Raw genomic sequence first — 230,686 nt, 5'->3', positions numbered from 1 at the left:
TTCAGAAGCTTGATCTGATTGATGGATTTCTGGTGCGGATTATGATAGGTCAATGTCTGCTCAACTGAGATTGATTTTTTATCTTCATTAAGTTTTACATTAAGCAAAATACTGTCTTGCTGAGACTTTGCCCAGAAATGCCCTAACAATAAAACCAAACACAAAAAAAATCGCTTCATCAAAATTAATCAGTATTTAAAACTACTAATTTTTTCTGATGAAGCGATATTTTAGATTGTTAAATTTATAAAGAAGCTTCATAAGCTTTCCAGCCTTCATTCTTATAACGCACAGCTTCTTGTTCCGGCTCATCAGCCTTATAAATTCCGCGTCCGACGATAATGAAATCGGTATTATAATTTTTAATCACATGTTCCGGAGAATTGTATTGTTGTCCTTTGTCATCGCCAGTGGTTCCAAGATTCACACCAGGTGTGAAAAGAAGAAGATTATCAGAAATTTGATTCTGAGCTACGCAACCGATGATATTTGGATGATTTTCAATCACTTTCATTGCTTCTTCACGATAATGAGAATCCGTCAAAGTCCCCTGAGAAGACATTCCTAAGATCGCAACCACACCAACATTCACAAAACAATCCAAGCTTTTGCTTCCGCCAATTACGTGAGAAGTTACCAGATCTGCCCAGTTTGAAATTTTATAAGTACCATAAGAAAACTGCAAATCTTGAGTATTTCCAATGTCAGCAAATTTTCTATCTTCCATTAATAGGAAGTTATGTTTCGTTGCCAAATTTTTAAGTGGAAGAATAGTTTCATCAGCATCGAAATCGTTGAGAATATCAATGTGCGTTTTAAGGGCCACAATGTGCGGACCAACAATATCAGCAAAATCTAACAATTCTTTAGTCGTGATAAAATCTGCCGAAGCAATCAGGTTTGACCTTTTTTCAATGGCAATTTTAAGGATTTTCTTAGCAAAAGAGTGTTCAGCAACTTCCAGTTTCTGTTCATAAGACAAACGTTTTTTCTCTTCGAAAACAACTTGATTTCCGTTCACAAAATCTCGGATCCTCGCTATTTCCTCATCATCGATATAATTAACCTCTCTCAGGATTTCCACAACTTCAGAAATATTGAAAAGCGAATGGACTTTGTAACCTTTTTCCTCCAGTTTTTCTTTCCCGCCTTGTTGTCTGTCGAGAACTACAACGATGTCAGAAACTTTGATGCCTTCATTTTCCACTTCATCAATTGTTTCAACCAGAGATTTTCCAGATGTGATCACATCTTCTACCAAAAGACAATTTTGTCCTTTCTCGTAAATCCCTTCGATCAGTTTTTTGGTTCCATAAGATTTTGCTTCTTTTCTTTTGATAATCAATGGGATGTAACTTTGAAGAGACATTGCAGTTGCCATTGGAAGTGCCGCATAAGGAACTCCGCAGATGATATCAAAATTATCCAAAGGAAGCATTTCCAGAAGATAGTTGGCGAGTTTTTTTAGGATTTTTGGATCAGAAGCGAGTGGACGCAAATCCACATAAAATGGACTTTCAATCCCGCTTTTCAGTGTGAAACGCCCAAACTTGATTATCCCGAGTTTGTAGCACTCGAGGAAGAATTCTTTTTTACTTTCCATTTACTTTCTTTAGATTTCTACAAATTTAAGGCTATTTTTTAAACCACAAAAGACACAAAATTTTAAACATTTAAGTCACTTAAGAATTAGTAAATATTGAAGACTAAGTTCACGTTAGAGGAAAATCTTTGATTTTCAAAACTTAATTGAACTAAAATGAACTTTGTCAGGAGTACCTAATATCAACTTAAGTGTTTATTGTTTAAATTTCCTTCCACTTCGGATTTGTGGCAAAAATCTTTTCATTGATTTTGCAACTCTCAGAATGTGCACCTTTTAGAAAACCAATGCTCATCAAAAATTCGCCGACAATTTCTCCGCCTGTAAATCTGAACGTTTTTTTGAAAAGTTTTACCCATTCTTCTTTTGTTTTCGGATGATGATGCTCCAGCCATTTTTCGAAAGAACCAAATTCTTTTCTCAGTTCCAAAATGGTGTTCGCATTTTCAATCGCAGCGTTCACTTTTAATTTATTTCGGATAATTCCTGCATCCGCCAAGAGACGTTCTCTATCTTTTTCGGTGTAACTAGCAATTTTTTCGATACTGAAATTGCTGTAAGCTTTTCGGAAAGAATCTTCTTTTTTCAGAATTGTTTCCCAGCTTAATCCGGCTTGGTTGATTTCCATGATCAATCTCCCGAAAAGTTCATCGTCATTATGGATTGGAAAACCGTAATGGTTATCGTGGTAGTTTTTGTGCAATGCTTTTCTTTCTTCGGGCTGCATTGTTTCTATGGCTGCGCAATATGACATTTCTAATAGATGTTAGTGGTTACGTTTAGATATTAGAATAAAATTTATATAAACACCACATAGACACATAGATGAAATAGTAATTATGAATTCTATTTCGCCTTAATTTTTTTATAAAAACTATTGTGTCTATGTGGTTCAATTAATTTAAAATTAAAATAAGTTTTCGGTTTTCGTCAGGAATTTTTCCATTGCTTCTTTGATATCAATATCCATTCTGTCAGAAAGATTGATTATCCACCAGATCGATTCTGCTAATTTATGTTCTAATTCTGTGTCAGAATTTGCTTTTGGCCAGGTTTTTTCGTGAGACATCGTATTTCTGCCCACCAATCCGGCATCGGATAAAAATCCCAATGCATCTTGTTCTATTGTCCAGACTTTACCGTTTTGCTTAAGTTCCAGTTCGTGGTATAACTTTCGGATTTTGATTGATCTTTCTATAATTTCGTCAAAATTTTCAACTGCCATGTTATATTTATTTCAAACAAAAATACAAAGTAAATTGGTGTAAATAAGTTCCTTTTTATCAAAATCCTTATCTTCGTATAAAAGCTTTTTCAAAATGAACAAAACATTATCTTTTTCCTTTTTCCTTTTCTCTTTGGTCTTTTTCAATGCCCAGATCGAAGAAAAAAAACTGGACGAACTCATTCAGAATTCCTTAAAAACCTTTGATGTTCCTGGGATGTCCGTTGGTGTTGTGAAAGACGGAAAACTGATTTATGCAAAAGGTTTCGGTGTTCGTTCACTTAAAAATAATCAGCCGATGGACGATAATACATTGGTTGGAATTGCTTCTAATAGTAAAGGTTTTACTTGTACAGCTTTGGCAATTTTAGCCGATGAAGGTAAAATTAACTGGGACGATAAAGTGACAAAATACATCCCGGAATTTCAAATGGCTGACCCCTATGTTTCTCAAAATGTGACGATAAAAGATTTGGTAACGCACAGAGCCGGATTAGGATTAGGGCAGGGCGATCTGATGTTTTTTCCGGAAGGTGGAAATCTGACCGTGAATGATATTGTTCATAATGTTCGTTACTTGAAACCAGAAAATCCGTTCCGTACGACTTTGGATTATAATAATGTAATGTTCATCGTTGCCGGCGAAGTGATTCACAGAGTTTCCGGTTTGCAATGGGCAGATTTTATCGAGCAGAGAATTATGAAACCTGTTGGGATGACATCGAGTTTCGGTTCTTACAATCGTGCAAAAAATTCACAAAATATCATCGATGCGCATGCTCCGGTTGATGGGAAAGCCATTGCAGTCCTCCACGACTGGAACGAAACAGCGAATGCCGCTGGCGGAATTATGAGCAACATACAGGATATGACAACTTGGGCCAATTTTCTTCTGAGCGGATTTGTGACCAAAGATGGAAAACGTCTGGTTTCTGAAAAAAATGCCCATGAACTTTGGAGCCTTCAAATTCCTGATAAAGTGGGAATTACTTCGCCTTATGATACTCATTTTTATGGTTACGGATTAGGCTGGTTTTTGAGCGATGTCAAAGGTCATTTGCAAGTGCAACACAGCGGTGGTTTGATTGGAACAGTGACCCATTTTACATTGATTCCTGATTTGAAATTAGGAATTGTGGTTTTGACGAATCAACAGTCCGGCGCTGCTTTTTCAACAATCACAAATTCTGTGAAAGATGTTTATCTGGGAGTTGAAAATCGGGATTGGTTAAAACTTTACGGCGATAGAAATAAGAAGAATGAAGAAACTTTCGCAAAACAAAAGAAAGAAGTTTACGATAAAGCTTCGAAATTCAAATCTGATTTGAAAGATGATCAATTTATTGGCTGGTACAAAGATGACTGGTTTGGGATTGTTGAGGTTTCCAAACAAGGTAAAGGTTACAGAATTATCTCTAAATCGTCTCCAAGGCTGAAAGGCGATTTGATTCCATATTCAGCGAATTCTTTTGTGGCGAAATGGGACGACAGAAGCTATGATGCCGATGCGTTTTTCACTTTGAATTTTGATGAAAATGGAAAAGCTGTTTCTGCGAAAATGAAACCCATCTCTGATGTCACCGATTTTAGCTTTGATTTTGAGGATCTGGATTTGAAGAAGCTTAATTAAGAAAAATCAATTTGATAATAGAAAAACGCCTAAATATTGTTTAGGCGTTTTATATTTTTAAGAATCAAATCCGATTAAATTGGTTTGAATTCTAAGTTTTGTTCTTTTAACAATTTAGCTTCTTGTTCCTTATAGTAACCATTGGCTAATTTTTGATAGATCGATTCAAATGCAGAAAGTGTTTCATTGATCTCAGAATCTGTATGAGAGGCGGTTGGGATCAATCTTAATAAGATCATTCCTTTAGGGATCACAGGATAAGCAACTACTGAAGTGAAGATTCCGTACTCCTCTCTCAGGTCTCTTGCCAAAAGAGTAGCTTCCACAGGATTTCTCTGAATAAAAATCGGTGTTACACAAGTATTGGTGTCACCCAGATTATAACCTATTTTTTTCAGACCACTTTGTAATTTTTCAACATTTTCCCAAAGTTTGGCTTTGATCTCTGGCCTGGATCTCAGTAATTCTAATCTTTTCAATCCTCCGATCACCATTGGCATTGTCAAAGACTTTGCAAAGATCTGGGATCTAAGATTAAATTTCAAGTAACGGATGATATCTTTGTTTCCGGCAAGGAAAGCTCCGAAACCAGCCATAGACTTTGCAAATGTTGAAAAGTAAACATCGATCTGGTCCTGGCATCCTTGCTCTTCTCCAGCTCCAGCGCCTGTCTTTCCAAGTGTTCCGAATCCGTGGGCATCATCAACCAAGATCCTGAAACCATATTTTTCTTTAAGAGTACAGATCTCTTTCAGTTTACCTTGTTGTCCTCTCATCCCGAAAACCCCTTCCGTGATCACCAAAATTCCACCCCCGGTTTCTTCCGTTACCTTTTGAGCTCTTTGTAGGTTCTTTTCAAGGCTGGCGATATCATTGTGTCTGTATGTAAAACGTTTTCCGGAGTGTAATCTAACGCCATCCACTATACAAGCATGAGAATCTACATCGTAAACGATCACGTCATTTCTGGAAACCAAAGCATCAATTGTAGAGACCATTCCTTGGTATCCGAAATTCAAAAGATATGCGGATTCTTTTTGGACGAAATCTGCCAATTCTCTTTCTAATTGAAGGTGTTGGTCGGTCTCTCCTGACATGGCTCTTGCACCCATTGGATAAAACATCCCGTATTCTGCAGCGGCTTTCGCATCGGCTTCTAAAACTTCAGGATGATTACACATTCCCAAATAATCATTAGCGCTCCAAAAAATCACTTCTTTCCCTTGGAACTTCATTCGCGGACCAATTGGTCCTTCTAATCTTGGGAAAATATAGTATCCTTCTCCATAATCTGCAAATTGTCCCAGCGGACCAGGGTTTTGTTTTATTCTTTCAAAAATGTCCATTTTTCTAACTGATATTTTTTGATTTTATTAAAAAAACCTTTTGTATTTACAAAAGGCTTATAAATATTGTGATACGATTTTATTTGATGATCTCTGTTTTAAAAACCTCATCGTAATTGTGGAAACAATTATTGATGAAACCTTGCTCTTCCATCCATTTGTCGCTGTAAACTTTGGTGATGTAACGTGAACCATGGTCTGGAAAAATCAATACGACCAGATCATCCGCTTTGAACTCATGAGAATTAGCATACTGAATCAAAGCCTGAGTGACAGCTCCAGTTGTGTAACCGCCCATGATAGCTTCTTTCAAAGCGATCTCGCGGGTTCTATAGGCTGACATCTCATCATTAACTCTTACAAACTCATCAATTTTATCAAATAAAAGTGCTCCCGGGATTAGGTTCTTCCCCAGGCCCTCAATCTGATAAGGATGGATTTCTGTTTTATTGATCTTTCCTGTTTCGTGGTAAGTTTTCAGAATAGAGCCGTCTGCGTCTACGCCGATCACTTTGATACCAGGATTTTGTTCTTTCAGATATTTTGCAGAACCAGAAAGCGTTCCTCCTGTTCCTGTGCAGGCAAAAAGGTGTGTGATTTTTCCTTCTGTCTGTTTCCAGATTTCCGGCCCGGTTGTCTGATAATGCGCGTCAATATTCAACTCGTTGAAATACTGATTGATGTAAACAGAATTGGGTGTTTCTTGTGCAATTCTTTTGGCAACTTCATAGTAAGACCTTGGATCGTCTGCGGGAACAGAAGCCGGGCATACATAAACAGTTGCTCCAAGAGCTTTAAGATAAGCTATTTTTTCAGCCTTTGTTTTATCGCTGACAGCAAGGATGCATTTGTAACCTTTTACGATACAAACCATCGCAATGGAAAATCCAGTGTTTCCTGATGTTGTTTCTACAATTACAGAATCAGGTTTTATCAATCCTTTTTTTTCAGCATTTTCCACAATGTGTAATGCGATTCTGTCTTTTGTAGAATGTCCCGGATTGTAAGACTCCAACTTAGCATAAACTGTCGCAGGAATGTCCTTTGTAACCTGATTTAATTTGACTAACGGCGTGTTACCAATCAAACCAAGAATATTATCGTGTACATTCGTCATTTTATATCATTTTTCTCTCAAAAACTGTCTGCAAAAATAAAAAAAAAATTGCAATGTTTTTCTTTTTACACCCCGAATCTGATTTTAATCAAGATATTTATTAAAAAACCAATTGTTTTTCTGAGGTTTTCAAAAAACAATTCAAAATTTAATTTTTGTTAAAAACTTAAAATAACTGAATCAAAAACATTAAATTCGCCGATATTTCATTTTCTAATATGAAGAATTGGACTTTTAAACAGTGGAACACCATTCTTGGATGGGTCGTTTTTGTGATCGCATTTTTTACTTATTTATCAACAATAGAACCGAATTTCAGTTTTTGGGATTGTGGAGAGTATATTTCTTCCGCTGTCAAACTAGAGGTGACCCATGCACCAGGAGCTGCATTGTTCCAATTGGTGGGAGCGGTTGTCGCTTTATTTGCATTTGGTGATGGACAACATTATTCGTTGGTGATCAATGCGATGTCTGCATTGTTTAGCGCTTTTACAATTCTGTTTTTATTCTGGACGATCACACATCTTGTAAGACGATTGCTGAATAAAGAATTTGAGAATATATCAGTAACCGAAGAAATTGGCGTTCTGTTCGCTGGAGCAGTTGGTGCATTGTGTTTCACATTTTCGGATACATTCTGGTTTTCTGCGGTTGAAGGTGAAGTTTACTCGATGGCGAGTCTTTTCATTGCATTAATTGTTTGGCTAATTACAAAATGGGAAAACGAGTATGCCGAAAAAGACAATGAAAGATGGATCATCCTTTTGTTTTTCGTGATTGGACTTTCCGTAGGGGTGCATATGATGTGTATGTTAGCTTTGCCTGCCGTTTGTTTGATTTATTACACAAGAAATTATACGTTCACTTGGAAATCTTTCCTTTGGGCGAATGCGATTACGTTGGTTATTTTAGGAATTGTCTTCAAAGGGATTTTCCCAATGATCATGACATTGTTCGGCAAGTCGGAAGTTTTCTTTGTGAATGGACTCGGGCTTCCTTTCCACTCAGGGACGGTTTTTGCCTTCGTTATATTGTCTGTTCTTTGCTATCTTTTGGTTTCTTATACCAGAAAGACTGGAAAATCGCTTTATCAGACCATTGCATTATCCATTGTTTTTATGATGATCGGGTTCTCTTGCTGGCTGGTGATCCCAATTAGGGCCAATGCAAATCCTCCGATGAACCTTAATGACCCGGATAACGCTTTGGGAATGTTGGATTATTACAACCGTGAACAATATGGAGATTGGCCGACTTTTTATGGTCAAAATTATACTGCTTATCTGGACCCTAATGGGATCGAGAAAAATGAGGACGGAAGTTACAAAACTGTAAAAACAGGCGATACCTACGAAAGAGACCCACAAACAGGTCGATACAGACTGGTAGGAGAGAAGTTCAATTATGTTTATAGCAAAGAGCACGTTGGTTTTTTTCCAAGAATGTTCAGTGAGGATAAGTCCGTGATGCCGAATTACATTTCGATGTATGGAGCGCCGGATTTTACCTTCAATTATGGCAATGACCAAATCTCCGAAAGTCCGGAAGCAAAACAATTCTTTGATGAGCTTCGCCAGAAGTATGAGAACGGTACCATCAAAATGGATGATTATCTGAAAGCGAAACAGTTCGGATTGATCAATGTGCAGAAACCGACGTTAGCTCAGAATCTCGATTATTTCATCACGTTTCAGAATTATTACTATTTTGGAAGATATTTACTTTGGAATTTCTCGGGTCGTCAGAATGATGTGGAAGGCCATATGGAAAATACGAATGGAAACTTCATTACGGGTATTCCTTTCATTGATAATAATATGTGGGGAGATCAAAATGAGATGCCTGCAAAATTCCAGAATACAAGCACGGTGAAGTTCTTTATGCTTCCTTTGATCTTGGGATTACTGGGATTCTTTTTCCAGCTTAACAAAGATTTTGGACGTTTCTATGCGATTCTGTCATTGTTTATATTGACAAGTGTCGGAATTGTATTTTATACAGGTGTAAAGCCGTTTGAACCAAGAGAAAGAGATTATGCGATGGTTGGTTCGTTCTATGCATTTGCAATTTGGATAGGATTGGGCGTTGCAGCGATCTATTGGTTCCTGCAGAAAAAAGTGAAGCAAAAATCTGCTCAGATCGCTATTGGAGTCATATTGTTGGGGATTCCTTTGATGATGGGCTTCCAGAATTATAACGTTCACGACAGAAGTGGTCGTTATACGGCTTACGATTATGCATATTCTAGTCTAAAATCCCTTCCGAAAAACGATATTATGTTTGTTTACGGAGATAATGATACTTATCCGGTTTGGGCCATTCAGGAGACAGAGGAATTCCGTCCGGATGTAAAAGTGGTGAACTTTACATTATTATCTACACCTTGGAATATCGACCAGGTGAAGAGAAGGACGTACAATTCTTTGCCGGTTCCGTCAACTTTGACTCACGAAGATTACAGAGAAGGTTCTAATGACCAGGTTTACCTGATGTCAAAAGATGATTGGAGTAATATCTTCGCAAATTTAAAAGACCAAGGTGCGCCGGATACAGAATTTGCTCAATTTAGAAAATATCTGACCCAGGATTCGATGACTTTGAAAGATGCTGTTAATTTCTTGAAAATGAAATCGCCTGAAAAAGATGAGGTGGTTAAAATGATCTTCGGTGAGGAACGTTATCAGAAATTCAACTTCCTTCCGGTTTCCAAATTTGTTCTTCCGGTCAATGTCAATAATGCCGTAAAAACAGGAATTATCACACCTGCTGAAGCTCAAAAGGCTGAAAAACAGATCGTCATCAATTACAAAGGAACAAGTATGTTCAAAAATAATATGTTGATGATGGATATTTTGGCGAACTTCGATTGGAAACGTCCGATAAGCTTCTCAAGTGGTGGAATCTATGACGGAAGCAACCTGTTTTTCCTTTCAGATTATCTTAAGTTTGATGGATTCAGCTATAGATTGGTTCCTATCAAAACAGAAGAATCTCCGGATGGCGAACTGGGAATGGTGAATGCGGATGAACTTTATAACGTCGTGAAAAACTACAGATGGGGTAATTTCAAAGACCTGAATGTTCATTTTGATGAAACCTGTACTCAGAATATCGTAAGCTACAGGTCGTCTGCGAGTAGAGCGGCAGAAGCTTTGGTAATGAAAGGCGAAAAGCAGAAAGCGATTGAAGTTCTGGATCTGGCCAGCAGAGAGATCCCGGTTTCGAAATATAACGACCCAAGGTCTTTGAGTTCCATTGTCTACGCATATATTGTTGCAGGACAAGAGCAAAAAGGATTGAAACTGGCAGAAGACCTTAAGAAAGGAATCTTCGAAGAGTATGATTACTACACAAGATTGTCGCCTAAGTTCCAAGTTTATGCTGCAAGACAGATGAAAACCAAACCAATGGAATATTCCCTTGTCGTTGGCGCAGTTTCAGATGCTTATAACAAAATTGGGCAGAAAGATAAAGGCTACCAATATCTTGTCAACTCTCTGAATGTGATTGATAAGAGATTCAACACATTCATCAAGGATCTGCAGGAGATGGGCAAGGAAAAAGCATTCAAAAAAGCAGATGACGTCCAGAAAGTGACATCCTTCTATTCTTATCTTTTCGATATTATGAAGGATTATGATACGACTTACGAATCCGAAAAGATGGATGAGATCACGAAGAAGTTGATGAAAGTGACTCAATAATAAAAAAAGCGTTTCAAAATCTTGAAACGCTTTTTTTATCTTCTAATTTAATTAATTTTACCATCAACCATCAACCATCAACTATGAACAACTTCTGTGCTTTTCTCCGTGGTGTGAATGTAAAAGGAACCAATATGAAAATGGCAGACGTCTGCAAAGTCTTTTCAGATGCAGGTGTCCAAAATGTTTCTTCAGTTTTGGCAAGTGGGAATATCTTATTTCAGTCAGATAAAAATTCGGAAGAATTGAAAAAGATTCTTGAAAAAGCAATGTCAGAACATTTCAGTTACGAAGCCTTTCTCTTCATCAAAAATGAAAAAGAGATCAAAGAAATCTTGAAAAATGACCCATTTCCACCAATTAAAAATTTTCATAATTACATTTTCCTCGGTTCGGAAAAGGTAGAAGAAACTTTGTTAGAAGAATTTGAAAAATCAAATAAAGCAGAAAGTGAGAAGGGTAAAATCGTCAATAATATATTTTATTGGCAAGTTTCAAAAGGACAAACGTTAGATTCCAGCTTCGGGAAAGTGCTTGGCAAGAAAGGTCTGAAAGATAAAATGACGAGTAGGAATGCTAATACGTTTGAAAAGATTATTAAAAAGTTTTCATAAAATCCATAGGAATCTCTAAATAAGGAATAAAGAAATTAAATATTATTTGATAACGTTTAAAAGATACAACTTGAGGCTATGATGTAAAAAAACATCAATAACCAACATTCCCATAAACATTATGGCAAAACCCAGCGATAATCCTCGAAAATAATCTTTATTAAAAATGAAGAAACAAATAACCGAAAGAATGAGTAATCCAGCCCAAGCGTACTTTGTCATTGTATAACTTTTATCATCTGCCTTGATTTTGGCTACCTCATTTTCAGTTGTTTCTTTTGGTTTTAATTGAAAACTCTTGGACGTTTGTTCAGCGTGTTTTGATTTAGAAATCAATAAATAACTGCCGTAACTTATATTCATCAGTAATAATAAACAGAGCGGAATTAACATTCCTTTTTGAAGCGAATTACTGGTTTGAATAAACAAAATACAAATAGGCAAAATAATAAGAATGGCTATTCCAATCATCCATTTTCCTTGGTTGATATCAGCTTTTGTCCAGTTTTGCAAATATTGTATGAAATCCATTTTTTTAAATCTGTGAAGTCGTTAAACCAAATTTTTCTTTAAACGAAGCATAAAAATGTGCTAGGTTCTCAAACCCTAGATCCAGATAAAAGTCAGCTGGCTTTTGTTTTTTGTGCTTGATTAAATAATACGCCTCGTCTAAGCGTTTTGCCAACAACCATTTTTTTGGTGTCTTATCAAATGTTTTAGTGAAATCTCGCTTAAAGCCGGAAAGACTTCTTCCTGTCAGTTTTGCGAAAGAGGATACCGAAACATTAAACATATAATTCTGGTTCATAAATTCTTCCAGATTCATTTTGAAAGGCTCGGAAAAATCGAATAGAATTTGTTTAAAATCAGGGTTGCTTTGTAGTAATAATTCTATCGCTTCCCTGATTTTTAAATCTGCCAATCGTGGCGTTGCTTCTTTTGTCTTATTAATGTATGGAGCTAATGAACTGAAATAATTTTGCAGAAAATCATCGGGTTCAAAAAATAATTTCTGTTTGCCGGCATATTTTTTATCAATCGCGATTTTGTTTTCCAAGGCGTATTGTTGCAAGGTTTCCTTGTCCAACGTAATCGATAAAAACTGGTATTTTCCTGATTTTGCAGGATATTTAATTGTTCTTATTAATTGGTTTTTGCGAACCAACACGATGGTGTTTTCCGGAATAATCGTACTTCCATCTGCGTGAAAAGCGTGTGTTTCACCCGATAGTTGAAATCCTAAAAAATGCTCAGGAATAAATTCTTCATTTCCTCTGTGCTTTTCAAAAACACAGGAATAGACCAACTTGTCGAAAATGATTTCACGCTTTGCTTCCATACTACAAATATCTTAAATTTTAATTGAGCAAAACCGCTCCTGCACTCGCAATTTCTTTATCCTGTTCTGGTGAACCGCCCGATGATGCAATGGCTCCGATGATTTTGCCTTCTTTGTTTTTGATGACAACACCGCCTGCAATGGTCAATAATCCGTCGTTTGAATTCAACATTCCGTAGCCGTGAATGTCTGCTCCAGAAACTATTGTCCCCATTATTTCGCTATCTACGCCAAACATTACGGCAGTTCTGGCTTTTTTTACAGCAAATTCTATCACGCCAAAAACGCTGTCCAACCTTGCAAATGCAACCAAATGTCCGCCTGTATCTACCACGGCAATACTTACGGGAATGTTCAACGCTTTTGCTTTTTCTATGGAAGCGTTTAATGCTTTTGTTGCTTCGTTATAGTTTATGTTCATTTTTTTAATTTTAATTAATGATAAAAAGAAAGCACAGTTTTTTGAACTGCACTTTCTGAATTTTTTTAGCTTTTTGCCGTCCAAGCATCTGCTTGTAATTGTTTTACAAAATCTTCGGTTTCTTTTGGATGTACATTTCTGAAATTTGAATTTTCATCCAAAGCCACATCAACTATACACTCTGCCATAGATTGTGGGTCTAGCTGATTTGCCAAAGCCTCGGCAGTGCCGTCGAATGCAGATGGATGTGTAAAATTAGTTTCAGGATTGTACCAACGGAAAATAGTATCGGCGCCACGGTCATTAAATCCTGTCCCGAAAATGCCCGGATTGCAAGTTGCAATTTTGATATTGAAAGGTGCTAGTTCCGTTCTCAGGCCTTCGGCAATTGAACCCATTGCGTGTTTAGATGCGCAATAAGCGGCAACGTAAGGAACCGTCCATAATTCGCCCATAGAAGTTGTAAAAACAATTTTTCCTGGTCTTTTTTCATCAATAAATTTCTTGATAAAACCTTGAGCTAACTGCAATCCGCCAAAAACATTGACATCAAACATCGAACGGATTAAATCTAAAGGTTGCTCCGCAATTGGGCCACCTTCCATTATTCCTGCGTTGCTGATTAAAATATCGATGTCGTATTTTTGGGTGATGTAAGCAATGTCTGTTGTATTCGTTACATCCAATTTATCAACGGTCAATTCTATTCCTTGTTCTTTGGCTTCTCTTATCAAGTCACTCATTTGCGGATAAACTTGTGCCGTAGCAATTACTTTGTGCCCTTTTTTTGCTAAATCAAAAGCAGCCATTTTTCCAAATCCACTTGCAGCTCCTGTAATTAAAATTCTTTTGCTCATATTTTCTATATTTAAAAGTTATATAGCAAAATTGAACTAATTAGATATGGAATAAATTCGTGGGAGGTTCAAAATTATATTGGTGGGAGGTTCAGTGGTTGTTCGGAAAGAAATTGAAAGTGTAGTTTCTTTATAATCCTACCTAACAAAATAAAATTAGTAATCGATAATCCAATAACTCTCATCAATCAACGAATAGAAAGTTTTCTGTTTATTCCGTATATTTGTATTCGGTTTTCAGACATATAATAATCTGAAATTTATAATTTAAAATCAAATAAATGATACAATATCTAGATAACATTCATCACAAGGATTCCAAGAACTTTTTCCTGATTGCAGGACCTTGCGCCATCGAAGATGAAACAATGGCTTTGCAGATTGCAGAGCATATCGTGAAGCTTTCGGATAAATATAATATTCCATACATTTTCAAAGGAAGTTTCAGAAAAGCGAACAGAAGCCGGGTAGATTCTTTCACGGGAATAGGCGACGAAAAAGCTTTGAAGATCCTTAGAAAAGTAGGAGAGACCTTCAATGTTCCTACTACTACAGATATTCATGAAAATGGTCATGCCGCTTTGGCTGCAGAGTATGTAGATGTTTTGCAGATTCCGGCGTTTTTGGTAAGACAGACCGATCTGCTGATTGCGGCGGCCGAAACAGGAAAAGCAGTAACGCTTAAAAAAGGACAGTTCCTTTCACCTGAAGCAATGAAATTTGCAGTTCAGAAAGTGAAAGATTCTGGAAACGATAAAACTGCGATCATCGAAAGAGGAAATACTTTCGGTTATACGGATTTGGTGGTTGACTTCCGTGGAATCCCGACGATGAGAGAGTATTCTCCAGTAATTCTGGATGTTACACATTCTCTTCAACAACCAAATCAAAATTCTGGTGTTACAGGCGGAAGACCAGAATTGATAGAGACCATTGCAAAAGCAGGAATAGCTGTTGGTGCGGACGGGATCTTTATAGAAACACATCCTGACCCTTCGGTTGCAAAATCTGATGGAGCCAATATGTTGAAGCTTGATTTGTTGGATGATTTGCTCGGGAAGCTGACGAGAATCAGAGAAGCGATATTATAAAAAATGAAAGTCCGGTCTGCCGGACTTTTTTATTGGTGAAATGGTTTTTATCAAAATTGATTTCCCTGATAGAAACATGAAAATATTCATCAAAGAAATTCATTTTTTGTATATCAATTACAAATATTCTTTCGTTCTTTGTATTAATTGCTATTTTTGTTAATTCAAGAAGCATTTAAAATAAAAATCGATAGTAAAAAACTACAGCTTTGAAAAATTATATTCTTTTAATTCTTTTCTTTTTGCCTGTTTTGGCATTTTCTCAAATCAATCTAAAAGTTCTTGATGAAGATGGAAAGTCAGTTTCCGAAGCGCGGGTAACTTATAATGGTAAAACTTACCAAACGGACAAAAATGGTTTCATACGAGTTCCTATTGCAGATTCTGAACAGGAACTGAAGGTTGAAAAAGAAAACTTCAAAGGTTTCTCAAAGATCATCAAAACGACTCCGAGATCTCAAGCGGTCAATGTCCTTTTTTTACCAGCAACCAGAGACACGGAGATCCAGGAAGTTGTTTTCCAGAAAAAAGCAACCTATAAGACCAATGATCTTACTTCTGTTGAATTATCTGTAAAGGAGGCTAGAGAAGTAGTGTCTTTAGGTGGAGGTGTAGAGGGACTTTTGAAAAGCTTACCCTCTGTGAACTCCAATTCCGAATTGTCTTCGCAAATTATGGTAAGAGGAGGGAATTACGATGAGAACCTTATCTATATCAATGATGTTGAGCTGTATCGTCCATTTCTGATCAGGAACTCTTTACAGGAAGGGATGAGTATCATCAATCCGGATATGGTCGGCATGATCAATTTCTCTGCAGGTGGATTTGAGCCGAGATATGGTGATAAAATGTCGTCTGCACTTAACATCTATTACAGGCAGCCTGAGAAATTTGAGCTTTCCGGCGAAGCAAGTTTGATCGGAGGAAGACTAACAACAGGATTTGCCTCTAAAGATAAAAAATTCACAGGATTGCTCTCCGGTCGTTACAGAAATACAAATCTTGTCCTTAATACACTTAATGAAGATACGGATTTCAATCCCAGATATTTTGATCTACAGTCTTATCTTAATTATCAGTTCAATGACAAATGGTCTTTGTCTTTCTTAGGCTATTTTGCAAAGAATGATTATCAAATGGTCCCGAAACAAAAAGAGGTTGATTTTGGAAGTGTTTTACAACCTTTGAAACTAACCGTTTTCTATAATGGTCAGGAAGATGACCAGTATAAAAATATGATGGGAACGGTAAGCGTCAACTTTAAACCAAGCAAAAAATGGCATTTTACTATGGATAATTTTGCTTATCAGAACAGAGAGAGAGAATACTATTCATTGGCTTCCGGCTATATTTTGGAAGCTTTTGACGAGGAAGGAAATCCAGTTGCTGGTTATGATGCGGGAGGTCAAATAGATCACGCCAGAAATGACTTATTAGTACGGGTTTATGGCTCTCAGTTCAGAACTAGGTTTTCTCCGGATGTCAATACCGATTTTGAAGTAGGTGTGAAATTCGAAAGAGAAAGTATCAAAGATTTTACTAATGAATGGCAGTTTGTTGATTCTATTGGCTACAGCAATCCACGTGATTTTGTTTTACCTGGGCAATTAGATGCTTCCGGCCTTAATCTTATGTATCATATTGCTGGACAAAACAACATTAATGTAAACCGAATTTCAGCTTATACACAATTCTCGAAAAAATTCTACTGGGGAACTAATAAAATATTTGTAAACGGAGGTGCAAGAGTTCAAAACTGGAGTTTCAACAAAGAAACATTGTTCAGCCCAAGGGTTCAGTTTGCAATTAAACCGAATTGGGATATGGATATGTTATTCAGAGTTTCCGGAGGTGTTTATTACCAAGCGCCTTTCTATAAAGAGATCAAAGATCTGACAGGAGCATTCAACCCAGATATCAAAGCTCAAAAATCTTATCAGATCATTGTTGCCAACGATTACGAATTTAAAATTGGAGGAAGTGAAAGGAAACCTTTCAAACTGACCACAGAGGCTTACTATAAGAAAATGGAGAATCTTATTCCATATTATCTTGATAATGTAAGGGTAAGATATTCCGGTAAGAACAATGCGGAAGGTTATGCTTATGGATTGGATACGAGATTATTTGGACAATTTGTACCGGGTGTGGATTCTTGGGTTTCTGCAAGTTATGCCAGGGTCTATGAAAATATTGATGGAATGGGCTACATCCCGAGACCTACCGATCAGCGTTTTAAATTCTCTATGTTCTATCAAGACTATATGCCGAAGTTCCCAAGTATGAGAGTTAATCTGACCCTGACCTATGCAAGCGGATTACCATCAGGAACACCTGTTTTATTTGATTCTGCAGGTTTACCGGATTATTTGGCTGCTTACCGTTATCAGAGAACTTTACCTGCTTACAAGAGAGTGGACATCGGTTTGACCAAAGTTTTCATCGATCAAAAAGATAACAAGGCGACCGGCGATTTCTGGAGAAACTTCAAAGAGTTGACTTTAGGGGTTCAGATCTTCAATGCATTCAATATCAATAATACGATTGCCAACCAATGGATCAGTGATGTGAATTCTTCACCACAGGCTTATTATCCGGTACCTGTAAGATTGACAGGGAGATTTTTCAATGTAACACTTAATTTTAAACTCTAATAGAACAATGAAATCAAAAGGAATCAAACCTGCAGCTGAATTGACAGATAAAGAATTATTGAAAAACGTGAAACTTACAAAATCGGTTTTGATCTCTTTCTCTGTTATTTTTGTTCTGCTTCTTGCGACTTGTTTGTATATTACGGTTACAAAAGGTTTTGGGGTGTTTTCGGTTTTGCCTTTGACTTTTTTTCCAATTTTGGCAACCAATATCATTGCACATAGAAAGATGGGTGATGAGGTTAAAAAGAGAAATTTGGTTTAAAATATTTAGACCTGATATAGAAAAAGCTTCCAGATCGGAAGCTTTTTTATTTAAAAATAAGATCTAATGAATCTTAGTCTATGTGTGTGTTTGTTTTGATCTTCATTGAAGATCCCACTAGTGTCGAGACTGTCAATTCTAACTTTTCCGTGCGCATGGATTATTTTTTGATCTGCTAAAATGATCCCGACATGAATGATTCTTCCCTCCGAATTTTCAAAAAATGCAAGGTCGCCGGGTTTTGCTTCTTCTATAAAAGTTAAAACTTCTCCAAGTTCAGCTTGTTGATAAGTGTCTCTTGGGATTTTGATGCCGTGAATTTTGTAAATGATCTGCGTAAAACCACTGCAATCAATTCCGAAAAAGCTTTTTCCGCCCCACAGGTATGGAACATTCAAAAACTCTTTTGCGCAGTTCACAATACTTTCACTAAGGTCTGCGCCACGAGTTGGAGAACTCGTTTCAAATTTCACTTCTGATCCTATTGACAGAAGTGTTCTTCCACTTTCCGTCATTGTAGATTGGAAAGGCTCTTTTACAAGATTGATTTTTCTTGTCGTTAGAAATTCATCTGAAACAGGTGAAATTTGTTTCGTGTCCATCCACGCTTCGTAATCGTCGTAATGCGTTTTGATTTTAGTCCAGTTATCCTTCACTTCAATAATATCGGCAGACTCGCCGTAAAGAAGCTGTGAGACCATTTCGCTTTTGTCAGAACTTTCAGCTCTCATCGGAGCAATGGAAACATTACAAATTCCTTTTGTCATTTCAATCAATTATGAATTTAAAAATACAAATTATTTCTTTCTTATCAAGTGTAATCCGTCTCGCAAAGGTAAGATTAGATTTTCAAAATCTTGATCTTCTGCGATTATTTTATTCACGAGTTTGATCTGTTCAGTCTGTTTATCCTTTGGATTGTTTTCGAGAACTTTCCCATACCAGAGAACGTTATCGATAAGAATGATGCTTCCTGAGCGTAGATTTGGCTTAATGAGTTTTAAATATTCCAGATAGCTTTCTTTATCAGCGTCAATGAAGATCAGGTCCCAAACTTTATCCAGTTTTTTGATTTCTTCTTTTGCATCGCCCAAAATGAATTCGATCTGATCTTTATAATTGCTTTCAGCAAAATATTTTTTTGGGATGTAAGCCAGATCTTCATTTTTGTCGATTGTGAAAATTTTCCCATCTTTTGGCAGTCCTTCCGCCATACTCAAAGCGGCATAACCTGTAAAAGTTCCGATCTCCAAAACATTTTTTGGTTGGACGATATGCGATAGAATACTTAACAAACGACCTTGCAAATAACCAGAGATCATATGCGGTTGTGTGGTCTTTTGATAAGTTTCCTTTCTTAGTTTTTTTAAAATGGCAGGTTCTTCGGAAGCTGTTTCCTCCAGATAGCGGTCCATCTCTTTGTCTAGTTCTTCGAAGTAACTCATTGTAAGTTCAAAGTTTTTTGTTTAAAGTTCAAAGGTAAACTAAATGTATAAATTATTACGAATGGTATATATACTGGATTTGCAGCCCGGCTTGAACGGAACTCTTTTTCTGTTATTGCGATAGAGAAAATTTCTACTGATGGTTTTACACTGTTCGCAATGACAGAAAAAAGCGGGAGTGGAAGAAGGATAAAGCTGCCCAAATAAAAAACCTCATCATTTCTGACAAGGTTTAGTTTTATAATTTGCGGATGAACAATGAACAATCATTCATCATTTATTTCTTAACTGGGGCAATGTCCATCAGTTTCATGAACTCATCCAGTTTCGGCATAATGATGATCTCCGTTCTACGGTTTTCACTTCTTCCTGAAACTGAAGCATTTGTAGTCTTAGGATTGTACTCCGATCTACCACCAGCCGTGATTCTGTTAGGATTCACACCAAATTGGGTTTGTAGAACTTTAGCAACAGCAGTCGCTCTAAGCGCGGAAAGGTCCCAGTTGTCTCTTGGAGCATTGGCGCTGTTCAATGGTGTGTTATCTGTATTACCTTCGATCAATACGCTGTAAGTGTCATAGTCGTTGATTACTTTCGCTACTTTTGCTAAGACGTCTGCAGCAGCTGGCTGAATGTCATATTTTCCAACTTGATAAAGCATCTTGTCAGACAATGAGATCAATACAACACCTTTCAATACCTTCACATCTACATCCTGATCTGCAACGTTGTCAAGAGAACGTTTTAGTTTGTTTGATAAAGCAAGGTTCAAACTGTCGTTTTTGCTTTTTCCGGAGATCAATTGCTTGATATAAGCATTGGAAGCGTTGATCTCCCCAACCAATTTATCAATATTTGCAGAACCTTTTCCTGCATTGGATAGACAAGCATCCAGGCTGGATTTAAGAGCGTTGTTCTGTCCTACAAGTAAGTCATTTTGACCTTTTAGAGAAGAATTTTCACCTTTCAGATCTTGGATTTGGCGCATTCTTTCACCTGCATCTTCGATACATTGTTTGTAGTTCAGATTAAGCGCATCGAATTGTTTTTTGCTGACACAAGAAGCCAAGGAAAGTCCCACAGCTGTGATTGTCAAAATTTTAAATAATCTCATAGTAAATATTTATTTGTTTTATTGTTTTTATTGAGTGGTCATTAGTTTTAAATCGTTTCAAAAATAAGGATTAATAACTGTATATTTGTGTTTATAACTTAATATTTCGTTATAAAATTGTGTTAAGTCTCTTAAAATTTCAAAACGCTCTGGAGCAATTGCTCAACCAATCACAACAAAAAACATACCTTTTGGCTGTAAGTGGAGGAGTGGACTCGATGGTTTTGGCTGATTTATTTCAGGTTTCGGGTTTTGATTTTCATATTGCACATGTGAACTATCATCTTCGTAATGAGGATTCTAACATGGATCAAAAGCTCGTTTCCGATTTTTGTCAAAAACATAAAATTCCTTTTCATTTATATGAAATTTCTCAAAAAGATGATCAGTCGGAAAACTCGATTCAGAATTGGGCAAGAGAGTTGAGATATAGATTTTTCAGAGAAATTCAGGAAAAAGAAGATCTTGATTTTTTAGTCACGGCACATCACCTGAATGACCAGTTAGAAACGTTTATAATCAATCTTTCCAAAGCTTCCGGAATCCGAGGTTTGAGTGGGATTCCCAAAAATGAAAACGGAATCATTCGTCCGCTTCTTGATTTTTCTAAAGATGAGATCTATGATTTTGCAAAACAGAATCAAATTGAATTTAGAGAAGATAAATCCAATCAAAAGACGGATTACCTAAGAAATAAAATCCGACACAATATTGTCCCGGAATTAAAAAAAATCAATGCAGATTTTCTGACCAATTTTTCAAGAAGCATCAATTATATTAATCAAACTAAAGATTTTATTGATCAATCGGTTGATGAGAAAATTGAAATTCTCAAGATTGACTCGCGGGCAAATCAATTCATTATTAATAAGCAAAAATTTTCAGAAGAACCAGAACTGATTCGATATGAGATTTTGAAAAGATTTGGTTTTACAGATGATAACGAAATGCAGAAAGTTCTGACAGCTCAAACTGGAAGCTCGTTTTTCAATCCTGGATTTCAGTTAATCATTAATCGGAACGAATTGATTTTTATTAAGAAGTTAGAAGTTGAAAATGAGAAGTTAGAATTATCAATTTCGCTTAAAATTGTTGAAAACGAAATAATTATCCCAGAATATATTAAAAACGAAATTAAAACATTTGGTAATTGTTTTTGGAAATTCGATAAACAAAAAGTTCAGTTACCTTTGAAATTGAGAAAGAAACAAGAAGGTGATGTGTTTTTTCCTATAGGAATGATTGGTAAAAAGAAAATTTCAAAATTTTTTAAGGATGAAAAATTGTCTATTTTAGCGAAGCAAAAAATCTGGCTTCTATCTGATGCTGATGAACGAATCTTAGGCGTGCTGCCTTTCCGCCAAGACGGGAGATATAGTTCTGATAATTCAGAAACGGAATTGATTTTAAAATTATAACTACATAGACACATAGTTTTTCTATTTGTTTATGTAGTTTAAAAAGTTTAAATAGATTTATGAATCAGAAACAAATAACGGAATTAACATATAAAATTTTAGGAGCTTGCATAGAAGTTCATAAAAATTTAGGTTCTGGTTTGCTAGAGAGTGTCTATCATAAAGCTTTGAAAGAAGAGTTTAGAATCCAGAATATAAATTTTAAATCTGAATTTGTAATTTCTGTTCAATACAAGGGAATTGATTTGGACTGTGGTTTTCAATGTGATTTTTTAATAGAAGATTTAATTATTGTAGAAATTAAATCAGTTTCAGAATTTCACGATTTACACAAAGCTCAGATTCTTAATTATATGAATCTGTTGAAAGTTCCAAAGGGAATTTTAGTGAATTTCAATGTGACGAATATTTTCAAAGAAGGACAAAAGACATTTGTAAATAAATATTACGAACAATTAAATTAAAATAAATAAACCACATAAACACATAGAATTTCAGATATCTATTTTAACTTTTTATTTCTAAATTTTAAAATAAAACTATTGTGCCTATGTGGTTAAAATTATTCAAAAAATGAAAGATTTCAAACTGGTGTTGTCAACACTTTTTCTATTTATAATAACCATTTTCAATGCACAGATAAAAAATCCAGTTAAGTTCAAATTCGATGTCAATCCTGTTGGCAAAGATGAATATGAGGCTGTTTTAACTGGTACGATTGAAGATAACTGGCACATTTATTCTCAGGATTTACCACCAGATTCCGGGATTCCGACTGAATTTAAAATTACTTCAAAACAGGGAATTCAATTGCTTGGAAAGGTTCAGGAAATCGGCAAAAAGCACGATGAATTTTCGGAAGCTTTCGGCGCTCAGATTGTTTATTATTCCAACAAAGTTGTTTTCAAGCAGAAATTCAAACCGAAAGATGCAACTAAACCGGCAACGATTACAGCTGAAATAATGTATCAGACTTGTAATGACCGTGTTTGTCTAGCTCCGAATACTTTGGAATTTGAAAAACAAATTGAAGGAAGTAAAACGGCTGTTGCCTCTGAAGAAACTATTGAAAAAACAAAAGATACGGTTTATGAAGTTGCTCCGGCCGGACAAGTTGGAACGATTCTAAAGCCAACAAATATTGAAACTCCAGCAGTTGCAAAACAAGATGGTCTGAAAGTCAATTCTCTGGATTTCAAAAATCCTTTGACGAATTGCGGAACCGCTCAGCAAAAACCAAACGATGACAATTGGCTGGTTCTTGGATTAGGATTTCTAGGTGGATTGATTGCTCTACTCACACCTTGCGTTTTTCCGATGATTCCATTGACAGTTTCGTTCTTTACAAAGGGAAACAAAGACAAAGCAAAAGGAAAAAGAGATGCTTTCATCTATGGATTTTTCATTCTGTTGATTTTCGTCTTGTTGAGTATTCCGTTTCATATTATTGACGGAATTTCGGGAAATATTTTCAATCAGATTTCGACAAATATCTGGCTCAACTTATTTTTCTTTGCCATATTCTTGTTCTTCGCTTTAAGCTTTTTCGGGTATTACGAAATCACTTTGCCAAGTTCAATCGCTAACAAATCTTCCAAAGCAGAAGAAGCGGGCGGATTGATTGGGATTTTCTTCATGGCTTTGACTTTGGTCATCGTTTCGTTCTCTTGTACAGGCCCGATTTTGGGAAGTTTATTAGGCGGAGTGGTTGCTGGAGCAACCAATGTCCCTACACTATTGACATTTGCTCTGGCTGGTTTTGGATTGGCCTGGGCATTAGTTTTTGGATTGTTGGCATTGTTTCCGCAAGCTTTACAAAGTTTACCGAAATCCGGAGGCTGGATGAATACCGTAAAAGTCGTTCTTGGATTTATCGAATTAGCTTTGGCTTTAAAATTCCTTTCAAAAGCCGATCTGGTCTCCAAAACATTCCTGCTGAAAAGAGAATTGTTCATCGTGCTTTGGATCATCATTGCGATTGGATTGGTGGTTTATCTTTTCGGGAAAATCAGATTTCCTCACGATGATAAGAAACCGAAAATTTCTTTAACAAGAAGGATTTTGGGTGTTTTCGGAATTGTATTTATTGGATATTTGATTCAAGGTTTGATTCCTTCGGAAAAACCGAAATTACAAATGCTGAGCGGAATCTTACCTCCATTGAATGTCAGCTATTTCCACAAAGAAGAAGACGGAATTCTTGGATTGAAACCTTATCATAATTATTTCGAAGCGATAGAAGTTGCGAAGAAAGAAAACAAACCGGTTTTGATAGATTTCACAGGATACGGTTGTGAAAATTGCCGAAAAATGGAGGAATTCGTTTGGAGTCAGGATGATGTTCTGCCAATTCTTCAGAATGATTTGATAATTGCTTCGGTCTATGTTGATGATAAAGAAGAGCTGCCGGAAAATGAACAGATCAAAATCGATATGGGTGAAGGTCAAATGAAGAAAGTGAAAACGATTGGCGACAAATGGAGTCTTTTCCAGCAGGTTAACTTTAATAATAATTCCCAGCCACACTATGTTTTGGTAACGCCTGACCAAAAAGTGATCAATCCGCCGGTTTCTGGATATATGCCGAAAGAGGATTTTAAAAAATTCCTGAAGTGTGGAATTGATTATTTTAAAAACAAGTAAAAATGATTTTCAGAGAAGCCAAAATTGATGATATCCGACAAATGCAGATCGTCCGCAATTCTGTAAAAGAAAATCAGTTATCTGATCCTGATGTCGTGAAAGACAAAGATTACGAAATTTATTTAACAGACAATGGAAAAGGTTGGGTTTGTGAAATTGATAATGAAATCGTCGGTTTTGCAATCGTAGATTTGGTGGGGAATAATATTTGGGCTTTGTTTTTGAACCCAGAATTTGAAAATCAAGGTATCGGAAAACAATTGCATAATATCATGTTAGACTGGTATTTTCAACAAACTGAAAATCCTGTCTGGCTTGGAACTTCACCAAATACAAGAGCAGAAAAGTTCTATAGATCCTCCGGTTGGGAAGAGATTGGGACCCACGGAAAAGAGATCAAATTTCAAATGACTTGGAAACAATGGGGAAATTTATAATTTGGTAAATAGTATTTTTATAACAAAATAATAAATTAGGTATATAATTTGTATTCGATAGTCCATAATGATTCATTATCATTATGAATTTTTATTTTCTATTACTAATTACTAAAATTTAAAACGATGGCAGAAGTACAAGTTAATGACCGCTCAAAAGGAAGCAAAAAAAACGGTAGAATTGGAATTAAAGTAGATATGACCCCGATGGTGGACTTAGGTTTTCTGCTGATTACATTTTTTTTATTCTCAACCAATTTTTCAAAACCAAATGTGATGGATCTTGGTTTACCGGCAAAAGGTCCACATGGTCCAACAGACATTGATTATAGAAACTCGATCACATTCATTCTTGGAAAGGACAGCAAGGTCTATTATTATCAGGATGAACGCAAAAATCTGAATGATAACAGTTTGAAAGAAGTCTCTTTCGACAGAGCTCAAGTTGCAAAAACCATAGAGTCGGCAAAAGCAAGCGCTCCGAAAAAAGAAAATTTCACAGTGATTATAAAGCCTGCTGATGATTCGCAATATAAAACTTTGGTCGATATGCTGGATGAATTGGCAATAACCAGGTCTGAACGTTACGGAATCTCGGAAATGAATGACAAAGAAAAAGATTTGTACCAGAAAAAAGTTCTGTAATTAATATAAATATTTTACAAAGAGTGTCTGCCAGACGCTCTTTTTTATTTATTTTCGTAAGGAAAATTAAAACTATGAAAAAGCTTTTCCCAATTTTTGGTTTGTTATTGATCTTTTCTTGTAAAAAATCTGAAGAAACAACAACTCCAAAAGTTGATAGTGCAAAGATCATCGATTCTATAAATGCTGTGAGAACAAAGATCAATGATAGCATTCTCAGTAGCCGGAGTTTCAAAGATCTTGAGGGAACGCATATTTTGACGCATGATATGATATCTGGAAATGGTAAAATCAGTTTCACGAAAATAGGACAAGACGAATATAAGATCTCTGGCGGGAATAAAGAAGGAAGCAATTTTGTAAAGATTGAAGGAACTGCAAAAATGACTTCTCCGAAAAACCTTAAATTTGATGGAACGATTACGCAAAGTATTTCTGATTATGACAACGGAAAATTGGATGTAAGAAAGGGTAAGAGAAATTTTTCAACAAAAGATGGAGGAAAAACTTTCAAACTTTACGAATCTGTCAATAATGCAGGATTTGGAGATAAAATAATTATCAAAATGTAAATTATGCTCAATTACGAAATACAGGGAAATGGTTCGGAAAACCTGATTCTACTTCATGGCTTTATGGAGAATCTGTCGATTTGGGATGATATGATCCCATTTTTATCAGAGAAATTCCGGTTGATAAAGATCGATTTACCAGGCTTTGGAAAATCGGAAGTTGTTGCAGATATCCAAACCTCTGAAATAATGGCGGATAAGGTCAAGAAAGTGATCGATCAACTAGGTTTGACCGAATTTCATTTGCTGGGACATTCTATGGGCGGTTATATTTCTTTGGCTTTTGCAGAAAAATATCCTCAGTTTTTGAAGTCATTCACTCTATTTTTCTCTACTTATTTTTCCGATGACGAAGCGAAAAAAGAAACCAGAAGAAAAGGTTTAAGGATCATCAAAGAAAACCTCCGGGCTTTCGTAAACGCAGGCGTTCCAAATCTCTTCAACCCCAATGAGCATGATATTCTAGAATTCAAAATAAAGCTTGCAAAAGAAATAGCTTACACATCTTCTGTTGAAGGTGTTCTGGCTTCACAAAAGGGAATGATCGAGCGTCCCGACAGAAAATCGGTTTTAGAAAACTTTGAAGGCAAAATTTTGGTTCTATTAGGCAATCACGATTCTGCCGTCAACTCAGAAAAAACAATCAAAGATCTTCCCGAAAGAACCAATATCAAATCCTACGTTTTAGATTGTGGACATAATGGACATTGGGAAAAACCAGAGATCTGTGCATCTATTATTAATACCGAATTATTACATCACTTACCAAAAAAACTCATTTTCTAATGGAAATAATCTCAAAGATCCTCATCGCAATCGTTGCATTAGAACACTTTTATATCCTTTATATGGAAATGTTTGCTTGGGAAACCCTCGGTAAAAAAACATTCAAAGGTTCATTGCCGGACGAGATGTTCAAACCAACAAAAAAACTTGCTGCCAATCAAGGTTTGTACAATGGATTTCTTTCTGCTGGACTCATCTGGAGTTTCTTTATTTGTGACCAGATTTGGGCAAAAAATGTCGCAATTTTCTTCCTTGCGTGTGTTATTGTAGCAGGAATTTACGGTGCATTGTCAGCCTCCAAGAAAATATTTTTCGTTCAGGCTTTACCGGCGATTATTGCTTTGGTTTTCGTGTTGTCGAGATAGATTTCTAGGAGCTGATTCCCGCTGGTAATTTATGCTGAGCGGAGTCGAAGTGCTTTATTTTTTTTGTCTTAGGCATTTTGTAACCAAAAACAAAGTTTGCAGTCAATACAAAAAAAGATGCCGTTCCCATCTGGGCTATGGGTTTTGTCAATAAATTAGAGATCTTCCACCACAGAATGACAATGTAATATTTAAAGGATATCACATTAAAACTCCTCGGCTTCAATCTTCTCTTTAAAGTCCTCAATCGTTTCCTCGATCGATTTGAAATATTTCCCACCGGAGGCATTGATGTGTCCGCCACCGTTGAAATATTTTCTCGCAAATTGATTCGTATCCACAGAATCCTTGGAACGGAAAGAAATTTTGATAAAATCTTCATAAAGGTCTTCCATAAAGAAAACCGCCATTTTGGTTCCGAGAACGCTTAAGCCGTAATTTACAAAACCTTCCGTATCACCTTTGTCAAAGCCATATTCTTTCAGTTCAGAACGTTTCAGCCAAAGAATGGCAACTTTTCCTTCTTTGGTCAACTCGATCCTGCTAAGAACTAATGAAAGTAGATGTAATCGGGAAATTGTATTGGTGTCCCAGGTATTGGACGTTATAATTGCCGGATCAGCACCTTTCTCGATGAGTTCAGCTACGATCCTATGTGTTGTTGCACTTGTAGAACGGAATCGGAATCCTCCGGTATCGGTCATTATTCCAGTATAAAGACACTCGGCTATATCCAGATTGACTGATTTTTCGTCATTGTTTTCCTGAATGAAATGATAGACCATTTGGCAAGTTGCGGGAACTGTTGTATCAGAATAGACATAATCGAATTGTTCGGGCATCTGATGATGATCGATCAGTATTTTTTTTGCTCTGGATTTTGTAACCCAATCTCCAAGGATCCCAATTCTGGAAGGTGAGTTGAAATCAAGGCAAAAAATAACGTCTGCGTTATAAATGGCTTCGCCAGCAACTTTTCTTTTATATTCTCCGATCACGATCTTCTTAGCGTCCGGCATCCATTTCAGGAACTTTGGAAAATCGTTTGGAGTGATCACTGTAGCATCTATTCCTTTAGTTTTCAGATAATGTTTCAGGCCAAGAGAAGAACCTATTGCGTCTCCGTCAGGATTATGATGCGTTACAATAACGATGTTCTTTTCCGGAACGAGAAGATGATTGATCTCTGAAATTTCTTTGGCTGTAAACATAAATGATTGTTTGAATAAATGATAAACTCCAAAGGTAGGATTTTAAATAAAAAAACCGGCTCAAATTTGAACCGATTTTTATTGTTTTTAATAATTATTTTTTAATGATCTTTTGAACGGATTGCCCGTTGATTTTTAGATAATAAATTCCTGAAGTCAGATTTTTAATATTAATTTCTGTTTTGGCTGAATTGATATTAGAAACTGATTTTACCAATTTTCCTGAGCTGTCAATTAGTTCTAATGATGAACTAGGTTTCAGGTTTTCAATTTTTATAATGTCTGTTACGGGATTTGGATAAGCAATAATTGTGGTCAACTCATTATCTTTTGTACTTAGCGTCGCCGATTTAAAATGAATTTCTTCGAATATAGCATTGCCAATTGTTAAGGTTTTTCCATTTCCATTACTTACAATATTATAATAATAGGATTGTGAATTTGTGAAGAAACTGCACAATCGTTCAAAGAACTGGTTAACTTCACCATTGTCTGCCATATAATCTGCCAAAGTGCAAAATTTATCATTTACGGTGAATATGTTTTCACCACTATAAGTTAAATTGGCTGAGATATTATTGAAATAAGATAAACTGAGTTGTGGGGAGTCGGCACCAAAACGTGTGACTTGCTGATATGGCATTGGCGGAGGTTGTTGACCAACCGGATTTGTTTCGCCTACAATTTGAGTGATTTGCCAGTCTGTATTTAATAATTCTGCGTTTTGTGCAGAACATAAATTAGCCGCAAAAATTAAAATGTAAAGTTTTTTCATAGATATATAAGTTTTTAATTAGAGATTAAAGTTAAAAAATATTTTTTGGAATTATAGTGTAAATTGTTGATAATTGGTATGTTAAATATTTTAGAATCTTTACTTTAAAATTTCAGTACCTTTGCGGCTCAATTCAATTTTATTCAAACAGATAATGCACAAAGCAGGATTCGTAAATATCGTCGGGAAACCGAATGCAGGAAAGTCTACACTTCTCAATCAATTGATGGGTGAAAAGCTGGCGATCGTGACCCAGAAAGCACAAACCACACGTCACCGTATTTTCGGGATTTATAATGAAGAGGACTTACAAATTGTCTTTTCTGATACGCCAGGTGTTCTGGATCCAAAATATGGTTTGCAGGAAAAAATGATGGATTTTGTAAAAGACTCTTTGCAAGATGCGGATGTTTTTCTTTTCATTGTGGATGTGACAGATAAGGCTGAACCATCGGAATTCCTTATTGATAAACTGAACAAGATCCCTGTTCCGGTTCTACTCTTACTCAATAAAATTGACCAGACGAACCAGCAAGACCTTGAAAAAATAGCAACTGATTGGCACGAGAGAATCCCGAAAGCAGAGATTTTGCCTATCTCGGCACTTAATTCTTTCAATCTGGATATTATTCTTCCGAAACTTAAGGATATGTTGCCAGAAAGTCCTGCATATTATGATAAAGATATGTATACAGACAAGCCGGAACGTTTCTTTGTGAATGAGGCGATCCGTGAAAAAATTCTTCTGAATTATGACAAAGAGATTCCTTACTCTGTAGAAGTAGTGACGGAAATGTTCAAAGAAAAAGAAGGTATTATCTTCATAGATTCAATTATCTATGTCGAGCGCGATACACAAAAAGGGATCATCATTGGCCATAAAGGCGAAGCCATCAAAAAAGTGGGGACGGAAGCCAGGATCGACCTCGAAAAATTCTTTAGCAAGAAAATTCATCTCAATCTTTTTGTCAAGGTTAAAAAAGACTGGCGAAAGAATGACAGAGATCTCAAAAACTTTGGTTATAGATGAAAATCCTTTTTAATAAAGGATTTTTTTGTAGTTTTGATTGAAATATTTTTTTTAAACACAGAATGAAAAATATAAATTCTACAAAACCTAATCCCAACCTTACAGATATAATGATATTGATCATCCGGGTTTTTGCAGGACTATCGATGCTGACACACGGGATTCCAAAATTAGAGACATTAGTGACGAGTAATCAGATCCAATTCATGAATTTCCTTGGGATGGGATCTATATTTTCTATGGTTTTGGTGGTTTTGGCAGAATTTCTATGCTCGTTGTTTATTATTTTTGGATTATTTACAAGGGTAGCTTGTATTCCGCTGATGATTGCAATGTTGGTAGCTTGCTTTGTAGCACATGGTTCAGACACTTATAAAGAACAAGAATTAAGCGTCCTGTATTTTTTTATATATTTTGTGATTTTGATATTGGGTTCAGGCAAGTTTTCACTAGATCAATTGATAACAAAGAAAGAAGAGGCCTATTGACCAAACCATTGTGTGACATGATCTTTGATAATAACCCAAAAGTTTTTTCCTAGAAAATAGATCAATGTGGAAGTAATAATTCCTTTCACGGTAAAAAAAATAATTCCTCCAATTCCGAATTTTTTTAACAGACTCTTCCACTTCGGCAGTTTCTTTTCTTCTGTTGTCTGCAGCTGATCTTCCATTTTTATTTTTTTCAAAAATAAGAAAAATTCTACAATTTAGACTTATTCAAAATAATCTGGATCTCAAAAATTATTTGGGCGTATCCCTTTGTTTTTTTGCCTTCATGCTAATTCTGTCAAAACAATTTCCTAGATGGCAAAAAACAAGCGGGTCGGTCTTCGGGCAGTCGCTCTCGCCTCTGGCGAGGAGCTCCAACAATGCCCTTCGCCCTTACGCATTTGCAAATCTCAATTATTCCACGACTCTCCAACTCACAAACTCTCCAACCCCATTTGCTAACGATTGTTAGTTTTTGATTTTGCTGGTCAAAATATATTTTTATCTTTAGAGCCTTTAAAAAAATAAAAAACTTTATGTCCTCAATTTCAATATCAGAAAGCCTAAAAAGATTAGGGATCTCAACAGAGAACAATGGTGCTTCCACAGGTTTGGATTTCTTTTCTTCTGGCGAAAAAATAGAAAGCTACTCTCCGGTTGACGGAGATTTGATTGCTTCCGTAACAACTTCGGATGTCACCGACTACGAAAAAGTGGTAGCAAAAGCCCAGGAAGCTTATAAAGAATTCAGACAGATCCCTTCACCAAAACGCGGAGATCTAGTTCGTCAATTTGGGAATAAACTCAGAGAGTACAAAGACGATTTGGGAAAATTGGTTTCTTACGAGATGGGAAAATCTCTGCAGGAAGGTCTTGGCGAAGTTCAGGAGATGATCGATATCTGCGATTTTGCAGTAGGGTTGTCTCGTCAGCTTCATGGTTACACGATGCATTCTGAAAGACCAGGACATAGGATGTATGAGCAATATCATCCATTAGGAATTGTTGGAATTATTTCAGCTTTCAATTTTCCCGTTGCTGTTTGGAGCTGGAATGCAGCTTTAGCTTGGATCTGTGGGAACGTGGTCATTTGGAAACCTTCAGAAAAAACACCGCTCTGCGCGATTGCCTGTCAAAATATATTTGCGGAAGTAGCAAAAGAAAATGGTTTGCCAGAGGGAATTTCAAATTTGGTAATTGCCGACCATGAGATAGGAGATAGGTTGGTCAATGATAAAAAGATAGCATTGGTTTCTTTCACAGGTTCTACCAGAGTAGGAAGGATCGTAGGCAAAAATGTAGCGGAACGTTTCGGAAAATCGATTTTGGAATTGGGCGGAAATAACGCGATTATCATCACAGAAAATGCGGACCTTAATATGTCAATTATCGGAGCAGTTTTCGGTGCGGTTGGAACGGCTGGGCAAAGATGTACTTCCACAAGACGTCTCATCATTCACGAATCTGTTTATGATGAAGTGAAAAACCGTTTGGTAAAAGCCTACGGACAACTGAAGATCGGAAATCCTTTGGATGAGTCCAACCATGTTGGGCCGCTTATCGACAAAGCTGCGGTGAAACAATATCAGGATTCCATCGAAAAATGTAAAGCAGAAGGAGGAAAGTTTGTGGTTGAAGGTGGCATTTTGAAAGGCGAAAATTTTAATTCTGGATGCTACGTGAAGCCTTGTATCGCTGAGGTTGAGAATAGTTATGAGATAGTTCAGCACGAGACCTTTGCACCAATTCTTTATTTGATCAAATATAAAACTCTGGATGATGCGATCGCAATTCAAAATGATGTTCCGCAAGGATTGAGTTCTGCGATTATGACCCAAAATTTGAGAGAAGCAGAATTGTTCCTTTCAAACGGAGGTTCAGATTGTGGAATTGCCAACGTGAATATCGGAACTTCCGGAGCCGAAATCGGAGGCGCTTTTGGGGGTGAAAAAGAAACCGGCGGCGGAAGAGAATCCGGTTCCGATGTCTGGAAATATTATATGAGAAGACAGACCAATACCATCAATTATACTACAAGCTTACCTTTGGCTCAAGGAATTAAATTTGATCTATAAAAACGCAATATGATAACAACTACAGAAAATAAAGTAAAAGAAACATTAGGGAAACACATCCTTGCAGACGGTTTCGATTTTGTGATGGATTATGAAAAATCCCACGGCTCCTACATTGTTGACAGATTGACCGGGAAGGAATATCTCGATATGTTCTCTATGTTCGCATCCGCTTCCGTTGGATATAATCATTCTTATATCTTGGAAAAGGCTAATTGGCTTGGGAAAATGGCAATTTACAAACCAACTTTGAGTGATGTTTATCTTCAGGAATATGCCGACTTTATGGAGGTTTTTTCAAGAGTTGCTATTCCGAAAGAATTGCCTTACTGCTTTTTTGTAGAAGGCGGCGCTTTGGCTGTGGAAAATGCTTTGAAGACAGCTTTTGATTGGAAAACAAGAAAAAACTGGCAAAAGAATATTGATAAGGAAGCTGGAATGGTGATCCATTTCAAACAATCTTTCCACGGGAGAAGTGGTTATACTTTGTCTTTGACCAATACTTCTGACCCAAGAAAACACCAGTATTTCCCAAAATTTGATTGGCCAAGAATTAGCAATCCAAAACTTAATTTCCCAATTACGGAAGATAATCTTGAAGAAACGATCAAGCACGAGCAATTGGCATTGTTGCATATTCAGGAAGCGATTTTGGCAAATCCGGATGAGGTGGCCTGTGTGATTATCGAACCAATTCAAGCAGAGGGTGGAGATAATCATTTCAGAAATGAATTCTTTGCTGAATTAAGAAAAATCTGTGACGAAAACGAAATTCTTTTAATCCTTGATGAAGTCCAGACCGGAATTGGGATGACAGGAAAAATGTGGGCTTTCCAACACCTTGATATTATTCCAGATGTTATCACTTTCGGAAAGAAAACTCAGGTTTGCGGAATCTTGGCTAACAAAGAAAAGCTTGATGAGGTAGAGCATCACGTTTTTAAAGAAAGCTCAAGGATCAATTCTACTTTTGGTGGCAATTTTATCGATATGCTTCGTTTTCAACTGGTTTTGGAAATTATAGAAAATGAAGACCTGGTTGAAAACTCCAGAGTTGTAGGCGAGTTTTTATTAGATGGACTGAAGCAGTTGGAACAGAAATTTCCAGACCATATTTCTGCGGCCAGAGGAAAAGGATTGATGTGCGCTTTTGACCTTAAAAATGGAGAAAGCAGAGAATGGCTGAGAAGCAAGCTTTATGATGAAGGGATCATTATCTTAACTTGTGGTGACCAGTCGCTTAGATTCCGGCCACACCTTAATATAACAAAAGGAGAAATCCAGATTGTTTTAGATAAAATTAATCAGATATTTGAGAATTTAATATAAGGAATTTTAGATTTTGATATTTTTTTCATAAATTGCTATGCTTTAACAAAATCAAAATCAAAAATTTATGGATGCAACGACTAGAGTAGCTGTCTACGAAAGTAGCAGTCCACAGGAGATCCAGCTGATGAAATCTAAGCTGGAAGATGCAGGAATCAAATGCGATGTTGAGAATTCTTACCTTAGTTTTCTATCAACTCCCACTGCAACCAATACTTTTATTAAAGTTGATATCAAGGACGAGAAAAGAGCATTTGATATCATTGATGAATATTTAAAATCAAACCAAAATTGATTTCATATTTTTAAATTTTACGTTTTACAGAAGTCGGGTTCAAATTTATTTGAGCCCGATTTTTATTCAAAAATAAATTTTGATGATATTCTGCAAAATGATTATCATTGCAGAACAAAAGGGGAATTAGCTCATCTGGCTAGAGCGTTAGACTGGCAGTCTAAAGGTGACGGGTTCGATCCCCGTATTCTCCACTTGATTATTAAACTTCTGAATCTCAGAAGTTTATTTTGTTTTATGGCAAGAGATTTGTATTCATTTATTCAGATATTCGAGTTCATAGAAACCAGATTATTGATTAAAGGGGGCACTAGTTGCCCTCTTAATTTTTTTAATTAAGAGTGTTAGTTGTTTAGATTTCATTTCAAACTCTTGTTTAATTTAAATAAGTATTCTATTTTTGTTAAGTAATCGAAAATGAGTGTTATTGGGAAAAACTATTTTTTTAAATTTAATTAAATGAAAAAATCTGTACTACTCATACTTTTCTCAATATTTATGATGTCTTGTGGAACTTCCAGGTCCGCAAAAAAATATACTTACAAAAAACCTTCAACAACAAATAAATCTGCCAATCTCAAAAAATTGAATTCATCCTATTCCGGAAATGTCTCCGGAACAAGAGCCTCGATTTTGGACAATGCCGAGAATTATTTGGGGACTCCTTACAAATATGCAGGTAACACACCTGCCGGTTTCGATTGTTCAGGTTTGGTGTGCAAGGTTTTTGACGAAGAAAAGATCCAAATGCCGAGACGCTCTTCTGACCAGGCAAAACAAGGGCGCAGTATCAACGTTTCTGAAGCGAGACCAGGAGACTTGCTGTTTTTTGCTACTGCTGGTGGTTCTGCTGTGACACACGTTGGGATTGTTCACGATATTCTGAATAGTGGGGAAGTCACTTTTATCCATGCATCCACTTCCAAAGGTGTTATTATTTCATCTCTTAACGAAGCTTATTGGAATAAAGCGTTTCTTTTTGCAAGAAGTGTTCTATAATTTATTATTTTTGCCAACAGATATAATGATGAGGTTCAATAATTTTTTATTGAGCTTTTTTATTTTATAAAATCAATTATTAATCAATTATAATTAAGAAATGTCTTTACAGGAAAAAATTGAAAAAGCTTGGGATAACCGCGAACTTTTAAAAGAGGAAGAGTATCAGAATGCCGTAAGAGAAGTAGTTGCGAAACTGGATGCAGGAGAACTGAGAACGGCTGAGCCAACGGGAAACGGATGGCAGATCAATGAGTGGGTAAAGAAAGGCGTGGTGATGTATTTTCCAATCCAGACAATGGAAACCATAGAAGTTGGTCCTTTCGAATTCCACGACAAGATTCCTTTGAAGAAAAATTATGCAGAGAAAGGTGTAAGAGTAGTTCCTCACGCAATCGCAAGACACGGAAGTTTTGTAGCAAGTGGTGTGATTATGATGCCTTCTTATGTTAATATCGGAGCTTATGTAGATTCCGGGACAATGGTTGACACTTGGGCAACTGTAGGAAGCTGTGCACAGATCGGTAAAAATGTTCACTTGAGCGGCGGAGTAGGAATTGGTGGGGTTCTTGAACCATTGCAAGCTGCACCGGTAATTATTGAAGACGATGCGTTTATTGGTTCTCGTTGTATCGTTGTGGAAGGCGTTCGTGTTGGTAAAGAAGCAGTTTTAGGAGCGAATGTCTGCCTTACAATGTCCACTAAAATTATTGATGTAACAGGAGATGAGCCTGTGGAAACGAAAGGTTACGTTCCAGAGCGTTCAGTTGTGATTCCTGGAAGTTATACCAAGAAATTTCCTGCCGGAGAATATCAGGTTCCTTGCGCTTTGATTATTGGAAAAAGAAAGGAATCCACAGACAAGAAAACATCCTTGAATGATGCGTTGAGAGAAAATAATGTTGCGGTTTAGGATTTAGAAAAAATAAAAACTGCCTGTCAAATCTGATAGGCAGTTATCTAATACTAACAACCATTTTGTGAAACAAAAATTCTTAAAATTTATCTCAGATTACAGAATCATTTTCGTAATCTATATTATTGTTGCAGGTCTTACTGCATATAGCAAATATAAAAGAGGAACAGGTGGTTACAACAACTACTTGATTTTCAAAGGTGTTTTTTACAATACTTTGCAAGAAAAGAATATTTTCCTGCAATATCCCGATTTGTTTTTTGACAGCAATCATTACGGTGTATTTTTCAGTCTTTTGATTGCACCTTTTGCAATGATGCCGGACGGTTTGGGAGCTATTCTATGGAACGTTGCAAGTACATTGGTTTTTCTACATGCCATTTACAAACTTCCATTTTCTGACAGGAAGAAATCATTTTTTGCTTGGCTTTGTCTTCAGGAATTCATTACTGCGGCGACCTATTTTCAGTTCAATATTATTTTGACAGGATTATTGATGTTGTCCGCGATTTATATTTATGAAAGAAAAGAAGCCCAGTCCGCATTTTCGATTCTGATTGGAGCATTTGTCAAAGTTTACGGAATTGTTGGCCTGTCTGCTTTCTTTTTTATCAAAAACAAACTTCGGTTTATAATAAGCTTAATTGTCATTGCAATTATATTTTTTGTTTTGCCAATGCTGATTTCCAGTCCGAAATTCGGAATTCAGTCGTATTTCGATTGGTACGCCTCTCTGTCAGGGAAAAATCTTGAAAATCAAGCTTTAGGAACACGTCAGGATTATTCATTGATGGGTGTTGTGAGAAGAATTTTGGGTGATGCTAATATTTCTAATCTTATTTTTTTAATTCCTGGATTTCTCTTGTTTATGTTGCCTTACATCAGAACAAAACAATTCAAATTTTTACCTTTTCAAATGATGATTCTGTCGTCTACGCTATTATTTGTCGTACTTTTCAGTTCAGGTTCGGAAAGTCCGACTTACATTATTGCTGTTGCCGGAGTTATGATATGGTTTTTGATGCAGAAAAATATCAGCAAAGTTGATGTCGGATTGTTGATTTTTGTAATGATTTTCACCTGCTTCGCTTTTTCGGATCTATTTCCGAAGTCAGTAAAAGAAGAAGTTTTTATTAAATACTCTACCAAAGCGATTCCTTGTATATTGGTTTGGTTCAGAGTGATGTACGAATTGCTGACAAAGGATTTCGAAAAGGATTATCGATTAGATTAAAAACGAAACAATGAAAAAAATCTCAATTGTAATTCCTGCACACAACGAAGAGGGCAATATTTCTCTGATTCATCAAAGAATAAAATCCGTTTTTTCCGGACTGGACAATTATAATTTTGAGATTATTTTTGTGAATGATGGAAGCCGGGATAAAACGCAGCTGATTTTAGAAGAGCTTGCCAGCAAGAACAGTGAGATTAAATTCATCGAATTTTCCCGTAATTTTGGGCATCAGCCTGCTGTAAAAGCAGGATTGGATTTTTCAGACGGAAATGCTGTTATTTCAATGGATGCCGATTTACAGCATCCACCGGAATTGATTCCTGAGATGATTCAGCAGTGGGAAGATGGTTTTGATGTTGTTCTGACAAATAGAAAATATCCCAAAGAAATTTCTTACTTCAAACGAAAAACTTCCGAAGGATTTTACAAACTTTTGTCAAAGATTTCAGATGTCGATTTGAAGAAGGGTGGCGGTTCTGATTTTCGTTTGCTGGATGCGAGTGTTGTTGAGGTTTTCAAGAATTTTACGGAGGACGATTTATTTCTCCGAGGTTTGACAAGCTGGATGGGGTTTCGGCAAACCTCAGTCAACTTTTTGGCAGGCGAGAGGAACGCTGGCGAAAGCAGTTATAATATCAAAAAAATGATGAAGTTCGCTTTCACAGGAATTACTGCATTCAGCGTGAAGCCGCTTTATCTTGCGGCATATCTGGGATTTATGTTTTCTGCTCTTTCCGTGGTTGGTTACGGCATTTATGTGGTTGAATCTTTTGTTTCCGGCACCGAGATTTCCGGCTGGGCGTCGCTGATTATGACGATTGTCTTTTTCGGCGGTTTACAGTTAATTATCTTAGGGATATTCGGGATTTATTTAGGCAAGATTTTCAAGCAAGTCAAAGAACGCCCGAATTATATTATTCGTTCAAAAAATTTATAAATGATTTTACTAAGTTTCGATATCGAAGAATTTGATATGCCTTTGGAATACAATGGCGAGATTCCTTTAGAGGAGCAATTGGCGATTTCCAGAAAAGGTTTGGAGAATATTCTTAGGATTTTGAAAGAGAATCAAATCAAAGCTACTTTTTTCTCAACGGTTGTTTTTGCTGAGAATAATCAAGACTTAGTTCAGCAATTACTTTCCGAAGGCCACGAGTTGGCTTCGCATACTTGGTTTCATTCGGAGTTTGAGGAGAAACATTTGGCGGAATCAAAACAGGAATTAGAAAAATTATTCGATACAAAAGTGGTTGGCCTCAGAATGCCGAGAATGAGTCCTGTTTCGGAAGATGCGGTTTCTGATGCAGGCTATTTTTACAATTCATCCATCAATCCAACTTATTTACCAGGAAGATATAATAACTTTAAAGTTAATAGGAATCCATTCTGGCAAAAGAAAGTGCTGCAATTTCCGGCTTCGGTTTCTACGATGTTTAGAGTTCCGTTGTTTTGGTTAAGTTTTCATAACTTTCCACTTTGGATTTATAAATTGTTATCCAAATTATCCTTAAACGCCACAGGATTTTTAAATATTTACTTTCATCCTTGGGAATTTTCAGACATCTCGAATCCAAAATATAAGTTGCCTGGATTCACGTTTAAAAATACAAATGAAGCTATGGTAAATCGTTTTGATGATTTCATCAAATGGGCGAAGAAAAATAATTATCAATTTTCCACAACCAAGGATTTTTTGGAAAACTGGACTCAAAAAAATAAGAATTAATGAAGATTGCTTACGACGCCAAACGTATTTTTTCCAGCTGGTCTGGCTTAGGAAATTATTCCCGTGATCTGGTTCGGGTTTTAGCGACGTATTTTCCTGATAATCAATATTTATTATTCAATAAAAAGAAGTCGGAACGTGGCGAAGCGATATTGAAATTGCCCAATGTGACTTTCGTCCAAACAACTAAAGGTACGCTTTCCCGACAGCTCAACACCGGAATCGATGCACAAAATAATGGTGCGGATATTTTCCACGGTTTGTCTGGAGAATTACCTTTGAAATGGAATTCAAAACCAATTAAAAAAATTGTTACCATTCACGACTTGATTTTCGAAAGATTCCCGGAATATTACACGTGGATTGATAGAAAAATCCATTTTTGGAAATTTAAAAAGGCGTCTTTTTCTGCAGATAAGATTATTGCAATTTCTGAGCAGACCAAGCAAGATATTATTCATTATCTGAAAGTTCCGGAAAGTAAAATCGAAGTGGTTTATCAAGGTTGTCACGCCAGTTTCAAAGAAAAACAATCTGAGGAAATCCTTAAGCAAATTAAAGAAAAATTCAATCTTCCGGAAAAATTTATTTTGAATGTCGGGACGATTGAGCCAAGAAAAAATCTTTTAAATGTGGTCAAAGCTTTAAAGGATTCTAAAATTCCATTAGTAGTTGTCGGAGCCAAAAAGCCGAAATATTTTAAATTGATTGAAAAAGAAATTGAGAAAAATAAAATCGAAGTTCAATTCCTCTCAGGCGTTTCTATGGAAGAACTGGCTGGGATTTACAAACTCGCCGAAATTTTCATTTATCCAAGTTTTTTTGAAGGTTTTGGAATTCCTGTCATCGAAGCTTTATTTTCCGAAACTGTTGTGATTACGAGCAATACAAGTTGTTTGCCTGAAGCCGGCGGACCAGATTCAGTCTATGTCAATCCTTATAATGTGAATGACATCAAGGCCAAAATCCTTTTCCTCTGGGAAAACGAATCCGAGAGAAAACGCCGTGCAGAAAAAAGTTTACAGTTTGTTCAGAAATTTAACGATGAGGTGATTGCAAATGAAATGATGAAGGTTTACGAAAGTTTGGTTTAAAGGAAGTTAACTTTTTAGAAAGGCTTCGAGAGCCTCAGCCCGACAAAACCTCAACTATCAACTGACAACCAACAGCTAATAATTCCTTTCCCCGAATATCGCAGAACCAACCCTTACAGAATTTGAGCCACATTCGATGGCCAAAGGAAAATCACCGCTCATTCCCATTGAAAGAGTTTCCAAAGGTTTCAGTTGAGATAAGTCATCAAATAGATTTTTCAAAACATAAAATTCTTCACGGATTTGAGTTTCATCATCCACAAAGCTCGCCATTCCCATCAATCCTTTGATTTCGATATTTGGGAAATTTCCTTCAAGATATTGATTGAAGATTTCTTTTGCTTCACCAACTGTCAAACCAAATTTTGTCTCTTCTTTTGCAATTTTGACTTGAAGCAAAACATTGATTTTTCTATTGTTTTTTGCAGCTTCTTTATCCACTTCTTTCAAGAGCTTTTCGCTGTCAATGCTTTCTATCATTGAAATGAAGTCGGCAATATATTTGACTTTATTAGTTTGAAGGTGTCCTATCAAGTGCCATTCAATATCATTGGGAAGAACAGGCTGTTTTTCCAATAATTCCTGAACTTTGTTTTCTCCAAAAGCTCTTTGTCCCAAATCATAAACTTTCTTGATTTTCTCTGCCGGATTGGTTTTGGAAACTGCAACCAGTTTTACATTTTGAGGAAGCTGGGAAAGGATGTCCTGATAATTTTGTTCGATTGACATTTTTAATGAGATTTAGAAAAACTTGTGCAAAAATAGGCATTAATTATCTTACGAAAATCAGTTCCGGAATTGGTCTAAAATTCGTAAATTTGAGGAAATTTTTTTCGAATAATAATCACAAAAATATGAGTCAATTTGATGTAACCGTTATCGGTTCTGGTCCTGGCGGATATGTAGCAGCCATCAGAGCTGCACAATTGGGTTTCAAAACAGCAATTATTGAGAAATATCCTACTTTGGGCGGAACTTGCCTTAACGTAGGTTGTATCCCTTCCAAAGCTTTGCTTGACAGTTCTGAACATTTTGAAAAGGCAAAACATGAGTTTGCTGATTACGGAATAATCATCAATGAGCCGAAAGTAGATCTGGCAAAAATGATTGAACGTAAAAATAGCGTTGTAGAGCAGACAACAAAAGGAATCAACTTCCTGATGGACAAAAACAAGATCACTGTTTTTGAAGGTCTTGGAAGTTTCGAATCTGCCACTCAAATCAAAGTGACGAAAAACGATGGTTCATCTGAAACTATCGATTCAAAATATACAATTATCGCAACTGGTTCTAAACCATCATCTTTACCTTTCATTACTTTAGATAAAGAAAGAATCATTACTTCTACAGAAGCCTTGAATTTGAAAGAAATTCCTAAACATTTGGTAGTTATTGGTGGTGGTGTTATCGGTCTTGAGCTAGGTTCGGTTTATTTGAGATTAGGTTCTCAGGTAACTGTTGTCGAGTTTATGGACAAAATTATCCCGGGAATGGATGGTGCTCTTTCCAAAGAATTACAAAAAGTTCTTAGAAAACAAGGAATGAAATTCGAACTTTCTACGGCGGTTTCTGCTGTTGAGAGAAACGGAGATTCTGTGAAAGTAACTGCTAAAAACAAAAAAGGAGAAGAAGTCAACTTCGAAGGTGATTATGTTCTGGTTTCTGTAGGAAGAAGACCTTACACAGACGGACTTGGATTGGAAAAAGCTGGTGTTGAACTGGACGAAAGAGGAAGAGTGAAAACCAACGACCATTTGCAAACAAATGTTTCTAACATTTACGCAATTGGTGACGTGATCAAAGGTGCAATGTTGGCGCACAAGGCTGAAGAGGAAGGGACTTTGGTTGCTGAGATTTTGGCAGGACAAAAACCTCACATCAATTATAACTTGATTCCTGGTGTTGTTTATACTTGGCCGGAAGTTGCTGGTGTTGGTAAAACGGAAGAGCAACTGAAAGCTGATGGTGTAGATTACAAAGTGGGGAATTTTCCAATGAGAGCTTTAGGAAGAAGCCGTGCAAGTGGAGATACAGACGGATTTGTGAAAATCATTGCTGATGCAAAAACAGATGAAGTTCTTGGTTTCCATATGATTGGAGCCAGAGCTGCTGATTTAGTTGCAGAAGGCGTTATTGCAATGGAATTCCGTGCAAGTGCGGAAGATATAGCTAGAAGTTCTCACGCGCACCCGACTTATGCAGAAGCGGTTAAAGAAGCCGCTTTGGATGCGACTGGAAAGCGTTCGATTCATATGTAAGATTTACTTAATATATTTAGGAAGAGAAGCAAATTGCTTCTCTTTTTATTTTTAATTGCTTTATATTCAGTGATTTGAATTTTTATTTGACAAAATAGATATTTTAATTGATAATTTGGCATATTTGTAGAATTAGACTTGATATTATAAAATAAACTATTAGATATGAAAAAAATATTTACTACTTGTGTTTTTCTTTTAAGTTTAGTGGCTTTTGCTCAAGAAGCAGGAAAAGCCGGTGAACTGTTGAAAAATGAAGCTTCTAAAAATGAAATGCAGACTCGTAGACCAGAAACATCTGGAAAAAGAGGAAGCGGAACATTAGATAATTCAAATTATAGAAGTAACCCGAATAACAACAATAATATTCCCAACAACAGACCGAATCCAAGCTACGACTGGAATCAAAATTATGGTTACGGCTATGCGGAGATATTCTTAAGAATCCCCGAACGAGGTTTTTATACTGTGGAAGTTGGCGACCAGATGTCGGCTAATTCTTCTGGAAAATATCGATTTTTTGATATCATTCCGGGTTTGGTTCCAATTTCTGTTTATGGAAACGGATATCTGCTGTATAGAACAAGGGTTAATGTTCGTAACAATTCCAGATTGGTCTTGGATTTCTTTAGTAATCGCGGATTGTATCTTCTGGGAACTTATCAGCTTCAAAACCAGGCTTATGGTAATTATGGTGATGTTTGGGATGATATGTGGAATTCTCCGTACAACAATGGAAATTCTGGACAATGGGATCCTTATTACGGAACAGGTAATCAAGGTGGTTACAATGGCAATCAAGGGAATCACTATGGCAACGTGATGAATAGTGCGAGTTTTAATGCCTTTTTGCAAGTCGTTAAAAACACCAAATTTGCAGATGATAAAGTTTCTGTCATCAAGCAGCAACTAAGAAATGCCATGGTGACGTCTGAACAGGTAAAATCCCTTCTCGAGGCCTTGACCTACGATAAAGATAGAGTAGAGATTGGAAAATATTCTTATTCAAGATGTGTGGACCCTGTCAATTATTTTGTGATCTATCCTGCTTTCCAATTTCAGAGTTCGGCTCAGGAATTACGGGATTACATTTCAAAACAATAGATCAGAGAGAGGCGATTGCTTCTCTTTTTTTATTCGACATAGTCAATCTTTCACTCCACTGCGTTGCGTTAAAAGGATTTCTGCTCAAGTCGGCTGCGGGCAATTTGTGTTTTTAAAATAATGATTTTTATTTATTATGAGAATTGTTGTCTAATATCTAACATCTGATATCTATATACTTATTTTTTGTTCTTACTTTTGTTAAAATTTGAGTTATGATAAAAGAACTTGATAAAGATTTCACAAGTCTTAATGAATATATAAGCCAAATTGATCCAAGCAAGATTTTTATTTTGGTGGACGAGAATACACATGACCATTGCCTTCCGATTCTGCTTCCTAATCTGGAAACAGATGCGCCATTCGAGGTCATCGAAATAGAAGCAGGCGAGGAAAATAAAAACATAGAAACAGCGACTCAACTTTGGGAGATCTTTTCAGAAATGGAAGCCGACAGAAAATCGCTTCTCATCAATCTTGGTGGCGGAGTCATTACTGATATGGGAGGTTTTGTTGCTTCGACCTATAAAAGAGGCTTCAAATTCATCAATGTTCCCACAACTTTGCTGTCGATGTGTGATGCATCAATAGGAGGAAAAACAGGAATCGACCATCAATATCTTAAAAATATCATTGGAACTTTTGCATTGCCGGAAGCGATTTTCTTTTATCCAAAATTTTTAGAAACCCTGAAGTTTGAAGAATTGAGAAGCGGTTTTGCAGAGATGCTGAAACACGGATTGATAGCAGATTCTAATCATTGGAATGACCTCAGTTCATTATTCAAAATTACGCCAGAAGCTATTGCGCCATTCATTAACAGAAGTATGGAGATCAAGAATGAAGTGGTGACAAAAGACTTTAAAGAAGAAAATGTTCGTAAGATCCTCAACTTCGGGCATACGATTGGTCATGCCGTGGAAAGTCTATTTCTGAAAAAAGGAAATCTAATTCCTCACGGGGAAGCAGTTGCATTGGGAATGATTTGTGAAACGCATTTAGCTTTACTGTGCGGATTGATTGACGTTGAAGTTTCATCTACAATTATATCTAAGATTCAGAGATTTTTCCCATACATCGATATATCAGAATTTAAGAATGGGGCCATTATAGATCTGATGTTCAACGACAAAAAAAATCAGGATGGGAATATCAATTTTTCATTGATAAATGGAATTGGGTCTTGTGTTTTTGATCAAAAATTAAATGTTGAACAGATTATTTTGACCCTGGACTTCTATAAAAACATCAATGTTAATTAATGTTATTATTCAATGAATATAATTTATAACTTGTTTATTTTCAGTGTTTTGTTTTGATTGTTGTGAAGTAGCGGTCATTTGTGGATATCGGATTTTTAATTTTTGGCAAAGATTTTGGAAGTATCCATCTCGTAAAACAAAAATTTAAAAATTTGAAATTATGAAAAAGTTATTTTTAGGATTAGGTCTTGTAGCAGGAACATTTGCATTTGCTCAGATTACTCCAAAGTTCGGTTTAAAAGGTGGGATTAACGTAGCATCAATTTCAGATGACGGATATGATGATGCAAAATCCAAAGTAGGATTCGCAGGAGGTGTTTTTGCAAATATTCCGGTTTCAGAGATGTTCAGTATCCAGCCAGAGGTTATGTATAGTCAGATGGGATCAAAAGTTAGTAATACATATTCTGCAACTGTATTGGGTAATACTTACGAAGCCAGATCAACAGCAAAACTAAATCTAGATTATATTACAGTACCGATCATGTTTCAATTCAGAGCAACGCCGGCATTCTATATAGAAGCAGGTCCGGAATTCGGTTTCTTAACTAGTGCAAAAGCAAAAGATATTAATACAACCTATGTTAATGGTTCTCCAGAGGATTCCTCAACGAATACATCTGAGGATTTGAAAGATTCTTTTTCAGGATTTAATATGGGAGCTGCTTTAGGACTTGGATATGATATCACACCAAATTTTGGTATTAATGCAAGATATGTTGCAGGTTTCACGGATATTAATAAGAAAGATAGTAATACTGATGGTAATACTTCTCTTCAGAATGATGGAAACAAAAACAGAAATAATACTTTCCAAGCTGGAGTTTATTTCAAATTCTAATATTACATAATATTAAATATTACTAAAAGACCGATCAATTCGGTCTTTTTTTATTTCATAATTTATATTTTTGTTATTCATAAACAATTATATATGAAGAAAATTTTTGGATTGTTGGGGCTGAGTGTTATGTCTTTTGCCTATTCGCAATCATTTGGGGTAAAAGGAGGAGCCAATATTTCTACAATTAGTAAAGAAAATAGTTGGGGAGATAAAAATTCTAAAATTGGTTTTTATGTAGGAGCTTATATGAATGCCCCGGTTAATGCATTGCTTAGTATCCAACCGGAACTGATCTATAACAATATGGGAGTGAAATATGAAAATGGAAAGACTTCTCATACTTTGAATCTTAATTACGTGGCGATGCCGATTATGTTTCAGTTCGAATTGATCCCTAAATTTTACGTGGAAGGAGGCCCTCAGTTTGGAGTTTTGGTAGGTAATAAGAATAAGTACGAAAGTGATAGCAAAACTATTATTGAAAAAGATAAGGATGCTTACAATCAGCTAGATTTGAGTGGAGGAATTGGATTAGGATTCAAATTTAATAATATGGCAATTGGTGCTAGATATATCGTTGGTTTTACTGATATCAAGAAGAATGGATCCACAAGCTGGAACAATAGTGATAAGCAACTAAGAAATAGTGGTTTCCAGATAGGATTGCAATACGGATTCTAATTTTATTTAGACCGATGATTTTTAAACATAAAAAAACCAACTTCAAAAAGAAGTTGGTTTTTTAATTTCATAGTTTCATTACTTATTTAACAATAAGGTTTTTGCTAGTAGTTTCTCCGTTATTGGAAATTACAATTCTGTAAGTTCCTGTTTTCAAGTTAGAGATATTCACCTGGGTTTTTTCATTTTCCAAAGAGCCGTTTGAAACTAATTTTCCAGAAAGGTCAACAATCTGGTAAGTTGCACCTTTTGTAGCTTTGTTTAGAGAGATGTTTACTTCTCCTTTGGCTGGGTTTGGATAGATTGCGAATCCTTTTTCAAATGCGGACTCATTAACCGCAAGAACTTTGTTGATGTTGAATCTCGTAGCATTAACAGCGAAATAAATATTGTCAATGGCCTTTACCATGATTCTCGCATTGGAATTATCTTCATTTGGAAGAATTACGTTGGCGGTTCCTGTATTTGGAACGCTCTCTGCAAGAACTGTAGGATAGGTCAATCCATTGTCAGATGATAATAAGATCTGGACATTTTGTGTATTGATAGGTGCTGCTGTAGTACCTGCCACATCCCAAGTTACAGCAAGAGAAGAACCTCCATTATAATTAGCTGCAGCAGATTGTGAAGTCACTTTAAAAGGTCCTGTACCAGCAACGGTAACAACCATGTTGGCTCTAGCTGCCTGATTTCCTGTTGCTTTGTTGTCATTTACAAAAAGAGAGAAGTTAAGATTTCTTTCGATAGTTGGAATCACTTCCCAGGTTGGTGCTAGATTTCCCGCTGCAACCGCAGACATCATAGGGAAATAGCGAGAAGTAGATACTGTAGGCGTATAAGATCTGAATACAGCTCCTGAAGCTTGTGTCGCAGTCGGCACAGTAGATGTGGTCGTATTTCTTGTGTTGGTCTGCTCCCAAAGGTAAGTCAAGGCATCTCCATCCGGGTCAGTGGCAGTTCCTGTTAACACAAATGCAGTTCCGTAAGGGATAGAATAATTGTTCAAAGCTTGGATTACAGGAACTTGATTATTATTGGCTGTTTTCACTCCACATCCTGAACCAGTACCTGTTGTAATATTACTATACATTTGGTTGACGCTTACTACGTGGAAGTAAGCATCACTATTACTTTGAATATTTGGTGCGCATATACCGGCATAGGCCATGATCGTACTACCACTACCAGGCTCTACAGAAGTAGCTGCGCTTCTGTTATTATCACAAGAGTTATCAAAAGTGTGTTGAGCTCCCCACTGGTGTCCCATTTCGTGTGCGACATAGTCAATGTCAAAAGCATCTGTTCTAGGAGCGGAACGACCTGTGACACCACGAGCTTTGCTTGCCGTACATGGTGATCTTAACTGGGCAACGCCTCCACCTCCGGTACTGAAGATATGTCCGATATCATATGCGGAACTTCCAATTGTTGCATCTATGAACGCCTGATTTTCATCAAGAAGAGCATAGCCGTCATTATTGGTAAAACCGGGACCATAAGCATCAACATCTATTGAAAGCAAAACATCATTGTTAGCGATCATGGTCATGGTAAGGGAAATAGTTTTTTCGTAAACCCCATTTACCCTTGTCATTGTCGTGTTCATGGCGGCAAGTACAGCTTCCTTTTTTTGGGCTATTGTCCCACCACTTAAACCGGCTCTATTGATATGGTATCTAGAATATTCCATCGTCGTAGCTAATGCAAGACGGTAATTTCTGAACTGCCCATCCTGTACCAAAGATTGTGGTGTTGGATCTGCTACAGCTTCATCAGAATTTTTATATCCACAAATAAATCCTTCCAAATTAGGACCAAGGTCTTCACGATTATAGACCATATAAGTAGATTTATCCTGTGTATAAGCATCTAGATAAGCTGTTTTTCCGGAATTGAAATACATTACATTGACCCCATCATATGGAGATACGCTGAAACGGATAGAACTCCCTGAGTTGCCTTTTTCGTATCCTAGATATGATTTTAGATTAGGATATTTTGCCTGTAGGACAGGATCCATAACAGATGCTTCCTGGATTACATAATCTACTAGTTTCCCTTCTGCTGTCGGGAATTTTAGTACCAATGATTCATCGTTGGAAAAACGTTTAGGCGCTTTTGCAAGATCAACATTTATTTCATCTACGTTTAGCTTATATAGCTTATACTTTGATGGTGTCGCAGTTTTATCATAAACAGCCGATCTGTTGTCAACAGCTGAAACCTGCTTCCAGTAATTCTTCTGTGAGAATAGCATTCCCGAGAACATTACCCCTACTGAAAATAGTAATTTTTTTTTCATTGTTAAAATATTTAAATTTTCTATTTTTTTAATTGTATACTATAATTTTTAGTTTGATTGCTTATACTTTGATAAATTAAGGTTGGTAAGATTCATATCAATATCATTTCTTTTATCAGACATTCAAACTATATTTAATTACAGTCTTACATTTTGAAAATGAAATAGTGAATAAATAAAGAAAAGCATAAGTAGACATTAATTTTATACTTTTTTTGCTAAAATAAGAAAAAATATATAATTCATTATATAATTGTGAGAATCATTTTGTCGATTACTTTCACACTAATATAAAAGAGGTTGCATAATTTTGCAACCTCTTTTTTAATTATATTCAGAATTTAATATTATTCAGAAATTAGAACCTTAGTTCCCTGCGTATGCGCATTCATCTGCGGAGCATAATAGTTCTGCAAAGTTGTGATTCCGTTAGAGAATTTTCCACTTGCATTCGCTACATAGTCATACTCGAAAACATATTTTCCTTTCGGCATATATTCTATATAGAAGTTTGTGGAAGCATCTTTTGTGGATTGATAATAGCCCAGATTATTTTTCCATTCGTAACCAGAAATCACATCCAAAGGTTCAAAACCTGCAGCACGCATATCTTTCAGGTGAATAAATTCCATATTTCTGTCCGTATTCAGAATCATTCTCACGGTAACTTTATCACCAACTTTCAAAGGCGAATTTTCATTGATTTTAACTAATTGTTCGCCATTCTCCGTTTTTACTTTTTTGTACAGTTCTTTAGAGATAGAAATATAACTTTCCGAAGATTTTATTTTATCAAGCTCTTCATAATATTGCCAGAACAAGCCACCTTGAACAATTCCCGGACTATCTTTTTTAATGGAAACTGTTGCCAGATTTTTATCTAAATTGTCAGAAGTAATCGTCTGTTTCACATAACCTGTTGCCTGTGTTTGAGGATTCAGTGGTTTTCCGCCCCAAGTGATTTCCGCTTTATCAGATTCTGCAGAAGTCCAAGATTTCCCTGAATTCAAAATGGTAAAAATAACTTCCGCAGTTCCTCTGGAATTTCCCCAGGAATTGACTTCTTTTTGCGTTACGAGCCAGATTTTCATTTCTTCGATGAAGTTTTCATCAGTTGGAGTTAATTTTTGGAACGCTTCAATGGCTCCGGCGTGATTCACGGTTTTGGAAGAATACCAACCCCAATCGTTCAAATTTTGTTTCCAATAGACACCTTGGGTTTCTGATTGTGTCGAAGTTTCTTTTAGATAATTCATCAATTTTTTCGAAACATCTTTCAATCCATAATTACTGAATAACAAAGCTGCTCTGTGTAATCCAAAGAAAGTTAAATCGGTAATTTTTACCGTTTTAGCTTTAGAAATAATAGCCGTTTTCAAAGTTGCGCCTTTTGCTTTCAGAGCATATTCTTTTTCCCAATAATGTCTTGTGTCAAGATAATCGAGAACAAAATTGTTCCAAACATTGTCCTTATCTGTTTTCCAATATTTATTGACTTCGTTATCCACGTAAGAAACCAGTTTTTTAACCATTTCTTTTTGTTCAGAACTTTGATAATCTGTTACATTTCCTTTCAACCATTCATTGATTCTGCCCAGGTTTTTCAAAATATAAAGTGAAGTATAATATGAACTTGGATAACCTTGATACCAGCTGAATCCGCCGTCAGGGTTTTGAAGTTTTATCAACTCAGACCAATCATTTTGAATTGAATTTCGCATTGTATTCGTATCAAACAATCTCGCTAGTTTTTGCATTTGTTCCGTCTCATTTTTACTTTCGAGAACCCAAGGCGTTTCATCCAATAACAATTGTTTCAGTTCCTGATTTTTTTCAAGATTAGAGGCCAGTAAACCTTTAGATTGATATTCATCAAAAACCGTTTTCATTTTTGGATTTGCTTTGAAGATCTCCGAAGCTAAAACATCAGCAAACCATTTATTGAAAATCACGTCTGCTGAATTATTAGTATCATCTTTCAAACTTGGAAGCGCAAACATAATTTCCCAAATCGGGTTCGTTGTCAGTTCCAAAGTATTGGAAACATTGGTTAATGTTTTAGAATCAGAATTTTTCAGATTTTCCAAAGTGAAAGTTTTCGTCTGTCCTTCTTTTACAAAAATCGGAAGCGCATCTGTCACCAACATTCTGTTTGGAAGAACTGCGATTGCTTTTTGTTCGCCGTCAGAGAAGTTTCCTGCTTTTGCAACGATTTTAATAATAATTGAAGAAACATTGTTTGGGACCTTCAGTTTCCACGTTGCAGATGTATTTCCATTCTCAACTAATGAAAAAGATTGTTCTTTGTTATATCCTGAAACTGCAGTCAATTGATTAATTCCGAATTTATCTGAAATATCTTCATTAGTAAAAGCATCTAAAATCTGCAATTGTGCAAAACCATTTAATTTTTGATTAACCAGACTTGAGATTTTAGTCTGAAGATTCAATTCGTCACCTTCTCGCAAGAATCTTGGATAATTTGGTGTGATAGAAAATTCTTTTTGCGTTACGACAGATTTTTCCAAAATTGCACTTCTCGCATCTTTTGTATGAGCTAAAAACATTACTTTCCATTGTGTCAAAGCTTCCGGAGAAGTAAACTCGAATGAGACATTGCCGTCTTTGTCTGTTAGAAGATTTGGATAGAAATAGGCTGTTTCGTTGAGGTTTTGGCGGACTGGGATTTTTTCTAAGTTTTCTTGTTTTGTAACAACTGTGTATGAAGCAACTTTCATCGAAACAGTTCTCTTTTCCATTCCTTCTTCCTCTTCTTCAATATCTTTTGTTTTTATGCTATCTTTTACAGAAGCAACACCTCTTATTACTACCTTATCTGCTTGTCCAGGTGCTCCCATTGCTTGAACTTGAACTCCTGCAACTCTGCCATTCAAAACATTATCAATATTATAAAGCCTTCCATCAAACCAATTAAACTGTGGAGAATTAATATTATAATTCTTTAAGAACTCAAATCTTTTATTATAATATTGTTGTTCCAATCCATTTCTCAATTCATAAGAACTTTGATAGAAAGGCGAATAGAATTTTTGCCAACTCCAAGAATTCGCTGCAAATTGGTCAAGCGATTTATCATACATATTTGCCAAAACTTCAGCATTGATTTTTTCTTTATCAGCGCCAGAAATTTTGATGGTCCATTTTTCTTTTTGTCCAGGCTGTAATTTGTCTCGGAAAGTAACGGTTTCAATTTTCAAATCATCTTTGCTGTCAGCAATTTTCAAATCAACCGATTCTGTTTTCACATCATTAAATGCAACCAATTGGAATTGCAAATTCACTCTCGATATACTTTCATCTTTCGGAATCGCAGTTTCATATTCTAAGATTCCATTTTTGAAAGATTTGGTTTCTGTAACGGTTTCGCCTTTTCCATTTTGGATGAAAATGTTGACCAAAGCATCCGGAATCGCAGAGTAAACAAACACTTTTGCTTTCTCGCCTCGTTTGAAATCCTGCGTTGGTCTAATCACTTCCAAGAATGGATTTTGATTTTGTCCAAGCGATTTTTTATCCCAAACTTTGAAGAATTGCTCTGTTTTTATCGTGTCTTTTCCTTCAATATTATAAAGCAAGACTTTGTATGTTCCTGCTTCTATTTTTCCCAAATCTAGTTTGGTTGTCGGTTGTTGGTTGTCAGTTGATGGATTTTCAACTCGATTAATTAATTGTTTTTCAACTTTCCAATTCTTCACATCGTCATTTTTATCAAATCTGTCGTGAGGGAATTTTTGTACAAATTCATCCTTAGAAAGTTTTGGTAGATTCTGAACAACAGACGCAAAATTCTCTCTGAAAATCTGTTTTGGCTCTTCCAGTTTTTCCAGTTTTACGTTGTAAGATTTTTTCAGAACTTGGTCGTTGTAATTTTTGGTATCAACATTCAGTTTTACAGTTTCATCGGAAAAAGTATTTCCAATTTCGTTCGCCGTAATATAATGAGAAACCGAAGCCACTTTTACATTAGTATTGGCAGATTGCGTTTCTCCATTGATATCCGTCACTGATGCATTGATTGCATAATTATCAATCTGAATGCCTACCAAAGTTTCATCTTTTTTCAACTCAATTTTGATTGTAAATTCTCCTTTTTCGTTGGTTTTTACATTGCCAAGAATCGAATTTTCGTTATCATTTCCACGTGGATACCACCAAAAGTATCTCCAACGGATATTCTGTTTTTTGATTTCATAATTCACTGTTGAATTACTCAAAGGAACACCAGAAAACATCATTGCTTTTCCTTTCAGTTCAATAGTTTGACCATATTTGTATTCGTCTTTTATCGGTTCGAAAGTCACTTCAAACTTTGGACGTTTGTATTCCTCAACGTTAAAATCCGTATAACCTGAAATATGATAACCAGAATTATCATCGTCATTATCAACTTCAATATTGAAATTTCCGTTCAGTTTATTTTTGGGAAGCGTAAAGTTTCCATTAACAGAACCAAATTCATTGGTTGTCAGTTTCAAGGTTTGTAATTCCTCGCCGTTTGCGTCGTGCAAAGTGATATTTAATGGAATTTTTTCTAATGTTTTTACTTTCTGAGTTTCGCCGTTGATTCCAGTTACAATCGTTTTGAAATAAACGATTTGTCCAGGTCTGTAGATTTTTCTGTCAAGGAAAATCTGTGCCGATTCCTGATTTTCGGATTTATTTCGATTGCCATAATCACTATCATAGCCGTAAACATTTATCATCGAATAATTGTTCCCGTTTTTCACAAGGAAATTTCTGTAATATTCTTTGTTCTCAGAATTTATAATTTGAAAATTTCCAGAAGCATCGGTTTTTACAGAATGTTTTACGATTTGTTTTCCTCTTACATATTCGATAATTTCAAGGTTTTCGTTGGTAAAAACTTTTCCGTTTTCGTTGTTTACGAGTTTCAGAATATTAGCTTTTGGATTAGAATCGTCTTTTTTGGAATAAATAATTTTCGAATCAGAAACGATGAAATAAAAACTTTTCTGAACAGAATTTTCCACAACATATTCAGCCAAATAAATCCCTGCAGGAAGAGCCTTCAGCTCCAAAGACGTTTTATGCGTTTTGAAATCGAAAGATTCTGGAAGCGTGAATTGGTTTTTTCTTACCAAAGATTTTTTGACTTTCGCAAATGGTGTTTTGTAAGAATCAAAGACGTGATTCAGAAAACCTTGCGTATCATCTTTGACTTCATAAATATTCAAAGAAAATTGCTGAATATTTTTTCCTTCCGCAACGATGTGAATTGGTTTGTTACTCTGGGTTTCGTTCTCATAAAACAAGTTCAGTTGCGGATTTTTGATCTGATTTTCTTTGTTTTTAATATTATTGATAAATTTCGATTTTGGATAAAGTTCTTTCGCTTTATTTGCCCAAACCAAAGCTTTTTTGTTATCCTCTTTTTGCTGAAGAATCTCAATCATATCATCGATAATCAAGACTTTGTAATCGCCTTTCGCAGATTCATCCTCAACCAGTTTTTCAAGTTGTGCAAATTTGTCTTTGCAATTATTCAGTTCACAATTATAATTGATTTTCTGATGTTTGAAGTACAATTGGGAATTCCCGGAAAGTGAACCGATTTCCGAATCATAAATATCATTGATCTTTTTTGAGTTAGCTTTCAATTCGTTCGGAGTGAAAAGATTTTGATTTTTTAAGAACTCAATATAACTGTAATTGTACCAATCGGATAATGTCGGGAAATATTCAAAATTATCAGAATCATCGAAGATTTCCTTGTATTTCTGCATTGCAATTTTCTTCAAAGCAGAATTTTCTTTTTCTAATTCTGAATAATTCTTCGACAAATAATTTTTGAAATCAAGTTTGCTCCAAGTTTCGATTTGTGATAAATCGGCGTTGTCAATATTAGTTTTCTGATTGATTTTCCAAGAATTATTCTGATAATAATCTTTGATAAATTCCAGAGTAAGAAGATGAAACAACTGTTTTTCATCACCTTTCAATTTGGTTTCTGTGTTTTGAAGTTTCGAAAAGAATTTGGAATTTTCATCATTCTTCGTATCATCATGAGTCTGCTTTGTAATACTGAATTCCGCTTTCAAAGATTTGATGATTTGAATGGCGTTGTTGTCTTTCAAAGCTTGGTTTTGTATTTCCAGAATGATCGGAAGATTGGATTTGTAGGTTCCTTTTTTATAATTGTCTTCGATTTTTTTCCATTGCTGGTCATAGTAGTTTTGTGCGGAAAAATTCATAGTAGCAAATATCAATAAGAATACTAGTAAAGATTTTAGGATTTTCATATATGTCTTTTATTTTTTTTGAATGAGTGACTGAATCACTTTATAAAGATGCATTATTTTATCGTAAGGTTGGAAAGAGAAACAATTTTTTTGAAATTTAACGTTTTGAAGATTTTATTTATTTAGAACAATTTTTCCGACATTTGTTAAAGTAAAATGTCGATTTTAAATTTAGCAAAAAAATATCTCATTGAGAGTCAGGTTTATGTTTCATTAATGGGAACTTTTCTGGCTGGATTTTTTATGCTGGAGCAAAAGATATTCCGTTGGCCGACCTTGTTGTTGATTTTCATTACTTATTTCAGCGGTTATCTTTATACCAAATATCAATACGACAAAAAGAGATTTTTCAAGATTCTGATTTTCAATTGTATTTGTGGGATTATTAGTGTGATTCTCATCCTCAAAAATCATAACGAATACAGACTTTTGAAATGGGCGGTTATTGTTGTGTTGGGCTTGCTTTACAATTCGTTTTTCTTGGAGAAATTCATTAGGAAAATTCCTTTATTAAAGGTTTTTTATGTTGGATTGACTTGGGCATTGATCAATTCCTGGCTGATTCTTCCGGAATTTAATTCGCAAATTTTTTTGATTTCTTGGTTATTCATCTCAGCTTTGGTTCTGCCTTTTGATATCAGAGATATGAATAGTGATGATGTTGTTACTTTTCCGATTTTGATTGGTGTTCAGAAAACCAAATTTCTGGCTTATTTGCTGGTTTTTATTTCCGGATTATTGAGCATTTTCTATCTGGATTTGGAATTCGGAATATATTTTTTCTTGACCATAATTGTCACATTTATATTGATTTATTTTTCTGAAAATAGCAATCAAGAATCATACTTTTCTTTTTGGGTAGAGAGTTGTAGCGGATTACCATTGTTATGCCTTTTCTTGCATTGGCTTGTAAATTGCTAATACAGATTTTGTTGAATTTTCCGATTATTGATGAACAAATCGATTCTGATCTTTATTTTCGTTTTAAGTTGCTTTTCTTTTGCCAATGCTCAGGAAGGAAAAGACTCGCTTTATTATAAAATCGAAGAATTTTCGGATAAAAGAAAATTTACGAAGTTCATTCATCGTTTTATATTCCGTAGAGAAGCGGACTCAGCATCTGTGAAAACCAGAACTGATAAACAATCTCAGGAAACTTACGACGGAAGATATATCCGAAATATCAAAATTGAAACGATCGACCCTTTTGGATACGGTTCCAAAGACAAAAAAGAAAAGTCCAAATGGTACGATTGGTTCACGAATCACCTTCATTCCAATACACGAGTTTCAACAGTTAATAATTATTTGCTTTTCAAAAAAGGCGAAGAATATAACGCTCAAAAACTCTACGAATCTGAGCGTTTGCTGAGAACAATGCCTTTTGTGAACAGAGTTAATATCAGCGTTTCAGACAGTACTTCTACCAAAGATTCTATTGATGTTGTAGTAAAAGTTCTCGATTCCTGGAGTTTGAAACCGAGAGTGAGTTATTCCGGAAGTAAAATTGGTCTGGGAGTAACAGAAGAGAATTTTCTTGGTCTTGGTCACGAAGCGGATTTCCTTTACAGAAACGATTCCAAAGAAAAGCAGGATTACCTCTATGGAAGTTATACGGCTTATAATCTTTTTGGAAGTTACATCAACGCTCAGGTTTTGGGTGAACGTGATTTTGCGAAAAATGAAAGAATTAATTTCAACGTCAAAAGAGATTTTTTCTCACCATTGACAAAATGGGCAGGTGGTTTTACTTTTGAATATTTTATGCGAAATGTTCTCCTTCCGATAGAAACAGACACTACTTTTCCGGAAGTTCAAATCAAGGTTTACAGTCAGGATTTGTGGGGTGGTTATCAAATTCCAGTTTCATCAAATCCAGATGAAAAAGTCTCCAGCAATATCGCTTTGATAGGGCGTTTTCAGAATTATCAATATAAAGATAGCCCGGCTTTGGACCAATATCAATATTTCAGTTCTTACAGCAGTTTTCTGATGTCTGCCGGATTTATCCAGAGAAAATTCTCTGTTCAGAAGAACATTTTTCAATATGATTTGCCGGAAGATATTGCTTATGGAAATACGTTCAGTTTAACTGCCGGATTTTTATCAAGAAGTAATGAAGTAATGCCTTATGCTGGCGTTTCGGGTTCATATGGCGACTTTACTAAGATTGGTTATTTTAATATTAAGGCCCAATTTGGAAGATTCTTTAATGAAGACAGTCAGAACCGGGAATCTTTCCGGTTGGACGGAACTTATTTCACGAATCTAATGGATTGGAAATTTGCGAAGGCAAGACATTTCTTTTCTCCAACCTTGGCTCTTGGGAATCCTCAACATAATTATTCTTACAGAGACAGAATCAACCTTTCCTCAGCAGAAGATTTTCCTGTTTATAATGCAGATTACATCGGGACAAAGAAGTTGGTTTTGAGATATCAGCTTCAACTTTTCGTTAATAAGACTTGGAAGAATTTTCACTTTAGCCCTTATTTGACAACTGCGGTTGGCTGGCTTGGAATGCCTGATGATAATCTTTTAAAGACTAAAGCGAACACTAAAATTGGAATCGGGGTTTTGATCAATAATCCTTATTTGGTTTTCAACAGGATTCAGATTTCCTTTACTTATTATCCTCGCGTTCCTTTTGATAATAATTCGGTTTTTGATTTTAACAGCAACCGAAATAATGTTTTGCCACTGAATAATTTTGGTACGGATATTCCGCATTTTGTGAATTTTGGAAATTGATTTTGTTGTTATTTAGTTCTATCTTTACTGAAATTTTTGAGTGATGGAAAATTTGAATGAATTAAAATTAAGAATAATACAAAGATTGATTAAGATTGATGATATAGAAATCTTAATGATAATTAACGAATTTATTTCTCAATATGATTCTCATAATGAAAACATCGTAAGTGAAACTAAATCCATTTATCATTCAAAAATCAAATTTTCTGAAAACCAAAAGCAGATGCTTAGAGAAGCTGAAAATGATATCAAAGAAGGTAGATTCCATACTGATGATGAAGTTAGAAAAATGACTGAAGAATGGTTAAAATAGTTTGGTCAACAAAAGCTACATCTGACCTGAAAGAAATTATTGAATTTTGGAATACTAATAATAAATCTACAACTTACGGTAAAAAATTAATTTTACTTATTCAGAATAAGTTGGAACAGATTTCTGAAAATCCGCTTTCTGGAATTAGTACAGATTTGGAAAATGTTAGGTCTATTCTTTTTGAAAATTATTATTTACATTACACTTTTACTTCGGAAAAAATTCTGGTTTTGAGGATTTGGGATGTTAGACAAAATCCCCTTAATTTTGAACTCTAAATGATTATCAACAAACTTTCACTAATAAATTTCAAAAATCACTCGGAACAATCTTTTGATTTTTCACCTCAAATCAATTGTTTTGTGGGTAACAATGGAGTAGGGAAGACCAACATTCTGGATGCACTTCACTATTTGTCTGTTGGCAAAAGTTTTCTTGGAAATTCTGACCTTAACAATATTAAGTCTGATGAAGATTTCTTTGTGATTGAGTCCGAAATTCAGAATGAGGAAAAAGAAGATATTATTAAAATTCTTCAGTCAAAAGAGTCCAAAAAAGTCATCAAGAAAAACGATAAATCTTACGATAGATTGGCTGACCATATTGGTTATTTGCCGAGCGTGATGATTTCGCCTTATGATTCCAATCTGATTTCTGATTCGGGAGAAAGCAGAAGAAAGTTTCTGGATGCGATGATTTCTCAGACCGATTCCTCTTATCTTTTTGATTTGATTCAGTATCAGAAAACAATACAGCAAAGAAATGCATTACTGAAATATTTTGCGAAAAACAGAACTTTTGACAAAGATTCTCTGGAAATCTATGATGACCCTATTTCAAACTTCGGAACCCGAATCTTCGAAAAAAGAAAAGAGTTTGTCGAAAAACTGAATCCTATTGTTCAGCATTTTTATGAAATCATTTCTGGTGGAAAAGAAATCGTGAATGTCATTTATGAATCTCATCTTTTTGATAATAATTTCAAAGAACTTCTATCAAATTCAATTGATAAAGACAGAGCTTTGACTTATACTTCCAAAGGAACTCATAAAGACGATTTGCTTTTTGAAATGAATGGAAATTCAATCAAGAAAATCGGTTCTCAGGGTCAGCAGAAATCTTTCTTGATTTCTTTAAAATTAGCCCAAATCAACCGAATCAAAGAATTAACAGGAAAATCTCCAATTCTCCTTTTGGATGATATTTTTGATAAGCTGGATGATACGAGAGTTTCTCAACTGATTGAACTGGTAAACAAACAAAGTTTCGGACAGATTTTCATTACAGATACGCATAAAGAACGAACAGAAAACGTTGTAAGGCGCATCAACGAGGAGAGCAGAATCTTTGAGATTTCATAGTTTGCATTCTCTGAACCCAAGTTAATTTTCTCTAAAACAAGATAAATATCATATTCCAAAATACTTTTTGGTAAGAAGAACTTAATACTTTTGCGAAGTAATTTTTAATTATTCTAAATAAATATTATGGAAAAGTTTTACGTTTCTCTCTTCTTCTTATCTGCTATGATTAGCAACGCACAAAGTTTTGAAGAAATCTCTCAGCCCAATCTTAAAAATTATTTCTATTCTGCAGCGGCAGTTGCAGATGTGGATAACGACGGATCTCAGGATATATTCTTCACTGGTGCGATAGATGCTGACGGAGATACCAATGTTGATACGACTTCCAATAGTCTTTACAAAAACAGCAATGGAACTTTCTCTTCCGTTCAGGAATTTGGAGAAAATTCGGTTCACTTGAGTGCTGTTAAATTCATTGATTTTGATAATGACGGACTTTTGGATGTTATCACGACTGGTTTAAGTTATAATGACATCGTAAATTATCAACAATATAGATTTAAAAATACAGGTTCTGGTTTCACGTTGATGGATAATGCGGCTGGAAAAATCTATGGAGGTTTAGATGTCTTTGATTTCAATCACGATGGAAAACAGGATTATGCGATCAACGGAACACAGTATGTTGAAGGATTAGGTTTTACACACGATTTGGATTTATATCTTAATAATTCAGCTGGTTTTCAGAAACATGCAGCCTGGATTCAAGGAACTCAAAACGGAAGTTTCAAAGTGATCGACATTAATAATGACAATGAATTGGACTTAATCGTCAATGGATTTAATTCTGACTATGAAGCAACTTTTTCTGTTTATATCAATGAAAATGGAACTTTGGTAAAGAAATCAGAACTTCCTGCAGTAAGTAACAGCCAACAGGCTTTTGCAGATTTCAATGGTGATGGTTTTCAGGATTTTGTAGTTTCGGCCCAGGATGAAAATTATGATGCTTACCTCTCTGTATTTATCAATGATGGTCAAGGAAAATTTACCGAAAATAAAATTGAAGGTGAAGGTTTATCCGATGGTGGAGTAGAAGTTGGGGACTTAAACAATGACGGATACTATGATTTTGTAGTGATTGGTGATGATGATAATTATAACGGTTATAGTAAAGTTTTTCTTTACAATCCTCAACTTCAGAAATTTGAAAAAGATGAGAATGCTAATCTTTACAATCTTGGTAGTAAAGGAACTGTTGCTATATTTGATTACGATAATGACGGGAATCTTGATATTCTGGCCAATGGTTTTGATTGGGATGATCCAGACTTGTTGCCTTACACCAAATTATTCAAAAATAAAACGACGGTTACCAATCAGAAACCAGATGCGCCAACAATTTTAACCGCAACAGATAATGAAGGTAAAATCAAATTCACTTGGTCTGGAGCAACAGATGACAAAACGCCGGAAAACTCTCTTAAATATGAATTGAGTGTTGGTTCCGAAGCTGGAAAAACTGACATCGCAAAATATATTGTGACTACAAAAAGCTGGTATCTGGATAAAATGGATTTACCCTCCAAAATATTCTGGAGCGTAAAATCAATTGATGCTGCAAAAAAATATTCGGATAAATCCCAAGAAAAAGAATTGGCGGTTCTAGGCGTTGCTGATGTTAAAAACACAACAGTTTCTATCTATCCAAATCCAGTAAAAGATGTCTTGAATGTAAAATCTAAAAGTAAAATCAAAACGCATAAAGTTTACGATCTTGCAGGACAAAGTTTGAATACAGAATTGACATCAGATTCTACAATTGATTTTTCTCGTTTGGAGAAAGGTGTTTATGTTGTAGAAATCCAATTTGAAAATGGTAAGAAAACTACTCGGAAAGTGATTAAAAACTAATAACCAAACTTTCATATCCATATCTACATTTTAAAAAGAAAAGCCCATTCAGATTTTGAATGGGTTTTTCGATTTTATTATGTTCTTGTTTAAATAAAAGATTATCAGAGAAAATTATTATTCTCGCAGATTAGGCTAATTTCGCAGATGTTTTTTTGATGTAAAATCTGCATAATTTGCTCAATCTGCGAGATTTTAATAATCAAAGTTTTAATTGTTGAAAAGAAATACAAAACGTCAACATAGCCCTGATGGGAACGGCATCCTTTTTTGTTTTTTGGAAAACAAAAAAGATATAGTGAACAGCAGGTTGGAAAATTTCTAAAGAAAGACCAATCGTCTTGCTCCTAAAAATTATAAAAAGCTTCCGTCAAAAGAGAAAGGTAATAGGTCTCTGATAGATTTTGTCTTGATGATCTCTCCGTTGGGAGCAGCAAAATATATTTCGATTTGTTCTTTCTGCTTAGCCTCATATTCCAGAATTGACTGTCTGCAGCTGCCACAAGGCGGAATTGGAACAGAACTCAAAACATCTTCCGGACCGCCAATTACAAATATCTTTTTGATTTTTACACCGGGATAATTGGCAGATGTCCAAAAAATGGTCGTTCTCTCTGCACACAATCCGGAAGGATAGGCGGCATTTTCCTGATTGCTTCCTGTGATTATCTCTCCGTTTTCCAGAAGCAGCGCACATCCAACAAAGAAATGAGAGTAAGGTGCGTAGGCTTGTTCTCGAATGGTTTTAGCTTTATCAAATAGTGTTTTTTCTATATCGTTGAGTTCTTCGTAACTCGGGATGACTTCAAAGTTGATCTTTATCTCTTTTTCCATTTTAAAAAATGCAGGGAGGTAAAAATACAAGTTTTGTGGAAATAAATTAACATTTATTGAAAAAAAACATCTAACAGATATGTTACGACCGTTTTTAGCACTTACTTTTCTGTTTATCATTGGATTGGCGGAAGCTCAGGACAAGATATTTTGGAACGAATATCGAAAGTTGGTGTGGACAGATTTTGAATCTCAAACAAAGCCAAATACTTCTCAGGCTGCGGCTACAACTTATTGTGGAATTTCTTATTTACTTAATAGTTCGACCAAAAAATTCACGAATAAACAAGTGAAAATTGAATCATTTTTTATTCCGTCCAAATCTTGGGCGCATCCGGAACATAAGACGGATAATATATTGATGCACGAGCAAAGTCATTTTGATATTGCTGAATTGTTTGCACGACGATTTAGGAAAGTAATTAGTGATAAAACTTTGGATGTCAAATCTTTGCAGAAGTATTATGAAAGAATCTATGATGATTACAAAGATTACCAAAAGGATTATGAAACTGTGACCAATCACGGCAGAATACGCGAAAAACAATATGAATACACTCAGAAAATCAATTCAGAAATAGAAAAACTCTCGGATTTTAAAATCTGAATTTTCGGTTTTCCTTTTTCTCAGACAATTTCTTTTTGTTGTCGATTCGTTTTTGGATTTGAACTTTTGACGGTTTTGTCGCAACACGTTTATTTGGAATAAAGAGTGATTTTTCAACCAATTCCAGCATTTTCTCGGTCACAATCTTTTTATTCTGTAGCTGAGTTCTGCTTTCCGATGAGGTCATTTGCAGAAGACCTTCAGAATTGATTCTGTTCTTCAATTTTTCCGAGATTCTCAATTTTTCATCGAAAGAAAAAAACTGACTTTCCATAACATTCCAAATCGCTGTTACAGCTGTTTCCACCTTGTTCACGTTTTGTCCGCCAGCTCCGGAAGAGCGGGAAGTTTTGTAGCTGATTTCGGTAGAAAAATCCTTCATTTTTAGTTTTTGATCAATTTCTTTAATTCAAGACGATTCACTTTTCCGTTGGGCGTTCTCGGGATTTGTTCTACAAAAATAATTTCTTTTGGCTTATGAAACGATTTTTCGAATTTAATGCTAAGAATTTCATCTTTCAGATTTTCCAGCTCGGAATCTAAAACATCTAACCTTGAATCTTCAATAACCAAAACCAATTTTTGTCCCAGTTTTTCATCTTCAATTCCAAGGAAAATGACTTCATTTGAGATTCCTTTTTTTACCAATTTTTCTAATTCCTCCGGAAAGATCTTAGCACCTCCCGAATTGATTACATTATCAATTCTTCCCAGAAATCTGAATTGTTTTTTATCATTGATTTCAACCAGATCATTCGTCTGCAAAATCTCTGAATTCAATTTTGGAGCAAATATTTTCAGACAACCTCTTTCATCCAAAGAAATATCAACACCATCAAAAACAGTAAACCAATCTTCCGGATTTGGGAAAGTTTGCTTCAAGGCGATGTGAGAAAGGGTTTCGCTCATTCCATAAGTTTCGAATATTTTGGTTTGAGGGTTTGAAGGTCTAAGAGACTGAGTGATTTTCTCTTTTAAAGTTTCAGAGACAGAAGCTCCTCCAATAATCAGATTTTTTATTAACTGAATTTTGTCTAATGAATTCTCAACCTGCAAAGGTGTCATTGCGCAGAAATCAATTTCTTCATTGACATTTTCCAATGGATTGAGAGAAGTAGTAGCAATTTTCAGTTTTAATTTTCTTAAAATACTTCTTACAACCATCATTTTTCCGGAGATATATTCGATCGGAAGACAAAGTAAGGCTAAATCGCCTTCTTTTAATCCTAAAAAATCACAAGTCATTTCCGCCGAATTCAACATTTTTGATTTTTGTATATCAAAAATTTTCGGAAGTCCGGTAGAACCAGAACTCTGGATTTTCACCGTTTTTGACTCCGAAAACCATTCTGTTATAAAGTATAAAACTTTGGTTTCAAATTCATTAGATGATGATTGGTTGGTGTTGTATGCTTTGGAAAGGTCGATTAACATTAGGTTGAGCGAAAAATTATTTTATAAAATTATGCAATTTTTTTTTACAAATAATTTGGAAGTTAAAAAAAAAGCCCTAAATTTGCACCACAATAAACGACAGACCCATGGTGTAACGGTAGCACTTCGGTTTTTGGTACCGCCTGTCGGGGTTCGAATCCCTGTGGGTCTACAATGTTTAGCTTTAAACGCTCTGAATTTTCAGAGCGTTTTTTGTTTTTTAATTCTCGTTCTACTACCAATTCTGCAAGTTCTTTGATGTGGAAATCTTCTTGTATAGCTTTGTCCAAAGGCTTACAATATAAATTACGAGATAATATCATCGGTTTTAATTATTATTCATTCGTAGTAATTAATATTGGATAGCTACAATGATATTCCTAACCAAGGCAGAAAAATAAATGCTTGAACAGATTGAATTTTATTTTTGCGTATCTCCAAATATAAAAATCCATTATTCCAAAAACAAAAAAACTCCGCCAGAAGCAGAGTTTTAAATTTATATTTCGAATGATTTACATTCTGTTCACTACATTAATTCCAAGAAGAGAAAGCCCTTTCTTGATCGTTTTTCCAGCCAGATCAGAGATTTGAAGACGGAATTGTTTCGCATTCTCATCATCTTGATTTAGGATTGGGTTGTTCTGATAGAATGAATTATAAGCTTTTACCAATTCATAAACATAGTTCGCAACAAGAGCAGGACTCAGAGATTCCGAAGCTTTTGCAACTACATCTTTGAATTCCGAAAGAAGCATTATCAAATCTTTTTCTCCAATATTTGGAAGGTAAGCATCAGAAAGTCCCTTCTTAGAATAATTCGCCTTATCCAAAAGCGATTGGATTCTCGCATAAGTATATTGAATAAACGGGCCTGTATTTCCATTAAAATCAATACTTTCCGCAGGATTGAAAAGCATTTTCTTTTTCGGGTCAACCTTCAAGATGAAATATTTCAAAGCGCCTAGTCCAACTATTTCGTAAGATTTCTCTTTCTCTTCATCAGAAAGATGTTCCAATTTTCCTAATTCCTGAGATTTTTCTTTTGCAGTCAGATACATTTCCTGAACAAGGTCATCGGCGTCAACCACAGTTCCTTCACGGGATTTCATTTTTCCTTCTGGTAATTCAACCATTCCGTAAGACAAATGATAAAGATGGTCTGCCCAATTATAACCCAGTTTTTTCAAGATTTTGAACAAAACTTGGAAGTGATAATCCTGCTCGTTTCCAACGGTATAAATCAATCTTTGGATGTCGTTATCCTTGAAACGTTCCACAGCAGTTCCCAAATCCTGAGTCATATAAACCGAAGTTCCGTCTGAACGTAACAATAGTTTTTGGTCAAGACCTTCGTCTGTCAGGTCGCACCAAACAGAACCGTCTTCTTTTTTGTAAAGAACGCCATTATCCAAACCTTGCTGAATCAAATCTTTACCCAAAAGATAAGTATTACTCTCATACTGAACTTGGTCAAAATTAACGCCCAATCTCGCATAAGTCTGATTGAATCCTGCATAAACCCAAGAATTCATCATTTCCCAAAGTTTGCGAACGTCAGCATCATTTTGTTCCCATTTCAAAAGCATTTCCTGTGCTTCGATGATAGAAGGCGCTTGCTTTTTCGCTGTTTCCTCATCTATTCCGTCAGCAACTTGTGCTTTGATTTCGGATTTATATAATTTATCGAATTCCACATAATAGTTTCCGACCAATTTATCGCCCTTCAAACCTGTAGATTCCGGCGTTTCTCCATTTCCGAATTTTTCCCAGGCCAACATCGATTTGCAGATGTGGATTCCACGGTCGTTGATGATTTGTGTTTTGATAACATTATAACCGTTTGCTTTCAGGATTTCAGCTACAGAAAAACCGAGAAGATTATTTCTGATGTGTCCCAAATGGAGCGGTTTGTTGGTATTTGGGGAAGAATACTCCACCATTACCGTTTCGTTTTTGGAAGGTGTGGAATCGAAGTTCTTTTCCGTCTCAGAAAACTCTTGTAAGAAAGCAGAATCTTTAACTTTCAAGTTCAGGAAACCTTTCACGATTCCGAAGTTTTCTATGAAATCGATTTGATTTTTGATTTCTTCTCCAAGTTCATTTCCAAGAACATCCGGACTTTTCTTCGCCAGCTTTACCAACGGAAAAATCACGATAGTGAAATCGCCTTCAAACTCGGTTTTGTTCTTCTGGACTTCCAGCGTCACATTCTCGATGCCGTATAATTTGGAAACGATTTCCGATATTTTAGATTGTATATGTTGTTTGATAGTCATTATAAAATATTGAGTTGCAAATTTAAAAATTTAAAATAGGTTTAAGTAATAAAATTATTACATAAAGTTTGTCATTCCGTAGGAATCTAGACTGCCGAGATTCCTACGGAATGACAAAAACTCTGAAATGCTAATCTAATTAATCATTAAGACTTTAATTATTAATTAGTCAAAGCCAAAGCTTTCCTCTTGCTCAACCTCAAGAACCTGATAACCAAAAGAACTGCAGAGATCGTCAATCCAATCCCCAGCGCAATCCACATCCCAAAAGCACCCATTTTCATCGTTACACAAAGGAAAAAACCAACCGGAATCGTGAAAACCCAATAAGCAATAAAAGTAATAATACTAGGGATTTTCACATCCTGGATTCCTCTTAGGCAACCTAAGGCTGTAACCTGAATTCCGTCTGATAATTGGAAAAGCGCCGCAATAATCATTAGTTTCGAAGCCAAATTGATAACCAAGACATCGCTTTCTTTGGTGAAAAAATGTGGCAGAACATTTCTAAAGAGAATGAACATTAATCCACAGAATCCCATATAGATCAAAGTTAATTTGAAATTATTGATCCCGATTTTTCTCAAACCTGCATAATCTCCAACACCCATTTTGTTTCCAATCATTACCGTAGAAGCTACACTGAAACCAATACAAAGATTGAATGTGAATGAAGCCATAGACAACGCGATCTGATGAGAAGCAATATCAGTCGAACTTATCAACCCACAGATGAAAGCCGCCGCGGCAAAAGCTGTAACCTCGAAGAACATTTGCAAAGCCGTAGGAAGTCCAAGTTTGAACATTTTGCTGAACATCTCTTTTGCAAACAAATTGATTTTCAGGGAAAATTCTTTGATGTAACGTCTCGTTTTCGGTTCTTTTACTAAAACGTAATAAAGGAAAACCACCATGAAAATTCTCGCTAATAAAGTGGCTAAAGCCGAGCCTTGAACACCCATTGCAGGCAATCCGAAAAGCCCTTTGATGAAAACGTAATTCAAAGCAATATTAATGATGTTTGCAATAATCGTAGCTTTCGTTACACCAATTGTAAATGATAATCCTTCCGAAACTTCTCTCAAAGTCTGGAACATCATAAACGGAATCATCGTGAATGCCATTATACTCAAGAAACTAATTGTGTTCGGGATAATTTCTTTTGGCTGGTCAAGATGATATATCAATGGAAGTGCGGATAACAAAATTATCATCAGCAAAATCCCGATTCCCAGATTAATCACAAACCCGTGTCTGAAAACCGAATTGATTGTGTCGTGTTTCCCTTGAGAATTAGCTTCGGAAACCAAAGGCGGGATTGCAAAAGAAAACCCCAAAGCCAATACGAAAATCGAGAAAAATAAAGCGTTTCCAAGAGAAACAGAAGCCAAAGCCTGCGCTCCCAAAAGTTTTCCAACGATGATGTTATCGAATAAATTTACAGAAACTTGTCCAACTTGTGTCAGCATTACAGGAAGTGCGAGTTTCAATCCCTGTTGTGTATATTGTTTATCTAAAAATTTCATTTTTTTTAGTTGTATTTTATTATTGTTAAATGAGAAATCATAATGGAGGATTTTTCATTTTTATTCAAAAAAAAAACCGCAGAAGAAACTGCGGTTAAATATAATATTTAATTAAGTTTACTTCTTTACAAAATTCGAGACGTCGTCAGCAGTCACAGGGTCAGCACCCAAAATGATTAATCTTTCCACAACGTTTCTAAGTTCTCTGATGTTACCAGTCCAGTCATATTGCTGTAAAGCTTTGATGGATTTTTCATCAAATTTCTTTGGAGCAGAACCATTTTCAGAAGCGATTAGCTGCGTGAAATATTCTACCAGCAAAGGAATGTCTTCAACCCTGTCATTCAAAGACGGAACATTGATCTCAATAACAGAAAGCCTGTGGAACAGATCTTCCCTGAATTTTCCAGCTTCGATTTCTTTGGTCAGATTCTTATTGGTTGCAGCAATGACGCGGACGTCCACTTTGATTTCCTTGTCACTTCCGACAGGGGAAACTTTGCTTTCCTGCAAAGCTCTCAACACTTTTGCCTGAGCAACAAGGCTCATATCGCCAATTTCATCCAAAAAAATAGTTCCGCCAGTTGCCTGCTCGAATTTTCCTGATTTATCTTTGATTGCTCCAGTGAAAGAACCTTTTACGTGACCGAATAATTCACTTTCAATCAATTCTGAAGGGATCGCGGCGCAATTCACTTCTACCATTGGTCCGCGGGAACGTTCGCTTTGAGAATGGATAGCGTGTGCTACCAATTCTTTACCAGCTCCGTTTGGTCCGGTAATCATTACTCTTGCATCAGAAGGTGCAACTTTGTCGATGATCTGCTGGATTCTTTTAAGCGCAGGCGATTGCCCAATCATCTGATATTTTTTATTCACTTTTTTCTTAAGCTGAGAGTTTTCCTGCTTAAGATGAGAATTGACTTTTTGAAGATTGCCTTTGTCAAGCGCATTTTTCACACTTGTTATCAATCGGTTGATGTCGATAGGCTTGGAAATGAAATCGTATGCACCTTCTTTCAAACAGCTGACGGCAGTATCAATATCTGCGTGACCGGAAATCATCACAAACGTGGTGTCAGGTTTCAGCTGAAGGCTTTGTTTCAGAAGCTCGGTTCCGGAAATTTTTGGCATTTTGATATCAGAAATCACCAGAGCAAAGTCTTCTTTCTCTATGAATTTGAATCCCTCAAAACCATCTTCGGCTATTTCGAATTGGTAATCAGGCAGTTCGTCTGATAAAATGCTGTGTAGAACTCCGGATATTGCTTTTTCGTCTTCTACTATTAAGATTTTTTGCATAGCGACAAATATAGTGATTTTTGATTTCGTAAAACGAATTAATTACGATTGATTATTTCAAAATTTGAAAATCTTCATATCAAATTGTCTGCCGAATTTTTTGAACAATGTTTCAATCCTGGGTGCAATAGCGATAGTAACGGTTATCCTTTTGTTTTTTATTGGATCTGGCAAAGGCAAAAAACAAAAGATAATAGTGGATAGCGCGACCCAAGTTGTGGCAAATGCGTAGGCAGGGGATTGCCAAAATAGTATTCAAATCTTAAAAAATTAAGAAATTGAAAATCAAATTTACCTTAATCAACTATAATTTTCTTTGTAATCTTCTGACCTTCTATTTTGAAAGTTCCAAGATAGACGCCTTTTGGAAGTTTGGAAATATCAATCCTTATTTGATTCTCGGTTTGACTGACGGTTTTTCCTTCCGGACTTGTAATCGTAAAGCTAAACTTCTGATTTTTGCTATTTGAGAATTCTAATTGAATGTAATCTTTTGCAGGATTTGGAGAAATTATGAAACCTGTCAAAGCTTCTTTTGCTGTGTCTAAGCTTAACATTTGACTTGCAATTGCAAAATGTTGGACAGCTCCAGTCGTAGCCTTCGCAATATTGTAAATATAAAGTGGGTCTAGGTTGGAATATTTGTCGTTAACTGTGTGTGCATAAGGTGTTTCATTGTACTCGAACAAGCCCGTGATGATTTCTCCATTCGCCTGAAAGGGCATGTAATCTGAGGCATAAGCGTAGCTGAGATTTGTTTTCAAAGGAGAATAGAGCGTAACACAATTTATCAATTGTTGTGTGAAAGTATTGGAAGCGGAGTTATTGGAACTTGGGCTGGTATTTTCGTCCCTTTCGCAAGTGATCGTATCGTTGGTTTGACCTTTGATTCCGCCGACTTCATCGATATTTAGAACCAGACGGATGCTCATTTTTGGAGAAGTTGCGTTGACAACATTATTCACATAATGCTGAGAACCAAGCAAACCTTGTTCTTCGCCAGAGAAATTGACAAATTTTATCGAATATTCTGTAGGAACGTTTTTGAGAAGTCTCGCTAATTCCAGAATTACGGAAACACCGCTTCCATTATCATTAGTTCCTGTTCCGGTAATTGTGTCGTAATGTCCACAGACAATGACGTATATGTTGGGATATTTGGTCCCTGTTTTCGTAACAATGATGTTGGACGTTGATTGTCCGCCGTAAGTAAAGGTATCTTTTGTGATTTCAGCTTCCGAATATCCGAAGGAAAGATATTTATTTCTCAGCCAGGTGTAAGCATTGTTGTTTGCCGTAGAACCTGTTGTTTTTACGCCCAAAGCTTCGAATTCCTGCAAATAGGCGCTGATATTGGTCTGGGAAACCATATTGCTGACATTCGCATAATCTTGATTGAATGTTTGGGAATTTGCAAAAAATCCTAAAAATAAGACCGAAAATAATAAGTTTCTCATCTTCATCGATAATAATTTTGCAAATATAATTAAAAAGGAGAAGACTTTTTGAATGCCTTCTCCTTTTCGTGAAAAACTATTACTAACTTAAAAACTAATTCGTTGCTTTTCTGACTTCTGCTTTTACATCTTCAGCTGCATCCTTGGTTTTTTCCCAAGCGTCAGACGCTGTGTCTTTTGTGCTTTCCCAAGCTTTGTCCGCAAAGTCCTTTGTGTCTTCCCAAGCTTCTGCGGCGTTGGCTTTTAGATTTTCGAAGAAACCGTCTCTCGTTGGCTCTTCATTTTTTCTTTTTTGCTCATCTATATATGAGCGGGCTCTGTCTGCATAATCGTTTACTTTGTTTTTAGCTGTTTCTGCTGCATTTTCCAAAGAATTTTCAGTTTTATTAACCGCTCTTTCTGCGTCATTGTATTTTTCGTTGTGCGTACTCATAATATTTTGTTTTTAGTGATTAATATTGAAAAATTTGATTTGATGTTATTCTATTATCCAATTAGAATGCCGAGAAATCTTAATGAACGTTAATGTTTTGTTTCGAATTTATAATGTTTGCTAAATTGACATCAAAATTAAAATCAATGGAAAAAATTAGATGTGCGTGGTGCGGAACAGATGAATTGTATCAGAAGTATCACGATGAGGAATGGGGAAGATTGGTAACTGATGATGCAACAATGTTTGAGTTTCTGATTCTCGAAAGTTTCCAGGCGGGATTAAGTTGGATTACAATTCTTAGAAAAAGAGAAACTTTCAGAAAAGCATTTGATAATTTCGATTATAAGAAGATTGCAAAATATAACGAAGACAAAATCGAAGAACTGATGCAAGACACAGGAATCGTAAGAAACCGATTAAAAGTAAATGCATCCATTTCCAATGCGCAGAAGTTTATGGAACTTCAGAAAGAGTTTGGAAGTTTTTATAATTACATCTCAACATTCACAGGTGGAAACCGAATTGTTAACACTTGGAAAGTTCATACGGAAGCACCAGCTACGACAGAATTGTCTGATGTCATTAGCAAAGATTTGAAGAAAAGAGGATTCAAATTTCTGGGTTCAACAGTTATCTATTCTCACCTGCAGGCAACGGGAATCGTAGATGACCATATTGAAAGTTGTTTTGTACGGAATACAATTTAACAATGAAAAAATGTAACAATTTACCAATGCGTACTAATTGTTGGATTGATAAATTGTTACATTTAAAAGATTGTGTCTACTTAATAATTCTATCAAGAACCCATTCTATCATCATTTTCTCTGATGCGTGGTGGTCGCTTGCAAATTCGCCACGTCTTCTGTTGGCGATAACGCAGTTCACCGTGATTGCTTTGTGTCCTAAAAGTTTTGACAATCCATAGATTGCAGAAGTTTCCATCTCAAAGTTCGAAACACCTAGGTTATTCAAGGTTTCAAGGAATTTATCATCCAAAGCTTTCAATCTCAACTGGCGGCCTTGAGGTGCATAGAATCCAGGGAAGGTCGCCGTGTTTCCTCTGTATTTTGCATCCGCATAATAATCAGCAATATCTTCCGCCCAATCTGAGAAATACAGCATTGGCTTGATTTTCTCGTAAGGAAATTTTTCCAAGAAATTTTTACTGAATTCATTCTCAAATTTATAATCCTGATAAAAATGAAGAAGTCCGTCAAGACCAACTACATTTTCTGTAACCAGCATATTGTTGACTTCGATGTCTGGATTCACACTTCCACAAGTTCCCATACGGAAAAGTTCCAGCGACTTATGCTCTTTTTTGAATTCCTTTTCCTTCAAATCGATGTTGACCAAAGCATCCAATTCGTTCATCACGATATCGATATTCTCTGTCCCGATTCCTGTTGACATTACGGTAATTCTCTCGCCACGCAAAGTTCCTGTGTGTGTATAGAATTCTCTTTTGTTCTTTTTGATATCGATCGTGTCAAAATATTTGGACACTTTCGGAACTCTGTCCGGGTCGCCTACAAGAAGTACTTTGTCTGCAAGGTCTTCCGGAAGAAGATTCAGGTGGTACACACTTCCGTCGTCATTAAGGACCAATTCGGAATCTGCTAATTTATTAATCATATTATATATAATTTTATATTTAAAGTTTAAGGTTCAAAGTTTAAAGCCTAAAACTTAGAACTATAAACATTGAACTGATTTTACCCTCCGACACGTTTGGTTTTGTAACCCATATCTTTTAAGATAGTCATTATTTTGTCGCGGTTGTCGCCTTGTATGATGATGACACCATCTTTTTCTGAGCCACCGATTCCCAATTTGGTTTTGATTTTTTTCGAGATCTCTTTCAAGCCTTCGTCATTGCCTTCCCAGCCTTCGATCAGGGTAACTGGTTTCCCGTTTCTGCCTTTCTTCTCGAATTTGCACACCAAAGGTTCTTTCTGTTTGAAGTTCTCCTTCGCTTCATCAGGCATTTCAAAATCCTGCTCTTCGTGTTCGGGGAAAAGGTTTTTTAGTTGGTCTCTCAAGTCCATTTTATCTGTTTAAAAAAGGGTCTTAAAGTTAAACATATTTGTCGATTGGCAAAAAATAAGTTGAGAAATTGTTTTGGAGGTTTTTGTTTTATGGAAAATCATAAAAATATTTTGAAAGATGTTTTTATATTTGAAAAGCTGTTGGAGTTAAAATAATTATTTAATTTTAACTAAGAGATATGCTAAAAAATAATATTAAAATTTTGCTTTAATCATACAATATTTAATAATTCATTAAAATAAATCTAATAATATGGAACTCGATAAATTTATATCAGAAACAATACAAGCAATTATAAAATCAATAAATGATACTTCAGAATATGCTGAAAAAAATGGGGCAATTATAAATCCTATTTTTTTAGAAAGTGATGATGATTATGATCATAAAACAACTATTTGGAGAAAAGATAAACAAGATGGACGTAGGGCATTGACAAAACTTGATTTTGATATTGCTGTTACTGTGTCAAATGAAAATAATAATAAAATTGGGGGAGGTATAAAGGTTCAAGTTTTAAACTTAGGAGCTTCTACTTCTGATAAAGATTCGAATCAGACTTCTAGCAGAATAAAATTTAGTTTGAATGTAGCTTTTCCACATCAGGGAACAAATTAATTTTATAACTAAAGAAATACTTTCCTCGAATTAAAAAAAACAATCCCTAAAAATTCCCCAATCCCCATTCCATTTCGTAAATTTGTAGTAACAAAACAAAATTAAAAATGTCAAAGAAAGCAATTCTTGCAATACTAGATGGCTGGGGAATCGGACCAAATCCTGCAGTTTCAGCCATTGCTCAGGCCAACACGCCTTTTATGGATTATGCCCTTAAAACTTTTCCCAATACAACGCTTGAAGCAAGCGGATTAGCAGTTGGTTTGCCAGCCGGACAAATGGGGAACTCGGAAGTGGGGCATATGAATCTTGGTGCCGGTAGAGTCGTTTACCAAAACCTTGTAAAACTGAATATGGCTGTGGAAAACGGAAGTCTTGGAAAAGAACAAGTTATCCAAGAAGCTTTCGAATATGCTAAAGCCAACAACAAAAAAGTACATTTCATCGGATTGGTTTCCAATGGTGGTGTGCATTCTCATATCAATCATTTGAAAGGATTATTGACAGCGGCACACGATTTTGGATTTACAGAAAATGTTTTTGTTCACGCTTTCACAGACGGACGTGACTGTGACCCGAAGTCTGGAAAAGGTTTCATCGAGGATTTGTTGGATCATATGAAATCCACAACAGGGAAATTGGCTTCAGTTATCGGTCGTTATTATGCGATGGACAGAGATAAGCGTTGGGAACGTGTAAAGCTGGCTTATGACCTTTTGGCAAATGGTGTTGGTGCAGAAACCAAAGACTTTGTTCAGTCTATTCAGGAGTCATACGATCAGGATGTTACCGATGAGTTCATCAAACCAATTGTCGGTGTTCAGAATCATTTCCCTATTGCAAAGATCGAAGACCACGATGTAGTGATTTGTTTCAATTTCCGTACAGACAGGGGGCGTGAGATTACAGAAGTGCTTTCTCAGCAGGATTTTCCAGAGTATGGAATGAAGAAGCTGGACTTGTATTATGTGACATTGACCAATTATGATAAAACGTTTCAGAATGTAAAAGTTGTTTTTGATGAGAATGTTCTTCAGAAAACAATGGGAGAAGTTTTGGAATCTGCCGGAAAATCCCAAATCAGAATTGCTGAAACTGAGAAATATCCGCACGTGACATTCTTCTTCTCAGGTGGTCGCGAAGCGGAATTTGTACAGGAAAGACGTTTGCTTTGTCCAAGCCCGAAAGATGTTCCGACTTACGATTTGAAACCGGAAATGTCAGCTTATGATATTACCAATGCCATCGTTCCGGAATTGGAAAAAGAATCTGCGGATTTCATTTGCCTAAACTTTGCGAACACAGATATGGTTGGACACACAGGTGTCTTCTCAGCAGCGGTAAAAGCGGCAGAAGTTGTGGATTCTTGCATCCAAAAAGTGGCGACTACGGCTTACGAGCACGGATATGCGGTTTTCATCTTGGCAGACCACGGAAATTCTGATGTAATGATAAATCCGGATGGCTCTCCAAACACACAACACTCTACGAATTTGGTTCCGTTCATTGTTATGGATAAAGACCATACTTGGAATTTGACACCAGGAAAATTGGGTGATGTAGCGCCAACAATTCTGAAAGTTATGGGCGTAGATATTCCTGAGGAAATGACTGGAAATATTCTTGCCAACTAAAAGTACAAACATAAAATTAAAATAGGAAAGTCGGTTTTTTACCGACTTTTTTAATATTTGGTGTAAATTAGATTCGTTAATTCATAAATGGATATGTTTCGCAGATTTTTTTTCTGTTGTTTTTTGGCTGCTAGTCTTGTTTTTGGACAGAATACTTTGTCCAATGATAATGATTATAACAAAAAGAAAAGTGAAGAACTGGCTTCTTTGGCGGTTTCTTATTTTAAAAATAATGACCTTAAAAAATCGACAGAATTACTTTTCAAGGCCAAAGAATATGCAGAGAAAACCGATGATTATGCGCTGATTGCAAGAATGAACGGTTCAATCGCTCATCAATATGTCCAGTTGAACCTTAATGATAAAGCTAAATTCTATCTTGATAACGCAATCAAACAAATCAACAGGCTACCGGAAGGTGACAAGAAAAAACTGCTGAAAACCTTGTCTTATCTGGAAATAGGAAACATTGATTTTGATGAAGAGAATTATCAAAAAGCCAGTGACTATTACAAGAGATCTCTCCGCGAGATTGAATTGGTCAAAAATCCTGATGAACAATCGATTTATCATCACAGACGCTCGCTTTACAATATCGGGAATTCCTATTATTATATCAAAAATGATTCGGCGGAGATCTATCTGAACAAAGCTTTGGCTATCAAGAGCAATTACAATAAGGAAATTAATTATTTCATTTACAATGCTTTGTCTCAGGTTTATGCCGGCAGAAAAGAATATCAAAGAGCGATTGATACTTTGAAAATCGTCCTGAAGCACAAAAATGATCTGGATACGCGCCTGCTTTCGGATGTCTATTACAATCTTTCGCAGGATTACAAAGCTTTGAATGACCAATATCAATATTCTCTTTACAATGAGGAATTTATAAAACTCAACAGAAGCATCAGAGAAAGCGAGATGAAGGCCATTTCGTCCGCTATCAATGCAGAACAAAAAGATTACAAAGATGCGATTTCTGATGCCGACAGTTCCAAGAAAAATATTGTGATTATTTCAACTGCTTTTGTTTTTGTTTTGGCTTGCGCCATCATCTTTTTGCTTTACCGAAGGAAAAAGGAAAGAAAGGTTTTCGAGAATATTATTACTAAACTCGAATCTGATAAAATCATTTCAGCTGAAAACAAATTGGAACCTGCAGTAGAAGTTCAAAAAGATTCACCTGTGCAGATTCCTAATTCTGTAGAACAAGACATATTGGAAAAGCTTCAAAAATTTGAAGAGTCAGAAAAATTTACCAATTCAAAGTTGACGATTGCAAGTCTTGCACTCCAACTCAAAACCAATACAAGCTATCTTTCAGAGGTTATTAATAAATACAAAGGCAAGAATTTCAATACTTATATTAATGAGATGAGAATCGCTTACATCTGTCAGAAAATTTATAACCATAAGGAATATCAGAATTATAAAATAAGTTATCTGGCAGAGGAATGCGGATTCGCTTCACACAGTTCTTTTGCGACCGTTTTCCGAAATATTACAGGAATTTCACCTTCTGTTTTCATTCGGGAAGCTTCTAAAAATCAATCTTCATAATATCTAGATTTTGTATTCAAAATGTTGATTTATAATGCTTTGAGTTGTTGTTTGTTGTTTCAAAATCAAGGATTTCAAAAGTATTATAGTTGGATTTACCGATATTGTAACATAGTTTAGCATCCCATAATTATAATATGTTTTTTATGAAGAAAAATTTGATTTTTTTGATGATGATGTCCGGAGTGATGTCTTTTTCTCAAAACTGCAATTATGGCGTTGCATCAGATGGCATTGCAAATGGAGAAAATATCTCGACAGGCGGAACCTACGAATATACATCGGCTTCGGATTTTGACGTGGAATTTGGAAAGATCCTGACTGTGAACAATGTGAAATTCAATGCGCTGAAAGGAACGGCTGACCTTAGTTATGTTAATATTTATTTCTACGCGGACAATGCTGGAAAACCCGGAAGTTTGATCAAGTCTTTTGAAAATATAGTTCCTGCCTCTCAGACCTTAAAATATACGCTTGAAAATATTTCAGCTTATGAGATCGATGTGAACTTACCTTCAACATTTGATTTGCCAAAAGGAAAATACTATTTATCCGTGCAAGGAAATCCGGGAGATGAAACCGCTGCAAGCTGGGAAATTACCAAAGAAGCAACAACCAAGTTAGGTAGATTCGATTTTTCAAAATTTGGTTCTGAAGATTGGTTTGGAGGCTTTTCTTACTATGACCACGTTTTTCAAGTTTCGGGAATTTGTTCTTCAACCGGAGAAACTCAGCCTGATTACGGAACACCGACCAGTCAAGGAAATATAGGGAACAATCACGAGACAGGTGGCAGTATGCCGGGAAGGTCGTTGGCAGATGATATCATTGTTCCGGATAATACTAAATTCACGCTCACAAACTTTAAAATCTCAACGCTGCAATTAGGTAATATCAGGAATGCAACAATCAATATCAGAAGTTCTGTAGATGATGTACCAGGAGAGATTCTTTATTCCTTTGAGAACATCGGTCCAAAAACAGAGAATTATTTTGGATATTGGGCGGTTCCGGGTTATCCGTTGGATGTTGTTGCGGTAGATTTGGATTTTGAACTTCCTCAGGCTGTTGAGCTGTCTGCCGGTAAATATTTTGTTGAGGTGAAAGCAACTCAGGTTCCGTTCACAGATTATCTGCGTTGGGAAGCAACATCTCATTCAGGGATTGGCAGTGATTCCTTTACATCTTATGACGATGGAGAAACCTGGGAGTCTAATGAAGGGTATAATTTCGTTTTTAATGCAATTGGGTTCTCAAGGTCTTCTTTAGCTGTGAATGATGTTGATAAAAATAACTTCGGTTTCTATCCAAATCCTGTAAAAGATGAATTGACGATCGTCTCTAAAAATGAAGCCAGCAGAATTTCAATCTATAATTCCGCAGGGCAATTGGTGAAAGATTCTGAAATAAAAAACAACAAGGTGAATGTTTCTGATTTGAGCATCGGAAATTATATTGGAAAGATCACTTTGAAAAATGGGCAGACACAAACAATAAAAGTTATTAAAAAGTAAAAATATCTTCATTTTTTAAGTTTAACTAAATCCTATTCAAATGATTAAAAATCTGCTGAATAGGATTTTTGTATTGAATTAATTTAACTTTGAATAATTTTAAAAATGGCTTATTAAATTGTTGGGCAGAAAATGAATTTCAATGGATGTTATCTCATTCTAATATTTCGTATATTTGCAACCAATTTTTAGTAACTATTTAGCCAAAACCAGATGATAAAAAGTAATAAAAAATTAGCAATTGATTTCGACGGAACTATCGTAGATGATGCATATCCAGGAATTGGAAAGGCAAAAGTTTTTGCTTTCGATACTTTGAAAAAACTACAAGGAGAGGGTTATCGTTTGATTCTTTGGACTTACCGTCACGGCAAATCTTTGGAAGATGCTGTAGAATTTTGCAGAAAAAATGGACTAGAATTTTACGCCGTTAACTCAAGCTTTGAAGGAGAGATCTTCGATTCTGAAACGCAGTCAAGAAAAATTGATGCAGACCTTTTTATCGATGACAGGAACCTTGGTGGGTTCCCAGGTTGGGGAGAGATCTATCAGATTATCAATGAAAGAATCGAGTTCCAAGTAGCTGGAGGTGAGGTTCATGCCTACTCCAAAATGAAAAAAGAAAAGAAAAGAGGATTATTCTGGTAACAGAATAGAAATTAGAAGTTGGATATTAGAAATTAGATTTTCTAGAGTGCTCGTGTGTTCGTCTAACTTCTGACATCTAACTTCTAACATCTAAATAAAATAATGATTCAACTCAAAACAATAGAGGAGCTTCGGTTGATGAAGCAAAGCGCAAGATTGGTTTCCCAGACTTTGGGGATGTTGGCAAAAGAAATCAAACCGGGTGTTACGACACTTTATCTTGACAAATTGGCTTACGATTTTATAAAAGACCATGGTGCAGAACCAGCATTTCTTGGTTATGGAGGTTTTCCTGCATCACTTTGTATCTCTCCGAATGACCAGGTCGTTCACGGAATCCCGAATGCTGAACCTATTAAAGAAGGGACTATTCTTTCTGTGGATTGTGGCGTTTTCTGGAACGGATTTGTTGGCGACCATGCTTATACTTTTGAAGTAGGGGAAGTTTCTGATGAGGTCAAAAAACTATTGAGAGTTACAAAAGAATCTTTGTATAAAGGCATTGAGCAGTGTGTGAGGGGAAAGCGTGTTGGGGATATTTCCAACGCAATCCAGAAACACTGTGAGAAAGAAGGTTATGGCGTTGTCCGTGAGTTAGTTGGACACGGTGTTGGAAGACAAATGCACGAAGACCCTCAAGTTCCGAACTACGGGAAACCTGGAAGCGGAAAAGTTCTGAAAGACGGAATTTGTTTGGCTATCGAACCAATGATAAACCTTGGGACCGAGAAAGTGAAATTCCATAATGATGGATGGACTGTTACGACACTTGATAATCAACCGTCTGCACACTTTGAGCACGATGTTTGTGTTTATAATGGTAAGCCGGTTTTACTTTCAACATACGATTATATTTATGAAGCTTTAGGAATTAAATCTGACGAAGAGAAAGCTTTCCAGGTTGATTTTTAGTCAATGAAAAAATTAACCAAATTTTTGCTCAATAAAATCCCGAGACCAATGCTTATCAACCTAAGCATTTTTCTGCGTCCGCTGATTGTTCTTTTTTTCAAAGGAAATAATTTCACCGATCCGATTGACGGAAAATCTTACCGTAAATTCCTGCCTTATGGTTACGGAAAGCAACGGGCAAATGCGTTGTCTCCTGGAACTTTATCATTAGAAAGACACCGTCAAATCTGGCTTTACCTTCAAAATGAAACCAATTTTTTTACTGATCAATCAAAAGTTCTTCATATCGCTCCGGAGCAGGAATTTCTAAGAAAATTCAAAAAGATGAAGAACCTGGATTACACTTCTGCCGATCTGTTTTCGCCGATTGTGGATGTGAAAGCCGATATTCTTGATTTGCCTTTTGAAGATAATAGTTTTGATGTTATTATCTGCAATCATGTTTTGGAGCATATTGTGGATGACAGAAAAGCAATGTCCGAACTTTACCGCGTGATGAAATCCGGAGGTTGGGGGATTCTACAAGTTCCTATGAAAAATTCTCTGGAAAAAACTTACGAAGATTTCACAATCACAGACCCGAAACAACGTCAAAAACATTTTGGACAGTACGACCACGTTCGCTGGTACGGAATGGATTATTTTGACCGTTTAAAAAGTGTTGGTTTTGATGCTGATATCAATTTTTATTCTCAAAAATTCTCTGAGGCTGATATCAAAAGATTTGGTCTTAATAAAAATGAGATTCTTCCTGTTGTGAGGAAAAACTAATATTCTCAACAGATTTATCCATCATTGTTTTTTGATGTAATATCTTGAAATCAGATTGTTTTATAAGCTGATTTACTGGACTGCATATTTGAGAAATATAAATTAATGTACAGAAATAATTCTAATTGATTCCATGAGTTTATTTTCATTAATGATAGTTTTATTTTAAAAAATATTACATTTTCACAATTCTACCTATTTGATAAAATTCTGAAGTCCGTTTTTAAATGTAAAATTGGTAAGTTATTCTGTAATTCTGGTAACTGTTTTTTAATAGAGAGAAATTACTTCTGCGTCATTAAATCTACTAATTAAAATTAATTTAAAAAAGCTGTCGAAAATTCGACTCATGATCAATTATTAATTTCTTATTCAAACATTTGTTTGATATAATTATGTTAAATATTCTTTAAAATTATTTTTTAACTTATTGGATATCAATAATAATAGTTTTTCTTGATTATATTTGATAGATTTTATTATTAATTACATAACGTGTAATTTGTATTTAATCAATAAATTTGAACGTTTGTTTGAAAATATATCTAAAAAATAAGTATTTATGAGGAATATTGCGCTTAGCTTTTTTGTTGTTTTAGGTCTTTTGACATCTTGTTCAAAGTCTGAAAATAAAGATGACAAAAAAGAGTTGCCGCCACAACCATATCAATATATCGTTGCGAAAAGTGGCCCGGCTGAGAATCTTACCCAATATCCGGCAAGATTGGAAGGGGTAGAAAATGTAGAAATCCGTCCAAAAATTGACGGTTTCGTGGAAAGAATTTATGTAGATGAAGGCAGCCAGGTTAAGAAAGGTCAGCTATTGTTCCTTATCAGAAATCCACAATATGAGCAGTCTGTATTAGCTGCTCAGGCAACGGTTAACAGTGCAAGAGCGCAGGTTGCAACAGCCCAGATGCAAGTGACAAAAACCAAACCTTTGGTTGATAAAAAAATCATTTCTGCTTACGAATTACAATCTGCAGAATTGGCACTTCTGTCTGCAAAAGCTGCTTTGGCAGAGACTCAAGCTCAATTGACCAACGCTCAGGTTAATCAGGGTTATACAAAATTGTTCAGCCCTGTCAGCGGCGTTGTTGGAACACTGCCTTACAAAGCCGGAAGCTATATTAGTGCAAGTACAGCACAACCTTTGACGACCGTTTCCAATGTTTCAAAGATATTCGCTTATTTTTCTATTAATGAGAAACAACAACTGGAGTTTTTCAAACACGCAACTGGTGCTACGATTCAGGAAAAAATTAAGAATTCTCCTTTGGTAGATTTGGTTCTTTCTGACGGAAGCAAATACGATGAAAAAGGAAAAATCGAATCTATCAGTGGATTGGTTGACCCAAACACTGGTTCGTTTTCTATGAGAGCAACTTTTCCAAACAGCAAAGGCCTTTTGAGAAGTGGTTACAGTGCAACAGTTCAGATGCCTAATAGTTTAGAAGATGTTATCATTATTCCTCAGGCCGCAACTTACGAAATGCAGGGTAAAGTTTTGGTTTATCTGATTGGAACAGATAACAAAGTGAAATCTACAGAAATCAAAGTAGAGAGTCTTCCGGACGGATTGACTTATGCCGTGACTTCCGGCCTTAAACAAGGCGACAAAGTTGTTGTAGAAGGCATCGGACTTTTAAAAGACGATGCGCAAGTGGTTCCAGAAGAAACGACTTTGCAAAACGTCATTGATAGAAAATAGTCTTCTAAATTATTTTATTAATGTCAAAAGTGAGAATCTGAAAGCTTTCGATTTTGAAAGTCTTTTATCATTCATCTTTTTTCCTTTATTCTAAAAAATATGTTTAAAAAATTTATAGAACGTCCGGTATTGTCCACTGTAATTTCCATTATCATCGTGATTCTCGGTGTCTTGGGAATCGTGACTTTACCGATTTCACAATATCCGGATATTGCCCCGCCAACGGTAGTTGTAAGCGCAAGTTATCAAGGTGCTAATGCCGATGTGATCCTAAAAAGTGTGATTGTTCCGCTAGAAGAGCAAATCAATGGGGTAGAAGGAATGACCTATATGACCTCTACTGCTACTAATGATGGTTCTGGTTCGGTAACGATTTACTTCAAACAAGGTGTTGACCCAGATATTGCTGCGGTTAACGTACAGAACAGGGTTTCCAGAGCGACGCCTTTGTTGCCTGCGGAGGTTACAAGAGCCGGAGTTACAACAACCAAAAGGCAAAGTTCCAATGTATTGATTTTCTCGCTTTATAGTGAGAATCCAAATTATGATATGACCTTCCTCCAAAATTATACCAACATCAATATTGTTCCTCAAATCAAAAGGGTAACCGGCGTTGGTGATGTTACGGTTTTTGGTACAAAAGATTATTCGATAAGAATTTGGTTAGACCCAAATAAAATGGCGTCTTACGGATTAGTTCCTTCTGATATCAATACAGTTTTAGCTGAACAGAATATCGAAGCGGCACCAGGAAGTTTAGGCGATGAAAGTAACGAAAGTTTCCGTTATACCTTAAAATATAAAGGGCGATTGACAGAAATCCCTGAATTTGATAATATCATTCTAAAAGCTACCGAGAACGGACAAACTTTAAAACTTAAAGATGTTGCCAGAGTAGAATTGGGTGCGCAGGATTATACTGGAACCAGTGTTACAGACGGCCATCCATCGATTGGTATGGCAGTCGCACAAACTGCAGGTTCCAATGCACAGGATGTAATTAACCAATCCATTGCGGTTTTGGACAAAGCACAGGAATCTTTTCCAAAAGGTGTAAAATATGTGGCGTTAGTTAATGCCAATGACTTTTTGGATGCATCAATCGAGAAAGTAATTCACACCTTGTTTGAGGCGTTTATTCTTGTATTCATCGTGGTTTTCTTATTCTTACAGGATTGGCGTTCGACGATGATTCCGGCAATATCGGTTCCGGTGGCGATTGTTGGGACATTTTTCTTTTTGAGTATTTTTGGATTTACCATTAATTTATTGACGCTTTTCGCATTGATTTTGGCGGTAGGAATTGTGGTCGATGATGCGATTGTAGTTGTAGAAGCCGTTCACAGTAAGCTGGAGCAAGGAGAAAAATCTCCGTTAAGAGCTTCTATAAATGCGATGGACGAAATCAGTGGTGCGATTATCAGTATCACATTGGTAATGGCAGCGGTTTTCATTCCGGTAAGTTTTATCTCTGGTTCTGCTGGGGTATTTTACAAGCAATTTGGTTTAACATTAGCGATTTCGATTATATTGTCCGCCGTCAATGCATTGACATTAAGTCCTGCTTTGTGTGCGATTTTCCTTAAACCGCATTCTCACGAAGAAAAGAATAAGAATTTCTTGCAGAGGTTTTTTACCAATTTCAACATCATTTTCGATGCGATGGTAAAACGTTATTCGAGAGGGATTTTATTTTTACTGAGAAAGAAGTGGATGGCTTTCGCTGGTCTGGCTTTATTTGCCGGAATCTTTGTTTGGTTAATGAATACCACACCGAAATCCTTCGTTCCAAGTGAAGATATGGGAGGAATTTTTATGGATATCTCGCTTCCGATCGGTTCCAATGAAAACAGAACGAGAGAAGTTCTTGCAAAAGTTGAAAAAATTGTTGAAAAACAACCTGAGGTTCTTCACATTTTCAAAGTTTCTGGTCGAGGTATGATAAGTGGAAGTGGTTCCAATAACGGAATGCTGATTGTAAAACTGAAAGACTGGAAAGACAGAACCAAAAAAGGCGAGGATCTGCAATCGTTTGTGGCAAAAATGTACAAATTGACTGCCGATATCAAAGATGCAAAAATGACATTCTTCGGAAGGCCAACTTTGCAAGGTTTTGGTAATGCTGCAGGTTTCGAGATGCAGATTCAGGACCAGAAAGGTGGAAGCATTGCCGATTTGACCAAAGTGACAAATGATTTCATAGATAAAATGAATCAGCAGCCGGATATCCAGAGAACTTTCACATCATTCAACCCGAATTATCCTCAATATATGATTGATATTGATATTCCTGCTGCAAAGGCTGCTGGATTCTCTGTCTCAGATATCTTGGGAACAATGCAGGGTTATTATGGTGGAGTTTATTCTTCGAATGTCAATTTGTTCGGAAAACAATACCGTGTGATTTACCAAGCGCCATTTGAAAATAGAGAAAATCTGGAAAGTTTCAATATGATTCAGATTCGAAATTCTAATGGAGAAATGGCACCGTTGAATAGATTTATCACAGCAAAAAGAGTGTACGGACCACAAGCAATTGGCCGTTTCAACTTATTTACAGCAATTTCTCTTAACGGAACACCAAATCCTGGCTTCTCTTCCGGAGATGCTATTAATACGGTTGAAAGAGTGGCAAAAGAAACCTTACCACAAGGTTACGGTTACGAATTTTCCGGTTTGACGAGAGAGGAAGTTACTGCAGGAGGACAAACTGTTTACATCTTTATTTTATGTTGCGTCTTCGTTTATTTCCTTTTGGCAGCACAGTATGAGAGTTACATTTTACCATTTGCAGTAATGTTATCGTTGCCGGTTGGTTTGGCTGGGGTAATGATGTTCAGTGCGTGGATTGGTGGTTCTAATAATATTTATACGCAGATCTCTCTCATTATGTTAATTGGACTCTTGGCGAAGAATGCGATTTTGATCGTAGAATTTGCCCTGGATGCGAGGAAGAAAGGTTACACAATTGCACACTCAGCGATCAGTGGAGCGAAACAAAGACTTCGTCCGATTTTGATGACATCGTTCGCGTTCATTTTTGGATTGATTCCATTAGCGATCTCAACCGGAGCTGGAGCTGTCGGGAACCAATCGATTGGTATTGGTGCAATTGGGGGAATGTTATTCGGAACGATTTTCGGCGTGTTCTTTATTCCGATTTTATTTGCGGTATTTATGTATCTGCAGGAAAAAGTGAGTGGTAAAAAAGACCTTGAAAAATATGAAGGAGAGCTTAGCGAATAACCTAAATTAAAAGTAACAATGAAAATTAAAATCATAAATTTAGTTCTATTGGCTGGTATTGCTGGTTTCTTTTACTCTTGTAAAGTAACAGATACTTATCAGGATCCGCAGGTAGAACAAAGCAGGCAGGATAATCTTTTCCGCCAGAAAACAAACAACGACAGTACGTCTGTGGCTAATCTAGCTTGGAATCAGATTTTTACTGACGAGAAATTACAGAATATAATTAATAAAACCATTCAGAATAACCTTGATTTAAAAGTTGCTATTGCAAGAATTCAAGAAGCCAGTGCGGTTTTCAAACAATCAGAATTACAGAATCTTCCAAGTCTGGATGTGACTGCTTCGGCGACTGAGACAAAAAATAGTGCTGCAGCACAAGGCGGTAATTTTGTAATGCCGGATCTGTTAGTTTACAGGTTGGGGCTTTCTACAGGTTGGGAAGTGGATATCTGGGGAAGAATCAAATCTCTGAAAAGGTCTGCTTATGCAGGATTTCTTCAGACCGATGCGGCTAAACGTGCTGTTCAGACACAAATGGTAGCACAAGTTGCGACTTTGTATTATCAGTTGATTTCTTTGGATAAACAATTAGAAATTACAAAACAAACCATTGAACTTCGCAAGAAAGATGTTGAGACGGTGCAGGCATTGATGGACGCGGCTTATCTTACCGGCGCAGATTTGGAACAAAGCAAGGCTAATCTTTATTCGGCACAGTTGTCGGTTCCGGATTTGGAGTTACAGATTCAACAAGCGGAAAATTCCTTAAGTATTTTAATGAATGACAATCCGCAATCTATTGAGCGAAACTCTATTGATTCTCAGGTAATTTATACTGACCTTAAAACAGGCGTACCTGTTTCGTTATTGAAAAACCGCCCCGATGTTCAGGCGGCTGAACTCACTTTCCGCCAGGCATTCGAAAACAAAAACATGGCAATGGCGCAGGTTTATCCTACGTTGAGTATCACGGGAACTTTGGGATTGTCATCCAGAACTTTGGAAAATTTCTTTACCAATTCTTTATTCTACACTGCAGCAGGAACTTTGACGCAGAATATTTTCCAAATGGGAAGCAGAAAAGCGCAAGTCAGAATAATGGAAGCTCGTAAAATGCAGGCTTATTATACATTCGAAAAGACTCTGTTGACAGCAGGTTCCGAGGTTTCTAATTCACTATTATCTTACCAGAAAGCGAAAGAAAAAGAATCAACAAGACAGCTTCAGATCCAGTCTTTGGAAAAAGCAGTGGAGTACAACAAAGAGTTGTTAACCTATTCATCTAATACAAATTACGTGAATGTTTTAACTTCCGAACAGTCATTGTTGGCAGCGAAATTAGCCGGCGTTAATGATAAACTTCAACAACTTCAAGCTGTTACCGAATTTTACCGAGCGCTTGGTGGCGGACAGTTTTAAACACTAAATTTTTACTTATTATATTTAAAACCTGACATTCTTGTTAGGTTTTTCTTTTATTTAATATAGATCTTATCAAAAAAATCAGTAGTTTGGTAAAACTAAAAAAATAAAGTATGAGCAAATTTTCAATCGAATCTTTTGTAAACGAAACAAAAGAAAATCCACAGGAAAAAGACTATTTCGAACTCGAAAAACCAGAACTTCTGGAAATTAATCTGAACAATCAGGCTGTTTGGACCAAGGCTGGCAGTATGGTCGGTTATGTTGGTAACATCAATTTTGAAAGACAAGGGATGCTTTCTGGCGGACTTGGAAATCTTCTGAAAAAAGCAATTTCCGGCGAAGGAACCAAGCTGATGAAAGCCGAAGGTTCAGGAAGGCTTTACGTGGCTGATAATGGCAAAAAAGTAAGAATCCTGCACCTTAACAACGAGTCTATCTCAGTCAACGGAAATGACGTTCTTGCCCACGATCAAAGCATCAAAAGCGACATCAAAATGCTGAAAAGCATCGCAGGCGTTATGGCGGGCGGACTTTTCCAAGTGAAACTCAGCGGAACCGGTCACATCGCAATCACAACCCACGGGCATCCATTGACACTTCTGGTAACACCAGACGCACCGGTTTTCACAGACCCAAATGCGACAGTTGCCTGGTCCGGAAACCTGACACCAGAACTGAAAACCAACGTTTCCCTGAAAAGCCTTATTGGAAGAGGAAGCGGAGAAGAATTCCAGATGAAATTCTCGGGCAACGGCTGGGTGCTCATCCAACCTTATGAGGAAGTTTATGTCGTAGCTGGCAAGTAATTCGAGGCAGTTAAAATATTTAGGAGCTTGATCCCGCTATCCACTATTACTCCTCGCACAGCCGCCATTTCCAAGGCTTGCTGTGGGGTAACCGTTACTATCGGGGCTAAAAATGAAAACCTCAGAGAAATTTTCTCTGAGGTTTTCATTTTGGAACTTGTCATCATTCGGGATAGATTGCTACATTTGTGAGGTAATCTTCACAAATTATGAAAAAAATCGTACTATTCTTATTTCTGTGTTTGTCTGTTCTGTCTTATTCGCAGGACAATTATGTCAATTCAATTACAAAAAAACAACAGTTTCTGAATCTTTCAGGAAAACCGCTCACAGATAAGTTTACCAATATGAAATCTGTGAAAGTGGTGTATGATTATGCTGCAAAAAAATTATATTTTTTCAATAGTACGAGGTATACTTATCATTACGATTTCTGTTCGCAGGTTTTAGGTTTTAATGAAGATATAGGTGAGTTCAACAAGCAATCATATAATGAGACCAGTAAGCGGACTTATCTTCTTGCGAATATCAATTATCTTGAAAATTCTGATGATTGGATAATGGAGCTTGCTGCATCTGATGAGATGAATGCCGGACTGATCAATTTCTTTTTTAATGAGGTCAACAAGAATGTCTACTTCAAAGATAAACTTAAGTTTTATTTAAATTCGCCACACGCCATTCTCCTTAATTCAAAAAAAGAACTGAAAGTCCCAACTGTTCTTTCTGATTTTATTTTCAAAAGAATTACGCAACAATCTATTGAAAATGCTTCCGGTATTGGGATCCTCAAAAAATATGATTTGCAGAAAAAAGAGGATTTTAATCCAAAGTCTAACGAAATTATTATCATCAATACGACTCCGGAATTCATCCCCTCTGTAAGAGGAATTATTATTACAGAGCTTCAGACACCTTTGAGCCATTTGGTCTTATTAGCGAAAAACAGAAATATTCCGGTGTATGTGGATACAAAAGTTTGGGATAAGCAATCTGTCAATAATCTTTTAGGGAAGAAAGTGGAATTGATTACGAAGGAAAGTTCTTATTCACTGAAAGCTTCACAGAAACCAATTCCGGCAAAAAAAGCTGTCAAAGAAATAGTTCTGAAAAGGGATTTTTCTGTGACAGATTTGGTTGATCTGGAAACAGGAACTCCAGTAAATATCGTTAATTCAATCGGTTCAAAGGCAACTAATCTGGGTCTTTTAAAACAGATCCAGAAAGAAATGAAATCTTTCAAAACACCCGAATATGCTTTTGCGATTCCGTTTTATTATTTTAATGAACATATCAAGGAAAACGACCTTCAAAACAAAATCAATGCGCTGTATGCCATCCCGAAAGATTCTGTAAAGCTTTTGGAAAAAGAATTGAAAGCGTTTAGAAAAACAGTCAAAAATTCAAAAGTGAATCCCGAACTTCTAAAGAAAGTCGAAGAAAAACTAAATGCTCAAAGTGATTTCAAAAATTTCAGATTCCGTTCTTCTACCAATGCGGAAGATATGGAAGGTTTCAATGGAGCAGGACTTTATGATTCTAAAACGGCAGTCATCGGCGATTCAGTTAAGACCGTGGAAAAGGCCATTCTGGATGTTTGGTCGAGTTTCTGGAATTTCCGTGCGTTTCAGGAAAGAGATTTGTTCGGAATCAATCATGAGAGTTGTGCTATGGGAGTTTTGGTCCATCGCTCATTTCCGGATGAGAAAGCCAACGGGGTCTTGATTACAAGAAATATGTACCGTGACAGATATGCAGGGATTACTGTGAATGTCCAATTAGGCGAAGAGTCAGTCGTGAAGCCTGAACCTAATGTAACCTGCGACGAATTTTATGGTCATAATTTCAACGGATTTGGTTCATTTGTGGTAGATTATCGTTCCACTTCAAGTCTTAATAATGGGAAACCGATTCTCAATGAAACGGAGATCAAGAAACTTTTTGATCTGTCTCCAACTTTGGAAAGGAAGCTTAATAACCTTTGGCAGAAACGGAAAATGGTAAAACGAACTTATCCTTTAGACATCGAATTCAAATATCTGGGCGATAAAAAACAGCTTTACATAAAACAGGCAAGAGCTTATATGGATTAATGAGATCTTAATGTGAGACTTTTAAAATAACAATATTATCATTCAGATTAATAGTTTTTATATTATAACTGAAGTTTTTCAATTTAGTTTTTTCAGCCAAAACTTTTTTACGTTCCGCTTCCTCAAGCTGAAGAAAATCTAGAGATGAGATAACCTCAATCGAGCTTTTCTCAGAAACAATGGGTGATTTTTTCTCGAAGTAGTTTAGGATGAGATAAATAATAACAATTGTAAGATTGATCCCCAAAAGAATTTTGATATTATTAATAGGCAAAAGCCCGTCTAATAGGGAAAGTGTGATTGAAACAAAAAGAAAAACAATCGTCTGAATAGTAAATGTTTCCGTCCTGAAACGCAGAATCGAAAATATGGCAAACAATCCAAAGCCAACTCCCAAACTGTATTCTGCCTTTGTGAAAACCAGACACATAAAAAACGTACAAATACTGATCAATCCCAAAAGTGGATGTAGTCTGATGTTTCGGTTTCTGTTTGAAAAATAATAGAGCGTGAAAATCGAAATGCAGAGTATCGATAAGCGTTCAAAAAGTTCCTGTAATTCCAAAATTGTGTTTTTTAGCCTTAACAAATATACAATTTAGAATGAAAGCTTAATGTAAAAAATGCTGAATATCCAATGAAAAAAGAAACACAAATTACTCAAATTATTGAGAATTTATGTTTCTTTGATATTATAAATCTTTAAGCGTCAACTCCTGAAAAACTGCCCAATCCCAGCTGATTCAAAATTGAAAGTAGAGGCATTTTCTGACTTGTCCAATTTTTTACTGATTGTCAAAGCCCAAAGAACTAATTCTTTGCAGAAGTTTTTATCATTATCATCCAATTCAGGAATGTTTTCTTCAATCAAAGTTGTCAGAGGTTTTATGCTGTCCAATTTGCTGTAGAAATCGTTATCGTTATCAGAATAATTCAGTTCCAGATGATTGTTGTTAAACCATTGGATGATATCTGTGTAAGGCGTTTTCAATCCTTCTTTTTCCAATTTGGAAATTCGTGGGAAAAGACTTTCGAACTGAACCATAATGGCATCATCAATCAAAATTTTTGCAACATAATCTGCACCTTCCTGTTCGCCTTCATAAACCAATTCTATTTTTCCGGTGATGGAAGGAACAATCGACATAAAATCAATCAGACGGATATTCGTCTTTTCTGAATCTGATTCTAATAATCTCAATTTTGCAGCGGCTATTAGATTTTCCATTGCGCTGATGGTCAGTCTCGCACTCACACCGCTTTTGGCATCCACATACTCACTTTCTCTCGCTGCAAAAGCGACCTCTTCCAAAAGATTTCTTGCCAAATCCGGAATCTGGATTTTTGCTTTATCATCTTCAGAAACCAAAGCTTCCTGCTCGGTGATCTGTCTTGCTAAGGCTATCGTTTTTGGATAATGCGTGAAAATCTGAGAACCAATTCTGTCTTTCAAAGGTGTTACAATACTTCCTCTGTTGGTATAATCTTCAGGATTGGCTGTAAACACAAACTGAATATCCAAAGGCATTCTCAACTGAAAACCTCGGATCTGCACATCACCTTCCTGCAAAATATTAAACAATGAAACCTGAATTCTCGCCTGTAGATCCGGCAATTCGTTCAGCACAAAAATCGAACGGTTAGCTCTCGGGATCATTCCGTAATGTAAAACGCGTTCGTCTGAATAAGGCAGTTTCAAGGTCGCTGCTTTGATCGGGTCGATATCGCCGATCAGATCCGCAACGCTCACATCAGGTGTTGCCAGTTTTTCGAAGAATCTTTCCGAACGATGAACCCAGGAAATTGGTGTTTCGTCTCCTAGTTCAGCAATCAGATCTCTTGCATATTTTGAAATCGGATTGAAAGGACTGTCATTGATTTCGGAACCTTTTACAATTGGCATATATTCATCCAGAAGATTGACCATACTTCTGGCAATTCTGGTTTTTGCTTGTCCACGTAATCCTAAAAGATTGATGTGATGTCCAGCCAGTATTGCTTTTTTTAATTGTGGAATCACCGTGTCTTCGTAGCCCCAAAGCCCTTCGAAAACTGGTTCTTTGGATTTTATTTTTGCAATCAGATTTGCCTGGATCTCCTGATTGATTGTTTTATCTGTGTATCCCGATTTTTTTAATTCTTTGAATGTTGTATCGTTCTTCATTTTTTACTAATTAATAATGTTTTTAATTCTCGCAGATTTGGTGGATTATGCAAATTATTTAGTTTAAAATCAACCTGCACAATTAGTAAAATCAGCGAGAAAAAATTTGTTTTTTCTTAAATTCTTTTAATCCTATTCTTTTCGTAATCTTCAAAAATCATTTGCCCCAAACCTGAAAGTCCTGTTAAGAAAGCTTTTCCTTTGTTTTGAGCCGTAAACGCTTTTACAAATTGTCTCAAATAAGGGTCTTGTGCAATCATAAAAGTGGTGATTGGGATTTTCAGCTTTCTGGCTTGTGCCGCTCTGTTGAGACACTCGGAGACGATTTTCTCATCCAGACCCACGCTATTCATATAATATTCGCCGGTCGGGAGTTTCAGACAGCTTGGTTTCCCATCGGTAATCATAAAGATTTGCTTGTTGGTATTTCTTTTTCTTCGGAGAATATCCATCGCCAATTCCAATCCGGCAACGGTATTCGTGTGATAAGGGCCTACTTGCAGATAAGGCAAGTCTTTGATCTGAATTGGCCATGCATCGTTTCCGAAAACAATAATATCGATGGAATCTTTCGGATATTTTCTTTTAATGAGTTCTACCAGAGCCATTGCTACTTTTTTTGCAGGTGTGATCCGGTCTTCGCCATACAAAATCATCGAGTGGCTAATGTCAATCATCAAAACCGTACTCATTTGAGCTTTATGTTTGGTCTCTTCTACAATGAGATCGTTTTCCGTCAGTCTCAGATCAGAAATGCCGTTGTTGATTTGTGCGTTTTTGATACTTTCGGTTAGGTTCACCATTGCAAGGTCATCGCCAAATTGAAAGTTTCGGTTTTCGCCGTCTTTCTCGTCACCGACACCGCTTTTGTTGATCCTGTGATTTCCGACACCGCTTTTTCTCAGCTTTCCAAAGATCTGGTCCAGTGCATAATCCCGCAAAGCTGCTTCCAGTTTTGCTGTCAGAATATTTTTACCATTTCCGGAATCGGAATTGCCATCTTCTGTTTTAACTTCTTCTTTGATGTAACCTCGTTTTTTGAGGTCTTCGATGAAATCGTCCAAACCGTATTCTTCATTGAAAATGTCGTATTCCTTATCGAGCATATCCAGCCAGTCAAAGGCCTCGTCCAAATCTCCCGAAGTGTGAATGAGCAAATCTTTGAAAACGCCAAATACCCTGTCGAAATGTGAAACCTCTTCCGGAATATGCTTACTGAACGTGAATCCCGTCTGGAAGTTTTTATTTTTATCTATCATAGATTGATTTCAAATTGGAGATACAATTTAGGCATTATTAGCAAAATCTGAACCGTAAGAGTATAGAAAAAAGTAATGGTAATGATTATTAAATTAAACAAAAAAAGATTTAATACTTTTTTAATAGAGCTTCGACTCCGCTCAGCTTGACAATGGTAAATAAAACATTTTAGTATTAGAAATGTCATCCTGAGCGGAGTCGAAGGATTTTGTTAATTCATATTCATCAATAAAAATTTTAAACTTTATCTTTGCATCCACAATTACCACTATGAAAGACCTAATGGGATGCGCAATTTGGGATTATTATCACAATGACAAGCCGGAAGATCTGCAAACCGAAACTTCGATCTCTGAATTGGATGAACTTCCCGTGGATTATCTTTTTCGAGATTTTGAGAATATGAATAAAATCGAGCAAAAAGCTTTGAAATTATCCAATGGAAAAGTTCTGGATATTGGCGCAGGAGCGGGATCGCATTCGTTATATCTTCAGAATGAAAGGAATCTTGAAGTTACAGCATTGGATATTTCCCCAAAGTCAGTTGAGGTTTGTAAACTGAGAGGAGTCCAGAATGTAGTTGCAGAAAATATGCTGCACTTTTCAGAAGAAACTTTCGATACAATTCTTTTATTGATGAACGGAACTGGGATTTTTCAAAGCCTGAATGTCATCGATATTTATCTTAAAAAACTTCATTCTTTATTGAGTTCAAAAGGTCAAATCTTAATTGATAGCACCGATATTCTTTATATGTTTGACGAAGATGAAGACGGCGGCGTTTACATTCCTGCGGATGGATATTATGGTGAACTGGATTATATCGTTCATTATAAAGGCGAGTCTGAAGAACCGATAAAATGGCTGTATCTTGATTTTGATACTTTGAAAAATGCAGCCGAAAACAATGGCTTTAAAATTGAAAAAGTTCTGCAGGATGAGGATTCTTATCTGGCGAAACTGACCAGGAAATAATTAAAAACCTCGGAGTTAATTTCTCCGAGGTTTTTATTTTAGTCTTTAGATTTTCTTTTTCGATTTCTCCATTTTCTGAGTAATATTATTAGAATCGGGATGATTAATAAGAATGGCCAATAAGATATCAATCCTAAAATGAAACCTACGAAATTATTCCAGCCTTGCGCCACTGAATCTATAAACTGACTACCAAAACCTATCTTAGAGGTAACAGAGTTTCTCGGTTTGTTTTTGATTAAAGTTAATTCAATTGTGCTGTATTTTACTTTGTCATCTATGAATTTCAGCCTTCCTTTTGAAGATTCTATTTCCTCTTCCAGATTACGGATATTCTCTTGGATTTCTAAAATATCCTTTGTATTAGTACTTTTTTTCAGAAGCTCTCTGTATTTTTCAAGATAGGCTAATTTGTTCTCGAGTCTTATAGAAACATCCGTGTATTCTTCTGTAACATCATCCGTACCTATATTTTTTGAAATGACATTTCCAAGTCCTTCATCCATTGACTGTAAAAGATTGTCAAAATTCTCATTAGGAACTCTGATGGTCATTTTCAGCATTTCTTGCTCTTCACTATTACTGAAAAATTCGCCTTGTTTGTAAGCATTTAATTTTTTGAGATTTTCAACAATGATTTTTTGAGCTTTGTTGATATCCCCAACTTCAATTTCTATTCTTCCGGTTTTAATTATTTTTTTTGGAATCTTTTGAGAATTGTCAGAAATTTCTTTTTCTTGGATGGATTCGGGAGAAGGAAGTAGTTTTGCATCCATTTCACTAGGTTCGCTAACTGCAGCCATAGCACTAACTGTTTCTAGTTTGTCATAATTGTCTTGTTTCCCACACGAAAGAATTGTTGCGAAAAGAAATAGGAAATATATTTTTCTCATAAATAGGTTAGATTTTTTTAAACGGTATCAAAAATTATGCACAAAAAAAATCTTTTAGATAATTTCTAAAAGATTTTTGTATTAATAATGTTATTTCAATTTTTACCCAATCTCGATTCCGTTTTCCACAGTTTCGTCAGGCGTTACGAAAGATAATTTTCCGTCCGGTTTTGTCGTCAATAAGAACATTCCTTGAGACTCTATTCCACGGATTTTTCTTGGCACAAGATTTAATAAAATCATGACTTGTTTTCCAATCAATTCTTCAGGAGAAAAGCTCTCTGCCACACCAGAAACAACCGTTCTGATATCAACACCTGTATCCACTTTGAACTTCAATAATTTGTCTGCTTTCTCCACTTTTTCAGCTTCAAGAATGGTTGCTGTTCTAAGGTCGATTTTAGCAAAATCATCAAATTGAATTTCGTCTTTCATAGGATTGGCGTTAGGATTTGTTTTCTTGTTATTTTGTTTGGTGTTTTCTAATTTTTGGATTTGGGCCTCGATCACATCATCTTCGATTTTTGAGAAAAGAAGAGACGCCTCATTGATTTGATGTCCGCTTTCAATCAGGATGTTTTTGGTTTCAATATCGTTCCAGTCCGTTTTCTGAACATTGAACATATTCAGTAATTTTTCTGAGCTGAAAGGCATAAACGGCTCCGATAGCTGAGCCAAAGCCACAGCAATCTGCGCTCCGATGAATAGAGAGTTTGCAGCTTTTTCCGGATTGTCTTTAATGGTTTTCCAAGGTTCCTCGGTCTGAAGATATTGGTTCCCGAATCTTGCCAAATTCATCAGCGCTGACAAAGCATTTCTAAATTCGAAATTATCAAGGAAAGTTCCGATTTCTTTTGCTGCTTTTTTGATTTCGTTCAGTTCTTCAACGTTATTATTTCCTTGCGGAACAATTCCATTATAATATTTATGAATCAAAACTGCAACTCTGTTGATGAAGTTGCCGAAAATCCCAACCAATTCAGAATTATTTTTGGTCTGAAAATCTTTCCAAGTGAAGTTGTTGTCTTTGGTTTCCGGAGCAGATGAAAGAAGTGCGTATCTCAACACATCCTGTTGCCCAGGGAAATCCTCAACATATTCGTGTGCCCAAACCGCCCAGTTTCTTGAAGTCGATATTTTTTCGTTTTCAAGATTAAGGAATTCGAAAGCGGGAACGTTTTTTGGCATAATGTAATCGCCGTGGGCTTTCATCATACTTGGGAAGATGATACAATGGAAAACGATATTATCCTTTCCGATGAAATGGATCAAATCAGAGTTTTCGTTTTGCCAGTAATCTTTCCAGTCTTTTCCGTTTTTCTCCGCCCATTCCTGAGTGAAGGATATGTAACCAATTGGTGCATCAAACCAAACATAAAGTACTTTTCCTTCTGCATTAGGAAGCGGGACAGGAACGCCCCAATTCAAATCTCTCGTCATTGCACGAGGTTTCAGACCGTCATTCAACCAGGATTTTACTTGTCCGTAAACATTGGTTTTCCAATCGTCTTTATGACCTTCGATGATCCATTCGTTAAGAAAATCTTCATATTCATTCAAAGGAAGATACCAGTTTTTGGTTTCTTTGAGAACCGGAACATTTCCGCTCAACATCGATTTTGGATTGATCAATTCCGATGGAGAAAGGGTGGAACCGCATCTTTCACACTGATCACCGTAGGCATTTTCGTTGCCGCAATTCGGACAAGTTCCTACGATGTATCGGTCAGCCAAGAACTCATTGGCCTGCTCATCAAAATATTGTTCGGAAACTTCTTCCGTGAATTTTCCTTTATTATATAATGTCCTGAAAAAATCCTGACTTACATCGTAATGCTTTTTGGATGTCGTTCTGGAGTATTCGTCAAAAGAGATTCCCAGATCCGAGAAAGATTGTTTGATGATCCCGTGGTATTTGTCCACGATATCCTGCGGCGTTACGCCTTCTTTTTTTGCTCTGATGGTAATCGGGATCCCGTGTTCATCCGAACCGCAAATAAAGGCGACATCCTTTCCCGTTCTTCTCTGGAATCTTGCATAGACATCGGCAGGAATGTAAACGCCTGCCAAATGCCCTATATGAACCGGTCCGTTTGCATAAGGTAAAGCGGCGGTGATCATTTTTTTGTTTGACATTTTTTAATTGAAAATTTGAGTTGCGAAATTACGATTTTCATTTTAAAAATAGGATAGATGTCAAATATATGTGTAGGTAAGAAAATGATACTTTTCCCTTAGAATGGTTGATTAGTATTATCAAGAACTCAAATCAACATTTTTGTAAATTTTTCAGTAGGTTAATAAGTCCTTTCTATATCCTATGTTCGTCCTATCTTCGTTCTTTCACTGTTTGATAAAAATAAATATATTGGTTTTGTTTTGATTAAAAAAATAAATTAAAAATTTATTATAGTTGAATTTTTTGAATATTGTTAATGTTATGGATTTTAGGGCATTTTTGAGGATAGGAAACATTCGATAAATTATGATTTGTTTCACTTTTGATTAATATAGGATTAATATTGGTTAATTTAGAAGAAGAAAAAGTTGATGAAAATCTTGAAAAAATGCTAAAAACTGATATTTGTTAAAAAAATTAACATTGCTTTAAATAACTGATTATCAATTTATTATTGTTTAATTATGATGTTTTTATGTTAAAATATTGTGTTGATGTAACTGATTTTAAAAATATTTTAACAGAATGTTGTTTTTTTTATAAATTAGAAAACTCGATAAAGAGTAATTCTGAATAATTTAGAAAATAATATAAACCTTAAAAATTTATTTTTTGTGAGAAACTATAATGTATTAAAAATTGCTCCAGCATTTCTATTGCTCGGATCAATGTTACATGCACAACAAAGTGATACGGCAAAAAAAGAAACCGAGATCGAACAGGTTGTGCTGATTGGTTATGGTAAGCAGAAGAAAGAAGACCTTACGGGGTCTATTGCTTCTATTACTTCAAAAGATTTTAATGGTGGTTCTACTTCACCCGATCAATTGATTCAAGGTAAGGCACCAGGTGTTACAGTTACAGGCAATGGTGGTAACCCCGGGGCGGGTTCTACAATTAGAATTAGAGGAGGGGCATCATTAAACGCAAGTAATGATCCTTTGATTGTAATTGATGGAATACCAATGGACTTTGGAGGTCTTTCTGGAGCTGCAAATCCATTAGCTCTTATTAATCCCAATGATATTGAGTCTTTTGACGTTTTAAAAGATGCTTCTGCGGCGGCAATCTATGGTAATAGAGCTTCTAATGGTGTAATTTTGATTACAACTAAAAAAGGGTCGGCCGGAAAAGTGAAAGTTAATTTTTCATCTGTTGCGTCGGTATCGACAAAAATGGACAATTTAGATGTTCTATCTGCTGATGAATTTAGAAGATTTGTTCAAGAAAATGCTACTTCTCAAAGTTTTATAGATAAATTAGGAGCAGCGAATACAAATTGGCAAGATTTAATTTACCAAAAAGCTTGGGGAACTGATAATAATGTTTCATTGTCTGGAGGTATAAAGGGATTACCTTATAGATTATCTTTGGGATACAATGAACAAAATGGTATTGTAAAAACTAACGAATTCAGAAGAACATCGATTGGATTAAATTTAACACCAAAATTTTTTGATAATCATTTGAGTGTTACTGCGAATTTCAAAGGTACAATGACAGAGAACCGCTTTAATGCGGGAGTTATTGGTGCTTCTCAATTTTTTGATCCGACGCAACCTGTGCATGATTACTCATCTCAAGGAAACCAAGTGCATAATTATTGGGAATGGTGGCAATCTGCCAATACAATAAATGCTAATGCTACAAGAAATCCACTCGCATCATTAGAAGGAAGAAGAGATGTTTCTACAGTTTTTAGAGGAATCGCGGGTTTACAATTGGATTATAAATTTCATTTTTTACCAGATTTGCATTGGAATGTGAATGTAGGTTATGATTATCAAAAAGGTACAGGAGCAGTAACAGAATATCCAAACTATGCAGGTACTTTTAACAATGGTGGAACCAGAAGAGATTATACTCAGGAGAAAAGTAACAAGTTGTTAGAAACATATCTTAATTATGTTAAAAATATTGATGTGATTGATACTAAAGTAGATGCAATGGTTGGGTATTCTTATCAACAATTCCATAATACAATTCCAGGAGCTACTACTTATTTTGGAACACTTCCTTCCGTTTCCACTAACGATCAGGAAGGTAAACTCACTTTGTTAGGGTATTACGGTAGAGCAATCTTTACAATTGCTAATAAGTATATTGTGACTGGTGCTATAAGAAGAGATGCCACTTCAAGATTTTATAATGGTACAGATGATTTAAGTAATATCTGGGGCACTTTCCCATCTATATCTGGAGCTTGGAAAATTAAAGAAGAAAACTTCTTAAAAAGTTCAAATATAATTTCTGATCTTAAGCTACGGGGTGGCTGGGGAGAAACAGGTCAACAGGAGATAGGTGATGCAAATAATCCAAAAAGTTGGTATAATTCTTTTGCTTCATATGGATTTAGTGAGCAGGGCGCATATTATGGTTTTGGTGATCAGTTTTATTTTATGTATCGCCCTACTCAATATAATCCAACTCTTACTTGGGAAACAACACAAACCATCAATGCTGGGCTAGATTTTGGATTATTAAATAATAGAATTACTGGGTCTGTTGATTGGTTCAAGAAGAAAACAAAAAATTTATTGGGTTATGTAGGAGTTCCAGCAGGAGAATTTAGTAACAAAAATTGGAAAAATGTTGGGGAAATGGAAACTGATGGTATAGAATTTTTGATTAATGTAAATCCTATCAAGACACAAGACTTTAATTGGGATTTCAGCTTCAATGTAGCTCATTATAATCCAAAAGTAACTTCTTTTAGAGAAGTGGAGGCTGGATATATTATGCCTGCAGGTAATGTCATTGCTGGAGGTGTAGGAAATCAGGTGCAAGCTAATCAAGTAGGCTTTACACCTCTTGGGTTCCTTGTATATCAACAGGTTTATGACAATAATGGAAAACCATTAGACGGAGTTTATGTAGATAGAAATGGAGATGGTACGATTTCTATTGCAGATAAATATTTCTATAAATCTACTACGCCCGATGCAACATTTGGTTTTTCTACTAGATTAAATTATAAAAAATGGGATTTGTCAACGTCACTTAGAGCTGTGGTAGGGAATTATGTATATAACAACTTTGCATCACAAGCTAATGCTCAAAGTATTTCTACGAATAATTATCTACAGAATATTTCTAGTGTTACAGCAAACTATGGATTCAATTCTCCTCAATATTGGAGTGATATTTTTGTAGAAGATGCTTCTTTTATCAGAATGGATAATCTTACTCTAGGTTACAATTTTGGTGATGCGTTTGGTAAGGGAAGTAATCTTAGAGTATATGGAATGGCTCAAAATGTTTTTGTAATTACAGATTACTCTGGTGTTGATCCTGAAGTGTTTGGGAATATTGATAATGGTTTTTACCAAAGACCAAAAATATATTCTCTTGGATTAAATATTCAATTTTAAAAATTAGACAATGAAATTATTCAGAATAAAAAATAGTGTAATTGCAACAGCAATTTTAGGTGCATCACTTATTATTACTTCTTGTGTCGATGATTTGAAACAAGAACCTATTACAGAAGTTACGGCAGCAAGTCTTTATAAAGATTTTGGAAATTATAAAAATCTATTAGCTAAATTATATGGTGGTTTGGCTTTAGGGGGACAATCAAGTGGTGATGGAAATGGAGATATTGCTGATATTGATGGAGGTTTCTCTATTTATACCCGTTTACTATATACCATGCAAGTTATTACAACTGATGAGGCAGTAATAGGATGGAATGATGGTACTTTACATGAATTTCATAAAATGATTTGGACACCAGCAAATGATTTTAGTAAAGCGATGTATTATAGATTATACACAGAAATTGCTTATTGTAATGAATTCATAAAGAACACTAGTGATGCGATGTTAGCACAAAATGGCATCTCAGGAGCAAATTTAGATGAAGCAAAAGTAATGAGGGCTGAAGCAAAACTCCTTAGAGCACAAGCTTACTATCATTTATTAGACATGTATGGAAATGTACCATTTGTAGACGAAACTACTTTTGGCACAATTCCAAAACAAATGACGAGGGCGGACCTCTTTAACTATGTGGAAACACAGTTAAAAGAAGCCGAAACAGAACTTAAATCTCCAAGGACTAATGAATATGGAAGATTAGATAAGGCGGCTGCTTGGTCTTTGCTTGCAAGATTATATCTTAATTCAAAAGTTTATAATAATACTGAAAGATATGCTGATGTTATTGCAAATTGTGAAAAAATAATTAATGCAGGTTATAGTTTAAATCCTAGTTATGCAAATCTATTTTTAGCTGATAATAATCTTAATAACCCTGAAAATATTTTTTCAGTTGTTTATGATGGAAATAATACACAAACCAACGGAGGAACAACATATTTGGTTCATGCCGCAATTGGAGGTACAATGGACCCGAAAGATTTTGGTGTAAATAGTGGTTGGGGGGGACTTAGAACAACCAAGCCATTTGTACAAAGGTTTGAGACATCTGATGTTAGAGGTAGATTCTATACAAGTGGACAAAATTTAGAAATTAATGATTTAGGTAACTTCAATGATGGTTATGCTTTTATAAAATATAAGAATATAAAGAGTAATGGAGCGGCAGGTGTTCATGACAACTGGGTAGAAACAGATTTGCCATTGTATAGATTAGCAGATGTTTACCTAATGTATGCGGAAGCTGTTCTACGTGGTGGTGGCGGAAGTATGTCCACAGCTGTTGGTTATGTGAATGCTTTGAGGCTAAGAGCGAAGGCTTCTTCAATCTCTGTGATTAATCTTGATTTTATTCTTGATGAAAGATCTAGGGAATTATCTTGGGAAATGACAAGAAGAACAGATCTTATTCGTTATGGTAAATTTACATCTTCAGCTTATTTATGGCCCTGGAAAGGTAATGTAAAAGATGGAGTTGCAGTTGGAGAATATAGAAATCTATTCCCGATTCCTAATGATGAATTAGTGGTAAATCCAAATCTTAAACAGAATCCAGGTTATTAATCCTTAATTTTAAATAACAATGAAAAATAATATATTTAAACACTTTTTTCTTGCGACTGGGTTATTTTTAGGAATAATATCGTGTGAAGATCGTGAGATTATTAATATAGATACTCAATCTGCTCCTATTTTAATGGATCTTTCCACAAAAAAACTAGAGTTAGATTCAAATTTTCCTTCAAATCCAGCACTTACTGTTACTTGGAATAAAGGAGAATACTCTGTTCCTGTGGAAATTACCTATCAATTAGAAATAAGTGCTAGTGAAAGTTTTGAAAATTCTAAAAATTTAGGTCCAGTAGTACGTTCACAGAATTATTCTGCATTCACAACTTTAGAGATGAATAATGCAGCCAAATTAATAGGTCTGGTTCCCGATGTTGCACAGAAAATGTACTTTAGGGTTTCTTCTTATTTGGGTGCAAACAAAGATTTGGCTCAAGTATCCAATGTGACTAATCTTACAATTACTCCATATTTAGCAAGGCCAATCTATAGCTATGTGGATTTATACCTTATTGGAAATGCAACAGCAGCAGGCTGGGATAATTTAGCCACAAATGTTAATTTATTACCGATGTTAAAAACTTCTAATTCATCTGTTTATGAGTTTACCGGTCTTTTCAAAGCAGGAGGCTTCAAAATGATTAAAGTGAAAGGTTCTTGGGATGCACAGTTTGGAAAAGGAGCTGCTGATGGACAATTAAGTACTGATGGTGGTTCTGGTGATATTAGCATTGCTACAGAAGGGTATTACAAATTATCCGTGAATACATCCGATCTTACTTATACTTTGGTGAAAATTGATAATCCAGTAACTACATATGATGCAATATCTTTATATGGTACAGCTACAGACAATGTTGATATTCAGCTTACGAAGTCTACTTTTGATCAACACCTATGGAAGTCTGCTCAGGCAGTAAGCCTGAAAACTGGAGTTGTAAAATTCAGAGCTAATAACTCTTGGGATGTAAACTGGGGAACAAATTCTGAATATTTCGGAGTTGGTACATCTGGTGGAGCGGATATTCCTGTATCGGCAGAATGGACTTATAATGTTTATTTTAATGATTCGACCGGACATTACACTTTAATTCCTACAGAATAATTTTAAAATATTCTTTAATTACTAATTAAAAAATTTATGAAAAATATATTCAAATTATTATTAGCGTCTTTTCTTTTGACAGTAATATTTGCTTGCGATAATGATGCAGACAGAGACTGGACAACACCAGAAGCCAGTTTCAAACTATACGACACTACGTTGGGTAGTAATATCCTATATGAAACAATGAAAGATAATCCTTTTATTCTGAATTGGGATAAGACAGGAAGTTCAAATTATGATGTCGTTTTTTCCGCGACCGAAGATTTTGCAAATAAGATTAAATTAGGTACATCAAATACCAATAATTATATCACTACAATAGGAGCTATAAATACAGCATTATTACAGGCTGGATTTTCCCCATATTCTCCCACAAAAGTTTATATTAGAATTGAGTCAGGAGCGGAAATATCTAATAGCATAAGTTTAGATCTTACTACATACCCAATAGCTGGTCCAATCGTTACTGCTCCTACAGCAGGATCTTCTCTGGTCTTAAACTCAGCAGACCAGTCTGCAATAGCTACAACTATTACTTGGAATGACTATTCTTCCTATGGTGTAAATGTCAAATATTTAGTAGAGGTTGCAAAAACAGGAACAACATCTTTTGTTTCAATAGGAGAAGTTACTATTCCTAACCCTAATCCTGATAATATTACAAGGTCATTGAAGGTGACAAATAAGGATTTGAATACAGCCGTTGTTAATACCGGAGCAACTATTAATCAAGCAAATGATATTGATATTAGGATTACAGCTACAACTACATCTACAGGAGGTTCTATAGTACTTCAATCTGCTGTTGTTACTTTTAAAGTGACTCCTTACCAAGTAGACTATCCCGACTTCTTCTTGGTCGGAGGGGCAACAGCAGCGGGATGGACTCCGGGAGCTGCGCCAAAATTGTATAAAAAAGATAACATTTCTGAGATTTATACTTATCTGCAACCAGATAATTTCAGATTCCTAGGACAAGCAGATTGGAACCCATTGAACTATAGTATTGATGATCCCAGAACTAATGCTTCAAACAGATATTTCAAGACAACATCTTCTAATGTAGAATTTGGTGATGCGGAAAATATGAAATTTACAGGAGTAGCGGGTATTTATAAAATTGTAATCGATGCAGATTTTTCTAAAAAATCAATTACTGTGACGCCTACAGAATCTGTTTGGGATATTCCGAAACTTTATTTAGTAGGTTCAATCCAAGGATGGCAAGCTAATGTAGCAGAAGAGTTTAATTCTATAGGGAATGGAAAATTTCAAATGATTAGAGAGCTTCCAGATGGTGCGCAATTTAAATTCTTAGGTCAGCAAGATTGGACCGGAAAAGAATGGGGAAATATTCATAAAAACAATGAAGGTAACTCTGGTTTCCTTGGAATCAATGATGATAATAGTAATATCACGTTTGACGGAGGAGGCAGTTTCTATACAATTACTGTAGATCTTAAAATGGGAACTTACACAATTGTTAAGATATAAATCATCAAATCAATCAGGAAAAGTGTTGCGAAACCGCAACACTTTTTTTATATTGTAACACATATATAAACCTTAGAAAAAATGAAAAAAATCACCATTGGAGCAGTATTGTTCTCTTTGATGTTTACGGGGCTCAATGCCCAAAGTTTGAAATCGCCGGACGGAAAATTCGAAATGAATTTCCAGTTGAAAAGTGGTGTTCCTTATTACAATTTAAAATATAACGGCGGCATTGTCGTAGAGGATTCCAAATTGGGATTAAGATTGTTGAAAGACGGCGATATCCAGTTTGCTTCAGAAATCGAGAATAAAAATAATGAAGGTAAAAACCTTGATTATGGATTTGAGAAAACTGCTGAAAAAAGGGATTCAAAAAATGAAACTTGGCAGCCGGTTCTTGGAGAAAAGAAAAACTATATTAATAATTACAACGAATTAGCGGTTACCCTTAACCAAAAAGAAAACGACAGAAGCATTATTGTAAAATTCAGATTATTCAATGATGGTTTAGGATTCAGATATGAGTTTCCTCAACAGAAAAATCTTAACTATTTCATCATTAAAGAAGAAGACTCAGAAATTGATCTTCCTACAGATATGAAAGCCTGGTGGCTCGCCGGAGATTATGATACGGAAGAGTATGTTACCCAGACTTCAAAATTATCTGAAATTCCTGCAAAATGGCCGACTTCTTACGAAGGAAACGCTTCTCAGAATTTGGTGAAAAATGGTGTTCAGATGCCATTGATGATGAAGAAAGAAGGCACAAACCCACTGTATGTCAATATTGCAGAAGCTGCAGTAATTGATTATCCTGCTGCTAATCTGGAGTTGGATGCAACCAATTTCAAATTCAAAACGCATCTTACACCAGATGCTCAAGGCGCGAAAGGGTATATCCAGACGCCATCTGTGACACCTTGGAGAACAATTATTGTTTCTCCAAAAGCGGAAGAGGTTTTGGATTCCAAAATGTTATTTAATCTGAATGAGCCTACAAAATATAAAGACACTTCCTGGATCCATCCGACCAAATATATGGGTGTCTGGTGGGAGATGATTATCGGGAAATCTCAATGGGCCTATTCTACAGCGGATAATGTTCATATTGGAAAAACGGACTTTTCCAAATTGACACCTAATGGGAAACACGCTGCCAACAATACAAAAGTTAAAGAATATATCGACTTTGCTGCAGCAAATGGTTTCCAGGGACTTTTAATTGAAGGCTGGAACATTGGTTGGGAAGATTGGTTCGGTCATTCCAAAGAATTTGTTTTTGATTTCATTACACCCTATCCGGATTTCGATATCAAAATGCTGAACGATTATGCACATTCAAAAGGTATCAAGCTGATCATGCATCATGAGACTTCTGGTTCTGCATCCAACTACGAAAGATGGGCTGATAAAGCATTCCAGTTGATGAATAAATATGGATATGATGCCGTTAAAACAGGTTATGTAGGAAATATTATTCCAAGAGGTGAGCATCATTACAGCCAATGGACGATCAATCATTACAGGAGAATTATAGAAAAAGCAGCGGAATATAAGATCATGGTTAACTCCCACGAGTCTGTTCGTCCAAGTGGAGAAAGCAGAACTTATCCTAACTGGATCGCAGCTGAAGCAGCTAGAGGAACAGAGTTCGAAGCTTTTGCAGGAAATAACCCAGACCATCAGACGATTCTTCCGTTTACAAGATGGATGGGCGGACCGATGGATTACACACCGGGTATTTTCCAAACCAAATTAGATTACTATTTCCCTGGGGATAATCGTTTTGTGAAAACAACCTTAGCAAAACAATTAGCATTATATGTCGTCATGTATCAACCGTTGCAGATGGCTGCTGATTTACCGGAAAATTACGCAAAACACATGGATGCTTTCCAGTTTATCAAAGATGTAGCTGCAGATTGGGACGATACCAAAATCCTTTCGGCAGAACCTGGAGATTACATTCATACCGCAAGAAAAGCCAAAGGAACAGATAACTGGTTTGTTGGAGGAATTACCGATGAGAATGCCAGAGATTTTACTGTAGATTTCTCATTCCTTGACAAAGGAAGAAAATACGAGGCTACTATCTACGAAGATGGAAAAAATGCCGATTATATCAATAATCCGCAGAGTTATCATATCTACAAAAAGACAATTGACAGCAAAACAAAACTGCCGGTTCACTTGGTAAGAAGTGGCGGTTATGCTATTTCTGTGAAACCCGTAAAGTAACAATTTCCCCTTCTCCGAATTGGTGGGTTCCGAACTTGTTCGGAAAACGGGGTAGTTGTTAGGAGCTTGATTCCGCTTTCCGTTGCAGACCTAGCGAAGTGGTTCGACGAAGTCAATCTTTTTGCAAAACGTTTTGTCAGGCTGAGGTTCTCGAAGCCCATGCAAAAAAGGATTTCCACTGCAATCGGGGCTATGGGTTTCTACATCAATCAAAACTTTGTCAGAGTTTAAGGCTTTGACAAAGTTTTCTCCAAAATCCTAAAGAATGCATTGGATTTCCAAGATTTTCAACAAACAAAATACCTTTCTGTTCCTGCTGATAGGAATGGTCTTGTTGGCGAAAGTCGTTCCTTTTCACGAGTCCTATAATGAATATTTCAACCTCGCAGGATTTATTGATTGGGGAATTGCCGGGATTTTTCTGTTGTATGGATTGAAGCTGAATCTTAAAGAAGTCGTAAAAGATGTCTCCAACTGGAAACTGCATCTGCTGATTCAGTCGGGAACGTTCATTATTTTTCCTTTGTTGACATTGATGTTTTATCCGTTCCTGAAAGACACGCCGTATTACAATATTTGGCTTTCTGTTTTTTTTCTGGCAAGTTTACCTTCTACGGTCTCTTCATCGGTAGTAATGGTTTCGATTGCAAAAGGGAATGTCACTTCAGCTATTTTCAATGCATCGATTTCCGGAATTATCGGGATCGTAATGACGCCGCTTTTGATGAGTTCTTTCTTGACAGCAAATGGAGAATCTGGAAACCAATCTGAAATCATTCAGCAGTTGTTGCTCAAAGTTTTGTTACCGATCATTTTAGGGATTTTACTTAATCCGATCTTCAAAAAATGGATAATAAAATATGCAAGCATCATTTCCGAATTTGACCGACTGATTATTTTACTCATCGTTTACGAAAGTTTTTCAACAGCGTTTATTGAGAATATTTTTGTAGCTGTGCCTTTATTTGTGTTTGTAGCTTTGGCTTTTAGTGTTGTCTTTTTGTTTTTTGCAACCTATTACATCCTGAAATTCATAGCACAAAAACTGAATTTCAAACCAAAAGATGTCATTACAACAACCTTCTGTGGTTCAAAGAAATCCTTAGTTCACGGGAGTTTATTTCTCTTGGTTTTAGGAATTCCGGATGACCAGAAAGTCTTGTTTTTGTTACCTATAATGATATACCATAGTTTTCAATTATTCTATGTAAGTTGGCTGGCAAATAAAATAGCAAAAAGAGCGAATGTTGATGAAGATTAATTACAAAATTATTAAAACCACATAAACACATAGAAATATTAAAATTAAATGGTAACAACTTCTATTTTACCTTATAGATTGCGACTACTATGTATCTATGTGGTAAAAAAAGAACTTGTAAAAGTTTGTTCAAAACCATCAATAATAAAATAAAAACCTTAATTTTAAATAGACCTTAAAAATTAACCTTATGAAAAAAATATTAACGATTTCTGCCATAGTATTTTCTTCTATTTTCTATTCTCAGGTTCAGAAAGTAGAGCCGGCATTCTGGTGGAGCGGAATGAAAAATCCTGAACTACAATTGTTGGTTTACGGAAAAGATATCCAAAATCTTCAGCCAGAATTCTCAAACGGGATCAAGATTAAAGAAATCAAAAAAGTCGAAAATCCAAATTACCTTTTCGTAACAATCGATACAAACGGCGTTCAGCCACAGAAAGCAAAACTGAATTTCAAAAACGGAAACAAAACCGTTAAAACCATTGATTACGAATTCAAACAAAGACAGCAAAACTCAGCAAACAGAGATTCTTACACTTCTTCGGATGTAATGTATCTGATAATGCCGGATAGATTTGCCAACGGAAACCCAAAGAATGACAATACACCTGATACAGCCGAAAAATCGGACAGAACGAAAAACGGCGGACGCCATGGTGGAGACATTGCGGGGATTGTAAAAAATCTGGATTACCTGAGCGAATTAGGTGTTACAACACTTTGGAACACACCTTTGCTGGAGGATAACGAACCAAGTTATTCTTACCACGGTTATGCCCAAAGCGATTATTACAAGATAGACCCGCGTTACGGAACCAATGATGATTACAAAAATTTGGCTGACGAACTTCACAAAAGAAAAATGAAACTCGTGATGGATTATGTGACCAATCACTGGGGTTCAAAAAGTTGGATTATCAAAGATTTACCTGCGAAAGATTGGATTCATATTTGGCCGAATGGAGAAAACGGTTTCCAAAGAAGTAATTACAGAATGACAACGCAATTCGATACCAACGCTGCAAAAGTGGATGAAGCCGCTTGTATGGACGGCTGGTTCGATACCACAATGCCGGATATGAACCAAAGTAATCCGATGGTTGTGACTTATATGGCCCAGAATGCGATTTGGTGGATAGAATATGCTGGTTTGGACGGTTTCCGTGTGGATACGTATTCTTACAACGACAAAAAAGGAATTGCAGATTGGACAAAGCGTATTACTGACGAGTATCCGAAATTCAATATTGTTGGAGAGGTCTGGATGCACGACCAAGCACAGATGTCTTATTGGCAAAAGGATTCCAAGATTGCAGCGATAGAAGGTTACAATTCTTATCTGCCATCTGTGATGGATTTTACGCTTCACGATGCTCTGGGGCAGGTTTTCCGCGAAGATTCTGGTTGGGATTCCGGGATGCAGAGAGTTTATGACAATTTTGCTAATGATTTTCTTTACCCAAATATCAATAATATTTTGGTTTTTGCTGAGAATCACGATACGAATAGATTTAATCAGATTTTCCCGAAAGTTGAAGATTACAAACTGGCAATGAGCTTGATTTTGACCGTTCGTGGAATTCCACAGTTGTATTACGGTTCCGAAATCGGAATGGCTGGAGATAAAAACAACGGTGGCGATGGCGAGATCCGTAAAGATTTTCCAGGAGGCTGGCCTGGCGACGCAAATAACGCATTCACGAAATCAGGAAGAACAGCATCTCAAAACGAATATTTCGATTATACCAAAAAACTTCTGAACTGGAGAAAAACAAACGAAGCGGTTCACACCGGAAAAACTTTGCATTACATCCCGAACAACAATGTTTACGTTTACTTCCGATATACGGATAGCAAAAGAGTAATGGTTGTCATCAATAACAATAAAGAAACTCAAAATCTGGATTTGAAACGTTTTTCTGAAGGGTTAAAGAATTTTAGAACAGGAAAAGATATTATCTCTGACAAAGATTTTGATTTGAAAACGAATTTATCTGTCGCTGGAAAATCTTCATTAATTTTAGAATTGAAATAATAACTTCCCAAACCAAGAAAATGTAATTGAGTTTCCGAACAAATTTTTACATTAGTTTAATATATTTCAGATATGAAAAATCAATTACAACTGGCAAATCGTTTCAGGGAAGTCATCCTGAATGGAACTTGGATTGCGAACACGAATTTCAAAGACCAGCTGGAAAATTTGGATTATAAAATGGCTACGGCTAAGTTTCAGAATCTCAATACGATTTCTGTTCTTGCACAGCATATTCATTATTATATCAAAGGAATCAAAAACGTTTTGCTTGGTGGTGGTTTGGAAATAAGAGATAAATTCAGTTTTGATTTTCCACCTCTAGAATCTCAAGAGCAATGGGACAATTTTCTTGATGGTTTTTGGAAAGATTCTGAGGAATTTGCAAAATTGATAGAAAATTTACCTGATGAAAAACTCGATGCAGATTTTGTTGATGAAAAATACGGAACATACATCAGAAATCTTGACGGTATGATAGAACATAGCTACTATCACCTTGGTCAGATTGTGTTAATTAAAAAAATTATAGAAACTCAAAAATAAAATCAAATGAAGAAAATAATTTCACTCTTTCTACTGTCATCGTTCTTAATATTTTCCAATTCAGTTCTGGCTCAGAAAAAAGGCTTTTATGAGAATGTTCAGAAAAAGAATATCAACAAACTGTTAGATGATTTCAATACGTTTGCAGCTGATGCAGATTTTGATAAATATTTTGATTGCTTTGCAGAAGAATCTACTTTCATCGGAACAGACGCGACCGAAGTCTGGAACAAAAAGGAATTCAAAGATTGGGCAAAACCATTTTTCGATAAGAAATCAACCTGGAATTTCAAATCTCTAAAACGAAATATCTATTTCAGCAAAGACGGAAATTACGCTTGGTTTGATGAAATCCTTGACACCCAAATGAAAATCTGTAGAGGTTCCGGCGTTGTCGAAAAAATCGGTGGTAAATGGAAAGTGAAACAATACGTTCTTTCGGTAACGGTTCCCAATGAGGTTGTAAATGAAGTGACAAAAATCAAAGCACCAATTGAAGATACTTTGATTCAGAAATTAAAATAATATATAAATACCTTAAAAAATAAATGACAAAAAAAATAAAACCAAATCTCTCAATGGCTCAGATTATCAATATGAGTATGGGATTTTTGGGAATCCAAATGGCATTTGGTTTACAAAACGGGAATGCGAGTCGTATTCTTGCAAATTTGGGCGCTGACGTCCACGAACTTTCCTGGTTCTGGCTTGTAGCACCTGTTACAGGATTAATTGTTCAGCCGATTATCGGACATATGGGAGATAACACTTGGAGCCCGCTTGGAAGAAGAAAACCATATTTTCTGATTGGTGCGGTTCTCTGTGCAATTGGATTGGTATTACTTCCCAACGCTGCTTCTGTGACTAATCTTATCGCTGCTAATGTATTATTGCTTGCAGTGATTTTTCTAGCGATGATGGATGCTTCTATCAACGTAGCAATGGAACCTTTCCGTGCATTGGTTGGAGATATGCTTCCGAAACATCAGGGAACAATCGGGTTTTCTGTTCAGACAATTTTGATTGGAATCGGAGCTGTAATCGGTTCTTATCTTCCGGATTGGTTGACCAAATTAGGAATCTCGAATGTTGCTCCAGAGGGATTTGTAGCGGATAACGTAATTTTCTCTTTTTATGTTGGTGCAGGATTTTTGATTCTGACTATTCTTTACACGATTTTCACAACTAAGGAATATTCTCCGGAAGAATTTGCAGCTTTCGAAGATGGGAAAGAAGTTGCAGAACCTTCCAAATTTTCAGATATATTCAAGGATTTTGCGAACATTCCAACTCAGATGAAAAGATTGGGCATTGTTCAGTTCTTCTCTTGGTTTGCACTATTTACAATGTGGGTTTTCACAACAAGTGCTTTGGCAACGCATCATTTTGGATTATCGCCGGACGATACACATTCGGAAGCGTTTAACAATGCTGGAGATTTGACTGGGAAATTATTCGGAATGTATAATCTTTGGGCAATTCCATTTGCTTTTCTATTGACACCAATTGCTAAATTCCTTGGTAAAAAGCAAACCCACGCTTTGGCTTTGTTCTCAGGAGGTTTGGGATTGATATCGATGTATTTTATAAAAGATACGTCGTTGCTTTGGATTTCTATGATAGGATTAGGATTTGCCTGGGCAAGTATTTTAGCGATGCCTTATGCAATGTTGATAGAAGTAATTCCTCAAAGAAAAATGGGTGTCTATATGGGAATCTTTAATTTCTTCATTGTAATTCCTCAAATCATTAATGGGATTTTCGGCGGACCAATCGTTTCAAACATTTTTGGAAAAATGGCGATTGATTATGTAGTTGTTGGCGGAGTTTGTATGTTGATCGGTGCTGTTGTAACGATGGTTTTCATTAGATCAGAAGACGAAACTCCAAAAGAAATTGAAGAAGAGATCCAGCAGGTTCATTTCTAATAATAAATTGAGTTGTCACACTGCGCTTGTCGAAGTGTGTCTGAAATATTAGATCCACCAATCGGTGGATTTTTCGGTTTTAATGATTAAAATCTGACCGAAAATTAAAATTCAAAAGCAAAATAGCAGATTCAAAGTAAAATTTTAGGCATCGTAATTTTTTCAGCTTTCACAACTTGAAAATCAATACCTTATCCCTGATTTCTGTTTTAATGAATATCGTAAAAATATGTATATTTTATGTGTTTTTAATATTATTGAAAAGAAATTTTTATGAAAAAAACAATGTTTATTGGAATTAGTTCATACATTTGTACCGTTGAAAATAAACAGATGAATAACACAATCATTATTCTTGTCATTCTTGTCATTATCGGATTCCGATGGTGAGTGATGGCTTGTGATAATTATTGAATTGAAATAATACAGACCATTCTCACCACGAGGATGGTTTTTTATTTTCCTAAATCTAACAAACAAATATAAAATCAATACAAAATGTATTTCAATGACGACAGTGTTCTCTTTTTTGATGGGGAATATGTAAAAGCAAAAGAAGCCAAGACCGACTTGTATGGTCAATCGTTACACTACGGATATGCTGTTTTCGAAGGGATTAAATCTTACAAAACCGCGAACGGAACCAAGATTTTCAAAGCAGAGGAACATTACAACAGACTGAGAAGGTCTGCCCAAACAATGATGATGCCTTTCGATTATTCTACTGAAGAAATGGTGGAAGCAACATACAAATTATTGGAAATTAATAATTTATCAAACGCATACATTCGCCCGTTGGTCATTTGTTCTCCAAATATGGCCTTGTCAAAAGGACAAAAAAGTTATCTCGTCATCGAGGTTTGGAATTGGGATAATGGTTATATGGCCAACCAAATGAGAATTATGACATCATCATTTGAACGTCCGAATCCAAAAGCTTTCAAGGTAGAAGCAAAAGTAAGCGGTCATTATGTGAATTCAATTTTAGCTTGTCAGGAAGCGAAAGACAAAGGTTTTGATGAAGCTTTGGTTCTGGATGCTGACGGAAATGTAGCCGAAAGTTCCGGTGCCAATATCTTCTTCGAAAAAGACGGCAAACTTTTCACGCCTGCAAAAGGCAGTATTCTTCCAGGAATTACAAGAGCGACAGTTTTCGAAATCTGCGACCAGCTTGGAATTCCTTACGAGGAAAAATTCTTCAAACCGGAAGAAATGAAAGGCGCAGACGCAGGTTTTTTCTGTGGGACAGCCGCCGAAATCGTAGCGTTAGGTTCTCTTGATGACGTTCCTTTCAAACTGAATTGGGAAGAGAGTTTAGCATCGAAAGTTCAGCAAGCTTATCGTCATTTGGTGTTAGAAGAAGATTATTCATACTTGAAATCAAACTTACAATATGTGTAACGTAGAACTGAACAAATATTCCAAAACCCTGACAAAAGATCCAACGCAGCCTGCCACTCAGGCAATGTTTTACGGGATTGGTTTTGAAGAAGAAGATTTTGACAAAGCACAGATTGGAATCGCAAGTATGGGCTACGACGGCAATACTTGTAATATGCACCTTAATGGTCTGGCTGAGATTGTAAAAAAAGGAGTCAAAGAACAAAACTTAGTTGGATTGATGTTCCACACTATCGGGATCAGTGACGGAATGACCAACGGAACCGATGGAATGCGATATTCTCTCGTAAGCCGCGACATCATTGCAGATTCTATTGAAGCCGTTTGCGCGGGTCAATATTACGACGGATTGATTACCGTTCCAGGTTGCGACAAAAATATGCCGGGTTCTTTGATGGCGATGGCTAGGTTGGATAGACCTTCAATTATGGTCTATGGCGGAAGTATCGCGCCGGGACATTACAAAGGTCAGGATTTGAACATCGTTTCTGCTTTCGAAGCTTTGGGAAATAAAATAGCAGGGAAAATTTCTGACGAAGATTTCAAAGGCGTGATAAAAAATTCCTGTCCAAGCGCCGGTGCGTGTGGCGGAATGTACACTGCTAATACAATGGCTTCAGCAATCGAAGCGCTCGGAATGAGTTTGCCTTATTCATCATCTTATCCAGCTTTAAGCAAAGAGAAAAAAGAAGAATGTCGGTTCGCTGGACATTATGTTAAAATCCTTTTGGAGAAAGATATCAAACCATCCGACATAATGACACCTAAAGCGTTCGAAAATGCTTTAAGGTTGATTATGATTTTGGGTGGAAGCACCAATGCCGTTCTGCATTTTATCGCCATTGCAAAATCTATCGGATACGATTTGACTTTAGATGATTTCCGAAAAATCAGTGATGAAACGCCATTTTTAGCTGACCTTAAGCCAAGTGGAAAATACTTGATGGAAGACCTTCACAATGTTGGTGGCATTCCGGCGGTGATGAAATATCTTTTGGATTTAGGACTGCTTCACGGCGATTGCTTGACGGTAACAGGAAAAACGATTGCCGAAAATCTCGAACACGTAACATCAATTATTGAAAGAGACCAAAATATTATTCACGATATCAAAGACCCAATCAAAGCGACAGGACATATCAGAATTCTGTACGGAAATCTTGCCGAGAAAGGTTCAGTTGCAAAAATTACGGGTAAAGAAGGCGCATATTTCAAAGGAACAGCCATCGTTTTTGACGGCGAAAAAGAATTCATCAAAGGCATCGAAGACAAAAAAATCAAAGAAGGAAACGTAGTCGTTATCAAAAACGAAGGACCAAAAGGTGCACCCGGAATGCCGGAAATGCTGAAACCAACTTCCGCTTTGATGGGTTCGGGTTTAGGAAAAAATGTAGCATTGATTACAGACGGCAGATTTTCCGGAGGAACGCACGGTTTTGTAGTTGGTCATATTACACCTGAAGCATTTTCCGGAGGATTGATTGGCTTAATAAAAGATGGCGATGTGATAGAACTGGATGCAGAGAAAAATACCATCAATGCTCTTTTGTCAGACGAAGAAATTGCCAACAGAAAAGCCGAGTTCCAACAACCGGAATACAAAGTGAAACGTGGCGTGCTGTACAAATACGCCAAGTCTGTAGCCGATGCATCACAAGGTTGCGTCACAGATTTATAAATTTTCAAAAAAGAAATATTTTTTAACTAGAATCCGCAGGATTCAACATTAATAGCCGTAGGTGAAACCTATGGAATAGATATAAACCCAAACAAATCAGAACCCGAAGGGTTCAACTTTCTAAGGAAAAAATATTAAAAATGAATAATACCATTTCACAAATAAAAAAAGCAGAAACCGAACAGCCCAAACCGGTAGAAATTTCCGGTTCAAAAGCTGTTTTAGAAGCGTTGTTGCAGGAAAATGTACATACTGTTTTCGGTTATCCTGGTGGCGCCATTATGCCAATCTATGATGCTCTGTACGACTATTCCGACAAACTGAAACATATTTTGGTTCGCCACGAGCAAGGCGCAATTCACGCGGCTCAGGGATTTGCGAGAACTTCGGGAAAAACGGGTGTTGTGTTTGCAACAAGTGGTCCAGGTGCTACGAATTTGGTAACAGGTTTGGCAGATGCAATGATAGATAGCAATCCCATTGTCTGTATCACGGGTCAGGTTTTCGCCTCACTTTTGGGAACCGATGCTTTTCAGGAAACGGACGTCATCAACATCACAACGCCAGTCACAAAATGGAATTATCAGGTGACTGATGCTACGGAAATTCCGGAAGCGATTGCCAAAGCATTTCACATCGCAAGCACAGGTCGCCCAGGACCGGTTTTGATTGATATTACCAAAAATGCTCAAATGCAATTATTTGAATATTTGGGTTACAAAAAATGCAACCACATCAGAAGCTACCGCCCGGAGCCGGAAATCAGAAATGAGTATATCGAACAGGCCGCAGAATTGATTAATCAGGCAAAAAAACCATTTGTTCTGTTTGGACAAGGGGTGATTTTGGGAAAAGCAGAGAGGGAATTCAAAGCGTTTATTGAAAAGGCAAATCTTCCCGCAGCAGCGACTGTAATGGGATTGAGTGCTTTGGAAACCAACCATCCTTTACACGTCGGAATGTTGGGAATGCACGGCAATTACGCACCAAACGTAATGACCAACGAATGTGATGTTCTGATTGCAGTCGGAATGCGTTTCGATGACAGGGTGACTGGACGTTTGGACAAATATGCAAAACAAGCAAAAATTATTCATCTTGATATTGACCCAGCCGAAATCGATAAGAATGTGAAAACCACAGTTCCGGTTTGGGGAAATTGCAAAAAGATTTTACCAATGTTAACTGCGCTTCTTAACGAAAATGACCATTCAGCTTGGTTAAATGAATTTCGAGAATTGGAAAAAGAAGAAATCAAAGAAGTCATTCAGGAAGAACTCAATCCCACATCTGAAGTTTTGACTATGGGAGAGGTTATCAAAGTTCTGAATGATTTGACTAATGGAGACGCAATCATCGCAACAGACGTTGGTCAACACCAAATGGTCACTTGCCGATATGCGAAATTCAATAATTCAAAATCCAGCGTAACATCTGGTGGATTGGGAACAATGGGATTTGGTTTGCCGGCGGCGATTGGGGCTTGGTATGGGGCACCTGAAAAAACAGTTGTCGCAATTATCGGAGACGGCGGATTTCAAATGACGTTGCAGGAATTGGGAACCATTATGCAATTCGGAGCTAGAGTCAAAATCATGATTCTCAATAATGAATTTCTGGGAATGGTAAGGCAGTGGCAGCAATTATTCAATGATAGACGTTATTCTTTCGTGAATATTACAAGTCCGGATTTCGTTGCAGTGGCGAAAGCTTATTACATCGATGGACAAAGAATTTCTGAGAGAGAAAATCTGAAATCTGCTTTGGAAACAATGTTGAACCATGACGGCGCCTATCTTCTGGAAGTAATGGTTGGAAAAGAAAACAACGTTTTTCCAATGGTAGCACAAGGAACTTCGGTTTCAGAAATCAGACTTAAATAAAAAGGAAATGGAAAAACAAGAATTTACCATCACACTATACACCGAGAATTCTGTAGGATTAATCGGAAGAATATCAGGAATTTTCTCACGAAGAAAAATCAATATTGAAAGTTTGAACACGTTACCTTCTGAGGTGGATGGTATCCACAGATTCACGATTGTCATTAATGAAAATGATGAGGTCGTAAGAAAACTTTGCCGACAACTCGAGAAGCAGATTGACATTATGAAAGCCTATTTCAACACAGATGACGAAATTGTCTGGCAAGAACAGGCGCTTTACAAAGTTCCAGCAAGTGTTGTGACAGAAAAGGTTTACGTCGAAAGATTGCTTCGTCAATATGGCGCTTCTACGGTTGTAATTCGACAAGATTATATCGTTTTTGAAACGGCAGGTCATCGTGAAGAAATCGACCGCTTAACCGAAGAATTAAATAAATACGGTCTCATAGAATTTGTACGAGGCGCAAGAATCGCCATCATCAAAAACAGCAGAGGAATCCACGACAAAGTCCTCGAATTTGAAAAAAGAGAACCTTCCGCCGAAATCGTAGAAAACGAATTCCTGGACAAACGAGATGACGTTTTCACAATGTAATTTCAAAGAGAAATTTAAAATTCAAAAAAAATATTAATCCGAAAAAGTAGTTGCGGTAATACTCATTACTTAATACATCATACTTTTTACTTTTTACTTAAAAATATGGCAAATTATTTCAATACCTTATCACTCAGAGACCAGTTGCATCAGTTAGGACAGGCGGAATTTATGGACAGTTCAGAGTTTTCTGATGGCGTTTCTGCATTGAAAGGAAAGAAAATCGTAGTGGTTGGTTGCGGCGCTCAGGGGCTGAATCAAGGTCTGAATCTCAGAGACAGCGGACTGGACGTTTCTTACGCATTGCGTCAGGAAGCTATCGACCAAAAGAGAGATTCGTGGAAAAACGCAACCGAAAATAATTTCAAAGTCGGAACTTACGAAGAACTGATTCCCTCTGCGGATTTGGTCATCAATTTAACGCCTGACAAGCAACACACTTCGGTAATCAATGCGGTTCAGCCTTTGATGAAACAGGGTGCGACTTTGTCCTATTCACACGGGTTCAATATCGTGGAAGAAGGGATGCAGATTCGTAAAGATTTAACGGTGATTATGGTCGCTCCAAAATGTCCGGGTTCCGAAGTTCGTGCCGAATATCTGCGAGGTTTCGGTGTTCCGACGCTGATTGCCGTTCATCCTGAAAATGACCCTCAGGGAAAAGGCTGGGCAGAAGCAAAAGCATATTGTGTAGGAACAGGCGGTCACAAAGCCGGTGTTTTGAAATCCTCTTTCGTGGCAGAAGTGAAGTCCGATTTGATGGGAGAACAGACGATTTTGTGCGGACTTTTGCAGACAGGTTCTATTCTTTCGTTTGACAAAATGGTCGAAAAAGGAATTGATGCAGGTTACGCTTCCAAATTGGTTCAATACGGTGTTGAGGTCATTACAGAAGCCTTGAAACACGGTGGTGTAAGCGGAATGCTGGACAGACTTTCTAACCCTGCGAAACTAAAAGCCTTTGAGTTGTCAGAAAAACTGAAAGATATTATGCGTCCGCTTTTCCAAAAGCACCAGGACGATATCATCTCCGGCGAATTTTCCAAAACAATGATGGAAGACTGGGCAAACGGCGATGCCAACCTTTTGAAATGGCGTGCAGAAACAGGAGAAACAGCTTTTGAAAAAACACCGGCAGGCGATGTGAAAATCGAGGAGCAGGAATATTTTGACAATTATCTTTTGATGTCGGCCTTCATCAGAGCGGGTGTTGAATTAGCGTTTGAAACGATGGTTGAAGCCGGAATCAAGCCGGAATCCGCTTATTACGAATCGCTTCACGAAACCCCTTTGATTGCCAATACCATCGCAAGGAAAAAATTGTTCGAGATGAATCGTGTGATTTCCGATACTGCAGAATACGGCTGTTACCTGTTCGACCAGGCTTGCAAACCTTTGTTGGCAGATTTTATGAAGTCGGTGGATACGGATTTGGTTGGAAAAGACTTCAACGTGGGCAAAAAAACTTCGGTTGACAACGCACAATTGGTTTATGTGAACGATATTTTGAGAAATCATCCGGTAGAAATTGTCGGTAGAAAACTGCGTCAGGCGATGACGGCGATGAAGTCTATCAAAACTGTTTAAAATTAGGAGCTAATCCCGCTTTCCGCTATATCTTTTGCTCTTCGTTCCTCATCACAAAAGGATGCCGCTGCAATCGGGGCTATGGGATTTGTCATAAAAATTAAAATTTAACATCATATTTGTCATTCTGTAGGAATCTCAGCAATGAATTTAACGTAAATTGTTTAGATTCCTACAGAATGACAAACTAACTGTTATTTGGTTTGTGTTCTTTGTTGAGCGAAGCACCTTTGCGGGCCTTAAAATATTTTCAATAAGATTATAAAAACTTTGCGCCCTTTGCGTTTAAAAATAAAATAATGTCAATCCCAATCATCCACATTTCAAACCTGAATTTCCAGTATGACAAACCCATACTGAACAATTTCAACTGGGAAATATCTTCCGGAGAATGTTGGATGTTGGGCGGATTAAGCGGAAGCGGGAAAACAACCTTGGCCAAAATCATTTCCGGAGAAATCAAAAATTTTGAAGGAAAATTTGAGGTCAATTTTAATGAAAATTTAAACTTGAAGAGGAAAATTCTTTACGTTTCCAATTGGTTTCAGTTCACTAATCTGGAAGGCGACCGCAATTTTTATTATCAACAGCGATATAATCAATTTGCTAAAAATGATACCCTAACTGTTTTTGCAGAGCTTAATCATTTCGGGAAAGAAAAAAATCTGGATTTCAGAATATTAGAATCCTATTTAGAACCGTTTGGATTTGAAAATTTTAAAAATCAGCAATTGATAGAATTGTCAAGCGGCGAACACAAGAAATTACAATTACTGAAAGCACTCTGGCTAAAACCTCAGGTTCTGATTATCGACCAGCCTTACACAGGATTGGATACCAAATCGAGACAGTTTTTGAATCAGGCTTTTGATGATTTAATCAAAGAAAATGTCACACTGATTTTCATTAATAATGACGACGAACATCCTGAAAATGTTCAATATTTTGTTGAGATAGAAAATGGAAAATTAGTTCATAGAAATTCACCAAAAGACTTTTCCAAAGGCGAAGAAAGAACATCAAAATCACTTCCTTTTTTCCTTCAAAAAAATAATGAAAATCAGAGAGAAAACTTAATCAAATTAGAAAATATCAATATTTCCTACGGCGAAAAACAGGTCCTGAAAAACATCGATTGGGAAGTGAATTCCGGCGAACAATGGTTGTTGGAGGGTCACAATGGTTCTGGGAAATCAACCTTGTTGAGTTTGTTGAATGGCGACCATCCACAAGCTTATGCCAATGAAATTTATCTTTTCGGGCAAAAGCGGGGAAGCGGTGAAAGTATCTGGGACATCAAAGAAAAAATCGGAATGATTTCGCCCGAATTACACTGGTATTTTGATATGAATGCCAATGTCGGACAAACCATAGCTTCTGGATTTTTTGATTCGATGAGTTTGTATCAGAAACTGAGTTTTAGTCAGCAACAACAATTGGAGCAGATGCTGTATTTCTTCGATTTAAAAGATGATAAAAATAAGAAGTTAAATACTTTACCGCTTGGGAAACAACGTTTGGCTTTACTCGCAAGAACATTGATTAAAAAACCAAAACTCCTGATTCTGGACGAGCCTTGTCAGGGAATGGACAACGAGCAGGCACAATATTTTAATCGGGTAATTGATGATTTGGCAGGTCAGGGACAATCATTGATTTACGTTGGGCATTTTGAATCTCAATTACCAAAAAAACTCAATCACAAACTTGTTCTGGAAAACGGAAAAGTGAAAATTAATAGTCGGGTAGAATTAATAAAGTATTGAAGGATAATTTACTCTCGCAGATTTAGCAAATTTAGCTGATTTACAATTCTAAATCTGCCCAATCAGCAAAATCTGCGAGAATTATAAAAATTATTAAAACAATTAAGTTTAAAATAAATAACAAAGAATCTGTAATATAAATGAAGATGAACGCAACGCTTATATTTCCAACCTTGGAAGCGGTAAAAGAAGCCCGAAAAAGTATAGAAAATGTGGTTAATTACACGCCTTTGCAATACAATTCTCGCTTGTCAGATAAATTTGGAGCAAATATTTTTCTCAAAAGAGAAGACCTGCAACCTGTGAGGTCGTATAAATTGCGAGGTGCTTACAATAAAATTAAAACTCTTTTTAACGAAGGCAAAGTTTCTCAAGGGATAGTTTGTGCCAGCGCGGGAAATCATGCGCAAGGTGTGGCTTTTTCCTGCAAGCAACTTCAAATCAAAGGAACGATTTTTATGCCTGTGACGACTCCGAAACAAAAGCTGGAACAAGTCGAAATGTTTGGCGGAAATTTCGTTGAAATACGATTGGCCGGCGATACTTTCGATGCGTCGAAAAATGCGGCTTTGGAATTTGCAAAAACTTCGGGAGCTGAGTTTATCCATCCATTTGACGATGTTCAGATTATAGAAGGTCAGGCAACTTTGGCTTTGGAAATTTTAGAACAACAAAAAGAAGCAATCGATTTTGTGTTTATTCCGATTGGCGGCGGTGGTTTGGCATCCGGAATTGCAACGGTTTTTGGCAAATTATCACAAGAGACAAAATTGATTGGAGTTGAACCAAAAGGAGCATCTTCTATGAGAACTTCCATCGATAATAATCTTAATACAGAACTTTCAGAAGTCGATGGTTTTGTGGATGGTGCGGCTGTAAAAAGAGTGGGAGATTTGACTTTTGAGATTTGTAAAAACGCGCTGGAAGATTGTATTTCTGTGGATGAAGGTAAGATTTGTGAAACGATTCTACAATTATATAACAAAGATGCAATCGTTTTGGAACCGGCAGGAGCGCTTTCTATCTCAGCTTTAGAGCAGTATCGAGATCAAATCAAAGCCAAAAATGTAGTTTGCATCGTCAGCGGCAGTAACAACGACATTACGAGAATGGAGGAAATCAAAGAACGGGCTTTGCTTTACAATGGTTTGAAGCATTATTTTATGGTGAAATTTCCGCAGCGTCCAGGTTCTCTGAAAGATTTCGTTCTGAATGTTTTAGGAGAAAACGACGATATCACTCATTTCGAATATACCAAGAAAAACTCACGAGAAACGGCTTTGGCAATCGTCGGAATCGAACTTTCTAATCCTTCCGATTTTAATGGTCTGAAACAAAGAATGCAACAACTTGGCTATTTTGAATCTTACCTTAATGATAATCCTGATGTTCTTAATATGTTGGTTTAATTATCAATTCAAATAAATAAAACTCCGGCAATTGTCGAGGTTTTTCGTTCTTACCGTACATCAATGCATAAGGATTTTAGAAGCTGGAAATTTGTGTTAATAATAAAATCAATTTAAAAATGAAAACAGTATATCACAAATCCGACAGCAGAGGTTACGCAAACCACGGTTGGTTGAAAAGTCATCATTCTTTTAGTTTTGCTAATTATCACAATCCGGAAAGAACACATTTCGGCGTTCTCAGAGTTTTGAATGACGATTTCGTAGAAGGCGGAATGGGATTCGGGAGACATCCGCACCGCGATATGGAGATTATTTCTATTCCGTTGGAAGGCGATTTGCGTCACGGCGATAATATGGGGAATTCCGGAATTATCAAAAAAGGTGATATCCAGGTAATGTCAGCCGGAACAGGAATTATGCATAGCGAGGAAAATGCGACCGAGCAACCAGTGAAATTTCTACAGATCTGGATCATCCCAAACAAAACTGATGTTACTCCAAGATATGACCAGATCAGCATAGAAGAAAACTCAGTTCAAAATGATTTCCAGCAGATTCTTTCCCCAAATCAGGATGATGCTGGCGTGTGGATTCATCAGGATGCTTGGTTCAACTTGGCGAAATTTGATAAGGGTTTTTCTAAGGAATATAAAATTCACAAATCAGGAAACGGAGTCTATGCTTTCGTCATCAAAGGAAAAGCGAAGATCGGTGACCAGATTCTTAATGACAGAGACGGTTTCGGGATTTGGGATATAGAAAGTTTCGTTTTGGAAGCTGAAGAAAATTCCGAAATTTTATTGATGGAAGTTCCAATGCAGTTGCCGTAATATTAATCTTTTAATAAATTTTTAAGAAAAATACATCAGGAGCGGTATAAGATTTGTCCTCAAAAAAACTTAAATTTGGCACTTTAAAAAGTTAAACTGAAAACATAATGAGATTACTTATTGTAGGAAACGGTGGTCGTGCTTCGGCTTTAGCAACCAAGCTTAGCGAGGACAGTAGAATTACAAAGATGTTTTTCGCGCCGGGAAACGCCACTACCGAAAAATTAGGAGAAAACATCAACGAGACGGATATCATCTTACTTAGAGATTTTGCCATCAAGAATAAGGTGGATTTGACTATTGTTGGTCCGGAAGCACCTCTTGTGGAAGGAATCGTGGATGAGTTCAAAAAAGTTGACCTTAAGGTTTTTGGTCCTGCAAAAAAAGCGGCTTCATTGGAAGGAAGCAAAGCGTTTTCTAAGAAATTTATGAAAACTTACGGAATCAAAACTGCTGAGTCTGTAACATTTGATTCTTATGCAGATGCTAAAGAATACCTTCAGAATCAGAAATTCCCTGTTGTTATCAAAGCGAGTGGATTAGCTGGTGGAAAAGGTGTTGTAATTGCAGAAGATCTGGAAGAAGCAGAAGGAACGATTCACGATTTTATGATTAAAAGAATCTTCGGCGATGCTGGGATCCAGGTAATTATAGAAGAATTTTTACAAGGTTTCGAAGCTTCGATCATTGCAGTTTCCAACGGAGATAAGATTTTCCCTTTCATCCCCGCAAAAGATTACAAAAAAGTAGGAAACGGAGATAAAGGTTTAAATACTGGCGGAATGGGTTCTGCGGCGCCAAGTCCGGAATTCAAAGATGAGCATTTCCAGGATTTCGTTAATAATATTATGAATCCAACCGTTCAAGGTCTGAAAACAGAAGGTCTTAGCTTCAAAGGATTTATTTTCTTCGGATTGATGGTGACTGAAAAAGGCGCTTATCTTTTGGAGTACAATATGAGATTGGGTGATCCGGAAACTCAGGTTCTTTTGCCACTTTTGGAAAACAATTTGGTAGATGTTATCGAGGATTGTCTTCACGGAAAAGAATTGGAATTGAGATTCAAAAATAAAAAAGCAGTTTGTTTGGTGGTTTGTTCAGGAGGTTATCCTCAGAATCATGAGACGGGCTACGAGATAACTGGCGCAGAAAAAGTGAAAAACAGTACATTGCTCTACGCCGGAGCAGATTACAGAGGCGGCCGAGTGATTTCCACAGGCGGTCGAGTTCTGAATCTTGTAGCTCTTGGAGACACGTTTGAGGAAGCTCGCAAGAAAGTTTACGAAGACGCTAATATTGTGGACTTTGACTACGGATTTTTCCGAGACGATATTGCGAAATTTTAGAATAACGAGAGATGTTGGGCGACCAATGTCTCTTTTTTTTAGGAGCTTGATCCCGCTTTCCACTATATCTTTTTTGTTTTTTTAGACGAGCTGTCATTCCAGATGAATTGAGAAATCCAAAAAAAAACAAAAAAGGATGCCGTTGCAATCGGGGCTAGTTTGCAATTCACTGTAATAAAAAATTCAGTCTTAGATTTGTCACATTGAGCCTGTCGAAGTGTTCAATTCATAATTCATAACTTATAATTCATAACTATTAAGATGCCTTGGAATCCAGAGATATATGACCAGTTCAAACAAGAGCGCTCAGCGCCTTATTTCGATTTGCTCAAATTGGTTGAGATAGAATCCAATATGTCCGTTATCGATTTAGGTTGCGGAACGGGAGAGCTCACCGCGGGACTTTTGGACTTCATCCCAAATTCCCAAATCATCGGAATCGATTCTTCTGCAGAAATGCTTCAGAAGGCAGAACAATTCGAAACCAAAAGATTGCAGTTTTTCCAAAGAAGCGTTGAAGAACAAATGGAGTTGGATGAAAAATTTGATTTGATTATCGCCAACGCATCTTTGCAATGGTGTCAGAATCATCAGGAACTCTTCCCAAAATTGATTTCAAAAATTAATCCCGAAGGACAATTGGCAATCCAGGTTCCATCGAATCATAATTTCATCGTACATCAGTTATTATCATTAGTTGCAGAACACGAAGTTTACCAGAAACATTTCAATGGCTGGAAAAGAGAATATTCAGTTCTTAATATAGAAGATTATGCAAAAATCTTATCCGACAATGATGGAAAGAAGATCAACGTCTTTGAGAAAGTCTATCCGCACATTATGAAAGATGCAGATGCTATTTTTGATTGGGCTTCAGGAACTGCAATAATTCCATTCTTAGAAAAGCTTCCGGACGATCTGAAAGATCAATACAAACAGGATTATAAAGAAGAACTGAGGAAGGTCTTTACTGGCTCGCCGGTTTTTTATCCGTTCAAAAGAACATTTATTTACGCACAATTTTAAAAAATATTACAACATTATATGCAAAACGGAATTATCATTTTAGACTTCGGTTCACAGTACAACCAATTGATTGGAAGAAGAATCCGTGAAATGGAAGTCTATTCGGAAATAGTACCATTCAACACACCATTATCAGAAATCATAGCTAAAAAACCAAAAGGGATCATCCTTTCCGGAGGGCCAAGTTCTGTGAATGCAGAAAACGCACATCTGGTAGAAAAAGAACTTTACGAGCAAGGAATTCCGGTTTTAGGAATCTGCTACGGAATGCAATTAACCGCACACCTTTTGGGCGGAAAAGTAGCAAAAGGCGAAAAAGGAGAATATGGAAAAGCACACTTGGAAATCATTAAAGAAAACGAATTATTGAAAGGTGTTTATCAGAATTCAATCGTTTGGATGAGCCATTTTGATGAGGTTGCAGAATTGCCGGAAGGTTTCGAACTCAATGCAAAATCCGGCGTTATCGCTTCGATTTCCAATCCTGAGAAAAAAATCTATTGCGTTCAGTTTCATCCGGAAGTTTCGCATTCTGAAGAAGGCGGGAAAATGCTGGAAAATTTCGTTTTCGAAATTTGTAAAGCCGATAAAAATTGGTTATTGACCAATTATATTGAAAAAACTGTTGCTGAGATCAAAGAAAAAGTTGGAGATAATAAGGTGATCCTTGGGCTTTCCGGTGGCGTAGATTCTTCTGTTGCGGCTGTTTTGATCCATAAAGCAATCGGTGACCAACTGAATTGTATTTTTGTTGATACGGGACTTTTGAGAAAGGACGAAGGCAAAAAAGTAATGGAGAACTACGGCAAGCACTTCAAAATGAATATCAAATTGGTAGAAGCTTCCGAAAGATTTCTTTCTAAATTGGCAGGCGTTGGTGACCCAGAAGAAAAACGTAAAATCATCGGTAATGAGTTTGTTCATGTCTTTGATGAAGAATCTCATAAGATCGAAGGTGCAAAATTCCTTGCTCAAGGAACAATCTATCCAGATGTCATCGAATCTCAATCCGTAAAAGGGCCTTCTGCTGTTATCAAATCACATCACAATGTGGGCGGACTTCCGGAAGAAATGAAATTCGAACTGTTGGAGCCTTTGAGAGAATTGTTCAAAGATGAGGTGAGAAAAGTAGGAGAGGAATTAGGCATTCCACACGAGTTGGTTTACAGACATCCGTTTCCTGGACCTGGTTTAGGAATCAGAGTTTTGGGAGAAGTGGACACAGAAAAAGTGAAAATTTTGCAGGAAGCTGATGATATCTTCATCGAGGAATTATATAAAAATGATTTGTATGAGAAAGTTTCTCAGGCATTCGTGGTTCTTCTTCCTGTGAAATCTGTAGGCGTGATGGGAGACGAAAGAACTTATGAATATACAGCCGTAGTCCGTTCTGCCAACACGATCGATTTTATGACCGCAACATGGAGTAGATTGCCTTATGAGTTTTTGGACACCGTTTCCGGCAGGATCATCAATGAAGTGCGAGGGATCAATAGAGTGGCTTATGACATCAGTTCAAAACCACCAGCAACGATTGAGTGGGAGTAATTTCTTTAATAAATATCAAAACCAGCAATTAATTGCTGGTTTTTGATTTTAGATCAATTTCAGTGGGAAATTGCTAAAACAAATTATCGTTTTCTCACATTCTCCAAAATATCCGGGAAATAAGTATCGGAAAGATGTTCAAACTCATCGCCTCGCATAAACATAGACGCATCAACTTGGTCGTAAGATTCTCGTCCTGCAGCAGCGATCAGTTCATTGCAGGTGTGCAATGTATTTTTATGGAATTGATAGACACGTTCCGTTTTGTCATTGGTGTCAAGACCTTTGATTAACATTTTGTCCTGAGTTGCAACGCCTGTCGGACAAGTGTTTGTATTACATCGCAAAGCTTGGATGCAACCTAAAGAGAACATAAATCCTCTTGCATTGTTACAAAGATCAGCTCCCATTGCGACAGCCCTTAAAATATCAAGCGATGTCAAAACTTTTCCGCTGGCAATAATCCTTAATTTATCTCTCACTTCATAATTGATCAGTGTTTTGTTCACAAATATCAATGCAGGTTCAAGAGGCATTCCTACACCATCTGAGAATTCTGGTGGTGCTGCGCCTGTGCCACCTTCTGCACCATCTACTGTTATAAAATCAGGATAGATATTCAGGATATTCATTTGTTCGCAGATATCTTCAAACTCTTTGGTGTCGCCAATACAAAGTTTGAAACCAATTGGTTTTCCGCCGGACAGATCTCTAAGCTGTTGTACAAATTTCAATAAACCTTCAGCATTAGAAAAAGCGCTGTGTGATGGCGGAGAAAGAATCGTGACGCCAGGTTTTACGTGACGGATTGCGGCAATTTCAGGTGTATTTTTCACCGCTGGTAAAACACCGCCGTGACCCGGTTTTGCACCTTGGGATAATTTAATTTCAATCATTTTCACATTATCCAAAGTTGCATATTTCTTAAATAATTCTGCATCGAAATTTCCTTCTTCATTTCTGCAACCAAAATATCCGGTTCCGATCTGCCAGCAAAGATCACCACCTTCCAGATGATGCGGCGAGATCCCGCCTTCGCCCGTGTTGTGATAGAAATTTCCTTTTTTCGCACCTCGGTTCAAAGCCATCTGAGCACGATCGCTCAAAGCTCCGAAACTCATTGCAGAAATATTGAAAAGCGAAGCATTGTAAGGTTGTTTGCAGGCTTCTCCGCCAATTATCACCCTTGGGAGTTCTTCTTTAGGATGTTTTGCGTAGATGGAGTGTTTGATGCCCTCATATTTTCTGTGATTGATTTCCAGCTGAGTTCCAAAAGGTACAGTATCACTCACATTTTTCGAACGTCTGTAAGCTGCCGATCTCTGATGCCTGGGAAATGGTTTTCCGTCCGTTTCTCTTTCTATGAAATATTGCTGGATCTCGGGAGAAATCTCCTCAAAAATATAACGGAAATAGCCTAGAACGGGAAAGTTTCTGAGAATGGCGTGTTTGGTTTGATATGTATTGTAAATTCCCAAAAGATAGAGGAATGTCAGCAAAATCGGAATCCAATAATGAGCCTTTATCAGCAGTGCTGTTGTCCAGGTCACGATTAATACAACGATTCCCCAAAGGATGAATTTGTTTCTCATAATATGTTTTTGAAATTATGTTAAATATAAAACCATTTCAAAGATAGATTTGAAATGGTTTTAATGAAATAAATTTAGTTAAATCTTAGTTAACCTGCTTTACGTTGATGTAATAATTTTTATCGAACTCAACCGGTTTGTCAGATTTCAAAGTCGTGGTCTGATTCTGTTCTGTTGGTTTCAATTCTTGTCCATCAGCCAATCGGATTGGAAGTTTCAGATTCGGAACCACATTCGTCCATTTGTAAGTCAGCTGATTTCCATTTTGTTTATATTCCAAAGTCGGGATTTTTACCGTTCTCAGATATTGATCAAAAATCGATTGTAAATCGAAGCCGGATTTTTGGATGAAATAATCTTCGATTTGTTTCGTTGTTACCGTTTGATGATAGAAATCTTTGTTCAGACCTCTCAGGATTTGGCGGAATTCCTCATCATTATTGATTACCTGTCGGATTGTGTGAATCATATTCGCTCCTTTTGGATACATATCGCCACTACCTTCATTTCGGATTCCGTATGTTCCGATGATTGGTTTGTCATTTTGGATATTTCCTCTTAATCCTTGGAGATATTTATTACCATCAGCTTTTCCAAAAACATAATCCACAAACAAAGTTTCAGAATAAGTTGTAAAACTCTCGTGAACCCACATATCAGCCTGGTCTTTTGCCGTGATGTTGTTCGCAAACCATTCGTGTCCGGTTTCGTGGATGATGATGTAATCCCATTTCAAGCCAATTCCTGTTCCGGAAAGGTCTCTGCCGAGATAACCGTTCTGATATTTGTTTCCGTATGCGACATTACTTTGATGTTCCATTCCAAGGTGCGGAGACTCTACCAATTTGTAAGAATCCTCATAAAAAGGGTAAGGTCCAAACCAATGCTCAAAAGCTTTCATCATTGGTTTTACTTGCTCAAATTGTTTTTTAGCTTTTTCAAGATTATAATCCAAAACCCAATAATCGAGGTCCAGTTTTCCCTTTTCACCATTAAAGGTATCTTTGAAATTCACATATTTTCCAATGGAAGGAATGATGGAATAATCATTGATCGGATTTTTCACTTCCCAAAGCCATGATTTTTTATCACCAAGATTTTCTTCTTTGATCAATTTTCCGTTTCCAACACCTATAAGGTCTTTCGGTGTAATGATTTTGAAAGTGATCCCGTTGTCTGGTTCGTCGCTCCAGATATCTTTTACAGGCAGCCAAATACTTGCTCCGATTCCCTCGTCAGCAGCCGTCATCCACGGATTGCCATTTTTATCTTTGGTGAAAATCCATCCACCGTCCCAAGGTGCGTGTTTTGCAATTACAGGATTTCCGGAATAATCGACGTCAATCGTATATTTTTCGCCTTTCTTGAATTTCTTTTTTGCTGAAATAAAAATAAAATCGTCTTCTATTTTTTTATCAACAATAGGAAAACTGGCCGCTATTTTGTCCGCTTTCATCGGTTTTTGCAAATCGATTTGAAAAACAGGATTCAAAATATCTTTCTCAATTTCAAAAGTAATTTTATTACTTCCTTTGATACTTTTCGCTTCAAAATCTGGCTCCAGAACAATATCATATTTCTTGACATCCCAAAAGTTCCTGAATTCCGTATTCGAACCTTTCAGCGTGTCTGCTTTTGTAGGCTTTGCATCCTCGAAAAACTGGGCTTGTGAAACTCCGGAGATTAATATGGAGAGAAGTAATAATTTTTTCATTTTTAATTTTTTCTTTAGGATTAGTTTCACTGATGAAATGAAACGTTACAAAATTAAATAAAAGTATTTTGATTAAGACAAAAACCCTTTCAAAGTTCAATACTCAGAAAGGGTTTGATTTGTTTTACTAAGAATGTTTGTTTAATTCACATTTTCAGCATAAAAATGTTTTGTCTCTTCAATAATTTCGTCAATTTGTTCAAGTGTCAAAGCCTGAAGAAACTTGGTTTTAAATTCTTTAAAATGCGGAATGCCACGGAAGTAATTGCTGTAATGCTGTCTCATTTCCACAATTCCCGGACGTTCGCCTTTCCATTCCACAGACCAGAGTGCGTGGTTTTTTACGGCGTCCAATCTTTCTGCAATGGTTGGTTCGGGTAAGATTTCTCCGGTCTCGAAAAAATGTTTGATTTCATTAAATATCCAAGGATAGCCAATCGCACCACGGCCAATCATAATGCCGTCACAGTTGTATTTGTTTTTATATTCCAAAGCTTTTTCGGGAGAATCAATGTCGCCATTTCCAAAAATTGGGATTTCGATATTCGGATTGTTTTTGATTCTGGAAATATGTTCCCAATCAGCTTCGCCTTTGTACATTTGAGCACGTGTTCTGGCGTGGATAGTTAACGCTTTGATTCCAACATCCTGTAATCTTTCTGCAACTTCATCGATATTAATAGAATCATTGTCCCAGCCCAATCTTGTTTTTACAGTCACGGGTAAATGTGTAGAACTTACGACAGCTTTCGTTAATCGAACCATCAAATCGATGTCTTTCAAAACACCGGCTCCGGCTCCTTTACAAACCACTTTTTTTACAGGGCAACCGAAATTGATATCCACCAAATCTGGTTCTACAGTCTCCACAATTCTTGCTGACATGGCCATCGCTTCTTCATCACCGCCAAAAATCTGAATTCCGACAGGTCTTTCGTAATCGAAAATATCCAATTTTTTACGACTCTTGATCGCGTCACGAATCAATCCTTCCGAAGAGATAAACTCCGAATACATCAGGTCTGCGCCGTGCATTTTACATAATTTTCTGAACGGTGGGTCACTTACATCTTCCATTGGTGCCAACAAAAGCGGGAAATCTGGAAGTTCTATGTTGCCAATTTTTACCATTCTGCAAAGATAATAATTCCTGTTCGGACTAATTTAAAATCAGTCTTAATTCCTTATTTAATAAATTTGTGATATAATAATCGATATGAAAAGAGTATTTCTAACAGTCGTTTTGGTAATGATATTTTCCTGTTCCAAAAATGAAAGTTCCGGTAATAAAGATGTAATTGCAACTGAGCCAGAAGCTGCACCAAAAGTTGTAACCGACCCAATCGCAGAAGGGAAATCTTTGATAGAAGGTTCTGATTGTCTTGGTTGTCACAAGTTAGATGAGAAAATGATTGGCCCGTCTTACAAGGAAGTGGCGGAAAAATATGAGAATACACCAGAAAATGTAGAAATGCTGGCAGAAAAAATCCTCAAAGGAAGTTCTGGCGTTTGGGGCGATGTTCCGATGCCGGCTCACGGATTCAGTAAAGAAAATGCGAAATTTATGGCGCAATATATTTTGTCCTCGAAATAGAATTATATATTCTGAATATAAGATTTAAAGACAGTTTTTTGACTGTCTTTTCCTGTTTATGTCTCTTTCGGAGAATTTGATTATCTTTTCAAAAACAAAATCTAATGAAGTCTATCTTATATTCTGCTTTATTTCTTTCCGCATCGTTATGTGCTCAGGAACATCAATATGATTATACTTTTTTCACGAACAGTTTGATGAAAGATAATTTCTTTTATGGAAATATAAAGTCTTCCGGAAGCTCTTCTGTCAAAAATCAGAACAATAAATTATTGGTTGATAGAAATGAATTTCATTCTCCGGGAAATTCTATCTTGCTGGATTATAAAAACGCAAAAAACGGAAAATGGGAAGCATCTATAGAATACGAAGAAGTAAGAGGAAAGGATTTTTTCAATAAAGCTAATTTTCTAAGCTTTTGGATTAAATCAGAAAAAAACGGTTCTAATATTCTACCAACGGTAAAACTTCAAAAAACAGACGGAAGCGTTTCAAAATCAATTACACTTAAGTTGACGAAAAAGAATCAATGGGAAAATATTCTAATCGATATTTCAAACCTTGATATTTCTGTTATAAATGACCCAAAATTAGTAAAAGCCGTCATTTTCTCTCAACCCGAAAATTCTGAATCAAATAATAAAATTTGGCTTGATGATATTGCCTTCATCGATTCAAAAGAAAAGAAAACGATTGCTGAAACTCCGAAAATTTCATCAGCCAAAGGTTATATGAAACACGTGGACTTAAAATGGAATCCATTAGCAAATGACAATGTCCGATACGTAAAAATCTACCGTTCCGAAAATGGAAAAGACTTCAAACCGGTCGGAATTCAGGATTCTTATATTGACAGATTTGCAGATTTTACCAATGAAACCGGAAAGAAATATTCTTATAAAATAAGTTTCCTAGACAAGCTTTTCAATGAATCCAAATTATCAGAAATTATTTCTACCGAAACCAAAAATATGTCGGATGAGGAATTGATGACGATGGTTCAGGAAGCTTCTTTCAATTATTATTGGGATGGCGCAGAAACGGAAAGCGGTTTGTCAAAAGAAAATACGAACGGAAGACAGAATATGATTGCAACCGGAGCTTCAGGTTTCGGAATTATGGCTTTGATTGCAGGAACAGAAAGAGGTTTTATCTCAAGAAAAGAATCGGTTGAACGTTTTACAAAAATCGTGAACTTCATCGAAAAAGCCGACAAATATCACGGCGCAGTTGCTCATTTCATCGATGGAAAAACAGGGAAAACCGAACCGTTTTTTGGAAAAAAAGACAACGGAGCAGATTTGGTGGAAACTTCTTTTTTAGTTCAAGGCTTGCTCGCTGCTCATCAATATTTCAATAAAGACAATGCCGAAGAAAAAAACATCAGACAAAAGATTGATAAATTCTGGAAAGGAATCGAGTGGAATTGGTTTAAACAAACACCAGATAGCAAATATCTGTATTGGCATTGGTCGCCTGACCAAGGCTGGGTTATCAATCATAATCTGATTGGCTGGAACGAGACAATGGTAACTTATCTTATGGCAATTGCTTCGCCGACACATTCCGTTCCGGCAAGTATGTATTATTCCGGTTGGGCAAGTCAGGATAAAATTGCGCAGGATTACAGAAAAGATTGGGGAAAATCCGATGAAGGTGCGATGTACACTAACGGAAATTCCTATTATGGAATCAAGCTGGATGTCGGCGTGAACAAAGGTGGACCGCTGTTTTTCGCTCATTATTCATTTATGGGTTATGACCCGCACGGTTTGACGGATAGATACACCAACTATTTTAAGAACAATCAAAACATTGCCAAAATTAATTATCTATATTGCGTCGAAAATCCGAAAAAACAAAAAGGTTACGGCAAAGATGGTTGGGGTTTAACGGCTTCCGACGGGCCAAATGGCTACAATCCGGACGAGCCTGTGGAAAGAGAAGATACAGGAAAGCTGACGCCAACCGGCGCAATCGCGTCTTTTCCGTACACACCAACCGAATCTATGGCAGTTCTGAAGAATTTCTATCTCAATTACGGCGATTTCCTTTGGGGAGAATATGGTTTCAGGGATTCGTTTGACCTCAATAACAATTGGTGTTCGCCAATATTTATGGGACTGAATCAGGCGCCAATGACCGTGATGATAGAAAACCACAGAACAGGTTTGATTTGGAACTTATTTATGAGCCACCCGGATGTGAAAACCGGAATCCAAAAATTAGAGAAAGAAAAATAATGACCGAAAAATCCAGTCTTCACCCCAGAAATATCCACCGAACTTCCTACGACTTCGAAGAACTGATGGCCTCAGTTCCTGAACTTAAACATTACGTTTTCAAAAATGATTATGATACGTTGACGATTAATTTCAGTCTTCCACAAGCGGTAAAATTACTCAACAAAGCGTTGCTTTTGAAATATTACAATGTTAAAGAGTGGGATATTCCGGAAGGCAGTCTCTGTCCTCCGATTCCTGGACGTGCAGATTACGTCCATTATTTGGCGGATTTATTAGCAGAAGAGAATGGCGAGATTCCAACTGGAAATTCGATTAAAGGTTTGGATATTGGAACTGGTGCGAATCTCGTTTATCCCTTGATTGCCAATAGTTCTTATGGCTGGAAAATTTTGGGAACAGATATTAATAAAAATTCTCTGGAAAACGCTCAGAAAATCTTAGACAGTAATCCAGATTTATCAGAAAATATTCATTTAAAATTCCAACCAGATTCTGATTTTACCTTTAAAAATATATTGTCGTCCGATGACAAATTCACATTCTCAATGTGCAATCCGCCTTTCCACGAATCCGCAGAGGACGCTTTGCAAGGCAATCGCAGAAAAACCAAAAATCTTAGACACAACAAAGTTCAAAAACCGATTCTCAACTTTGGTGGCAGCCAGTCCGAGCTTTGGTGTGCAGGTGGCGAAGAAGCTTTCATAAAAAAAATGATAAACGAAAGTGTACAGTTCAAATCCCAGGTTTTGTGGTTCACGACTTTGGTTTCCAAAAAAGACAATCTCCATCAACTGACCACGCTTCTCAAAAATCTCAATGTGCCGGAATTCAAAACCATTGATATGGCGCAAGGTCAGAAGATCAGCAGGATTTTGGCTTGGACATTTGTACCGAAAAAAAGTAGAAATGATTGGTCTTGATGAAGGAGTAAATTCGTTTTTGTAAGCGATAATGTTAAAAATTATATAAATAAGTTTGTAAAATGTTAATAAATTTACTTATTTTGCAAATTAAATAAATTGTTTTTATGCTTCGTATGAAATGAAGTATAAGGATTTTAAAAACACACATAATGAAAAAAATTATTACAACTTTGGGCTGTATCGTAGCCTTGTGTCTTCATGCGCAAACCGTCACCACTGACAATACATTTGGAACAAACGGTATCTCTGTATTAAGCCATCAGACCAATGGTAATTCTGTTATAAATTCCATTGTCCAGACTGATGGAAAAATTGTTGTTACAGGAATGCGAATTAACGGTGCTAATAACGAAGAGGTTTTTACAGCAAGATTTAATGCAAATGGAACTCTTGATACAACATTTGCAAATTCGGGATATTTTACATCTTATCAGGATCCCAATGCTTACTCTGCTAATTTATATTTGAATGGAAACAAAATATTGATTTTTTATCCGGAACAAGGAGTAATGATTAAATTTAATAACGATGGTAGTATTGATAATTCATTCGGGACAAACGGTATGATAACTTTGGCTTCCACATCATACCAGACCAAAGATGTGCTGATTGGAAATTATTTGTATGCTGTCAAAAATGTTTCTTCACAGGTGATTTTGGATAAGATTGATATCAATTCAGGATCGGTTATCTCTTCATCAACAATTTCCGGGCTTACACAATCAAGAGGAGTTTATTCCGGACCAAATGGAAAACTAATCGTTAAATCAACTAATTATCAATCCCTGACTACATCAATAACACTTGTGGATACGGATGGCAATTTGGATACGGCGTTTGGCACAAATGGTAGTATGGTTGTAAGTTCTGTTGGCTCTTTGAATGAACTTGAACATACTTACGACTATATTTCAACAGACGATGCCCAAAATATCATTTATGCTTTATCGAATGATAATGCCTTTACGGTAACGTTTAAAAAATATTCTTCGAATGGTTCTCTAGCGACAGGTTTTGCAAACAATGGAAGTTACGTTTTAGCAAATGCTATAATCTCGGGACTAAAAACGCTGTCAAATCAAATTTATTTTAGTGGCTTAAGTCTCGAAGGTGGAACAGCAAATCTTTTATTGGGAAGACTAAATTCTGATGGCACTTTGGATAATTCATTTGATAACGATGGTATCTATATTTATAACACGAATGCTTCATCAGAATGGGCTGAGAGTTTCAATATATTATCGCCTTCTTCTATCATTGTTGCAGGAGAGATCAGCGGAACCAACAATGATATTTATGTTGGTAAATTTGATGTTACGCCAGATCTTGCAGTTTCAGAAGTAGATTCTAAAGAATCAATATGGTTTGAGAACCCGTTGAGATCAAATTTTGTTTATAAGACAAAAGAAAAGATCTCTGTCATTGAACTTTATTCAGCAGAAGGTAAACTCATTAAAACGATTAAAGAAAATAACCAAAACATTACCGAATTATTAAAAGGTGTATATGTTGCAAAAATCAAATTTGAAAATGGAAACATTGTAACTAAAAAATTAATCAAAAATTACCTTTAAAACTTTATACTAATAGTCTGGGTTTGAAGGCTGTTTTCAATTCATTCTTTCAAGGTTTCAAACTTTGAAAGTTTTCTCCATTAAATCAAAGTTTAACTTTTGCGATAAATATCTAAGATTGTCAAAAAGAATTTTGTGGACTTTGCGTTTAAATCACCCAGTAAAATTTAACTTCCATAAACATTTTAAAATCACTATTTTTGCAGTTCCAAAAAATTGAATTAAAATGTCATTATCAGAACAGGAAATTATCCGTCGCGAAAAACTACAGAAATTGACCGATTTGGGAATCGATGCGTTCCCAGCCGCTGAATACAAAATCACAGATTCCACAAAATCTATAAAACAGGATTTCGAAGAAGGGAAGAAGGTGGTGATTGCCGGACGTTTGATGTCCAGGAGAATTCAGGGGAAGGCAAGTTTTGCAGAATTGCAGGATTCTGAAGGTAGGATTCAGGTTTATTTTAACCGTGATGAGATTTGTACTGGTGAAGACAAAACTTTATACAACGAGGTTTACAAGCATCTTTTAGATATCGGTGATATCATCGGAATCGAGGGTGAGTTGTTCAAAACCCAGGTTGGAGAGATGACAGTAATGGTGAAAAATTTCACTTTGCTTACAAAATCTCTTCGTCCGCTTCCACTTCCAAAAGTAGATGCAGAAGGTAATGTTTTTGATGGTTTTACAGATGCAGAATTGCGTTACAGACAGCGTTATGCAGATTTGGTCGTGAATCCTCACGTGAAAGAAATTTTTGTAAAAAGAACAAAATTGTTCAATGCGATGAGAACGTTCTTCAACGATGCCGGATATTTTGAAGTTGAGACGCCGATTTTGCAATCAATTCCTGGTGGAGCAGCAGCGAGACCATTTATTACGCATCACAACGCTTTGGATATTCCTCTATATCTTAGAATTGCAAACGAATTATATCTGAAAAGATTGATTGTTGGTGGATTTGATGGTGTTTATGAATTCTCGAAAAACTTCAGAAATGAAGGGATGGACAGAACACACAACCCGGAATTCACGGCAATGGAGATCTATGTAGCTTACAAAGATTACAACTGGATGATGGATTTCACAGAGAAATTGTTAGAATTCTGTGCGACTTCGGTCAACGGAACTTCGGAATCTGTTTTCGGAGAACATACGATCAACTGGAAAGCGCCTTATCCAAGGGTTTCTATGACAGAAGCGATTTTGAAATATACAGGATTTGACATCACTGGAAAAACGGAGCGGGAATTATTCGACTTCGCGAAATCTATCGGAATAGAGGTGAACGAAACAATGGGCAAAGGAAAATTGATTGATGAGATTTTTGGAGAAAAGTGCGAAGGGAACTTCATTCAGCCAACTTTCATTACAGATTATCCTGTTGAGATGTCGCCTTTGACCAAAAAACACAGAAGCCAGGAAGGTTTGACAGAGCGTTTCGAATTAATGGTTTGCGGAAAAGAAATTGCGAATGCTTATTCGGAATTGAATGACCCGATTGACCAGAGACAACGTTTTGAACATCAATTGTTATTATCAGAAAAAGGAGACGATGAAGCAACAGGCTTTATCGATGAAGATTTCCTTAGAGCTTTGGAATACGGAATGCCTCCAACTTCTGGTTTAGGTGTAGGAATGGACAGATTGATAATGTTCTTGACCAATAATCCATCAATCCAGGAAGTTCTTTTCTTCCCTCAAATGAGACCAGAAAAGAAAACTCCAACCGTTGAATTAGGAGAAGATGAAAAAGTAATCCTTGAGATTCTTAATTCTCAAGAAGATGCGCTGGAATTGAATGAAGTAAAAACCCGTTCTCAGCTTTCCGGAAAAAAATGGGACAAAGCTTCTAAAACTTTAACTAAAAATAATTTGGTGAAGGTTGAGAAAATTGATGAGGTTTTATTAATGAAGTTGATTTAATGTTTTCTTCAAATTGTTATTGAAAATTATTTATAATAAAATTTAATTTATTAATTGTTTAAGTGATTTTAATTATTATTAATAAATTATTAAAGTTTGATTTTGTTTTTAAATTTTAAAATTCAATTAGTTAAAATTGCTTTAGATAAATAGTTGTATAGAAAAATTAATATGGCTTAGTTTTAAATTATATTTTGAGATATTACACCCCTAAAAATTTTAGGGGTGTTTTTATTTTATGTATTGAATTTCAAGTCAATGTTCAGTTTTTGAAAACTGGATTTAATTCTGAGCTTTTCCAAGCCTTTATTGAAATGTTTATTCTAATTAATGTTCTGATTACTAATGTTTTAATTATTTTTAATATTAATTTAATTTTAACGAATGTTTGTTTAATATTAAATTAATGTAAATTATCGATAAATAAAAGATGTTTTATTTGTTTTAAATATCATTTGTGGTTTTTATAATTGCTAATTCAGTAATTTAAAATCATTTTTGACTCTTTTTTCATTAAGTTTGTTAGTATCCAAAATTGATGTAGATGAAAAGAGCAAGGAAAATTTCCCAAAAATCCATTCCCGAAAATCTAGGACTTTATTTGCCTGAAACAGAATTCGACTCCTGCGGAGTCGGCTTTGTGGCTAATATAAAAGGAATCAAAAGTTTCAAAATCGTCAGCGACGCCATTACAATGCTCGAAAATATGGAACATCGTGGCGCGACAGGTTACGAAAGTAATACAGGTGACGGTGCAGGTTTGCAGATTCAGATTCCGCACGAGCTGTTGTATGATGAGGCACTCAATTTCGGTTTTGATTTGCCGGAACCTGGTTATTACGGGGTGGGAATGTTGTTCTTTCCTCAGAATAATTTCATCCGAGAAGAATGCAAGGAGATTATTGAGCAGTCCGCAGAAAAGCTTGGGCTTAAGATTTTGGGTTACCGTCCGATTCCTGTAAGCAATATTGATTTGGGAGATTTGGCAAAAAGTGTAGAGCCGGTAATGGAGATGCTTTTTGTGGAACGTCCTTTCGATGTGGAAACGGATAAAGATTTCGAGCGTAAATTGTTTGTTTTCCGCAATTATATTTCGCATCAGATTACGAGTGTGACGAGCAATGACCCGATTGGTTTTTATGTGGCTTCGTTTTCTTGTAAGAAGTTGATTTATAAAGGGCAATTGAGAAGTGTTCAGATTCGTAACTATTTCAAAGACCTTACAAATCCTAAAACACGTTCTGCGTTTGGGATGATCCATTCCAGATTCGCGACCAATACGTCTCCGACTTGGAGTTTGGCGCAACCGTTCCGTTTTTTGGCGCATAATGGGGAAATCAATACAATCGGTGGAAATCTCAATTGGTTGAAATCTTCAGAAAAAACATTTTCAAACCCGAATTTCACACCTCAGGAAATGGATATGATTTTGCCGTTGACAAAACCCAATCAATCCGATTCTTCCTATCTTGATAATATGGTGGAATTGCTTTACCATTCAGGTCGTTCTTTGCCTCATACAATGATGATGCTGATTCCTGAAGCTTGGGACGGCAACAAACAAATGGAAGATTACAAAAAAGACTTCTATGAATTTCACGCTTGTATGATGGAGCCTTGGGATGGTCCGGCTTCTATTTCTTTTACAGATGGTGAAATGATTGGGGCGACTTTGGATAGAAACGGACTTCGACCTTCGAGATATTGTGTGACCTCAGATGATTTGGTGATTATGGCTTCGGAATCAGGGGCTTTGCCTGTTAATCCAAAAAATGTGATCAAAAGAGGCCGTCTTCAGCCAGGGAAAATGTTCCTGGTTGATATGAAAAAAGGCGTTATTGTGAGTGATGACGAACTGAAAAAAGAGATCTGTACGTCACAGCCTTATCGCGATTGGCTGGATAAAATGAATATCAATCTGAAGGAATTGCCAAGTCCGAAAATTAGATTTAACAAATTACAATCCGAAGATATTTTCAAATATCAGAAAGCTTTTGGCTATTCCAGGGAAGATTTGGATAAAATCATCAAAGAAATGGCGGTTCATGGTAAAGAACCGATTGGTTCGATGGGATTTGATGCGCCTTTGGCTGTTTTGAGTGAGAAGCCACAGCATTTCAGTTCTTATTTTAAGCAGTTGTTTGCGCAGGTTACGAATCCGCCAATCGACCCGATTCGTGAAAAACTGGTAATGTCATTAACAACGATTATCGGTGGAAACGGAAATCTTCTGGAGGATGATAAAAACTTTGCACATTCTATAAAACTTGAACATCCGATTCTGAACAATGAACAATTGGAAAAATTGAGAAGTGTTGATACTGGGAAATTCCAGTCAAAAACAATTTACACTTATTTCAAGGCAGACGAAAAAGAAGGTAGTCTGAAGAAAGCTTTGGACAGGATTTGCCGTTATGCAATGGATGCCGTAGAAGATGGTTTTGAGGTGATTATTCTTTCCGACCGTTCTTTGGATTCCCAACACGCATCGATTCCTTCTTTGCTGGCTTGTTCGGCTGTTCATCATCATTTGATAAGAAAAGGTGTTCGACGAAGAGTTGGTTTGGTGATTGAAGCTGGTGATGTTTGGGAAGTTCATCATTTCGCAAGTCTGCTTGGTTTTGGAGCAACTGCGATTAATCCTTATTTGGCTTTGGCGAGTATCAGACAAATGTTTTATGATGGCGAGTTCAAGCAGGATGCGGATTTGGAACAACTCAAATACAATTATAAAAAAGCGGTTGGTGATGGCTTGCTGAAGATTTTTTCCAAAATGGGAATTTCGACTTTGCAATCTTATCACGGTGCGCAGATTTTTGAAATTATCGGGCTTAATAAGCCTTTGGTCAATACTTGTTTTACAGGCGCGATTTCCAGGATCAACGGAATTGGTTTTGATGAAATTGCAAGAGAAGCTTTAGCGAAACATTATCAAGCATTCGAGAAAGATTCGGCGTTTGGAGTTTTGGATTCTGGTGGGATTTATCAATGGAGAAAAGACAGCGAATATCATCAGTTCAATCCTCAATCCATTCATCTTTTGCAACAGGCAACTTGGAATGATAATTATGAAATATTCAAAAAATATTCCCGAGTGGTCAATCGTCAAACTGAAAACGCATCGTTGTTAAGGGGCTTGCTTGAGTTCAAAAATGACCGTCAATCCATTTCTTTATCCGAAGTTGAACCGATTGAAAATATCCTGAAACGTTTTGCGACCGGAGCAATGTCTTTTGGTTCGATTTCTTGGGAAGCACACACGACATTAGCGATTGCGATGAATAGAATTGGAGCTAAGAGTAATACGGGAGAAGGTGGCGAAGATGAAAACAGGTATATTATCAATGAAAACGGTGATAGTTTGCGTTCGTCAATCAAACAGGTTGCTTCGGGTAGATTTGGAGTAACAGCTAGGTATTTGGCTGAAGCGGAAGAGCTTCAAATCAAAATGGCTCAAGGTGCAAAACCAGGAGAAGGCGGGCAGTTGTCTGGTGAAAAAGTGGATTCTTGGATTGGAAAAACACGACATTCAACGCCGGGAGTCGGATTGATTTCTCCGCCTCCTCATCACGATATTTATTCAATAGAAGATTTGGCGCAGTTGATTTTTGATTTGAAAAATGCCAATCGACACGCAAGGATTTCTGTTAAATTGGTTTCAAAAGCCGGAGTTGGAACGATTGCTTCAGGTGTGGCAAAAGCAAAAGCCGACCATATTTTGATTTCCGGTTATGATGGCGGAACGGGTGCTTCTCCTTTGAGTTCGGTTCGTCATACAGGTTTGCCTTGGGAATTGGGATTAGCGGAAACGCATCAGACTTTAATCAAAAATAAATTAAGACAAAGAGTAACGGTTCAGGTCGACGGACAGATGAAAACCGGACGTGATTTGGTAATGGCAACTTTGCTTGGGGCGGAAGAATGGGGAATTGCAACGTCCGCTCTGATTGTGGAAGGTTGCATCTTAATGAGGAAATGTCATCTTAATACTTGTCCTGTTGGGATTGCGACTCAGAATGAAGAGTTGCGTAAAAAATTCACAGGAAAACCGGAACATTTGGTAAGTTATTTTACCTTTTTGGCGATGGAAGTCCGTGAGATAATGGCGAGTCTTGGTTTTAGAACGATTGATGAAATGGTTGGTCAATCCCAGTGTCTGGAAAAGAAAAAAGAGATCAAATTCTGGAAACATCAGAATATTGATTTGAGTGGATTGCTTTATAAAATGGAAACGGATTTGCCTATTATAAAAGCCGAAGAACAGGATAATGGTTTGGGTGAATCCCTGTCGTGGAAAATGCTGGAAGCTTCAAAATCAGCTTTGCAAAATAATGGAAAAGTGGAAACTTCTTTCTTAATTAAAAATACGGACAGGACGGTTGGGACAATCCTCTCTCACGAATTGACGAAAATCTATCATTCAGACGGAATGCAGGAAGATTCTTTGAAGTTCAATTTTAAAGGAACGGCTGGGCAAAGTTTTGGCGCTTTTTGTAATAAAGGGATCACAATGATTTTGGAAGGGGATGCGAATGATTATTTCGGGAAAGGTTTGTCGGGAGCGAAGCTCGCGGTTTTTCCGGATGAAGAAGCGGTGATCAAAGCGAATGAAAATAGCATTATCGGAAATGTGGCGCTTTATGGAGCAACTTCCGGAAAGGTTTTTATCAACGGAATGGCGGGTGAAAGGTTCTGTGTTCGTAATTCCGGAGCAACGGCTGTTGTCGAAGGAATCGGTGACCACGGATGCGAATATATGACAGGTGGAACGGTTGTGATTCTGGGTGAAGTTGGTCGAAATTTCGGAGCGGGAATGAGTGGCGGAATTGCTTATGTCTGGGATGTAGGAAAAGATCTGGAAAAAAATTTCAATCCTGATATGGCGGATTTAGAAAACTTGACGGAGAAAGATGTTGAATTGGTTTTGGATTTGATCAAAGAACATTTTGAAATAACGGGAAGTTATTTGGCGGAATATCTTCTAAGTGATTTTGAAAATAATCTGAAACACTTTGTGAAAGTCTATCCTCGTGAATATAAAAAAGTAATGGAGAATCAAATAAATGCAATGAAATAATGGGAAAGACGGATGGTTTTTTGATATATGACAGAAGTTTGCCAGCGAAACTTCCGGTTTCAGAAAGGTTGAAGAATTATAAAGAATTCTATGAACCGACTTCTGAAAAGCTTCTAGCAGAGCAGTCCGCAAGATGTATGGATTGTGGTGTTCCGTTTTGTCAGAGCGGTTGTCCGTTGGGAAATGTGATTCCGGAATTCAATGATGCAGTTTATAAAAAGCAATGGGAAAAGGCCTATCATATTTTAACTTCAACTAATAATTTCCCTGAATTTACGGGAAGAATTTGTCCTGCGCCTTGCGAAGGGGCTTGTGTTTTGGGAATTAATAATCTCCCAGTCGCGATTGAGGAAATTGAAAAAAATATTATCGAAATAGCTTTTGAACAAGGATTTGCAAAACCAATAGTACCTCAGTTTAGAACAGATAAAAAGGTCGCGGTTATTGGTTCTGGCCCAGCTGGTCTGGCCTCAGCTTATCAGTTGAATCAGGCTGGTCATCAGGTGACGGTTTTTGAAAGAGATTCTGAGATTGGTGGTTTGTTGAGGTTTGGAATTCCCGATTTTAAACTCGATAAAAATATTGTTGAACGCCGTGTTCAGTGGATGCAGCAGGAAGGTGTTGAGTTTAAAACTAATGTCAATGTTGGTGTCAATTATTCCATCGAAGAATTGAACAGGAATTTTGATGCGGTTGTTTTGGCTTTGGGAAGTACGGTTCCGCGAGATCTGATGCTCCCGAATCGTGATGCGAAAGGTGTACATTACGCAATGGATTTTCTGGTCCAGAATAATAAAAAAGTAAGCGGGATTGATTTTGATGAAGAAGAACTGAATGTCAAAGGAAAAAAAGTGGTTGTGATTGGAGGTGGAGACACGGGTTCGGATTGTATCGGAACTTCGAATCGTCAAGGTGCGGAAATTGTTTATCAGATCTATTACAAGCCGATGCAGCCCACAAAACGTGATGAGACAATGCCCTGGCCAACAATGCCGATGACTTTGCAGGTTACGTCGTCTCACGAAGAAGGTTGTGAAAGAAGATGGTCTGTCAACTCAAAAGAATTTGTGAAAGATGAGAAAGGAAATCTTAAAGGTGTTCGCTTAGTAGAGGCTGAATGGACAAAAGATGCCGACGGAAAATGGAATCTCTACACAGAAAAACCGAACTCGGAATTTGTCATCGAATGTGATTATGCTTTCATTGCTTTAGGTTATACGCACGTAGAGCAGAAAGGTTTGGTGGAAGCTTTGGATATCAATCTTGACCCAAAAGGAAACCTGATTGGAAATAATAAAGAATTCCGAACCAATCAAACCAAATATTTCTCTTGTGGTGATGCAAGAAAAGGACAGAGTCTTGTTGTTTGGGCCATTGCGGAAGGAAGAGATTGTGCAAAAAAAGTGGATGAGTTTTTGAAGAGTTAAAACTTTTGTAAATATTAAATTAAAGAATCGAGCTTTTTATAGTTCGATTTTTTTTATTCAAAATTTTCAAACATCACTGTTAAAAACTTATCTTTTTTAGTAGCTTTTAAAGCTTTCATATCTCGATTATTTTAACGATATTTGTAAGCTTTAATAAAATAATTAACAGAAAAATAACAAGGAAAATTCTCAAGCTAACTATTTGAAAATTTGAGTTTTATATCTTGAATCTTTTACAATATGAGTCAAAAACAATATACAGCAAGTAGTATTCAGGCATTGGAAGGAATGGAGCACGTTCGTATGCGTCCTTCAATGTACATTGGTGATGTAGGAGTCAGAGGTCTCCACCATTTGGTTTATGAAGTAGTGGATAACTCTATCGATGAGGCTTTGGCAGGATATTGTGATACAATTACTGTTGCGATAAAAGAAGGGAACGCCGTAGAAGTTATGGATAACGGTCGTGGTATTCCTGTAGATTTTCACGAGAAAGAGCAGAAATCTGCGTTAGAGGTTGTAATGACCAAAATCGGAGCTGGTGGTAAGTTCGACAAAGATTCTTACAAAGTTTCCGGGGGTCTTCACGGAGTTGGGGTTTCGTGTGTTAACGCACTTTCCAACGAGATGATCACTACCGTTTACAGAGACGGAAACGTTTATCAGCAGGTTTATTCCAGAGGAAAAGCGCAAACCGGCGTTGAAGAAATAGGACATAGCGACAAAAGAGGAACAAAACAGTTTTTCCAGCCGGATGATTCTATTTTTACTGAATTAGTTTACAACTACGATACTTTAGCAAACCGTCTTAGAGAGTTGGCATACCTTAATAAAGGAATCACGATTACTTTAACGGATGAAAGAGAAAAATTGGAAGATGGGACTTTCAGAACAGAAGTTTTCCATTCGGAAGGCGGATTGAAAGAATTCGTTGAGTATATCGACGGAAACCGTGAGTCTATTATGGAGAATGTGATCTTTATGGAAGGCGAGCGTGACGATATTCCGGTTGAGGTGGCGATGCGTTATAACACGTCTTTCAACGAGAATCTCCACTCTTATGTTAATAATATCAATACACACGAAGGAGGAACGCATTTGGCAGGTTTCAGAAGAGCTTTAACAAGAACTCTTAAGAAATATGCCGATGAATTAGGGCTTCCTGCAAAGGAAAAGGTTGAAGTTACTGGAGACGATTTCCGTGAAGGTTTGACGGCTGTGATTTCTGTAAAAGTTATGGAACCTCAGTTCGAGGGTCAGACCAAAACGAAATTAGGTAACTCGGAGGTTTCCGGTGCGGTTGATAAAATCGTGGGCGAAATGCTGACAAACTTTCTCGAGGAAAATCCTGCTGAAGCCAAGATTATCGTTCAGAAAGTTGTTTTGGCGGCAAAAGCAAGACAAGCGGCAAAGAAGGCAAGAGAAATGGTTCAGAGAAAATCTCCGATGGGAGGTTCTGGTTTGCCAGGAAAACTGTCCGATTGTTCTTCAAAAGATCCGGCTGAATCAGAATTGTTCCTTGTAGAGGGAGATTCCGCAGGTGGAACGGCTAAACAAGGTCGTGACCGTCATTTTCAGGCAATTTTGCCTTTGAGAGGTAAGATCCTGAATGTTGAGAAATCTATGGTTCATAAAGTTTATGATAACGAGGAGATCAAGAATATCTATACGGCGCTTGGCGTTTCTGTAGGAACAGAAGAGGATTCCAAAGCGTTGAATATGGCAAAACTTCGTTACCACAAAATTGTGATCATGACCGATGCCGATATCGATGGTTCTCACATCTCAACTTTGATTCTGACTTTCTTCTTCAGATATATGAAGGAATTGATTGAGAACGGATATATTTATATCGCTCAGCCGCCTTTATATCTATTGAAAAAAGGAAACAAAAAAACTTATGCATACAACGAGAAGGAGCGTGAACAATTCACTCTTGAAATGTCTCCGGACGGAAAGGGAGTAGAGGTACAACGTTACAAAGGTCTTGGAGAGATGAATCCTGAGCAGCTTTGGGAAACAACGCTGAATCCGGATGGCAGGATCCTGAAACAAGTAACCATTGACAATGCGGTAGAGGCAGATTCTACATTCTCTATGCTGATGGGTGATGAAGTTCCGCCGAGAAGAGAATTCATTGAGAAAAATGCGGTTTACGCAAGAATTGATGCTTAAATCAGATTAATAGATCAAACCTTCCAATTTTGGAAGGTTTTTTGTTACTCAATCAGAAATTATTTTTAATTTTCCTTCACGCAAAATTAATATCATTATGAAAAACCTGATCGCAATTTTATCTTTTGGAGTTCTGCTTTTCTCTTGCAACAAAACAGAAAACAAAAATGTTTCCGAATCTCCCAAATCTGACAGTCTCGTTACAAAAAATGAATTCACTGTGGATTCTATCAGAGTTCAGGATTCTTTACAGGTCGCGAAAACTTTGACCTTGTCTTTCGAAAAGCAAGTTCTGGTATTCCCAAACATTACGAACAAAACGATCTTGGATAGTATCTACAAACCTGCAAATATCACCTCCGCAGATTATTCCAGGAAAGCTTTGATGGATGTTCTTGATAAATTGAAAAAAGAATCGTTGAAAAAAGATGATTCGAATGATTATTTACCGGAATTCAAACAGACTTGGGATGAGGTTTCGGGAATGAAATTGATATCTCATCAAAATGATGTCTTGACTTTGCAATATTCCGGAAGTGGATATTCTGGTGGCGCACACGGCTATTATTTTGAAAATTATAAAGTTTTCGATCTGAAAAATAACAAAGTGATTTCTCAAGCCGATATTTTCAAAGATCCGGCTGGTGCCAATTGGAACAAAATTCTTCAAGATCATTTTGATGAACCTGAGCAAAAAGAAATGCTTTTGGTAGATAAGATCGAACTGAATAATAATTTCTATTTTGACCAAGACAAAATTACATTTGCATACAATCAATATGAGATTACGGCTTATGCAGCGGGTGTGGTTTACATCACTTTAAATTTCAAAGACATCAAAGACCAATTGAAACCAGAGTTCGTCAAACAATATAACATCAAGTAAAATGAGTCATCAAAATTTGAAGAATCACAGGAAGTATTATCCTTTACATCATTTTATTTTCTATCCTGTTTCATTAGTCCTGTTAATAGTTTCTTTATTTCAAGTTTTCAAAAATATCAATCATAACAGTTCATTTGTAATGATTTGGAGCGCAATTTCAGCAGTTGTAGTTTTGATGATTGTTTTATCATTTATGCTTCGCCAGCATTATGCTTTGGGACTTCAGGATAGAATTATTATTAATGAATTTAAATTCCGATATTTTGCTCTTACTGGAAATAGATTGGAAAATTCAACTTATCAATTTTCCTATGCTCAGATTTTTGCATTGAGATTTGCAGAAGATGAAGATTTGATGGAATTGATGCATCAAACGGCACAGAACGATTGGTCATCATCAAAAATCAAACGGAATATCAAAAACTGGAAAGCGGACGATAAAAGAATTTAGACTTTAAAAATCCTTCAAGAGTCTCAGGATGACAGCTCGAATAATGAACGTTTAATTACGAACGTTGTTAGGTTGAAGTTCTCGAAGTCATTTTATCTCAGTCAGGCTGAGGCTCTCGAAGCCCAACAAATAAAAAATAATTCATAAAAAAATACTCTGAAATCCTCAGAGTATTTTTATTTTTGGAAAATGAAGTTTGCTTTCATCATCAATCCTTATTCTGCAAAGAAAAACTATCAGCCTTTTTTGGATAGCCTTTCCAAGAAAGTTGAAAATCCACTCTATATCGTTTCAAAATCTTTGGAGGATACAGATAATTTCATCAGAAAATATTGGAATGATGTGGATGTTTTTGTGGCTGTTGGTGGTGACGGAACTATTTCTGTTGTGGCGCAAAAGCTCATCAATACAGATAAAATTCTAGCTGTTTTTCCGGCAGGTTCAGGAAATGGATTTTCCAATGAGACCAATTTTAACAAGAATATTTCAATTCTTTTAGAAAAATTAGACCAGAAAAAATTCAGAAGTATTGACACGTTTATGGTGAATGATAATTTTTCCATCAATGTTTCAGGAACTGGATTTGACGGGAAAGTAGTAAAGGAATTTGAAAAGACAAGCCGTGGTTTCAAGAATTATATCAAAGTTTCTATCCAGACTTTTTTCAAATACAAGCCGATCAAAATCAAATTCTTAGAAGAAAATTACAAACAATACAACGGTAAATATCTGATGCTGAATATCGCCAACACGCGTCAATTTGGCAACAACGCTTATATTGCACCGATGGCTAGTAAAAGCGATGGTTTAGTAGATTTAGTTTTGGTGAAGAAATTTCCTTTGACCTATTCTCCGTTTTTTGCTTTCAGGATGTTTACAAAACGTCTGAAAGATGATGATTATGTGACCTATCTTCCGGTTTCAGAAATCGAGTTCAAAGTGAATACAAAAACCTGGCATATTGATGGTGAATTCAAGAAAATAAAATCGCCGATTCATATTAAAGTGTTGCCGAAGAGTTTGAGGATTTTGGTTTGAGAATTTCAATTATTATTTTTTGAAATATTCAATAATCTTTTTGAAATCAATTCCTAAACCATTAAAATTAGGCTCTAATATTAATGAGTCAGCCAAAGCTTTTCCAAATCCCTTTTTTACCTCTTTCGCTATTTTAAAATCATTCAAATCTTTTTGTTGACGGATATCATTGAATAATTTTGATATTAATTCAGTTACATCTGTAGTGGTTTGACAAAACTTTTTTAATGGAATTAAAATCATTTTTAAATCATTTTCGATTTCCTCTGAACGATTTGTACCGAAAGACTCCTTAAATTTTGCTGGATGTCTATTTGTTATTAAAATTGCAGGTAATATTTTTTCTGCATTTTCACCATTTATATTATGCCAAGATAGTACTTCATCTTCAAAGTGTACTTTTCTAGTTCCCTTAATTACAACAGCATTATTTTCTGCAGCAAATTGAGCCATTCTATCATAATTTTTTTCTAAAGCTTCAATTAAAGGTTCATTCCATCCATAATCTAATAAGTAAATAAAATAATTTCGATTTGCATTTTCTGGAATATGCTGTAATGAAGAAATGTATAATCCCATTTATATTGTGAGTTTTATGATTATAGTTACTTTCAAATATACAAACATATTTTAAAATTTCAATTTGAAATTGATTGTTTAAAATTAAATTTTCATCCTATTATTTATTACATAAAACCATTTTAATTTCCTTATTTTTGTATCAATCATCAACTATAAAAGGTGCAGAATAAACTCAAGATCATCAACGACCCGGTTCACGGTTTTATCAAAATTCCTCACGAGATTTTGTTCGATATTATAGAACATCCTTATTTCCAAAGACTCAGAAGGATTTCCCAAACCGGACTTCTTTCCCTTATTTTTCCCGGTGCAAAACATACAAGATTTCACCATGCTCTTGGCGCCATGAATCTAATGTTCAAAGCATTGGAAACCTTGAAATTGAAAGGTGTGAAAGTGTCAAAAGAAGAAGAAAAAGCAGCGATGCTGGCGATTTTGCTTCACGATATTGGGCACGGTCCGTTCTCGCACGCTTTGGAAAATATGTTGATGGATGATTGGCATCACGAGAAAATTTCGATTCTGTTAATGAACCGTTTGAACAAGGAATTCAAAGGAAAACTGGATCTGGCAATCGAAATGTTTCAAGGGAAATATCACAGGCCGTTTTTCAATCAGTTGATCTCATCTCAATTGGACGTTGACAGAATGGATTATCTCAAACGTGACAGTTTCTATACAGGAGTTTCCGAAGGAAGCGTGAATGTGGAAAGAATCATTTCTATGATGAATGTAAGTGATGAAAAACTCGTCATCGACGCAAAAGGAATTTATTCGATAGAAAATTATCTGACAGCAAGAATGTTTATGTATTGGCAGGTTTATTATCATAAGACTGCGGCTTTGGGAGAACATATTTTGGTTCAGATCCTTAACAGGGCCAAATATCTGGTTTCAAAAAACTTCGATTTGGAAGCGCCTTCAAATTTGAAATATTTCTTGGTTAAGAATAAATTCGATGAAGCAACGGAAGAAGACATCAGAAGATTTACAATGCTGGATGATATGGATGTTTTCCAGGCTATAAAAGTCTGGACGGAGAATGAAGATTTTATTTTGTCAAAACTTTGCAGAACAGTTATTTACAGAGAGTTTCCGAAAAGTATTATTTCATCAAAACCATTTTCTGAAGATTTTTTGAAACAAAAGGTAGAAAAAGTCAACCAATACTTCAATATAAAGAACGGAGAAGAATTGGTCGGGCAGATTTCTCGTTCATTACTGCCTTATGATACAGAGAAACAGCCGATTTATCTGATGGACAAAACCGGACAGACTATGAAGCTTGAAGAATCTGAAAATCAGATATTATTCGGCTGTATGGAGAATGCAACCAAGAAATATATCATTTATTTCCCCCGGGAAATATTATAAGTAAGGTAAAAGTAACCTTGATTCGTTATAAAAAATTAAAAGATAATTAATAAAATATTTATCTTTGCAAACTATGGAATTTAGCGCAGAACAAATTGCAGGATTAATAAACGGCAAAATAATCGGCGATGGAAAGACTGTTATTACAGGAGTTTCGCCGATAGAAAATGGTCAGCAGGGACATTTGTCTTTCGTTGGTCAAAGTCGTTTTTCCAATCATATCGATACGACGGAATGTGCGGTTTTGATAGTTTCTGAAAATCTTATAGAGGACAGAGATTACAAACCTGTGATCATTGTTGTGGAAGATGCTTATCTTTCCTTTCAGGTTTTGATGAATCTTTATCAAGAGATGCAAGGGAGAAGGACAGGGATAGAAGCTGGTTCATTTTTCCATGAGACTGCAAAAGTAGGCGAGGATGTTTATATTGGTGCATTTACATATGTTTCTGAGAAAGCAATTATTGGAGACGGAACACAGATTTTTCCACACGTTTACATCGGAAAAGGTGTGAAGATCGGAAAAAATTGCAAAATTGACAGCGGCGCAAGAATATATGATTATTGTATTGTTGGTGATAATTGTGTCATTCATTCCAATACGGTTGTTGGGGGAGATGGATTCGGTTTCCAGCCAACTGCTGAAGGTTTCAAGAAAATTCCTCAATTAGGAAATGTCATTATCGAAGATGATGTAGAGATCGGTTCCAATTGCAGTATTGATAGAGCCACAATAGGTTCTACGATTATTGGAAAAGGAACTAAGATCGATAATTTGATTCAAATCGCACATAACGTGAAGATCGGTCAGAACAATGTGATTGCTTCCCAGGCAGGAATAGCAGGTTCTACAGTTATCGGAGATTGGAATCAGATTGGCGGACAAGTAGGAATTGTCGGTCATATCAAAATAGGGAATCAAGTTAAAATTCAGGCCCAGAGTGGCGTCAATTCTTCTGCAAAAGACGGGGAAACGCTCTATGGTTCGCCTGCAATCAATTACAGCGATTACAGAAGAAACTATGTGCATTTCCGTAATTTTACAGAGATAGTTAAGAGAATAAACGATTTAGAAAATAAAAAATCAGAGTAAAGGTATCAGGCAAAGAAGTCATTCTTCCACCTCAAAACTAATACAATGAGTGATAAACAAAAAACAATCAAAGAAGAGATCCAGTTATCTGGAATAGGTCTTCACACAGGAAAAGAGGTTAATTTGACAATCAAACCGGCGAAAGAAAACACCGGATTTGTATTTGTAAGAACAGATCTCGAAGGTCACCCTCAGGTAGAGGCTGATGTCAATTATGTAACCACTACGGAAAGAGGAACTACACTTGAAAAGCTGGGTGTTAAAATCCATACTTGTGAGCATCTTTTGGCCGCTTTGGTTGGGATGGATGTTGATAATGCTATTCTTGAGATGAACAGTGCTGAACCACCTATTTTGGATGGTTCTTCCAAGTTTTTTGTAGAAGCAATAGAGAAAGTTGGAGTTCAGGAGCAGGAACTTCCAAGAGAATATCTTGTCATCAAAGAAGTGATGAATTACATCGACCCTTCTACAGGTTCTGAACTGACAGTGATTCCTGCTGACGATTATGAGATTACAACAATGGTGGATTTTGGGACCAAAGTATTGGGGACCCAAAATGCCAGTATGAAAAATCTATCAGAATTCAAGGATGAGATTGCGTCTGCAAGAACATTCAGCTTTTTACATGAATTAGAACAACTTTTGGATGCCAATCTTATCAAAGGTGGAGATATTAGTAATGCTATTGTCTATGTTGATAAAGAATTGACGCCAGAAACTTTGGAAAAACTGAAGGTTGCTTTCGGAAAAGACGAAGTTTCTATTCGTCCAAATGGTATTCTGGATAATCTGACCCTTAATTATACCAATGAAGCTGCTCGTCATAAATTACTTGATGTTATTGGCGATCTGGCCTTGGTTGGAGTTAGGATCAAAGGTAGAGTTATTGCTAACAAACCGGGACACTTTGTAAACACTCAGTTTGCTAAAAAACTAAACAGACAATACAAATTGCAAAAAAGAAAGAACGTTCCAGATTTTGATTTGAAAGCGGAGCCTGTTTTCGATATCAACGGGATCATGAGATTATTACCGCACAGGCCTCCGTTTTTGTTGGTAGATAAGATTTTGGAATTATCAGATACCCATGTTGTGGGACTTAAAAATGTTTCTATGAATGAACCTTTCTTCGTAGGACATTTTCCAAAAGAGCCAGTTATGCCAGGTGTTTTACAGATAGAAGCTATGGCCCAGGTTGGAGGGATTCTGGTATTGGCCAATGTTCCGGATCCTGAAAATTATTCTACTTATTTTGTGAAAATGGATAATGTGAAATTCAAGAAAAAAGTAGTTCCGGGAGATCAGGTGATTTTCAAAATCGAGTTGATAGAACCTATCAGAAGAGGAATTGTGCATATGCAAGGTTACGGTTATGTCGGAGACAGTGTTGTTGTAGAGGCAGAACTGATGGCTCAAGTAGCAAAAACTAAAATTTAATTTATGATTCACCAGCTTACAGCAGTAGATCCGCGCGCCAAAATTGGCAAAAATGTAACAATCGAACCATTTACAACTATCGGTGCAAATGTCGTAGTAGGTGCAGATACTTGGATTGGTCCTAATGTAACCATAATGGAAAACGTGAGGATTGGTAAGAATTGTAAAATTTTCCCCGGAACCGTGATTGGGGCAGTACCTCAAGATCTTAAATTTGATGGAGAAGATACGCAGGTCATCATTGGTGATGGTACTACGCTTAGAGAATGTGTTACTATCAACAGAGGAACCAAAGCCCTTGGCTATACAAAAGTCGGGAATAATTGTTTGATCATGGCAACTTCTCACATTGCACACGACTGTATCGTTGGTGATAATGTAATTATTGCAAATGGATGTGGGATTGCAGGTCATGTAGAAATTGGTGATTTTGTTGTGATGGGAGGTCTTTCTGCTGTTCAGCAATTCGGAAAAATAGGTAAGCATGTAATGGTTTCCGGAGGTTCATTAATTAGAAAGGATATTCCGCCTTATGTGAAGGTAGCCAGAGAGCCAATTTCTTATGCCGGTATCAATTCCGTAGGATTAAGGAGAAGAGGCTTTACCAATGATAAGATCTTCGAGATCCAAAAGATATACAGGGCCATTTTCCAGATGAAAATGAACACCACCCAGGCAATAGAATACATAGAGAAAGAAATGCTTCCTACTGTAGAAAGGGATGAGATAATTACCTTTATACAGAATTCCCCAAGAGGTATCGTAAAAGGATACGGGTCCAACAAAGAATAAAAAATAATATAAGTTTATATATAACTAATGGCAACAAGCAACGATATAAGAAAAGGACTTTGCATAGAATTCAGCAATGATATTTTCAAAGTAATCGAATTTCTACACGTAAAACCAGGTAAAGGTCCTGCATTCGTAAGAACAAAACTAAAATCTGTAACCAACGGAAAGGTATTGGACAATACGTTCTCCGCAGGTCACAAAATCGACGAAGTAAAGGTGATTACCAGAAAATTCCAATATCTTTATGATGATGAGAACGGTTTCCACTTTATGAATAACGAAGACTTCTCTCAACTTTATCTTAACAAGGAAATGATCGAGAATTCTAACCTGATGAAAGCGGGAGAAGAAGTGACCATCATTTTGAAAGAGGCGGATGAAACACCACTTTCTGCGGAACTTCCACAATCTGTTTACCTGGAAGTTATCGAAGCGGATCCAGGTGTGAAAGGAAACACTGCAACCAACGCTCTTAAAAATGCAATCGTGGAAACAGGTGCGAGAGTAATGGTTCCTTTGTTTATCGAGCCAGGTGACAAGATCAAGATCAGTACAGAAGACGGCTCTTACTTAGAAAGAGTAAAATAAATTATAGCAGGAAGCTGGAAGCATTAAGTTTTCCAGCTTTCATTTTTTATGGCAGCTATTTCCGCCCTCCGTTCCCGCTTTTTTCTTTTTTCCAAAAAAGAAAAAGAGCTCCACTCAGGTCGGGCTGCGTGCAATTCGTCATTTTCAAAATAAACGAATCGCAGTTTAAAATCAAATTTTTAAATTATAACATCCAGTTATGACTTTCAATCAACCTCAAACACTCAAAGTTATTGCAGATATCATTGGTGCAAAATATATCGGAGACGAGAATTTTCCGGTTCTTGGAACTAATGAAATTCATATGATAAAGCCGGGAGAAATTGTTTTCGTCAACCATCCAAAATATTATGATAAAGCACTTAATTCTGCAGCAACAATCATATTAATTGACAAAGAAGTAGAATGCCCGGAAGGAAAGGCTCTTTTGATCTCTGATGATCCATTCAGGGATTTTAATAAGATCAATACCCATTTCACAAGAATTTCAAATTTTAAGGAAGAACTTCATGATCTGGAAGTAGGCGATGGAACATTCATTCACCCTTCTGTTGTTATTGGAAATGATGTGAGGATTGGAAAAAACTGCCACATTTTTCCTAATGTTGTTATCGGAGACAGAACAATCATCGGAGATAATGTTGTCATTCAGGCGAATACAGTTATTGGAGGAGATGCATTTTATTACAGAAAGCTAAATGGGAGCTTTGATAGATTGATCTCTGTGGGAAACGTTGTCATTGAAAATAATGTGGAAATAGGGAATAGTTGTACGATTGACAGAGGTGTAACAGATTCTACCAGAATTGGGGAAGGAAGTATTCTCGATAATCAGATACAGATCGGTCACGATACAGTCATTGGAAAAAAATGTCTGATCGCTTCTCAAACCGGAATTGCAGGCTGCTGTATAATTGAAGATGAAGTGACAATTTGGGGACAGGTGGGAATGGCTTCTGGTGTAAGAATCGAAAAAGGAACTGTTCTTCTTGCCAAGGTAGGAGTGAACAGAGATCTTAAAAAAGGAACTTATTTTGGACCAATTGCAGAAGAATTCAGAGATTATCTTAGAAAGGAAGTCAAAATCAAAAATCTGAAGTAAATCATATTTTAAATCTTCAAAAAATCTTTAATTCCAAGAAATTTTTGGATTATTATCGTTATTTTTGCGAATAACAAATGTTTATAAAATCAATAAATTATAATATAAAATGTCAGTATTAGTAAACAAAGATTCTAAAGTTATCGTACAAGGATTTACAGGTAACGAAGGTACTTTCCACGCAGGTCAGATGATTGATTACGGAACCAACGTAGTTGGAGGTGTGACTCCAGGAAAAGGAGGGACAGAGCATCTTGGTAAGCCGGTTTTCAACTCAGTTTCTGAAGCTGTAGAAAAAGCAGGAGCTAATGTGAGTATTATTTTCGTTCCACCTGCATTTGCTGCAGACGCCGTGATGGAAGCTGCTGAAGCAGGTATCAAAGTTATTGTATGTATCACAGAAGGTATCCCTGTTGCTGATATGGTAAAAGTTAAGGATTATATCCAAGATAGAGATGTCCGTTTGATCGGTCCAAATTGTCCTGGTATCATCACTTCTGATGAAGCTAAGATAGGAATCATGCCAGGTTTCGTTTTCAAAAAAGGAAAGGTCGGTATCGTTTCAAAATCTGGAACTTTGACTTATGAAGCTGCTGATCAGGTTGTAAAAGCTGGTTTTGGAGTTTCTACAGCTATTGGAATCGGTGGAGATCCAATTATTGGAACTACTACAAAGGAAGCTTTGGAATTGTTCATCAACGATCCTGAAACTGAAGCTGTAGTAATGATCGGAGAGATCGGTGGATCTTTGGAAGCTGAAGCTGCAAGATGGTACAAAGCTAGTGGGTCAACAAAACCAGTTGTAGGTTTTATCGCTGGGCAAACCGCACCAAAAGGTAGAACAATGGGACACGCTGGAGCTATTGTTGGTGGAGCTGATGACACTGCCCAGGCAAAAATGGCCATTATGAAAGAAAACGGGATTCACGTTGTAGATTCTCCTGCTGAGATTGGAAAAACTGTTGCAGCGGTTTTAGCATAATAGAACTAAGATTACGTTCTTAAATATATTTTGAGAAGCTCTATCTGGGCTTCTCATTTTTTTTATTTAAATTTGGAACATAAAAATATTTATAAAAAACACTAATATGAAAAAAATCCTTTTCGGGTCTTTATTGTTAATTTCATCGTTCTCTCAGGCGCAGATCGATTTCAGATCTACTGAATTTGGTCTTGTTGTAGGAGGAACTTATTCCAGAGTTAGAAATGCACACAACCCTTCGGGACCTAGATTCTCTGTTTTAGGAGGTGTTGTAGCACAAGTACCAGTTGGTATTACTCAACAGTTTTATATACAAGGTGAGGTCTTATATTATGGGGCGGGAGAAACAGGAAAGACCAAAGAAGCTAAAGGCAGGTCTGGTTATGATGCTGTATATGCCAATAATTACCTAAGTGTCCCACTTAACTTTAAGGCTTATTTTTCAGAAGCCGAATCGGAGTTTTTTGGATTGATTGGACCAAGGTTCAACTTTTTGATCGATCAAAAAGTAAAAAATCTTCCTACAGGTAGGGATTATTATGACCCAAACGTTGTGAATCCACAGTATCCTAATATCAATGGGAAGGCTAATTCCTTTAACTTTGGGTTAGGAGCAGGCGTAGGGTATAGTTATAAGCGCCAGTTGGAAATTGCTTTGAAGTATGATATAGGATTATCCAATACATATCCCAATCTGGTTGAGTCTTGGACATTAGATCCGGATGCGCAAAAGAAAAAATCAGAGCAGGTTATAAGTCTTGGAGTGACTTATTTCTTCAAATAAAAAAAGGCTGTGAACAATTCACAGCCTTTTTTTTATTTTTGTTTGATCAGTTCTTTGATCTTACCTTCAATTTCTTCTGCTAATTCCGGATTGTCTCGCAATACCTCTTTTACGGCATCGCGACCTTGTCCTAATTTAGTGTCTTCATAACTGAACCAAGATCCACTTTTCTTGACCACAGCAAGATCTACAGCAGTATCTAAAATCTCTCCAACTTTAGAAACGCCTTCTCCGTACATAATATCGAATTCTGCTTGTTTGAAAGGTGGTGCAACTTTGTTTTTAACAATTTTTACTTTTACACGGCTTCCGACAGCTTCGTCCCCATTTTTGATCGGAGCACTTGCTTTTCTGATATCAATTCTTACAGAAGCGTAGAATTTAAGAGCGTTTCCTCCTGTTGTAGTCTCTGGGTTTCCGAACATCACACCGATTTTTTCACGTAATTGATTGATGAAGATCACAGTACATTTAGTCCTGGAGATAGTAGCCGTCAGTTTTCTTAAAGCCTGTGACATTAGTCTTGCATGAAGTCCCATTTTGGAATCTCCCATTTCGCCTTCGATCTCTGCTTTTGGCGTCAATGCTGCAACAGAGTCAATTACAACAATGTCAATAGCTCCTGATCTGATAAGGTTGTCGGCAATTTCCAAAGCCTGCTCTCCATTGTCTGGCTGAGAGATGATCAGGTTTTCCAGATCGATTCCTAATTTTGCAGCATAGTTTCTGTCAAATGCATGTTCTGCATCTATGAAGGCCGCGATCCCGCCCGCTTTTTGGGCTTCCGCAATAGCGTGAAGGGTTAATGTGGTTTTACCGGAAGATTCAGGACCGTAGATCTCTATGATCCTTCCTCTAGGATATCCACCGACACCCAAAGCAAGGTCGATACCTAGAGATCCGGAAGGAATTACTTCTATAGTTGTATCTACAGAGTCCTCTCCCAAGGTCATAACAGTTCCTTTTCCGTAGGTTTTATCTAGTTTTTCAAGCACCAGCTGGAGGGCTTTTTTCTTATCGTCGTTCGTACTCATTATTTCAAAAAAATTATTCTCAAAAATACGGAATTTTAAGATCAAAATCCAATATTATTTTAATCGGAGGTTTTAATTTACCAATTTGATTTTAATGAAAATTTGAATTTTTTGTTATGTTTAGATAATCATTTAAAACTTTCATTTGATCTTTATTTCCCTTTTTTATTTGGACTTCTCTGCTTAATAAGCTTTCATAGATTTTATTAAATAATTGCTTTGACCTTGGAAACACATTTTTGTATTTTACTTTTGGGATTTCTAATCTTTCACAGACGTCATCATCCAATAAAAACCAAGTACAGCAGATGTGCAGATAACGAAGATTCCTTCTTTGGAAACTGAATTTGAGAATGGGATTTTCCAAGGATTCATTTAATAGGGAATGAGCCAGTAGTATAGAATCTTTGTCTGATGGAGGTTGTACAGAGGTCCATAGATAAAAATACTCTGTGGCCTGTTTTTTATCATTAGGCAAAAGATCTTCGGGAATTCCTAAAAGATAACCGACATATTTCCAAAGATGAAACAGTCCTTTTTCCTCTTTTTCTGAAAATGTATTTCCCAATTTGTGCAGACTGTATAAAAATACCAGACTAAAACCGATGTAAGTCGCCATCATATCCCAGGAATTGATGGGTTCGCCCCAGTTTTCCGTGTCCCAGTCTTTATAATGCTTCTTTATGGAAAGTCTTGCATAGGAATGTATTAATCTTGTTTTTATAGCAAATTCGTAACCTTTTTGATGAATTAAAAGTGAGTCGGTTCTTGTGACATTCACCCAAAAGTCCAGTGTTTCCGATAAACGCTTTACAGCGCCCTTTTTCAGAGCTTCTGTAGCGATAAGCGGTTTGTTGAGATAGGCATAATCATATCCACCGATCAAACAGTAATCTCTTAGAGATATCAACGAATCTACATTGCACCTCATGCAAAGCTCGGCTCCGCTTTTGATCAGATCATGATCAAGCCATTCGGGAATGGTTTGTGTCTGTTCAAAAAGCGATCTTGCACTTTCAGAGATCTTGTCGTTCTCTGTAATTCCATTTCTGATATAAGTTTCAATTTGTTTTGAGGCTTTAGGGAACGATTGGGTAAAATAGATGTCCTTCACCACCTGATCTCCGATCTCATCTACATCATAATAGTAATGAGAGAATTTATCGAAATCTTTAAAACTGACTTTTGCCCCGGAGAATTCTATGAGTTGTTTACCATTTCCGGTTTCCCAAAAATTTTTGAAATGAGGAGCTTCTTTGAATCGAGGCTTTAAAATTGTTCTTTCCATCTCAGATAAAATTACAATTATTGCTCCATAAAACGGTTGTGAGTTTTATCACTTTTGAATATAGAACTTTGCAAGATAATATCAAGCTTGGTTTTGATCAAAAACAAGCTTGCTTCCATCAAAGAACAAGCTTGTTTTTTTAGCTTCAGGGGTTTCTTGTGAAAAGTTCTGTTACTTAAATAAAAAAAACCTCTGAAGAAATTCAGAGGTTTTTTTATTTCAACTTCAGATTACAAAGAAGCTGAATGAACAAGCATATCTGCCAATTTGTTAGAATAACCCCACTCGTTATCGTACCAAGATACTAATTTAACGAAAGTCGGGTTCAACATGATTCCAGCTTCTTTGTCGAAGATAGAAGTCCTAGCATCGCTTACGAAATCCTGAGAAACAACAGCGTCTTCTGTGTAACCAAGAATTCCTTTCAACTCGCCTTCAGAAGCCGCTTTGATAGCAGCACAGATCTCTTCGTAAGACGTTGGTTTGTCCAATTTTACAGTAAGGTCCACTACAGAAACGTCAGCAGTTGGAACTCTGAAAGACATACCGGTCAATTTCCCGTTAAGAGAAGGGATCACTTTTCCTACCGCTTTTGCAGCACCTGTAGAAGATGGGATAATGTTGTTAAGTGCAGATCTGCCGCCTCTCCAGTCTTTTGCAGATGGTCCGTCTACAGTTTTTTGAGTTGCAGTAGTTGCGTGTACAGTTGTCATAAGACCTTCAGCGATACCGAAGTTATCGTGGATCACTTTTGCCAATGGCGCAAGACAGTTTGTAGTACATGATGCGTTTGAGAAGATCTTGATATCGTCAGTCAGTTCTTTGTGGTTTACACCCATTACGAACATTGGCGTATCATCTTTTGAAGGCGCGGAAAGGATTACTTTCTTGGCACCAGCGTTGATGTGAGCCTGAGCAGAATCTTTAGAAAGGAATAATCCTGTAGATTCTACGATATATTCTGCACCAACTTCATTCCATTTTAGGTTGTTAGGATCTTTCTCAGCAGTTACACGGATCGTTTTTCCGTTTACAACAAGGTTGTTACCCTGTACTGATACTTCTCCTTTGAACGGTCCGTGAACTGAATCGTATTTTAGCATATAAGCCATGTATTCAGCATCGATAAGGTCATTGATACCTACAACTTCGATGTTTGATCTTTCAGTCATTGCTCTGAACACTAAACGTCCGATTCTCCCGAATCCGTTGATTCCTACTTTAATTGTTGACATATTAAAAAAATTAAGGTTTTGTTTTGATATTTATTTTTTATTAAAGGATTACATTGCTAAGATCTCAGCGATCTGAAGCAGGTCTTTATCTATTTCGTTATGTTTTTTGATAGCTTCTTCTATCGGCGTATAAGTGATCTTGTTAGATTGCATCCCAACCATCACTTTGTTTTTGCCTTCCATCAGACCGATGACAGCTCCATATCCTAAGTGACTGGCCAGAACTCTATCTGCACAACTTGGTGAGCCTCCTCTTTGGATGTGTCCAAGAATTGTTACACGGATGTCATAATTTGGGAATTTTTCTTTTGTTGCTTTTGCAAGGTCATAGATATTTCCTAATTCTTCACCTTCTGCAACCACAACAATGCTTGATGATTTACCCACTTTTTCAGCCGTATTGAAGGTTTCAAAAAGATCATCTAGACTGTCTTTTCTTTCAGGGATCAAGATGTCAAGAGCTCCTGTTGCAATCCCACTGTTAAGGGCGATGAATCCAGCATCCCTTCCCATTACTTCTACGAAGAAAACTCGGTTGTGAGATGTTGCTGTATCGCGGATTTTGTCTATGGCGTCCATTGCTGTGTTAAGAGCTGTATCATAACCAATGGTTTTATCTGTACCAAATATATCATTATCAATAGTCCCCGGAACACCGATCACTTTGATCCCAAACTCTTCATTGAAAACTTTTGCACCAGTGAAACTTCCGTCCCCGCCTATGCAAACCAATGCATCCACGCCTAATTTTTGACATTGCTCGAAAGCTTTTTTTCTCCCTTCCGGAGTCATAAATTCCTTGGATCTGGCAGACTTTAGAATGGTTCCACCTTGATTGATTATATTTTTCACGGAACGAGGTCCCATTTTTATTACATCACCTGCAATCAATCCATTATATCCTTCGCGGATCCCATAGCATTCTATATTGTAGTGATTTGCTGTTCTTACAACGGCTCTAAGTGCTGCGTTCATTCCTGGAGCGTCACCTCCAGATGTTAAAACAGCAATAGATTTAATGTTGTTTTCTGACATATTTTTAATTTTTTTCTAAGCAAATTTACGAAATATCAACCACATTTTGGCTCATGTTTTAGTAATATAGGATAAATTATATCATATGTTAATAGAGAACAGCTATTTGCAAATATGACAAATGTTTGATTTAAATTTTTTTCGGATTTTACAAGATTTATTATATTTACGAACAATACAATATAAAATTTTTAAACTGATAAATATATTATGAAAGTAACTGTAGTGGGAGCTGGAGCTGTTGGAGCTTCTTGTGCTGAATATATTGCGATGAAAAATTTCGCATCTGAAGTAGTTTTGGTGGACATCAAAGAAGGTTTTGCAGAAGGTAAGGCAATGGATTTGATGCAGACAGCTTCTCTTAATGGTTTTGACACGAAAATTACCGGGACAACGGGAGATTACAGTAAAACAGCTGGTTCTCACGTTGCTGTCATTACTTCCGGGATTCCTAGAAAACCTGGGATGACAAGAGAGGAACTGATCGGTATCAATGCAGGAATCGTAAAAGATGTAACTGCAAATCTTGTTAAAAACTCTCCGAATGTGATCATCATCGTAGTTTCTAACCCGATGGATACAATGGCATATTTGGTTCACAAGACATCTGGCCTTCCAAAAGAAAGGATTATCGGAATGGGAGGTGCTTTGGACTCCGCAAGATTCAAATACAGATTGGCAGAAGCATTGGGATCTCCAATCTCTGACGTTGATGGAATGGTGATCGCAGCGCACTCAGATACCGGAATGTTACCTTTATATAGCAAAGCAACAAGAAATGGTGTTCCTGTTTCAGAATTCTTGAGCGATGAGCAAAAAGCTTACGTTATCGAGGAAACTAAAGTTGGAGGAGCTACATTGACCAAATTATTGGGAACTTCTGCCTGGTATGCGCCCGGAGCTGCGGTTTCTGTAATGGTTCAGGCCATTGCCTGCGACCAGAAAAAAATGATTCCTTGCTCTCTGATGTTGGACGGCGAATATGGAGAAAGTGATATTTGTCTTGGTGTTCCGGCAATCATCGGAAAAAATGGTGTTGAGAAAATCGTAAATATCTCTTTGACCGATGAGGAAAAAGCAAAATTTGCTGAAGCTGCAAAAGCTGTAAGAGAAGTGAATGGTGATTTGAAATTTTAATCAAATCCTTATAATAAATTAAAACCGCATCAATTGATGCGGTTTTTTTGGTTATTAAAAACCTTCATTCGTCAAGTCCATATTGACCATTGCTCCGGTAAGGTTGCCGGTATAGGCCGCATTGGCTACAGACCGCATTGCACAGGAATTATCGCCGCAAGCATAAACACCTGGAACCGTCGTGTTTTGTTTGTTATCGATTTTGATATGACCATTTTCTGTAAATTCGCAGCCCAAAGAACCTGGAATATCAGAGTGTTGTTTGAAATGAAAAGCACCATAAACTGCATCAAAATCCAGTTTTTCCCCATCGGATAATATCAGTGTCTCGATGTTTCCGTTTTGATGTTGGATTTCATCAATTTCTGTTTCGATAATTTTAATATTATTCTTTTCTAATTTCTGAAATTGTTCTTCTGTAAAGTCAGCTTTTCCTCTGGTCAGAATTGTCAAATCATCAGTCAGATTATTGACCAATGATGAAATATGAAAGCCACGTTCGCCATTCGCAATGATTCCTGTTTTTTTATTTTTGAATTCATAGCCGTGGCAATAAGGGCAATGGATCAGAGAAATTCCCCAGCAATCCCAAAAACCTTTGATATTCGGAACTTCATCTACAATTCCTGTTGCGAATATAAGTTTCTTGGCTTCAAATATTTCGCCTCGTCTGGTACTGATTTCAAATCCATTTTCAGTTTTCTTTCCTTGCATTGCAAGCCCGTCACAAAACTCTACAGTAGCGTATTTTTTAACTTGCCCTTTTGCAATAGTTGAGATCTCTTTTGGTGTTTTCCCGTCTTGAGTCAGAAAATTATGGGAATGTGGCGTTTGGATATTACAAGGTTTTCCACTGTCAATCACCAAAACTTTTCGGAGTGACCTTCCCAAAGACATTGCTGCAGAAAGTCCGGCGTAACTTCCTCCAACTATAATAACATCGAATTGATTCTCCATTCTTTTCATAATTAATTTTCTTGTTTATATCTTGCCAAAGTTAATAATAATTTCTATTATTGCAACATAATCGCATTAATGAAAATAAAAAGAAGGAATACACCCGCAAAAGAAGCTGTTTTGAATTTGTTAACTAATAAAGCTAAAGCGATGAGTCAGGATTCTATCGAGAAAAATATCAATGTTGATATTGATAGAGCAACGATTTATCGAGTATTAAACAGATTCTGCGAAGACGGAATTCTCCACAGAATTGTTGCAGAAGACGGAAAACAGTATTTTGCAGTCTGCATTAAATGTGAAGAAAAAAAACTGACAGACCATCATTTTCATTTCAGATGTACAAAATGCGAAACTATAGAATGCCTGCCATTTGAAGTTCAGTTTTCCTTAGAAAAAGGATATTCTGTGGAAAGTGTAAATTGTATTCTGACAGGGATTTGTAAAGATTGTGCTTGAATCAAATCCTCAAAACTCCTCGAAAACCTCTCGCAGCATAATAAGATTCGGCACCGTTGTGATAGAGAAAAACAGTGTTGTAACGTTTGTCACAGAATATAGCACCGCCTAATTTCCGGATTTCATCAGGTGTTTTCACCCAGCTCGATGTTTTCAAATCGAAGTTTCCTAAAGATTGCAATTCACGATATTGTTCTTCATCCAAAATCTCGATTCCGATCTCATTGGCCAAATCTACTACACTGTTTGTTGGTTTATTTTCTTTTCTGGAATTGAGTGCATCTCGGTCATAGCAAAGACTTCGTCTGCCTTTTGGACTTTCTAAGGAACAATCTATGAAAATATATTCGTTTGTTTTTTTATCATAGCCAATAACATCTGGTTCGCCTTCGGTTCTTTCCATTTCGTTCAGAGACCAGAGTTTTTCAGGATTGGATTCCAGTTTTTTCTGAACATCTTCCCATTTTATATTTTCGTGACGATTTGGTTTTTTTTCAAAACGGGTTTTCAGGATTTTGATTAATTCTTCCTGTTGTTCTGCTGAAAGCTGAGGTTTATTTTTCATATTAATTAGTTACTTTTGATAAAAATATTTTCTCGCAGATTAAGCAAATTTTTCTTCTATAGAATCTGCGAAATTTGCCAAATTAGCGAGAGCTTTAATCTATTAATCATTCATACCTTTTCCGTCCAAAATATTTAGGATTGATTTTTCGATTCTGGATTCTCTGGTCTTTGATTGTTTTGGCGCAGAAAAATGAAACAGATAAGCTCTTTGTCTTCCCGGAGTTAAGGATTCAAAAGCGGATTTCAATTCGGGATTTTCATTTAGTTTAATTTGAAATTCTTCGGGAATTGGTGTCGCTTCTTTTTTGATTTGTACTTTTTCTCCACGTTCTTCTATTTCAACAGCTTCGAAAATATAACCTTTGATAATTGATTTTTTGTCCAGAATATCCTGAACGTTTTCAAACCGCATTTGTCTTCCGGCTTGTGTATTTTCTCCCATTTTTACAAGAAGATGTTTGGGGTCTTTCATTATTCCACCCTTGAAAAACAAAAGTGCAAAATAGTCTTTAAAACCTTGAATAATGACAATATTCTTTCGGCTAAAGGAATAACATGGTTTTCCCCATTTGATGTCTTCTGTCAATTGACAATCCAGGATAATGGTTCTCAATGCGCTTATCTCATTTTTCCATTGTCTGGACTTTTCTATATGTTCATTAACTTTTGTATTCACTGTATGTAATTGTTTTCTTTCAAATTTAATTAAAATTCGATTTAATATAAATTTAATTGACTTTCGATGTAACATTATCCTTTTTGAGTTGTCTTATCTTTACAAATAAACTATAACAATGAAGCAAGCTTTATCCTTATTGGGATTACTCTCTTTTGCAATCACATTTGCCCAGACACAAGACACTCTTAAATCCAAAGAAATAGAAGCGGTCACAGTTATCGCCAAAAAACCGACTGTACAAAGTAAGGCCGACAGAACAGTTTTCAATGTGGAAAACAGCTCTATCCTGGCAGGAAATACAACTTGGGATATCGTGAGAATGACGCCTTTGGTAAGCATCGATAACAATGACAATGTAAAAGCGGAAGGGGAATCGGTAACGGTCTATATCAACGACAGGAAATCGGTTTTCACAGGTAAGGAACTTAAGGAATATCTCAAAACAATTCCTGCAGACAATCTGATGAAAATCGAGGTCATTACAAGTCCGTCTTCCCGTTATGAAGCAACCGGAGCGGTCATCAACATCGTTCTCAAAAAGCGGGATGATGAAGGTATGAAGGGAAGCATTTCTCTTACTAATACTCAGAATACCAAGAATAACCAATACGGGAGTTTGAACCTTAACTATCATAAGAAAAATTTCACTCAGACTTTCACGGGTAGTTATAATGATAATGTTTTCATTACCAAAAATTCTAGCGAGTTTTCTTATTATGCCAATAAAAACCGTGAATTAATTGATTCCAAAAGTACTTATATCAACAAGAATCCGTCTTTTTCTTCCAGTTCTGAATATGAACTGAATGACAAGAACAATATCGGTCTTGTGATGGAATATTTCAGAGGTGATAATAACTCTGGAACGGACTCATTCATAAGGTCGTATGACGATAATAACTTTAAGAAAATTGATTACCAAAAATTGTCGGGTTCTAACCTTAATAATACTTTGGGAACCAATTTTTTCTACAAGTATTATGATAAAGAAAAGAACAAAATTCTGGACGTCAATCTCGGAGTTAATTACGAAACAAGCGAGGGCTCTACAGGAAGAACATTGAAAAGTACTACGTCTTCGCCTGCAAATATTGATGGATGGAATAATATTTCAGCTACTGAACAGACTTTGATTAATTCTGATACTCAAAACAGAAATTATTATGTGAAAGTAGATTTCACAACGCCATTAGGAAAAGGTGGAACTCTGGAAGTCGGCGGAAAAGCAGATTTTAATAATAACGTGATCCCAAATGCTTATCTGGACTTGATGGATGGAACCAAAAATGTAAACAGCGATTTTCATTACACAGACAACATCAACTCTCTATATTTTAATTATAGCAAAACATTTTTTGAAAAATTGGAAACCAGAGTTGGTTTGCGATATGAACACATCGATTTCAAAATCAGAGAAAATGTAGGGAATCAGGGAAGAAAAGATTCTTACGGTACGTTTTTGCCGAATCTATTGATTAAGTATTCTTTCAGTACCAATTATGATTTGAGCTTGACTTACAATCATAACCTTTGGAGACCTTGGTTTTCGGAATTCAATCCTTTTGAAATGCCTAGTAATAATGGAATCTATTACCGGGGAAATATGGAGCTTCTTCCAAATCCGAGCGATAGAGTGGTGCTGAAATTTGGGTTATTCAAAAAGTATTTTATCTCGGCCAGATATATGTTTACTGACCAGGATTATTGGACCAATTATAAAGAAGAAGATGGGAAAACGATTTCTTTTCCGGATAATTTCAAAGGAAAAGTAGAAAAGTTCTACCTTTTTGCCAACACCAATCAAAACTTCCTGAAAAATAAACTGAATGTGAACTTCGGACTTGGGTGGTACTACATAGATAACAGTGATTTCAATATCAGAAACAGATTGAGCCGTGATAACAATTATATCAGCTACATTGGCGGCTCTACCAATCTTTCTTATACCAATTTATTCAATAAGAATATTAATATCAGCGGTTGGTTCAGCGTTGATAATCAGAATTACGGAAACTCAGTTGCAAATAAGTACAACTTTTTCCATAATATCTCTGTGACCAAGATTTTCCCGGATTCTCAAATCGAAACCAGTTTACAGTTGATGAACATCTTCAAAAGACCAAGTGTAGACAATACGACTTATAGCTCTACAGGGATGATTCGAAATTATAATAAATGGGATTGGTACGGATTCTCACTCACATTTGTTAAACGTTTTGGAAACCAGAAAGTAAAGGAAAATACAAAAACGGATGTCGAGAAAAATTCCGGTGGCGGTAAATAGAATTGTTAAATTTTATATTGAAAAGAACGGGCAATTGCTCGTTCTTTTTTGTTTGATACTTCTAAGGTTAAATTTCTCTTAGATGGTTTGTTTAAATCTCTCTAGAGAGTTTGTGAATTCTCTAGAGAGAGTTTATCAATTCTCTAGGGAGAGTTTTGTAAGTCTCTCAAGAGAATTAATAAGTACTTTTTAAATGATATTCAATATCAAAAACTTTAATAAAAATTTCACATCCCAAAACTTTTGAAAGCCGTAAATTTGGCTTTCAATAAAAAGTGATTCAATGTTCAGAAAAATTCAGATTTTCGTTTTGGCTGTGGCTACATTTGGAAATGTAAATGCTCAGAAAACAAGATTAAATTCAGGAGAAAGACCCAAATTAGTAGTAGGATTAGTAGTGGACCAGATGCGTTGGGATTATCTTTACCGGTTTGAGAAAAAATTCGGGAAAGGTGGTTTCAAAAGGCTTTTGGGAGAAGGTTATTCTCTTAATAATGTACATATTCCTTACATTCCGACGGTTACGGCGATTGGTCATACTTCTATTTATACGGGTTCAGTTCCTTCGATTCACGGGATTGCGGGAAACGACTGGACGGATAAAGAAACAGGGAAAAATGTTTATTGTACAACAGACGAAAACGTAAATCCAGTTGGAACAGATAACAAAAGAAACGGAAGTCATTCTCCGAAAAACCTTTGGTCAACGACGGTTACAGACCAATTGAGAATTGCGAGCAATTTTAAATCAAAAGTCGTCGGCGTTTCTTTGAAAGACCGTGCTTCGATTTTACCTGCCGGTCACAATCCGACGGGCGCTTTTTGGTTCGATGATTCAGCTGGCAACTTCATTACGAGTTCTTATTATATGAATGAACTGCCAAAATGGGTAAAAGACTTCAATGACCAGAAAGTCCCTGAAAAATTGTTGGTTAACGGCTGGGAAACTGCTTTACCAATTAATGAATACACGGAAAGTACAGCAGATAATGTAGAATGGGAATATCCAGTTGGAACAGCGAAAGAACCTGTTTTTCCTTATAAAAATCTATTGACGGATTATGCGACTAAAAAAGGCGTTATCAGAACGACGCCTTTCGGAAATACGTTGACGCTTAAGTTTGCTGAGGCGGCTTTGGATAATTATGCTTTAGGAAAAGGAACTGAAACGGATTTTCTTGCAATTAACCTGGCTTCGACGGATTACGTTGGTCATTCTTACGGACCAAATTCTATAGAGGTTGAGGATACTTACATCAGATTGGACAAAGATTTGGCCACGTTTTTCAAAATGCTGGATGAAAAAGTAGGGAAGAACAATTATTTGGTTTTCTTGTCTGCTGATCACGGTGGTGCGAATGCAGAAGGATTCCTGAGAGCCAACAAGATTTTAGGTGGTTTCTTTGATGAGGGAATGGAAAAAAATCTGGGCGCAGAACTGGAGAAAAAATATGCTAATTCCAAACTGATTCTAGGAATCGATAATTATCAGATCTATCTGAATCAAAATCTGATCAAAGAGAAAAATCTTGATGAAGAAGCCATTAAAACAACGATCATCGATAATCTTAACAAAGACCCGAGAGTTTTATATGCAGTTGATTTGAAAAAGATAGGTTCATCAGCAATTCCTGAGCCGATAAAATCCAGAGCCATCAATGGTTATAACTGGCAGAGAAGCGGAGATATCCAGATCATTTCTCACGACGGAATGTTGCCAAGTTATGCGAAAAAAGGAACAACACACAGTGTTTGGAATTCTTATGATTCTCACATCCCATTGATTTTTATGGGTTGGGGAATCAAACACGGTGAGAGTAACGGCGATTATTATATGACCGATATTGCGCCGACAATCTCAGCATTACTTCACATCGAATTTCCAAGTGGAGCTATTGGAAAACCGATTACTGAAGTTATCGGAAGATAGAAGCATAAATTAGATATTAGAATCTAGAAGTTAGGTTGTAATTCATTTTTTTTTAAATTTTAAATAAAATATAAACCCAATATTGTCATTCCGTAGGAATCTAAACGGCATTTGTAGAGATTCTTTCAGAATGACAATTTTTTTTAAAATAAATTTGTGGACTTTTATAAGTTTGAAGTTTATACTGAGCGAAGTCGAAGTGCCTTTGTGAACTTAAAAAGCATAGATTATGTTAAAGTCTTTGTGGACTTTGTGTTCAAAAACATTTATAAGGTATGAAATTAAAAGAAAAAGACATTTTCGATTTGCTGAACGAAAAAGCAGATTTATACAATTCTCCGGACTTTATTATCGATGACCCGATTCAGATTCCGCATCGTTTTTCTTTGAAACAGGATATCGAGATTGCTGGATTTCTATCCGCAAGTATCGCTTGGGGAAACCGAAAATCAATCATCAATGACGCCAATAAAATGATGGAATTGATGGGAAATTCACCTTACGATTTTGTAATGAATTTCACAGATTCTGATTTGGGTAAAATTCCACAGAAAGCGATTCACAGGACTTTCAATCACGAAGATTTCATTTTCTTTCTAAGGAATTTCAGAAGAATCTATAATCAATTTGAAAGTCTGGAAGATGCGTTTCTCATCAATAAGAATGAAATCAATTTTTCTCATTCTATTGAACGTTTCCGGAATCATTTTATTTCAGAAAAACACCGTGGACAAAAACATGTGAGTTCGCCTTACAAAAATTCTGCTTCCAAACGATTGGTGATGTTTCTGCGCTGGATGGTTCGTAAAGATAAAAAAGGTGTCGATTTTGGAATTTGGGAGAAGATTGACCCGAAGTTTTTATCGGTTCCTTTGGATGTTCACACCGCTAATATTTCCAGAAAATTAGGAATCTTAACCCGAAAACAAAACGATTGGAAAGCGGTAGAAGAATTAGATTTAATTCTTAGAAAATATAATTCTAATGACCCTGCGGTCTATGATTTTGCTTTGTTTGGATTGGGTGTTTCTAAGGAATTTGAATAAATATTTAACCACAAAAGGCACAAAGTTTTTGCACAAGGTTCACAATTTTTATTCTGAAGTTTACTATCTACAAGACTTAACTTCATATTCAATAGCAAAATTTATTGTGTTCTTCGTGAAAAAACTTTGTGCCTTTTGTGGTTTATAAATTATTTCAAAATATCATTAATCTTAGGATAATCCGATATCTTCCTGAATTCAAAACGATTGCTGTTTTGCAAACCAGAAATAAACAAATCCAATTCCCGGACTGAATCATCATCCTGAAGATATTGGTCGTGTGTCAAGAAAACCAAATGTCGGGAAGTCTTTTCCAAATCATTGAAAAAGATACTGTCAATTCGTTTTGTCATATCTTTATGAGAACCTTTTAACTTCATTGTGCTGTCTGGTTTCCACTCGAGGTCCCAACCAACCAAAACATAACCTGCCCTTTGCAATTTGTCTGCTGCAATTTTTGATGTTTTGATGTCTGTATTATTAATATTTGATGTTCTCCAGATATTTCGTCCGGGCGTTCTTGCGTATTTGTTTTTGAACTTCAAACTGTCTTTTGCCCTGTCAAAATCGTGAATGACCTTTTCAGGATTCTTGTAAAATTCCGAATATCGGTTTTCTGCGTGCGAATAACTGTGATTGGCCAATTCTACCAACTCTTGTTTTTCTAATTCTTTCAAATTTTTTGCCTGGGTTTTGCTGTCATAAGCGTGTTTCCCTACAATAAAAGATGTTATGGGGATTTGATATTTGTTGATGATCTTAAGAAGATTTTCTGTTCCTTTATTAGGTCCGTCGTCGAAAGTGAGATAAATGTAACGTTTATTCGGGTCGTCAGGAACATCCGGTTTTGTGGAAATTACTTTTGCCGGTCTGGAGACGACTGTTTCTAAATCTTTTTTTGAATTTGTAACCGGCTCATCTGATTTTTTGTTACAGGAATTCAAAAAAAATACTGCAGTAACGATTAAAGCAGTAGTCCCAAGAAAAACCAAATGATTTGATTTTTCAGCAAAAGTTTTTTTCATTGGAAATAAAAGATTTTAAATTGTTAAAAAATGTTAATTAAGTTAAAGTTTAGAATCAAAATTAATGCCGGTATTTGCAAATTTTGAATTTTATATAAAATATTTTACAATTGATAATCAGTTATTTATGATTTAATTTAGTTCTTGGGTTGTTTAGAAAATGTTATGTTAAATTTCAAGCATATTTTAACAATGAATTACATACAGCCCGGCCTGAATAGAGCTCGTGTTGCAAATTTGATTTGGAATAAGTTCGGCGATTAGCAAAACGTCGGGAACGGAGGACGGATAAAGCTGCCCAAAATCATGAATATAGGTTTTATTGATGTACATCAATACGATGTCGTGTTTAAGGTCTTATTTTTGCTGCAAGAAAAACAATATTAATTTAAAATATTATCTATGAAAAAATTAACAGTATTAGCATTCGTAGGAGCAGCTTTGTTGTTCACAGCTTGTAACGACAAAAAAGAAACAGTAAAAGATGCACAAGAAGTTGCTGCAAAAACTGGTGAAGCTTACAACGTCGATCTTGCTACTTCAAATGTAAACTGGAAAGCGTTCCACAAAGGTGGATTTGCGCCAAGATGGGGAACTCTTAACTTGAAATCTGGTGAAATTACCGTTGAAAACAATGCCGTGACTTCAGGAGATTTCGTGATCGATATGGCGACTTTGAAAGTTGACCCCGCTTCTGTAACAGAGGCTGACAAAAAACCAGCTGACCTGGAAGTACACCTTAAAAATGCTGATTTCTTTGATGTTGAGAAACAACCAACTTCTGATTTCAAGATCACTGCTATTGCTGATTTGGCTGGAGAACTTCCAAAAGATGCTGTTGCGGGTGCTAACAAAACTGTGAGCGGAAACCTGACTTTGTTAGGAAAAACACTTAATGTTTCTTTCCCTGCGAAAGTAACTGTTGCTGAAGGTAAAGCGGCTATCGAAGCTAAATTTACTGTAAACAGAGCGGATTGGGGAATCAAATTCGGGACTGATGAAACTGACCCAGCTGAATGGATGATCAGCAAAGACATTGAAATTGGAATTAATGTCAATGCTTCTAAATAAGTAAATTGTAAAAATGAAAATGAAAAGACTGTTTCGAAAGAAATGGTCTTTTTTTTATTAATAAAAAACACTTCGACTCCGCTCAGTGTGACATCTCTGATACTTAATGCATAATAAGAATTGTCAGGCCGAACGGAGTCGAAGCCCTTCTGAAATAAAAGAACCGACTCTTTAGAAGCCGGTTCAGTAGATAAAACATCTCATTTTTTTAGTTAAACAACAACAAAAAAGGACAGCCGACAATGCTATCCTTTAAATTTTTATATCAAATTTAATTTGAGTAATTCCGATTGGGTCAAAAGCAAATTTTATGTTCATTTCCTAAATCTCTATTGTAAATTTAGGAAGAAAAACAATACGATTTGTAAACTGAATGTTAAAATTTCATACTTATCCACATTTTTTTGTGGATAACTTATTATTTCAGCTCTTTTTGCACTTATAAATAATTTGATATTTTTGTTCCATTACAATCTCTTTATAAAATATCACATTTTATCAGGCCCGATTCTGTGAAGGCCTGAGATATTAAGAATCGATTTCATTGATTCTTAAAAATTCTATTTTCCAACAATAATATAAAGAGAACATAATGAAACTACATAAAATTGCCGTGATTGGCGGTACAGGAAAAGCAGGAAGCTATCTTGTAAAAAAACTTCTTGAAAAAGGTTTTCAAACCAAATTACTATTAAGAAATCCAGAGACTTTTTCTGACCAAAATCCTTTGATAGAAATTGTAAAAGGTGATGCGAGAGACTATGCTTCAATCAATGAATTAATAAAAACCAGCGATGTTGTAATCAGTACAATTGGCCAGCCGAAAGGAGAAAAATCGATATTTTCTGACTCAACGAACAACATTATTCAATCCATGAATTCTAACGGGATCAAAAGATACATTGTGATAACAGGTCTGAATGTCAATACGCCGTTTGACAACAAAAATGGAAAAGTGAAAATGGCAACCGAATGGATGTATCAGAATTATCCTGAAACAACTTTGGATAAACAAAAAGAATATGAACTTTTGACGGAAAGTAATCTCGATTGGACTTTGGTAAGATTGCCTTTGATAATTCAGACTGATGAAAGTTTTGAAACTGAGACCAATTTATATGATTGCATTGGAGAAAATATTAGTGCCAATGATTTATCAGAATTCCTGATTTCACAGATTGATGATGGAACTTATTTTAAGAAAAGCCCGTTTTTGTATAACTTATAAAAGAAAGAGAGTCATTTGACTCTCTTTTTTATTTTAATTTCTCCGCAATATACTTCGCAGTAAAAGATTTTTTCTCTTTGATCAAATCTTCTGGCGTTCCTGTAAAAACAATTTCACCACCGTATTTTCCGGCATTTGGACCAACGTCAATAATATGGTCGGCACATTTGATAATATCAGGCTGATGTTCAATTACCACAACAGAATGTCCTAATTCTATCAATGCCTGTAGCGATTTCAGTAATTTTTTGATATCGTGGAAATGTAAACCTGTTGAAGGTTCATCAAATACAAATAGCGTTTTATCTGTAGTCACACCTTTCACAAGGAAAGATGCCAGCTTTACTCTCTGCGCTTCGCCACCGGAAAGAGTAGAAGAGGACTGCCCTAATTGTAGATAACCCAAACCAACGTCTTGTAAGGGTTTCAGTTTAGTTGCGATTTTTTCTTCGTGATTTTCTTTGAAGAATTCTAACGCTTCGTCAACCGTCATATGAAGGATATCCGAAATATTTTTCTCGTCGTATTTGATTTCGAGGATTTCTTTTTTGAAACGCGTTCCGTGGCAATGTTCACATTCTAGTTCGATGTCCGCCATAAACTGCATTGAAACGGTGATCACGCCATCACCTTTACATTCGTCACATCTTCCGCCATCCACGTTGAAGGAGAAATGTTTTGGTTTCAGACCTTGAACTTTCGCTGATTTTTGTTTTGCAAAAAGGTCACGAATGTCGTCGTAAGCTTTCAAATAAGTGACTGGATTGGAACGCGACGATTTTCCGATGGGATTTTGGTCAATCAATTCGATATTCTGAATCAATTTTGAAGGAAATTCCACCGAATCATAATCCGCTTTTTTTCCACCCATTCCCAACTGAATCTGAATTGCATTCGTCATCACTTCTTTCATCAAAGTCGATTTTCCACTTCCGGAAACGCCTGTGATAACGGTCAGACATTCTAAAGGAACATTGACATCTACATTTTTCAAGTTATTTTGACGAGCGCCTTTTATCTCGATGAATTCTTTTGTTTTTCTTCGTTTATTTGGCACTTCGATTTCCAAATCGCCATTCAGATATTTTGCGGTTAAAGTATCCGCTTTCATCATCTCTTTATAATCGCCACTGAAAACCAAATCTCCACCAAGATAACCTGCTTCCGGACCAATGTCAATAATATAATCCGCTTCTCGCATCACATCTTCATCATGCTCTACAACAATTACGGTATTTCCCAAATCACGCAATTGCTTCAAAACACCAATCAGATTTTCGGTATCTCGGGAATGAAGACCAATGCTTGGCTCATCCAAAATATAAATCGAACCAACCAACGAACTTCCCAAACTGGTTGCCAGATTAATTCTCTGACTTTCACCACCGGAAAGCGTGTTCGAAGTCCTGTTTAAAGTCAGATAACCCAGACCAACTTTAGTCAGGAATTCTAGTCTTGTTTCGATTTCGTAAGTCAGGCGTTTGGCAATTTCTCTGTCGTGGTCGTTGAGTTTTAAGGTTTTTATTAATGGAAGCAATTCGTCCAAAGGTAATTCTATCAAAGACTGAATATTATGTCCATCGATTTTTACCCAGCTTGTTTCTTCTCTCAATCGTAATCCTTCACAATCCGGACAAAGCGTTTTTCCACGATAACGCGAAAGCATCACTCTGTATTGGATTTTGTAAAGATTCTCCTCCAGCATTTTGAAAAAATTGTCAATACTTGGAAAACTTCTGGTTTTGTCACCTTTCCAAAGGAATTGCTTCTGTTCTTTGGTCAATTGATGATAAGGCTTATGAATAGGGAAGTCTTTAGCTTTTTTGATGAATTCCTTTTTCCATTCGCTCATACTTTCGCCTTTCCAGGAAGCAACAGCGTCCTCGTGAAGCGATAAGTTTTTGTTTGGAATCACCAGGTCTTCATCAATTCCGATCACTTTTCCGTAACCTTCGCAAGTCGGACAAGCACCGTAAGGATTATTGAAACTGAAATAATGGACATTCGGTTCGTTGAAAACAATGCCATCTAATTCAAATTTGTTAGAGAATTCACGGATTTTTCCAGTATCTGTATTTTTAAGTGAACAATAGCCATGGCCTTCGTAGAAAGCCATTTGTATAGAATCTGCTAATCTTTGTAAGAAACTCTCGTCTTCCTCATAACTGAATCTGTCAATCACGAGATTAATTGTCATATCTTTTTCCGGCGTGAATCCGAAACTTTCCAAATCTTCAATTCCAGCCAAATTTCCATTGACTTCCAATCTTGTAAATCCTGAAACTTTAAGCGTTTTCAGCAATTCAACAAAGGTTTTAACTTCAAATGGCAAAGGCGTCAAAAGTAAAAAGGTAGCATCTTTTTTAGAATTCTTGATGAAATCGATAACGTCCGTTACGCTGTCTTTTTTGACTTCCTCTCCGGAAACTGGTGAAAAAGTTCTTCCGACTCTGGCGTAAAACAATTTCAGGTAATCATAGATTTCCGTTGAAGTTCCAACCGTAGAACGCGGATTGGACGAAATCACCTTTTGCTGGATCGCAATAGACGGTGCCAGTCCTTTGATATCATCGATTTTCGGCTTTTCCAGTTTCCCCAAAAACTGACGGGCATAGGAACTTAAACTTTCCACATATCTTCTTTGTCCTTCGGCATAGATCGTGTCAAAAGCGAGTGACGATTTACCACTTCCGGAGACACCTGTGATGACAATCAGTTTGTTCTTTGGAATCAGAACATCGATGTGTTTCAGGTTGTTAAGATGCGCGTTTTTAACGAAAATATATTTTTTGATATCGATTTCAGAAGCTGTAGCCATAGTAAAAATAAGACCAACAAATTTACGAAAAATTAAATCGATTTGCGATAGGTTTTCAAATTAACATTTTAAGTTTTCTCAATTAATTTGATTGCGGGTTAATGTTAATTTCTAAATTTGCGCCCAATTATTCAGAAGCTGAATTTAAACTATGAAATCGAAGATTGCATATGACCTTTTGAAATAATAGAAATTACATATGAAAAGAATTATTACGGCTTTATCAATTTGTGTTTTGTCTATTAATGCAATGGCGCAGAACAAAGAAAAAGAGATTGATGAAGTCAACTTACAAGGTCGGTTTTTATCAACGCCTTATAATGATGTCAACGAAAATGTAGTTGTCATTACCAAACAACAGATCCAAGATAGTCCGGCAACAAGCATTGATGAATTGCTTCAGTTTTATTCGGGATTGGATATCAAAAGACGAGGTTCCAACGGTGTTCAAAGTGATATTACCATTCGGGGAAGTTCTTTTGAGCAGGTTTTGATTTTAATCAACGGAATCAGAATGAATGATTCACAAACCGGTCATAATACATTTAATCTTCCATTTGATATTTCGGCAGTTGAACGGATTGAAATCATCAAAGGTTCATCCGCAAAACTTTATGGACAGAATGTTTACGCAGGTGTCATCAATATAGTTACCAGATCATCTTCTGAAGAACAAGTGACAATAAAAGCGCAAGGTGGAGATTTCAAAACTTATGATTTGTCGGCTGCGGCAACATTTGGTTCTGAGAAGTTTACCAATCTATTTACCATTAGCAATGGTGCTTCCGACGGTTATCGATACAATACTGATTATCAAATCAGGAATTTTTTCTACCAAAATAAATTGAAACTGAATGAGGGAAGTCTAAGTTTACAAGCTGGTTTTTCTGAGAAAAAATTTGGCGCAAATGGATTTTATGCTTCGCAAACCGCCATCAATCAATATGAAGAAACGCAGGCTTCGGTGGTGAGTTTGCAATATCAGCAGAGATTTGATAAACTGTCTGTCAATTCCAGTGTTTATTGGAGAAGAGGGCAGGATATGTATTTGTTTATTCGTCAAAATCCATCATACTATAGGAATATGCACATCGGAAATAATATCGGCGGAACTGTGAATGCGACTTATGAATCTTCATTAGGAACTACAGGAATCGGTGTGGATTACAGAAAAGAATTTTTAACCAGTAGTAATCTTGGAGAAAGAAAAAGAGACGTGACACAGGTATTTTTTGACCATCAGTTCAAATTTTTTAGTCAGAAACTGGAAATCAACCCGGGAGCGAGTTGGGCGAATTATTCAGGAGCGAATTTTTTCTATCCGGGAATGGATGCTGGTTTTATCTTTAATCCAAATCATAAAGTTTTTGGTGCAGTTTCGAAAGGTTTCAGGATTCCGACTTTCACCGATTTGTATTACGTGAGTCCGGCGGAGATTGGAAATCCAAACTTAGTTCCTGAGTCAGCAATCTCATCGGAATTAGGATATCGATTTCAAAATGAAAAAATATTGGCGAAAGCGAGCGGATTCATCCGAAATACAAACAACGGTATCGATTGGTTGAAAGAAACACCCGAAAGTCCGTGGAAAGCAGAAAACGTTGGTAAAATCCATCTCAAAGGATTTGAAACCGAGTTCAAACATCAACTGTTTTCTTTTCTAAATTATCGTTTGGGTTACACCTATCTTGATAATCAATATAAAAATGAAGAGTTTTCCAGATATGCTTTGCAGAATTTGAGACACCAGTTTGTAGCGCAAGTGGATGTGAAATTCTTGAAGTTTTTCAGTAATCAATTGATTTATAAATATTCGGAACGTGTGAATCTTGGAAGTTATAATATCTTGGATGAGCAAATTAATTTCCGGTATAAAGACCTTGATTTTTACGTGTTAATCAACAATCTGACGAATACGAAATATGTAGAAACCAATCTGGTTCCGATGCCGGGAAGATGGTTTCATCTAGGTTTCACTTATCAGATTAAAATGTAGTTTAGATTTTGTTCTCGCAGATTTAGCAAATCCAGCAGATATTGAATCTTAAAACTCAGCTCAATTTGCAAAATCTGCGAGAAACTTTATCTTAATTATCTTAATGTCAAAATAACCTAAATTTGCAAAAAATCAAACAATGGCAGCTTACCTGGAATTCAATTTCAAAATAAAACCTCTCCAGCCCTGGAACGAAATATTGATGGCAGAATTGATAGAAATCGGTTTTGACAGCTTTACAGAAGAATATGACGGGATTTTGGGCTATATTCAGAAAGACCTTTTCAAAGAAGATGAATTGAAAAATATTTATCTCTTGCAGAATGATGAGGTTGAGATTTCTTACACGTACCAAGAAATGCCCAATATCAACTGGAATGAGGAATGGGAAAAGAACTTCTCACCAATCAATGTTGAAGATAAAGTGCTTATCCGAGCAGAGTTCCACGACTCGGACCCGAATATGCACGAGATTGTGATTCAGCCCAAAATGTCTTTTGGAACCGGTCATCATCCTACAACACACCTGATGATTCAGCAAATGTTGGATATGGATCTGGAGAACAAAAAAGTGTTGGATATGGGTTGCGGAACTTCGGTCTTGGCAATTTTCGCAAAACAAAAAGGAGCAGGCAGAACCGTTGCCATCGACATCGACGAATGGTCTGTCGAAAATTCCAAAGAAAACGCTGCACGAAACAATGTAGAACTAGATATCGAATTGGGAACAGCTGACAATCTTGGCAAAGAAAAATTCGAAATCATCTTGGCAAACATCAATAGAAATATTTTGATTTCTGACATTCCGACTTATGTTTCTGTGTTGGAAGATGGTGGAAAACTGTTGCTGTCCGGACTTTGCTTCTTTGATGTGGATGATATTCTGGAAGTCTGCACAGAACAAAATTTAAAACTCGAAAAGAAAATCCAAAGAGAAGAATGGGTTTCTCTTTTGTTGAGCAAATAAATTATTTGGGCAGCTAATCCGCCTTCCGCTCCCGCTTTTTTCCTACACTTTGTTTCGGAAAAAGAGCTCCGCTCAAGTCGGGCTGCAAATCCAATATAAAACCAGCTTTAGTTATAAAAATAGACCAAGGAAAATTAATTTTCCTTGGTCTATTTTGTATTTACGAATTGTTATATTTTCTAAAATCCGTTTCTAAAATAGCATATCCATAATTATCCGACCAGCCGGATTTTAATGGCAATAATTTTCTTGTATGTGCCTCTCGCAGCATTCCCACTTTTTCTAAAACACTGTATGAACCAATATTGTCAACGGCGCAGCCAGCTTCAATCCGATGCAGATTCAGTTCTTCAAAACCGAATTCGATAATTTTCCTTAGACTTTCCGTAGCAAAACCTTGATTCCAAAACCTGTAATCCAATTGAAACCAAACTTCCGCATTTCTATAATGCTCTTTTCCTAGATTGATTCCAATCAAACCAATGAATTTTCCATTACTCACCAAGTCAATAGCAAATGTAAATTTCTTAGTTCTCTCCTTATTGTTTTCACGAATCCAATCCCCGACAGTAATTTTAGTTTCGTTAATATTTTCAGGGATTTTGGAAGTATTGTATTGAGCCGTTTCTTCCAGACGTTGTAGCTGATAAACGTTTTCTAAATCATTTTCAGAAACAGGTCTTAAATTTAACCTTTCTGTTTTTAAAACAATATTCATTACTTCTGCGGATACTTCTGGATCAAAGCCTGCAAAATCGCCAAAGTCTCCGCATCCATAATCCCACTGTAATTCGTCGGTCGAAAATGGAATTGGAAAGCCTCGATAGTTTGTTTAGTAGGCTTGTCCCAAACGCCATTCACGGTCAAGGCGTAACCAAACTGAACCAATTGCTGCTGGACCTTGGATACGAAGTCAGGGCTATTGTAATTTAAAGCAATATCATTGGTCGTTAATATTTGATTGAGGAAAGTCTGTTTTGCGGTTTCGTCATACCACATCCCGATCTGATATTCGTCATAAAGTCTTTTCCAGGGGAAAAGTGGTCCAGGGTCTTGCTTTCTCGTTGGGGCAATATCAGAATGGGCCAAAATATTAGTTGCAGGAATATTATATCTCGTCACAATATCTTTGACCAAAGCAGCTACTTTTTTGAACTGTTCTTCCGGATAAGGATAGAAAATACGGTTGTTCAGAGAGTCTGTGGCGTAACCAAGATTAACGATCTCGATTCCAATTGAAGTGTCATTCAGCTGTTGATCTTTTCTCCAGAAACTGATTCCTGCGTGATAAGCCCTTTTGTTTTCATCCACGATTTGATAAATTTCTTTATCAGGAAGTGTGCTGACCAAATAATGGGCACTTACAGATTGTTGAGTTAATGTTGAAATAGATTTTTCATCATTAAGTACAGTGTAATGTAAAATCACATATCTCTGACGGAAGTTTTGTCCAATGGCAGGGAAATAATTTTTTGTGATTTTGTAACCTGCGGGGTTTGCGCTTACAATAGAACCATAACTTATGGTATTGTCATTTTTGGTAATGTCTGCAATATTGACTTTGTAATATTCGCCTTCATCTTCTTTTATTTCGGGCTTTTTTTCTGTGATGACAGGCCTGGGAGTATTCGGAAGAGTTGGATTTTTAGTTTTTACATTTTTTTGTTGTGAACCACAGGAAATGATTGTTATTCCTAAAATTGTGAAATATAGTATATTACGCATCTGTAAGTGTTTTACGAAGTATTTATGATTCAAAAATATGAAAAAAAAAGAATAAAAAAGTTTGGTAGATATATAAAACTGTTCTATATTTGCACTCGCAATTGAGGAACAAACGATCTTTAAAATATTGCAAGGAGGGTTGCCAGAGTGGTTAATGGAGCAGTTTGCTAAACTGTCGACCCGAAAGGGTCGCAAGGGTTCGAATCCCTTACCCTCCGCAAAAAATCTACGGGGCGTAGCGTAGTCCGGTCATCGCGCCTGGTTTGGGACCAGGAGGTCGCAGGTTCGAATCCTGCCGCCCCGACAAGTTTTAGTAATTTCGAAAAATTACAAATGGGTGCGTAGCTCAGCTGGATAGAGCATCTGCCTTCTAAGCAGACGGTCAAAGGTTCGAATCCTTTCGCGCTCACGAAAACTCACGATCAGTTTTGGTCGTGAGTTTTTTTATGTCCCAAAGCTATATTTCTATTTCTTATTTTCGAACAATTATTTGTTAATTAATTTTTAACAATATCCGAAAGTCTGCTTATTGATGGATTTTGACAGGATAGGAAAATTGTTTTATTTTCGCTTAAAATTTCTTTTAGCAATGTGGAAGTTCATCAAGAAACTGTTTTTGTTTGTGATCTTAGCGAATATACTTTTCATTATTTTCGGGATATTCTTTAATCCGCCAATTACCTTTACTCAGATCGGAGGATTGGTGAAATACGGAAAATTACAACGTGATTATGTTTCCTATGATGATATGGGAAATAATATCAAAAAGGCTGTGATAGCTTCAGAAGATCAATTGTTTTTCACTCATAATGGTTTCGATTATAAAGCTATCGAAAAGGCAATGAAGAAGAACGATAAGAAAGGTAAAGTCGTGAGGGGAGGAAGCACAATTTCTCAGCAGACCGCTAAAAATATTTTTCTTTGGCAGGGCAGAAGCTGGATTAGGAAAGGATTGGAAGCTATCTACACATTCATTATAGAGAAAATCTGGGGCAAAGATATTATCTTGGAAAGATATCTTAATTCCATCGAAATGGGACAAGGTGTCTTTGGTATAGAAGCTGCTTCTCAATACTATTATAACAAACCAGCGAAAGACCTTACAAAAAGCGAAGCAGCCTGGATTGCGGCTGTTTTACCAAATCCTAAGAAGTACGACCCGAAAAATCCCACGCCATACCTTAGGAAAAAACACAGCTGGATTATGCGCCAGATGAACAATATTGTTCTGAAATGATTACTTTTGTGAGGATATGGTAATTAGATTAACAAAAAAAGACAGTTTCAGTACGATTCTGAAAAACTATTTTTCTGAACGTAATGAAACTTTGTCTTTAGAACCTTTATCAGAAATTGTTGTAAGCCTGAAGAAAGATGATTTGGGCGTTTTTACAGCTTACCTCAAAGACAATGAGAAGATAAGGGAGAATCTGATTTATTATATTCATAATATTTTCAAAGAAAAACCATTCAATCTCTCGCTGACAGAAGCAGATATTCTTTCGGAAAATGCCTTTTATCCGGAGTTCAAAAAACGAATACTGAATAAGATCCTCCCTCCGATCGAAAACGAAAATACGATCTGGTATCTGGTAGACAATGTTTTAGTAACGCCTAAAAAAGACCTTGAATTTTTCCATAATTCACCGGAGGATAAAATGGACGAGCTTTTCAGATTATTGAAAATTGATAAATTTATTAATAATCAGCACGTTAAAAACGAAATGTTGTTTTCTCTTAATATTTTGGCGTGGCGAGTGATTGGAAATGCACTGGATGTTGAGGTGGTGAAAATGGCCCCGGAATATAGAAATTTTGATAATCCCTTTTTGGCGCTACAAAACGAACTTGATATTCTAAATGCAGATTTCAAAGAGAATCCGGATTTCAAATTGTCATCAACGGACGAAGTTTATAAACAGATCAAAGTCTATCTTGACCAATGTTTGGAGTTTGTTAATATTGCTTTCAAGAACTCTTCTAAATATGGGATCTCCAGTAAGACAAATCAATCATTGCTAAAGATCAGGCAACAATTGCAAAGAATGTCTGATATTGTTAAGCTCTTTGTAATTGATGAAGAAAAAGATTATTTGATTAATTCCAAGCAATTATTCTTCAATGTTTTAAAATATAAGTCTCATAAGAATAATCTCCAGGACCTGATTTCGGACAGCACGAGATTGATGTCGCATCTGATTACCAATCATACGGCAGAAATGGGAACGCATTACATTACCTCCACAGTAGGGTCTTATATGAAGATGTTTTGGAAGGCATCCGGAGGAGGTGTGATTGTTGGGGCACTTTGTGTATTAAAGATGCTTTACAGTTACATCGACACGAGTGATTTTGCGCACGCATTTTTATTTTCTATGAATTATGCGATGGGATTTGTAATGATTTACCTGATGCGTTTTACCTTGGCAACAAAACAACCTGCGATGACGGCCGCTACAATGGCGAAGGTTTTATCGGAAGGAAGTAATAGAAGTGCTTATATGGAATTTGCGCATGTTGTCTCCCAATTGTTCAGGTCACAGTTTATTGCGTTTGTTGGGAATGTTCTCCTGTCTTTTCCTGTTTCTCTGATCATAATTTATAGTTTAGAAATACTCTTTAAACAAAATTTTGCCTTCGAAAAATCCACTAAATTATTGTATGACTTAGACCCATTTCAGTCCAAGGCTATTTTACACGCTTCTATTGCTGGTGTTTTCCTCTTTATTTCTGGGGTGATTTCTGGGAATATCAGTAATAATTCAGTTTTTTTTCAGATTCCTAAGAGAATTGCAAAAAATCCTTTCATCAATTATTTCTTTGGGCAAAAGATCGCAAAACGTTTGTCGGTCTATTATTCCAAAAATTGGGCAGGAATTATTTCCAATTTTTGGTTCGGAGTTTTTCTTGGTGCTACGGCTCCGATTGGGCTTTTCCTTGGTCTGGACCTGGATATTCGTCACATTACGTTTGCGGCGGGTAATTTTGCTTTGGGGCTTTATGGAAAAGATTTTGTTGTGACATCTTACACGTTTTGGATCTCGTTTGTAACGGTTTTTATTATTGGGTTCTTCAATTTTATTGTAAGTTTCGGACTGTCGATGCTATTGGCGTTTCGTTCCAGAAAAGTTGAACTGAACGAAGCAAGAGAGATTTTTGGAGAGATTTTTCGATATTTTGTCAGAAACCCATTCAGGTTTTTCTTTCCACTAAGGTCTAGGTTGGATGAGAAAAGTAAACAGATGATTCAGGATATTTCTACAAGATCAGAAGATCATTGATCAAAGATTCGTCTTTCAGAACTTCTTGGAATTTTTTCAGGAAGAATGATTTTCTCATTCGGAGATCGTTTTTCAATAAAGGTGATTTGATTCTCAGAACCAAAACTTTCTCTTTTAGATTTACAGTTTCGATTTCAGAAAAAAGCGCATCCGAAAGATAATTTTGCAAAAAATCCTTGATTTCGAAAGCTTTCAGTTTGTCTTCAAAACCATAGATCCTCGCAAAAGAATTCAGTAATTCCGAAGATTGAAATTCACGTTTTTTCCTGCTCATTTTCTCATTTTAATTAAGATTGTAAAAGTAGAAAATTCAAATTCAAAAACAGTATATTTGCACGCTGAAAGTTCAAAGTTTAAGGTTCAAAGTTAATGACATCAAAACCTTAAACTCAAAACTTTAAACTTTAAACCTTTTTTTATGAAATGTGGAATCGTAGGTCTTCCGAATGTAGGAAAATCAACTCTTTTTAATTGTCTTAGCAACGCCAAAGCACAATCTGCAAACTATCCGTTTTGTACGATCGAGCCAAACTTGGGAACGGTTTCTGTTCCTGATAAAAGACTTTTTGAACTTGAAAAATTGATTAATCCGGAAAAAGTAGTTCCTGCGGTTGTAGAAATTGTGGACATTGCCGGATTGGTAAAAGGAGCAAGTAAAGGTGAAGGTCTTGGAAATCAGTTTCTTGCTAATATTCGTGAATGTGAGGCAATTATTCACGTTTTGAGATGTTTTGAGAATGGCAATATCGTTCACGTAGAGGGTTCTGTTGATCCGCTTAGAGATAAGGAAATCATCGATATAGAACTTCAGTTGAAGGATCTGGAAACCATTGGAAAAGCTGTGGAGAAAGCTAAAAAGTTCATCAAATCAGGAAAAAAAGAAGATGTTTTGGCTTATGAAACGCTTCAGAATCTTCAGAAATTTGTTGAAGACGGGAAAAATGCAAGAGAATTCCCAACCGATGATTTTATAAAACCAATCATTGGTGAAGTTCAATTGTTGACGAATAAGCCTGTGCTTTACGTTTGCAATGTAGATGAGAACTCTATCAAAAACGGAAACGAGTGGGTCGCGAAAATCGAGGAAATGGCAAAAGGCGAAGGTGCTGAGATCGTTGTACTTGCGGCGCAAATAGAAGCTGATATCAATGAACTTGAGACTTTCGAAGAAAGAGAAATGTTCCTGGATGAACTCGGTTTGGACGAACCGGGCGTAAACCGATTGATTAGAAAAGCTTATGACTTGTTGAAGTTACAGACTTATTTTACGGCTGGTGTTAAGGAAGTTAGAGCTTGGACGATTGACCAGGGTGCAACTGCGCCACAGGCTGCAGGTGTGATCCATACAGACTTTGAGAAAGGATTTATCCGTGCGGAAGTTATTGGTTACGATGATTTTGTGAATTACGGTTCAGAATCCAAAGTGAAAGAAGCTGGAAAAATGAGAGTGGAAGGAAAGGAATACGTCGTAAAAGATGGAGATGTAATGCATTTCAGATTCAATGTATAATTAGATTTTAATCAATATAAAATAGAAACTCCCGAATTATCGGGAGTTTTTTATTTGTACTTTAGCAAGAATTAAAAATAAAATTTATGATCAGAAAATTACTTTTTGCTTCTTTATTAATGGTTGGATTTGCAGGGTTTTCACAAACTATAATTTATAAAGAAGATTTTGAGACGGAATCTGGAAGAAATTCTTGGGAAAATGTTGATAGAGATGGCGATGACCAAAAATGGGAATTTTATGATGATGAGATGCCTGCGTTTACGGGTTGGTATGCAACTTCTTGGTCTTGGTTTCTCGAGGCTTTCACGCCTGATAATACTTTAACAAGTCCGGCGATTAATTTGCCTCCAAGTCAAGATTTACTTTGGTTAAGATTCAAAGTTGGCGCTTTTGATGAAGAATTGTATCAAGAGCATTATGCGGTTTATGTAATTCCTGCGAATTCCACTTTTACGGGTAATGAAACACCTGTTTTTGAAGAAACTTTGGATGCTGGTTATACAGAAACGGCAAAAAATATTAACATCAATATCACTTCATTTGCGGGGCAAGATGTTAAGATCGTTTTTAGACATTACAACTGTACAGATATTGCTTTTATAGCCATTGATGATATCGAGGTTGTGGAAACTCCGGGATTGGCGGTTTCTGATGCTAATAAAATTAATGCTCAAGTTTATCCAAATCCAACATCAGATTTCATAAAAATAAAAGGTGTTGATAATATCCAAAAAATCAGAATTTTTGATATGAATGGAAAAGTGGTTCTGGAAAGTTTTTCTTCGGAAGCGGATGTTAGAAACCTTCCTGTCGGACAATATATTTTGAATGTTCATACAGATTCGCAAATTATTTCCAAGAAAATAATCAAGAAATAAATCAATTTGTCTGAACTTCGTTCTTTATGTATGGATGAAGTGTTATGGGTCACAGCACAAAGAATTGAAGTTTTCGGCGGAATGTTTTTCTGAAAAAATAATTTTAAATTGAAATAAGAGATGGCTTTTTTAGTCATCTTTTTATTTTATAAAAATCTAAAAGACAATTAATATGATTCGAAGATATTTGAAATAAAAATTCGGATTTTTGGCTTCAATTTCCTACTTTTGTGTGTTTACTGATTTTTTACTATGTCACAAGATTTACAGCCGAATTATTCTGAAGAAAATATACGAACCCTCGATTGGCAGGAACATATCCGGTTGCGTCCCGGGATGTATATTGGAAAATTAGGAGATGGTTCATCTGCAGACGATGGAATTTATATTCTTCTCAAGGAGATCATTGATAATTCTATTGACGAATTTGTGATGAAAGCCGGAAAACGCATCGAAATCAAAATGGATGACGGTAAAGTTTCCATCCGGGATTTTGGTCGTGGAATTCCTTTAGGAAAAGTGGTTGATGCTGTTTCTAAAATGAATACTGGTGGTAAATATGACAGCAAAGCGTTCAAAAAATCAGTTGGTCTTAACGGTGTCGGAACAAAAGCGGTAAATGCTTTGTCAGATTTCTTCCGTGTGAAATCCATAAGAGAAGGTCGTGTGAAAATGGCAGAATTCTCCAGAGGTATTATCAAAACGGATTATCCCGAAGCTGATTCTTCTGACAGAAACGGAACCGAGATCAGTTTTGTTCCGGATGGCGAGATCTTCCTCAATTTCAAATTCCGAAAAGAATATGTGGAGCGAATGCTTCGTAACTATGCTTATCTGAATCCGGGATTGACGATTGTCTTCAATGGAGAAAAATTTTATTCCGAGAATGGATTACGGGACCTTTTAGAAGAAGAACTGGAAGGCGATATTCTTTACCCGATCATTCATTTGAAAGATGAAGATATCGAAGTTGCGATCACACATTCTGATAAATCACAGACTGAAACCTATTTTTCTTTTGTTAATGGACAGAATACAACGCAAGGAGGAACACATCTTAATGCTTTCCGGGAAGCTTTTGTGAAAACGATCAGAGAATTTTATAATAAAAACTTTGAAGCTGCCGATATCCGTAAATCGATTATTGCTGCGGTTTCTATAAAGGTTATCGAGCCTGTTTTCGAGTCTCAGACCAAAACCAAATTGGGCTCTAACGAGATCGAGCCTGGTGGTGTTACGGTCAGAACTTTCATTATCGATTTTCTGAAGAACAAGCTAGACAATTTTCTTCACAAAAATCCAGAGGTTGCAGAAGCTATTCTTAGAAAAATTATGATTTCGGAAAGAGAAAGAAAAGAACTTTCCGGGATCCAGAAACTTGCAAGAGAACGGGCAAAAAAAGTTTCGCTTCACAATAAAAAGCTGAGAGACTGCAGGCACCATTACAATGACCAGAAAGCGGCAAGAAAATCTGAGACGATGATCTTCATAACCGAGGGAGATTCTGCTTCTGGTTCTATCACAAAGTCCAGAGATGTGGAAACACAAGCTGTTTTCTCATTAAAAGGAAAACCACTCAATTGTTACGGGTTGACCAAAAAAGTGGTTTATGAGAATGAGGAATTCAATCTTCTTCAGGCAGCTCTTAATATCGAAGAAAGTCTTGAAGATCTGCGTTACAATCATGTGATTATTGCTACCGATGCGGATGTTGATGGGATGCACATCAGATTGTTGATGATTACGTTCTTTCTTCAGTTTTTCCCCGATTTGATTAAGAACGGACATCTATATATTTTGCAAACACCACTTTTCCGCGTAAGAAATAAGAAAGAAACCAGATATTGCTATTCTGATGCGGAACGTTTGAAAGCGTTGAACGAACTTGGGAAAAATCCTGAGATCACTCGATTCAAAGGATTAGGAGAGATCTCTCCGGATGAGTTCAAACATTTTATTGGTAAAGATATTAGGCTAGAGCCTGTTGTTTTAGGAAAGGATCAGACGATCACTCAACTTTTAGAGTTCTACATGGGGAAAAATACACCAGACAGACAACTGTTCATTTTGGACAATTTGGTGGTTGAAGATGATACTAATATTGATAAAAAAGAAATAATTAGAGAAATGGAGGTTTAAAAAGCTTTCTATAATAAAGAACTAAAAAACATAAAGCACAAATGAGGTTAAGTAACAGAAATAGAACACCTTTCTATAGTTTTATATATTCGATCGTAGGTATTATCTTTATTTTAGGAATTATTGCCTATGTTTTGGAAATCAATAAGTTCGATGTTTTTGGAGATAAAGCTTGGATATTGTTGTTGCTGCCTTTTTTGTTGTTTATTATCCTTTATATGTTAGGAAGGCCCATATTCGAATATGATAGTGATGGTGAGGCGCTTAATTTTAGGAACAATCATATTCTGTATATATTAAATAAAAAAAATGCAAAAGATGAATTTCCAAAGTATAAATTGTTAAAATTCAACATTGTCAATCTATTGATATTTAGAAAATTATATATTTATATTTCTAGTAAAAAAAGTAATGTTGTCATACTGAAGTATGACCTTTCCTATCTTAGCAGAAAGGAAGTGAAGGATTTGAAGTTTTCTTTGAACAAAGTGGTGAAAGCCAATCAGGAAACCAGACAAAAAGATAATATGGTAAAAGATTAATGGAAGAAAGTACACATCACGAGGAAAGCCTGAAAAAAGTTTCGGGTCTGTATAAAGATTGGTTTTTAGATTATGCATCTTATGTAATTTTAGATAGAGCAATTCCCTCTATTTATGATGGGTTTAAGCCTGTTCAGCGTAGAATTATGCATTCTATGCGGGAGCTGGAGGATGGGCGTTATAACAAAGTTGCCAATATCGTAGGTAATACGATGAAGTACCATCCACATGGAGATGCTTCTATTACCGATGCCATGGTACAGCTCGGGCAAAAGGAATTGTTGATAGATACCCAGGGAAACTGGGGAAACATCTACACAGGAGATTCTGCTGCTGCTGCAAGGTATATCGAAGCCAGGTTGACACCATTGGCTTTAGATATTGTCTTCAACCCGAAGACAACCATTTGGTCCAAATCTTATGATGGTAGAAATAATGAGCCTGTAGATCTCCCGGTAAAATTCCCATTACTTTTGGCACAAGGCGTTGAGGGTATCGGGGTTGGGCTTTCCACCAAGATCATGCCTCATAATTTCAACGAGCTTATCACTGCCTCCATTCTTTATCTCAAAGGAAAGAGATTTGAACTGTTTCCCGATTTTCTTACGGCCGGAATGTTGGATGTTTCCAATTATAATGATGGTAAAAGAGGTGGCAAGATAAGAGCGAGAGCAAGGATCTCGCAAAAGGACAAACATACACTTACAATTACAGAGCTTCCTTTTTCAAAAAATACAGGTGATCTTATCGATAGCATTTTGAAAGCTAACGAAAGAGGGAAGATCAAGATCAAAAAAATTGAAGATAATACATCGGATAATGTAGAGATCAATATTCATCTTCATCCGGATGTTTCGCCTGATAAAACCATTGATGCACTTTATGCATTTACGGATTGTGAAGTTCCGATCTCTCCAAATGCCTGTGTGATCGTTGGTGACAAGCCAATGTTCTTATCTGTTTCCGATATTCTGAAACATAATACGGATCATACGGTTTCCTTACTTAAAAAAGAACTTGAGATTGAACTTCATGAGCTACAGGAAAGCTGGCATTTTTCATCGTTGGAAAGAATTTTTATCGAGAACAGGATATATCACGATATAGAAGAGGTCAAGTCCTGGGAAGATGTCATCAAAACAATTGATGAAGGTTTGAAACCTTATACAAAACATCTTCTGAGAGCTGTTACAGAAGAGGATATTGTGAAGCTGACAGAGATTCGGATCAAGAGAATTTCCCGTTTCGACCTAGATAAATTCAAAGAAAACATTCTGGCTTTGGAAGGTAAGATCGAACAAGTGAAACACCATTTGGCCAACCTTATCACTTATGCGATAGATTATTATACCAATATCCAGAAAAAATACGGAAAAGGAAAAGAAAGAAAAACTGAACTAAGGATTTTCGATACGATTGATGCTACCAAAGTGGCTGTTGCTAATGAAAAATTCTATGTCAATAGGGAAGAGGGTTTTATCGGAACATCGCTTAAAAAAGACGAATATCTTTTCGATTGTTCGGATATAGATGATATCATCACTTTTCAAAAAGATGGTACCATGAAAGTAGTGAAGGTAGAGGCCAAAACTTTTATAGGTAAGAATATAGTCCATGTTGCGATTTGGAAAAAGAATGATAAACGTACAGTTTACAATACGATCTATAGAGAAGGTCGGGAAGGCCCATATTACATGAAACGTTTTTCTGTGACAGGCGTTACCCGGAACACAGATTATAAATTAGCTTCTGACAAAAAAGGTTCAGAAATGCTCTATTTTTCAGCCAATCCAAATGGCGAAGCTGAAGTGGTCTCTGTTTTATTAAAACCAAATGCGAGGGTAAGAAAGAATAAAATTGATATCGATTTTTCCGAAATTATAATAAAAGGGCGTGATTCCAAAGGAAACCTCGTAACCAAATATGCGGTCAAGAAAGTTGACCTGAAAGAAGAAGGCGTATCAACTTTAGCACCGAGAAAAATCTGGTTTGATGATTCTGTAAGACGTTTGAATGCCGATGGGAGAGGAACTCTGTTGGGAAGCTTCAAAGGTGATAATAAGATTCTAACGATCAATTCCCAGGGCGAGGCCAAGTTGGTTTCTTTTGATTTGATGAACCGTTTTGATGATGATTATCTGATTCTCGAAAAGTGGAAACCGGAACAGCCGATTACTTGTATATATTTTGACGGTGAAAAGGATAAATATTTTGTAAAACGTTTCCTTTTGGAAGCTACACCTAATGTTCAATCTTTCTTCGCAAACGAGAATCCAAAGTCTTTCATCGAGTTTGTAACAACAGAAGCTGGAGCCATCGCAGAATTGGTTTTCCCAAAGGTCAAAGACAAACAAAAAGACCCGGAAACAGTTGATCTGGACGAATTCATCACTGTGAAAGGAATCAAAGCAATCGGAAATCAATTAACAAAAGACAAGGTCAAAAATATCAATATCGCAATTCCCGAACCGCCGGAAATTATCGAAGAGGAACCAGAATTTGAGGAAAGACCTGACTCGGATCTGGATGACGAGGGTGGAACTATAGGTAATCTATTTGAAGAAGAAAATTAGAAAATAAAAAGACTTTGAGAGTCTTAGCTTGAAAAACTTAAAATATAATGAACATCGTTTTATTAATTATAATAGTGATTACTTGTGTCACAAGTTACATTGGATTTCAACAACCGGAATTATTCCAAAAATACAAGTTTGAAGTCGGTTCTATCCAAAGGAGAAAGGAATATATAAGGTTGTTATCCGCAGGGTTTCTCCACGCAGATTTTATGCATTTGCTATTCAACATGTACACGCTTTATATTTTTGCTCCTATAGTATTGATACCTTTTAATTATTATGGAGCTGGAGTAGGAGGGTTTGGAGTAGGCGGATTTTTAATCATTTATTTCGGCTCAATAATCTTAGGAAATTTATTTTGTCTTTACCACTACAAAAATGTACCGTTTTATTCCGCAATTGGAGCTAGTGGAGGTGTTTCGGGGATTTTATTTGCCGCTGTAGCTTTGGCTCCTATGGATATTAGGATTTGGTTTATTCCAGGCTTCGCTTTTGGTGCTATCTATTTCGGGTATTCCGTTTATATGATGCTGAATCCAAGAATGAATGATAATATTGGTCACGCTGCGCATCTAGGTGGCGCATTCTTCGGATTGGTCTATGCCGTGATTGCCTATCCGGAATTAGCTCAGCAAAATGCTTTGTACATTGGGATTATGGCCTTGCCGCTTATTTATTTGGCTTACGAGATTTTCGTGAAAAAGAGAATTGGATAAAAAATACCTTCTCTGGAGAGATGGTTAAATTTAATCAAATTATTGAAGGTATAATTTTATTTCCTCACAAAAATCATTCGGTTATTTCCAGAGATATCTTTCAAAAGTTCAGCTTCAGAAAAATTTTGGAACAATTCCAAAGTTTCTTTTCCTAATTTCTGATTAATTTCAAGGAAAACCATTCCATTTTCAGCAAGATGATTTTTAGAATCTTCTGCAATTTTTCTGTAGAAAATCAAAGCATCGGAAGTAGGAGAGAAGAGTGCAATATTGGGTTCAAAACCTTTGACAGAGTCTTCAATTTCCGGGTTTTCTTCAATACCTATATAAGGCGGATTGCTGATAATGATATCAAAAACTTCGTTGTCGGTCTGAATGGAGTCGAAGACTTCATTCAGATAATCTTTTTGGATAAACTTGATTTCTGTTTTATGAAAATTGGCGTTTTTTTTAGCAATATCCAAAGCATCTTTAGAAATATCAATGGCAAAAATTTGAGCTTCCGGAAAATATTTCTTCAAAATAATCGGAATAATCCCGCTTCCGGTTCCAATATCTAATATTTTGAGTGGGATGTTTGAGAGTCCGAGAGTTATAGAGTTCGCTTGGTCAAAACCATTAACATTGTCAGGCTGAGGCTCTCGAGGCCCTTCGAATTGCCCAATATCAATAATTTGATTCTTTTTACTTTTCTCTTGTATCTTATTTATTGCCAATTCCAGCAGTTCTTCTGTTTCTGGTCTTGGAATCAAAACGTGTTCGTTGACGAAGAATTTCATTCCATAAAATTCAGTTTCTCCAAGGATTTGCTGAAATGGTTTCCCTGTTTTCAATTCCGAAATGGCTTCTGAGAATTTTTTCAAATCGATTTCGGATATATCTTTATCCCGATTATGACGTAATTCAATCTTATTCAGTTCTAAAAAAGATTCACAAAAAATGGAGAACAATTCCTCAATCTCAGATTTAGAATAGAGTTCGGAAAGTTCGTTTTGGAAAATAGCTTTGATTTCAGAAAGTTTCATAGTTACCTTGTGAAAACCAAATTAGTTTCGGTCGAAAGTTTCTCGTCCAGAAGATAATTCTCGTAATTGAAAGCTTTGAGTTCATCCAAAGTCTGGACATTATTCTCAGCGCAAAAACGGAGCATCAAACCTCGTGCATGTTTCGTATAAACCACAATCGTTTTCAACTTTCCGTCAGGTTGTATCTGTCTGAAATCAAAATCAATCACTTGTCCTTTCAGCTTTTTACGATTGATAACTTTTACATACTCATTGCTGGCAAGATTAATTACCAATTCTCCTTTTTTAAGTTCGGAATTCAATTGCTCAGTCACCTTATCCGTCCAGAATTCATAGATATTTTTGTATGAATCGAATTGGAAAGGTCTTCCCATTTCCAAACGATATAACATAATTTTGTCCGAAGGTTTCAAAAGTCCATAAAGTCCGGATAAAATTCTGTAATTCTTCTGAAGATAATCAACCGCATTTTTGTCCAAGCTTTGAGCGTCCAAACCTCTGTAAACTTCTCCTGTGAAAGCAAACATTGCGGGTGCTGAGTTTTTAGCCGTCGGTTTCGAGGTCCATTTTTGATTTCTTTCCCAATTTTCGTCTGCCAGTTTTGGAGAGATTTCCATTAATTCTGCTAAGAATTTTGGAGATTTTTCTTTTAAAAAAGATTGGATGAATTCTGAATCCTTAATGAATTTAGGAGTTGTACTTTTAAGGAATTCTGTAGAATTTTCTACGTTCATCAATTTGGCAGGCGATGTTATGAATTTCATTTTTTATTGTCAGTTGATAAGTTGTCAGTCTGTGGTTCTCGAAGACTTAATTAAAAACTTTGTTTATTTTTCCTTTTTTGACTTCGTCGAATCTATGATTTTTTGGATTTTTTATAAAACTCCTTTTCCTTGTCTGATGATTTCCGGTTCTCCGGAAGTCAAATCTACAATTGTGGAAGCGGTATTGTCTCCATAACCAGAATCAATTACGATGTCAACCAGTTTGTCATATTTTTCAGCAATAAGTTCCGGGTCGGTAGAATATTCCAAAATCTCATCATCATCGTGGATAGAAGTGGAAACAATCGGATGTCCCAATTTTTCTACAATCATTTGCGGAACAATGTGGTCTGGAACTCTGATACCAACCGTTTTGTGTCCTTTGTAAGCTGTCGGAAGATTTCTGTTCGCTTCCAGAATGAATGTAAATGCGCCGGGTAAATGTGTTTTCAGAAAACGGAAAGTAGATGTTTCTATCGGTTTTGTGAATTCTGAGAGATGGCTCAGGTCGTTACAGATGATTGAAAATTTTTGCTTATCAATCTTGATTCCTTTTATCTGAGCGAGTCTTTCCATTGCTTTGTGATTATAGATATCACAGCCAATTGTGTAAATCGTATCCGAAGGATAAATGATAACGCCACCGTTTTGAAGGACTTTTACGGCTTCGTCTATTAAATTTTCTTGCGGATTTTGCGGGTATATTTTTAAGATTTTTGCCATGATCAAAGGTAAGAAATAAAATAAAAAAAGAGAATCAAAAAATTGATTCTCTTAAGTTGGTTGCGAGGACACGACTCGAACGTGCGACCTCCGGGTTATGAGCCCGACGAGCTACCTACTGCTCTACCTCGCGATATTGTTCTGCAAATATACGACTTTTTAAATATAAGTCAAGTGAATTGGGATTTTTATTTTTTTTCAGTGATTTTAAATTCTCGCAGATTGGGCTAATTAAGCTGATTTTAAATATCTATTATCTGCAATATTTGCTCAATCTGCGAGATATTTATTTTAACCGATCCTTTTCTTGAGGGTATTCTATAAAAAAAGAGAATCAAAAAATTGATTCTCTTAGTTTGGTTGCGAGGACACGACTCGAACGTGCGACCTCCGGGTTATGAGCCCGACGAGCTACCTACTGCTCTACCTCGCGATATTGTGGTGCAAAGATAAGACTTTTCTGATACAAGTCAAGTTTATAATCAAATTTTAAATTAATAATTATTTATATTTTGATTTTCAATGAGTTATGATATTTAACGTCTTTTAACTATAAAAATAGTTGTACGAATGAAAATTAATCCTACATTTGTATTACTAAGTTTTTAGTGATATAAGATTGATTGTTTTTAAAGTTAAAAAATATGAATAAGTTAACCAAAGCAGAAGAACAGGTAATGCAGTACCTTTGGCAGATAGAGAAAGGATTCTTGAAAGACGTCTTAGAATTGTTTCCCGAGCCAAAACCGCATACCAACACGATTTCCACGATTCTGAAAATATTGATGGAAAAAGGATTTGTGAATTACAAAACTTTTGGAAGACAACACGAATATTTTCCTCTTATCAGTAAGGAGAATTACAGCGGAAAGTCTATCAGAAGCCTGGTTAAGAATTATTTCGAAGGTTCTTATACCAATGCTGTTTCATTTTTGGTAGAAGAAAACGAAATCAGTGTGAAGGATTTGGAACTTTTATTGGACGAACTTAAAAACAAGGAATAATGGAACCACTATTACTGTATTTTGGCAAAATGATTCTCTGCTCTGCGGTGATGTTTGCTTATTATCTTTTGTTCCTGAAGGATAAAACTTTCCATCATTACAATCGGTTTTACCTTTTGTTGTCGGTTATTATAAGTCTGGTTCTGCCACTTATAAAGGTTTCCTATTTTACAATAGAGACCAATAAGAACTTGTATCTGCTGCTTAGTCAGCTCAATCAAAATCAATTACAAACAACTACAAACTATGATATCACTATTTATTCGGTTTTTTATGCAGTTATTGGAGTGGTTTCAATCATTCTTTTAATTAAGTTGATTGTCGGAATCCTAAGAATCCAATCTATTAAAAAACAATTCCCGAATGAAACAATCGAAGGAATCAAATTTTATCAAACTAACTTAAACAATGCACCCTTCTCATTTTTTAGAAATCTTTTCTGGAAACAGACGATTCAGCTGGATTCGCCTGTCGGACAGCAGATCCTGAAGCACGAGATGGTTCATATTCAACAAAAACACAGCTGGGACAAACTCCTGATGCAGGTGACGAGATCTGTTTTCTGGTTCAATCCCGTGTTTTACTTTATCAACAAAGAAATCAATCTTATTCACGAATACTTGGCGGACAAGAAAGCGGTGAAAAAGTCCGATACCAGAGCATTTGCGCAGATGCTTCTCGAGAGTCACTTTTCGGGGTCGGTAATTCCTGTTACGAGTCCTTTTTTATCCTCTAACCTAAAAAAAAGACTTACAATGCTTACGAAAAACCAAACCAAGTACAGCTATGCACGCAAACTTTTTGCGCTACCGATTTTATTCTTTATGGTGTTCGCCTATATGGTGAATGCAAAAAACAAAGAAATCAAAGAAACGAACAAAGCAATCGAAATTGCTGTAAACGAACTGAAAAATGACACGATAAAACCTAAAGCTTCTGAGTTTGATAGTTTATCGATGAGTCATCAAAAACAAACCCAGTTATATTCCGAAGCTTTACAGGAAGACCATCTGAAGATGTCTGCCATCAGCAAAAAAATGGCTGAAAAAAGCAAAGTATTATCTGCTTTGAAAAAGGCTAAAAAAGAGGAATCATCCGAGTACAAGGCTTTAGAAAGCGATTTGGAAAATCTGTCAAATCAAATGCAGTCTATTGTAGATTCGGACAATTATCAGAAAAATCTAAAAGGCTTGGAACAACATTCGGAGGCGATGACTAAAATGTATGATTCTCCGGAATTCAAGAAAAGAATTGCCGATGCAGAAAAAAGTGCAAAAGATGCTGAGGCAATGGTTAATTCTCCAGAGTTCAAAAAGAGAATTGCTGATGCAGAAAAACAGGCAAAAATTGCTGAGCGAATGATGAAGTCTCCAAAGTTCCAGAAAAGTTTGAAAAACGCACAGGAACAAGCTGAGAAAATGCAGATCAAGATCAATTCTCCCGAATTCCAGAAAATGATTCAGGATGCTCAGAAAAAAGCACAAGAAGCTTCTGAGCAATATGGGAAGATCTATTCAGAAGCTGACTTTCAGAAAATGATAAAAGACCAATATGGAAAAGATGCTTTTACTGATGGAACTGTAGCTTATGGTTTCGATTTAAGTGATTTTCCGGAAGTCAAGGATTTGACAACTAATTTCAATTTTAAGTTTTCTGATGATAATTTCTTTAATGAGGCTAAATCCAAATTATCTCCAAAAGAATTAAAAAAAATGGAGAAAAAGAGAAAGCAACTCCAGGAAAAACAGAAAGAATTGATGGAAGAACAGAAGAAGCTTCAGGAAAAACAACGCGAATTGAACAAAGAGATGCGTCAGAATAATCCTTGGACCATCAGTTTTAATTCTAACCTGGATTCTCCGAAAGCATTGGTTTATAACAAAAATATTACGCCACCACAAAGAATCAACAGGTCAAACCAAGTTGTTGTTCTTGATAAATCGCTGGACAATACAACAGTTTACATCAATGGGAAAAAAGTTGATAGATCTGAACTTCAAAAAGTTGAACCAAGCACTATTTCATCAATGAACGTTTTCAAAACAAACGGGACTGGAAAAATTGAAGTTACTACAAAATAAACAACTTACATTCATAACATTTAGCCGGTTCGCCGGCTTTTTTATTACTTGAAATATGAAAAAATTACTTTTACTTTTTACGTTTTTTGGGATTCTGACTTTTGCTCAGAACAAACGATTCATCTACGAATATAAATTCATTTCAGATTCCACCAATTTAGAAGATATTAAAACCGAGATGATGTTTCTCGATACTACAAAAGATGGTTCCAAATATTACAGCTACACAGTTTTCAACTCAGATTCTTTGATGAAGGCGGATCTGGAACGCCAGTTAAAAGCGACGGGTTCGATCAATGTGAAAACAGATATGAGAAAAGGGAATGTCAGATATTCTGTAACCAAGACTTATCCGGATTATAAAATTAATCTTCATCGCAGATTGGGAATGGATGCTTATAATGTTTCTGATGACAGAAAGATCAATTGGAAGATCTCATCTGAAAAAGAAAAAATAGGCGAATGGAGTACTCAAAAAGCTGAAGCAGATTTTGCAGGAAGACATTGGACAGCATGGTTTTCTACAGATATTCCGATTCAGGATGGACCTTATAAATTCCAGGGTTTGCCAGGATTAATAGTGAAGGTCGAGGATAGGACAGGTTCTCATAAAATGGAATTGAAGGGAATTAAAAATATTAATGGAGAGCTGGACATCAATGTTTTCGAAGCAAAAGAAATTACTGTCAATTCAAAACAATTCCAGAAAGTCTTGAAAGAATATGAAAATGATCCTACCAAAGGTATCAAACAAATTCAGATGGGCGGAACATCGATCGTGCTGACAGGGAAAGATGGAACTTCTACAAAGATTGCCAAAGAGCAGGAAGACCGTTTGAAGGCTCAAATCAAGAAAGATAATAACAGAATTGAACTGGCTGTAGCGAAATAAATAAAATCAAAATAATAATCTATGAAAAAACTATTTTTATTGACTTTCCTTTTTCTTTCTGTTTTTGTATTCTCTCAAAACCAAAGATTTTATTACGATTATCAGTTCCAGACAGATTCAACAGATTTGGAAACCAAAAAATCAGAATTAATGGTTTTGGATATTGATAAAAAAGGCTCCAAATATTACAGTGAATATGTTTTCCAGAACGATTCTATAATGGATGCTCAATTCAAAAAGAACATGGCAGCTCACAGTGACGATCCAGTACAAATGTCTGGAAAACAAGGTTTGGTTGGGTATAAAGTTCTGAAATCTTATCCCGATTTTAAAATCAATCATATTGTTTCGTTGGATATGACACTTTATAATGCTGACCAACAAGTTAAAATTAATTGGAAGATTTTACCAAATAAAGAAAAAATAGGAGAGTGGAATGTTCAAAAAGCAGAAGCTGATTTTGCAGGTAGAAAATGGATTGCTTGGTTTTCAACAGAAATTCCGATACAGGATGGACCGTATAAATTCTATGGATTGCCCGGTCTTATCATAAAAATCGAAGATAAGTCGGGTTTTCACAAGATGGAACTGAAGGGAATTAAAAACAATGTTGTTGAAAGAGATATTTTTGCTTTTGAATTCGAAAAACCAATCCCTGTTAATTATACAAAATATCAAACGATTTATAAAAATTACAGGAAGGACCCATTAGCAAATTTTAAGAAAGCAGCATTAAGCGGACAAGCTTATATGGTTGATGATTCTGGAAAAGAAATAAGAGGTCAGGATTATGTAAGATCTCAAGAAAAAATAGTACAAGAGCGTATGAAAAAGAATAATAACATCTTAGAATTAGACCTGTTAAAATAGAAAAACGCCACAAACTGTGGCGTTTTTTTATGATTTTTTCTTAAGCTCATCTCTTATTTCCGCTAATAGAACATCTGTAGATGATGGTCCAGCAGGAGCTTCTTCCGGTTTTTTGTTGACTTTATTGGCCAATTTGATGATCCAGAACAAAACAAAGGCGATCACCAGGAAACTGATGACAGAAGAAAGGAAATTTCCATAAGTAACACCGTTCCAGGCCAATTCTTTGATGTTTTCTGCACCCGCAGCTTCCAGTGCCGGAGTAAGTAAAAGCGGCGTGATCACATCATCTACCAACGATTTTACAATTGCACCAAATGCCCCGCCAATGATAACACCGACTGCAAGGTCTACTACATTGCCTTTGAAAGCAAATTCTTTAAATTCTTTTACAAATCCCATAGTTGTTTTTTTATAATTGTTATAAACAAAAATAGTTTTTTTTTATTTATAATAGTTTATTCGTTAATATTTCAAGATAAATTTATTGACTAAATTTGATGATAATGTAATCAATCTAAAATGAAAATCCTCTCATCATCCCAAATCAAACAATGCGATTCTGTAACCATTGGAAAAGGAATCTCTTCCATTGATCTCATGGAAAGGGCTGCAAAAGCTTGTTCAGATTGGATAGAGATCAATTTTAAAATAAATAAAGGCTTCTCGATTTTCTGTGGAAACGGGAATAATGGCGGTGATGGATTTGCAATAGCAAGAATGCTTTATGAGAAAGGATTTGATATAGATGTTTTTATTGATGAAAACAATTTTAAGTTTTCTGATGATTCCAAAATTAATCTTGATAGAATAAAGAAAATCAGCGGAATAGGGATCAAAGGTTTTTCTGAATTTGAGAATAATAGAGAATCAGTAATAATTGACGCACTATTTGGTTATGGACTGAATCGAGAGTTGTCTGATGATTTTAATGATCTAATCGAAAAATTAAATGAAATTCATACTTCGAAAATTTCCATTGATATCCCGACCGGACTTTTTGCGGACAGAATAATTGATGAACATTCTACGGTTTTCAAAGCAGATTTCACGCTGACTTTTCAATTCTATAAAAGAAGTTTTCTTCATCCGGAAACTGGAAGATTCTGTGGAAAGATCATAGTTTTAAACATAGACCTTGATGAGGATTTTATCAATGGAACAAAAACCGATTACTTTGTAATTGATGAAACTCTAATTAAAAATATTTACAAGCCTCGGAAAGAATTTAGCCATAAGGGAACTTACGGTAAGAGTATTTTGGTTGGCGGAAGTTATGGCAAGATCGGGGCGGTTTTGATGTCAACTTTGTCAGCTTTAAGGACAGGAAGTGGATTGACTTTTACCATCGCACCAAAATGTGGAAATACGGTTCTTCAATCTCAGATTCCCGAAGCCATGTTCATCGATTCTGGAGAAAATCATATCAATAAGATAGAAATTCAGGAAAAGGCGGTTTACGGAATAGGACCTGGTTTGGGAAAAGAGAAAGAGACGCGAAAGGCTTTATTGGAATTCCTTGAGAATTATACAGGTCCTATTGTTTTGGATGCGGACGCAATTAATATTTTAGCCGAAACTCAAAGATTAAATTTAATTCCGGAAAACTCGGTCATTACACCACATCCTTTGGAATTTGAAAGGCTTTTCGGGAAAACTGAAAACTCTTTTGAAAAAATAGAATTAGCAAAACAAAAAGCAGAAGAATTACAGATTTTTATTATCCTGAAAGATCATCATACAGCCGTGGTTACGCCAGGGAAAAAAGTGTTTTACAATATCACGGGCAATTCCGGGATGGCAAAAGGCGGAAGCGGGGATGTTTTGACGGGGATCTTGACATCATTGATCTCTCAAAGATATGAAATCGAGGAAGCATGTATTTTCGGAGTTTGGCTTCATGGGAAAGCGGGCGATCTTGCTGCCGAAGAATTCTCAAAAGAAGCAATGTTACCAACAGATTTGATCAATAAGATAGGAGATGTTTTCAAATATTTGAGTTAATTCATTTTCGACTTCAACATATACAAAACGCCTATTTCTGTTTCAGAGAGATTTTCGTTCTTTTTCAAAAGTTTTTTGATCTCTTTTTGAAAATAATGGATGGTTTGTCCGTTTTGGTAATGCTCAAAAATTCTGGGGTCAATATAGGAATCTCTGGCGACTGCGGGCGTATTTCCTAATTTTTCGGAAACGGCAACAATGGCATTTCGGATTCGTTTTTTCATTTCTTTTTGTTGCTGTTTTTCACAGATCCCGAGTTCGTCCAATATTCCGGCAGCAATCATAGTTCCTGCCCAGGTCCGGAAATCTTTGGCGGAAAACTCTTCGCCCATTACTTCTTTGATGTATTGGTTCAGGTCTTGACTTTCCACCATGATCAATTCCCCATCTTCATCATAATATTTGAAAAGCCTATAACCAGGTAATTCTTCCAGTTGGGCAATTACTTTTGACAACTTCGAATTAATGATATGCTTTTCCTGAAATTTTCCCGATTTTCCTTTGTATGAAAAGATCATCTCATCACCTTCAATTGTCAGATGTTTTTTGCGGATCGTTGTTAAGCCATAACTTTTATTTTGTTGTGTGTATTTTGGGCTTCCGGGCCGGAAATAGGCCGAGTCAAGTAGTCTTACCATTGCAGCCATTACTTTCTCCCGGGACATTTTTTTCTTGCGGAGATGTTGTCCTGTAACGCGACGCATATGTTCCAGGTTTTCTGCGAAATGCAGTATCCTGTCAAATTTATCAGCATCTTTTCTAGCCCGAAACCTAGGATTATAGATGTATTGTTTTCTGCCTTTTTGATCACGGCCTATTGCCAATATTTTTGCTCTTTTATTCGTTGTGATCTCTACATCTGTCCAAGCTGGCGGAATTACAAGAGACTTTATGTATTCTATTTTTTCTTTGTCCTTAAGTTTCTCGTTGTTCTGATCGGTATAGAAGAAGTTTTTTCCTGAGGTTTGGCGTAAGAGTTTCATAATTTTTGATTTGATAAATTTATCTAAACAAGAAAAATGCCGATTTGGACGTTATAAGGATACTTAATAGATTGGGTCCTTTAGGCTTGTTTTATGATTTTATTAACAGAGACCAAAGCCGATTATTAAACGAAAATTTCTATTTTAGCAAAAATTTTTTTGATGCCAAAGACCGTTGACGATTTTAATAAAAGCAGACTTAGATCCAGTAATATTACTGTGGTCATCAGTATTTCACTGGTTTTATTCCTTGTGGGATTATTTGGATTGATATTGATCAATGCTCAAAAATATTCGGATTATATCAAAGAGCAACTTGTAGTTGAAGCTTACTTTGATGAGTATCTTGATCCAAGAGATTCTGCAAAAACGCTTAAATTCCAAGAAGAAACTTTTACGAAGATCAAGCAGCAGAATTATGTGAAACAAGCGAAATATATTTCTAAACAGGAAGCTTCTGTAATTGCGAAAAGACAATTGGGAATTGATTCCGACGCGCTTTTCGAGGAAGATATTTTTCCTGCCTCTGTTGAGGTTACTCTTAAGCCGGAGTTTGTGGATCCTGCAAAAATAGATGGTGTTGTTGCCCAGCTAAAAGCTATTGAAGGAGTGAAAGATGTGGCCAATGATAATAAGCTGACAATTGATGTTTATAACAACCTGAACAGGATCTTGACCTGGATCTTGGCATTTTCAATTCTTTTCTTGATTGTAGCGATTGTATTGATCAATAATTCTATCAGGCTGAAGATTTTTTCTAAAAGATTCATTATCAAAACAATGCAGTTGGTGGGCGCAAAAAGGAGATTTATTTTGATGCCTTTTATCAGAGAAGCTTTGGTTCTTGGATTGATTGGTGCATTTATAGGGATTTTAGCTCTTGGGGGAATTTGGTATTATTTTACCAATCAGATCGGGACACCGTTCGTACAGGACACGACCCAATATGTTTATCTTGTTTTGATAATTCTTTTCGTGGGTGTTTTTATTACCATTGCAAGTACTATCTTTGCAACCTGGAGATTCTTACGTAGTAACGTGGATGATTTATATTACTCTTAAAAATGGCAAAAAAAGCAAAAAATAAATATTCTGCAGACCAGTTCGGGACAACTGAAACTGTCGAGAAAAAGACATTCTATTTTGGAAATAAGAATTTCAAATTGATGTTGATCGGATTAGGGTTGATTCTATTAGGCTTCTTGCTAATGATGGGAGCAGATGCGAACACAACCCCGGAAGGGAAATTTGACCCGAATTATTGGAATGAGGATATTTTCTCATTTAGAAGGATCAGACTTGCACCTTTTTTGGTGATTGCAGGTTTTGTGGTTCAAGTGGTTGCAATTCTGAAAAGAAACAAAGATTAATTTTAAATTTCAAATAAAAATAACAGCTTTGTCTTGATAACTCGGGACAAAGTTTTTTATTAGTAAAAACAAACAAACTATGGATTTGATAAAAGCAATTATCATTGCGATTATAGAAGGACTTACAGAATATTTACCAATTTCTTCCACGGCCCACATGGGGTTTGCTGCAAGCCTTATGGGATTGGAAGAAACCGAATTTTTGAAGATGTTCCAGGTTTCGATCCAGTTTGGAGCTATACTTTCCGTAGTTGTTGCTTATTGGAAAAAATTCTTCGATTTCAGTAATCTCCAGTTCTATTACAAGTTGGCTTTTGCCGTGATGCCGGCTTTGGTTATTGGTTTTTTCTTAGATGATGCCATAGAATCTGTTCTGGGAAATCAAATTGCAATTTCATCTGTTTTGGTTTTAGGAGGCGTGGTATTGTTGTTTGCTGACAATTGGTTCAAAAATCCTATTGTTCACGATGAGAAAGAAATAACCATCAAAAAAGCTGTGACAATCGGTTTTTGGCAATGTCTCGCAATGATGCCTGGTACAAGTAGAAGTGCGGCTTCCATCATTGGAGGAATGGCACAAGGATTATCCAGAAAAGCAGCTGCTGAATTTTCATTTTTTCTTGCAGTCCCTACGATGCTGGCCGTTACGGTCTATTCTGTTTTTGTGAAAACCTGGGGAAAGGAGACACCGAATCCAATGAAAGGCTATGAAATGATATTAGAATCTCAGAATCATATTTTAATTTTCATAGTTGGAAACATTGTTGCTTTTGTCGTAGCCTGGATCGCAATCAAATCGTTTATTGCTTTGCTTAACAAATATGGTTTCAGACCTTGGGGTTGGTATCGTATTTTCGTAGGTATAGCTTTGTTGGTGTATTTTTATTGGTTTAAATAGAATTATTTGGGCAGCTATTTGACTTCATTGAAAGCAATTTAATATTTAGTGGCAGCTTTTTCCGTCTTCCGTTCCCGCTTTTTTCTTTTTATCAAAAAAGAAAAAGAGCTTCACTCGAGCCGGACTGCATTACACATCTTACCTTTAAAAAAAAGAATCTATAACTCTCAAACCCTCCAATCCGAAAAATGACAGCAGAAGAATTACAATCCGGACACATATTTCTATTGGACAAACCTTTGGATTGGACAAGTTTTCAGGCTGTCAATAAAATGAAGTACAAACTTAAGAGAGAATTCAAAGAGCTTCCCAAGAAATTTAAGATCGGTCACGCCGGAACATTGGATCCAAGGGCAACGGGGCTTTTGATTGTTTGCACGGGGAAATTCACAAAGAAAATTCCGGAAATTCAGGATGCACCAAAAGAGTATTGGACAGAAATAAAAATTGGTGTTCAAACCGAATCCTACGACACGGAAAAGCCAGAAATTCTACAAACTGATTTTTCCCATATTACCGAAGAACAGGTTCTCCAGGCTTTAGAAAGATTCATAGGGGAGATCGATCAGAAGCCACCAGTTTTCTCGGCAATCAAAATCGATGGAAATCGTGCTTATGATCTTGCAAGAAAAGGAGAGGAAGTTGAAATGAAATCAAGGAAGACCACTATTCATTACATCAATGATATAGAGATCAATTTGCCTTTTGTGTCTTTTACCGTTGGTTGTAGCAAAGGAACTTATATCAGGAGTCTGGCTCACGACATTGGTCAGGAGTTAAAAGTAGGAGCTTATCTTACGCAACTTAGACGAACTAAAATTGGAAATTATTCTGTAAATGATGCAACTGCGGATTTTATTAACGATGATTTTAAAATCTCCGAATAATATAAAACCAAATGAAGAGAAATTTATTTTTTCTGGCCTTAATGTTTTCAGCTATTGTTTTCGGACAATCCGAAGAGAATCAAAGCAAAACTATGGGTTTTTATATCAGCCCAAATGTCCAAGTTGGTTACAATTTGGGTAACTCGATAAAGGATAATCAGAATCAAGATTCGCAATATTATCAGCAATATGTTTCGCCCAAGTTACCAAACAAATATACATATGGTGTTGGCTTTGTAGGCGGTTATCATCTTTTGCCGTTTTTCGCTTTAGGAACTGGATTAAAATATAATTATATAACAGATAATCTGCATCTTTTGAACTGGACAATTCAGCCAAAATTTATCTTCGGAAAGGATGAAGGAAAGTTTATTGTCGAGTTTGAATATGGAAAACAATTGAACCAATCAAATATCAATAACACGCATTATTTTGGAGGAAAATTAGGATATCAGGATTCTTTTTCCAAATATTTGCTTCAAGAAGGAGGATTGTTCATTTATAGATATAATTCGGCCGTTTCTGAAGCTTTTTTTATTGGGATTTCCTTAAATGCTACGGTTTTTAGCAACAAAAAATATACGGTTTACGGAAATGATTAATTGTTTTTCTAATAAACTAATTGAATATGGAAAAAATCAGAATCAACAAATATTTATCGGAAGTTGGCTTCTGCTCCAGAAGAGCTGCGGACAAACTTTTGGAGGAAGGCAGAATTACTATCAACGGCGTAGTTCCTGAATTGGGAACAAAAGTTTCTGATGAGGATGAGATCTTTGTGGATGGGAAAACTATTAAAAAAGTAGAAGAGGAGTTTGTTTACATTGCTTTCAATAAACCTGTAGGAATTGTTTGTACAACGGATACTAAACGTGAGAAGAACAATATCGTTGATTATATCAACCATCCGAAACGTATTTTCCCAATAGGCAGGCTCGATAAACCAAGTGAAGGATTGATTCTTCTAACTTCCGACGGCGATATTGTCAATAAGATTCTAAGAGCAAGAAATAATCATGAGAAAGAATATTATGTAAGGGTTGATAAACCGATCACTGAAAAGTTTCTCGAAAAAATGAGAAACGGCGTTCCGATTCTGGACACGATCACAAAGAAATGTGAAGTTGAAAAAATCGATACAATGAATTTCCGGATTGTGCTCACACAAGGTCTCAACCGACAGATCCGCAGAATGTGCGAATATCTGGGGTATGAGGTGAAGAAGCTGAAAAGGATCCGTATTATGAATATCAAACTGGATCTTCCTGTTGGGAAATGGCGCGATTTGACCGATTCTGAATTGAAGGAATTGAATAGTTTGTTAGAAGACTCGAGCAAAACCTTTAATTGATCCTCTATGATAAAAGTCAGTTTTTTATCTGTTTGAAATAGTTTTGAACTCTATAAATTTGCGACCTCAAAATATAACTATACAAACAATGAAAAAATTAACTATTGCTGTAGCAATTGTATCATTCGGACTGGTAAGTGCCCAAAAGAACACTCTTTTGGTGGGAGGAAATATCTCTTATGATAATACGACTAAAAAGAACTATTCAACTGCCGGTGATTTGAAAACAGATAACTTTGAATTCACTCCCACAATTGGTTATCAGTTTGCCGACCATTTTACAGCCGGTGTGAAATTTGGAGTTGGCTCTTCAAAGAATGATTATTATCAAACGATATTTAACGGTTGGGATTCGTATGAATCTATTACTAATATCAAAACAAACACTTTTACATACGGTGTTTTTGGAAGATATACAATGCCATTGAACGATACTTTTTCGGTTTTCGGTGATTTGGATGTTTTGTTCAATAATAGTAAATCCACAGTGTCTGCTACAGGACCATTAGCTTATTCTACAACAACCAAATCAACCGGTTTTGGAATTGGCTTTACACCAAATCTTTTCATCAATTTCAAGAACTCTTTCGGACTTAACTTTAATGTAGGAGGAATCAGTTACCAGTCAGAAAAAATTAAAGATTCTGATCTGAAAACAAATACTTTTGGATTTGGATTCGGAAAAGGAGTGACAGTTGGTATCTCTAAAAACTTTGGATTGAAATAATTCAACGTTGAAATAGATCATAAGAATCCGCAGATTATCTGCGGATTTTTATTTTGTATAAAGTCTCATTTTGTCCTCATATTCTGGTTTCAATTTCAACCATTTCCAGATTTTTTTATCGTCAGGATATGTATTTCTGTAATAGATAATTCGGTCTGCTGAATATCGGAAGTATGGATGCGTTTTTAGCCAATCTTCTGGAGCTTCCGTAAGCGAATATTTTGCAACACTAGAGTTATCCAATTTCGTGATATAAACTAGTTTTTCGCCTAAGGCTCTATCAATCTCATAAGTTTCCAATAACTGATTTTTATTAATAAATCCACCCAATTTCTTTCTGAAGGCCAAAATTCCAGCAGAATCTTTTTCGGTAAATCCAAATTCCCTTAATTGTTTGAAATTGATTTCGTTAAGGTTAATTCTGGAAAAATCTGTTTTTTCAACGATGACTGGCTTTTCTTCTTTTGATTTTTCAATGACCGAAAGTCTGATCCAAGGTTTCATTTCCTCGAATTTTTCCTCGGAGATCACAAAACATTTTTGAAGATCTTCCAATGATTTGAAACTACCTTTTAGGTTTCGTTCACGATAGTTGACAATAACATTCGCTTGCTTTTCAGAAAAACCCAAAACTTGCCATTGTTCGGCATTCAGTTCATTCGGATCAAAGTAATGGTTAATTTTTGTAGTTTCTTTTTTCTTCTCAAAACGATTTGCAAGATTTTCGGGTGTTTTGTCTTGCAAAATTAAATAAGGTGACATTTGAACAAATTGCTCATCGCTGATCATAAAACATTCTTTCAGTTTTTCTTTGCTGATAAAGCTTCCGCCGAGATAGCTTTTATATTTCAGGATTGCGGCTGCTTGTTTCTCAGAAAAACCAAGGTTTTCCCAATCTTTCTGAGAATAGCTGTCAGGATTGAATTTTCCTTTGATATTGAGCTTCTTTTTCTCAAAGCTTTTGAAGCTGAATTGATTATTCTTAATGTCAGAGTTATTTTCAGGAAGAAGAATGTAGTTTTTCAATTGTTCATATTTCTCTTCAGAGACCGCATAACATTTTTTGAACTGTTCCTTTGATTTGAAATTTCCACCAACTATTTCTTTGTATTTCAAGATCGTTCTAATTTGTTTTTCAGAAAAACCCAGATTTTTCCATTGCTTTTCATCTATGTCGTTCGGGTTGAACTCGGACAAGATCATTTCTGGTTCAATTTCAGAAACAAACTGAATATCTGGAGTTTTATATACTTGCTTCTCTCTGTAGATCGAAAAAGAAAATTGAAAAATAAGAATCAGGATTCCAAAAAAGACAAGACTGCAGAGTTGCCTTTTCCGGATTTGGAAAGGTAAATTTGGTTTCATTTTGTGTTTTTGGTAAAATTAAAAATAAAACCAATAAGAATTGAGGAGATGATAAAAAATAAACGACTAAAATTAGTCGTTCAAAGAATTTTTTAATTTAAGAAGTTCAGCTTTTACAAATTCTAATCTATCAATAATTGTAATAGTTTCAGATAATTTTGTATTGGTGGTCAATGCAACTCTGGCTCCGTCGAGCGTATAGCCTTTTTCTTTTACAAGATGATAGATGATCTTCAGGTTTTCTATATCAGAAGGCGTGAAATATCGATTTCCCTTTTTGTTCTTCTTGGGTTTGATGATAGGGAATTCCTGCTCCCAATAACGAATTAGAGACGTGTTTACATCAAAAGCCTTGGCAACTTCGCCAATGGAATAATAGAGTTTGTCTGGAAGATTGAGTTTCATTTTCTGATAGAATTTTCAAAGATAATTATTTTTCGTTCTTTAATACAAATTGTATCTTGCAACTTTAGAATTTACTTTATGAAAAGTTTTTGGAAGTTTTGTTATCTGGCATTTTTGTTGATTTTGATGAATTGCAAAGTTCAAAATACAAGTGAAAAATTATTTGAAGTTCCACCAACATTAATTTCTAGTCAATTTGCTTTTACGGAAGGTCCGGCTTCTGACAAATCAGGAAATGTCTATTTTACGGACCAACCTAATGACAAGATCTATTTTTGGAACTGGAAGACCAATAAGGTCGAATTATTTCTAGATAAAACAGGACGGGCCAACGGAACTTATTTTGATAAAAACGATAACCTTATGACTTGTTCCGATGACAATGGTGAGATCTGGAAAATCAATAAAAATAAAGATATTCAGATTTTATCCAAAGGTTTTGAAGGCAAAAGACTGAACGGTCCCAATGACCTTTGGATCGATAAATTTGGTGGGATCTATTTCACGGATCCTTTGTATCAGAGAGATTATTGGAAAAATTTTAAGGAAGAGATTCCTGAAAAAAATCTGTATTACCGAAATCAAAATGGAACGATCACAAAACTGGAAACCTTTGTCCAGCCAAACGGGATCATTGGTAGCGAGAAATTGAAGAAGCTTTATGTTTCTGATATCAATGCTGGGAAAACTTATGTTTACAGCATCTTAGGCGAGGGCAAACTTTCCGAAAAGAAATTGTTTTGCGAAATGGGATCGGACGGAATGACGCTTGATAACAAAGGAAATCTTTACATCACAGGAAAAGGTGTGACAATTTTCAATAATAAAGGTGAAAAAGTGACCAACATTCCGATTGATGAAGAGTGGACTTCGAATGTGACTTTTGGCGGGGAGAATAATTCAACTTTATTTATTACGGCTTCCAATTCTGTTTATGTTTTACCAATGAACGTTTCCGGGATCCAATAAAAAAGATTGCTTATCAATAAGCGATCTCTATTTTTACTTTTTTGCCTTTCAGTTTCTCGCTGGCTAGTTTTTTTAGAAGCTCGATGGTTTTTTTACGATTGACTGCGACATATGAAGTCGTGTCCTTCACTTCGATCAATCCGATGTCGTCTTTTTCGAGTTCTCCTTTTTTGATGAGATAACCTACGATGTCCACTTTGTTGACCTTGTCTTTTTTTCCTGCACTGATGTAGATCGTTTGGTTCGGTGTTCTTTCCGGAACTCGGTTGCTTTCCGAAACGTTTTCTTCCGGCGTATTGCTTTTGATGAATGGGAAATTCTCGTCTTCCGTCATTATCAGATAAGCAAAACCTTTGGCGTTCATTCTTGCCGTACGTCCATTTCTGTGGATAAAGGCGTCTTCTTTTGGCGGTAATTGATAATGCACAATCGACTCAACTTCTGGGATGTCCAAACCTCGTGAAGCTAGATCTGTCGTAATCAGAATTCTCGCAGAATCGTTTCTGAATTTCAGCAGAGCGCGTTCTCTTTCGTCCTGTTCCATTCCGCCGTGGAAAGTTTCTCTCTGGATTCCTTTCTCTCGCAGAAGTTCTGAAATTCTGTCAACGGCATCTCTGTGATTACAGAAAATCAAAGTTCTTTTGTTTCCGATCTTGCAGATCAGTTGGAATAGAGTGTTCAGTTTTTCTTCTGGTGTTGTCATTACCTTTTTCAGCTGAATATCTGGTTTTGACTCATTTTCTTTAAGGAAATTTATTTTTTTCTCATTGTTGAGTTCAACGAATTTCGGAATGTTGTCCATCACGGTTGCAGAGGTCAGGATGCGTTGAGCAATCCCTGTCAATGAACCGATGATGTATTCCATATCTTCCTGGAAGCCCAATTCCAAAGCTTTATCGAACTCGTCCAAAACCAAAGTTTTGATTGAACTTGGATTGAAGTTTTCATTTTTTAAATGGTAAGCAATTCTTCCTGGAGTTCCGATTAAAACTGCTGGCGCTTCTATCAGGTTGTTGACCTCGATCTTTTTGTCGTGACCACCATAGGCAACGGAAACTTTGAAATCTGTTCCCATCGATTTGAAAACCTGCTCGATCTGTAAAGCCAATTCTCTTGCAGGAACCAGAATCAGAGCTTGGATTCCTTTGATCTCTGATTTCAAATTTCTAAGAACTGGAAATAAAAACGCCAAAGTTTTCCCGGAACCTGTTGGAGATAGAAGAACGATGTCGGTTTCGTTTTCGGAAGCGGTGTATGTTGATTTCTGCATTTGATTCATATCCTGGATCTGCAGTTTTTGAAAGATCGGTTGTAATTCCATTTTGCAAAGATAGGAGATTTGGCAGATGGTTGAAAATTCAATCTTTATGTTGTCCGCTTATTAAAGAATGGCAAAACCCATAGCCCCGATTGAAACGGCATCTTTTTTTGCTTGGGAAAAGCTTTGGCAAAAAAGATATAGTGGAAAGCGGGATCAAGCTCCTAAATACTGTGTTGATTTTAATTTGATTATCAATTGGTTATAATTAAATTCAACTTCTATGAAAGTATTGTTGGTTTCAAATATTTTTCTTAATTTTGCACCACTTTTGTGAACGCACTTTCGGCGAAGTAAAACATTAACAATTAACATCTTCCATATTTTTCAGGATTCACAGCCAAGCCAAAGTCTGAAGTAATTAGGAATACAAATTTTTTAGAAAATGTCAAAAGAGACAAATTCAGCAGAGGTTCTTTTGAACCAAAACGTAGCACCAGAACAATTTGATTGGGAATCTTTCGAATCAGGGCTTAATGCAGAGGACAGAAGCGAGAAGAAAGAATTAGAAGAGATCTATAATGGTTCTTTGAACGATCTTACAGATAACGACGTGATTGTTGGTAAAGTTGTAAGATTGACAGACAAGGAAGCTATCGTGGATATCAACTTCAAGTCAGAAGGTGTTATTTCTCTTAACGAATTCCGTTACAACCAAGGACTTAAAGTAGGTGATGAGGTAGAAGTAATGGTTGACAGAAGAGAAGATAAAACCGGACAATTACAGTTATCTCACAGAAAAGCCAGAACGCTTAAAGCTTGGGATAGAGTAAACGAACTTCACGAAACTGGAGAGATCGTAAACGGTTTTGTAAAATCCAGAACTAAAGGTGGTATGATCGTGGATGTTCATGGAATCGAGGCATTCTTGCCAGGTTCTCAGATCGATGTGAAACCGATCAAAGATTACGATCAGTTCGTAGGTAAAACTATGGAGTTCAAAGTTGTGAAGATCAACCCAGAGTTCAAAAACGTAGTTGTATCTCACAAAGCGCTTATCGAAGCAGATATCGAAGGTCAGAAAAAAGAGATCATTGCTCAACTAGAAAAAGGACAAGTTCTTGAAGGTACTGTTAAGAACATCACTTCTTACGGTGTATTCGTAGATCTAGGTGGAGTAGATGGATTGATCCACATTACAGACCTTTCTTGGTCTAGAGTGAACCACCCATCTGAGATTCTAGAGGACGGACAAACTGTAAAAGTTGTTATCCTTGATTTTGATGATGAGAAAACAAGAATCCAATTGGGTATGAAGCAATTGGAAGCTCATCCTTGGGATGCGCTTTCTGCTGACTTGAAAGTTGGTGACAAAGTAAAAGGAAAAGTAGTGGTTCTTGCTGACTATGGTGCATTCGTAGAGATTGCTCCAGGTGTAGAAGGATTGATCCACGTTTCTGAAATGTCTTGGTCTACTCACTTGAGAAGTGCAGGAGATTTCGTAAAAGTAGGTGATGAGGTAGAAGCAGAAGTATTGACTTTGGATAGAGAAGACAGAAAGATCTCTCTTGGTATCAAGCAATTGAACAAAGATCCATGGGAAAACATCGAAGCTAAATATCCAGTAGGTTCTCAACACGTTGGAACTGTAAGAAACTTCACAAACTTTGGAGTATTCGTAGAATTGGAAGAAGGTATCGATGGATTGATCTATATCTCAGACCTTTCTTGGACCAAGAAGATCAAGCACCCATCTGAGTTCTGTGCAGTTGGAGATAAATTAGATGTTGTAGTATTAGAATTGGATACTCAAGCAAGAAGATTGTCTCTAGGTCACAAACAATTGACTGAGAATCCTTGGGATAAATTCGAAACTAAATATGCTGAAGGAACTGTACACACAGGAACTGCAGTAGAAGTTCACGATAAAGGAGCTTCTGTACAGTTCGAAGATGCTGAAGTTGAAGCTTTCTGTCCTTCAAGATTATTAGAGAAAGAAGATGGATCTAAGATCAAGAAAGGAGAAACTGCTGAATTCAAAGTTATCGAGTTCAACAAAGAGTTCAAGAGAGTTGTTGTTTCTCACACAGGTATCTTCAGAGATGAGGAGAAGAAAAATGCTAGAGAAGCTTCTAACAGCAGATCTAACAATGTATCATCTTCTTCAAACGAAGAAAGATCTACACTTGGAGATATCGATGCATTAGCAGAATTGAAAAGAAAAATGGAAGAAGGTAAATAATCCTTAATTCTTTTTTAATAAATTAGCCACCCGAAAAAACTTTTCGGGTGGCTTTTATTTTTAACAAGTTTATCAAATGAAAAAAAAATTACTATTTGCAAGTTTATTTGCTTCAATTTTTTCCTCGGCCCAGATCAGCGTGAATGAAGGGTTTGAGAATACTTCATATCCGGGATTTACCAATGTTTCATTCTTTCGTAGCAGTGTGATCTCTGCGTGTGTGGGTTCTTACACCATTAATAGAGAATTCTGGAGTGGAGGAGCATCTGGGTCTACAACATATAGTTCCACAGCTTCTAACGGAGGTAAACTGAATGTTTCTTTCCAATACAAAACCCATATCTATTCTGGAGGCTCCGTGAATGGAACTTTGAAAGTTGAATATTCGGTAGATGGAGGACAGAACTATCAGATCTTGGAAACGATAAGTTTAAATTCTGTGCTTTCCTGCAAAATCTGGTCAGGCTCTATTCCGCAAGGTAATATCCCAACAAATGCAGACTTTAAATTACGAGTTTCTGGGCAATGGATATCGGGTGATTATTGGCTGTTGTTAGATGATTTCAAAATGTCTCAGGATGTTGTTCTTGCAACTACAGATTCCAATAAAAAAGAATCCAAGATCTACCCGAATCCTTTCAAAGACGTGATCCATATAAATAATTCTGAAGCTATAAAGTCAATCACAGTTTCAGATTTCTCTGGAAGACAACTTAAAATGATCAATGAAGTTTCGAAAGAAATAAAATTATCGGAACTCAAAAAAGGAAATTACATTCTTACGATCGAGTATAAGGATGGAAGCAAAAATCAAATCAAAGTGATAAAACAATAATATTTAAAACCGTTTCGCAATTTCGAAGCGGTTTTTTTTCGATTTAATTATTCTTTTTGCCAATATATTAGATATTTCAAAATTTATCAGCAAATATTTAAATTGTAAATTCGCCGGCTCAAAAATAATTATGGAGAAAAGAAATATATTAAAAGGGGTCTTATTTGTAGGAATCGGAGCAAGTATCTACGGGATGCTGGCAACATTTGTAAAGATGTCTTACAAGGATGGATTTACGACTTCTGAGGTTACCACTGCGCAGTTTTTATTAGGATTTGTAGGATTGTTGATCTTGAATCTAATTCAAACTAAAACCTCAAAAAAAACATTACCAAAACCAAACTCTAAGGAAGTCAAAATGTTGATGTTGGCAGGAACTTCCATGGGATTTACAAGTTTGTTCTACTATATTGCAGTTCAATATATCAATGTTTCTATCGCTATCGTTTTATTAATGCAGTCGGTCTGGTTCAGTGTCGTCGTAGAAAGTTTCATTGCCAAAAAATTCCCGAATGCTAGAAAAATAATTGCCGTGATCATAGTTTTGGCAGGAACAGTTTTAGCAACCAACCTTATTAATATGAAAGTTGAGATTGATTGGCACGGAATCTTCTGGGGACTTCTAGCAGCGGCATCATTTACAATGACGATGTTTACGTCTAATACTTTAGCAACACATTTACCTGTTTTAAGGAAAAGTATGACTATGCTTTCTGGTGGTTTGATCGTTGTACTTCTATTTTTATTTTTCGCACAGATCGGACCTTTGTATTTTGATGGATTGAAGTCTTTCTATCTCAATTTTACAGAAAATACAGAACACATCAGACCATTTGATTATTCGATTTTTTGGACTTACGGATTTGTCCTGGCTTTGTTTGGGACAATTATTCCACCGATTTTGTTTAATATAGGTTTTCCGAAAGCAGGTTTGGGATTGGGAAGTATTATTTCATCTTTAGAACTCCCGGTTTCAGTTACGATGGCTTTTATGCTATTGGGCGAAGAAGTCATTCCTATCCAGTGGTTTGGAATTGTTCTCATCTTATTAGCTATTGTTTTGATGAATTTACCTTCCAAAAATGACGATCAGGAAATAATAGCTTATCACTGAAAAAACAAAAACCGCCTCATTTGATTGAGGCGGTTTTTTATTTATTCCGCAGCTTGCTGCGTATCATTTTTAAGTTCTTCAGCTTTTGCTTTCAATTGCTCTGCTGTTTGGGTGGCTTTATCTTTTAAGTCATTACCAAACTTGGTCAGATTGTCTTTTGCGTTGTTAATAGTGTCTTTCACTTTTTGTTGATCTTCAGGAGAAGCTTTTTTGTATTTCCACCAAGCAAGAGCTCCCAATCCTAACAATGCCAATAGGCCATTTGTTTTATTTCCCATGATATATTTTTTGTGATTAATAATTGATTATTAAAGTTAATAGAAAAATTTGTGCCAACAACAAATTAAATATGAATTTTAAGTTCATTTTAAGAAACCTAAGGCTTTCAAACTCAACAACTCAAATTTCATCCAGCAATTCAACCAGCTTTTTCGTCAATTCTTTTCTACTGAATTCATTAATATTTGCTTCGTTTTGAATTGATTTTCCACTTTTCCAATCCTCATAAAGTGAAGATATAAATTCCCGGATCCCCAAGTTCGATTGATAATCAAAATGTTTCCCGGCTTTAGTTTTGTTAAGAATAGTTTCCACATCAGCATCTTTCGGCCCAAACGAAATGATTTGTTTCCCTGTCGCCAAATATTCAAACAATTTTCCAGGAATGATACCTTTTGAACTTTCATTCGGGAAATTGGTGATCAATAACAGATCTGAATTTTGCATTTCATTCACAGAATCGTTATGAGAAAGATAACCTAAGTTTTTAATATTATTTTTCAAAACTGAACTCTCGATCTCGTTCAATATTTTATCATCAACCCTTCCGACAAATTTCAATTCAAGATCATTGGCGAAATCAGAATTGGTTTTGCACAAATTCTCTAATGCTTTCCAAAGATTCTCCGGATTTCGCAATTGTTCCAAAACCCCAACATAACTTAATGTGAATTTGGAATTTGATGGTTTCATAGTTTCATTACCCTCCAATTTCCTAATTCTCTCACTCTCCAACTCTCCAACTCTAGAATTCTCTGACTCATCAAATCCATTCGTAATACAAAAAGCATTTGCTCCGTTTTTTTTGAAATTTTCTGCATCTTTATAACTTGTCGCCAAAGTCAAATCAGCATTTTCAAAAACCGACTTTTCCAACTGTCTGTGTTTTCTATCAGAACCTGACGTAAGTTTTAAATGTTTGTAATAGGAGATTTCTGTCCACGGATCACGGAAGTCAGCAATCCATTTCAGGTTTGGTAATTCTTTTTTTAATCCAAGCCCAATGAGATGCAAGCTATGGGGCGGACCAGTTGTAACGAGAACATCAATGTTGTTTTCTTTCAAATATTGTTTTAGAAACTGGATTGATGGTCTTACCCAAAATTTTCTCGCATCTGGGATGAAAAAATTTCCACGGATAAAAATCGAAAGCTTCGACATAAAAGATTGGTTCTTCCCAACATCAAACTGTCCGCCTTTGAATTTTTTATTGCTCTTACTGAATTTCTCCGCCAACTGATAAGGTTCCCAAATATTGGTTTTAATAATTTTCAAATTCTCAGGGACTTCCTTTGTCAAAGTCTCATCCACTAAAGGATAACTGGGATTTTCCGGTGTATAGATAATCGGTTTCCAATCAAATTCCGGAAGATATTTTGCAAATTTCAACCAACGTTGGACGCCCGGTCCACCAGCAGGTGGCCAATAATAAGTGACAATTAAAACTTTTTTCGATCTCTTCATTTTCAAACTTTCTGAATGCTCAGAACTGTTCTGTAAATTTATTTGTTTTTAAAGCGATTTCAAAACGATTTTTTAAAATATATAATTTCTGTAATAATTGATTTCTAATTGTTTAAGATCTATGGTATTATGTTTGTAAAGAAATATTCTTAAAAAATAATTGAATATGAAAAGATTAATGTTATTGGTGCTGATGATCATTACCAGTTTCAGTACTGGTTTTGTGAAATCTCAGGTTAATGTGAATATTAACATCAATAGTCAGCCAGACTGGGGACCTAGAGGTTATAATTATGTAGAATCTTATTATTTGCCAGAATACGATATTTATTATAATGTCCCACATCGTCGATATTACTATTTTTCTGGAAATAGATGGTTGCACTCAACTGCGTTACCAGTTAGATATCGCCACATCAATTTATATCAAACTCACAAAGTTGTATTGGTTGACAGATATCCTTTTAAAAGACACAAAGTTCACTATAAACAATATGCGCGATACAGAGGCGATCACGGAAATCATTTGGTTGTAAGGAATTATAAGCACAAACCTCACAATATTGTTAAGGTTAACCATTTTAATTCAAATCCTCGATATGTTCATAAGAAAATGGTTTCCAAGAAGTACCATAATCAGCCAAAACATCAGAAATTTGGAAAAATAAAAGGTCACGGCAAACCTCATAAAGGACACAGATAATTTAAAACCAAATCAGAGCCTCAGTTTTAACCGAGGCTCTATTTTTTATAATTTTGAAATTTCTAGCTTCAGAATTTTCGCTTCATCAGAACATTCAGTAAATTTATCTGTTTTTTTGAAAGCTTGAAAAACAGACATTTCTCAATTCAGTTTTATTATGATAATTAGACAAAGAACCAACTGGTTTTTGATGCTTTTCATTTGGAAAGGTTCTGTTCTGCGAAAGATTATTCCGCAATTGTTGATCATTACTTTGTTCTCGGTAGTTGTACTTTATTTCAAAGGATTTATTTACGATTTCAAAGTGCACCTCAATCCTGCGATTTTCACATTGCTGGGTTTGTCTTTGGCCATTTTTATGGGATTTTGCAATTCTGCCAGTTATGACAGATTTTGGGAAGGACGTAAACTTTGGGGAGCATTGGTCATAGAAACAAGGTCTTTGACACGTCAGGTTTTGACTTTGATTAATGATAGCTCTCCAGATTCGAAAAAGGAAAAACAAGAATTTGTAAAAATGATCTCTGCATTTTGTTGGGCGCTTAATTTTCAGTTGAGAAATAAAGAAGACAATGAAAAACTGAGAGAATTACTTTCTGAAGAGAATTTTGAGAAAATAAAAGATAAAAAATTCAAACCAATTATCATTCTAGATTTGATGGGAGAGTGGATCAATGCTCAGAATCAAAACCAGAAAATCGATACAATTATTTTGTCTTCAATAGATGTACAACTTAATCATTTGTCCAGTATTGCAGGAGGTTGCGAAAGAATTGCGAATACGCCTTTGCCTTTTGCCTACAGCGTTTTGCTTCACAGAACGGTTTATCTGTATTGTTTTTGGTTGCCGTTTGGTTTGGTTGATACGATTGGATGGATGACACCAGTTATCGTTTTGTTTATCAGTTATACATTTATTGCTTTGGATGCCCTTATTCAGGAGATTCAAGACCCGTTTGACGAGGAAGAAAATGATTTGGCACTTAACACTCTGTGCAAAACGATTCAGTTTTCCATTTTTGAACAAGCGGAAATTCCTCAACCAAAATTTGAAACTTCAACAAACTATTTTATTGACTGATGGACTATTTCTCCAAACAAAAATTTACAAAGCTCGATACAAACAAAATTCCAAAAGCGGATTACGATAATTGTGTTTTTTCAGAATGTAATTTTGCCAATCAGGATTTGTCAGATTACAAATTTTCCGATTGTGATTTCAAAGACTGTGATTTCAGTAATGTCAAAATCAATCAAACAGTTTTTCGAAACGTTGTTTTCAAAAACTGTAAATTGATTGGAGTTAATTTTGAAGACGCTCACCAATTCAATATTTCGTTCAGATTTGAGGATTGTCTGATGAATCATTCCTCATTTTATCAATTGGACATTAGAAAAACGATTTTTAAAAATTGTAGTTTAAACGAGGCTGATTTTACGGAAACCAATCTTTCAAGTTCGGTCTTTACAGATTCCGATTTGACCAATGCTATTTTTGATAGAACGATTTTGGATAATGCTGATTTCAGAGATGCGATTAATTTTTCCATTGATCCCAATCAAAATCAACTCAAAAAAACCAAATTTTCCAAAGACAATCTCAGCGGATTATTAGATGGACTTAATATAATTATAGAATAAAATATAAACCATGAGAAAATTCCCCTCCTCTGGAGGGGTGGCGAAAATTCAAAGAATTTTTGACGGGGTGGTTAATAAAATAAACCAAGAATATGAAAAAAATACTATACGCAAGCCTCCTTTTATCTATCACTGTTTCTGCACAATATACAGACTTTAATCTCATCAAAGAAGTTAAAGTTAAGAATAAAGGTGTTGTGGTTTCAGCGCATCCTTTAGCAAGTGAAGCAGGTTCCAAAATTATGAAGGAAGGCGGAAATGCCTTTGATGCTGCTATTGCAACACAACTGGCTTTGGCGGTTGTCTATCCTCAAGCTGGAAATATTGGCGGTGGTGGTTTTTTGGTTGCGGTAACTTCCGATGGGAAAAAGCTGGCTTTGGATTATCGCGAAACAGCACCTTCCAAAGCAAGTTTCGATATGTATTGGGATAAAAAAGGAAATGCCAATACGGATTTGTCACAATATGGGAGATTGTCAGTTGGAGTTCCGGGAAGTATCTCCGGAATGTTCGAAACAATGAAATATGCGAAGCTCCCATTTTCGAAATTGATAGAACCTGCAATTGATCTAGCACAAAAAGGTTTTGCAATCACGGAACAAGAAGCGGACCTTCTCAATCGTCATCAGGACGATTTTAAGAAACATAACAAGAACAAAATTGTTTTTATTAATGACAAAGGTTGGAAAGCTGGTGATTTGTTGATTCAGCCAGAGTTGGCGGAAACATTAAGACGAATCCAAAAATCTGGAGAAAAAGAATTTTATGAAGGCAAAACGGCTGAATTAATTCTTGCCGAGATGAAACTCGGAAACGGAATTATTCAGGCAAAAGACCTTAAAAATTATAAGACGAAAGAAAGAAAAGCTCTGTCCTTTGATTACAAAGGAAACGAAATCATATCCATGCCAATGCCTTCCAGTGGTGGAACGTTGTTGGCTCAGATGCTGAAAATGGCTTCTTACGAAGACCTTTCAAAGTATCAACCGAATTCTGCTGAAGCGGTTCAGATTATGGTGGAAGCCGAGAGAAGAGCGTATGCAGACAGGGCAGAATATATGGGCGACCCGGACTTTACCGAAGATAAAACCCAAATGTTGATTTCTGATGAGTATCTCAAAAACCGTTGGAAATCTTACAACTCAAATTTGGCAACACCAAGCAAAGATGTTGGGAAGATCGTCAATCAACCAAAAGAAAGTACGGAGACTACACATATCTCAATATTGGATAAGTTTGGGAATGCGGTTTCTATTACCACCACACTTAACGGTTATTACGGAAGCAAAACTGTTGTTTCCGGAGCTGGGTTTTTCCTGAATAACGAAATGGATGATTTCTCCATAAAACCCGGTGTTCCGAATATGTTTGGCGCAGTCGGGGGAGAAGCGAACAAGATAGAACCGGGAAAAAGAATGTTATCATCTATGACGCCAACCATAGTTTTAAAAGACGGAAAAGTAAAAATGGTGGTTGGGACACCTGGTGGAACCACGATTCCGACTTCGGTTTTTCAGGCGATTGTCGGTGTGATCGATTTCAAACAAAATGCTAATTTCTCAATTAACACACCAAAGTTTCATCATCAATGGTTACCGGAAGTTGTAAAAGTAGAGTATAACTTTCCAGAAACGACTATCCAATCTCTTGAGAAAAAGAATTATAAATTCGAGAAAATCAAACAGATCGGAAAGACAGAAATAATTCTCGTAGATGATAATCAAAATATCCACGCTGTTGCGGATGGAAGAGGAGATGATTCTGTAGCGGTGGAGTAATTTCACTATATTTAAATCTAAATTATATGCCAATAGAGATTCCCAACAGTAAATCTGCACCTATTTATTTTCCCAATGAAAATTATAAAATTGCTAGATATTTTGATTTAGTTAAATTTATTTCTCTTATTCAAACACAGAAAGTTTTTTTTTCGAGATTGGATAAATTTGAAGATAAATATGAAGGTACAGTTACGGAGGTGACAAGACTAGAATATACAAATTGGTATAGAGACTTTGCAGAACGCAAGCTTCAAGATATCATTAAAGATAATTTGGAAGAACATGTTTATAATGAAATGTTAAATGAAAATGAAGCTAGAGAGAATTATAAAAAGCTTGTTTGTGTTTCGTGCTGGAACCGCTATTCTTCTGAATCATATGCTTTATGGAAAATATATTCTGATTTATCAAAAGGAATTATGATTACCACAAGTGTTAGCCGTTTGATTGAAGCTTTTAATAATACTAAAGAAAAGATTCAATTGAGTGAGATTAAATATATTGATTATAAAACTGGAAGAATCCCACTTGGTAATATGAATTATCCACTTATCCATAAAAATATCCACTATGAATATGAAAAAGAGATACGCTTATTTCATACAGTTAATTTTACAAATGGATTAAAATACGATTGGAGTAAAGAAGAAATAGAATTTGGAAAATATTTAGAAATTAATTTGGAAAATCTTATTGAGGAAATTGTGATTAGTCCGTACGCCCCAAAGTGGTTTTTTGACTTAGTCTATAATCTTTGTGAATTATATAATATTAAAAAAGAAATTCGCTACTCTGATTTAAAATAAAAGGATTCCAATTTTGGAATCCTTTTGTTTTGATATTTTAATTGTAATTATCTAGCGATATTCACAGCCCTTGTTTCTCTAATTACAGTCACTCTTACTTGTCCGGGATAGGTTAATTCATTCTGTATCTTTTCAGAGATATCGTAAGATAATTGGTAAGCGTTTTCGTCGTTTACTTTTCCGCTTTCTACCATAACTCTCAGTTCTCTACCGGCTTGGATGGCATATGCGCTGGAAACACCTTCAAAACTTAAAGCCGCAGCTTCCAGGTCTTTCAATCTTTGGATGTAAGATTCCAGAACTTGTCTTCTTGCGCCAGGCCTAGCTCCGGAAATAGCATCTGCAACCTGGATGATCGGAGATAGGAGAGAGGTCATTTCTATTTCGTCGTGGTGAGCACCGATGGCGTTGATCACTTCTGCATTTTCACCATACTTCTCTGCCCATTGCATACCAAGAAGTGCGTGAGGCAATTCTGATTCCTGCTCTGGAACTTTCCCGATATCGTGTAAAAGACCAGCTCTCTTCGCTAGTTTTACATTCAATCCTAATTCAGCAGCCATAGTTGCAGCAATATTTGCAACTTCTCGGGAGTGTTGTAGCAGGTTTTGACCATAAGAAGAACGGAATTTCATCCTACCAACAATTTTTACCAATTCTGGGTGAAGACCATGGATCCCAAGGTCGATGATGGTCCTTTTACCAACTTCGATGATCTCTTCTTCGATATGTTTTCTGGTTTTTTCTACTACTTCTTCGATTCTTGCAGGGTGGATCCTGCCATCTGTTACTAATCTGTGAAGTGATAATCTTGCAATCTCTCTTCTTACAGGATCAAAACAAGAAAGAAGGATAGCTTCCGGAGTATCATCAACAATGATCTCAACTCCTGTTGCAGCTTCCAAAGCACGGATGTTTCTACCTTCTCTACCGATAATTCTACCTTTGATCTCATCAGATTCGATATTGAAAACAGAAACCGAATTTTCTACCGCTTGTTCTGTCCCGATTCTTTGGATGGTCTGGATGACAATTTTTCTTGCCTCATTTTTTGCATTCAGTTGCGCTTCTTCCATAATGCTTTGAACATGAGCCTGTGCTTTCGTCTTGGCTTCAGCTTTCAAAGATTCTACCAGTTCGTTCTTAGCTTCTTCTGCAGAATAATTGGATATTTTTTCCAACATTTCTACTTTTTGAGCCGTCGCAACATCTAGGTCATGCTGTTTTTTCTGAATGATTTCCAACTTTTTATTATAGTCATTTACCTGTCTTTCAAGGTCTTTTTCAAGTTTTCCGACCTTGCTAAGCTCATCGTTCAGTTTGTTTTCTTTATCCTTTGTGCGTTTTTCGGCTTCCTGCATTTTCTTCTCTCTGTTATTGATATTGGTATCGTGTTCCGATTTCAATTCCAGAAATTTTTCTTTTGCCTGCAGGTGTTTTTCCTTTTTTACAGCTTCAGCCTGAACTGTCGCTTTTTCTATAATGTTCTCGGCACTTTTTTTAGCATCTTCTATAATGAATTGAGCTTTTGAATTAAGGGAACTTTTACCGAATAAAAGTCCACCGACCGCTCCTATGAGAATTGCCACGACACCGATAATAATAGTGATTGTGTCCATAAATTTTAATATATATTGAGTTTAATTGTCTCTTTAATTGCTGGAAATAGATGTCAGATGATTTCACTTCTTACAAAGACTTCTTTTCCAAATTTTAATAAACTTCCATCATCCAGCTTCTGATTTCCGACGGAAAATAAAAAAAACCTACAACAGTTCAGTTATAGAGTAAACTCCATAAAAACACGATTTGAACTGATTTTCATTCTCTGTAATCTGCGCAAGGCAGCACGCCATCGAATGAACTTTCGTTCGGTAATTTTTAATTGTTGAGTTTACTTCTTTGTGTTAGAACTATTGTAGGTAGCTTGTAATAGAAAAAATTATTTTTCCAATTGCTCCAGGAGAGTGTTGATCTTGGCAACACGCTCGTTTGTATTTATAATATTTTTTTCATTGTTTAAAGAATACACCTCTGCATTGGTCCCCAGTTTCAAAGCGCACATTGCAAGGGCATCCTGTTTGTCCCTTACATCGAAACTCGATTCGAAATCCTTGATCATACTTTCTATCTGTTTCCCAACTTTACGCAGGGTCTCTTCTTCTGCAGCTGGTACATTCAATGGATAATTTCTTCCCGCAATATTGATCGTTATTCTTCTGAAATCCATTTTTATAAACCACTGTTTTGTAATTCAGAAACGCACATATCTATTTCTTTTACCAATCGATTGATATGGTTTTTCATCAATCTGTTGTGTTCTGCGTTTCCGGATATTGCTGAATAGAGCTTTAATTCTTTGTTTTCTTCTACTAATATCTGGTTTCTGCGTTTTTCCTCTGCATATTCTTCCTTCACTTTTTGTAGCTCATCAGACGTTTCTGCGTGTTTTTCCGAAAGATTCTTATACTTTTTATAAAGACTGAGAATCTTTTTTTCTAAAACAGAAAAGTTGTTTTCTAATTCGCTTAACATAACCAGAATCAAATTCTAACTTTTACAAAAATAGGAAAAATTAATGATGAATTAACACGATATTTCTCTTTTGTGAAAATGAAAAGGTTTTTGTTTGATTTATAAGGAATTAAAGTTGTGACATAAAGATTTCATCAAAATAAAATATTTCAGAATCTTGTTTTGATTGGGTTAAATTTCTTAATTACAATTTCTTTGCGGACAAAAAAAGCTTTCGAAAAGAAAGCCCAATAATTATTTATTCAAATTTCAAGACCAGCATGAATGCCCGCGATTGTAATGTTGAGATGGCAGACGTCCAATATGGTGGCGTCGTGGCTTTATCTGCTACCAACTCGTTATTGGTAAAGAATGTCCCTCTGATGGCAGGCGTGAATTTGAAGTTTTGAAAATAGAATTGTATCCCAATTTCTGCCGACCAACCAAAGTTATGAGAGGTTGAACGAAAAACATTTTGCTGATTATCACTTTCCGAGGTTTCGTTGGACTGCAAATTCATCAGGTAATTGATACCTGCAGCCGCATAAGGACGAGAATTATACCAGCGGTCTCCATGGATCTCTAATAAAACAGGAACATCTATGTAAGTTGATTTTACAGTCTTCTTGATCATACTTTCGTCTGGATCCAAAATGACTTGACTGATATCTCCATTGGGTAAAAGTACACCTGATGGATACAATTCATTAACGTGATCAAATGTGTTGAAGGTCAGGTCTCTCTGTACAAAATGTAATCCTGGTTCTATTCTTAGGTCCAAAAATGCATTAAGTCTCATTTTTCCTATCAATCCGGCTCCGAAACTATAGGTAGATTTGGACTCTACAAGATTTTTGTTGCCATCCATTCCCAAGGTAGGATTCAGATTCATTTTGAAATCAAAATTATTGGCAGCCAAATAAAATCCATAGCTGAATTTTTCCAGGTCCACACCTTCTCTGTTGTGCGCTCTGTCTCTGGTCCTGAACAGATTATTATAGTTCTGCGCCTGAATGGTGCTTCCCGAAAGGATGATCAATGATAAAATTTTCAATAAACGCTGCTTCATTCTATTTGGTAGCTTTATAAATGGTGGCTATTCCCAGACTTAATTTTGTGTATTCTACTTTTCTGAAACCTGTGTTCAGAAGTATCGTTTTCATTTTTTCTCCAAAAGGAAAAGCATTCACAGAGTCCGGAAGATATGTGTAAGCACGATTGTCTTTGGATACCAAACGCCCAATGGCAGGCAAAATGTTCTTGAAATAGAACATATAGAATGGCCCTAAAAATCCTTCTACTTTTGAGAATTCTAAGATATAAATACTTTTGTTCTCTTTCACAACTCTTCTGAGTTCCGATAAACCTTTTTCCAGATTTTCAAAATTTCTTACTCCAAATGCAACGGTAACTCCATCAAATTTATTGTCCTCGAAGGGAAGTTGTTCCGCATCTCCTTTCTGCATAGATATTTTACCATCCAGATTTTGCTTTCTTACTTTTTCGATTCCTACATTCAGCATCTGCTGGGAAAGGTCAAGTCCTACAACATCTGCATTGGTGCCTTTTTGTACGGTGATCGCTAGGTCTCCTGTTCCGGTTGCAACATCCAAGACCAGCTCTGGCTTATCTTTTTTCAGCATGTCCACCAATTTGTTTCTCCAGAGCACATCGATCTTCATAGACAGGACATGGTTCAGAAGGTCGTATTTTGGTGCAATATTGTCAAACATATCTTCTACCTGACTTTTCTTGCTGTACTCAGAGTTGTATGGTGT

At 36.3% G+C, this 230,686-nt stretch carries 194 protein-coding genes and 7 tRNA genes (2 of these 201 only partly in view); 134 read left to right on the top strand and 67 right to left on the bottom strand.

Annotated elements, in window-relative coordinates:
• From BLT30_RS08595 to BLT30_RS08580, 4 genes are all read right to left on the bottom strand, one after another.
• Nucleotides 1-179, bottom strand: partial view of a TonB-dependent receptor gene (locus BLT30_RS08595; RefSeq protein WP_245707146.1) — the 5' portion only. 2,638 nt of this gene lie to the left of the window's left edge; the window shows 179 of its 2,817 coding nt (coding positions 1-179); its start codon is at nt 177-179; its stop codon lies beyond the left edge, outside the window.
• A 65-nt stretch (nt 180-244) separates the two neighbouring features.
• The gene (gene pyrF / locus BLT30_RS08590) at nt 245-1,603 is read right to left on the bottom strand and encodes an orotidine-5'-phosphate decarboxylase (RefSeq protein WP_089873167.1); all 1,359 of its coding nucleotides are present in this window, start codon (nt 1,601-1,603) and stop codon (nt 245-247) included.
• A gap of 202 nt (nt 1,604-1,805) precedes the next feature.
• Entirely contained in the window at nt 1,806-2,357 is a 552-nt protein-coding gene (locus tag BLT30_RS08585) for a DNA-3-methyladenine glycosylase I (RefSeq protein ID WP_089873166.1), read from the bottom strand.
• A gap of 153 nt (nt 2,358-2,510) precedes the next feature.
• A complete protein-coding gene (locus BLT30_RS08580) occupies nt 2,511-2,828 on the bottom strand; it encodes a nucleoside triphosphate pyrophosphohydrolase family protein (RefSeq protein WP_089873165.1) in 318 nt (105 codons plus the stop codon).
• Between the two features lie 94 nt (nt 2,829-2,922).
• Between BLT30_RS08580 and BLT30_RS08575 the strand changes: the two genes are divergently transcribed.
• Entirely contained in the window at nt 2,923-4,458 is a 1,536-nt protein-coding gene (locus BLT30_RS08575; RefSeq protein WP_089873164.1) for a serine hydrolase, read from the top strand.
• A 74-nt stretch (nt 4,459-4,532) separates the two neighbouring features.
• Here the strand turns inward: BLT30_RS08575 and BLT30_RS08570 are convergent, their stop codons facing one another.
• Both BLT30_RS08570 and BLT30_RS08565 read right to left on the bottom strand, forming a co-directional pair.
• Nucleotides 4,533-5,804, bottom strand: coding sequence for an aminotransferase class I/II-fold pyridoxal phosphate-dependent enzyme (locus BLT30_RS08570; RefSeq protein ID WP_089873163.1), 1,272 nt, complete (start codon nt 5,802-5,804; stop codon nt 4,533-4,535).
• A 79-nt stretch (nt 5,805-5,883) separates the two neighbouring features.
• On the bottom strand, nt 5,884-6,921 hold the full coding sequence (locus BLT30_RS08565; RefSeq protein WP_089873162.1) for a PLP-dependent cysteine synthase family protein: 1,038 nt from the start codon (nt 6,919-6,921) through the stop codon (nt 5,884-5,886).
• Nucleotides 6,922-7,139: 218 nt separating this feature from the next.
• Here BLT30_RS08565 and BLT30_RS08560 point away from each other — a divergent pair, with 218 nt between their 5' ends.
• Complete coding sequence (locus tag BLT30_RS08560) at nt 7,140-10,625, top strand: glycosyltransferase family 117 protein (protein WP_089873161.1); 3,486 nt, start codon at nt 7,140-7,142, stop codon at nt 10,623-10,625.
• 83 nt (nt 10,626-10,708) lie between these two features.
• Entirely contained in the window at nt 10,709-11,239 is a 531-nt protein-coding gene (locus tag BLT30_RS08555) for a DUF1697 domain-containing protein (RefSeq protein ID WP_089873160.1), read from the top strand.
• Nucleotides 11,240-11,281: 42 nt separating this feature from the next.
• Here the strand turns inward: BLT30_RS08555 and BLT30_RS08550 are convergent, their stop codons facing one another.
• The 4 genes from BLT30_RS08550 to BLT30_RS08535 all read right to left on the bottom strand — a co-directional run bounded on the left by BLT30_RS08550 (nt 11,282) and on the right by BLT30_RS08535 (nt 13,856).
• Nucleotides 11,282-11,770, bottom strand: a complete 489-nt coding sequence (locus tag BLT30_RS08550) for a hypothetical protein (RefSeq protein ID WP_089873159.1) — start codon at nt 11,768-11,770, stop codon at nt 11,282-11,284.
• Nucleotides 11,771-11,774: 4 nt separating this feature from the next.
• A complete protein-coding gene (locus BLT30_RS08545; protein ID WP_089873158.1) occupies nt 11,775-12,578 on the bottom strand; it encodes a helix-turn-helix domain-containing protein in 804 nt (267 codons plus the stop codon).
• A 19-nt stretch (nt 12,579-12,597) separates the two neighbouring features.
• Nucleotides 12,598-12,999 (bottom strand): GlcG/HbpS family heme-binding protein, encoded by a 402-nt coding sequence (locus BLT30_RS08540; RefSeq protein ID WP_089873721.1) that lies wholly within the window; start codon nt 12,997-12,999, stop codon nt 12,598-12,600.
• A 65-nt stretch (nt 13,000-13,064) separates the two neighbouring features.
• A complete protein-coding gene (locus BLT30_RS08535) occupies nt 13,065-13,856 on the bottom strand; it encodes an SDR family oxidoreductase (RefSeq protein WP_089873157.1) in 792 nt (263 codons plus the stop codon).
• Between the two features lie 281 nt (nt 13,857-14,137).
• On the opposite strand from BLT30_RS08535, the gene kdsA reads away from it, so the two are divergent.
• The 3 genes from kdsA to BLT30_RS08515 all read left to right on the top strand — a co-directional run bounded on the left by kdsA (nt 14,138) and on the right by BLT30_RS08515 (nt 17,866).
• The gene (gene kdsA, locus BLT30_RS08530) at nt 14,138-14,947 is read left to right on the top strand and encodes a 3-deoxy-8-phosphooctulonate synthase (RefSeq protein ID WP_089873156.1); all 810 of its coding nucleotides are present in this window, start codon (nt 14,138-14,140) and stop codon (nt 14,945-14,947) included.
• Between the two features lie 437 nt (nt 14,948-15,384).
• Nucleotides 15,385-17,601, top strand: a complete 2,217-nt coding sequence (locus tag BLT30_RS08520; RefSeq protein ID WP_394332200.1) for a TonB-dependent receptor plug domain-containing protein — start codon at nt 15,385-15,387, stop codon at nt 17,599-17,601.
• Nucleotides 17,602-17,608: 7 nt separating this feature from the next.
• On the top strand, nt 17,609-17,866 hold the full coding sequence (locus tag BLT30_RS08515) for a hypothetical protein (protein WP_089873154.1): 258 nt from the start codon (nt 17,609-17,611) through the stop codon (nt 17,864-17,866).
• 50 nt (nt 17,867-17,916) lie between these two features.
• Here the strand turns inward: BLT30_RS08515 and BLT30_RS08510 are convergent, their stop codons facing one another.
• The 3 genes from BLT30_RS08510 to BLT30_RS08495 all read right to left on the bottom strand — a co-directional run bounded on the left by BLT30_RS08510 (nt 17,917) and on the right by BLT30_RS08495 (nt 20,425).
• Entirely contained in the window at nt 17,917-18,633 is a 717-nt protein-coding gene (locus BLT30_RS08510) for a C40 family peptidase (protein ID WP_089873153.1), read from the bottom strand.
• Between the two features lie 30 nt (nt 18,634-18,663).
• Nucleotides 18,664-19,311: an O-methyltransferase gene (locus tag BLT30_RS08505; protein WP_089873152.1), complete on the bottom strand. Its 648-nt coding sequence runs from the start codon at nt 19,309-19,311 to the stop codon at nt 18,664-18,666.
• A gap of 277 nt (nt 19,312-19,588) precedes the next feature.
• Complete coding sequence (locus BLT30_RS08495; protein ID WP_089873150.1) at nt 19,589-20,425, bottom strand: OmpA/MotB family protein; 837 nt, start codon at nt 20,423-20,425, stop codon at nt 19,589-19,591.
• A 119-nt stretch (nt 20,426-20,544) separates the two neighbouring features.
• Here BLT30_RS08495 and tilS point away from each other — a divergent pair, with 119 nt between their 5' ends.
• The 8 genes from tilS (at nt 20,545) to BLT30_RS08455 (ending at nt 27,291) form a co-directional block, all read left to right on the top strand.
• On the top strand, nt 20,545-21,843 hold the full coding sequence (tilS, locus tag BLT30_RS08490) for a tRNA lysidine(34) synthetase TilS (protein WP_089873149.1): 1,299 nt from the start codon (nt 20,545-20,547) through the stop codon (nt 21,841-21,843).
• Between the two features lie 59 nt (nt 21,844-21,902).
• Nucleotides 21,903-22,307, top strand: a complete 405-nt coding sequence (locus BLT30_RS08485) for a GxxExxY protein (RefSeq protein WP_089873148.1) — start codon at nt 21,903-21,905, stop codon at nt 22,305-22,307.
• Between the two features lie 109 nt (nt 22,308-22,416).
• A complete protein-coding gene (locus BLT30_RS08480) occupies nt 22,417-24,486 on the top strand; it encodes a protein-disulfide reductase DsbD family protein (RefSeq protein ID WP_089873719.1) in 2,070 nt (689 codons plus the stop codon).
• Nucleotides 24,487-24,488: 2 nt separating this feature from the next.
• Nucleotides 24,489-24,923, top strand: coding sequence for a GNAT family N-acetyltransferase (locus BLT30_RS08475; protein ID WP_089873147.1), 435 nt, complete (start codon nt 24,489-24,491; stop codon nt 24,921-24,923).
• A 126-nt stretch (nt 24,924-25,049) separates the two neighbouring features.
• Complete coding sequence (locus BLT30_RS08470; RefSeq protein ID WP_089873146.1) at nt 25,050-25,568, top strand: ExbD/TolR family protein; 519 nt, start codon at nt 25,050-25,052, stop codon at nt 25,566-25,568.
• A 74-nt stretch (nt 25,569-25,642) separates the two neighbouring features.
• The gene (locus tag BLT30_RS08465) at nt 25,643-26,140 is read left to right on the top strand and encodes a hypothetical protein (protein ID WP_089873145.1); all 498 of its coding nucleotides are present in this window, start codon (nt 25,643-25,645) and stop codon (nt 26,138-26,140) included.
• A gap of 3 nt (nt 26,141-26,143) precedes the next feature.
• Nucleotides 26,144-26,926, top strand: a complete 783-nt coding sequence (locus BLT30_RS08460; protein ID WP_089873144.1) for an alpha/beta fold hydrolase — start codon at nt 26,144-26,146, stop codon at nt 26,924-26,926.
• A complete protein-coding gene (locus tag BLT30_RS08455) occupies nt 26,926-27,291 on the top strand; it encodes a DUF1304 domain-containing protein (RefSeq protein WP_089873143.1) in 366 nt (121 codons plus the stop codon). The genes BLT30_RS08460 and BLT30_RS08455 overlap by 1 nt, the downstream gene beginning before the upstream one ends.
• A gap of 206 nt (nt 27,292-27,497) precedes the next feature.
• Here BLT30_RS08455 and BLT30_RS08450 read toward each other — a convergent pair whose 3' ends face one another.
• Together BLT30_RS08450 and BLT30_RS08445 are read right to left on the bottom strand one after the other, a co-directional pair.
• Nucleotides 27,498-28,502 (bottom strand): DHH family phosphoesterase, encoded by a 1,005-nt coding sequence (locus BLT30_RS08450; protein WP_089873142.1) that lies wholly within the window; start codon nt 28,500-28,502, stop codon nt 27,498-27,500.
• 94 nt (nt 28,503-28,596) lie between these two features.
• The gene (locus tag BLT30_RS08445) at nt 28,597-29,277 is read right to left on the bottom strand and encodes a T9SS type A sorting domain-containing protein (RefSeq protein ID WP_089873141.1); all 681 of its coding nucleotides are present in this window, start codon (nt 29,275-29,277) and stop codon (nt 28,597-28,599) included.
• Nucleotides 29,278-29,431: 154 nt separating this feature from the next.
• Here BLT30_RS08445 and era point away from each other — a divergent pair, with 154 nt between their 5' ends.
• Together era and BLT30_RS08435 are read left to right on the top strand one after the other, a co-directional pair.
• Complete coding sequence (gene era / locus BLT30_RS08440) at nt 29,432-30,307, top strand: GTPase Era (RefSeq protein WP_089873140.1); 876 nt, start codon at nt 29,432-29,434, stop codon at nt 30,305-30,307.
• A gap of 62 nt (nt 30,308-30,369) precedes the next feature.
• Entirely contained in the window at nt 30,370-30,795 is a 426-nt protein-coding gene (locus tag BLT30_RS08435) for a DoxX family protein (RefSeq protein WP_089873139.1), read from the top strand.
• On the opposite strand, the gene BLT30_RS08430 is transcribed toward BLT30_RS08435, so the two are convergent.
• Entirely contained in the window at nt 30,789-30,980 is a 192-nt protein-coding gene (locus BLT30_RS08430) for a hypothetical protein (protein ID WP_089873138.1), read from the bottom strand. The genes BLT30_RS08435 and BLT30_RS08430 overlap by 7 nt on opposite strands.
• Nucleotides 30,981-31,334: 354 nt before the next feature.
• Between BLT30_RS08430 and amaB the strand changes: the two genes are divergently transcribed.
• The 10 genes from amaB (at nt 31,335) to BLT30_RS08380 (ending at nt 40,469) form a co-directional block, all read left to right on the top strand.
• A complete protein-coding gene (gene amaB / locus BLT30_RS08425; RefSeq protein ID WP_089873137.1) occupies nt 31,335-32,873 on the top strand; it encodes an L-piperidine-6-carboxylate dehydrogenase in 1,539 nt (512 codons plus the stop codon).
• Between the two features lie 9 nt (nt 32,874-32,882).
• The gene (gene lat, locus BLT30_RS08420; protein ID WP_089873136.1) at nt 32,883-34,202 is read left to right on the top strand and encodes an L-lysine 6-transaminase; all 1,320 of its coding nucleotides are present in this window, start codon (nt 32,883-32,885) and stop codon (nt 34,200-34,202) included.
• A gap of 67 nt (nt 34,203-34,269) precedes the next feature.
• On the top strand, nt 34,270-34,497 hold the full coding sequence (locus tag BLT30_RS08415; protein ID WP_027385066.1) for a putative signal transducing protein: 228 nt from the start codon (nt 34,270-34,272) through the stop codon (nt 34,495-34,497).
• A gap of 120 nt (nt 34,498-34,617) precedes the next feature.
• Nucleotides 34,618-34,691: transfer RNA gene (locus BLT30_RS08410), tRNA-Ala, on the top strand.
• Nucleotides 34,692-34,956: 265 nt separating this feature from the next.
• The gene (locus BLT30_RS08405; protein WP_089873135.1) at nt 34,957-35,496 is read left to right on the top strand and encodes a C40 family peptidase; all 540 of its coding nucleotides are present in this window, start codon (nt 34,957-34,959) and stop codon (nt 35,494-35,496) included.
• Between the two features lie 100 nt (nt 35,497-35,596).
• Complete coding sequence (locus BLT30_RS08400) at nt 35,597-36,409, top strand: 2,3,4,5-tetrahydropyridine-2,6-dicarboxylate N-succinyltransferase (RefSeq protein ID WP_089873134.1); 813 nt, start codon at nt 35,597-35,599, stop codon at nt 36,407-36,409.
• 67 nt (nt 36,410-36,476) lie between these two features.
• Nucleotides 36,477-37,646, top strand: coding sequence for a glycosyltransferase family 87 protein (locus BLT30_RS08395; RefSeq protein ID WP_089873133.1), 1,170 nt, complete (start codon nt 36,477-36,479; stop codon nt 37,644-37,646).
• 10 nt (nt 37,647-37,656) lie between these two features.
• Nucleotides 37,657-38,586 (top strand): glycosyltransferase family 2 protein, encoded by a 930-nt coding sequence (locus BLT30_RS08390; protein ID WP_089873132.1) that lies wholly within the window; start codon nt 37,657-37,659, stop codon nt 38,584-38,586.
• Nucleotides 38,587-39,375, top strand: coding sequence for a polysaccharide deacetylase family protein (locus tag BLT30_RS08385; protein WP_089873131.1), 789 nt, complete (start codon nt 38,587-38,589; stop codon nt 39,373-39,375).
• Entirely contained in the window at nt 39,375-40,469 is a 1,095-nt protein-coding gene (locus tag BLT30_RS08380) for a glycosyltransferase family 4 protein (RefSeq protein ID WP_089873130.1), read from the top strand. Before BLT30_RS08385 ends, BLT30_RS08380 begins: the two co-directional genes overlap by 1 nt.
• 75 nt (nt 40,470-40,544) lie before the next feature.
• On the opposite strand, the gene BLT30_RS08375 is transcribed toward BLT30_RS08380, so the two are convergent.
• On the bottom strand, nt 40,545-41,198 hold the full coding sequence (locus tag BLT30_RS08375) for a YggS family pyridoxal phosphate-dependent enzyme (protein ID WP_089873129.1): 654 nt from the start codon (nt 41,196-41,198) through the stop codon (nt 40,545-40,547).
• A gap of 125 nt (nt 41,199-41,323) precedes the next feature.
• Between BLT30_RS08375 and lpdA the strand changes: the two genes are divergently transcribed.
• The 5 genes from lpdA to BLT30_RS08350 all read left to right on the top strand — a co-directional run bounded on the left by lpdA (nt 41,324) and on the right by BLT30_RS08350 (nt 46,618).
• Entirely contained in the window at nt 41,324-42,727 is a 1,404-nt protein-coding gene (gene lpdA / locus BLT30_RS08370; protein ID WP_089873718.1) for a dihydrolipoyl dehydrogenase, read from the top strand.
• A gap of 165 nt (nt 42,728-42,892) precedes the next feature.
• A complete protein-coding gene (locus BLT30_RS08365; protein ID WP_089873128.1) occupies nt 42,893-43,831 on the top strand; it encodes a proline and serine-rich protein 1 family protein in 939 nt (312 codons plus the stop codon).
• 215 nt (nt 43,832-44,046) lie between these two features.
• Nucleotides 44,047-45,093, top strand: coding sequence for a 3-dehydroquinate synthase (gene aroB / locus BLT30_RS08360; protein ID WP_089873127.1), 1,047 nt, complete (start codon nt 44,047-44,049; stop codon nt 45,091-45,093).
• A gap of 160 nt (nt 45,094-45,253) precedes the next feature.
• Nucleotides 45,254-45,934, top strand: a complete 681-nt coding sequence (locus BLT30_RS08355; protein ID WP_089873126.1) for a porin family protein — start codon at nt 45,254-45,256, stop codon at nt 45,932-45,934.
• Between the two features lie 93 nt (nt 45,935-46,027).
• Entirely contained in the window at nt 46,028-46,618 is a 591-nt protein-coding gene (locus BLT30_RS08350; protein WP_089873125.1) for a porin family protein, read from the top strand.
• Between the two features lie 82 nt (nt 46,619-46,700).
• Here the strand turns inward: BLT30_RS08350 and BLT30_RS08345 are convergent, their stop codons facing one another.
• A complete protein-coding gene (locus BLT30_RS08345; protein ID WP_089873124.1) occupies nt 46,701-48,920 on the bottom strand; it encodes a zinc-dependent metalloprotease in 2,220 nt (739 codons plus the stop codon).
• A gap of 347 nt (nt 48,921-49,267) precedes the next feature.
• On the bottom strand, nt 49,268-55,201 hold the full coding sequence (locus BLT30_RS08340) for an alpha-2-macroglobulin family protein (RefSeq protein ID WP_089873123.1): 5,934 nt from the start codon (nt 55,199-55,201) through the stop codon (nt 49,268-49,270).
• 156 nt (nt 55,202-55,357) lie between these two features.
• Here BLT30_RS08340 and BLT30_RS08335 point away from each other — a divergent pair, with 156 nt between their 5' ends.
• The 6 genes from BLT30_RS08335 (at nt 55,358) to BLT30_RS08310 (ending at nt 61,486) form a co-directional block, all read left to right on the top strand.
• Complete coding sequence (locus tag BLT30_RS08335; RefSeq protein WP_175487162.1) at nt 55,358-56,122, top strand: UbiA prenyltransferase family protein; 765 nt, start codon at nt 55,358-55,360, stop codon at nt 56,120-56,122.
• Nucleotides 56,123-56,152: 30 nt separating this feature from the next.
• Nucleotides 56,153-57,952, top strand: coding sequence for a hypothetical protein (locus BLT30_RS08330; RefSeq protein WP_089873122.1), 1,800 nt, complete (start codon nt 56,153-56,155; stop codon nt 57,950-57,952).
• 43 nt (nt 57,953-57,995) lie between these two features.
• Nucleotides 57,996-58,268, top strand: coding sequence for a hypothetical protein (locus BLT30_RS08325; RefSeq protein ID WP_089873121.1), 273 nt, complete (start codon nt 57,996-57,998; stop codon nt 58,266-58,268).
• Nucleotides 58,256-58,546, top strand: a complete 291-nt coding sequence (locus tag BLT30_RS08320) for a type II toxin-antitoxin system RelE/ParE family toxin (protein WP_089873120.1) — start codon at nt 58,256-58,258, stop codon at nt 58,544-58,546. The genes BLT30_RS08325 and BLT30_RS08320 overlap by 13 nt, the downstream gene beginning before the upstream one ends.
• A complete protein-coding gene (gene recF, locus BLT30_RS08315) occupies nt 58,547-59,629 on the top strand; it encodes a DNA replication/repair protein RecF (RefSeq protein WP_089873119.1) in 1,083 nt (360 codons plus the stop codon). It begins immediately after the preceding gene.
• A gap of 126 nt (nt 59,630-59,755) precedes the next feature.
• Nucleotides 59,756-61,486, top strand: coding sequence for a T9SS type A sorting domain-containing protein (locus BLT30_RS08310; protein ID WP_089873118.1), 1,731 nt, complete (start codon nt 59,756-59,758; stop codon nt 61,484-61,486).
• Between the two features lie 354 nt (nt 61,487-61,840).
• Here BLT30_RS08310 and cdd read toward each other — a convergent pair whose 3' ends face one another.
• Nucleotides 61,841-62,320, bottom strand: a complete 480-nt coding sequence (gene cdd / locus BLT30_RS08305; protein ID WP_089873117.1) for a cytidine deaminase — start codon at nt 62,318-62,320, stop codon at nt 61,841-61,843.
• Nucleotides 62,321-62,399: 79 nt separating this feature from the next.
• Here cdd and BLT30_RS08300 point away from each other — a divergent pair, with 79 nt between their 5' ends.
• Nucleotides 62,400-62,927: a DUF922 domain-containing protein gene (locus BLT30_RS08300; protein WP_089873116.1), complete on the top strand. Its 528-nt coding sequence runs from the start codon at nt 62,400-62,402 to the stop codon at nt 62,925-62,927.
• Here BLT30_RS08300 and arfB read toward each other — a convergent pair.
• Both arfB and BLT30_RS08290 read right to left on the bottom strand, forming a co-directional pair.
• Nucleotides 62,917-63,309: an alternative ribosome rescue aminoacyl-tRNA hydrolase ArfB gene (arfB, locus tag BLT30_RS08295; RefSeq protein WP_089873115.1), complete on the bottom strand. Its 393-nt coding sequence runs from the start codon at nt 63,307-63,309 to the stop codon at nt 62,917-62,919. The two genes, BLT30_RS08300 and arfB, sit on opposite strands and share 11 nt — an antisense overlap.
• Nucleotides 63,310-63,311: 2 nt before the next feature.
• Nucleotides 63,312-64,361, bottom strand: a complete 1,050-nt coding sequence (locus tag BLT30_RS08290) for an AMP-binding protein (protein WP_089873114.1) — start codon at nt 64,359-64,361, stop codon at nt 63,312-63,314.
• 101 nt (nt 64,362-64,462) lie between these two features.
• Here BLT30_RS08290 and BLT30_RS08285 point away from each other — a divergent pair.
• Nucleotides 64,463-64,533: transfer RNA gene (locus BLT30_RS08285), tRNA-Gln, on the top strand.
• A gap of 343 nt (nt 64,534-64,876) precedes the next feature.
• Here BLT30_RS08285 and argS read toward each other — a convergent pair.
• From argS to BLT30_RS08260, 5 genes are all read right to left on the bottom strand, one after another.
• Nucleotides 64,877-66,640: an arginine--tRNA ligase gene (gene argS / locus BLT30_RS08280; protein ID WP_089873113.1), complete on the bottom strand. Its 1,764-nt coding sequence runs from the start codon at nt 66,638-66,640 to the stop codon at nt 64,877-64,879.
• 161 nt (nt 66,641-66,801) lie between these two features.
• Entirely contained in the window at nt 66,802-68,166 is a 1,365-nt protein-coding gene (locus BLT30_RS08275) for an MATE family efflux transporter (protein ID WP_089873112.1), read from the bottom strand.
• Between the two features lie 117 nt (nt 68,167-68,283).
• Nucleotides 68,284-69,468 carry a sigma-54-dependent transcriptional regulator gene (locus BLT30_RS08270; protein ID WP_089873111.1) on the bottom strand — a complete coding sequence of 395 codons (1,185 nt, stop codon included), beginning with the start codon at nt 69,466-69,468 and terminating at the stop codon, nt 68,284-68,286.
• Nucleotides 69,469-69,764: 296 nt separating this feature from the next.
• Nucleotides 69,765-70,931, bottom strand: a complete 1,167-nt coding sequence (locus BLT30_RS08265; protein ID WP_089873110.1) for a M28 family peptidase — start codon at nt 70,929-70,931, stop codon at nt 69,765-69,767.
• An 88-nt stretch (nt 70,932-71,019) separates the two neighbouring features.
• On the bottom strand, nt 71,020-71,358 hold the full coding sequence (locus BLT30_RS08260; RefSeq protein ID WP_175487161.1) for a hypothetical protein: 339 nt from the start codon (nt 71,356-71,358) through the stop codon (nt 71,020-71,022).
• A 146-nt stretch (nt 71,359-71,504) separates the two neighbouring features.
• On the opposite strand from BLT30_RS08260, the gene BLT30_RS08255 reads away from it, so the two are divergent.
• Nucleotides 71,505-72,068 (top strand): DNA-3-methyladenine glycosylase I, encoded by a 564-nt coding sequence (locus tag BLT30_RS08255; RefSeq protein WP_089873715.1) that lies wholly within the window; start codon nt 71,505-71,507, stop codon nt 72,066-72,068.
• A 76-nt stretch (nt 72,069-72,144) separates the two neighbouring features.
• Here BLT30_RS08255 and BLT30_RS08250 read toward each other — a convergent pair whose 3' ends face one another.
• Both BLT30_RS08250 and BLT30_RS08245 read right to left on the bottom strand, forming a co-directional pair.
• The gene (locus BLT30_RS08250) at nt 72,145-72,999 is read right to left on the bottom strand and encodes a nucleoside phosphorylase (RefSeq protein ID WP_089873109.1); all 855 of its coding nucleotides are present in this window, start codon (nt 72,997-72,999) and stop codon (nt 72,145-72,147) included.
• Nucleotides 73,000-73,079: 80 nt separating this feature from the next.
• The gene (locus tag BLT30_RS08245; RefSeq protein WP_089873108.1) at nt 73,080-73,412 is read right to left on the bottom strand and encodes a translation initiation factor; all 333 of its coding nucleotides are present in this window, start codon (nt 73,410-73,412) and stop codon (nt 73,080-73,082) included.
• A 253-nt stretch (nt 73,413-73,665) separates the two neighbouring features.
• On the opposite strand from BLT30_RS08245, the gene BLT30_RS08240 reads away from it, so the two are divergent.
• The 12 genes from BLT30_RS08240 (at nt 73,666) to BLT30_RS08185 (ending at nt 90,354) form a co-directional block, all read left to right on the top strand.
• Nucleotides 73,666-74,031 (top strand): hypothetical protein, encoded by a 366-nt coding sequence (locus BLT30_RS08240; RefSeq protein WP_089873107.1) that lies wholly within the window; start codon nt 73,666-73,668, stop codon nt 74,029-74,031.
• 107 nt (nt 74,032-74,138) lie between these two features.
• On the top strand, nt 74,139-75,665 hold the full coding sequence (gene gpmI, locus BLT30_RS08235) for a 2,3-bisphosphoglycerate-independent phosphoglycerate mutase (protein ID WP_089873106.1): 1,527 nt from the start codon (nt 74,139-74,141) through the stop codon (nt 75,663-75,665).
• Between the two features lie 93 nt (nt 75,666-75,758).
• Nucleotides 75,759-77,225, top strand: coding sequence for a helix-turn-helix domain-containing protein (locus BLT30_RS08230; RefSeq protein WP_175487160.1), 1,467 nt, complete (start codon nt 75,759-75,761; stop codon nt 77,223-77,225).
• A gap of 146 nt (nt 77,226-77,371) precedes the next feature.
• A complete protein-coding gene (locus BLT30_RS08225; RefSeq protein WP_175487159.1) occupies nt 77,372-78,739 on the top strand; it encodes a T9SS type A sorting domain-containing protein in 1,368 nt (455 codons plus the stop codon).
• A gap of 216 nt (nt 78,740-78,955) precedes the next feature.
• A complete protein-coding gene (locus BLT30_RS08220) occupies nt 78,956-79,387 on the top strand; it encodes a BT0820 family HAD-type phosphatase (RefSeq protein ID WP_089873714.1) in 432 nt (143 codons plus the stop codon).
• Nucleotides 79,388-79,489: 102 nt separating this feature from the next.
• Nucleotides 79,490-80,299: a type I methionyl aminopeptidase gene (gene map / locus BLT30_RS08215; RefSeq protein ID WP_089873103.1), complete on the top strand. Its 810-nt coding sequence runs from the start codon at nt 79,490-79,492 to the stop codon at nt 80,297-80,299.
• A 3-nt stretch (nt 80,300-80,302) separates the two neighbouring features.
• Nucleotides 80,303-81,070, top strand: coding sequence for a class I SAM-dependent methyltransferase (locus BLT30_RS08210; protein ID WP_089873102.1), 768 nt, complete (start codon nt 80,303-80,305; stop codon nt 81,068-81,070).
• Between the two features lie 562 nt (nt 81,071-81,632).
• Entirely contained in the window at nt 81,633-82,781 is a 1,149-nt protein-coding gene (locus tag BLT30_RS08205) for an efflux RND transporter periplasmic adaptor subunit (protein ID WP_089873101.1), read from the top strand.
• 99 nt (nt 82,782-82,880) lie between these two features.
• On the top strand, nt 82,881-86,027 hold the full coding sequence (locus BLT30_RS08200) for an efflux RND transporter permease subunit (RefSeq protein ID WP_089873100.1): 3,147 nt from the start codon (nt 82,881-82,883) through the stop codon (nt 86,025-86,027).
• 18 nt (nt 86,028-86,045) lie between these two features.
• Nucleotides 86,046-87,449 (top strand): efflux transporter outer membrane subunit, encoded by a 1,404-nt coding sequence (locus BLT30_RS08195; RefSeq protein WP_089873099.1) that lies wholly within the window; start codon nt 86,046-86,048, stop codon nt 87,447-87,449.
• 116 nt (nt 87,450-87,565) lie between these two features.
• Nucleotides 87,566-88,261 carry an AIM24 family protein gene (locus tag BLT30_RS08190; RefSeq protein ID WP_027385018.1) on the top strand — a complete coding sequence of 232 codons (696 nt, stop codon included), beginning with the start codon at nt 87,566-87,568 and terminating at the stop codon, nt 88,259-88,261.
• 209 nt (nt 88,262-88,470) lie between these two features.
• Entirely contained in the window at nt 88,471-90,354 is a 1,884-nt protein-coding gene (locus tag BLT30_RS08185) for a PEP/pyruvate-binding domain-containing protein (protein ID WP_089873098.1), read from the top strand.
• 7 nt (nt 90,355-90,361) lie between these two features.
• On the opposite strand, the gene BLT30_RS08180 is transcribed toward BLT30_RS08185, so the two are convergent.
• The 3 genes from BLT30_RS08180 to BLT30_RS08170 all read right to left on the bottom strand — a co-directional run bounded on the left by BLT30_RS08180 (nt 90,362) and on the right by BLT30_RS08170 (nt 93,777).
• Nucleotides 90,362-90,919, bottom strand: coding sequence for a DUF4956 domain-containing protein (locus BLT30_RS08180; protein ID WP_175487158.1), 558 nt, complete (start codon nt 90,917-90,919; stop codon nt 90,362-90,364).
• Between the two features lie 144 nt (nt 90,920-91,063).
• The gene (locus BLT30_RS08175) at nt 91,064-92,518 is read right to left on the bottom strand and encodes a sigma 54-interacting transcriptional regulator (RefSeq protein ID WP_089873096.1); all 1,455 of its coding nucleotides are present in this window, start codon (nt 92,516-92,518) and stop codon (nt 91,064-91,066) included.
• A gap of 116 nt (nt 92,519-92,634) precedes the next feature.
• Nucleotides 92,635-93,777, bottom strand: coding sequence for a vWA domain-containing protein (locus tag BLT30_RS08170; protein ID WP_175487157.1), 1,143 nt, complete (start codon nt 93,775-93,777; stop codon nt 92,635-92,637).
• Between the two features lie 271 nt (nt 93,778-94,048).
• Between BLT30_RS08170 and BLT30_RS08165 the strand changes: the two genes are divergently transcribed.
• Nucleotides 94,049-94,753: a class I SAM-dependent methyltransferase gene (locus BLT30_RS08165; protein ID WP_089873095.1), complete on the top strand. Its 705-nt coding sequence runs from the start codon at nt 94,049-94,051 to the stop codon at nt 94,751-94,753.
• Between the two features lie 38 nt (nt 94,754-94,791).
• Here BLT30_RS08165 and BLT30_RS08160 read toward each other — a convergent pair whose 3' ends face one another.
• On the bottom strand, nt 94,792-95,646 hold the full coding sequence (locus tag BLT30_RS08160) for a DUF4349 domain-containing protein (RefSeq protein ID WP_089873094.1): 855 nt from the start codon (nt 95,644-95,646) through the stop codon (nt 94,792-94,794).
• A 102-nt stretch (nt 95,647-95,748) separates the two neighbouring features.
• The gene (gene metG / locus BLT30_RS08155; protein ID WP_089873093.1) at nt 95,749-97,782 is read right to left on the bottom strand and encodes a methionine--tRNA ligase; all 2,034 of its coding nucleotides are present in this window, start codon (nt 97,780-97,782) and stop codon (nt 95,749-95,751) included.
• A 657-nt stretch (nt 97,783-98,439) separates the two neighbouring features.
• Here metG and BLT30_RS08150 point away from each other — a divergent pair.
• From BLT30_RS08150 to guaA, 21 genes are all read left to right on the top strand, one after another.
• Nucleotides 98,440-101,196 (top strand): SusC/RagA family TonB-linked outer membrane protein, encoded by a 2,757-nt coding sequence (locus tag BLT30_RS08150; RefSeq protein ID WP_089873092.1) that lies wholly within the window; start codon nt 98,440-98,442, stop codon nt 101,194-101,196.
• Nucleotides 101,197-101,206: 10 nt separating this feature from the next.
• Nucleotides 101,207-102,769, top strand: a complete 1,563-nt coding sequence (locus tag BLT30_RS08145; protein ID WP_089873091.1) for a RagB/SusD family nutrient uptake outer membrane protein — start codon at nt 101,207-101,209, stop codon at nt 102,767-102,769.
• A gap of 19 nt (nt 102,770-102,788) precedes the next feature.
• Nucleotides 102,789-103,880, top strand: coding sequence for a SusE domain-containing protein (locus BLT30_RS08140; RefSeq protein WP_089873090.1), 1,092 nt, complete (start codon nt 102,789-102,791; stop codon nt 103,878-103,880).
• 36 nt (nt 103,881-103,916) lie between these two features.
• Nucleotides 103,917-105,377 (top strand): SusE domain-containing protein, encoded by a 1,461-nt coding sequence (locus tag BLT30_RS08135; protein ID WP_089873089.1) that lies wholly within the window; start codon nt 103,917-103,919, stop codon nt 105,375-105,377.
• An 81-nt stretch (nt 105,378-105,458) separates the two neighbouring features.
• A complete protein-coding gene (locus BLT30_RS08130; protein WP_089873088.1) occupies nt 105,459-107,615 on the top strand; it encodes a glycoside hydrolase family 97 protein in 2,157 nt (718 codons plus the stop codon).
• Nucleotides 107,616-107,889: 274 nt separating this feature from the next.
• Entirely contained in the window at nt 107,890-108,876 is a 987-nt protein-coding gene (locus BLT30_RS08125) for a bile acid:sodium symporter (protein WP_394332199.1), read from the top strand.
• A gap of 190 nt (nt 108,877-109,066) precedes the next feature.
• Nucleotides 109,067-110,914, top strand: a complete 1,848-nt coding sequence (locus tag BLT30_RS08120; protein WP_089873086.1) for a glycoside hydrolase family 13 protein — start codon at nt 109,067-109,069, stop codon at nt 110,912-110,914.
• Between the two features lie 72 nt (nt 110,915-110,986).
• Nucleotides 110,987-111,460 carry a DUF1572 domain-containing protein gene (locus BLT30_RS08115; RefSeq protein ID WP_089873085.1) on the top strand — a complete coding sequence of 158 codons (474 nt, stop codon included), beginning with the start codon at nt 110,987-110,989 and terminating at the stop codon, nt 111,458-111,460.
• 6 nt (nt 111,461-111,466) lie between these two features.
• Nucleotides 111,467-111,985: a nuclear transport factor 2 family protein gene (locus BLT30_RS08110; protein ID WP_089873084.1), complete on the top strand. Its 519-nt coding sequence runs from the start codon at nt 111,467-111,469 to the stop codon at nt 111,983-111,985.
• Between the two features lie 23 nt (nt 111,986-112,008).
• Nucleotides 112,009-113,388 carry an MFS transporter gene (locus BLT30_RS08105; RefSeq protein WP_074233321.1) on the top strand — a complete coding sequence of 460 codons (1,380 nt, stop codon included), beginning with the start codon at nt 112,009-112,011 and terminating at the stop codon, nt 113,386-113,388.
• Nucleotides 113,389-113,886: 498 nt separating this feature from the next.
• Nucleotides 113,887-114,789, top strand: a complete 903-nt coding sequence (locus BLT30_RS08100) for a branched-chain amino acid transaminase (protein ID WP_089873083.1) — start codon at nt 113,887-113,889, stop codon at nt 114,787-114,789.
• Complete coding sequence (gene ilvD / locus BLT30_RS08095) at nt 114,782-116,467, top strand: dihydroxy-acid dehydratase (RefSeq protein ID WP_089873082.1); 1,686 nt, start codon at nt 114,782-114,784, stop codon at nt 116,465-116,467. The genes BLT30_RS08100 and ilvD overlap by 8 nt, the downstream gene beginning before the upstream one ends.
• Nucleotides 116,468-116,607: 140 nt before the next feature.
• Entirely contained in the window at nt 116,608-118,350 is a 1,743-nt protein-coding gene (gene ilvB, locus BLT30_RS08090) for a biosynthetic-type acetolactate synthase large subunit (protein WP_089873081.1), read from the top strand.
• A gap of 7 nt (nt 118,351-118,357) precedes the next feature.
• Entirely contained in the window at nt 118,358-118,948 is a 591-nt protein-coding gene (ilvN, locus tag BLT30_RS08085; protein ID WP_089873080.1) for an acetolactate synthase small subunit, read from the top strand.
• Between the two features lie 105 nt (nt 118,949-119,053).
• Entirely contained in the window at nt 119,054-120,535 is a 1,482-nt protein-coding gene (gene ilvC, locus BLT30_RS08080) for a ketol-acid reductoisomerase (protein WP_089873079.1), read from the top strand.
• Nucleotides 120,536-120,834: 299 nt separating this feature from the next.
• Entirely contained in the window at nt 120,835-122,301 is a 1,467-nt protein-coding gene (locus tag BLT30_RS08075) for an ATP-binding cassette domain-containing protein (protein ID WP_175487156.1), read from the top strand.
• 140 nt (nt 122,302-122,441) lie between these two features.
• Nucleotides 122,442-123,710 carry a threonine ammonia-lyase IlvA gene (gene ilvA, locus BLT30_RS08070; protein WP_089873077.1) on the top strand — a complete coding sequence of 423 codons (1,269 nt, stop codon included), beginning with the start codon at nt 122,442-122,444 and terminating at the stop codon, nt 123,708-123,710.
• A gap of 119 nt (nt 123,711-123,829) precedes the next feature.
• Nucleotides 123,830-124,543 (top strand): pirin family protein, encoded by a 714-nt coding sequence (locus tag BLT30_RS08065; protein WP_089873076.1) that lies wholly within the window; start codon nt 123,830-123,832, stop codon nt 124,541-124,543.
• 107 nt (nt 124,544-124,650) lie between these two features.
• Nucleotides 124,651-125,889 (top strand): phosphoribosylamine--glycine ligase, encoded by a 1,239-nt coding sequence (gene purD / locus BLT30_RS08060; protein ID WP_089873075.1) that lies wholly within the window; start codon nt 124,651-124,653, stop codon nt 125,887-125,889.
• 261 nt (nt 125,890-126,150) lie between these two features.
• Nucleotides 126,151-126,915, top strand: a complete 765-nt coding sequence (locus tag BLT30_RS08055; RefSeq protein ID WP_089873074.1) for a methyltransferase domain-containing protein — start codon at nt 126,151-126,153, stop codon at nt 126,913-126,915.
• 18 nt (nt 126,916-126,933) lie between these two features.
• Nucleotides 126,934-128,463, top strand: coding sequence for a glutamine-hydrolyzing GMP synthase (gene guaA / locus BLT30_RS08050; RefSeq protein ID WP_089873073.1), 1,530 nt, complete (start codon nt 126,934-126,936; stop codon nt 128,461-128,463).
• A gap of 83 nt (nt 128,464-128,546) precedes the next feature.
• Here guaA and BLT30_RS08045 read toward each other — a convergent pair whose 3' ends face one another.
• The 3 genes from BLT30_RS08045 to dusB form a co-directional block, all read right to left on the bottom strand.
• Nucleotides 128,547-130,055 carry an FMN-binding glutamate synthase family protein gene (locus BLT30_RS08045; RefSeq protein ID WP_089873072.1) on the bottom strand — a complete coding sequence of 503 codons (1,509 nt, stop codon included), beginning with the start codon at nt 130,053-130,055 and terminating at the stop codon, nt 128,547-128,549.
• An 85-nt stretch (nt 130,056-130,140) separates the two neighbouring features.
• Entirely contained in the window at nt 130,141-131,769 is a 1,629-nt protein-coding gene (locus tag BLT30_RS08040; protein WP_089873712.1) for a M1 family metallopeptidase, read from the bottom strand.
• 141 nt (nt 131,770-131,910) lie between these two features.
• Nucleotides 131,911-132,900, bottom strand: coding sequence for a tRNA dihydrouridine synthase DusB (dusB, locus tag BLT30_RS08035; RefSeq protein ID WP_089873071.1), 990 nt, complete (start codon nt 132,898-132,900; stop codon nt 131,911-131,913).
• Nucleotides 132,901-132,985: 85 nt separating this feature from the next.
• Here dusB and BLT30_RS08030 point away from each other — a divergent pair, with 85 nt between their 5' ends.
• The 11 genes from BLT30_RS08030 (at nt 132,986) to BLT30_RS07980 (ending at nt 151,087) form a co-directional block, all read left to right on the top strand.
• Nucleotides 132,986-133,363 carry a c-type cytochrome gene (locus tag BLT30_RS08030; protein WP_089873070.1) on the top strand — a complete coding sequence of 126 codons (378 nt, stop codon included), beginning with the start codon at nt 132,986-132,988 and terminating at the stop codon, nt 133,361-133,363.
• A gap of 104 nt (nt 133,364-133,467) precedes the next feature.
• Nucleotides 133,468-135,606 carry a glucoamylase family protein gene (locus BLT30_RS08025; protein ID WP_089873069.1) on the top strand — a complete coding sequence of 713 codons (2,139 nt, stop codon included), beginning with the start codon at nt 133,468-133,470 and terminating at the stop codon, nt 135,604-135,606.
• Nucleotides 135,606-136,529 (top strand): 23S rRNA (adenine(1618)-N(6))-methyltransferase RlmF, encoded by a 924-nt coding sequence (rlmF, locus tag BLT30_RS08020; RefSeq protein ID WP_175487155.1) that lies wholly within the window; start codon nt 135,606-135,608, stop codon nt 136,527-136,529. Before BLT30_RS08025 ends, rlmF begins: the two co-directional genes overlap by 1 nt.
• Nucleotides 136,530-136,681: 152 nt before the next feature.
• The gene (locus BLT30_RS08015) at nt 136,682-138,106 is read left to right on the top strand and encodes a T9SS type A sorting domain-containing protein (protein ID WP_089873068.1); all 1,425 of its coding nucleotides are present in this window, start codon (nt 136,682-136,684) and stop codon (nt 138,104-138,106) included.
• A gap of 226 nt (nt 138,107-138,332) precedes the next feature.
• Entirely contained in the window at nt 138,333-140,033 is a 1,701-nt protein-coding gene (gene lysS / locus BLT30_RS08010) for a lysine--tRNA ligase (protein WP_089873067.1), read from the top strand.
• Between the two features lie 544 nt (nt 140,034-140,577).
• Complete coding sequence (gene gltB, locus BLT30_RS08005) at nt 140,578-145,110, top strand: glutamate synthase large subunit (RefSeq protein WP_089873066.1); 4,533 nt, start codon at nt 140,578-140,580, stop codon at nt 145,108-145,110.
• On the top strand, nt 145,110-146,537 hold the full coding sequence (locus tag BLT30_RS08000) for a glutamate synthase subunit beta (RefSeq protein WP_089873065.1): 1,428 nt from the start codon (nt 145,110-145,112) through the stop codon (nt 146,535-146,537). The genes gltB and BLT30_RS08000 overlap by 1 nt, the downstream gene beginning before the upstream one ends.
• A 240-nt stretch (nt 146,538-146,777) precedes the next feature.
• Nucleotides 146,778-148,712 carry a DNA topoisomerase (ATP-hydrolyzing) subunit B gene (gene gyrB, locus BLT30_RS07995; RefSeq protein ID WP_089873064.1) on the top strand — a complete coding sequence of 645 codons (1,935 nt, stop codon included), beginning with the start codon at nt 146,778-146,780 and terminating at the stop codon, nt 148,710-148,712.
• Nucleotides 148,713-148,809: 97 nt separating this feature from the next.
• On the top strand, nt 148,810-149,598 hold the full coding sequence (locus BLT30_RS07990; protein ID WP_089873063.1) for an RsiV family protein: 789 nt from the start codon (nt 148,810-148,812) through the stop codon (nt 149,596-149,598).
• 1 nt (nt 149,599) lies between these two features.
• Nucleotides 149,600-150,049: a DUF6526 family protein gene (locus BLT30_RS07985; protein WP_089873062.1), complete on the top strand. Its 450-nt coding sequence runs from the start codon at nt 149,600-149,602 to the stop codon at nt 150,047-150,049.
• Nucleotides 150,050-150,238: 189 nt separating this feature from the next.
• A complete protein-coding gene (locus tag BLT30_RS07980) occupies nt 150,239-151,087 on the top strand; it encodes a diacylglycerol/lipid kinase family protein (RefSeq protein WP_089873061.1) in 849 nt (282 codons plus the stop codon).
• A gap of 12 nt (nt 151,088-151,099) precedes the next feature.
• Here the strand turns inward: BLT30_RS07980 and BLT30_RS07975 are convergent, their stop codons facing one another.
• A complete protein-coding gene (locus tag BLT30_RS07975) occupies nt 151,100-151,666 on the bottom strand; it encodes a hypothetical protein (protein WP_089873060.1) in 567 nt (188 codons plus the stop codon).
• Nucleotides 151,667-151,828: 162 nt separating this feature from the next.
• On the opposite strand from BLT30_RS07975, the gene BLT30_RS07970 reads away from it, so the two are divergent.
• The 8 genes from BLT30_RS07970 (at nt 151,829) to BLT30_RS07935 (ending at nt 159,827) form a co-directional block, all read left to right on the top strand.
• Nucleotides 151,829-153,043 carry an HD domain-containing protein gene (locus BLT30_RS07970; RefSeq protein WP_089873059.1) on the top strand — a complete coding sequence of 405 codons (1,215 nt, stop codon included), beginning with the start codon at nt 151,829-151,831 and terminating at the stop codon, nt 153,041-153,043.
• A 73-nt stretch (nt 153,044-153,116) separates the two neighbouring features.
• On the top strand, nt 153,117-154,136 hold the full coding sequence (gene lpxD / locus BLT30_RS07965; protein ID WP_089873058.1) for a UDP-3-O-(3-hydroxymyristoyl)glucosamine N-acyltransferase: 1,020 nt from the start codon (nt 153,117-153,119) through the stop codon (nt 154,134-154,136).
• Nucleotides 154,137-154,181: 45 nt separating this feature from the next.
• Nucleotides 154,182-155,576, top strand: coding sequence for a bifunctional UDP-3-O-[3-hydroxymyristoyl] N-acetylglucosamine deacetylase/3-hydroxyacyl-ACP dehydratase (locus tag BLT30_RS07960; RefSeq protein WP_089873057.1), 1,395 nt, complete (start codon nt 154,182-154,184; stop codon nt 155,574-155,576).
• A gap of 3 nt (nt 155,577-155,579) precedes the next feature.
• Nucleotides 155,580-156,368, top strand: a complete 789-nt coding sequence (gene lpxA, locus BLT30_RS07955) for an acyl-ACP--UDP-N-acetylglucosamine O-acyltransferase (RefSeq protein ID WP_027384969.1) — start codon at nt 155,580-155,582, stop codon at nt 156,366-156,368.
• A 27-nt stretch (nt 156,369-156,395) separates the two neighbouring features.
• Nucleotides 156,396-156,959: an elongation factor P gene (gene efp, locus BLT30_RS07950; RefSeq protein WP_027384968.1), complete on the top strand. Its 564-nt coding sequence runs from the start codon at nt 156,396-156,398 to the stop codon at nt 156,957-156,959.
• Between the two features lie 199 nt (nt 156,960-157,158).
• A complete protein-coding gene (locus tag BLT30_RS07945) occupies nt 157,159-158,061 on the top strand; it encodes an LpxD N-terminal domain-containing protein (protein ID WP_089873056.1) in 903 nt (300 codons plus the stop codon).
• Between the two features lie 109 nt (nt 158,062-158,170).
• Nucleotides 158,171-159,043 (top strand): succinate--CoA ligase subunit alpha, encoded by an 873-nt coding sequence (gene sucD / locus BLT30_RS07940; protein WP_089873055.1) that lies wholly within the window; start codon nt 158,171-158,173, stop codon nt 159,041-159,043.
• 106 nt (nt 159,044-159,149) lie between these two features.
• Nucleotides 159,150-159,827, top strand: coding sequence for a porin family protein (locus BLT30_RS07935; RefSeq protein ID WP_089873054.1), 678 nt, complete (start codon nt 159,150-159,152; stop codon nt 159,825-159,827).
• 32 nt (nt 159,828-159,859) lie between these two features.
• Here the strand turns inward: BLT30_RS07935 and recA are convergent, their stop codons facing one another.
• The 4 genes from recA to pfkA all read right to left on the bottom strand — a co-directional run bounded on the left by recA (nt 159,860) and on the right by pfkA (nt 164,419).
• A complete protein-coding gene (gene recA / locus BLT30_RS07930; RefSeq protein WP_089873053.1) occupies nt 159,860-160,861 on the bottom strand; it encodes a recombinase RecA in 1,002 nt (333 codons plus the stop codon).
• 91 nt (nt 160,862-160,952) lie between these two features.
• Nucleotides 160,953-162,149 carry an oxygenase MpaB family protein gene (locus tag BLT30_RS07925; protein WP_089873052.1) on the bottom strand — a complete coding sequence of 399 codons (1,197 nt, stop codon included), beginning with the start codon at nt 162,147-162,149 and terminating at the stop codon, nt 160,953-160,955.
• Nucleotides 162,150-162,379: 230 nt separating this feature from the next.
• Entirely contained in the window at nt 162,380-163,384 is a 1,005-nt protein-coding gene (gene gap, locus BLT30_RS07920) for a type I glyceraldehyde-3-phosphate dehydrogenase (protein ID WP_027384962.1), read from the bottom strand.
• A gap of 48 nt (nt 163,385-163,432) precedes the next feature.
• Nucleotides 163,433-164,419 carry a 6-phosphofructokinase gene (pfkA, locus tag BLT30_RS07915; RefSeq protein ID WP_089873051.1) on the bottom strand — a complete coding sequence of 329 codons (987 nt, stop codon included), beginning with the start codon at nt 164,417-164,419 and terminating at the stop codon, nt 163,433-163,435.
• 210 nt (nt 164,420-164,629) lie between these two features.
• On the opposite strand from pfkA, the gene BLT30_RS07910 reads away from it, so the two are divergent.
• Nucleotides 164,630-165,556, top strand: a complete 927-nt coding sequence (locus BLT30_RS07910; protein WP_089873050.1) for a malate dehydrogenase — start codon at nt 164,630-164,632, stop codon at nt 165,554-165,556.
• A 54-nt stretch (nt 165,557-165,610) separates the two neighbouring features.
• Here BLT30_RS07910 and BLT30_RS07905 read toward each other — a convergent pair whose 3' ends face one another.
• Nucleotides 165,611-166,513 (bottom strand): NAD(P)/FAD-dependent oxidoreductase, encoded by a 903-nt coding sequence (locus BLT30_RS07905; protein ID WP_089873710.1) that lies wholly within the window; start codon nt 166,511-166,513, stop codon nt 165,611-165,613.
• 78 nt (nt 166,514-166,591) lie between these two features.
• Here BLT30_RS07905 and BLT30_RS07900 point away from each other — a divergent pair, with 78 nt between their 5' ends.
• Entirely contained in the window at nt 166,592-166,972 is a 381-nt protein-coding gene (locus BLT30_RS07900) for a Fur family transcriptional regulator (RefSeq protein WP_317040523.1), read from the top strand.
• Between the two features lies 1 nt (nt 166,973).
• Here BLT30_RS07900 and BLT30_RS07895 read toward each other — a convergent pair whose 3' ends face one another.
• Both BLT30_RS07895 and BLT30_RS07890 read right to left on the bottom strand, forming a co-directional pair.
• The gene (locus tag BLT30_RS07895) at nt 166,974-167,537 is read right to left on the bottom strand and encodes a DUF4256 domain-containing protein (RefSeq protein WP_089873049.1); all 564 of its coding nucleotides are present in this window, start codon (nt 167,535-167,537) and stop codon (nt 166,974-166,976) included.
• A gap of 102 nt (nt 167,538-167,639) precedes the next feature.
• The gene (locus BLT30_RS07890) at nt 167,640-168,215 is read right to left on the bottom strand and encodes a YdeI/OmpD-associated family protein (protein WP_221405578.1); all 576 of its coding nucleotides are present in this window, start codon (nt 168,213-168,215) and stop codon (nt 167,640-167,642) included.
• Nucleotides 168,216-168,333: 118 nt separating this feature from the next.
• Here BLT30_RS07890 and BLT30_RS07885 point away from each other — a divergent pair, with 118 nt between their 5' ends.
• From BLT30_RS07885 to BLT30_RS07875, 3 genes are all read left to right on the top strand, one after another.
• Nucleotides 168,334-170,502: an outer membrane beta-barrel protein gene (locus BLT30_RS07885; RefSeq protein ID WP_089873047.1), complete on the top strand. Its 2,169-nt coding sequence runs from the start codon at nt 168,334-168,336 to the stop codon at nt 170,500-170,502.
• A gap of 283 nt (nt 170,503-170,785) precedes the next feature.
• Nucleotides 170,786-172,432 carry an alkaline phosphatase PafA gene (gene pafA / locus BLT30_RS07880; protein ID WP_089873046.1) on the top strand — a complete coding sequence of 549 codons (1,647 nt, stop codon included), beginning with the start codon at nt 170,786-170,788 and terminating at the stop codon, nt 172,430-172,432.
• Nucleotides 172,433-172,707: 275 nt separating this feature from the next.
• The gene (locus BLT30_RS07875; protein WP_089873045.1) at nt 172,708-173,478 is read left to right on the top strand and encodes a TIGR02757 family protein; all 771 of its coding nucleotides are present in this window, start codon (nt 172,708-172,710) and stop codon (nt 173,476-173,478) included.
• A gap of 149 nt (nt 173,479-173,627) precedes the next feature.
• On the opposite strand, the gene BLT30_RS07870 is transcribed toward BLT30_RS07875, so the two are convergent.
• Nucleotides 173,628-174,503: a polysaccharide deacetylase family protein gene (locus BLT30_RS07870; RefSeq protein WP_089873044.1), complete on the bottom strand. Its 876-nt coding sequence runs from the start codon at nt 174,501-174,503 to the stop codon at nt 173,628-173,630.
• 402 nt (nt 174,504-174,905) lie between these two features.
• Between BLT30_RS07870 and BLT30_RS07865 the strand changes: the two genes are divergently transcribed.
• On the top strand, nt 174,906-175,574 hold the full coding sequence (locus BLT30_RS07865) for a YceI family protein (RefSeq protein ID WP_089873043.1): 669 nt from the start codon (nt 174,906-174,908) through the stop codon (nt 175,572-175,574).
• A 592-nt stretch (nt 175,575-176,166) separates the two neighbouring features.
• A complete protein-coding gene (locus BLT30_RS07860) occupies nt 176,167-176,802 on the top strand; it encodes an NAD(P)-dependent oxidoreductase (RefSeq protein WP_089873042.1) in 636 nt (211 codons plus the stop codon).
• A 28-nt stretch (nt 176,803-176,830) separates the two neighbouring features.
• On the opposite strand, the gene uvrA is transcribed toward BLT30_RS07860, so the two are convergent.
• Nucleotides 176,831-179,620 carry an excinuclease ABC subunit UvrA gene (gene uvrA, locus BLT30_RS07855; RefSeq protein WP_089873041.1) on the bottom strand — a complete coding sequence of 930 codons (2,790 nt, stop codon included), beginning with the start codon at nt 179,618-179,620 and terminating at the stop codon, nt 176,831-176,833.
• Between the two features lie 199 nt (nt 179,621-179,819).
• On the opposite strand from uvrA, the gene BLT30_RS07850 reads away from it, so the two are divergent.
• Nucleotides 179,820-181,616 carry a TonB-dependent receptor plug domain-containing protein gene (locus BLT30_RS07850; RefSeq protein ID WP_089873040.1) on the top strand — a complete coding sequence of 599 codons (1,797 nt, stop codon included), beginning with the start codon at nt 179,820-179,822 and terminating at the stop codon, nt 181,614-181,616.
• A gap of 139 nt (nt 181,617-181,755) precedes the next feature.
• The gene (gene prmA / locus BLT30_RS07845) at nt 181,756-182,583 is read left to right on the top strand and encodes a 50S ribosomal protein L11 methyltransferase (RefSeq protein WP_089873039.1); all 828 of its coding nucleotides are present in this window, start codon (nt 181,756-181,758) and stop codon (nt 182,581-182,583) included.
• A 160-nt stretch (nt 182,584-182,743) separates the two neighbouring features.
• On the opposite strand, the gene BLT30_RS07840 is transcribed toward prmA, so the two are convergent.
• Together BLT30_RS07840 and BLT30_RS07835 are read right to left on the bottom strand one after the other, a co-directional pair.
• The gene (locus BLT30_RS07840) at nt 182,744-183,301 is read right to left on the bottom strand and encodes a GNAT family N-acetyltransferase (RefSeq protein WP_089873038.1); all 558 of its coding nucleotides are present in this window, start codon (nt 183,299-183,301) and stop codon (nt 182,744-182,746) included.
• Nucleotides 183,301-184,308 (bottom strand): N-acetylmuramoyl-L-alanine amidase, encoded by a 1,008-nt coding sequence (locus BLT30_RS07835; RefSeq protein ID WP_089873037.1) that lies wholly within the window; start codon nt 184,306-184,308, stop codon nt 183,301-183,303. The genes BLT30_RS07840 and BLT30_RS07835 overlap by 1 nt, the downstream gene beginning before the upstream one ends.
• Before the next feature lie 133 nt (nt 184,309-184,441).
• On the opposite strand from BLT30_RS07835, the gene BLT30_RS07830 reads away from it, so the two are divergent.
• The 5 genes from BLT30_RS07830 (at nt 184,442) to BLT30_RS07810 (ending at nt 187,589) form a co-directional block, all read left to right on the top strand.
• Nucleotides 184,442-184,526: transfer RNA gene (locus tag BLT30_RS07830), tRNA-Ser, on the top strand.
• 11 nt (nt 184,527-184,537) lie between these two features.
• Nucleotides 184,538-184,612: transfer RNA gene (locus tag BLT30_RS07825), tRNA-Pro, on the top strand.
• Between the two features lie 31 nt (nt 184,613-184,643).
• Nucleotides 184,644-184,717 (top strand) — tRNA-Arg (locus tag BLT30_RS07820).
• Between the two features lie 180 nt (nt 184,718-184,897).
• Nucleotides 184,898-185,545 (top strand): monofunctional biosynthetic peptidoglycan transglycosylase, encoded by a 648-nt coding sequence (mtgA, locus tag BLT30_RS07815; RefSeq protein ID WP_027384898.1) that lies wholly within the window; start codon nt 184,898-184,900, stop codon nt 185,543-185,545.
• 16 nt (nt 185,546-185,561) lie between these two features.
• A complete protein-coding gene (locus tag BLT30_RS07810) occupies nt 185,562-187,589 on the top strand; it encodes a recombinase (protein WP_089873036.1) in 2,028 nt (675 codons plus the stop codon).
• Here the strand turns inward: BLT30_RS07810 and BLT30_RS07805 are convergent.
• Nucleotides 187,567-187,863, bottom strand: a complete 297-nt coding sequence (locus BLT30_RS07805; RefSeq protein WP_089873035.1) for a hypothetical protein — start codon at nt 187,861-187,863, stop codon at nt 187,567-187,569. The genes BLT30_RS07810 and BLT30_RS07805 overlap by 23 nt on opposite strands.
• 144 nt (nt 187,864-188,007) lie before the next feature.
• Between BLT30_RS07805 and ychF the strand changes: the two genes are divergently transcribed.
• The 6 genes from ychF to BLT30_RS07770 all read left to right on the top strand — a co-directional run bounded on the left by ychF (nt 188,008) and on the right by BLT30_RS07770 (nt 195,953).
• Entirely contained in the window at nt 188,008-189,099 is a 1,092-nt protein-coding gene (ychF, locus tag BLT30_RS07800; protein WP_089873034.1) for a redox-regulated ATPase YchF, read from the top strand.
• 86 nt (nt 189,100-189,185) lie between these two features.
• A complete protein-coding gene (locus tag BLT30_RS07795) occupies nt 189,186-189,980 on the top strand; it encodes a T9SS-dependent choice-of-anchor J family protein (RefSeq protein ID WP_089873033.1) in 795 nt (264 codons plus the stop codon).
• Between the two features lie 252 nt (nt 189,981-190,232).
• Entirely contained in the window at nt 190,233-192,119 is a 1,887-nt protein-coding gene (locus tag BLT30_RS07785; protein WP_089873031.1) for a DNA topoisomerase IV subunit B, read from the top strand.
• A 41-nt stretch (nt 192,120-192,160) separates the two neighbouring features.
• Complete coding sequence (locus BLT30_RS07780; protein WP_089873030.1) at nt 192,161-192,661, top strand: hypothetical protein; 501 nt, start codon at nt 192,161-192,163, stop codon at nt 192,659-192,661.
• Nucleotides 192,661-195,234, top strand: a complete 2,574-nt coding sequence (locus BLT30_RS07775; protein ID WP_089873029.1) for a DNA gyrase/topoisomerase IV subunit A — start codon at nt 192,661-192,663, stop codon at nt 195,232-195,234. The genes BLT30_RS07780 and BLT30_RS07775 overlap by 1 nt, the downstream gene beginning before the upstream one ends.
• A gap of 47 nt (nt 195,235-195,281) precedes the next feature.
• On the top strand, nt 195,282-195,953 hold the full coding sequence (locus tag BLT30_RS07770; RefSeq protein WP_089873028.1) for a rhomboid family intramembrane serine protease: 672 nt from the start codon (nt 195,282-195,284) through the stop codon (nt 195,951-195,953).
• 56 nt (nt 195,954-196,009) lie between these two features.
• Here BLT30_RS07770 and BLT30_RS07765 read toward each other — a convergent pair whose 3' ends face one another.
• The 5 genes from BLT30_RS07765 to BLT30_RS07745 all read right to left on the bottom strand — a co-directional run bounded on the left by BLT30_RS07765 (nt 196,010) and on the right by BLT30_RS07745 (nt 198,898).
• Complete coding sequence (locus BLT30_RS07765) at nt 196,010-196,978, bottom strand: N5-glutamine methyltransferase family protein (RefSeq protein WP_089873027.1); 969 nt, start codon at nt 196,976-196,978, stop codon at nt 196,010-196,012.
• A 2-nt stretch (nt 196,979-196,980) separates the two neighbouring features.
• Entirely contained in the window at nt 196,981-197,742 is a 762-nt protein-coding gene (gene yaaA / locus BLT30_RS07760) for a peroxide stress protein YaaA (RefSeq protein ID WP_089873026.1), read from the bottom strand.
• A 111-nt stretch (nt 197,743-197,853) separates the two neighbouring features.
• A complete protein-coding gene (locus BLT30_RS07755; protein WP_089873025.1) occupies nt 197,854-198,465 on the bottom strand; it encodes an L-threonylcarbamoyladenylate synthase in 612 nt (203 codons plus the stop codon).
• Nucleotides 198,466-198,522: 57 nt separating this feature from the next.
• Nucleotides 198,523-198,598: transfer RNA gene (locus BLT30_RS07750), tRNA-Met, on the bottom strand.
• A 224-nt stretch (nt 198,599-198,822) separates the two neighbouring features.
• Nucleotides 198,823-198,898 (bottom strand) — tRNA-Met (locus tag BLT30_RS07745).
• Between the two features lie 211 nt (nt 198,899-199,109).
• Here BLT30_RS07745 and BLT30_RS07740 point away from each other — a divergent pair.
• The 4 genes from BLT30_RS07740 to BLT30_RS07725 are packed head-to-tail and all read left to right on the top strand — an operon-like array spanning nt 199,110 to nt 203,312.
• Complete coding sequence (locus BLT30_RS07740; protein ID WP_027384886.1) at nt 199,110-199,469, top strand: BlaI/MecI/CopY family transcriptional regulator; 360 nt, start codon at nt 199,110-199,112, stop codon at nt 199,467-199,469.
• Nucleotides 199,469-201,550: a M56 family metallopeptidase gene (locus BLT30_RS07735; protein WP_089873024.1), complete on the top strand. Its 2,082-nt coding sequence runs from the start codon at nt 199,469-199,471 to the stop codon at nt 201,548-201,550. Before BLT30_RS07740 ends, BLT30_RS07735 begins: the two co-directional genes overlap by 1 nt.
• A 55-nt stretch (nt 201,551-201,605) precedes the next feature.
• Nucleotides 201,606-202,442 carry a GLPGLI family protein gene (locus BLT30_RS07730; protein WP_089873023.1) on the top strand — a complete coding sequence of 279 codons (837 nt, stop codon included), beginning with the start codon at nt 201,606-201,608 and terminating at the stop codon, nt 202,440-202,442.
• Between the two features lie 21 nt (nt 202,443-202,463).
• Entirely contained in the window at nt 202,464-203,312 is an 849-nt protein-coding gene (locus tag BLT30_RS07725; RefSeq protein ID WP_089873022.1) for a GLPGLI family protein, read from the top strand.
• Nucleotides 203,313-203,339: 27 nt separating this feature from the next.
• Here the strand turns inward: BLT30_RS07725 and mscL are convergent, their stop codons facing one another.
• On the bottom strand, nt 203,340-203,714 hold the full coding sequence (mscL, locus tag BLT30_RS07720; protein ID WP_027384883.1) for a large conductance mechanosensitive channel protein MscL: 375 nt from the start codon (nt 203,712-203,714) through the stop codon (nt 203,340-203,342).
• A gap of 120 nt (nt 203,715-203,834) precedes the next feature.
• Here mscL and BLT30_RS07715 point away from each other — a divergent pair, with 120 nt between their 5' ends.
• On the top strand, nt 203,835-205,316 hold the full coding sequence (locus tag BLT30_RS07715) for an NAD(P)H-hydrate dehydratase (RefSeq protein ID WP_089873021.1): 1,482 nt from the start codon (nt 203,835-203,837) through the stop codon (nt 205,314-205,316).
• On the opposite strand, the gene BLT30_RS07710 is transcribed toward BLT30_RS07715, so the two are convergent.
• On the bottom strand, nt 205,313-206,299 hold the full coding sequence (locus tag BLT30_RS07710; RefSeq protein ID WP_089873020.1) for a DNA topoisomerase IB: 987 nt from the start codon (nt 206,297-206,299) through the stop codon (nt 205,313-205,315). The genes BLT30_RS07715 and BLT30_RS07710 overlap by 4 nt on opposite strands.
• A gap of 162 nt (nt 206,300-206,461) precedes the next feature.
• Here BLT30_RS07710 and BLT30_RS07705 point away from each other — a divergent pair, with 162 nt between their 5' ends.
• From BLT30_RS07705 to BLT30_RS07675, 7 genes are all read left to right on the top strand, one after another.
• Entirely contained in the window at nt 206,462-207,361 is a 900-nt protein-coding gene (locus BLT30_RS07705) for a cell division protein FtsX (protein ID WP_027384880.1), read from the top strand.
• A 2-nt stretch (nt 207,362-207,363) separates the two neighbouring features.
• On the top strand, nt 207,364-207,669 hold the full coding sequence (locus BLT30_RS07700) for a DUF3098 domain-containing protein (protein ID WP_089873019.1): 306 nt from the start codon (nt 207,364-207,366) through the stop codon (nt 207,667-207,669).
• 79 nt (nt 207,670-207,748) lie between these two features.
• Nucleotides 207,749-208,567: an undecaprenyl-diphosphate phosphatase gene (locus tag BLT30_RS07695; RefSeq protein WP_089873018.1), complete on the top strand. Its 819-nt coding sequence runs from the start codon at nt 207,749-207,751 to the stop codon at nt 208,565-208,567.
• A gap of 188 nt (nt 208,568-208,755) precedes the next feature.
• Nucleotides 208,756-209,454: a tRNA pseudouridine(55) synthase TruB gene (truB, locus tag BLT30_RS07690; RefSeq protein ID WP_089873017.1), complete on the top strand. Its 699-nt coding sequence runs from the start codon at nt 208,756-208,758 to the stop codon at nt 209,452-209,454.
• 11 nt (nt 209,455-209,465) lie between these two features.
• Complete coding sequence (locus tag BLT30_RS07685) at nt 209,466-210,056, top strand: hypothetical protein (protein WP_089873016.1); 591 nt, start codon at nt 209,466-209,468, stop codon at nt 210,054-210,056.
• Between the two features lie 26 nt (nt 210,057-210,082).
• Nucleotides 210,083-210,805 (top strand): 23S rRNA pseudouridine(2604) synthase RluF, encoded by a 723-nt coding sequence (gene rluF / locus BLT30_RS07680; protein WP_089873015.1) that lies wholly within the window; start codon nt 210,083-210,085, stop codon nt 210,803-210,805.
• A gap of 88 nt (nt 210,806-210,893) precedes the next feature.
• Nucleotides 210,894-211,532, top strand: a complete 639-nt coding sequence (locus BLT30_RS07675; RefSeq protein WP_089873014.1) for an outer membrane beta-barrel protein — start codon at nt 210,894-210,896, stop codon at nt 211,530-211,532.
• A gap of 48 nt (nt 211,533-211,580) precedes the next feature.
• Here the strand turns inward: BLT30_RS07675 and BLT30_RS07670 are convergent, their stop codons facing one another.
• Together BLT30_RS07670 and BLT30_RS07665 are read right to left on the bottom strand one after the other, a co-directional pair.
• On the bottom strand, nt 211,581-212,897 hold the full coding sequence (locus BLT30_RS07670) for a helix-hairpin-helix domain-containing protein (RefSeq protein ID WP_089873013.1): 1,317 nt from the start codon (nt 212,895-212,897) through the stop codon (nt 211,581-211,583).
• Between the two features lie 72 nt (nt 212,898-212,969).
• Complete coding sequence (locus BLT30_RS07665; protein ID WP_027384873.1) at nt 212,970-213,302, bottom strand: MerR family transcriptional regulator; 333 nt, start codon at nt 213,300-213,302, stop codon at nt 212,970-212,972.
• 78 nt (nt 213,303-213,380) lie between these two features.
• Here BLT30_RS07665 and BLT30_RS07660 point away from each other — a divergent pair, with 78 nt between their 5' ends.
• Nucleotides 213,381-214,271: an SMP-30/gluconolactonase/LRE family protein gene (locus tag BLT30_RS07660; RefSeq protein ID WP_089873012.1), complete on the top strand. Its 891-nt coding sequence runs from the start codon at nt 213,381-213,383 to the stop codon at nt 214,269-214,271.
• A gap of 13 nt (nt 214,272-214,284) precedes the next feature.
• On the opposite strand, the gene BLT30_RS07655 is transcribed toward BLT30_RS07660, so the two are convergent.
• Nucleotides 214,285-215,592 carry a DEAD/DEAH box helicase gene (locus BLT30_RS07655; RefSeq protein ID WP_089873011.1) on the bottom strand — a complete coding sequence of 436 codons (1,308 nt, stop codon included), beginning with the start codon at nt 215,590-215,592 and terminating at the stop codon, nt 214,285-214,287.
• A gap of 382 nt (nt 215,593-215,974) precedes the next feature.
• On the opposite strand from BLT30_RS07655, the gene rpsA reads away from it, so the two are divergent.
• The 3 genes from rpsA to BLT30_RS07640 all read left to right on the top strand — a co-directional run bounded on the left by rpsA (nt 215,975) and on the right by BLT30_RS07640 (nt 219,720).
• On the top strand, nt 215,975-217,771 hold the full coding sequence (rpsA, locus tag BLT30_RS07650; protein ID WP_089873010.1) for a 30S ribosomal protein S1: 1,797 nt from the start codon (nt 215,975-215,977) through the stop codon (nt 217,769-217,771).
• A 76-nt stretch (nt 217,772-217,847) separates the two neighbouring features.
• Nucleotides 217,848-218,606, top strand: coding sequence for a T9SS type A sorting domain-containing protein (locus BLT30_RS07645; RefSeq protein WP_089873009.1), 759 nt, complete (start codon nt 217,848-217,850; stop codon nt 218,604-218,606).
• A 130-nt stretch (nt 218,607-218,736) separates the two neighbouring features.
• A complete protein-coding gene (locus BLT30_RS07640; RefSeq protein ID WP_089873008.1) occupies nt 218,737-219,720 on the top strand; it encodes an EamA family transporter in 984 nt (327 codons plus the stop codon).
• 41 nt (nt 219,721-219,761) lie between these two features.
• On the opposite strand, the gene BLT30_RS07635 is transcribed toward BLT30_RS07640, so the two are convergent.
• Both BLT30_RS07635 and BLT30_RS07630 read right to left on the bottom strand, forming a co-directional pair.
• Nucleotides 219,762-219,998 carry a YtxH domain-containing protein gene (locus BLT30_RS07635; protein WP_089873007.1) on the bottom strand — a complete coding sequence of 79 codons (237 nt, stop codon included), beginning with the start codon at nt 219,996-219,998 and terminating at the stop codon, nt 219,762-219,764.
• Nucleotides 219,999-220,119: 121 nt separating this feature from the next.
• Nucleotides 220,120-221,463 (bottom strand): glycosyltransferase, encoded by a 1,344-nt coding sequence (locus BLT30_RS07630; RefSeq protein WP_089873006.1) that lies wholly within the window; start codon nt 221,461-221,463, stop codon nt 220,120-220,122.
• A 166-nt stretch (nt 221,464-221,629) separates the two neighbouring features.
• Between BLT30_RS07630 and BLT30_RS07625 the strand changes: the two genes are divergently transcribed.
• The 5 genes from BLT30_RS07625 (at nt 221,630) to BLT30_RS07605 (ending at nt 226,394) form a co-directional block, all read left to right on the top strand.
• Nucleotides 221,630-222,166: a hypothetical protein gene (locus BLT30_RS07625; protein WP_089873005.1), complete on the top strand. Its 537-nt coding sequence runs from the start codon at nt 221,630-221,632 to the stop codon at nt 222,164-222,166.
• Between the two features lie 157 nt (nt 222,167-222,323).
• Complete coding sequence (locus BLT30_RS07620; protein WP_089873004.1) at nt 222,324-223,247, top strand: bestrophin family protein; 924 nt, start codon at nt 222,324-222,326, stop codon at nt 223,245-223,247.
• Entirely contained in the window at nt 223,247-223,807 is a 561-nt protein-coding gene (locus BLT30_RS07615) for a pentapeptide repeat-containing protein (protein WP_089873003.1), read from the top strand. Before BLT30_RS07620 ends, BLT30_RS07615 begins: the two co-directional genes overlap by 1 nt.
• Nucleotides 223,808-223,899: 92 nt before the next feature.
• A complete protein-coding gene (gene ggt, locus BLT30_RS07610; protein ID WP_089873002.1) occupies nt 223,900-225,585 on the top strand; it encodes a gamma-glutamyltransferase in 1,686 nt (561 codons plus the stop codon).
• A gap of 26 nt (nt 225,586-225,611) precedes the next feature.
• A complete protein-coding gene (locus BLT30_RS07605) occupies nt 225,612-226,394 on the top strand; it encodes a hypothetical protein (protein ID WP_089873001.1) in 783 nt (260 codons plus the stop codon).
• 47 nt (nt 226,395-226,441) lie between these two features.
• On the opposite strand, the gene rny is transcribed toward BLT30_RS07605, so the two are convergent.
• The 5 genes from rny to ubiE form a co-directional block, all read right to left on the bottom strand.
• Nucleotides 226,442-228,013, bottom strand: coding sequence for a ribonuclease Y (gene rny, locus BLT30_RS07600; protein WP_089873000.1), 1,572 nt, complete (start codon nt 228,011-228,013; stop codon nt 226,442-226,444).
• A gap of 323 nt (nt 228,014-228,336) precedes the next feature.
• Entirely contained in the window at nt 228,337-228,624 is a 288-nt protein-coding gene (locus tag BLT30_RS07595; RefSeq protein WP_027384860.1) for a cell division protein ZapA, read from the bottom strand.
• Nucleotides 228,625-228,626: 2 nt separating this feature from the next.
• Entirely contained in the window at nt 228,627-228,929 is a 303-nt protein-coding gene (locus BLT30_RS07590) for a hypothetical protein (protein WP_089872999.1), read from the bottom strand.
• 238 nt (nt 228,930-229,167) lie between these two features.
• Nucleotides 229,168-229,977 (bottom strand): type IX secretion/gliding motility protein PorT/SprT, encoded by an 810-nt coding sequence (porT, locus tag BLT30_RS07585; RefSeq protein WP_089872998.1) that lies wholly within the window; start codon nt 229,975-229,977, stop codon nt 229,168-229,170.
• A 1-nt stretch (nt 229,978) separates the two neighbouring features.
• Nucleotides 229,979-230,686, bottom strand: partial view of a bifunctional demethylmenaquinone methyltransferase/2-methoxy-6-polyprenyl-1,4-benzoquinol methylase UbiE gene (ubiE, locus tag BLT30_RS07580; RefSeq protein WP_175487154.1) — the 3' portion only. Its footprint extends 18 nt past the window's final position; the window shows 708 of its 726 coding nt (coding positions 19-726); the start codon falls outside the window, past its right edge; the stop codon is at nt 229,979-229,981.

This window comes from Epilithonimonas hungarica, assembly GCF_900102265.1.
Taxonomy (GTDB): domain Bacteria; phylum Bacteroidota; class Bacteroidia; order Flavobacteriales; family Weeksellaceae; genus Epilithonimonas; species Epilithonimonas hungarica.
Note: the sequence above shows the minus strand (reverse complement) of the source record. Positions and strands in the feature narration are given on the sequence as shown.

Coding starts and splice junctions, on each gene's coding strand:
- pyrF (WP_089873167.1), bottom strand. CDS start 1,603: ATGGAAAGTAAAAAAGAATTCTTCCTCGAGTGCTACAAACTCGGGATA.
- BLT30_RS08585 (WP_089873166.1), bottom strand. CDS start 2,357: ATGTCATATTGCGCAGCCATAGAAACAATGCAGCCCGAAGAAAGAAAA.
- BLT30_RS08580 (WP_089873165.1), bottom strand. CDS start 2,828: ATGGCAGTTGAAAATTTTGACGAAATTATAGAAAGATCAATCAAAATC.
- BLT30_RS08575 (WP_089873164.1), top strand. CDS start 2,923: ATGAACAAAACATTATCTTTTTCCTTTTTCCTTTTCTCTTTGGTCTTT.
- BLT30_RS08570 (WP_089873163.1), bottom strand. CDS start 5,804: ATGGACATTTTTGAAAGAATAAAACAAAACCCTGGTCCGCTGGGACAA.
- BLT30_RS08565 (WP_089873162.1), bottom strand. CDS start 6,921: ATGACGAATGTACACGATAATATTCTTGGTTTGATTGGTAACACGCCG.
- BLT30_RS08560 (WP_089873161.1), top strand. CDS start 7,140: ATGAAGAATTGGACTTTTAAACAGTGGAACACCATTCTTGGATGGGTC.
- BLT30_RS08555 (WP_089873160.1), top strand. CDS start 10,709: ATGAACAACTTCTGTGCTTTTCTCCGTGGTGTGAATGTAAAAGGAACC.
- BLT30_RS08550 (WP_089873159.1), bottom strand. CDS start 11,770: ATGGATTTCATACAATATTTGCAAAACTGGACAAAAGCTGATATCAAC.
- BLT30_RS08545 (WP_089873158.1), bottom strand. CDS start 12,578: ATGGAAGCAAAGCGTGAAATCATTTTCGACAAGTTGGTCTATTCCTGT.
- BLT30_RS08540 (WP_089873721.1), bottom strand. CDS start 12,999: ATGAACATAAACTATAACGAAGCAACAAAAGCATTAAACGCTTCCATA.
- BLT30_RS08535 (WP_089873157.1), bottom strand. CDS start 13,856: ATGAGCAAAAGAATTTTAATTACAGGAGCTGCAAGTGGATTTGGAAAA.
- kdsA (WP_089873156.1), top strand. CDS start 14,138: ATGATACAATATCTAGATAACATTCATCACAAGGATTCCAAGAACTTT.
- BLT30_RS08515 (WP_089873154.1), top strand. CDS start 17,609: ATGAAATCAAAAGGAATCAAACCTGCAGCTGAATTGACAGATAAAGAA.
- BLT30_RS08510 (WP_089873153.1), bottom strand. CDS start 18,633: ATGACAAAAGGAATTTGTAATGTTTCCATTGCTCCGATGAGAGCTGAA.
- BLT30_RS08505 (WP_089873152.1), bottom strand. CDS start 19,311: ATGAGTTACTTCGAAGAACTAGACAAAGAGATGGACCGCTATCTGGAG.
- BLT30_RS08495 (WP_089873150.1), bottom strand. CDS start 20,425: ATGAGATTATTTAAAATTTTGACAATCACAGCTGTGGGACTTTCCTTG.
- BLT30_RS08485 (WP_089873148.1), top strand. CDS start 21,903: ATGAATCAGAAACAAATAACGGAATTAACATATAAAATTTTAGGAGCT.
- BLT30_RS08480 (WP_089873719.1), top strand. CDS start 22,417: ATGAAAGATTTCAAACTGGTGTTGTCAACACTTTTTCTATTTATAATA.
- BLT30_RS08475 (WP_089873147.1), top strand. CDS start 24,489: ATGATTTTCAGAGAAGCCAAAATTGATGATATCCGACAAATGCAGATC.
- BLT30_RS08470 (WP_089873146.1), top strand. CDS start 25,050: ATGGCAGAAGTACAAGTTAATGACCGCTCAAAAGGAAGCAAAAAAAAC.
- BLT30_RS08465 (WP_089873145.1), top strand. CDS start 25,643: ATGAAAAAGCTTTTCCCAATTTTTGGTTTGTTATTGATCTTTTCTTGT.
- BLT30_RS08460 (WP_089873144.1), top strand. CDS start 26,144: ATGCTCAATTACGAAATACAGGGAAATGGTTCGGAAAACCTGATTCTA.
- BLT30_RS08455 (WP_089873143.1), top strand. CDS start 26,926: ATGGAAATAATCTCAAAGATCCTCATCGCAATCGTTGCATTAGAACAC.
- BLT30_RS08450 (WP_089873142.1), bottom strand. CDS start 28,502: ATGTTTACAGCCAAAGAAATTTCAGAGATCAATCATCTTCTCGTTCCG.
- BLT30_RS08445 (WP_089873141.1), bottom strand. CDS start 29,277: ATGAAAAAACTTTACATTTTAATTTTTGCGGCTAATTTATGTTCTGCA.
- era (WP_089873140.1), top strand. CDS start 29,432: ATGCACAAAGCAGGATTCGTAAATATCGTCGGGAAACCGAATGCAGGA.
- BLT30_RS08435 (WP_089873139.1), top strand. CDS start 30,370: ATGAAAAATATAAATTCTACAAAACCTAATCCCAACCTTACAGATATA.
- BLT30_RS08430 (WP_089873138.1), bottom strand. CDS start 30,980: ATGGAAGATCAGCTGCAGACAACAGAAGAAAAGAAACTGCCGAAGTGG.
- amaB (WP_089873137.1), top strand. CDS start 31,335: ATGTCCTCAATTTCAATATCAGAAAGCCTAAAAAGATTAGGGATCTCA.
- lat (WP_089873136.1), top strand. CDS start 32,883: ATGATAACAACTACAGAAAATAAAGTAAAAGAAACATTAGGGAAACAC.
- BLT30_RS08415 (WP_027385066.1), top strand. CDS start 34,270: ATGGATGCAACGACTAGAGTAGCTGTCTACGAAAGTAGCAGTCCACAG.
- BLT30_RS08405 (WP_089873135.1), top strand. CDS start 34,957: ATGAAAAAATCTGTACTACTCATACTTTTCTCAATATTTATGATGTCT.
- BLT30_RS08400 (WP_089873134.1), top strand. CDS start 35,597: ATGTCTTTACAGGAAAAAATTGAAAAAGCTTGGGATAACCGCGAACTT.
- BLT30_RS08390 (WP_089873132.1), top strand. CDS start 37,657: ATGAAAAAAATCTCAATTGTAATTCCTGCACACAACGAAGAGGGCAAT.
- BLT30_RS08385 (WP_089873131.1), top strand. CDS start 38,587: ATGATTTTACTAAGTTTCGATATCGAAGAATTTGATATGCCTTTGGAA.
- BLT30_RS08380 (WP_089873130.1), top strand. CDS start 39,375: ATGAAGATTGCTTACGACGCCAAACGTATTTTTTCCAGCTGGTCTGGC.
- BLT30_RS08375 (WP_089873129.1), bottom strand. CDS start 41,198: ATGTCAATCGAACAAAATTATCAGGACATCCTTTCCCAGCTTCCTCAA.
- lpdA (WP_089873718.1), top strand. CDS start 41,324: ATGAGTCAATTTGATGTAACCGTTATCGGTTCTGGTCCTGGCGGATAT.
- BLT30_RS08365 (WP_089873128.1), top strand. CDS start 42,893: ATGAAAAAAATATTTACTACTTGTGTTTTTCTTTTAAGTTTAGTGGCT.
- aroB (WP_089873127.1), top strand. CDS start 44,047: ATGATAAAAGAACTTGATAAAGATTTCACAAGTCTTAATGAATATATA.
- BLT30_RS08355 (WP_089873126.1), top strand. CDS start 45,254: ATGAAAAAGTTATTTTTAGGATTAGGTCTTGTAGCAGGAACATTTGCA.
- BLT30_RS08350 (WP_089873125.1), top strand. CDS start 46,028: ATGAAGAAAATTTTTGGATTGTTGGGGCTGAGTGTTATGTCTTTTGCC.
- BLT30_RS08345 (WP_089873124.1), bottom strand. CDS start 48,920: ATGAAAAAAAAATTACTATTTTCAGTAGGGGTAATGTTCTCGGGAATG.
- BLT30_RS08340 (WP_089873123.1), bottom strand. CDS start 55,201: ATGAAAATCCTAAAATCTTTACTAGTATTCTTATTGATATTTGCTACT.
- BLT30_RS08335 (WP_175487162.1), top strand. CDS start 55,358: ATGTCGATTTTAAATTTAGCAAAAAAATATCTCATTGAGAGTCAGGTT.
- BLT30_RS08330 (WP_089873122.1), top strand. CDS start 56,153: ATGAACAAATCGATTCTGATCTTTATTTTCGTTTTAAGTTGCTTTTCT.
- BLT30_RS08325 (WP_089873121.1), top strand. CDS start 57,996: ATGGAAAATTTGAATGAATTAAAATTAAGAATAATACAAAGATTGATT.
- BLT30_RS08320 (WP_089873120.1), top strand. CDS start 58,256: ATGGTTAAAATAGTTTGGTCAACAAAAGCTACATCTGACCTGAAAGAA.
- recF (WP_089873119.1), top strand. CDS start 58,547: ATGATTATCAACAAACTTTCACTAATAAATTTCAAAAATCACTCGGAA.
- BLT30_RS08310 (WP_089873118.1), top strand. CDS start 59,756: ATGGAAAAGTTTTACGTTTCTCTCTTCTTCTTATCTGCTATGATTAGC.
- cdd (WP_089873117.1), bottom strand. CDS start 62,320: ATGGAAAAAGAGATAAAGATCAACTTTGAAGTCATCCCGAGTTACGAA.
- BLT30_RS08300 (WP_089873116.1), top strand. CDS start 62,400: ATGTTACGACCGTTTTTAGCACTTACTTTTCTGTTTATCATTGGATTG.
- arfB (WP_089873115.1), bottom strand. CDS start 63,309: ATGAAGGATTTTTCTACCGAAATCAGCTACAAAACTTCCCGCTCTTCC.
- BLT30_RS08290 (WP_089873114.1), bottom strand. CDS start 64,361: ATGTTAATCGACCTTTCCAAAGCATACAACACCAACCAATCATCATCT.
- argS (WP_089873113.1), bottom strand. CDS start 66,640: ATGACTATCAAACAACATATACAATCTAAAATATCGGAAATCGTTTCC.
- BLT30_RS08275 (WP_089873112.1), bottom strand. CDS start 68,166: ATGAAATTTTTAGATAAACAATATACACAACAGGGATTGAAACTCGCA.
- BLT30_RS08270 (WP_089873111.1), bottom strand. CDS start 69,468: ATGCAAAAAATCTTAATAGTAGAAGACGAAAAAGCAATATCCGGAGTT.
- BLT30_RS08265 (WP_089873110.1), bottom strand. CDS start 70,931: ATGAAGATGAGAAACTTATTATTTTCGGTCTTATTTTTAGGATTTTTT.
- BLT30_RS08260 (WP_175487161.1), bottom strand. CDS start 71,358: ATGAGTACGCACAACGAAAAATACAATGACGCAGAAAGAGCGGTTAAT.
- BLT30_RS08255 (WP_089873715.1), top strand. CDS start 71,505: ATGGAAAAAATTAGATGTGCGTGGTGCGGAACAGATGAATTGTATCAG.
- BLT30_RS08250 (WP_089873109.1), bottom strand. CDS start 72,999: ATGATTAATAAATTAGCAGATTCCGAATTGGTCCTTAATGACGACGGA.
- BLT30_RS08245 (WP_089873108.1), bottom strand. CDS start 73,412: ATGGACTTGAGAGACCAACTAAAAAACCTTTTCCCCGAACACGAAGAG.
- BLT30_RS08240 (WP_089873107.1), top strand. CDS start 73,666: ATGGAACTCGATAAATTTATATCAGAAACAATACAAGCAATTATAAAA.
- gpmI (WP_089873106.1), top strand. CDS start 74,139: ATGTCAAAGAAAGCAATTCTTGCAATACTAGATGGCTGGGGAATCGGA.
- BLT30_RS08230 (WP_175487160.1), top strand. CDS start 75,759: ATGTTTCGCAGATTTTTTTTCTGTTGTTTTTTGGCTGCTAGTCTTGTT.
- BLT30_RS08225 (WP_175487159.1), top strand. CDS start 77,372: ATGAAGAAAAATTTGATTTTTTTGATGATGATGTCCGGAGTGATGTCT.
- map (WP_089873103.1), top strand. CDS start 79,490: ATGATTCAACTCAAAACAATAGAGGAGCTTCGGTTGATGAAGCAAAGC.
- BLT30_RS08210 (WP_089873102.1), top strand. CDS start 80,303: ATGAAAAAATTAACCAAATTTTTGCTCAATAAAATCCCGAGACCAATG.
- BLT30_RS08205 (WP_089873101.1), top strand. CDS start 81,633: ATGAGGAATATTGCGCTTAGCTTTTTTGTTGTTTTAGGTCTTTTGACA.
- BLT30_RS08200 (WP_089873100.1), top strand. CDS start 82,881: ATGTTTAAAAAATTTATAGAACGTCCGGTATTGTCCACTGTAATTTCC.
- BLT30_RS08195 (WP_089873099.1), top strand. CDS start 86,046: ATGAAAATTAAAATCATAAATTTAGTTCTATTGGCTGGTATTGCTGGT.
- BLT30_RS08190 (WP_027385018.1), top strand. CDS start 87,566: ATGAGCAAATTTTCAATCGAATCTTTTGTAAACGAAACAAAAGAAAAT.
- BLT30_RS08185 (WP_089873098.1), top strand. CDS start 88,471: ATGAAAAAAATCGTACTATTCTTATTTCTGTGTTTGTCTGTTCTGTCT.
- BLT30_RS08175 (WP_089873096.1), bottom strand. CDS start 92,518: ATGAAGAACGATACAACATTCAAAGAATTAAAAAAATCGGGATACACA.
- BLT30_RS08170 (WP_175487157.1), bottom strand. CDS start 93,777: ATGATAGATAAAAATAAAAACTTCCAGACGGGATTCACGTTCAGTAAG.
- BLT30_RS08165 (WP_089873095.1), top strand. CDS start 94,049: ATGAAAGACCTAATGGGATGCGCAATTTGGGATTATTATCACAATGAC.
- BLT30_RS08160 (WP_089873094.1), bottom strand. CDS start 95,646: ATGAGAAAAATATATTTCCTATTTCTTTTCGCAACAATTCTTTCGTGT.
- metG (WP_089873093.1), bottom strand. CDS start 97,782: ATGTCAAACAAAAAAATGATCACCGCCGCTTTACCTTATGCAAACGGA.
- BLT30_RS08145 (WP_089873091.1), top strand. CDS start 101,207: ATGAAATTATTCAGAATAAAAAATAGTGTAATTGCAACAGCAATTTTA.
- BLT30_RS08140 (WP_089873090.1), top strand. CDS start 102,789: ATGAAAAATAATATATTTAAACACTTTTTTCTTGCGACTGGGTTATTT.
- BLT30_RS08135 (WP_089873089.1), top strand. CDS start 103,917: ATGAAAAATATATTCAAATTATTATTAGCGTCTTTTCTTTTGACAGTA.
- BLT30_RS08130 (WP_089873088.1), top strand. CDS start 105,459: ATGAAAAAAATCACCATTGGAGCAGTATTGTTCTCTTTGATGTTTACG.
- BLT30_RS08120 (WP_089873086.1), top strand. CDS start 109,067: ATGAAAAAAATATTAACGATTTCTGCCATAGTATTTTCTTCTATTTTC.
- BLT30_RS08115 (WP_089873085.1), top strand. CDS start 110,987: ATGAAAAATCAATTACAACTGGCAAATCGTTTCAGGGAAGTCATCCTG.
- BLT30_RS08110 (WP_089873084.1), top strand. CDS start 111,467: ATGAAGAAAATAATTTCACTCTTTCTACTGTCATCGTTCTTAATATTT.
- BLT30_RS08105 (WP_074233321.1), top strand. CDS start 112,009: ATGACAAAAAAAATAAAACCAAATCTCTCAATGGCTCAGATTATCAAT.
- BLT30_RS08100 (WP_089873083.1), top strand. CDS start 113,887: ATGTATTTCAATGACGACAGTGTTCTCTTTTTTGATGGGGAATATGTA.
- ilvD (WP_089873082.1), top strand. CDS start 114,782: ATGTGTAACGTAGAACTGAACAAATATTCCAAAACCCTGACAAAAGAT.
- ilvB (WP_089873081.1), top strand. CDS start 116,608: ATGAATAATACCATTTCACAAATAAAAAAAGCAGAAACCGAACAGCCC.
- ilvN (WP_089873080.1), top strand. CDS start 118,358: ATGGAAAAACAAGAATTTACCATCACACTATACACCGAGAATTCTGTA.
- ilvC (WP_089873079.1), top strand. CDS start 119,054: ATGGCAAATTATTTCAATACCTTATCACTCAGAGACCAGTTGCATCAG.
- BLT30_RS08075 (WP_175487156.1), top strand. CDS start 120,835: ATGTCAATCCCAATCATCCACATTTCAAACCTGAATTTCCAGTATGAC.
- ilvA (WP_089873077.1), top strand. CDS start 122,442: ATGAAGATGAACGCAACGCTTATATTTCCAACCTTGGAAGCGGTAAAA.
- BLT30_RS08065 (WP_089873076.1), top strand. CDS start 123,830: ATGAAAACAGTATATCACAAATCCGACAGCAGAGGTTACGCAAACCAC.
- purD (WP_089873075.1), top strand. CDS start 124,651: ATGAGATTACTTATTGTAGGAAACGGTGGTCGTGCTTCGGCTTTAGCA.
- BLT30_RS08055 (WP_089873074.1), top strand. CDS start 126,151: ATGCCTTGGAATCCAGAGATATATGACCAGTTCAAACAAGAGCGCTCA.
- guaA (WP_089873073.1), top strand. CDS start 126,934: ATGCAAAACGGAATTATCATTTTAGACTTCGGTTCACAGTACAACCAA.
- BLT30_RS08045 (WP_089873072.1), bottom strand. CDS start 130,055: ATGAGAAACAAATTCATCCTTTGGGGAATCGTTGTATTAATCGTGACC.
- BLT30_RS08040 (WP_089873712.1), bottom strand. CDS start 131,769: ATGAAAAAATTATTACTTCTCTCCATATTAATCTCCGGAGTTTCACAA.
- dusB (WP_089873071.1), bottom strand. CDS start 132,900: ATGGTAAAAATTGGCAACATAGAACTTCCAGATTTCCCGCTTTTGTTG.
- BLT30_RS08030 (WP_089873070.1), top strand. CDS start 132,986: ATGAAAAGAGTATTTCTAACAGTCGTTTTGGTAATGATATTTTCCTGT.
- BLT30_RS08025 (WP_089873069.1), top strand. CDS start 133,468: ATGAAGTCTATCTTATATTCTGCTTTATTTCTTTCCGCATCGTTATGT.
- rlmF (WP_175487155.1), top strand. CDS start 135,606: ATGACCGAAAAATCCAGTCTTCACCCCAGAAATATCCACCGAACTTCC.
- BLT30_RS08015 (WP_089873068.1), top strand. CDS start 136,682: ATGAAAAAAATTATTACAACTTTGGGCTGTATCGTAGCCTTGTGTCTT.
- lysS (WP_089873067.1), top strand. CDS start 138,333: ATGTCATTATCAGAACAGGAAATTATCCGTCGCGAAAAACTACAGAAA.
- gltB (WP_089873066.1), top strand. CDS start 140,578: ATGAAAAGAGCAAGGAAAATTTCCCAAAAATCCATTCCCGAAAATCTA.
- BLT30_RS08000 (WP_089873065.1), top strand. CDS start 145,110: ATGGGAAAGACGGATGGTTTTTTGATATATGACAGAAGTTTGCCAGCG.
- gyrB (WP_089873064.1), top strand. CDS start 146,778: ATGAGTCAAAAACAATATACAGCAAGTAGTATTCAGGCATTGGAAGGA.
- BLT30_RS07990 (WP_089873063.1), top strand. CDS start 148,810: ATGAAAAACCTGATCGCAATTTTATCTTTTGGAGTTCTGCTTTTCTCT.
- BLT30_RS07985 (WP_089873062.1), top strand. CDS start 149,600: ATGAGTCATCAAAATTTGAAGAATCACAGGAAGTATTATCCTTTACAT.
- BLT30_RS07980 (WP_089873061.1), top strand. CDS start 150,239: ATGAAGTTTGCTTTCATCATCAATCCTTATTCTGCAAAGAAAAACTAT.
- BLT30_RS07975 (WP_089873060.1), bottom strand. CDS start 151,666: ATGGGATTATACATTTCTTCATTACAGCATATTCCAGAAAATGCAAAT.
- lpxD (WP_089873058.1), top strand. CDS start 153,117: ATGGAATTTAGCGCAGAACAAATTGCAGGATTAATAAACGGCAAAATA.
- BLT30_RS07960 (WP_089873057.1), top strand. CDS start 154,182: ATGAGTGATAAACAAAAAACAATCAAAGAAGAGATCCAGTTATCTGGA.
- lpxA (WP_027384969.1), top strand. CDS start 155,580: ATGATTCACCAGCTTACAGCAGTAGATCCGCGCGCCAAAATTGGCAAA.
- efp (WP_027384968.1), top strand. CDS start 156,396: ATGGCAACAAGCAACGATATAAGAAAAGGACTTTGCATAGAATTCAGC.
- BLT30_RS07945 (WP_089873056.1), top strand. CDS start 157,159: ATGACTTTCAATCAACCTCAAACACTCAAAGTTATTGCAGATATCATT.
- sucD (WP_089873055.1), top strand. CDS start 158,171: ATGTCAGTATTAGTAAACAAAGATTCTAAAGTTATCGTACAAGGATTT.
- BLT30_RS07935 (WP_089873054.1), top strand. CDS start 159,150: ATGAAAAAAATCCTTTTCGGGTCTTTATTGTTAATTTCATCGTTCTCT.
- recA (WP_089873053.1), bottom strand. CDS start 160,861: ATGAGTACGAACGACGATAAGAAAAAAGCCCTCCAGCTGGTGCTTGAA.
- BLT30_RS07925 (WP_089873052.1), bottom strand. CDS start 162,149: ATGGAAAGAACAATTTTAAAGCCTCGATTCAAAGAAGCTCCTCATTTC.
- gap (WP_027384962.1), bottom strand. CDS start 163,384: ATGTCAACAATTAAAGTAGGAATCAACGGATTCGGGAGAATCGGACGT.
- pfkA (WP_089873051.1), bottom strand. CDS start 164,419: ATGTCAGAAAACAACATTAAATCTATTGCTGTTTTAACATCTGGAGGT.
- BLT30_RS07910 (WP_089873050.1), top strand. CDS start 164,630: ATGAAAGTAACTGTAGTGGGAGCTGGAGCTGTTGGAGCTTCTTGTGCT.
- BLT30_RS07905 (WP_089873710.1), bottom strand. CDS start 166,513: ATGGAGAATCAATTCGATGTTATTATAGTTGGAGGAAGTTACGCCGGA.
- BLT30_RS07900 (WP_317040523.1), top strand. CDS start 166,592: ATGAAAATAAAAAGAAGGAATACACCCGCAAAAGAAGCTGTTTTGAAT.
- BLT30_RS07895 (WP_089873049.1), bottom strand. CDS start 167,537: ATGAAAAATAAACCTCAGCTTTCAGCAGAACAACAGGAAGAATTAATC.
- BLT30_RS07885 (WP_089873047.1), top strand. CDS start 168,334: ATGAAGCAAGCTTTATCCTTATTGGGATTACTCTCTTTTGCAATCACA.
- pafA (WP_089873046.1), top strand. CDS start 170,786: ATGTTCAGAAAAATTCAGATTTTCGTTTTGGCTGTGGCTACATTTGGA.
- BLT30_RS07875 (WP_089873045.1), top strand. CDS start 172,708: ATGAAATTAAAAGAAAAAGACATTTTCGATTTGCTGAACGAAAAAGCA.
- BLT30_RS07870 (WP_089873044.1), bottom strand. CDS start 174,503: ATGAAAAAAACTTTTGCTGAAAAATCAAATCATTTGGTTTTTCTTGGG.
- BLT30_RS07865 (WP_089873043.1), top strand. CDS start 174,906: ATGAAAAAATTAACAGTATTAGCATTCGTAGGAGCAGCTTTGTTGTTC.
- BLT30_RS07860 (WP_089873042.1), top strand. CDS start 176,167: ATGAAACTACATAAAATTGCCGTGATTGGCGGTACAGGAAAAGCAGGA.
- uvrA (WP_089873041.1), bottom strand. CDS start 179,620: ATGGCTACAGCTTCTGAAATCGATATCAAAAAATATATTTTCGTTAAA.
- BLT30_RS07850 (WP_089873040.1), top strand. CDS start 179,820: ATGAAAAGAATTATTACGGCTTTATCAATTTGTGTTTTGTCTATTAAT.
- prmA (WP_089873039.1), top strand. CDS start 181,756: ATGGCAGCTTACCTGGAATTCAATTTCAAAATAAAACCTCTCCAGCCC.
- BLT30_RS07840 (WP_089873038.1), bottom strand. CDS start 183,301: ATGAATATTGTTTTAAAAACAGAAAGGTTAAATTTAAGACCTGTTTCT.
- BLT30_RS07835 (WP_089873037.1), bottom strand. CDS start 184,308: ATGCGTAATATACTATATTTCACAATTTTAGGAATAACAATCATTTCC.
- mtgA (WP_027384898.1), top strand. CDS start 184,898: ATGTGGAAGTTCATCAAGAAACTGTTTTTGTTTGTGATCTTAGCGAAT.
- BLT30_RS07810 (WP_089873036.1), top strand. CDS start 185,562: ATGGTAATTAGATTAACAAAAAAAGACAGTTTCAGTACGATTCTGAAA.
- BLT30_RS07805 (WP_089873035.1), bottom strand. CDS start 187,863: ATGAGCAGGAAAAAACGTGAATTTCAATCTTCGGAATTACTGAATTCT.
- ychF (WP_089873034.1), top strand. CDS start 188,008: ATGAAATGTGGAATCGTAGGTCTTCCGAATGTAGGAAAATCAACTCTT.
- BLT30_RS07795 (WP_089873033.1), top strand. CDS start 189,186: ATGATCAGAAAATTACTTTTTGCTTCTTTATTAATGGTTGGATTTGCA.
- BLT30_RS07785 (WP_089873031.1), top strand. CDS start 190,233: ATGTCACAAGATTTACAGCCGAATTATTCTGAAGAAAATATACGAACC.
- BLT30_RS07780 (WP_089873030.1), top strand. CDS start 192,161: ATGAGGTTAAGTAACAGAAATAGAACACCTTTCTATAGTTTTATATAT.
- BLT30_RS07775 (WP_089873029.1), top strand. CDS start 192,661: ATGGAAGAAAGTACACATCACGAGGAAAGCCTGAAAAAAGTTTCGGGT.
- BLT30_RS07770 (WP_089873028.1), top strand. CDS start 195,282: ATGAACATCGTTTTATTAATTATAATAGTGATTACTTGTGTCACAAGT.
- BLT30_RS07765 (WP_089873027.1), bottom strand. CDS start 196,978: ATGAAACTTTCTGAAATCAAAGCTATTTTCCAAAACGAACTTTCCGAA.
- yaaA (WP_089873026.1), bottom strand. CDS start 197,742: ATGAAATTCATAACATCGCCTGCCAAATTGATGAACGTAGAAAATTCT.
- BLT30_RS07755 (WP_089873025.1), bottom strand. CDS start 198,465: ATGGCAAAAATCTTAAAAATATACCCGCAAAATCCGCAAGAAAATTTA.
- BLT30_RS07740 (WP_027384886.1), top strand. CDS start 199,110: ATGAATAAGTTAACCAAAGCAGAAGAACAGGTAATGCAGTACCTTTGG.
- BLT30_RS07735 (WP_089873024.1), top strand. CDS start 199,469: ATGGAACCACTATTACTGTATTTTGGCAAAATGATTCTCTGCTCTGCG.
- BLT30_RS07730 (WP_089873023.1), top strand. CDS start 201,606: ATGAAAAAATTACTTTTACTTTTTACGTTTTTTGGGATTCTGACTTTT.
- BLT30_RS07725 (WP_089873022.1), top strand. CDS start 202,464: ATGAAAAAACTATTTTTATTGACTTTCCTTTTTCTTTCTGTTTTTGTA.
- mscL (WP_027384883.1), bottom strand. CDS start 203,714: ATGGGATTTGTAAAAGAATTTAAAGAATTTGCTTTCAAAGGCAATGTA.
- BLT30_RS07715 (WP_089873021.1), top strand. CDS start 203,835: ATGAAAATCCTCTCATCATCCCAAATCAAACAATGCGATTCTGTAACC.
- BLT30_RS07710 (WP_089873020.1), bottom strand. CDS start 206,299: ATGAAACTCTTACGCCAAACCTCAGGAAAAAACTTCTTCTATACCGAT.
- BLT30_RS07705 (WP_027384880.1), top strand. CDS start 206,462: ATGCCAAAGACCGTTGACGATTTTAATAAAAGCAGACTTAGATCCAGT.
- BLT30_RS07700 (WP_089873019.1), top strand. CDS start 207,364: ATGGCAAAAAAAGCAAAAAATAAATATTCTGCAGACCAGTTCGGGACA.
- BLT30_RS07695 (WP_089873018.1), top strand. CDS start 207,749: ATGGATTTGATAAAAGCAATTATCATTGCGATTATAGAAGGACTTACA.
- truB (WP_089873017.1), top strand. CDS start 208,756: ATGACAGCAGAAGAATTACAATCCGGACACATATTTCTATTGGACAAA.
- BLT30_RS07685 (WP_089873016.1), top strand. CDS start 209,466: ATGAAGAGAAATTTATTTTTTCTGGCCTTAATGTTTTCAGCTATTGTT.
- rluF (WP_089873015.1), top strand. CDS start 210,083: ATGGAAAAAATCAGAATCAACAAATATTTATCGGAAGTTGGCTTCTGC.
- BLT30_RS07675 (WP_089873014.1), top strand. CDS start 210,894: ATGAAAAAATTAACTATTGCTGTAGCAATTGTATCATTCGGACTGGTA.
- BLT30_RS07670 (WP_089873013.1), bottom strand. CDS start 212,897: ATGAAACCAAATTTACCTTTCCAAATCCGGAAAAGGCAACTCTGCAGT.
- BLT30_RS07665 (WP_027384873.1), bottom strand. CDS start 213,302: ATGAAACTCAATCTTCCAGACAAACTCTATTATTCCATTGGCGAAGTT.
- BLT30_RS07660 (WP_089873012.1), top strand. CDS start 213,381: ATGAAAAGTTTTTGGAAGTTTTGTTATCTGGCATTTTTGTTGATTTTG.
- BLT30_RS07655 (WP_089873011.1), bottom strand. CDS start 215,592: ATGGAATTACAACCGATCTTTCAAAAACTGCAGATCCAGGATATGAAT.
- rpsA (WP_089873010.1), top strand. CDS start 215,975: ATGTCAAAAGAGACAAATTCAGCAGAGGTTCTTTTGAACCAAAACGTA.
- BLT30_RS07645 (WP_089873009.1), top strand. CDS start 217,848: ATGAAAAAAAAATTACTATTTGCAAGTTTATTTGCTTCAATTTTTTCC.
- BLT30_RS07640 (WP_089873008.1), top strand. CDS start 218,737: ATGGAGAAAAGAAATATATTAAAAGGGGTCTTATTTGTAGGAATCGGA.
- BLT30_RS07635 (WP_089873007.1), bottom strand. CDS start 219,998: ATGGGAAATAAAACAAATGGCCTATTGGCATTGTTAGGATTGGGAGCT.
- BLT30_RS07630 (WP_089873006.1), bottom strand. CDS start 221,463: ATGAAGAGATCGAAAAAAGTTTTAATTGTCACTTATTATTGGCCACCT.
- BLT30_RS07625 (WP_089873005.1), top strand. CDS start 221,630: ATGAAAAGATTAATGTTATTGGTGCTGATGATCATTACCAGTTTCAGT.
- BLT30_RS07620 (WP_089873004.1), top strand. CDS start 222,324: ATGATAATTAGACAAAGAACCAACTGGTTTTTGATGCTTTTCATTTGG.
- BLT30_RS07615 (WP_089873003.1), top strand. CDS start 223,247: ATGGACTATTTCTCCAAACAAAAATTTACAAAGCTCGATACAAACAAA.
- ggt (WP_089873002.1), top strand. CDS start 223,900: ATGAAAAAAATACTATACGCAAGCCTCCTTTTATCTATCACTGTTTCT.
- BLT30_RS07605 (WP_089873001.1), top strand. CDS start 225,612: ATGCCAATAGAGATTCCCAACAGTAAATCTGCACCTATTTATTTTCCC.
- rny (WP_089873000.1), bottom strand. CDS start 228,013: ATGGACACAATCACTATTATTATCGGTGTCGTGGCAATTCTCATAGGA.
- BLT30_RS07595 (WP_027384860.1), bottom strand. CDS start 228,624: ATGGATTTCAGAAGAATAACGATCAATATTGCGGGAAGAAATTATCCA.
- BLT30_RS07590 (WP_089872999.1), bottom strand. CDS start 228,929: ATGTTAAGCGAATTAGAAAACAACTTTTCTGTTTTAGAAAAAAAGATT.
- porT (WP_089872998.1), bottom strand. CDS start 229,977: ATGAAGCAGCGTTTATTGAAAATTTTATCATTGATCATCCTTTCGGGA.